General features: G+C 36.9%; 209 protein-coding genes, 3 pseudogenes and 1 riboswitch (1 of these 213 only partly in view). Of the genes and pseudogenes, 125 read left to right on the forward strand and 87 right to left on the reverse strand.

From position 1 onward, the window contains the following. The first annotated feature begins 381 nt into the window (after nucleotides 1-381). The 10 genes from HF969_RS00390 to HF969_RS00435 all read left to right on the forward strand — a co-directional run bounded on the left by HF969_RS00390 (nucleotide 382) and on the right by HF969_RS00435 (nucleotide 8521). Nucleotides 382-1086: a phage tail domain-containing protein gene (locus HF969_RS00390; RefSeq protein ID WP_090288789.1), complete on the forward strand. Its 705-nt coding sequence runs from the start codon at nucleotides 382-384 to the stop codon at nucleotides 1084-1086. Beyond that, a complete protein-coding gene (locus HF969_RS00395; RefSeq protein WP_090288790.1) occupies nucleotides 1083-3581 on the forward strand; it encodes a phage tail spike protein in 2499 nt (832 codons plus the stop codon). The genes HF969_RS00390 and HF969_RS00395 overlap by 4 nt, the downstream gene beginning before the upstream one ends. Before the next feature lie 11 nt (nucleotides 3582-3592). Continuing rightward, nucleotides 3593-3742: a hypothetical protein gene (locus tag HF969_RS00400; RefSeq protein ID WP_168427119.1), complete on the forward strand. Its 150-nt coding sequence runs from the start codon at nucleotides 3593-3595 to the stop codon at nucleotides 3740-3742. A gap of 1 nt (nucleotide 3743) precedes the next feature. After that, nucleotides 3744-5513 (forward strand): hypothetical protein, encoded by a 1770-nt coding sequence (locus tag HF969_RS00405; protein WP_090288791.1) that lies wholly within the window; start codon nucleotides 3744-3746, stop codon nucleotides 5511-5513. 15 nt (nucleotides 5514-5528) lie between these two features. Next, the gene (locus HF969_RS00410) at nucleotides 5529-5876 is read left to right on the forward strand and encodes a hypothetical protein (RefSeq protein WP_090288792.1); all 348 of its coding nucleotides are present in this window, start codon (nucleotides 5529-5531) and stop codon (nucleotides 5874-5876) included. 2 nt (nucleotides 5877-5878) lie between these two features. Next, a complete protein-coding gene (locus HF969_RS00415; RefSeq protein WP_168427120.1) occupies nucleotides 5879-6040 on the forward strand; it encodes a hypothetical protein in 162 nt (53 codons plus the stop codon). A gap of 13 nt (nucleotides 6041-6053) precedes the next feature. After that, nucleotides 6054-6347 (forward strand): hypothetical protein, encoded by a 294-nt coding sequence (locus tag HF969_RS00420; RefSeq protein WP_090288793.1) that lies wholly within the window; start codon nucleotides 6054-6056, stop codon nucleotides 6345-6347. Nucleotides 6348-6349: 2 nt separating this feature from the next. Next, nucleotides 6350-6598, forward strand: coding sequence for a holin (locus tag HF969_RS00425; protein WP_168427121.1), 249 nt, complete (start codon nucleotides 6350-6352; stop codon nucleotides 6596-6598). Next, nucleotides 6591-7619, forward strand: a complete 1029-nt coding sequence (locus tag HF969_RS00430) for an N-acetylmuramoyl-L-alanine amidase (protein ID WP_090288795.1) — start codon at nucleotides 6591-6593, stop codon at nucleotides 7617-7619. The genes HF969_RS00425 and HF969_RS00430 overlap by 8 nt, the downstream gene beginning before the upstream one ends. Before the next feature lie 545 nt (nucleotides 7620-8164). Then, complete coding sequence (locus tag HF969_RS00435; RefSeq protein ID WP_090288796.1) at nucleotides 8165-8521, forward strand: hypothetical protein; 357 nt, start codon at nucleotides 8165-8167, stop codon at nucleotides 8519-8521. A 300-nt stretch (nucleotides 8522-8821) separates the two neighbouring features. On the opposite strand, the gene HF969_RS00440 is transcribed toward HF969_RS00435, so the two are convergent. Then, nucleotides 8822-10711 carry a fructose-1,6-bisphosphatase gene (locus HF969_RS00440; RefSeq protein WP_090288797.1) on the reverse strand — a complete coding sequence of 630 codons (1890 nt, stop codon included), beginning with the start codon at nucleotides 10709-10711 and terminating at the stop codon, nucleotides 8822-8824. Between the two features lie 149 nt (nucleotides 10712-10860). Here HF969_RS00440 and HF969_RS00445 point away from each other — a divergent pair, with 149 nt between their 5' ends. Both HF969_RS00445 and HF969_RS00450 read left to right on the forward strand, forming a co-directional pair. Continuing rightward, nucleotides 10861-11307, forward strand: coding sequence for a hypothetical protein (locus HF969_RS00445; protein WP_090288798.1), 447 nt, complete (start codon nucleotides 10861-10863; stop codon nucleotides 11305-11307). Nucleotides 11308-11322: 15 nt separating this feature from the next. Then, the gene (locus HF969_RS00450; RefSeq protein WP_090288799.1) at nucleotides 11323-12336 is read left to right on the forward strand and encodes a YitT family protein; all 1014 of its coding nucleotides are present in this window, start codon (nucleotides 11323-11325) and stop codon (nucleotides 12334-12336) included. 466 nt (nucleotides 12337-12802) lie between these two features. Here HF969_RS00450 and HF969_RS00455 read toward each other — a convergent pair whose 3' ends face one another. After that, on the reverse strand, nucleotides 12803-13618 hold the full coding sequence (locus tag HF969_RS00455; protein WP_090288800.1) for a Cof-type HAD-IIB family hydrolase: 816 nt from the start codon (nucleotides 13616-13618) through the stop codon (nucleotides 12803-12805). Nucleotides 13619-13743: 125 nt separating this feature from the next. On the opposite strand from HF969_RS00455, the gene HF969_RS00460 reads away from it, so the two are divergent. The 8 genes from HF969_RS00460 to HF969_RS00495 all read left to right on the forward strand — a co-directional run bounded on the left by HF969_RS00460 (nucleotide 13744) and on the right by HF969_RS00495 (nucleotide 21976). Beyond that, nucleotides 13744-14082: a metal-sulfur cluster assembly factor gene (locus HF969_RS00460; RefSeq protein ID WP_090288801.1), complete on the forward strand. Its 339-nt coding sequence runs from the start codon at nucleotides 13744-13746 to the stop codon at nucleotides 14080-14082. Continuing rightward, a complete protein-coding gene (locus tag HF969_RS00465) occupies nucleotides 14082-14924 on the forward strand; it encodes an alpha/beta fold hydrolase (protein WP_168427122.1) in 843 nt (280 codons plus the stop codon). Before HF969_RS00460 ends, HF969_RS00465 begins: the two co-directional genes overlap by 1 nt. A gap of 18 nt (nucleotides 14925-14942) precedes the next feature. Next, on the forward strand, nucleotides 14943-15314 hold the full coding sequence (locus tag HF969_RS00470) for a hypothetical protein (protein WP_090288803.1): 372 nt from the start codon (nucleotides 14943-14945) through the stop codon (nucleotides 15312-15314). 107 nt (nucleotides 15315-15421) lie between these two features. Next, nucleotides 15422-18037 (forward strand): ATP-dependent chaperone ClpB, encoded by a 2616-nt coding sequence (gene clpB, locus HF969_RS00475; protein WP_180363652.1) that lies wholly within the window; start codon nucleotides 15422-15424, stop codon nucleotides 18035-18037. 196 nt (nucleotides 18038-18233) lie between these two features. Continuing rightward, nucleotides 18234-19457 (forward strand): AI-2E family transporter, encoded by a 1224-nt coding sequence (locus HF969_RS00480; protein WP_090288805.1) that lies wholly within the window; start codon nucleotides 18234-18236, stop codon nucleotides 19455-19457. 182 nt (nucleotides 19458-19639) lie between these two features. After that, nucleotides 19640-20251 (forward strand): NfeD family protein, encoded by a 612-nt coding sequence (locus HF969_RS00485; RefSeq protein ID WP_090288806.1) that lies wholly within the window; start codon nucleotides 19640-19642, stop codon nucleotides 20249-20251. A gap of 31 nt (nucleotides 20252-20282) precedes the next feature. Continuing rightward, entirely contained in the window at nucleotides 20283-21254 is a 972-nt protein-coding gene (gene floA / locus HF969_RS00490; RefSeq protein WP_180363653.1) for a flotillin-like protein FloA, read from the forward strand. Nucleotides 21255-21259: 5 nt separating this feature from the next. Then, complete coding sequence (locus HF969_RS00495; protein WP_090288808.1) at nucleotides 21260-21976, forward strand: hypothetical protein; 717 nt, start codon at nucleotides 21260-21262, stop codon at nucleotides 21974-21976. An 89-nt stretch (nucleotides 21977-22065) separates the two neighbouring features. Here the strand turns inward: HF969_RS00495 and HF969_RS00500 are convergent, their stop codons facing one another. Next, nucleotides 22066-23259, reverse strand: a complete 1194-nt coding sequence (locus tag HF969_RS00500; protein ID WP_090288809.1) for an Mbeg1-like protein — start codon at nucleotides 23257-23259, stop codon at nucleotides 22066-22068. Nucleotides 23260-23515: 256 nt separating this feature from the next. On the opposite strand from HF969_RS00500, the gene rpsB reads away from it, so the two are divergent. The 32 genes from rpsB to HF969_RS00660 all read left to right on the forward strand — a co-directional run bounded on the left by rpsB (nucleotide 23516) and on the right by HF969_RS00660 (nucleotide 60289). Next, nucleotides 23516-24322, forward strand: a complete 807-nt coding sequence (rpsB, locus tag HF969_RS00505; protein ID WP_090288810.1) for a 30S ribosomal protein S2 — start codon at nucleotides 23516-23518, stop codon at nucleotides 24320-24322. 153 nt (nucleotides 24323-24475) lie between these two features. Then, a complete protein-coding gene (gene tsf / locus HF969_RS00510) occupies nucleotides 24476-25357 on the forward strand; it encodes a translation elongation factor Ts (RefSeq protein ID WP_090288811.1) in 882 nt (293 codons plus the stop codon). Between the two features lie 68 nt (nucleotides 25358-25425). Beyond that, a complete protein-coding gene (gene pyrH, locus HF969_RS00515) occupies nucleotides 25426-26154 on the forward strand; it encodes a UMP kinase (RefSeq protein ID WP_090288812.1) in 729 nt (242 codons plus the stop codon). A 68-nt stretch (nucleotides 26155-26222) separates the two neighbouring features. Next, nucleotides 26223-26783 (forward strand): ribosome recycling factor, encoded by a 561-nt coding sequence (gene frr, locus HF969_RS00520; protein ID WP_090288813.1) that lies wholly within the window; start codon nucleotides 26223-26225, stop codon nucleotides 26781-26783. Between the two features lie 157 nt (nucleotides 26784-26940). Then, nucleotides 26941-27663, forward strand: coding sequence for an undecaprenyl pyrophosphate synthase (uppS, locus tag HF969_RS00525; RefSeq protein ID WP_090288814.1), 723 nt, complete (start codon nucleotides 26941-26943; stop codon nucleotides 27661-27663). 27 nt (nucleotides 27664-27690) lie between these two features. Then, the gene (locus HF969_RS00530) at nucleotides 27691-28488 is read left to right on the forward strand and encodes a phosphatidate cytidylyltransferase (RefSeq protein WP_090288815.1); all 798 of its coding nucleotides are present in this window, start codon (nucleotides 27691-27693) and stop codon (nucleotides 28486-28488) included. An 18-nt stretch (nucleotides 28489-28506) separates the two neighbouring features. Next, complete coding sequence (gene rseP / locus HF969_RS00535) at nucleotides 28507-29760, forward strand: RIP metalloprotease RseP (protein WP_090288816.1); 1254 nt, start codon at nucleotides 28507-28509, stop codon at nucleotides 29758-29760. A 61-nt stretch (nucleotides 29761-29821) separates the two neighbouring features. After that, complete coding sequence (locus HF969_RS00540; protein WP_090288817.1) at nucleotides 29822-34135, forward strand: PolC-type DNA polymerase III; 4314 nt, start codon at nucleotides 29822-29824, stop codon at nucleotides 34133-34135. A gap of 116 nt (nucleotides 34136-34251) precedes the next feature. After that, nucleotides 34252-34725, forward strand: a complete 474-nt coding sequence (gene rimP, locus HF969_RS00545; protein ID WP_090288818.1) for a ribosome maturation factor RimP — start codon at nucleotides 34252-34254, stop codon at nucleotides 34723-34725. A 24-nt stretch (nucleotides 34726-34749) separates the two neighbouring features. Beyond that, a complete protein-coding gene (gene nusA / locus HF969_RS00550; protein ID WP_090288819.1) occupies nucleotides 34750-35967 on the forward strand; it encodes a transcription termination factor NusA in 1218 nt (405 codons plus the stop codon). 21 nt (nucleotides 35968-35988) lie between these two features. Next, entirely contained in the window at nucleotides 35989-36285 is a 297-nt protein-coding gene (gene rnpM / locus HF969_RS00555) for an RNase P modulator RnpM (protein ID WP_090288820.1), read from the forward strand. After that, nucleotides 36282-36608, forward strand: a complete 327-nt coding sequence (locus HF969_RS00560; RefSeq protein WP_090288821.1) for a L7Ae/L30e/S12e/Gadd45 family ribosomal protein — start codon at nucleotides 36282-36284, stop codon at nucleotides 36606-36608. The genes rnpM and HF969_RS00560 overlap by 4 nt, the downstream gene beginning before the upstream one ends. A 22-nt stretch (nucleotides 36609-36630) precedes the next feature. After that, nucleotides 36631-38964, forward strand: a complete 2334-nt coding sequence (gene infB, locus HF969_RS00565) for a translation initiation factor IF-2 (RefSeq protein WP_090288822.1) — start codon at nucleotides 36631-36633, stop codon at nucleotides 38962-38964. Nucleotides 38965-38975: 11 nt separating this feature from the next. Further along, on the forward strand, nucleotides 38976-39362 hold the full coding sequence (gene rbfA, locus HF969_RS00570; protein ID WP_090288823.1) for a 30S ribosome-binding factor RbfA: 387 nt from the start codon (nucleotides 38976-38978) through the stop codon (nucleotides 39360-39362). Nucleotides 39363-39532: 170 nt separating this feature from the next. Beyond that, the gene (truB, locus tag HF969_RS00575; RefSeq protein ID WP_090288824.1) at nucleotides 39533-40453 is read left to right on the forward strand and encodes a tRNA pseudouridine(55) synthase TruB; all 921 of its coding nucleotides are present in this window, start codon (nucleotides 39533-39535) and stop codon (nucleotides 40451-40453) included. Between the two features lie 2 nt (nucleotides 40454-40455). After that, entirely contained in the window at nucleotides 40456-41397 is a 942-nt protein-coding gene (gene ribF, locus HF969_RS00580) for a riboflavin biosynthesis protein RibF (RefSeq protein WP_090288825.1), read from the forward strand. Nucleotides 41398-41544: 147 nt separating this feature from the next. Continuing rightward, the gene (hrcA, locus tag HF969_RS00585; protein WP_210727849.1) at nucleotides 41545-42573 is read left to right on the forward strand and encodes a heat-inducible transcriptional repressor HrcA; all 1029 of its coding nucleotides are present in this window, start codon (nucleotides 41545-41547) and stop codon (nucleotides 42571-42573) included. 13 nt (nucleotides 42574-42586) lie between these two features. Next, nucleotides 42587-43186: a nucleotide exchange factor GrpE gene (grpE, locus tag HF969_RS00590; protein ID WP_090288826.1), complete on the forward strand. Its 600-nt coding sequence runs from the start codon at nucleotides 42587-42589 to the stop codon at nucleotides 43184-43186. A gap of 51 nt (nucleotides 43187-43237) precedes the next feature. Then, nucleotides 43238-45082, forward strand: a complete 1845-nt coding sequence (gene dnaK, locus HF969_RS00595; protein WP_090288827.1) for a molecular chaperone DnaK — start codon at nucleotides 43238-43240, stop codon at nucleotides 45080-45082. Nucleotides 45083-45169: 87 nt separating this feature from the next. After that, nucleotides 45170-46315, forward strand: coding sequence for a molecular chaperone DnaJ (gene dnaJ, locus HF969_RS00600; protein WP_090288828.1), 1146 nt, complete (start codon nucleotides 45170-45172; stop codon nucleotides 46313-46315). A 246-nt stretch (nucleotides 46316-46561) separates the two neighbouring features. After that, nucleotides 46562-48385, forward strand: coding sequence for a translation elongation factor 4 (gene lepA, locus HF969_RS00605; protein ID WP_090288829.1), 1824 nt, complete (start codon nucleotides 46562-46564; stop codon nucleotides 48383-48385). 174 nt (nucleotides 48386-48559) lie between these two features. Further along, entirely contained in the window at nucleotides 48560-49045 is a 486-nt protein-coding gene (gene purE / locus HF969_RS00610) for a 5-(carboxyamino)imidazole ribonucleotide mutase (RefSeq protein ID WP_090288830.1), read from the forward strand. Then, nucleotides 49038-50168, forward strand: a complete 1131-nt coding sequence (gene purK, locus HF969_RS00615) for a 5-(carboxyamino)imidazole ribonucleotide synthase (RefSeq protein ID WP_090288831.1) — start codon at nucleotides 49038-49040, stop codon at nucleotides 50166-50168. Before purE ends, purK begins: the two co-directional genes overlap by 8 nt. A 39-nt stretch (nucleotides 50169-50207) precedes the next feature. After that, complete coding sequence (gene purS, locus HF969_RS00620; RefSeq protein ID WP_090288832.1) at nucleotides 50208-50456, forward strand: phosphoribosylformylglycinamidine synthase subunit PurS; 249 nt, start codon at nucleotides 50208-50210, stop codon at nucleotides 50454-50456. A 1-nt stretch (nucleotide 50457) separates the two neighbouring features. Beyond that, nucleotides 50458-51144 carry a phosphoribosylformylglycinamidine synthase subunit PurQ gene (purQ, locus tag HF969_RS00625; protein ID WP_090288833.1) on the forward strand — a complete coding sequence of 229 codons (687 nt, stop codon included), beginning with the start codon at nucleotides 50458-50460 and terminating at the stop codon, nucleotides 51142-51144. Further along, entirely contained in the window at nucleotides 51137-53362 is a 2226-nt protein-coding gene (purL, locus tag HF969_RS00630; protein ID WP_090288834.1) for a phosphoribosylformylglycinamidine synthase subunit PurL, read from the forward strand. Before purQ ends, purL begins: the two co-directional genes overlap by 8 nt. After that, the gene (gene purF, locus HF969_RS00635; protein ID WP_210727850.1) at nucleotides 53341-54831 is read left to right on the forward strand and encodes an amidophosphoribosyltransferase; all 1491 of its coding nucleotides are present in this window, start codon (nucleotides 53341-53343) and stop codon (nucleotides 54829-54831) included. Before purL ends, purF begins: the two co-directional genes overlap by 22 nt. 18 nt (nucleotides 54832-54849) lie before the next feature. After that, nucleotides 54850-55890, forward strand: a complete 1041-nt coding sequence (purM, locus tag HF969_RS00640) for a phosphoribosylformylglycinamidine cyclo-ligase (RefSeq protein WP_090288835.1) — start codon at nucleotides 54850-54852, stop codon at nucleotides 55888-55890. 15 nt (nucleotides 55891-55905) lie between these two features. Further along, on the forward strand, nucleotides 55906-56472 hold the full coding sequence (gene purN / locus HF969_RS00645) for a phosphoribosylglycinamide formyltransferase (protein ID WP_090288836.1): 567 nt from the start codon (nucleotides 55906-55908) through the stop codon (nucleotides 56470-56472). A 1-nt stretch (nucleotide 56473) separates the two neighbouring features. Beyond that, entirely contained in the window at nucleotides 56474-58039 is a 1566-nt protein-coding gene (gene purH / locus HF969_RS00650) for a bifunctional phosphoribosylaminoimidazolecarboxamide formyltransferase/IMP cyclohydrolase (RefSeq protein ID WP_090288837.1), read from the forward strand. Nucleotides 58040-58054: 15 nt separating this feature from the next. Next, nucleotides 58055-59308 (forward strand): phosphoribosylamine--glycine ligase, encoded by a 1254-nt coding sequence (gene purD, locus HF969_RS00655; protein WP_090288838.1) that lies wholly within the window; start codon nucleotides 58055-58057, stop codon nucleotides 59306-59308. A gap of 78 nt (nucleotides 59309-59386) precedes the next feature. Then, the gene (locus HF969_RS00660) at nucleotides 59387-60289 is read left to right on the forward strand and encodes a mechanosensitive ion channel family protein (RefSeq protein WP_090288839.1); all 903 of its coding nucleotides are present in this window, start codon (nucleotides 59387-59389) and stop codon (nucleotides 60287-60289) included. 73 nt (nucleotides 60290-60362) lie between these two features. Here the strand turns inward: HF969_RS00660 and HF969_RS00665 are convergent, their stop codons facing one another. Further along, the gene (locus HF969_RS00665; protein ID WP_090288840.1) at nucleotides 60363-61256 is read right to left on the reverse strand and encodes a fructose bisphosphate aldolase; all 894 of its coding nucleotides are present in this window, start codon (nucleotides 61254-61256) and stop codon (nucleotides 60363-60365) included. A 68-nt stretch (nucleotides 61257-61324) separates the two neighbouring features. Continuing rightward, entirely contained in the window at nucleotides 61325-61888 is a 564-nt protein-coding gene (locus tag HF969_RS00670) for a 5-formyltetrahydrofolate cyclo-ligase (protein WP_090288841.1), read from the reverse strand. Between the two features lie 124 nt (nucleotides 61889-62012). Between HF969_RS00670 and HF969_RS00675 the strand changes: the two genes are divergently transcribed. Then, the gene (locus tag HF969_RS00675; protein WP_090288842.1) at nucleotides 62013-62687 is read left to right on the forward strand and encodes a uracil-DNA glycosylase; all 675 of its coding nucleotides are present in this window, start codon (nucleotides 62013-62015) and stop codon (nucleotides 62685-62687) included. Between the two features lie 50 nt (nucleotides 62688-62737). On the opposite strand, the gene HF969_RS00680 is transcribed toward HF969_RS00675, so the two are convergent. Continuing rightward, nucleotides 62738-63409 (reverse strand): CPBP family intramembrane glutamic endopeptidase, encoded by a 672-nt coding sequence (locus HF969_RS00680; RefSeq protein WP_090288843.1) that lies wholly within the window; start codon nucleotides 63407-63409, stop codon nucleotides 62738-62740. A 144-nt stretch (nucleotides 63410-63553) separates the two neighbouring features. Here HF969_RS00680 and HF969_RS00685 point away from each other — a divergent pair, with 144 nt between their 5' ends. From HF969_RS00685 to proC, 4 genes are read left to right on the forward strand one after another with little or no spacing between them, the layout of a single operon-like run. Then, nucleotides 63554-65443 (forward strand): ABC-F family ATP-binding cassette domain-containing protein, encoded by a 1890-nt coding sequence (locus HF969_RS00685; RefSeq protein WP_090288844.1) that lies wholly within the window; start codon nucleotides 63554-63556, stop codon nucleotides 65441-65443. Between the two features lie 14 nt (nucleotides 65444-65457). After that, the gene (locus HF969_RS00690; protein ID WP_090288845.1) at nucleotides 65458-66399 is read left to right on the forward strand and encodes a thymidylate synthase; all 942 of its coding nucleotides are present in this window, start codon (nucleotides 65458-65460) and stop codon (nucleotides 66397-66399) included. 20 nt (nucleotides 66400-66419) lie between these two features. Continuing rightward, nucleotides 66420-66908, forward strand: coding sequence for a dihydrofolate reductase (locus HF969_RS00695; RefSeq protein ID WP_090288846.1), 489 nt, complete (start codon nucleotides 66420-66422; stop codon nucleotides 66906-66908). A 2-nt stretch (nucleotides 66909-66910) separates the two neighbouring features. Beyond that, complete coding sequence (proC, locus tag HF969_RS00700; RefSeq protein WP_090288847.1) at nucleotides 66911-67723, forward strand: pyrroline-5-carboxylate reductase; 813 nt, start codon at nucleotides 66911-66913, stop codon at nucleotides 67721-67723. Nucleotides 67724-67801: 78 nt separating this feature from the next. Here proC and trhA read toward each other — a convergent pair whose 3' ends face one another. Continuing rightward, nucleotides 67802-68461, reverse strand: a complete 660-nt coding sequence (gene trhA, locus HF969_RS00705; protein WP_090288848.1) for a PAQR family membrane homeostasis protein TrhA — start codon at nucleotides 68459-68461, stop codon at nucleotides 67802-67804. Nucleotides 68462-68652: 191 nt separating this feature from the next. Here trhA and HF969_RS00710 point away from each other — a divergent pair, with 191 nt between their 5' ends. The 12 genes from HF969_RS00710 to HF969_RS00765 all read left to right on the forward strand — a co-directional run bounded on the left by HF969_RS00710 (nucleotide 68653) and on the right by HF969_RS00765 (nucleotide 80557). Continuing rightward, nucleotides 68653-68871: a YozE family protein gene (locus HF969_RS00710; RefSeq protein ID WP_090288849.1), complete on the forward strand. Its 219-nt coding sequence runs from the start codon at nucleotides 68653-68655 to the stop codon at nucleotides 68869-68871. A 12-nt stretch (nucleotides 68872-68883) separates the two neighbouring features. Further along, nucleotides 68884-69597 carry a purine-nucleoside phosphorylase gene (gene deoD / locus HF969_RS00715; RefSeq protein WP_090288850.1) on the forward strand — a complete coding sequence of 238 codons (714 nt, stop codon included), beginning with the start codon at nucleotides 68884-68886 and terminating at the stop codon, nucleotides 69595-69597. A 30-nt stretch (nucleotides 69598-69627) separates the two neighbouring features. Then, nucleotides 69628-71109 carry a S41 family peptidase gene (locus HF969_RS00720; protein WP_090288851.1) on the forward strand — a complete coding sequence of 494 codons (1482 nt, stop codon included), beginning with the start codon at nucleotides 69628-69630 and terminating at the stop codon, nucleotides 71107-71109. Between the two features lies 1 nt (nucleotide 71110). After that, on the forward strand, nucleotides 71111-71692 hold the full coding sequence (gene lepB, locus HF969_RS00725; protein ID WP_090288852.1) for a signal peptidase I: 582 nt from the start codon (nucleotides 71111-71113) through the stop codon (nucleotides 71690-71692). A gap of 30 nt (nucleotides 71693-71722) precedes the next feature. Then, the gene (gene ylqF / locus HF969_RS00730; protein WP_090288853.1) at nucleotides 71723-72574 is read left to right on the forward strand and encodes a ribosome biogenesis GTPase YlqF; all 852 of its coding nucleotides are present in this window, start codon (nucleotides 71723-71725) and stop codon (nucleotides 72572-72574) included. Between the two features lies 1 nt (nucleotide 72575). Beyond that, complete coding sequence (locus HF969_RS00735; RefSeq protein WP_090288854.1) at nucleotides 72576-73361, forward strand: ribonuclease HII; 786 nt, start codon at nucleotides 72576-72578, stop codon at nucleotides 73359-73361. A gap of 135 nt (nucleotides 73362-73496) precedes the next feature. Then, a complete protein-coding gene (gene dprA, locus HF969_RS00740) occupies nucleotides 73497-74363 on the forward strand; it encodes a DNA-processing protein DprA (RefSeq protein ID WP_090288855.1) in 867 nt (288 codons plus the stop codon). 90 nt (nucleotides 74364-74453) lie between these two features. Beyond that, on the forward strand, nucleotides 74454-76514 hold the full coding sequence (gene topA / locus HF969_RS00745; protein WP_090288856.1) for a type I DNA topoisomerase: 2061 nt from the start codon (nucleotides 74454-74456) through the stop codon (nucleotides 76512-76514). A 233-nt stretch (nucleotides 76515-76747) separates the two neighbouring features. Beyond that, complete coding sequence (xerC, locus tag HF969_RS00750; protein WP_090288857.1) at nucleotides 76748-77668, forward strand: tyrosine recombinase XerC; 921 nt, start codon at nucleotides 76748-76750, stop codon at nucleotides 77666-77668. A 12-nt stretch (nucleotides 77669-77680) separates the two neighbouring features. Next, nucleotides 77681-78205: an ATP-dependent protease subunit HslV gene (hslV, locus tag HF969_RS00755; protein WP_090288858.1), complete on the forward strand. Its 525-nt coding sequence runs from the start codon at nucleotides 77681-77683 to the stop codon at nucleotides 78203-78205. Between the two features lie 27 nt (nucleotides 78206-78232). After that, complete coding sequence (gene hslU, locus HF969_RS00760; protein WP_090288859.1) at nucleotides 78233-79639, forward strand: ATP-dependent protease ATPase subunit HslU; 1407 nt, start codon at nucleotides 78233-78235, stop codon at nucleotides 79637-79639. An 18-nt stretch (nucleotides 79640-79657) separates the two neighbouring features. Further along, nucleotides 79658-80557 carry an aldose 1-epimerase family protein gene (locus HF969_RS00765; RefSeq protein ID WP_090288860.1) on the forward strand — a complete coding sequence of 300 codons (900 nt, stop codon included), beginning with the start codon at nucleotides 79658-79660 and terminating at the stop codon, nucleotides 80555-80557. Between the two features lie 77 nt (nucleotides 80558-80634). Here HF969_RS00765 and plsY read toward each other — a convergent pair whose 3' ends face one another. Continuing rightward, a complete protein-coding gene (gene plsY, locus HF969_RS00770; protein ID WP_090288861.1) occupies nucleotides 80635-81243 on the reverse strand; it encodes a glycerol-3-phosphate 1-O-acyltransferase PlsY in 609 nt (202 codons plus the stop codon). Between the two features lie 275 nt (nucleotides 81244-81518). Here plsY and parE point away from each other — a divergent pair, with 275 nt between their 5' ends. The 4 genes from parE to pflA all read left to right on the forward strand — a co-directional run bounded on the left by parE (nucleotide 81519) and on the right by pflA (nucleotide 89581). Continuing rightward, on the forward strand, nucleotides 81519-83684 hold the full coding sequence (parE, locus tag HF969_RS00775) for a DNA topoisomerase IV subunit B (RefSeq protein ID WP_090288862.1): 2166 nt from the start codon (nucleotides 81519-81521) through the stop codon (nucleotides 83682-83684). Continuing rightward, nucleotides 83684-86158, forward strand: a complete 2475-nt coding sequence (parC, locus tag HF969_RS00780; protein WP_090288863.1) for a DNA topoisomerase IV subunit A — start codon at nucleotides 83684-83686, stop codon at nucleotides 86156-86158. Before parE ends, parC begins: the two co-directional genes overlap by 1 nt. A gap of 307 nt (nucleotides 86159-86465) precedes the next feature. Beyond that, nucleotides 86466-88721 carry a formate C-acetyltransferase gene (gene pflB / locus HF969_RS00785; protein ID WP_090288864.1) on the forward strand — a complete coding sequence of 752 codons (2256 nt, stop codon included), beginning with the start codon at nucleotides 86466-86468 and terminating at the stop codon, nucleotides 88719-88721. A gap of 89 nt (nucleotides 88722-88810) precedes the next feature. Then, on the forward strand, nucleotides 88811-89581 hold the full coding sequence (gene pflA, locus HF969_RS00790; protein ID WP_090288865.1) for a pyruvate formate-lyase-activating protein: 771 nt from the start codon (nucleotides 88811-88813) through the stop codon (nucleotides 89579-89581). A gap of 83 nt (nucleotides 89582-89664) precedes the next feature. On the opposite strand, the gene HF969_RS00795 is transcribed toward pflA, so the two are convergent. Further along, nucleotides 89665-90828, reverse strand: a complete 1164-nt coding sequence (locus HF969_RS00795; protein ID WP_090288866.1) for a DUF819 family protein — start codon at nucleotides 90826-90828, stop codon at nucleotides 89665-89667. Nucleotides 90829-91066: 238 nt separating this feature from the next. Here HF969_RS00795 and HF969_RS00800 point away from each other — a divergent pair, with 238 nt between their 5' ends. Together HF969_RS00800 and HF969_RS00805 are read left to right on the forward strand one after the other, a co-directional pair. Beyond that, nucleotides 91067-91996 carry a manganese-dependent inorganic pyrophosphatase gene (locus HF969_RS00800; protein WP_090288867.1) on the forward strand — a complete coding sequence of 310 codons (930 nt, stop codon included), beginning with the start codon at nucleotides 91067-91069 and terminating at the stop codon, nucleotides 91994-91996. A 247-nt stretch (nucleotides 91997-92243) separates the two neighbouring features. After that, nucleotides 92244-92525 (forward strand): hypothetical protein, encoded by a 282-nt coding sequence (locus HF969_RS00805; RefSeq protein ID WP_090288868.1) that lies wholly within the window; start codon nucleotides 92244-92246, stop codon nucleotides 92523-92525. 84 nt (nucleotides 92526-92609) lie between these two features. Here the strand turns inward: HF969_RS00805 and HF969_RS00810 are convergent, their stop codons facing one another. Beyond that, complete coding sequence (locus tag HF969_RS00810; protein ID WP_090288869.1) at nucleotides 92610-94325, reverse strand: Rqc2 family fibronectin-binding protein; 1716 nt, start codon at nucleotides 94323-94325, stop codon at nucleotides 92610-92612. 95 nt (nucleotides 94326-94420) lie between these two features. Next, complete coding sequence (locus HF969_RS00815; protein WP_090288870.1) at nucleotides 94421-95590, reverse strand: helix-turn-helix domain-containing protein; 1170 nt, start codon at nucleotides 95588-95590, stop codon at nucleotides 94421-94423. A gap of 207 nt (nucleotides 95591-95797) precedes the next feature. Between HF969_RS00815 and HF969_RS00820 the strand changes: the two genes are divergently transcribed. The 4 genes from HF969_RS00820 to HF969_RS00835 all read left to right on the forward strand — a co-directional run bounded on the left by HF969_RS00820 (nucleotide 95798) and on the right by HF969_RS00835 (nucleotide 99788). Further along, complete coding sequence (locus HF969_RS00820) at nucleotides 95798-96955, forward strand: CapA family protein (protein WP_090288871.1); 1158 nt, start codon at nucleotides 95798-95800, stop codon at nucleotides 96953-96955. Nucleotides 96956-97038: 83 nt separating this feature from the next. Beyond that, on the forward strand, nucleotides 97039-98730 hold the full coding sequence (locus HF969_RS00825) for a hypothetical protein (protein ID WP_090288872.1): 1692 nt from the start codon (nucleotides 97039-97041) through the stop codon (nucleotides 98728-98730). 55 nt (nucleotides 98731-98785) lie between these two features. Beyond that, nucleotides 98786-99139 carry a DUF6568 family protein gene (locus tag HF969_RS00830; protein ID WP_090288873.1) on the forward strand — a complete coding sequence of 118 codons (354 nt, stop codon included), beginning with the start codon at nucleotides 98786-98788 and terminating at the stop codon, nucleotides 99137-99139. Nucleotides 99140-99173: 34 nt separating this feature from the next. Continuing rightward, entirely contained in the window at nucleotides 99174-99788 is a 615-nt protein-coding gene (locus HF969_RS00835; protein WP_090288874.1) for a hypothetical protein, read from the forward strand. Nucleotides 99789-99873: 85 nt separating this feature from the next. Here HF969_RS00835 and HF969_RS00840 read toward each other — a convergent pair whose 3' ends face one another. Continuing rightward, nucleotides 99874-100368, reverse strand: a complete 495-nt coding sequence (locus HF969_RS00840) for a GNAT family N-acetyltransferase (RefSeq protein WP_090288875.1) — start codon at nucleotides 100366-100368, stop codon at nucleotides 99874-99876. Nucleotides 100369-100491: 123 nt separating this feature from the next. On the opposite strand from HF969_RS00840, the gene HF969_RS00845 reads away from it, so the two are divergent. Then, entirely contained in the window at nucleotides 100492-100944 is a 453-nt protein-coding gene (locus HF969_RS00845) for a hypothetical protein (protein WP_090288876.1), read from the forward strand. Between the two features lie 44 nt (nucleotides 100945-100988). Here HF969_RS00845 and HF969_RS00850 read toward each other — a convergent pair whose 3' ends face one another. After that, the gene (locus tag HF969_RS00850) at nucleotides 100989-102344 is read right to left on the reverse strand and encodes a putative glycoside hydrolase (protein WP_090288877.1); all 1356 of its coding nucleotides are present in this window, start codon (nucleotides 102342-102344) and stop codon (nucleotides 100989-100991) included. Between the two features lie 20 nt (nucleotides 102345-102364). Further along, nucleotides 102365-102997: a YkyA family protein gene (locus tag HF969_RS00855; RefSeq protein ID WP_245694782.1), complete on the reverse strand. Its 633-nt coding sequence runs from the start codon at nucleotides 102995-102997 to the stop codon at nucleotides 102365-102367. A 140-nt stretch (nucleotides 102998-103137) separates the two neighbouring features. Here HF969_RS00855 and lspA point away from each other — a divergent pair, with 140 nt between their 5' ends. The 4 genes from lspA to HF969_RS00875 are packed head-to-tail and all read left to right on the forward strand — an operon-like array spanning nucleotide 103138 to nucleotide 106833. Continuing rightward, on the forward strand, nucleotides 103138-103596 hold the full coding sequence (gene lspA / locus HF969_RS00860) for a signal peptidase II (RefSeq protein WP_090288879.1): 459 nt from the start codon (nucleotides 103138-103140) through the stop codon (nucleotides 103594-103596). Then, nucleotides 103593-104531 (forward strand): RluA family pseudouridine synthase, encoded by a 939-nt coding sequence (locus HF969_RS00865; RefSeq protein WP_090288880.1) that lies wholly within the window; start codon nucleotides 103593-103595, stop codon nucleotides 104529-104531. Before lspA ends, HF969_RS00865 begins: the two co-directional genes overlap by 4 nt. Before the next feature lie 22 nt (nucleotides 104532-104553). Next, nucleotides 104554-105282: a DUF2786 domain-containing protein gene (locus HF969_RS00870; RefSeq protein WP_090288881.1), complete on the forward strand. Its 729-nt coding sequence runs from the start codon at nucleotides 104554-104556 to the stop codon at nucleotides 105280-105282. A gap of 30 nt (nucleotides 105283-105312) precedes the next feature. Then, entirely contained in the window at nucleotides 105313-106833 is a 1521-nt protein-coding gene (locus HF969_RS00875) for a pyruvate kinase (protein ID WP_090288882.1), read from the forward strand. Here HF969_RS00875 and nth read toward each other — a convergent pair. Then, complete coding sequence (nth, locus tag HF969_RS00880; protein ID WP_168427123.1) at nucleotides 106811-107443, reverse strand: endonuclease III; 633 nt, start codon at nucleotides 107441-107443, stop codon at nucleotides 106811-106813. The genes HF969_RS00875 and nth overlap by 23 nt on opposite strands. Before the next feature lie 167 nt (nucleotides 107444-107610). Here nth and HF969_RS00885 point away from each other — a divergent pair, with 167 nt between their 5' ends. The 3 genes from HF969_RS00885 (at nucleotide 107611) to fsa (ending at nucleotide 109706) form a co-directional block, all read left to right on the forward strand. Next, the gene (locus HF969_RS00885) at nucleotides 107611-108288 is read left to right on the forward strand and encodes a deoxynucleoside kinase (RefSeq protein WP_090288884.1); all 678 of its coding nucleotides are present in this window, start codon (nucleotides 107611-107613) and stop codon (nucleotides 108286-108288) included. Next, nucleotides 108269-108919 carry an HD domain-containing protein gene (locus HF969_RS00890; protein ID WP_090288885.1) on the forward strand — a complete coding sequence of 217 codons (651 nt, stop codon included), beginning with the start codon at nucleotides 108269-108271 and terminating at the stop codon, nucleotides 108917-108919. The genes HF969_RS00885 and HF969_RS00890 overlap by 20 nt, the downstream gene beginning before the upstream one ends. A 130-nt stretch (nucleotides 108920-109049) precedes the next feature. After that, nucleotides 109050-109706: a fructose-6-phosphate aldolase gene (gene fsa, locus HF969_RS00895; protein WP_090288886.1), complete on the forward strand. Its 657-nt coding sequence runs from the start codon at nucleotides 109050-109052 to the stop codon at nucleotides 109704-109706. A gap of 77 nt (nucleotides 109707-109783) precedes the next feature. Here fsa and HF969_RS00900 read toward each other — a convergent pair whose 3' ends face one another. Beyond that, on the reverse strand, nucleotides 109784-110074 hold the full coding sequence (locus HF969_RS00900) for a DUF1294 domain-containing protein (protein ID WP_245694783.1): 291 nt from the start codon (nucleotides 110072-110074) through the stop codon (nucleotides 109784-109786). 164 nt (nucleotides 110075-110238) lie between these two features. Here HF969_RS00900 and HF969_RS00905 point away from each other — a divergent pair, with 164 nt between their 5' ends. From HF969_RS00905 to HF969_RS00960, 12 genes are all read left to right on the forward strand, one after another. Continuing rightward, on the forward strand, nucleotides 110239-110916 hold the full coding sequence (locus HF969_RS00905; protein ID WP_090288887.1) for a hypothetical protein: 678 nt from the start codon (nucleotides 110239-110241) through the stop codon (nucleotides 110914-110916). A gap of 55 nt (nucleotides 110917-110971) precedes the next feature. After that, a riboswitch (NiCo riboswitch) is annotated at nucleotides 110972-111065 on the forward strand. A gap of 62 nt (nucleotides 111066-111127) precedes the next feature. Next, nucleotides 111128-112960, forward strand: coding sequence for a heavy metal translocating P-type ATPase (locus HF969_RS00910; RefSeq protein WP_090288888.1), 1833 nt, complete (start codon nucleotides 111128-111130; stop codon nucleotides 112958-112960). 143 nt (nucleotides 112961-113103) lie between these two features. Next, on the forward strand, nucleotides 113104-114867 hold the full coding sequence (locus HF969_RS00915; protein WP_090288889.1) for an ABC transporter ATP-binding protein: 1764 nt from the start codon (nucleotides 113104-113106) through the stop codon (nucleotides 114865-114867). After that, a complete protein-coding gene (locus HF969_RS10095; protein ID WP_090288890.1) occupies nucleotides 114854-116638 on the forward strand; it encodes an ABC transporter ATP-binding protein in 1785 nt (594 codons plus the stop codon). Before HF969_RS00915 ends, HF969_RS10095 begins: the two co-directional genes overlap by 14 nt. Before the next feature lie 94 nt (nucleotides 116639-116732). After that, complete coding sequence (locus tag HF969_RS00925) at nucleotides 116733-117377, forward strand: DUF937 domain-containing protein (RefSeq protein WP_090288891.1); 645 nt, start codon at nucleotides 116733-116735, stop codon at nucleotides 117375-117377. Nucleotides 117378-117539: 162 nt separating this feature from the next. Beyond that, on the forward strand, nucleotides 117540-118034 hold the full coding sequence (locus HF969_RS00930; protein WP_090288892.1) for an FUSC family protein: 495 nt from the start codon (nucleotides 117540-117542) through the stop codon (nucleotides 118032-118034). A 23-nt stretch (nucleotides 118035-118057) separates the two neighbouring features. Further along, entirely contained in the window at nucleotides 118058-119047 is a 990-nt protein-coding gene (locus HF969_RS00935) for an MsnO8 family LLM class oxidoreductase (RefSeq protein ID WP_090288893.1), read from the forward strand. Nucleotides 119048-119141: 94 nt separating this feature from the next. After that, a complete protein-coding gene (locus tag HF969_RS00940; protein ID WP_090288894.1) occupies nucleotides 119142-119393 on the forward strand; it encodes a YkvA family protein in 252 nt (83 codons plus the stop codon). Nucleotides 119394-119539: 146 nt separating this feature from the next. Then, nucleotides 119540-120331: a Cof-type HAD-IIB family hydrolase gene (locus HF969_RS00945; protein ID WP_090288895.1), complete on the forward strand. Its 792-nt coding sequence runs from the start codon at nucleotides 119540-119542 to the stop codon at nucleotides 120329-120331. Between the two features lie 10 nt (nucleotides 120332-120341). After that, the gene (locus HF969_RS00950; RefSeq protein ID WP_090288896.1) at nucleotides 120342-121421 is read left to right on the forward strand and encodes a M42 family metallopeptidase; all 1080 of its coding nucleotides are present in this window, start codon (nucleotides 120342-120344) and stop codon (nucleotides 121419-121421) included. A 167-nt stretch (nucleotides 121422-121588) separates the two neighbouring features. Beyond that, the gene (locus tag HF969_RS00955) at nucleotides 121589-123097 is read left to right on the forward strand and encodes a DUF1846 domain-containing protein (protein WP_090288897.1); all 1509 of its coding nucleotides are present in this window, start codon (nucleotides 121589-121591) and stop codon (nucleotides 123095-123097) included. A gap of 122 nt (nucleotides 123098-123219) precedes the next feature. Beyond that, nucleotides 123220-124374, forward strand: a complete 1155-nt coding sequence (locus HF969_RS00960) for an oxidoreductase (RefSeq protein ID WP_090288898.1) — start codon at nucleotides 123220-123222, stop codon at nucleotides 124372-124374. 53 nt (nucleotides 124375-124427) lie between these two features. Here HF969_RS00960 and HF969_RS00965 read toward each other — a convergent pair whose 3' ends face one another. Next, entirely contained in the window at nucleotides 124428-125771 is a 1344-nt protein-coding gene (locus tag HF969_RS00965) for an MATE family efflux transporter (RefSeq protein WP_090288899.1), read from the reverse strand. Nucleotides 125772-125964: 193 nt separating this feature from the next. Between HF969_RS00965 and HF969_RS00970 the strand changes: the two genes are divergently transcribed. Beyond that, nucleotides 125965-126801: a radical SAM protein gene (locus tag HF969_RS00970; RefSeq protein WP_090288900.1), complete on the forward strand. Its 837-nt coding sequence runs from the start codon at nucleotides 125965-125967 to the stop codon at nucleotides 126799-126801. Between the two features lie 81 nt (nucleotides 126802-126882). Further along, nucleotides 126883-127878: a D-2-hydroxyacid dehydrogenase gene (locus HF969_RS00975; protein WP_090288901.1), complete on the forward strand. Its 996-nt coding sequence runs from the start codon at nucleotides 126883-126885 to the stop codon at nucleotides 127876-127878. Nucleotides 127879-127959: 81 nt separating this feature from the next. Here HF969_RS00975 and HF969_RS00980 read toward each other — a convergent pair whose 3' ends face one another. After that, nucleotides 127960-129153, reverse strand: coding sequence for a coenzyme F420-0:L-glutamate ligase (locus HF969_RS00980; RefSeq protein WP_090288902.1), 1194 nt, complete (start codon nucleotides 129151-129153; stop codon nucleotides 127960-127962). A gap of 960 nt (nucleotides 129154-130113) precedes the next feature. Between HF969_RS00980 and HF969_RS00985 the strand changes: the two genes are divergently transcribed. The 9 genes from HF969_RS00985 to HF969_RS01020 all read left to right on the forward strand — a co-directional run bounded on the left by HF969_RS00985 (nucleotide 130114) and on the right by HF969_RS01020 (nucleotide 144865). After that, nucleotides 130114-135264: a SpaA isopeptide-forming pilin-related protein gene (locus HF969_RS00985; RefSeq protein WP_090288903.1), complete on the forward strand. Its 5151-nt coding sequence runs from the start codon at nucleotides 130114-130116 to the stop codon at nucleotides 135262-135264. Continuing rightward, nucleotides 135251-136831 carry a SpaH/EbpB family LPXTG-anchored major pilin gene (locus HF969_RS00990; RefSeq protein ID WP_090288904.1) on the forward strand — a complete coding sequence of 527 codons (1581 nt, stop codon included), beginning with the start codon at nucleotides 135251-135253 and terminating at the stop codon, nucleotides 136829-136831. The genes HF969_RS00985 and HF969_RS00990 overlap by 14 nt, the downstream gene beginning before the upstream one ends. A 99-nt stretch (nucleotides 136832-136930) precedes the next feature. Next, entirely contained in the window at nucleotides 136931-137065 is a 135-nt protein-coding gene (locus HF969_RS10030) for a hypothetical protein (RefSeq protein WP_281241360.1), read from the forward strand. Between the two features lie 251 nt (nucleotides 137066-137316). Continuing rightward, on the forward strand, nucleotides 137317-138261 hold the full coding sequence (locus HF969_RS00995; RefSeq protein WP_090288905.1) for an MSCRAMM family protein: 945 nt from the start codon (nucleotides 137317-137319) through the stop codon (nucleotides 138259-138261). Next, nucleotides 138254-139105 (forward strand): class C sortase, encoded by an 852-nt coding sequence (locus HF969_RS01000; RefSeq protein ID WP_090288906.1) that lies wholly within the window; start codon nucleotides 138254-138256, stop codon nucleotides 139103-139105. The genes HF969_RS00995 and HF969_RS01000 overlap by 8 nt, the downstream gene beginning before the upstream one ends. Further along, complete coding sequence (locus tag HF969_RS01005; RefSeq protein WP_090288907.1) at nucleotides 139106-139951, forward strand: class C sortase; 846 nt, start codon at nucleotides 139106-139108, stop codon at nucleotides 139949-139951. Nucleotides 139952-140147: 196 nt separating this feature from the next. Next, a complete protein-coding gene (locus HF969_RS01010) occupies nucleotides 140148-141500 on the forward strand; it encodes a TrkH family potassium uptake protein (RefSeq protein ID WP_168427124.1) in 1353 nt (450 codons plus the stop codon). Between the two features lie 4 nt (nucleotides 141501-141504). Then, nucleotides 141505-142167: a potassium channel family protein gene (locus HF969_RS01015; protein WP_090288909.1), complete on the forward strand. Its 663-nt coding sequence runs from the start codon at nucleotides 141505-141507 to the stop codon at nucleotides 142165-142167. A 193-nt stretch (nucleotides 142168-142360) separates the two neighbouring features. Continuing rightward, a complete protein-coding gene (locus tag HF969_RS01020) occupies nucleotides 142361-144865 on the forward strand; it encodes a CAMP factor family pore-forming toxin (protein WP_090288910.1) in 2505 nt (834 codons plus the stop codon). A 245-nt stretch (nucleotides 144866-145110) separates the two neighbouring features. On the opposite strand, the pseudogene HF969_RS10150 reads toward HF969_RS01020, so the two are convergent. The 12 genes and pseudogenes from HF969_RS10150 to HF969_RS01080 all read right to left on the reverse strand — a co-directional run. Further along, a pseudogene (locus tag HF969_RS10150) lies at nucleotides 145111-145347 on the reverse strand (recombinase family protein); the annotation flags it as partial. A gap of 288 nt (nucleotides 145348-145635) precedes the next feature. Continuing rightward, complete coding sequence (locus HF969_RS01030; RefSeq protein WP_090288912.1) at nucleotides 145636-147237, reverse strand: hypothetical protein; 1602 nt, start codon at nucleotides 147235-147237, stop codon at nucleotides 145636-145638. Between the two features lie 188 nt (nucleotides 147238-147425). Next, nucleotides 147426-147758, reverse strand: a pseudogene (locus HF969_RS01035) (transposase); the annotation flags it as partial. 183 nt (nucleotides 147759-147941) lie between these two features. Beyond that, a complete protein-coding gene (locus tag HF969_RS01040; RefSeq protein WP_090288913.1) occupies nucleotides 147942-148862 on the reverse strand; it encodes a metal ABC transporter solute-binding protein, Zn/Mn family in 921 nt (306 codons plus the stop codon). A gap of 307 nt (nucleotides 148863-149169) precedes the next feature. After that, entirely contained in the window at nucleotides 149170-150309 is a 1140-nt protein-coding gene (locus HF969_RS01045; protein WP_090288914.1) for a metal ABC transporter permease, read from the reverse strand. Next, nucleotides 150302-151186: a metal ABC transporter permease gene (locus HF969_RS01050; RefSeq protein ID WP_090288915.1), complete on the reverse strand. Its 885-nt coding sequence runs from the start codon at nucleotides 151184-151186 to the stop codon at nucleotides 150302-150304. Before HF969_RS01050 ends, HF969_RS01045 begins: the two co-directional genes overlap by 8 nt. Before the next feature lies 1 nt (nucleotide 151187). Beyond that, nucleotides 151188-151913, reverse strand: coding sequence for a metal ABC transporter ATP-binding protein (locus HF969_RS01055; protein ID WP_090288916.1), 726 nt, complete (start codon nucleotides 151911-151913; stop codon nucleotides 151188-151190). Between the two features lie 72 nt (nucleotides 151914-151985). Beyond that, entirely contained in the window at nucleotides 151986-152906 is a 921-nt protein-coding gene (locus HF969_RS01060; RefSeq protein WP_090288917.1) for a metal ABC transporter solute-binding protein, Zn/Mn family, read from the reverse strand. Nucleotides 152907-153073: 167 nt separating this feature from the next. After that, nucleotides 153074-153355 carry a hypothetical protein gene (locus HF969_RS01065; protein WP_090288918.1) on the reverse strand — a complete coding sequence of 94 codons (282 nt, stop codon included), beginning with the start codon at nucleotides 153353-153355 and terminating at the stop codon, nucleotides 153074-153076. 23 nt (nucleotides 153356-153378) lie between these two features. Then, entirely contained in the window at nucleotides 153379-153606 is a 228-nt protein-coding gene (locus HF969_RS01070) for a heavy-metal-associated domain-containing protein (RefSeq protein ID WP_090288919.1), read from the reverse strand. A 74-nt stretch (nucleotides 153607-153680) separates the two neighbouring features. After that, a pseudogene (locus HF969_RS01075) lies at nucleotides 153681-155549 on the reverse strand (heavy metal translocating P-type ATPase). Nucleotides 155550-155680: 131 nt separating this feature from the next. Beyond that, the gene (locus tag HF969_RS01080; protein WP_090288921.1) at nucleotides 155681-156361 is read right to left on the reverse strand and encodes a Crp/Fnr family transcriptional regulator; all 681 of its coding nucleotides are present in this window, start codon (nucleotides 156359-156361) and stop codon (nucleotides 155681-155683) included. A 158-nt stretch (nucleotides 156362-156519) separates the two neighbouring features. On the opposite strand from HF969_RS01080, the gene HF969_RS01085 reads away from it, so the two are divergent. After that, the gene (locus HF969_RS01085; RefSeq protein WP_090288922.1) at nucleotides 156520-157482 is read left to right on the forward strand and encodes an asparaginase; all 963 of its coding nucleotides are present in this window, start codon (nucleotides 156520-156522) and stop codon (nucleotides 157480-157482) included. A gap of 80 nt (nucleotides 157483-157562) precedes the next feature. Here HF969_RS01085 and HF969_RS01090 read toward each other — a convergent pair whose 3' ends face one another. The 3 genes from HF969_RS01090 to HF969_RS01100 form a co-directional block, all read right to left on the reverse strand. Further along, a complete protein-coding gene (locus HF969_RS01090) occupies nucleotides 157563-157844 on the reverse strand; it encodes a GNAT family N-acetyltransferase (RefSeq protein ID WP_090288923.1) in 282 nt (93 codons plus the stop codon). A 171-nt stretch (nucleotides 157845-158015) separates the two neighbouring features. Continuing rightward, nucleotides 158016-159017 (reverse strand): ornithine cyclodeaminase family protein, encoded by a 1002-nt coding sequence (locus HF969_RS01095; protein ID WP_090288924.1) that lies wholly within the window; start codon nucleotides 159015-159017, stop codon nucleotides 158016-158018. A 90-nt stretch (nucleotides 159018-159107) separates the two neighbouring features. Further along, on the reverse strand, nucleotides 159108-159542 hold the full coding sequence (locus tag HF969_RS01100; protein WP_090288925.1) for a DUF1801 domain-containing protein: 435 nt from the start codon (nucleotides 159540-159542) through the stop codon (nucleotides 159108-159110). Between the two features lie 121 nt (nucleotides 159543-159663). On the opposite strand from HF969_RS01100, the gene HF969_RS01105 reads away from it, so the two are divergent. Next, complete coding sequence (locus HF969_RS01105) at nucleotides 159664-160443, forward strand: threonine/serine exporter family protein (protein WP_090288926.1); 780 nt, start codon at nucleotides 159664-159666, stop codon at nucleotides 160441-160443. A 39-nt stretch (nucleotides 160444-160482) separates the two neighbouring features. Here the strand turns inward: HF969_RS01105 and HF969_RS01110 are convergent, their stop codons facing one another. Both HF969_RS01110 and HF969_RS01115 read right to left on the reverse strand, forming a co-directional pair. After that, nucleotides 160483-161196: a TraX family protein gene (locus HF969_RS01110; RefSeq protein WP_090288927.1), complete on the reverse strand. Its 714-nt coding sequence runs from the start codon at nucleotides 161194-161196 to the stop codon at nucleotides 160483-160485. A gap of 117 nt (nucleotides 161197-161313) precedes the next feature. Then, nucleotides 161314-162210 carry an LCP family protein gene (locus HF969_RS01115; RefSeq protein WP_090288928.1) on the reverse strand — a complete coding sequence of 299 codons (897 nt, stop codon included), beginning with the start codon at nucleotides 162208-162210 and terminating at the stop codon, nucleotides 161314-161316. A gap of 181 nt (nucleotides 162211-162391) precedes the next feature. Between HF969_RS01115 and galU (HF969_RS01120) the strand changes: the two genes are divergently transcribed. The 10 genes from galU (HF969_RS01120) to atpC all read left to right on the forward strand — a co-directional run bounded on the left by galU (HF969_RS01120) (nucleotide 162392) and on the right by atpC (nucleotide 170808). After that, complete coding sequence (galU, locus tag HF969_RS01120) at nucleotides 162392-163264, forward strand: UTP--glucose-1-phosphate uridylyltransferase GalU (RefSeq protein ID WP_090288929.1); 873 nt, start codon at nucleotides 162392-162394, stop codon at nucleotides 163262-163264. 9 nt (nucleotides 163265-163273) lie between these two features. Then, nucleotides 163274-164167: a UTP--glucose-1-phosphate uridylyltransferase gene (locus HF969_RS01125; RefSeq protein ID WP_090288930.1), complete on the forward strand. Its 894-nt coding sequence runs from the start codon at nucleotides 163274-163276 to the stop codon at nucleotides 164165-164167. 423 nt (nucleotides 164168-164590) lie between these two features. Beyond that, entirely contained in the window at nucleotides 164591-165298 is a 708-nt protein-coding gene (gene atpB / locus HF969_RS01130; protein ID WP_090288931.1) for a F0F1 ATP synthase subunit A, read from the forward strand. Nucleotides 165299-165322: 24 nt separating this feature from the next. Next, nucleotides 165323-165535 (forward strand): F0F1 ATP synthase subunit C, encoded by a 213-nt coding sequence (atpE, locus tag HF969_RS01135; RefSeq protein WP_090288932.1) that lies wholly within the window; start codon nucleotides 165323-165325, stop codon nucleotides 165533-165535. A gap of 27 nt (nucleotides 165536-165562) precedes the next feature. Next, nucleotides 165563-166063, forward strand: a complete 501-nt coding sequence (gene atpF, locus HF969_RS01140; protein WP_090288933.1) for a F0F1 ATP synthase subunit B — start codon at nucleotides 165563-165565, stop codon at nucleotides 166061-166063. After that, nucleotides 166050-166454: a F0F1 ATP synthase subunit delta gene (locus HF969_RS01145; protein WP_090288934.1), complete on the forward strand. Its 405-nt coding sequence runs from the start codon at nucleotides 166050-166052 to the stop codon at nucleotides 166452-166454. The genes atpF and HF969_RS01145 overlap by 14 nt, the downstream gene beginning before the upstream one ends. After that, nucleotides 166451-167986 (forward strand): F0F1 ATP synthase subunit alpha, encoded by a 1536-nt coding sequence (gene atpA, locus HF969_RS01150; protein ID WP_090288935.1) that lies wholly within the window; start codon nucleotides 166451-166453, stop codon nucleotides 167984-167986. The genes HF969_RS01145 and atpA overlap by 4 nt, the downstream gene beginning before the upstream one ends. Then, the gene (gene atpG / locus HF969_RS01155) at nucleotides 167986-168921 is read left to right on the forward strand and encodes an ATP synthase F1 subunit gamma (RefSeq protein ID WP_090288936.1); all 936 of its coding nucleotides are present in this window, start codon (nucleotides 167986-167988) and stop codon (nucleotides 168919-168921) included. The genes atpA and atpG overlap by 1 nt, the downstream gene beginning before the upstream one ends. Nucleotides 168922-168923: 2 nt before the next feature. Next, nucleotides 168924-170384, forward strand: a complete 1461-nt coding sequence (gene atpD / locus HF969_RS01160) for a F0F1 ATP synthase subunit beta (RefSeq protein WP_090288937.1) — start codon at nucleotides 168924-168926, stop codon at nucleotides 170382-170384. Next, nucleotides 170368-170808: an ATP synthase F1 subunit epsilon gene (gene atpC, locus HF969_RS01165; RefSeq protein WP_090288938.1), complete on the forward strand. Its 441-nt coding sequence runs from the start codon at nucleotides 170368-170370 to the stop codon at nucleotides 170806-170808. Before atpD ends, atpC begins: the two co-directional genes overlap by 17 nt. Nucleotides 170809-170873: 65 nt before the next feature. Here atpC and HF969_RS01170 read toward each other — a convergent pair whose 3' ends face one another. The 15 genes from HF969_RS01170 to HF969_RS01240 all read right to left on the reverse strand — a co-directional run bounded on the left by HF969_RS01170 (nucleotide 170874) and on the right by HF969_RS01240 (nucleotide 182775). Further along, complete coding sequence (locus tag HF969_RS01170; RefSeq protein ID WP_090288939.1) at nucleotides 170874-172037, reverse strand: nucleotide sugar dehydrogenase; 1164 nt, start codon at nucleotides 172035-172037, stop codon at nucleotides 170874-170876. A 70-nt stretch (nucleotides 172038-172107) separates the two neighbouring features. Further along, nucleotides 172108-173574 (reverse strand): FAD/NAD(P)-binding protein, encoded by a 1467-nt coding sequence (locus HF969_RS01175; RefSeq protein WP_168427125.1) that lies wholly within the window; start codon nucleotides 173572-173574, stop codon nucleotides 172108-172110. Nucleotides 173575-173698: 124 nt separating this feature from the next. Beyond that, the gene (locus tag HF969_RS01180) at nucleotides 173699-174322 is read right to left on the reverse strand and encodes a DUF4230 domain-containing protein (protein WP_090288941.1); all 624 of its coding nucleotides are present in this window, start codon (nucleotides 174320-174322) and stop codon (nucleotides 173699-173701) included. 88 nt (nucleotides 174323-174410) lie between these two features. Then, on the reverse strand, nucleotides 174411-175469 hold the full coding sequence (locus HF969_RS01185) for a glucosaminidase domain-containing protein (protein WP_245694784.1): 1059 nt from the start codon (nucleotides 175467-175469) through the stop codon (nucleotides 174411-174413). Further along, nucleotides 175466-175693 (reverse strand): phage holin, encoded by a 228-nt coding sequence (locus HF969_RS01190; protein WP_090288942.1) that lies wholly within the window; start codon nucleotides 175691-175693, stop codon nucleotides 175466-175468. Before HF969_RS01190 ends, HF969_RS01185 begins: the two co-directional genes overlap by 4 nt. Nucleotides 175694-175724: 31 nt before the next feature. Further along, the gene (locus tag HF969_RS01195; RefSeq protein WP_090288943.1) at nucleotides 175725-175949 is read right to left on the reverse strand and encodes a hypothetical protein; all 225 of its coding nucleotides are present in this window, start codon (nucleotides 175947-175949) and stop codon (nucleotides 175725-175727) included. 66 nt (nucleotides 175950-176015) lie between these two features. Further along, the gene (locus HF969_RS01200) at nucleotides 176016-176255 is read right to left on the reverse strand and encodes a DUF2922 domain-containing protein (protein ID WP_090288944.1); all 240 of its coding nucleotides are present in this window, start codon (nucleotides 176253-176255) and stop codon (nucleotides 176016-176018) included. 20 nt (nucleotides 176256-176275) lie between these two features. Then, nucleotides 176276-176479: a hypothetical protein gene (locus tag HF969_RS01205; protein ID WP_090288945.1), complete on the reverse strand. Its 204-nt coding sequence runs from the start codon at nucleotides 176477-176479 to the stop codon at nucleotides 176276-176278. A 57-nt stretch (nucleotides 176480-176536) separates the two neighbouring features. Beyond that, on the reverse strand, nucleotides 176537-177103 hold the full coding sequence (locus HF969_RS01210) for a sigma-70 RNA polymerase sigma factor region 4 domain-containing protein (protein WP_090288946.1): 567 nt from the start codon (nucleotides 177101-177103) through the stop codon (nucleotides 176537-176539). Between the two features lie 89 nt (nucleotides 177104-177192). Then, the gene (locus HF969_RS01215) at nucleotides 177193-177375 is read right to left on the reverse strand and encodes a hypothetical protein (protein WP_090288947.1); all 183 of its coding nucleotides are present in this window, start codon (nucleotides 177373-177375) and stop codon (nucleotides 177193-177195) included. A gap of 553 nt (nucleotides 177376-177928) precedes the next feature. After that, complete coding sequence (locus HF969_RS09720; protein ID WP_210727851.1) at nucleotides 177929-178882, reverse strand: excalibur calcium-binding domain-containing protein; 954 nt, start codon at nucleotides 178880-178882, stop codon at nucleotides 177929-177931. 175 nt (nucleotides 178883-179057) lie between these two features. Next, nucleotides 179058-180260 carry a M20 metallopeptidase family protein gene (locus HF969_RS01225; RefSeq protein WP_090288948.1) on the reverse strand — a complete coding sequence of 401 codons (1203 nt, stop codon included), beginning with the start codon at nucleotides 180258-180260 and terminating at the stop codon, nucleotides 179058-179060. 15 nt (nucleotides 180261-180275) lie between these two features. Further along, nucleotides 180276-181382 carry a M20/M25/M40 family metallo-hydrolase gene (locus HF969_RS01230; protein ID WP_090288949.1) on the reverse strand — a complete coding sequence of 369 codons (1107 nt, stop codon included), beginning with the start codon at nucleotides 181380-181382 and terminating at the stop codon, nucleotides 180276-180278. A gap of 13 nt (nucleotides 181383-181395) precedes the next feature. Further along, nucleotides 181396-182061, reverse strand: coding sequence for a hypothetical protein (locus tag HF969_RS01235; protein WP_090288950.1), 666 nt, complete (start codon nucleotides 182059-182061; stop codon nucleotides 181396-181398). A 12-nt stretch (nucleotides 182062-182073) separates the two neighbouring features. Beyond that, on the reverse strand, nucleotides 182074-182775 hold the full coding sequence (locus tag HF969_RS01240; RefSeq protein WP_090288951.1) for a DUF5058 family protein: 702 nt from the start codon (nucleotides 182773-182775) through the stop codon (nucleotides 182074-182076). A gap of 191 nt (nucleotides 182776-182966) precedes the next feature. Here HF969_RS01240 and HF969_RS01245 point away from each other — a divergent pair, with 191 nt between their 5' ends. Next, the gene (locus HF969_RS01245) at nucleotides 182967-183893 is read left to right on the forward strand and encodes a LysR family transcriptional regulator (protein WP_168427126.1); all 927 of its coding nucleotides are present in this window, start codon (nucleotides 182967-182969) and stop codon (nucleotides 183891-183893) included. A 61-nt stretch (nucleotides 183894-183954) separates the two neighbouring features. On the opposite strand, the gene galU (HF969_RS01250) is transcribed toward HF969_RS01245, so the two are convergent. From galU (HF969_RS01250) to tig, 33 genes are all read right to left on the reverse strand, one after another. Beyond that, on the reverse strand, nucleotides 183955-184836 hold the full coding sequence (gene galU / locus HF969_RS01250) for a UTP--glucose-1-phosphate uridylyltransferase GalU (protein WP_090288953.1): 882 nt from the start codon (nucleotides 184834-184836) through the stop codon (nucleotides 183955-183957). A 78-nt stretch (nucleotides 184837-184914) separates the two neighbouring features. After that, nucleotides 184915-186081 (reverse strand): nucleotide sugar dehydrogenase, encoded by a 1167-nt coding sequence (locus HF969_RS01255; protein WP_090288954.1) that lies wholly within the window; start codon nucleotides 186079-186081, stop codon nucleotides 184915-184917. A 99-nt stretch (nucleotides 186082-186180) separates the two neighbouring features. Next, a complete protein-coding gene (locus HF969_RS01260) occupies nucleotides 186181-187191 on the reverse strand; it encodes an NAD-dependent epimerase (RefSeq protein WP_090288955.1) in 1011 nt (336 codons plus the stop codon). A 66-nt stretch (nucleotides 187192-187257) separates the two neighbouring features. Continuing rightward, the gene (gene rfbB, locus HF969_RS01265) at nucleotides 187258-188340 is read right to left on the reverse strand and encodes a dTDP-glucose 4,6-dehydratase (RefSeq protein ID WP_090288956.1); all 1083 of its coding nucleotides are present in this window, start codon (nucleotides 188338-188340) and stop codon (nucleotides 187258-187260) included. A gap of 12 nt (nucleotides 188341-188352) precedes the next feature. Next, nucleotides 188353-189771 (reverse strand): MATE family efflux transporter, encoded by a 1419-nt coding sequence (locus tag HF969_RS01270; protein WP_090288957.1) that lies wholly within the window; start codon nucleotides 189769-189771, stop codon nucleotides 188353-188355. Beyond that, nucleotides 189768-191186, reverse strand: coding sequence for a dTDP-4-dehydrorhamnose reductase (gene rfbD, locus HF969_RS09800; RefSeq protein WP_090288958.1), 1419 nt, complete (start codon nucleotides 191184-191186; stop codon nucleotides 189768-189770). The genes HF969_RS01270 and rfbD overlap by 4 nt, the downstream gene beginning before the upstream one ends. Nucleotides 191187-191199: 13 nt before the next feature. Continuing rightward, complete coding sequence (gene rfbA / locus HF969_RS01280) at nucleotides 191200-192084, reverse strand: glucose-1-phosphate thymidylyltransferase RfbA (RefSeq protein ID WP_090288959.1); 885 nt, start codon at nucleotides 192082-192084, stop codon at nucleotides 191200-191202. Nucleotides 192085-192231: 147 nt separating this feature from the next. After that, a complete protein-coding gene (locus tag HF969_RS01285; RefSeq protein WP_090288960.1) occupies nucleotides 192232-193341 on the reverse strand; it encodes an EpsG family protein in 1110 nt (369 codons plus the stop codon). A 2-nt stretch (nucleotides 193342-193343) separates the two neighbouring features. Continuing rightward, nucleotides 193344-194330, reverse strand: coding sequence for a WaaS/CpsH family glycosyltransferase (locus tag HF969_RS01290; protein WP_090288961.1), 987 nt, complete (start codon nucleotides 194328-194330; stop codon nucleotides 193344-193346). Nucleotides 194331-194433: 103 nt separating this feature from the next. Continuing rightward, nucleotides 194434-195408 (reverse strand): GT-D fold domain-containing glycosyltransferase, encoded by a 975-nt coding sequence (locus HF969_RS01295; protein WP_090288962.1) that lies wholly within the window; start codon nucleotides 195406-195408, stop codon nucleotides 194434-194436. Between the two features lie 4 nt (nucleotides 195409-195412). Beyond that, on the reverse strand, nucleotides 195413-196600 hold the full coding sequence (locus HF969_RS01300) for a glycosyltransferase (protein ID WP_090288963.1): 1188 nt from the start codon (nucleotides 196598-196600) through the stop codon (nucleotides 195413-195415). Further along, entirely contained in the window at nucleotides 196600-197187 is a 588-nt protein-coding gene (locus HF969_RS01305; RefSeq protein WP_168427127.1) for an LbetaH domain-containing protein, read from the reverse strand. The genes HF969_RS01300 and HF969_RS01305 overlap by 1 nt, the downstream gene beginning before the upstream one ends. A 25-nt stretch (nucleotides 197188-197212) precedes the next feature. Beyond that, entirely contained in the window at nucleotides 197213-198118 is a 906-nt protein-coding gene (locus tag HF969_RS01310; protein ID WP_090288965.1) for an ATP-grasp fold amidoligase family protein, read from the reverse strand. Nucleotides 198119-198252: 134 nt separating this feature from the next. Next, a complete protein-coding gene (locus tag HF969_RS01315) occupies nucleotides 198253-199362 on the reverse strand; it encodes a glycosyltransferase (protein WP_090288966.1) in 1110 nt (369 codons plus the stop codon). A gap of 2 nt (nucleotides 199363-199364) precedes the next feature. Further along, nucleotides 199365-200234, reverse strand: coding sequence for an NAD-dependent epimerase/dehydratase family protein (locus tag HF969_RS01320; RefSeq protein WP_090288967.1), 870 nt, complete (start codon nucleotides 200232-200234; stop codon nucleotides 199365-199367). Continuing rightward, nucleotides 200227-200847 carry a sugar transferase gene (locus HF969_RS01325; protein WP_090288968.1) on the reverse strand — a complete coding sequence of 207 codons (621 nt, stop codon included), beginning with the start codon at nucleotides 200845-200847 and terminating at the stop codon, nucleotides 200227-200229. Before HF969_RS01325 ends, HF969_RS01320 begins: the two co-directional genes overlap by 8 nt. A 109-nt stretch (nucleotides 200848-200956) precedes the next feature. Continuing rightward, the gene (locus tag HF969_RS01330; RefSeq protein ID WP_090288969.1) at nucleotides 200957-201934 is read right to left on the reverse strand and encodes an acyltransferase; all 978 of its coding nucleotides are present in this window, start codon (nucleotides 201932-201934) and stop codon (nucleotides 200957-200959) included. Nucleotides 201935-201962: 28 nt separating this feature from the next. Continuing rightward, nucleotides 201963-202544: a YdcF family protein gene (locus tag HF969_RS01335; RefSeq protein ID WP_090288970.1), complete on the reverse strand. Its 582-nt coding sequence runs from the start codon at nucleotides 202542-202544 to the stop codon at nucleotides 201963-201965. 33 nt (nucleotides 202545-202577) lie between these two features. Beyond that, on the reverse strand, nucleotides 202578-203306 hold the full coding sequence (locus tag HF969_RS01340) for a DUF3307 domain-containing protein (protein WP_090288971.1): 729 nt from the start codon (nucleotides 203304-203306) through the stop codon (nucleotides 202578-202580). Further along, entirely contained in the window at nucleotides 203293-203955 is a 663-nt protein-coding gene (locus HF969_RS01345; protein ID WP_090288972.1) for a SatD family protein, read from the reverse strand. Before HF969_RS01345 ends, HF969_RS01340 begins: the two co-directional genes overlap by 14 nt. 278 nt (nucleotides 203956-204233) lie before the next feature. Then, nucleotides 204234-208160, reverse strand: coding sequence for a helicase-exonuclease AddAB subunit AddA (gene addA, locus HF969_RS01350; protein WP_090288973.1), 3927 nt, complete (start codon nucleotides 208158-208160; stop codon nucleotides 204234-204236). Continuing rightward, nucleotides 208153-211737, reverse strand: coding sequence for a PD-(D/E)XK nuclease family protein (locus HF969_RS10100; RefSeq protein ID WP_090288974.1), 3585 nt, complete (start codon nucleotides 211735-211737; stop codon nucleotides 208153-208155). Before HF969_RS10100 ends, addA begins: the two co-directional genes overlap by 8 nt. A gap of 69 nt (nucleotides 211738-211806) precedes the next feature. Then, complete coding sequence (pepT, locus tag HF969_RS01360; protein ID WP_090288975.1) at nucleotides 211807-213033, reverse strand: peptidase T; 1227 nt, start codon at nucleotides 213031-213033, stop codon at nucleotides 211807-211809. Between the two features lie 13 nt (nucleotides 213034-213046). Beyond that, nucleotides 213047-213850: a Nif3-like dinuclear metal center hexameric protein gene (locus tag HF969_RS01365; protein ID WP_090288976.1), complete on the reverse strand. Its 804-nt coding sequence runs from the start codon at nucleotides 213848-213850 to the stop codon at nucleotides 213047-213049. Next, complete coding sequence (locus HF969_RS01370; protein WP_168427128.1) at nucleotides 213831-214574, reverse strand: tRNA (adenine(22)-N(1))-methyltransferase; 744 nt, start codon at nucleotides 214572-214574, stop codon at nucleotides 213831-213833. The genes HF969_RS01365 and HF969_RS01370 overlap by 20 nt, the downstream gene beginning before the upstream one ends. Before the next feature lie 69 nt (nucleotides 214575-214643). Continuing rightward, entirely contained in the window at nucleotides 214644-215342 is a 699-nt protein-coding gene (locus tag HF969_RS01375; RefSeq protein ID WP_090288978.1) for a YjjG family noncanonical pyrimidine nucleotidase, read from the reverse strand. A gap of 151 nt (nucleotides 215343-215493) precedes the next feature. Continuing rightward, a complete protein-coding gene (locus HF969_RS01380) occupies nucleotides 215494-216336 on the reverse strand; it encodes an aldo/keto reductase (protein WP_090288979.1) in 843 nt (280 codons plus the stop codon). 126 nt (nucleotides 216337-216462) lie between these two features. Next, nucleotides 216463-217605 (reverse strand): RNA polymerase sigma factor RpoD, encoded by a 1143-nt coding sequence (gene rpoD / locus HF969_RS01385; protein ID WP_090288980.1) that lies wholly within the window; start codon nucleotides 217603-217605, stop codon nucleotides 216463-216465. Nucleotides 217606-217617: 12 nt separating this feature from the next. Continuing rightward, entirely contained in the window at nucleotides 217618-219456 is a 1839-nt protein-coding gene (gene dnaG / locus HF969_RS01390; RefSeq protein WP_090288981.1) for a DNA primase, read from the reverse strand. A 37-nt stretch (nucleotides 219457-219493) separates the two neighbouring features. Next, nucleotides 219494-220750 (reverse strand): MFS transporter, encoded by a 1257-nt coding sequence (locus tag HF969_RS01395; protein WP_245694785.1) that lies wholly within the window; start codon nucleotides 220748-220750, stop codon nucleotides 219494-219496. A gap of 11 nt (nucleotides 220751-220761) precedes the next feature. Beyond that, complete coding sequence (gene yihA / locus HF969_RS01400; protein ID WP_090288982.1) at nucleotides 220762-221355, reverse strand: ribosome biogenesis GTP-binding protein YihA/YsxC; 594 nt, start codon at nucleotides 221353-221355, stop codon at nucleotides 220762-220764. Between the two features lie 14 nt (nucleotides 221356-221369). Next, the gene (gene clpX, locus HF969_RS01405; protein WP_090288983.1) at nucleotides 221370-222611 is read right to left on the reverse strand and encodes an ATP-dependent Clp protease ATP-binding subunit ClpX; all 1242 of its coding nucleotides are present in this window, start codon (nucleotides 222609-222611) and stop codon (nucleotides 221370-221372) included. 114 nt (nucleotides 222612-222725) lie between these two features. Continuing rightward, entirely contained in the window at nucleotides 222726-224006 is a 1281-nt protein-coding gene (gene tig / locus HF969_RS01410) for a trigger factor (RefSeq protein ID WP_090288984.1), read from the reverse strand. 209 nt (nucleotides 224007-224215) lie between these two features. Between tig and recU the strand changes: the two genes are divergently transcribed. Beyond that, nucleotides 224216-224830 carry a Holliday junction resolvase RecU gene (recU, locus tag HF969_RS01415; protein ID WP_090288985.1) on the forward strand — a complete coding sequence of 205 codons (615 nt, stop codon included), beginning with the start codon at nucleotides 224216-224218 and terminating at the stop codon, nucleotides 224828-224830. A 26-nt stretch (nucleotides 224831-224856) separates the two neighbouring features. Further along, on the forward strand, nucleotides 224857-227334 hold the full coding sequence (locus tag HF969_RS01420) for a transglycosylase domain-containing protein (protein WP_090288986.1): 2478 nt from the start codon (nucleotides 224857-224859) through the stop codon (nucleotides 227332-227334). A gap of 146 nt (nucleotides 227335-227480) precedes the next feature. Here the strand turns inward: HF969_RS01420 and HF969_RS01425 are convergent, their stop codons facing one another. The 4 genes in view from HF969_RS01425 to HF969_RS01440 are tightly spaced (at most 36 nt apart) and all read right to left on the reverse strand, a layout consistent with a single transcriptional unit that may run on beyond the window. Beyond that, nucleotides 227481-228209 (reverse strand): DnaD domain-containing protein, encoded by a 729-nt coding sequence (locus HF969_RS01425; protein ID WP_090288987.1) that lies wholly within the window; start codon nucleotides 228207-228209, stop codon nucleotides 227481-227483. A 20-nt stretch (nucleotides 228210-228229) separates the two neighbouring features. Further along, nucleotides 228230-229528 carry an asparagine--tRNA ligase gene (gene asnS / locus HF969_RS01430; RefSeq protein ID WP_090288988.1) on the reverse strand — a complete coding sequence of 433 codons (1299 nt, stop codon included), beginning with the start codon at nucleotides 229526-229528 and terminating at the stop codon, nucleotides 228230-228232. 15 nt (nucleotides 229529-229543) lie between these two features. Then, the gene (locus tag HF969_RS01435; protein ID WP_090288989.1) at nucleotides 229544-230020 is read right to left on the reverse strand and encodes a hypothetical protein; all 477 of its coding nucleotides are present in this window, start codon (nucleotides 230018-230020) and stop codon (nucleotides 229544-229546) included. Between the two features lie 36 nt (nucleotides 230021-230056). Further along, nucleotides 230057-230686: the 3' portion of an exonuclease domain-containing protein gene (locus HF969_RS01440; protein ID WP_090288990.1), read on the reverse strand. Its footprint extends 1905 nt past the window's final position; the window shows 630 of its 2535 coding nt (coding positions 1906-2535); its start codon lies off the right edge, out of view; the stop codon is at nucleotides 230057-230059.

Raw genomic sequence — 230686 nt, forward strand, 5'->3', positions numbered from 1 at the left:
GATTGAAATTACCTCACTTCTCAGTTAGTGGAAGATTTAGTTTAAATCCGCCAAGAATTCCATCATTTGGTATCAGTTGGTATAAAGATGGTGGTTTGATGACTGGAGCATCCCCATTCGGATTTGATGGAAATAACTTCCACGTAGGTGGGGAAGCAGGCCCAGAAGCGATCCTTCCATTAACTTCTAAAATATTAGGTGAAATTGGTGCGGGTATTGTTAAAGCAACGAATATTACTAATCAAGAATATGAAGGAAACACTGTTAATGTATATGCAGATGTTTCTAGCGATTACGATGTTTATAAAATGGTCGACATCATCGATGTAGAGTTAGGCAAAAAAGAAGTACGAATTAATAGAGGATTGGGGTTGGTTTAAAATGCTAGATGTATATTTTGATGAAATTGTTTTAAGTCACCATAATCTATGTCTTGTAGAGAGACCGCTTATACCAACTGCTGAAAGAGAAGTTGTTCACCATGATAATATTGATTTGTTAGACGGAGGATTAACTGAATTTGGTTCACTAAAGAATAGACCAATCACTCTAAAAGTAAACATTCTAGAAGAAAATTTAAAACCTAAATTAAGAGAGTTTAAAGGGGCGTTTTTAAATAAACGCTCTTTTAATATGATCTTTGGTGATGATCCGGAATTTTATCACCGTGTTAAGTCTGCGAAAATAGGCAATATCGAAAATGAATTCTATCAAAAGGGTGAATTTAATATCGATATGATTTTAGACCCTTTCGAGTATTATAAACACCGAAACATTAGTAAGGGAACTAACTCCATTAAAGTGGATAATCGCGGAACTTATAAAGCTTTACCAATCATACACATAAAGGGAACTGGGAATATAGTTTTAACTGTAAATGATATCTCGATGACGATTGAAGGTATGCGGGATCAAATCATAATTGATTGCGAAAAGCTAGATTACTACAATCCCTTAACGCCTAATACATCTACTGAAAAAATACATACAAAACACTTTCCAGAGTTGCCTATGGGTTGGAACACAATTTCAACCAAAGGTAATGTTTCTTCAATTGAAGTGGAGTTTAAGGAGCGATACTTATGATTTCTGTATTTAATAAATCAGCCATTACTAATGACGAACTGGCAGGCGTCGGACGTCCTATATTAGATAATTGGGCGAAAGAGGCTACTTACTTTTCCGCATTGAATGGGGAACAGTATGTAAAAGTTGTGATTCCACATCGATCAGAAGGTGTTGATAAAAAAAAGCTTCCTAATGAATTGGATATCTTAAAAATAATCGACATGAATGATGAAGAAGATTATTACCGTGTTCGTAAAATAAAAATTACACTCACTAATTACGAGATATATGCGGAACATATCACATACGATTTAATTGATAACTTTATTGAAGAAATAAATATCGTTGGTTTAACGGGTCAAACAGCAATGGATCATATATCGATGAATACTCAATTCCCACATCGATTTAAACTTTTTAGTGATATTAATAAACAAGCAAATATTCGAATTGTTCAAAAAAACCCAATGGAAGCAATTATCGGAACGGATGAAAATACATTTATCAATCGAATGGGCGGAGAATTACAGCGCTTAAGGTTCACTCTATCTATGAAAAAACGGATTGGAAAGGATTTAAAAGATTCCATCAGGTCGAGCAAAAATCTCACAGGTTTTGAAAGAGAAATCGATATTGACAGCGTAGCGACTAGGATATTACCAAAAGGACCTAACGGAATTTTATTACCTGGAAAATACGTAGATAGCCCTTTGATTAATAACTACCCACATCCAACTATAAAAGTGATAGAGGTTAAGAGTGAGTTCGAGGGTGATTTTGAAAAGCTTTCTGATCTAGAAAAGCAACGAGTCTATTCAGAAATGCGTCAAGCTTGCAAAAAAGCTTTTGATAGCGGTATAGACAAACCTAAAGCGACTTACAAGGTGAACTTTGTCACTTTAAATAAGACAGAAGAGTATAAGGATTATCGATCTTTAGAATCTGTGAACTTAGGTGACACCTTAGAAGTTTACGAAGAAGAGTTTGATATATATATCAAAGCAAGAGTTGTGTCAGTTGAATATGATCTATTGAATAAGAGATATAAGCAAGTCACGCTTGGAGCATACCAAAACGGTTTAATTAGAAATCAAATTAATACGGGTAACAATTTAGCCTTTAAATTTGATGAAATTAACAAGACCGCAATCACCGCTTTAAAGTCTGCAAACGGAAAGAACACTAATTACTATTCAGATGATGAACCACAAAATCCTGATGAAGGTGATTTATGGTTTAAATCGAATGGAACTGTTTGGCAGTATGAAATAGTTGACGGTAAATTAGATTGGGTAGAAAAGACAATCAATAAAGAGCGTTTTAAATCTCAGTTTCAATTGATTGAATCGAAAACGAAAGAACTATTGCAAGAGATACAAGACGCAGAACAACGGGCTAATCAAGTTATTGCAGATGCTGGTTTTGAAACGCTTGGAAAAGCTAATCAGAAAGCCGAAGAAATAGCTTTGCAAAAGTATAACGAAGCTATAAATGAAGCGAAAAGATTGGACGGTGAAGTAAGGACAGAAGTAAATAATTTAATTGACGGCATTGAGATTGACTTTAGTCAAATGACTGGGGGCGATGAATTTAAAAATGCAGTCATTCAAGCGACCGTTGATTCGATTAATCAAACTATTTCAACGGTAACCAATGGTAATGTTACTAACTTAAATCATTTATCCCATACAGTTAATGGTATGCAACATTTAATAAGCAACCCAGATGGGTTAGCGAATCAGATATTGGCAAGTAATCTTTTTAAAACCGAGATTGCTAATCAGATAGGTTCATCAGTTACAACTCAAATGGCTGATTCATGGTCAACCATTCTAAGAGATTCAGGTGACCAAATAATAACAGCATTAAACGCTACTGATGGCGGAGTTTCTATAAAAGGTGACTTAATAAGGTTAGACGGAACAACGCTAATGGACGACGCATTCGCTAATAATATTTTTACTAAAAATTTAACCACTGAAAGCATTCGGGCGAACAGTGCTGTTTTTGCTAATGCAATTGTAGATCAACTAGATGTGAACAGAATGACTGGTTATTCAGCTACTTGGGTAGAAAACGTATTTAATGGGGTTTACTCAAAACTAAAAATAACAGGAGATAATATTTCAATTGTAGATAACAATGGATACTCAACAACAATATTTCACAACTTTGGAATGCAAGTTTTACGAAGAGGAAAACGTGCCGGGTGGTTTCAGACATATGAAGGTGGAGTTGGTGTTGTTGCAGATAGTGGGAATGATTTAGTTTTAGGTTATAGAAATAACAATAGCACTACTGCAATTAATAACTCAATTGAAATAGCTGCAGATACTGGAGACATCAGTATGTATGGTAGAAGCGTAAAAATTAACGGATATGATGTGAACAGTTTGTTACAAACAGTTTTAAATTTACAAGGATTAATTAATTCAGCTAGCGGAAAAGTTGCTATTTCAACTGATTTTGACTCTCAAGGCAAGTCTACTGAATGGCGATATTTAGAAGCTTAAAGGAGGAAATTATGACATCTACTGAAGAAATGGCACTATTTCTAGCCAAAACACTTGAAACAAAAAACAGTATTATTAATCAGTTAATCAAACAAATTAAGGAAAAAGATATTGAAATTTCAGAAATGAAAAAGCAACTAGAAGAAGAAACGGAGGGATAATATGCATGGACACGGAATTCTATCCGTCCAAGACCTTAACTCGGGAACAGTCCTTAAACAAGGCGACAAGACTTTATTAAAATTTAAGTTAGTCGACTATGACAGTGACGAATTAAATATTGTGGGTAAGCCAGTTGAAGTTGTTTTAATGACTACTAACTTTAAAGAGAAATTGACAATTGCTAATACAACAGTCGGATCGGATGGATTGGTAAGCTTATCAATTTCAATCGATTTGTTGCCTAACGAATATTACATGGAGTTTATCGTTAATAATAAATACATCTTTCCGTCTGAACATCGTTACTTTTGGCGGATCACACCATCTTCGAAAGGAAGCGACTTGAACATTATCAGTATGGTTGGGGTAGATGAACTAATCGATCGCATCGTGCCTAAAGTAGAAAAGGCATCGGCTGACGAAGTTGCAAACTTAGTCAAGCCTAGAGTAACACCTAGAATCGATTCAGATGGTACATGGATAATCGGCGGGGAAGATACAGGGTTTCAAGCTAGAGGACCAAAAGGTGATAAAGGCGATCCTTTAGAATACAAAGACTTGACCGAAGAACAAATCTTGGAATTGAGAGGAGAACCGACTGACTTATCGCCATATCTAACAGAAGAACAATCTGATTTTAAATATCAACCTAAAGGAAATTATACAACTGTTGTACAAGCGGAAAGTAAGTATCAGCCGTTGGGAAACTATCTATCTAAAAATGAACAAATTGGTGGGAGGAATTTACTAAAAAATTCATATTTAAACAAACCTATTGCTAGTACAGGAGATACGTACGAAATTAATGATTATAAAGGCACTAAACCAATAGCTTATAGTTATAAAGACTGCCCTTTTTTTACAAAAGGCGTTTATACCTTATCTTTTGAAGCAAAAATAGGAGAGAATAATCCTGAAACATCATCAATACGTTTATCTACTATAAAAAATGGCTCGGCATCGACAATAAAATACATTGGTCGTTCTCAATTTTCAATAGAATGGAAAAAAGTATCTTATACATTCACATTGAGCGAAGATATAGGCATAGGGTTACAAGCATATACTCATGCGTTTGGTTCTAAATTCGCTACTTATGTTGCTTTTAGAAATTTCAAAATTGAAAAAGGTTCAATCGCAACCGACTGGACACCTGCGCCCGAAGATATGGTCAGCAAGAATGGGAAAGATTTCAAGCAGTCGATGACGGTTAAAAATTTAATTAAAAACATAACAGGAAACACGATTGGAACTGTCGAAAAAAGCGGGCAAGAATACACAATCGCTATAAATAATTTAGATTCTTACCCAAGTTTTAGAATGGAATCCGAAACTTATTGGAACCCTAATCATAAATACTACTTTAGTCTAAATGGTTTGTTCAAATATAATTCTGTCACTTCCATTTCTTTTAGAGGATACGGAGAACAGTCGAAATTAAGCATTATAGCTAATATTATGACTAACTATTCGGTAGTTATAACACCTACTACCGAAGGATCGGGTCCTATTCTATTAAGACATAGAACAAGCGACAGTGGAACTTATCAAATAGGCGACGTTATAAAAATAAAAGAACCTATCGTTATAGACTTAACCTCAACCTTCGGCGCAGGCAACGAACCAACCAAAGAACAGTTGGACGCTTACATCGCAAACGGAGTGATTGACTGGGCGAATAACGATATTAGGATTGGCGCAAACGTTACGATTTATGAAAAGATAAAGTTTTTAGAACAGGCTATTGCTAGTTTAAGTAACCCAATTTAATTAGGAGGAATATAAATGTATAAATTAACAGAAATGCTTTTGATGCCTAACGGAAACACTATCGTACACTTGGAATACAACGAAGGGCGTAACTCGTCTTTCGATACAATCGAATTGATCGGTGACCAAACGAAAAAAACAGACAAGGAAGTCATCGAATTATGCAAGCAAGCAATCCGTGACCGCTTGAATCCTGAAAATGCAATTCGAAGCATTAAGGAAGAACTAAAGGACGCTAAGCTTAAAATCGACGAAGAAACAGCCAAAGCAAAAGCCGAAATGGGCCAGCAAGTCGCAGATGCTAAGTTAGAATTGCAAATGTTGATTGGTGAATTAGCCGAAAGCTTATTAGGAGGTTTTTAATTATGGTAAATATGTTCGTAAATTTAATTAGACATAGCGATAGGACTGGGTGGACTATTAAGCGAGTTCCTGAATTATGGCGTGAAGACGTTAGAAAAAAATGCATTGAAGAAGGATTGATTGAACCTGATCCATCACCAGAAGAAGAAAACGAAAAACCTTAGAAAGGGAGATAACATGACAATAGATTTAATTCAATTAGCTAGTGCGGCGGGGGCGATCATTACGATCGTCTCTCTTGCTGCATTAGTAGTTCAACCTTTCCAAAAAATAGTAAGTAAAATTGACGAGACAATGAAGTCTCTTCAGGAAACAATGGTAAATCTATCGTATGATTTAAAAGAATCTCAAAAAGATCGCGAACGCATTCATTCAGTGTTAGCTCGTCACGAGGAACGTATTGGTGAAAACGAAGATAACATTATAAAACACGAGGAACGTATTACTACAATCATCAAAAAGGAGAAATGAAAATGGAATTCAACTTATTTATCGTACCAGTAACTATGATACTCACTGAACTATTGAAGCAATATATACCAAGTAAATTTATCCCTTTACTAGCCGTCACATTAGGCTTAGTAATGGGAATTTTTTATGGCGTATATTATGGTCAAGACTTATTTGTTCACGGTTTCCAAGGTATAGTTTATGGTGCTTCTGCAACTGGGTTATATCATACAGGGCAACGAATTAATAAAGGAGTGAATAACAATGAATAAATATGAAGTCAGAAAATTTGAACAAATGCTAACCTCTATTAATTTAGGCGGTTGGATGTCAGCAGACCAAGTTCTTCACTTGGTCTTGCACTTTGTCGGTGCAGCAGGTCAAGCATACGGTAATGCTAAATATTTTAGAGAAAAATATAGAGAAGCATCCGCACAACTATTCTTGGATCCAAATCACGATGTGCAAGTCGTTCCTTTCAATCGAGTGGCTTGGCATGTGGGAGATGGTCGTGGTAAATATGGAATTACTAATCAAAACGCTATTGGTATCGAATTGTGTCAAGATACATCTACTGGTTCAAATGTTTGGGAATGGGATTTCCACCCACGCACTCGTTTAGAAGCGATTCTAGTCTTTGCTTATCTAATGAAGAAATTTAACGTGCCTTTATCACGGGTTGTCCGTCACTATGACGCTTCTCGTAAATCTTGTCCTGGAAACTGGATGAAAGATGATTGGAAGAAATGGAAACTATGGAAGAAAGACTTAGAATTGTATGTGACTACTGGAAAGCTTGTAGACTCTCAACGAGGTATTGTCTACATTGATAAGCCAGGATTAGAAGACAGCAAACCTAGCACCCCGTCTACACCTAGCGTTAAATTAACTAATCGTGAGGTTGCTAAACAAGTCTATCGTGGCGACTGGGGTAATGGTCAAAAACGTAAGGATCGTTTGACTAAAGCAGGCTACAATTACACAGCCGTGCAAGTAGAAGTTGCCAAGTATAAAGAAGAATTGAAAGCAGGCACGAAAGAACCAGTTAAACTACCTCAATCTATTGGTGTATATATATTCAATACCAAAGTATGGGTAAGAACAGAACCACATGAAGGTAAAGCTTCAATTACCGAAGAAGGCTACATGTATGATAAAGACGATACCATTTCATTAGAGAAAGTATTTACTCAAGATGGTTGGGTATGGGGACAATATACTTCATATTCTAAGAAACAACGGTTCATTAAGATTGGTGCTGATGGCGGTAAGCAGTTTGCTACTAAGTTATAATTAGCCAAGAGTGACTAATTTTTTTATAATAGTCAAATTTATTGACACTCGTGACAGTGATTGATATATTATAAGTGACGAAAAGTTTCGTCTGTTATATGTTTTCGTCTTGTCGGAGCGTCGGCAAAAAATCTAACACGATAGGTGTTTTTTGATACACCAAACCCCACCTTATTGCCGTAAGGTGGGGCTTTTTTTATCTATTCAGAGGTGTTTTAATATTTAATAATGGTTCTATTTATCAAACCATTTGAAACTGCAAAATGCTACAACCAAAGGAAAGATTAAGCCTTGCAGTACTAACACGATAATAGTGTTTTCCATACGATACACCTCCTTATAATTTCGGTACCTTTCAGAGGTGCATGCCCCTCGTCGGGGTCCATAAATAATATATCACATTGTCACTGTAAAAATATATAGAAAAAAGTACCCACTTTCATAAACGGAGGTGGGGTTATTTTTGTGTCTATATAATAGGTAGAGATAATTAAACTTTACTTACAGAACACTTGTTCGTATAATTTACTCAAAGGAGTGATTATATGAGCGTGGATCGTTCTTATTTACAATCAAAAGCAGCTAGAGAGTATCAAGACCGCAAGATGGCCAAGTGGATGGGCTTCTTCCTATCAGAACATACAGGATCTCTTAAAAAAGATTACAATACAGGGGAAGCTGTTTATGAAAGGCAGAGTCCTCAAGAGAAAATGATGTTACTAAGTCAAGCTTTCACACAAAAGCTAGAAATAAGATTTACCTACATAGATTCTACAAAAAGAACTACATTTATAAATGGGATAATTGACGTATTTGATTTTGATAAAGTTGGTGTTAGAGTAGAAGGAGCTTATTTATTCATTAATATGGATGATTTGATTAGAATTGATTATGAAGAATAAAAATTACCCCACTTTCTTAATTAAGAGTGGGGTAAAAAAGGGGCAAAAAAGGGGCAGAAGGGGCATGATTTTTTGAAATGCAATGAATACCTATGAATTACAAATGTTTATTTGTAGGCGTTTTGAAACGTAGTGAATTGCAATGAACGATAAAATAAATATCCGTTCATTATCTGGAAAAGCAGCACGTATCAGAGAACGCGGACGTTAGAAAACATTTTGAAAGTCTGTTTTGCAGGCTTTCTTTTTTATTATACAATTAAAGCCTCCATTTGCGACGAATGCAAATGAAGGCTTTTTCTAATTCAAGATATCTGATTTATAGGGTGGTAAATTCTTTTTTAACTCCTTAATTTGTGCTGTTAGACTCAGTCCAATGTCCGTATCCCCCACATAATAGCGTTTAGACCGTTCTGTGATAATATATTTCTTAGGCAGGATGTCAAAGCGACATGAAATAGCATCTTCTCTAGTGGTGAAGGGATGGTGGGCACAGATATATATCTCATAAGAATTATCGACGAGAGTATAGCCAGCAATTCCTGTTACTTTTTGATAAGGCTTGGCTAATCCTCCATCGATTACCAACATTTTACCATTGGCTTTAACGGGTTTTTCGCCGGAAACAGCTTTAACCGGAGTATGACCATTAATGATATAGCCTGATGGTTGCAAATCGAATTCTGCGAGCATCTTCAAACAAAAATCTTCTTCATTACGTAATTCATAATATGGGTTTTGAATTTCTTTATGGGTTTTTTTGTCTTTTAGGAAGTAACGTTCAAAAGTTTTCATGGCATGTTTACCAAATAGCGTAGAAACAGGTCCACACCACAAATACCAAACCAAGTCGGTAGCGAAGTCATCCATGGAATTTTTATCCCGGAAAGTTTTCAATATTGATTCTCCAAATTTTTCCATTAAGCTTCGACCACTATATGCTTTACCATCGAGGGTGACTGACATAAATTCGCCGTCTTTGGTAGTAGGGATACAACCATGGAATAGTAAGTTGCCATTGTAACATTTATACATGGTGCCATGTAGGACTAAAAAATTAATATGGCGTTCTAATTTTTCTGAATTTTGGAATTGGTGTAGTAAGTCGAGGAGGACGAGTTCTTCTCCTAAAGTTAATTCAAAAGGATTTTCGGGATCTACACGTTGGAAGCATCCGTTTTCGATTGGATATTCAATCCCGTCAATAGTTATCGTTTGACGGTCTTTAGATAATTTATCTAATAAGAGCCGTGGTTCCATGTTGAACTCAGGGCGTCTTTGAATGATTTGACTTTCTACTTTAAATTGCATAATTGAAATTGCTTGATGCATTAGAGTGATGTCGTCAATTTCTTCTTGGCTTAAGTCCGAATTATCACCACGAGGATAGAAGGCTGGATTATCGTGGTAATACCTTCGACCATATTTAGCCAGTCTGGTTAAATCAATACCGTAGTCTTTTAACAATTGAGTATGGCCGTAGCGCAGTTGAATACGTAGTACGTTTGCCAAACAAGCCAGCGACCCTGAATAAGCCCCTATCCAAATAATATCGTGGTTACCCAATTGAATATCTAAGGAAGGAATTTCCATTAAGCGATCAATAATTTTATCAGGATCCGGTCCACGATCGTAGATATCACCTAAAACATGAAGGTGGTCCACTACAAAACGTTGGATTAATTTAGCTAGCGCAAGGGCAAAATGGTCAGCTAAATTAAGGTCGATAACGGTGTTGAAGATTGTGTGATAGTATCGGGATTTATTATCTTTTTCATCATATTGATAAATTAATTCTTCAAGAATATAAGCATAGGATTTTGGTAAAGCCTTTCTAACCTTTGAACGTGTATACTTACTCGAAACGTGACGGGTGAGTTGAACAAGTTGGTCAAGCAAGGTGATCCATTCGTCTTTTGTCTTTTCAGCATTTAAGATGAGATCTTCTGGATAATAAATATTGAAACACAGTTCCAGTTTTTCTTCTTTGGTTAAAATGTCATCGTAAAGGTCATCGACCTTAATCGAGATGACACCTGAACAATTGCGCAGTAAATGATCAAAAGCTTCAAACTCACCATGCAAATCAGAAATAAAATGTTCCGTTGCTTTGGGTAATTGTTTAATCGCTTCCAAGTTAATTATTTCGATTAAATCATCAACGGTTTGAGCTTTTAAATTTTTATCCATTTTCTACCTCTTTTCAAAGTATATAGTTCTATAATGATTATACCTATAACCTATTCAATTTATCTTCAAAAGTCAATCCTTTGTTTCAAAGGCAAACTTTGTTATACTTAAATTCGATTACATAGAAAGATTGAAAAGAGGGATAAATAATGACAGGATTTAAAGAAAAATTCGATGCCTTATTAAATGAAAAAAAATTACCTGCTAATTATCAAGAGATACAAGATGGTAATCACTTATACCGTTTTCAGTTTAAAGTGAGTAAACAGCGCAAACTGATTGTTGAAGTGATCATTCAAGATACAAGCGGAGATCATCTTGATGCGCAGATTATTTATCGTCACGTCCATTTACTAAAAGACTACAACCAACGACCAGAAGCGCTTGAAGCAATCAATGAATTGAATGAAAGTAAAACAGGTTATTATAATCTCTACTTAGCTGGAGACGGGGAGATTTACCTTCGTAACCTCTTACGATCTACTCAAGACCCATTTTTGATTTATGAAGTGTTAGTAATTGGTTCAAGTATTGCACGTGTCCTACAAGCAGAACTTGAACAGAAATTAGGCGAATCTGCCAATCCAATGGTTTAATGGAGGAAGAATGAATTGATCATTGAATATATTCAACAAAGACCCTGGTTAAACTTTTTGTTTGAACTAACCGTAGCCCTAACCGCTGCTTTTTGTATTGGGATTGGCTTAAAGATCTTTTTGATTCCAGGCAATATTTTCTCTTCAGGGACTTCTGGACTTGCTCAAATTATTAATTATTTTGCAACAAGTATTCCTATTATTGGCCCTTTCATGACAGTCGGTAATATTTATTTTATCTTTAATATTCCGATTATTTTTCTTTCTTGGGTAAAATTAGGTAAACAGTTTACGATTTGGACATTGATTGTTGTATTTGTATCCACTTTAGCCACAAACATGATTCCTCTAACAGTTGTTTCCACCAATCCGCTCTTGAATGCAATTATTGGTGGAGTTATTTGTGGAATTGGATCGGGCATCACTATTAAATATGGTATGTCATGTGGAGGATTAGATATCATAACTTTGGTCATTTCGCGTATTACTGAAATGAATGTAGCATTTATTGGTTTTGCCATTAACTTATTAATTATTTTAGCTTCAGGACTCTTATATGATTGGGAATATGCCCTATATACACTAATTTCAATCTACGCCCTAGCAAAAACAATTGATGGTATTCATACCAATGAACAGCGACTAACTGCATTGGTCGTAACAAATAATACTGACGAAGTAGTGAATGCTATCTATAAATCAATCGTCCGTGGCGTTACAATTCTTGAGGGACAGGGAGGATACTCGCGTGATAAACGGGATGTCTTGATGGTCGTTTTAAACCGCTATGAAATGTTTCCGTTAGAGCAAGCGATTCGTCAATCGGATCCTAAAGCCTTTATTAACTTTATTCGATCAAATAAAGTAGTTGGTCATTTCTTTAGTCGAGATCAGCAACGAGCAATGAGAAAGCAAGTGCAAGTTGACCGACCTAAAGTCGAAAATACAGAAGATTTCAATTTCTTTAATATGCCAATGGAATTTGATCAGCTATATGATCAAATTCCACAAGAAGATGAAGATGAATAAAAGCAAAATAAAGAGCGATGGTTTAACCATTGCTCTTTGTTTTGCTGCTAAGTTCTTATTGTAAAATATAATATTCACCTAATAACGCCTAGGAGCGAGATACGTGCATTTTAAGCATTTGGATCACCTTAACCTTTCTTTATCGTTTGAGTTAATGACAATCCTAACACTCCTTTCACTGGTTGATACCTACATATACACTTGTTTTAAAATAAAATACCCCTACCAGTAAATGGTAGAGGGGTATGTGAGTTGATTATTTTAATAGACAATTTGCCTCCAAGATATGCAGGCTGAGATGAAGAGTTTCTACGTTTTGAAGATAACAAGGAGACAGTGTGACACTTATTCCCGTGGAAAAGTTGCGTCAACATAATGACCCCTCCTTGTAATCTAAATAGAATTATCTCTCCAATTAAATTATAGCAAAGTCAAACTAGAAATAAAGTAATAAGTGATAATTATTTTAAAATTTCAGGTCAAAGAAATTAATGAGATAATGAGCTAAACCATCTTCATCATTTGATAGAGGAGTTATATCATTTGCGATTTCTTTCAGCGGTTTAATTGCATTATTCATTGCCACTCCATATCCTGCAAATTCAATCATTTCAAGGTCATTATCTTCATCGCCAAAGGCTAAAATATTTTGACGTGGAATATGGTAGAAGTCTGCGATATTTTTGACACCAACGGCCTTATGAATATCTTTAGAAACAACCTCTAGCACCGGAACTTCGCCTCCCCAAGTTCGAACAGAAACTTGATTTTGATAAACTTCCATAATTTTTCTTTGAACGGGTACTTGGTCAGCTTCGGAGGTAAAAAGGGTGACAGCTATCGGATTATGAATTAAAGTCTGGCGGGATATTTTTTGATAACTAGAGTCTTCAGAAGGGTAATAAGGGGATTCTGGTAAGTTCATAGAAGAAGTATAAAGTCGTTCTTTGCCTTCAGCGCATACTAATTGAATACCCAGTTCTTCTTGACGGTTAAATAAATCAAAAACAATTTCACGATCCAGCTCATGGTGATAGCTAGCTAACCACTCTGGTCGATCAGGGAAATGACAGTAAGCCCCATTAAAATTTACCATTGGAGTCGTCAGATTTAAAACTTGATAAATTTCTTTACTAGTACGGTAAGGTCGCCCAGTTACAATACAAATCAGATGGCCTAGTCGATCTAATTTTCTTAATGTTTCAATAGTAAGTTGAGAAAGTCTGGATTGATTATTTAATGTAGTGCCATCCAAATCAATGGCAATCATATGTTGGCTCATAGTTTAGCCTCCTTTTCGATTGGTTCGATTATAGCAAAGATGAAAGCTCAAGGGCAACTAATCATGATTATTGGCTAAAAAGTAGAATTGATGTAGAATGTAAACAAAGAAAGTGAGGCGTTGGAATGGATTTAGAAAAAATGCGTGATACAAAAAACCTTAATGAACTTGAGCGTGTAATTGTGGATCGATTATCCAATGTAATCGATCCTGAATTAGGAGTGGACCTTATTAATCTGGGTTTGATTTACCGAGCAGATTTAACAGATGAAGGGATACTAAAAATTTTACTCACCCTCACAACCCCAATGTGTCCGATGGCCGATGTGATTATTGATGAACTGAATGAGACTTTTGTCGAAGTTCCTCAAGTTGAAGAAGTCGAAGTAACAATCACTTTTGATCCGCCATGGTCATTAGACAAATTATCGCGTTATGCAAAAATTGCACTAGGAGTAATGTAATGGAAGTTATCGTAGAAGATTTTTTTATTGAAGAAGGACCATATGGTTCAATCTCAGGAAAAGTTTTATCTCAGCGTCAACATAAAGATCAAACCTTACCACTTGTTATTTTTTATCACGGATGGACGAACTCATCGAGTGAACAAGTGTATTTTGCAATGGAAATTGCCCGTCAGGGTTTTCGAGTCGTCATCCCAGATGCTTACTTACATGGGGAGCGCTCTCCAAAAAGAGAAAGGCAAGAAGAAGACTTCTTAAAGACTCTAAAAGCTAATATCGAAGAGTTCCCTATTCTTTTGTCTTATTTTAAGCCAACACTCAAAGACGATTTTCTGGGCGTAGCTGGTATGTCCATGGGTGCTATGACCAGTTTGCTCTTGCTAAGTAAAGAAGCACAAATAACTGCGGCTGTTGCATTGATGGGAACAGCCCACATATCTGACTTTATTGAGGAAAAAGTGATACACGTCATTAATAATTCTGATGACCCAACAGAAAGAATGGAACTTTTAGAACAAATTAAAAAGGACTATACGATTTTGTTTGATCTCGATTTAAGTCGACAGCCGCAAAAAATTGCTAATCGTCCTGTATTTATATGGCATGGCGAAGACGATCCAGTCGTCCCATTCAACTATATGCAAAAATTTGTCAACTCAATTGTTAATCAACCTTATAGTCAATCCGTTCATTTTGTGCATGAGCCAGGCTATCATAAAGTACCCTTTAATCAAATTATACGAATGTCTACCTTTTTTAAAATGATCTATTCTTCGAATACTAAGGATGTTTGGTCCTATATCGAAGAAAAGTTGCAAGAAAGACCAGACTTTAATGATTAAAACCAAAAGGGTGATAAATTGCTGAAAACAAAACAATGGTTAAATCATTCGATTGATTTGAGTACCACGATTGAAAAAGTCAGTCAAGATCAAGTGAATAAACTTATTTTTAAATTAATTTTATTGCTTCCTTCTTCGATGATTGCTACCAATATACGCACAGGATTTCCAGTATTAATAAGCATTGAAAGAGAGTATATTAAAAACTTGTTAATCAAGCAAATTGATTTACATTTAAAAGATCAACCTTTTCAACTAAGTGATCTCAATTCTCTAATTGAAAAGTGCCAAGATATAATCACGCATTACTATAATGACCACTCACTGATCGATTTAGATAGTGTTCAAGTCGAAATCAATTATTTTCTCAAAAATGAAAAATTTCAATAAAACATATTGACCATTTCTGACCAATGGAGTATACTATATTTAAGCTCTTAAAGAGAGCTTTTAATGTACATTGATAAATTTGACCAATTCTGACTTTAAGGAGTGAGATTATGATAGAAAAAATGACAACAACCTTACAAAGCGCTATAGCTGAAGCGCAGCAAATTGCTATTAGGCGCCAACATCAAGAAATTGATATCCCACATTTATGGCGCATTTTTATTCAGCCTGATCATTATGCTGCAAAATTATATGAAGATGTAGGGGTCGATTTGTCTGCCTTTCAAACTTTAATTGAAGATGAAATCGACCATCTGCCCCAAATCTCAGGTGCAAATATTCAATATGGTCAGCATTTTAGTCAAAGAATATCACAATTACTAAGTGATGCCAGTCAAATCGCTGAGTCGTATCAAGATGAATTCTTAGCGACTGAAGTTATTTTACTCGCACTTTATAAACAAACGAATAATCCTTTGACTAAATGGTTAATTCAAAAAGGGATAACTGAAGTTATTTTTAAAGAACGGATTGAAAAATTGAGAGGGGGAACGCGTGTGACTTCACAAAACCAAGAAGAAACTTATGAATCACTTACAAAATATGCAACCAATTTAAATGAAGCAGTTAAAAACAATAAATTAGACCCAGTTATTGGGCGTGACGAAGAAATTCGTGACGTTATTCGTATATTGTCTAGAAAGACAAAAAATAATCCGATTTTAATTGGTGAGCCTGGTGTTGGTAAAACAGCCATTATTGAAGGTTTAGCTCACCGAATAGTCCGTAAAGATGTCCCTGAAAATTTAAAAGACAAAGAACTTTATTCATTAGATATGGGTTCATTGATAGCTGGCGCAAAGTATCGTGGTGAATTCGAAGAGCGGTTAAAAGCCGTTCTTAAAGAAGTGAAAGAATCAGAAGGAAGAATTTTATTATTCATTGATGAGATTCATACGATAGTGGGTGCAGGTAAAACGGAAGGCTCGATGGATGCAGGAAATTTATTAAAACCGATGCTAGCGAGGGGAGAATTGCACTGTATAGGTGCAACAACTCTTGATGAATATCGTGAAAATATCGAAAAAGATAAGGCTTTAGAACGTCGATTCCAACGTGTCTTAGTCCAAGAACCAACGGTTGAAGATACGATTTCGATTTTAAGAGGCTTAAAAGAACGCTATGAAATTCATCATGGGGTAAATATTCATGATAATGCTTTGGTGGCAGCTGCGACTTTATCTCACCGTTATATTACTGATCGTTTCCTACCGGACAAAGCGATTGACTTAGTCGATGAAGCTTCGGCAACCATCCGAGTTGAAATGAACTCGATGCCGACTGAAATGGATGTCGTTAACCGTCGTTTAATGCAATTAGAAATCGAAGAAGCAGCTTTAAAAAAAGAATCGGATGATGCTTCTAAGAAACGATTAGAAAATATTCAAGAAGAATTAGCCGATCTTAGAGAAGAAGCTAACCAATTAAAAATGCGTTGGGAAATTGAAAAGGAAGCTTCCAATGCTTTAAGAGATAAGCGTGAAGCTTTAGATAACGCCCGACGTCAATTAGAAGAAGCTCAAAGTAACTATGATCTTGAAACAGCAGCTCGCTTGCAACATGGGGAAATTCCTCATCTAGAACAAGAGCTAAAAGATTTGGAAGCTAAAGCTGATCAAACCTTACAATCAGATACTGAAAGATTAACCCAAGAAAGAGTCACTGAAGTGGAAATCGCTAAAGTGGTTGAACGTTTAACAGGAATTCCAGTGAGTCGTTTAGTTGAAGGCGAACGAACTAAATTAATGCACTTAGACCAAACGCTTCACCAACGTGTGATGGGGCAAGATGAAGCAGTTGAAAAAGTAACACAAGCTATTTTAAGGTCAAGAGCAGGTCTGCAAGATCCTCGCAAACCAATCGGATCCTTCCTCTTCTTAGGACCGACTGGTGTTGGTAAGACCGAATTAGCTAAATCATTAGCTGAAGTTTTGTTTGATGATGAAAATCATATGGTCCGTATTGATATGTCTGAATACATGGAGAAGCACTCTGTTTCCCGTTTAGTTGGTGCCCCTCCAGGCTATATCGGTTATGAAGAAGGCGGACAATTAACTGAAGCTGTTAGACGTAGCCCGTATTCCATTGTTTTACTTGACGAAATTGAAAAAGCTCATCCAGATGTATTTAATATTTTACTTCAAGTTTTAGATGATGGTCGTCTGACTGATTCAAAAGGTCGAGTGGTTGATTTTAAAAATACGGTCTTGATTATGACTTCTAATATTGCTTCGCACTTATTACTTGAGGGTGTAAGTGACCGAGGAGAAATTTTACCAGAAGTTGAAACGCAAGTTAACCAAGCCTTAAGCAATCACTTTAAACCTGAATTCTTGAACCGAATTGATGACGTGGTACTCTTTAAACCTTTGACTCGCGAAGATTTACAAGGTGTCGTTGAGAAATTCTTGAAAGATTTACGTCATCGATTGGCATACCAAGAAATTGAACTTAAATTAAGCCCTGAAGCCATCAACTGGCTAGCTGATAAAGGATATGATCCTATCTATGGCGCTCGACCACTCTTGCGCTTTATAACGAAAGAACTTGAAAATCCATTGGCTAAGGCAATTATTGCAGGTGAAATTATGCCTCATTCAACTGTGACAGTCGATTTAGCAAATGATCATTTAACATTTCAAGGACTTGATAGTGCTGAATAGGATTAAAAAATAAGTAGCTTCAGTTACTTCCAACTAAAGATAGCATGTAAAGCTTTTTCTTAAGTTTATTCTTAAGAGAAAGCTTTTTTCGATCTTGTTTGCTGTTTATCGAATAGGAAGGTTAACAAGGTATACTTCTAGTGTAAATTGCAATTAAAAATGCTAGAATGGTAGTTACATGAAAGGAGAAGTGACTTTGAAACCTATCGATAAATTAGACAAAATCGTTGTTCGATATATCTTTTTAATTGCGGGGTTAGTATTGGCTATTTTTAACTACCAATTAATTTTTGCATGGATTGATCGAATTTTTACGGTTTTCCTTCCTATACTCTCCGGTTTAGCAATTGCTTATGTTTTAAATATATTAATGGTGCGCTATGAAAAACTGTTGACACAACCATCAACACAAAAATGGATCAAACCCTATCGTCGGCCGATTGCTATTTTACTTTCAATTGTGACGATTATTTTAGTCCTATTATTTGTTTTGGGATTAGTTTTACCTCAAGTTTATAATGTTTTGACTGAGGTTATATCAGCAGTTCCATTTCAGATTACTCGCTTGGAAGAGACAGTCACCAACTTTGAGAAAATGCTTCCATCCGAATCCATGGAATTTTTGGGGCGTTTCCAATTAGACTGGGCAGATATTCTCAAAAATGTCCAAGATTGGGGGAATCGATTTATTACGAGTGTTGTAAATACAACACTTTCAACAGTAGGATCATTGACTACTATTATTATCAATGGGGTAGTGGCTTTTATTTTCTCTATTTATTTGCTACTGTCTAAAGAAAAACTATTGGATCAATTTTTAAGATTGGTGACGACTTATACAAGTAAACCAGTAGCTCGAAGGATTTTTTACGTATTAACGACGATTGATGATTCTTTTAAACATTTCTTCACGGGTGCAGTGATTGATGCAACTATTCTGGGTATTTTAGTCACAACGGGCATGTGGATTTTCAGATTTCCCTATGCAGGTATGATTGGTTCTTTGACAGGATTCTTTGCCTTAGTACCGATGTTAGGTGCATATATTTCTGGAGCGATTGGGGCCATATTAATCTCTGTTCACTCCGTTCCTCAAGCTCTCTGGTTTATCATTTTTGTTATTTGTGTCCAACAATTCGAAGGTAATGTCATCTATCCACGCGTTGTAGGCGGATCAATCGGGTTACCAGGAATGTGGGTCCTGTTTGCAGTGACCATCGGTGGAGGACTTTTTGGTGTTCCTGGAATGTTATTAGGGGTACCTCTAGCGTCAGCATTTTATAAAATCGTGAAACGCGATGTTTTAGAGCGCGAAAGGTATTCTTATGAAGAAAGACAAAAGCTGCTGCACATTGCAAAATACGATTCCTTTAAACAAGTAGCTGATGATACTGATCAAACGAGTCAAGAGACGAATTAATTTGATAAGTTAGCCTTACCTGTAAAATTCCATTTTAAAGGGTAAGGTTTTTCTCTCTGTAAGTGTAGTGTTTTATTGTGATTAGTGATAATCTTCGCTCAAAATTTACACTTTAAAAGTTACTCAATTTGCTACTATTGAAAGCTATTACATGATATAATTGAATTAGAGGAGGTGGGTAAATGCTTGTGAGCTTTTTTCTAGCCATTATAGCTTTAGTAGTATCTTTGTATACGCGCTGGACTTGGCTATTGTGGTCAATTGCAGCTGTTCTTTTTGCCTTATTTTTCGGCATTGAGGGCGCATCAATGTTACACTATCTCATTTTTATGATAGGTGTAACCTGTTTAATTCTGGAAGTGTATATACCAGATCTTGGTATTACAGGTTCCGTTGGTGTGATCGCATTTGTTTTTGCTCTTTGGTTAAAATACCAAGATTTATCAACAGTAACATTAATTGTTTTAGCCAGCTTAGCTATTGTGCTAATTTTATTCTTAGTATTTAATAAATTGGGACACAATTTACAGTTTAGTCCTGATTTTATCTTGGAAAAGGCGATTAGCAGAGACGCTAATACGAACTCGGATAGCAAGGACGCTGCTTTTCTTGCCGAATTAGTCGGAAAAGTCGGAGTGACTGTTGGCGGTTTAAGGCCGGTTGGTAAGATTAAAGTGGAGGATCATTACTATGAAGCTTATAGCTTAGAAGAGATGATTGCAGCAAACCAACCGATCAAAATTATTAAGATCGTTGACAAAAAAATTTATGTAAGGAGCGAAATGAATGGATAATTTTAATTTTGATAATGGATCACCTATCTTTATGACTGTAATAATTATTTTACTACTCATCTTTTTAATTTCCGTTTTCTTGAGATTTGTTCCTATAGGATTATGGGTTACAGCTTATTTTTCTGGAGCAAAGGTATCGATTGGCGATTTAATTGGGATGCGGTTGAGGAGGGTTAAACCCGCCTATATTGTTAATCCTCTAATTAAAGCGACCAAGGCTGGAGTGCCGATTACTACTGACCAATTAGAAGCGCACTTTTTAGCAGGTGGAGATGTCAACCAAGTTGTCGATGCTTTAATCGCTGCTCAGAGAGCAAATATCGATTTAGAGTTTGAACAAGCAGCAGCAATTGACTTAGCGGGACGTAATGTTTTTGAAGCAGTTCAAGTTTCAGTAAACCCTAAAGTAATTGAAACACCTGTTATTGCTGGCGTAGCAATGGACGGCATTGAAGTGAAGGCCAAAGCCAAAGTGACTGTAAGAGCTAATATTGAACGTTTAGTCGGTGGTGCGGGAGAAGAAACAATTATTGCCCGGGTAGGTGAAGGAATCGTAACTACTGTAGGTTCTGCATCCACTCACTCAATCGTCTTAGAAAATCCTGATTCGATTTCACAGACAATTCTTAGGAAAGGTTTAGACTCAGGAACTGCCTTTGAAATTCTCTCGATCGATATTGCTGACGTTGATGTTGGACGTAATATAGGAGCAAAACTACAGACTGACCAAGCAGAAGCTGATAAGAAAATTGCCCAAGCTAAGGCAGAAGAACGACGTGCTGTTGCGGTTGCACAAGAGCAGGAAAATATTGCCGAAGTTCAAAAGATGCGGGCTAAAGTAGTAGAAGCAGAATCTCAAGTACCATTAGCTGTTGCAGAAGCCTTCCGCAACGGCCGGATTGGAATAAAAGATTATTATGATTTAGAAAATATCCAGTCGGATACCCAAATGCGCGAATCCATAGCCAAAAGTGGAACGCCTCATACCACTGAAAATGAGTGATAATTATGGGATTCTTTGAAATAATTATTCTGGGATTTATTATTAATTATTTGGCATCCAAATTTAACAAAAAGAAAGATAAAGATAATTCTTTGGGTTCGATTAAAAACAAGGTTATTGAAGGCTTTGAACAAATGGAAACCATGGTGGATCAAGGGAAATACCCAAATCTAACTAAATACTTTGCAACAGATCTTGAGTCAGATACGGATGAACCAGATAATATCGAGTCAGTTCATGACCAACCTGCACAATGGATAGTTGACCCAACGATCATTAATCGATTGCAAAACAAGTATCGTCATGAATTACAAGCTTTGCCTAAAAATTTAAAGAACCAGATAAATCGTTTGATAGAAGAAGGACCCCAGGCAGTTAAAGATAAGGCTATTCAATTATCGGCTTATCATCCAAATCGGGAAAAATTATTAGAAATTGCAAATTATTTTGAATATTTAGTGAACGAAGAGCAGGAAGATCCTAGCAAGGGAGATCTGATCGCTAAGTCTTCAACGGTTACTGAAGATTTTAATGATTTTTCAGATATGGAATACGAAATGGAGCCATTCATTATCGAAGGCGAAGAAATTGCAGAATTCAGCCAACCATTGCAAGTTGAACGCCTAAAAACAGCAGAAGATTCAAATATTCACTCCAATCAATTAAAAGAAGCTATTATTTGGTCGGAGATTCTTGCACGGCCAAAGTCAATGCGAAAATAAAATAATTCCCATTCTGATGTAGCAAGCCTAAAAATTAGACCTTAAATCTAATTTAAGGTCATATATGTTTGCTAGCAGAATGGGAATTATTATTTTTTACCGAGTGTTTGATAGAAGAGTTTTACCATGTGTTTGAAATTTTTGCGGGCATCAAGGACGGATTGGTTTATTTTCATTAGTTGATAGTGTCTTAAGTCATTTCTAAAAAATTGTATATATTGCTTGGCAAAGTCTCTGAGGTCCTTTTGTAAAGAAGGATCAAATTGTTTAAACTGACTATGAGCTTTGTTTAAATAAAAGGTTGGTTGACTGATTAATTGATTAATAGATTGGACTTCACAAGCATCAATTAAGGCAATGAATGCATTAATAATGCGCTTACGACGTGCTGGTGAATTTCGCAGAATCCAGTTTTTGTTAATTTGGTTGATTGTTTGACTCGTTAGAGTTAATTGTTCAGCTCTTTGAAATTGTTTACGGTCTATTTGCCAAAAAGCTACATTATGTTGAAGGATTCCTCTTTTTTTACTTTTAATAATAATCGCCTTGCGATCATGAAAAAGAAGGTTGCCTATGATACTTTCCTCTGGAATGATTCGAATGTGCTTTTGATTAATACGTTTCATCTTATCTTGGCGTAGGTTTACGGTATGAAAGCCTGGAGCATCTAGTGTATAGATAAGTTTTATTTTATCAATAGCAGTTAATGGCATTTGACTTGCTGCATAGAGTGCTAAATGTCCACCCTTTGAATGTCCGCCCAAAATAAAATAGGCATGGGGGAAAGTTTTATTGACTTTCTCTAGATACTGACTGGCAATAATTTGGGCAGGAATGCTAGATTGATAGGTAAGGATAAGGTCTTCTTTCCAACCGACTATCATATCGTCAGTCCCACGAAAAGATACAAAGATATAATTATTTCCTAAATCGACTAATAAAAAAGCTGATTGTGTTCCAATTTTGGTATCAATTGAGTTTAAATAGCCGCTTATTCTTAAATCTTTAAACCGAGCATAATTTCCGATATTTTTAATTAATTGACTTCTGAAAGGATTAGCCATTGTTTTGTCATTTTCTTGAAAATAGTGGTTATAGGGTTGATAAAGCTTGGCAAGATGTTTAAAAGTTAAACCCTCTTTAAAATCCATTGAATCGCTGAAAAAGCGATCTATAGGGAGGTAGGTGATTTCCAATAAGATAGCAGCGTCTAATTCGTTAAAGGCTTCTTGCTCGAAAGTGAGATGACCGTATTGATCTAAATAAGAAAATAAAGCTGTCATATATGTACCTCCTCATTCGTAGTTTAGCTGAATCTTAGCTAACAAATCAAATAAGGTGATCTAAATGAGAGAATTTATCTTTCTGAGACTAAAAAAGTTTAAAATTTATTTGCATTTTTTAACTGGATAGCTTATATTATTAAGAGTGCTTATGCACAATTCACACGCTCGCTGATAGTTACTAGGGTGCTCTTATGAGTCTAATGACTAGTTGAAGCTAGCGGAGGAAAATAAAAAACCAAAAGGAGATTTTATCATGGCAGTTATTTCAATGAAACAATTGTTAGAAGCTGGTGTTCACTTTGGACACCAAACTCGTCGCTGGAACCCTAAAATGAAACGTTATATCTTTACAGAGCGTAATGGTATTTACATTATTGACTTACAAAAAACTGTAAAGTTAGTTGACGATGCTTATAATTTCATGCGTGATGCAGTTGCTGATGGAGGAGTTGCTTTGTTCGTTGGAACTAAAAAGCAAGCCCAACAAGCAATTGAAGAACAAGCTGAACGTGCCGGTCAATATTACATTAACCACCGTTGGTTAGGTGGCTTATTGACAAACTGGGATACCATTCAAGGTCGTATTCGTCGTCTAAAAGCTTTAGAGCAAATGGAAGTTGACGGAACGTTTGATGTGCTTCCTAAAAAAGAAGTTGGTGAGTTACGTAAAGAGTGGGATCGTTTAGAGAAATTCTTAGGTGGAATTAAAGATATGCCAAGAATTCCGGATGTTATTTTCATTGTTGATCCCCGTAAAGAACGTATTGCGGTTCAAGAAGCACGTAAATTGAATATTCCAATCGTAGCAATGGTGGATACTAACTGTGATCCAGATGAGATCGATTATGTTATTCCAGCAAACGATGATGCTATTCGTGCAATTAAATTAATTACTCAAGCAATGGCTGAAGCTACGATCGAAGCAAATCAAGGTCAAATTGACGTTGATGCAGAAGAGCAAGGTGATAGCGAATTCTTTGATAACTTATTTGATAATAAAGAAGAAAATACAGAATCAAAAGAAGAAGCTGAAAGCCAAGAAGCGACTGAAGCTGAATAAATAAACGAAGAGAAAGCTGTCAAAAGTTGCTAAGCACCTTTTTGACGGCTTTTTTATGAAAATACCCAGATAAAGCTTTAGCAAGCTGAATAAATTTGATATAATATTCGAGGTAGCACACTACAGTATGAATTTCCAAGGAGGATTTTATAGATGGCAAATGTAACTGCAAAACAAGTAAAAGAATTACGTGATATGACGGGTGTCGGAATGATGGATGCTAAGAAAGCTTTAGTTGAAGTTGATGGAGATATAGATAAAGCTGTCGATTTATTACGTGAAAAAGGACTTGCAAAAGCTGCTAAAAAAGCAGATCGTATCGCCGCAGAAGGTTTAACTGCAAGTTATGTTAGTGGAAACACAGCTGCTTTAGTTGAAGTAAACTCTGAAACAGACTTTGTTTCAAAAAATGATAAATTCATTAAACTAGTTAACGATATCGTTAAAGCTGTTGCGGAAGGTAAACCAGCAGATATGGAAGCAGCGAATGCCTTGGAAGTTAATGGACAAACAATCGCAGAATATATTACTGAATCGACTTTAGTAATTGGTGAAAAAATTTCATTCCGTCGTTTTGCACTTTTAAACAAGTCGGATGATGATGTCTTCGGTGAATATTCTCACCAAGGAGGACGCATTGGTGTCTTAACGGTTGTATCTGGTTCTCAAGATGAAGTTGTGGCAAAAGATATTGCTATGCACGTTGCAGCAATCAACCCTAAATACTTAAATCGTGAAGACGTAGATGCTGATGTAATTGAACGTGAAAAAGCCGTACAACGTGAACTCACTCTCAACGAAGGTAAACCAGAAAACATTGTTGATAAGATTGTTGAAGGTCGTATGAATAAGTTTTATGGCGAGATCGTGTTAAACGAACAAGCTTTTGTTAAAGATGGCGACCAAAAAGTAGCCGATTATGTGGGCGCTAAAGGTGGTAAAGTAACTGATTATGTACGTTTTGAAGTTGGAGAAGGAATCGAAAAACGTAAAGACAACTTTGCCGAAGAAGTAGCTGCTCAAATGGGTAAATAGTTTACAGTATTTAATAGGGACCCCAGTTTTTGCTGGGGTCTTTTTAAAGGAAAAGAAGGGTGAGAAAGATGGTAAAGACAAAATATCAAAGAGCAATTTTAAAACTAAGCGGTGAAGCTTTGGCAGGTCAAAATGGCTTTGGAATTGATCCAGCAACTGTTCGTTCCATTACACAAGAACTTAAAGAAGTTCACCAACTAGGTATTGAAATAGCAATTGTAGTTGGCGGAGGAAATATATGGCGCGGTTCCATCGGGGCCGAAATGGGTATGGACCGTGCGCAGGCAGATTATATGGGTATGTTGGCCACTGTAATGAACGCTTTATCCCTACAAGATGCCTTAGAAAACCTTGATGTCCCTTCTCGTGTACAGACTTCAATTGAGATGCGGGCAGTAGCAGAACCTTATATCCGTCGAAAAGCTATTCGCCACCTTCAAAAGGGTAGAGTGGTTATTTTTGCTGGTGGTACCGGCAATCCATACTTCACTACAGATACAACCGCGGCTTTAAGAGCTGCTGAAATCGAAGCAGATGTTATTCTAATGGCCAAGAACAATGTGGACGGCGTTTATAGCGCAGATCCAAAAACTGACCAAACAGCCACTAAGTTTGAGAATTTAACTCACCTCGATGTCATTTCTAAAGGTCTAAAGGTAATGGATTCCACTGCTTCTTCATTAAGTATGGATAATAATATACCTTTGGTTGTTTTCAATTTAAACGTTCCTGGTAATATTAAACGTGTAGTAATGGGAGAAAATATAGGAACAACGGTCGGCAATAAGAAAAATTAGTCTGACTTTCCTAAGAAAGTTGAATTGTGCTATAATAAGTTAAGTATGGAATTTATAGGAGGAAGAAGATGACTGCCGATACTTTGTTAAAAAACACTGAAAACCGTATGCAGAAATCAATTGAAGCTTATCAGCGAGAATTAGGAACAATCCGTGCAGGTGTAGCAAACGCTAGTATTTTAGACCGCGTGATGGTGGAATATTATGGCACTCCAACAGCTCTTAATCAATTGGCTTCGATTAATACACCTGAAGCTAGAATGTTGATGATTTCACCTTACGATAAAGGTTCTCTTGCGGATATTGAACGCGCGATTATGATGAGTGATGTGGGAATTACTCCAACTAACGATGGCGAAGTCATTCGATTAGTTATTCCTGCTCTAACTAAAGATCGTCGTGAAGAGTTAGTTAAAGTTGTGGGAAAAGAGCAAGAATCTGCAAAAGTTTCAGTCCGAAACATTCGTCGTGATGCAATGGATGAAGCCAAAAAGTTAGAAAAAGATAGTGAAATTACTGAAGACGATTTGAAGCGATATGAAAAAGATATTCAAAAGTTAACCGATAATGCCACCAAGGAAATTGACAAGCTTACTGCTGAAAAAGAAGATGAGATTAGAAATAACTAATAAGTTGGTAATCAAATCAAGTCAAGACAGTCTTGACTTGATTTTTTAATATTCAAAATTAGTTCTTATCTCCCATAGTATTCATTCAATTCCATTTCTCTCTTAACTTCTTTCTGCTATAATTAATGAGTATCTACCTCATTGAAAGGAAACAATTATGGATTTAAATAAGATAAATATTCCACAGCATGTAGCTATCATTATGGATGGTAATGGTCGATGGGCTAAAAAGCGTTTCTTACCGCGAGTGATGGGACATAAAAAAGGTGTTGAAACGATCAAAAAAATCACCATCCGAGCGCATCAATTAGAGATTAAAGTTTTAACCGTTTATGCTTTTTCTACTGAAAATTGGGCGCGGCCAGAAGAGGAAGTAAATTATTTGATGTCTTTACCTAAAGATTTCTTCGATTCTTTCATGCCCGAATTGATGCAAAACAATGTGAAAGTTACCTATATAGGTAATGCAGATCCTTTACCTGAAGAAACGAAAGCGATTTTAGATAAAGCTATAGAAAAGACGAAAGAAAATACGGGTCTTATCCTTAACATCGCTTTGAATTATGGTGGGCGCCAGGAGTTGGTTGAAGGCATAAAAGCCATTAGTCAAGCGGTCCTTAATCATGATATAAAGCCTGAGGAAATTAATGAGGATCTAATTAGTAGTACTTTGATGACTCAACATTTGGGTGATTTTTCTGAGCCCGATTTAATGATTCGAACATCTGGAGAATTAAGGCTCAGTAACTTTTTATTATGGCAGATTGCCTACAGTGAATTTTACTTTACCGATATTTTATGGCCAGATTTTTCGCCAGCTGATTTTGATCAAGCAATCGAAGAGTATAGTAAAAGACAGAGAAGGTTTGGCAAGATCTAATAACTTTAGAAAGGAGTAGGGATCGTAATGAAACAAAGAATTATTACAGCGATTATTGGGATCTCTATTTTCATACCATTTGTTATCGTTGGTGGAAGATGGTTTAGTTATGGTGTTTTGATTCTGGGAGCGGTAGCTCTATATGAAATGGCTGAGATGAAAAAAATTGATTATTTGAATGAAATTGGTTTAATATCAACTTTAGCTTTATCTTCAGTCCTTTTACCAGAAAAGTATTTTGCTCCTATCTTTTCTAATGCAGATCCGTTGATGATTTTCTATTTAGCGGGTATGTTATTACTGATTTTAACTGTTTATAATTATCAACGCTTTAATTTTGTCGATGCCTCTACTTTGATCTTTGCTTCTTTATACATTGGTTTTGGTTTTAGGTATTTGATTATGATTCGTGATTTAGGTTTATCCACTATCCTTTATCTTCTGCTAGTTATTTGGTCGACAGATACAGGAGCTTATCTCATTGGCAGAAAACTCGGTAAACATAAACTGGCTCCTCAAATTAGTCCTAATAAGACTGTAGAGGGAGCTTTAGGTGGAATCCTCACCGCTCTAATTGTGACCAGTATCTATGGGTTTTTTTTCACCGTAAAGATTCAAAATCCACAATGTCTTGGTTTTTTAACCATCTTGATCTCTATTTCTGGTCAGTTTGGAGATTTAGTGGAATCGGCTTATAAAAGGGATTTTGGAGTGAAGGATTCTGGCAAATTGCTTCCAGGACATGGTGGTGTCTTGGATCGCTTTGATTCAACTATATTTGCCAGCATCATGTTTGTCGTTTGGAATAATTTTTTAGGTGTTTAATTAGAAATGGGGTAAGTTATGTTAAAGACACTATTAGTTTTTTTAATAATATTTTCGATAATTGTCATCATTCATGAGTATGGACATTTATTCTGGGCTAAAAGGGCAGGCATATTAGTTAGAGAATTTTCTTTAGGGATGGGGCCAAAAATCTTTGCTAAGCAGGCAAAGGATGGCACAACCTATACTATACGTGCATTGCCGATGGGAGGTTATGTTCGATTAGCTGGTTTGAATGAGGAAGCTGAGGTTCAACCGGGTCAATCGATGGGGTTGACCTTTAATAATGAAAATCAGGTCGTTAGAATTAATTTAAGCGAATCCATTGATATTAACGAATTACCCGTTCGATTAGATCGAGCGGACTTAGTGAATGATATGGTGGTTGATGTATATGAACAGGGTAAAGAAGAATTAATAACTTATTCGGTTGATAAAGAAGCAGAAATTATTGAAAGAGATGGAACAGTTATTCGAGTGGCTCCTTTAGCCAATCGATATGAATCAGCTTCAGTTTTTAATAAAATATTAACCAACTTTGGAGGACCGCTGAATAATTTTATTTTGTCAATTATCGCTTTTGCAATTGTGGGATTTCTCTTGCCAGGGATACCCACTAATAGTAATCAAATCGGACAAATAGTGGAAAATAGTCCTGCTGCTCATGCTGGTTTACAAGCAGGAGATAAGATTACTAGTGTAAATAATCAATCGACGAAGAATTGGCAAGAATTAGTTGATCGAATCGGAAATTACCCTAAGGAAACGGTTCGTTTAGAAATCCAACGAAACGATCAAGTTATTGAAAAGCAAGTGCAATTAGCTGAGAATGAACAGGGAAATGGCTCTTTAGGGATCACAATCAGCGAATCGACAGCGATTAAAGATCGATTACTTTTCGGATTCACAGCCACGTATCGCACTTTTATCATGGTCATGTCTGCTCTAGCAACCCTGTTTACGCGTGGATTTGATTTAAATATGCTGGGTGGACCAGTAGCAATGGCACAAGCAACCAGTACCGTCGCCAATAAAGGAATGATTGACATCATTGCTTTTCTTGCTTCACTATCGACCAATCTTGGTATTGTAAACTTATTACCAATACCTGCTTTAGATGGTGGCAAAATTGTTCTCAATTTGATTGAACTAGTCAGAGGAAAGCCAATCAGTCAAGAAAAAGAAGGTCTAGTGACCATGGTGGGAGTAGTGCTTGTTTTAATCTTAATGATTGCAGTCACGTGGAATGATATTATGCGTGCATTTTTCTAGAAGCTAAAATCCCTGTCTATTCTATACAGGGATTTTTTCAAGTTTGAGAGAAAGGATTTTTATGGGCAAAGAACAAACATTATTTGATATTTTATTGGAACAATTAAATATAACAGATCCAGATATTCTAAGCTCCTTAGCGGGTGGTCAAATTGAGCAAGTAGAAGTTCTTGCAAATAGTCAATGTTGGAAATTTCATCTAGCTTTTCCAGAACGCATCCACCCAGACCTCTATTTAATTATAATGAAGGCAATGTGTGAGGCTTTTTCCGATATTGTTAAAACCGAAATATGGTGGCATTTTCAAGCGGATGATCCAAATAATATTCAAATAATTGAAGATTATTGGGAAAAGATTAAAGAAGTTATGATGGATGAAACACCTTTCTTAAAAATATGTTTACAAGATTCTTCATTTACTTATGATCCGGATACTCAATTACTTGAGATTGGTTTAGCTAGTCAAAGTCAGGTAGATATGTTTGACAATAAGTACGACCAAGTAATTAGAAAGTATTTTGAACAGGTTGGATTTGAAGGGGTCACCTTCACTTATTATGTAGACCAAGCGATTAGTGAAGCAAACCATCAAACGACCAAACAACGGTTAGAAGAACTGGATCAACAAAATTTACTTGCAGCCCTTGAAAATGAAGAAAAGAAACAAGAAAAACAAAAACAAACTGAAATTTCTCCTGAAGTCAAACCAGTAGGGAAAGAGATACCTAATATCAAACCGACTCCAATTCTTGATTTGCCTGATCATCAATATAAACAAGTAATTGAAGGTTATGTTTTTGCCAAAGATACTCGGGACTTACGTTCTGGTGAAGTTTTGTCTATCTTGAAATTGACCGATTATACCTCTTCGGTAGCTGTTAAATTAATATCTGGTAGAAGACTATCGAAAGACCAAATCGAACAGTTCCAAGTGGGCGATTGGTTAAGAATGGAAGGGGATATGGTTCCTGATAATTATTCGGGTGAATTCGATTTTAGACCCCGCTCGATCCGGAAACTAAATCCAGCCAAACGTCAAGACACTTTTGAAGGCCAAAAAAGAGTAGAACTCCATCTCCACTCGAATATGTCTCAAATGGATGCTACTAATACCATTTCTGATTATATTAAAACAGCCGCTCGTTGGGGTCATTCGGCGATAGCTATTACTGATCATGCAGGAGCTCAAGCTTTTCCTGAAGCCTATTATGCAGGCAAAGAGAATCAGATCAAAGTGATTTACGGAATTGAAGCGAATATTGTTAATGATGGAGAAGAAGTAGCATATAATGAGCGTGATCTAGATCTATCTGAAGCTAATTATGTAGTTTTTGATGTGGAAACAACAGGTCTTTCTTCAGTTTATGACCGAATGATCGAATTAGCCGCTGTCAAAATGCATAAAGGAAATGTAATTGATACCTTTGAGGCTTTCATTAATCCTGGTCACCCCTTATCTTCATTCACAACTGAGTTAACTGGCATTACAGATGCCATGTTAGAAGGTGCACCTAGTGAAGAAGACGTTGTCAATGAGTTTTTAGAATTTACTAAGGATACGATTCTCGTTGCACACAACGCTTCTTTTGACATGGGCTTTATTAATCAAGCTTATGTCCGTCATGGTTTTGCAAAGACGGACTTACCAGTCATCGATACCTTAGCACTCTCTAGGTTGGTTAATCCCCACATGAAAGGACACCGTCTGAATAATCTTGCTAAACATTATGGAGTCAATTTAGAACAACATCATCGAGCCATATATGATTCAGAGACAACTGGACATATTTTGTTCAAGCTTTTAGAACAAGCCAATGACCAGTATCAAATGACTCATCACTATATGTTGAATCAAGAAATGGGTAAAGGGGATGCCTATAAACAAGTGCGTCCTTTTCATGCAACCTTAATAGCCAAAAATCAAGCAGGACTCAAAGATTTATTTAAATTAATTTCTATCTCTAATGTCGATTATTTCTACCGCGAACCTCGGATCCCGCGTTCTGTTTTAAATCAATACCGTGAAAATTTATTGGTAGGATCTGGCTGTTCCGATGGTGAAGTTTTTATGACTCTTATGCAAAAAGGCTACCAAGAAGCCAGTGAGTTAGTAGCATATTATGATTATTTAGAAATTCAGCCACCTTCTGTTTATGATCGTTTGATTGAAGAAAGCCTAATCAGGTCACGTGAGGACCTGTTTAAAATAATGCAGGAAATGGTTAAATTAGCCAATGAACATAATAAGCTATTGGTGGCTACCGGAGACGTTCACTATCTTGAAGAAAGAGATTCAGTTTATCGTGAGATATTATTAAAGTCTCTAAAACGTAATGCCAATCGTGATTTGCATTTTCCTCCTTTGCATTTCAGGACGACCAATGAGATGGTAGAAGAATTTTCTTTCTTAGGAAAAGAACTTGCTTATGAATTAGTGGTGACGAACTCAAATAAAATTGCTGATTTGGTGCAAGATGATATTGAAGTTATCCACTCTAAATTATTCACCCCCAATATCGAAGGTTCGGATCAGAAAATACGTGATTTGGCCTATGGGAAGGCTTATGAAATGTATGGTAATCCTTTACCTGAATTGATTGAAAAACGATTGGAAAAAGAGCTACATTCAATTATTTCCAATGGTTTCGCCGTTATTTATTTAATTTCGCAAAAGTTAGTTTTAAAATCCAATCAAGATGGGTACTTAGTAGGATCACGTGGGTCGGTGGGATCAAGTTTCGTAGCAACGATGACAGGGATTACAGAAGTCAATCCACTAGCACCCCATTATTATTGTCCAGACTGTCATTTTAATGAATTCTTTACCGATGGTTCAGTAGGTTCCGGATTTGATCTTCCCGTTAAAGACTGTCCTTCTTGTGGTAAAGAATTAAAACGGGACGGTCAAGATATTCCTTTTGAAACCTTCTTAGGTTTTAAAGGAGATAAGGTTCCGGATATCGATTTAAATTTTTCAGGTGAATACCAACCGCAAGCTCATGCTTATACCAAAGAGCTTTTTGGCGAAGATCATGTCTTTCGAGCAGGAACCATCTCGACCGTTGCTCAAAAGACGGCTTTCGGTTATGTTAAAGGTTATCTTGAAAATACGATGACTCAAGTTCCACAAGCTGAAAAAGAACGACTGGCTAAGGGAATTGAAGGTGTTAAACGAACTACCGGCCAACACCCTGGAGGGATTATTGTTATTCCAGAGTATATGGATGTCTATGATTTTACACCGATTCAATTTCCGGCTGAAGATATTCACTCCGAATGGCGCACTACCCACTTTGATTTCCATTCTATTCATGATAATGTGTTGAAATTAGATATTCTAGGACACGATGATCCGACGATGATCCGTTTCTTACAGGATATTTCGGGTATTGACCCAAAAGATATTTCGTTTTCTGATCCAGATGTGATGAGTTTATTTTCTGGAACTGAAGCTTTAGGTGTAACGAAAGAACAAATTTTTTCCGATACAGGTACTTTAGGTGTTCCGGAATTTGGAACGAACTTTGTTCGAGGAATGTTAACCCAAACTAAGCCCTCAACTTTTGCCGAATTATTACAAATTTCTGGACTGTCCCATGGAACAGACGTTTGGTTAGGAAATGCTGAAGAATTGATTCAAAAAAACATTGTACCTTTGGCAAAAGTAATTGGTTGTCGGGATGACATCATGGTTACTTTAATGCAGTACGGTTTAGAAGATTCCCTAGCTTTTAAAATTATGGAGCATGTCCGTAAGGGGCGTGGTATCCCAGAAGAATGGCAAGCAGAGATGCGAGCGAATAATGTACCTGAATGGTACATTGAGTCTTGTTTAAAAATTAAATATATGTTCCCTAAAGCTCACGCAGCTGCCTATATTATGATGGCCTTACGGGTTGCCTATTTTAAGGTCCACTATCCGAAATACTATTATGCAGCCTACTTTTCGGTTAGAGCTTCAGACTTTGATATCATTGCCATGCACCAAGGTAAAGAAATGGTGAAACATCGTTTGAGAGAAATTATGGCCAAGGGTATGGAGGCTTCGGTTAAGGAAAATAGTTTGCGAACGGTATTAGAGTTAGCCAATGAGATGTTAGAGCGAGGCCTAAGTTTTCAAATGATCGATCTCGAGAAGTCGGATGCTAGTAATTTTATTATTGATGGTGAAAGTCTTATTCCACCATTTCGATCCATACCTGGCTTGGGTGCAGGGGCAGCCAAATCAATTGTTCAAGCCAGAGAAGAAGCACCCTTCATTTCGAAAGAAGACTTACAAAAAAGAGGGAAGGTTTCAAAAACAATTATGGAGTATTTGGAAGAGAATGGTGTGCTGGCTAATTTGCCAGATGAAGATCAGCTTTCACTCTTCTAAACTTGTTGATTAGTCGATAGTGTGATATAATTACTTTAGCAAATTATTCGAGGAGGAGTGGGCGGAAACGCTCGCTCCTTTAATATTCAAACTAGATAAAATAAAGAGGTGAATTGATGAGTAGAGTTATAGATAAAGTCCAGCCCTTAGTGGAACCGATTATAGAATCGTTGAATTGTCAACTTGTTGATATTGAATATCTTAAAGAAGGAAAACACTGGTTTCTAAGGATTTATGCAGATAAAGAAGGCGGAATAGATTTAGATCACTGTGCTTTAATTTCAGAGCGCGTTTCGGAAGTCTTAGATGCCATGCAACCTGATCCTTTTCCAGCGGCTTATTTTTTGGAAGTGTCATCTCCAGGCGCCGAAAGGCCCTTAAAGAATGAGGAGCAAATTCAGTCAGCCATTGGTGAATTTGTCCATTTTGATTATTATGCCCCTCAATATGGTGAAAAGCAGCATGAGGGCGTACTTTTAGATGTAACGGATGATCATTACTTATTAAAGGTTCAAATCAAAACAGTGAGCAAAGAACTTGAAATTGAGAAAAAAAGTGTCGCAAAGGCAAGACTTGCTGTTAAGTTTTAGCAAGATGAGATAGGAGAGTTAAGTGTGAGCAAAGAATTAGTGAATGCTATGAAGGTTCTTGAAGCAGAAAAGGGTATAAAACCGGAAATAATTAAGGAAGCTCTGGAGTCAGCTTTGATTCTAGCCTATAAAAAAAATTATGATCAAGCTCAGAATGTAGAAGTTGTTTTCAACGAAGAAACCGGAGACATCAAAGTATTTTCGGTAAAAGAAGTCGTTGATATTAATTATGATTCAACATTAGAAATATCTTTAGAAGAAGCTTTAAAGATCAACCGTGCTTATGAAATTGGTGATAAGATTAAGTTTGAAGTGACACCAAAAGATTTTGGTCGCATTGCTACACAAACAGCTAAGCATGTTGTTATGCAACGAATACGTGAAGCGGAAAGAGATATTATTTATGATGAGTTTATCGTTCATCAAGATGAAATCTTGACAGGGACAATTGAACGCTCTGATGCACGAAATATTTATGTCAACTTAGGCAAAGTAGAAGCAATTATGCCAGCAAGCGAACAGATTCCAACCGAGCAATTTCAAATGGATGAACGCGTGAAAGTATATGTGGTTAAAGTAGATAAAACGAGCAAAGGACCACAGATCGTTGTCTCAAGGTCACACGCTGACTTTTTAAAACGCTTATTTGAACAGGAAGTGCCTGAAATTTATCAAGGTGTGGTGGAAATTATCTCAATTGCTCGTGAAGCGGGCGATCGCTCTAAAGTGGCTGTTTATTCACGTGATTCGAATATTGATCCAGTTGGAACCTGTGTAGGTCCTAGAGGTTCTCGTGTTCAAAGCATTGTTAATGAATTGAATGGTGAGAATATGGACATTATTCAATGGGATGAAGATCCAGCGATCTTCATAAAAAATGCCATGAACCCTGCAGAAGTGTTGAAAGTCGTCTTTGATGAAGAGAATCATTCATGCGTCGTAGTTGTACCGGATTATCAATTATCATTAGCAATTGGTAAAAAAGGACAAAACGCAAGACTCGCTGCTCGCTTAACGGGTTATAAAATTGATATTAAGTCGGAAACAAGTTTTGCAGAATATTTACTGGAACAAGAAAATAAAACTGTAGAAAATGAATTAAGTCCGAAAGATCAATCCCTTAATGAAACACCTGATCCGGAAGACCAATCCCTACAACAAGATTTGACTGAAGCATCAAACGCAGAGGGAGAAGATTCTACCTATAAAGAAGAGGACGTTGTAGACCAAATAGAAGAATAGATAGTTTAAAGGAGGATGGACATGAGCCAAGCAAAAAAAAGAAAAATACCGATGCGTAAATGCGTTGTAACTGGTGAATCTCATCCCAAGAAAGATCTGATTCGGATTGTGAGAACGCCAGAAGGCAATGTCGAAATCGATCCAACTGGCAAAAAAAATGGCCGAGGGGCATATATTGCCTTAGATCCCGAATTAGCTCTCCAAGCTGAAAAGAAAAAAATCTTTAATCGCACCTTTGAAACAGAAGTTGATGCGGCTTTTTATGAAGAACTTTATCGTTTTCTTGACCACCAAAAGGCTCGGAAAGAATTATTATGACCCCAGAAGAAAAACAATTGAATTTATTAGGTTTGGCTCAAAGAGCCTCCAAGTTAATTTCCGGTGACGAATTAGTCACTAAAGCCACTAAGAACAAAAAAGTTAGACTTTTGATTATAGCGATTGATGCAAGTGATTCCACAAGTGAACGCTACCATCGTTTGGCAAGCGAAAAAAAGATAGCCATTAATCATAGCTTTACCAAATATCAAATAAGTCACGCAATTGGTAAATCACGAACCGTATGCGGGATTACCGATCGGGGTATGGCTGAAAAATTTTTATCTTATGTGACAGGAGAAAAGACAATGAACAAACAATAATACAAGATAGGAAGGTGTTTGTATGAGTACTATTCGTATATATGAATTTGCTAAACAAAACAACATGACTTCAAAAGAAGTCTTAGTACTTGCTGAAAATAATGGTTTCGAATTTAATAGCCACATGTCTTCAGTAACACAAGAACAACAAGAACAACTAAAAAAATTATTACAAAATCAACAGACTAGTGGAAAACAAACAAAAAAGGATGTTAAGAAGACGAAGCCAGTTAAGGAAACAAATCAAAAAATTGATCCGTCGAATGATGCACAAAAGAGTAAAACTCTAGAGAAAGCAAAAGCAGCTACTAAATCTTCTGCTGGAACGGATACGCATGCGCGCGATCGTAAAAATACAAACCCTAAACCCAAGTCTGATAAAGAAAAAGGTAAAGTAGCAACCAAACAAAATAAACCTTCGGGAGCAAGTCAACCAGCATCAAATAAAAAAGCGAGCCAAACTAAGGCATCAAACAGTACGAGTAATGATACGGGTGGTTCGAAGAGAAGTCGCGGTGACCGTCGCCGTGGGCGCCGTGGTAAGCAGAATACCTATCAAAAAGAATCAAAAGGGTTAACCGCCCGTAAACATAAGGATTTGCCAGAGGAATTTCACTATACTGAAGGCATGAACGTGCAAGATATTGCAAAAGGCTTTCACCGTGATGCCACTGAAATTATAAAAAAATTGCTCCTTCAAGGTGTCATGGTTAATCAAAATCAGGCCCTTTCAAAAGAAGTTATTGAACTAATCTGTATAGAATATGGTGTCGAACCTGTGGAAAAAGTGATTGTTGAAGTATCTGATTTAGACCACTACTTCGAAGAAGCGCAAGAAGATGAAAATCAAACCCTTCGTCCACCAGTGGTGACAATTATGGGGCATGTTGACCATGGTAAAACAAGCTTGCTCGATTCTTTCCGTCATTCAAGAGTCACTGAAGGGGAAGCAGGAGGAATTACACAGCATATTGGTGCCTATCAAATTGTTTTAAATAATAAACCAATTACATTCTTAGATACACCAGGACACGCGGCTTTTACAACAATGCGTGCTCGTGGAGCGGATGTAACTGATATTACAATCATTGTAGTCGCAGCAGATGATGGAGTAATGCCTCAAACAGTTGAAGCAATTAACCATGCCAAAGCAGCGGATGTTCCAATTATAGTAGCGATCAATAAAATTGATAAACCAGAAGCTAATCCCGATAAAGTCATGACAGAGTTGTCTGAACACGGCATTATTTCTGAAGCTTGGGGCGGAGAACATATTTTTGTTAATATTTCTGCTAAGTTCGGAACTAATCTTGATGAGTTACTAGAAATGATCTTATTAGTAGCAGAAGTTCAAGAATTGAAAGCTAATCCAGACCGCTTGGCCTTAGGATCTGTGATTGAAGCCCGTTTAGACAAAGCAACGGGAGCAACAGCAACGTTACTCGTGCAACAAGGAACACTTAATATTGGGGATCCAATTGTTGTAGGAAATACCTATGGTCGAGTGCGAACCATGGTTAATGATCAAGGACGTCGTATCCGTTCAGCGGGCCCATCTATGCCAGTTGAAATTACAGGGTTAAACGATGCTCCTCAAGCAGGCGATCAATTTGTAGTCTTTGAAGATGAAAAGACCGCCCGTCAAGCCGGGGAAGAAAGAGCACAAAAAGCTCAAGAACAACAAAGAGACCTTAAGAAAAAAGTTACTTTGGACAATCTCTTTGAAACCTTACAAGAAGGAGAATTACGTTCCGTTAATGTTATTCTTAAAGCCGACGTGCAAGGGTCAGTAGAAGCGCTAGCCGCTTCATTAATGAAGATAGATGTTGAGGGAGTAAAAGTCAATATTGTCCATCAAGCAGTTGGGGCAATTAATGAAGCAGATATTACCTTAGCGAATGCATCTTCTGCGATAGTAGTAGGTTTTAATGTCCGCCCAACTCCTCAAGCAAGACAACAAGCTGAAGAAGATCAAGTAGATATTCGCCTCCATAATATTATTTATAATGTGATTGATGAAATTGAAACTGCTATGAAGGGATTACTTGATCCTGAATATGTTGAAGAAGTGACCGGTCAAGCAGTTGTTCGCGAAACCTATTCTGTTTCTAAATTAGGCACAATAGCTGGATCCTTTGTTTTAGATGGATTCATTGAACGTACCAGCAAGGTTCGTCTAATTCGTGATAATATTGTTATTTATGAAGGCGATCTAGCTAGCTTGAAACGCTTTAAAGATGACGCAAAAGAAGTCAATAAAGGCCTGGAATGTGGTATTATGATCGAAGGATACAATGACATTAAAGTAGATGACATTATTGAAGCGTATCGTATGGTCGAAGTTGAAAGAAAATAAAGGAGTATTCGATGGCTAAATATCGTATAGGACGTGTTCGTCAAGAAATCATGCGTGAAGTAAATGATATTCTTTTTAAAGAAATCAAAGATCCTCGAGTAGAGGGAGTAACCATTACGGATGTAGAAATAACGGGCGATTTACAAAATGCTACGATCTATTATTCTACCCTTAGTGACAAAGCAAGTCAGCGCCAGAAAACCAGTGATGGATTGAAAGCTGTGACAGGTAAAGTTCGTTCAGAGTTGGGGAGCCGTTTAACCTTGTATAAGGTGCCCGAAATTAAGTTTGAAAGAGACCAATCGATTGATTACGGTAATCATATCGACGCATTATTAAATCAGTTGCATCAATCAGAGTCTCAAGATTCCATTCAAGCAGATGATTCCACAAACTAACTATTCAATATAGGTATAAAACCTAATTACTTCCAGTGACCTTCCTTAAAGAAGGTGAACAAAAGTAATTAGGTTTTTTTAATGAAAAATAAAGAAAAAAGCCAAAGGCTTGGAAGCCAGCCACAAGTAAAGTATAATCTTAGATGTTAATAATTGAGGGGTGGCATAAGATGAATGGGATTGTAGCTGTATGGAAAGAAAAAGGGATGACGAGTCATGACGTAATCTTTCAGATGCGAAAAATATTTAAGATGAAACGAATTGGGCATTGTGGAACTTTAGACCCCGAAGTGGAGGGCGTTTTGGTTGTATGCTTAGGTCAAGCAACTAAACTCGTTGAGTTCTTGATGGAAGGAAAGAAAATATACCAAGGGGAAGTTACCTTAGGTATAGCTACTGATACAGAAGATGCTCACGGCCAAGTAATAGAAGAGAAGCTACTTGAGCAAGCTATTGATGATCAAGCCATTGATCAGGTATTGCAATCTTTAACAGGGCACATTACTCAAATCCCCCCTTACTATTCAGCAGTAAAAGTAAAAGGGAAACGACTTTATGAATATGCTCGAGCAGGTATTAAGGTCGAAAGACCTAAACGACAAGTCTATATTGAACACTTTAAACGTCTTGGTCCTTCCCGCTATGAAGCTGATAGCCAAACGCAATCATTTTTATTTGAAGTAAAATGCAGCAAAGGTACCTATGTAAGAACCTTAGCAGTGGATTGTGGTAAAGCTTTAGGCTATCCCAGCCACATGTCAAAATTAATTCGCACTCAAGCAGCAAACTTTGAACAAGCAGATAGCTACCGTTTGGATCAATTAAGACTGCTGTCCGAAGATAATAAGTTGTCGAGAGCCATTCTCCCGATTGAGTTAGCCATTTCTCATTTTACTCAAATTCAACTCAATGAAGATCAATATCATGATATAAAACATGGTAAAGTATTAACCGCAGATTATTTTGGAGATAATCTAGACCAACCAACTGCGCTTTTATACCAGAGTCATTTATTAGCCATTTATGGGCCACATCCAAGTAAAGTTGGCCTTATAAAACCGATTAAGATGTTTTCGACGGAAGGAGTTTAACATTGCAGACCATATATTTATCGCATCCGTATGACCCTAAAAAAATTTATGATCAACCAATAGTCTTAGCTTTGGGATTTTTTGACGGCGTTCATCTGGGGCATCAAGAAGTTATCAAAAAAGGGCGTGAATTAGCGGATTACTACCAAGTATCATTGGCTGTTTTGACTTTTAACCACACGCCGCGGCTTGTCTATCAACTTATCCATCCTAAGCATTATCATTATTTGAGTGATAATGCGCGAAAAATAGAATTGATGGAGGCAAATGGGGTAGACGTATTGTATATTGCCGAATTTACTTCGGCTATGGGCGCGCAAAGCCCACAAGAATTTGTTGATAATTATATGGTAAACCTGAATGCAATTCATGTGGTCGCGGGCTTTGATTATACGTATGGACCAAAAGAAAACGCAAATATGCAAACCTTAAAAGCTCATAGTCAAGGACGGTTTGCAATCAATGAAATACCAAAAAAATCACTCAACGACCACAAAATATCATCGAGTGAAATTCATTCTCAAATCCTTAAAGGTAATATGGAAGTTGCCAATCAAGAATTAGGCTACATTTACCAAACTAGTGGTATCGTCATAAATGGTCTAAAGAGAGGACGGAAACTCGGTTTCCCCACTGCCAATGTGGCAATTGATGATGGCCAATTAATTCCTGCGATTGGTGTTTATGTGGTGGAATTTTTTGTTCAGGACCAGTGGCACTATGGCATGGCTTCAATTGGTTACAATATTACCTTCGATGACGTGAAAGAATTGTCGGTTGAAGTATATATTCTCGATTTCAATCAAATGATTTATGGCGAAAGAGTAAAAATTAAGTGGCATCATTATTTGCGCGGAGAAATTAAATTTGATGGCATTGAACCATTAATTCAACAACTCGAACTTGATCAAGCTCATACCCGTGCTTATTTTGAATTAGGCTAAAGTCTTCTATCTAACTTAGCACTCTTTATAAAAGAGTGCTAAGTTTTTTAAATTTTTAGCTGTTATTCCCTTGACAAAGGGTTTAAAGGGTAGTAAGATATAGACAGTTAGCACTCATGATATTCAAGTGCTAATAATGTGAGGTGATTGATCATATTAACCGTTAGACAGCATCAAATTTTAGAATTAATTGTTCGTCTTTATGCCAATTTAGAAGTCCCAATCGGATCAAAGACTTTACTCAAGGAAAGCCTTCTTGATATAAGTCCGGCTACTGTGCGTAATGAAATGGTTGTTTTAGAAAAAAACGGCTTTCTCATTAAGGCGCATACATCAAGTGGGAGAATACCTTCTTATGAAGGTTATCGTTACTATGTCGATCGTTTAATCACTAATATTGAGTCGAACTCATGGGCAAAAGCCTATGAATCAGATCTCAAAGCTGTCAGTGAAATCTTTCTAAATCGTCAAGAAGATAATTTTAAGATGGCTAAAATTGCTGCGGATTTAATTGTTTCATTAACAGGCTTACCTTGCTTAGTTTTTGGACAGAATAATGAAGAGCATCGAGTGGCTGATTTTAAATTAGTACCGCTAAGTAACCATCAGATAATGGCGATTCTTTTATCGGATCAAGGTCATGTTGAAAATAAACTCATTCAGACTACTTATCCGATTAAAGATGAAGGTTTGCAGCGGATGCGTTCAATTCTTAATACAGAATTGAAGGGCATAACATTGGAAGATGCTTATCAAAGGGTAAAATTAACGATCCCGATGATTATGCAGAAGCAATTGTCAGCTTCAATTGATTTTTCTCCTTTAGTTGAGAAGTCAATTCAACAAGTGAAAGGAACACGCTATTTTGTTTCTGGTAAGAATAATATTTTTGATTGTTTGGATCAACGTTATTCAAATAATGAATATAAGAAATTATTCGATCTGATTGATGGGTCTAACGAATTATTTGACCTTTTTGATCAATGTCAAGACGGAATTGAAGTTCTTTTCGGACAAGAATTTGCTCCAGAAGGCATGCGTCATTTGTCTCTGGTAACAGGTACTTTTACACAAGACTTTTCTAAGATGAGTTTGAGTATTTTAGGACCTTCAACTATGCAGTACAAGCGCATGATTATATTAATGGAACAAATAATCAAAGAATTTAACAAATAAAGGAGGTCATCAAGTGACGGAAGAAAAAGAAAAACGCGATGACAGTATTACCTCATCTCATGATGAAACCGAAAAAATCAATGTCGAAGAAGTTACGTCATCCGAAGAAATTTTAGAAGAAGAAAAAGAACAAGTGCAAGTTAGTGAAGAGGAACCAGAAGATACCAAAGAAGATGAATTAAATATAAAAATTCAAGCTTTAGAGGATCGGAATTTACGTCTACAGGCTGAGATTGCAAATATGCAAAGATCGAATGCTAGAGAAAGACAGGATGCTGCCAAGTATCGGTCTCAGTCATTAGCTAATAAATTAATTGATGCGATTGACAACCTAGAACGTGCTTTACAAATTGAAGCCAATTCAGAGGAAAGTCAAGCAATTCATAAAGGTATTCAAATGGTTTATGATCAGGTATTACAAGCTTTTAAAGAAGAAAATATCGAAGTGATTAACCCACTTAATGAAAGCTTTGATCCGAATTATCATCAAGCGGTAACGACTCAACCAGTAAGTGAAGGTCAAGAGGTAGATATTGTTGTAAATGTTTTACAAAAAGGTTATCTCTTGAATGATCGAATCATTCGTCCAGCCATGGTGATTGTTTCCGCATAAAAATTACGTATTATCTTTTAAACACATATTATTAAAAAAGGAGTAGATTATATGTCTAAAATTATAGGTATTGACTTAGGAACTACTAACTCTGCCGTTTCAGTCCTTGAAGGTGGAGAAGCAAAAATTATTACTAACCCAGAAGGAAACCGCACAACTCCATCAGTTGTCGCATTTAAAAATGGTGAAATCCAAGTGGGTGAAGTCGCTAAACGTCAAGCAGTAACAAACCCAGATACTGTCGCTTCAATCAAACGTCACATTGGGGAAGATAACTTTAAAACTGAAATGGGTGGCAAAAACTATACACCTCAAGAAATATCAGCTATGATCCTACAACACTTAAAATCTTTTGCTGAAGATTATTTAGGAGATAAGGTTGAAAAAGCTGTTATTACAGTTCCGGCTTATTTTAACGACGCACAACGTCAAGCGACAAAAGATGCAGGACGTATTGCTGGTTTAGAAGTTGAACGTATTGTTAACGAGCCCACTGCTGCAGCTTTAGCATACGGTTTAGATAAAACAGAAACTGAAGAAAAAGTTTTAGTTTTTGACTTGGGTGGTGGAACATTTGACGTTTCAATCCTTGAATTAGGTGATGGTGTATTTGATGTGCTATCAACTGCCGGAGATAACAAGTTAGGTGGCGATGACTTTGATAACAAAGTAATCGATTACTTAGTGGAAGAATTCAAAAAAGAAAACTCAATCGACCTTTCTAAAGATAAAATGGCTTTACAACGCTTGAAAGACGCGGCTGAAAAAGCTAAGAAAGACCTTTCAGGAGTGAGTTCAACTCAAATTAGCTTACCATTCATTACAGCTACAGCAGATGGACCATTGCACTTAGAAACAACTTTAACACGTGCTAAATTTGATGAATTAACACATGATTTAGTTGAAAGAACAAAAGGCCCTGTTCGTCAAGCATTGAAAGACGCAGGTTTAAGTAAATCTGAAATTGATGAAGTTATTTTAGTGGGCGGTTCGACTCGTATTCCTGCTGTTCAAGAAGCAGTTAAGAAAGAAACAGGCAAAGATCCTAATAAATCAGTAAACCCAGATGAAGTAGTAGCGATGGGTGCTGCGATTCAAGGTGGTGTTATTTCTGGAGATGTTAAAGACATAGTACTTCTCGACGTAACTCCATTGTCATTAGGTATCGAAACAATGGGTGGCGTGTTCACTAAATTAATTGATCGTAATACAACCATTCCAACCTCTAAATCTCAAGTCTTCTCAACAGCAGCTGATAATCAACCAGCCGTAGATGTCCATGTTTTACAAGGTGAACGTGAAATGGCAGCTGACAATAAGACTTTAGGTCGCTTCCAATTAACCGACATTCCAGCTGCTCCTCGAGGTATTCCTCAAATCGAAGTTACTTTCGATATTGATAAGAACGGTATTGTGAATGTTTCAGCTAAGGATTTAGGCACACAAAAAGAGCAAACGATTACCATTAAATCTTCTTCAGGTTTATCCGATGAAGAAATTGAGCGTATGGTAAAAGATGCGGAAGCGAATGCTGAGTCAGATAAAAAACGTCGTGAGGAAGCGGATTTACGCAACGAAGTGGATCAAATGATCTTTACTACGAATAAAACAATTGAAGAGTTGAAAGGAAATGACAATATTTCTGAAGAAGAATTATCTAAAGCAGAAACTGCTCGCGATGAGTTAAAAGCAGCTGTTGAAGCCAACGATTTAGAAGAAATGAAAGCTAAACGCGATGCTCTAAATGAAGTCATTCAAAACTTATCAGTTAAACTATATGAGCAAGCTGCTCAACAAGCACAAGCTGCTCAAGAAAATCAAACAGATGGCTCCGATACTCAATCATCTTCTGATGATAATATTGTCGATGCAGACTTTGAAGAAGTCGATGAGTAATTAAGACATACTTTAACAAGAGTCTTGGCTAAGTCCTTGACTCTTGTCTTTTATCAGAAGGATTAGAAAAGAGTAAGGAGGGAAAAGATGGCAAATAAACGCGATTATTATGACGTCTTAGGTGTTTCTAGAGATGCGAGTGATGCAGACATAAAGAAAGCCTACCGCAAGCTTTCAAAAAAATACCACCCAGACATTAATACGGAAGCTGGGGCCGATGAAAAATTTAAGGAAGTAGCTGAAGCTTATGAAGTCTTAAGCGATAGTCAAAAACGTGCAGCATATGACCAATATGGACACGCTTCGACAGATCCTAATTTTGGAGCTGGCTTTGGTGGTGGTTTTGGAGGATTCTCAGGAGGAGCTGGTTTTGGCTTTGAAGACATTTTCGATACTTTCTTTGGCGGGTCAGCTGGAGGAGGACGGAGAGCAAATGCGCCTCGTAAAGGGAATGACCTCCAGTATCGTATAAACTTAACATTTGAAGAAGCAATTTTCGGTAAAGAGACAACTATAAAGTATAACCGGAACGAAGAGTGTCATACATGCCACGGAACAGGAGCTAAAGCCGGTACTGAGCCAGTGACATGTCATAAGTGTCATGGTTCTGGAACGATACAAGTAGAACGTAATTCACCGTTTGGTCGAGTGATGACACAAATGACTTGTGATGTTTGTGGCGGAAGCGGGAAAGAAATTAAGGAAAAATGCACCACTTGTCATGGCTCTGGAATTGAATCAGTTAGTCATTCGGTGAAAGTAACCGTTCCAGCCGGAGTTGAAGAGGGCAATCAAATTCGCCTCTCAGGTCAAGGTGAAGCTGGATCAAATGGTGGACCTTATGGAGATTTATACGTTGTTTTCCATGTCGAGCCAAGTAAAGAGTTTAAGCGCGATGGAACGGAGATCTATTACACGCTACCCATCACTTTCTCTCAAGCGGCCTTGGGTGATGAAATCCAAGTTCCAACGGTACATGGTAAAGTGAAATTAAAAGTTCCAGCTGGCACTCAAACAGGTACTACTTTCCGCTTGAAAGGCAAAGGAGCACCGAGTGTTCGCTCAGGTTATACGGGAGATCAACAAGTAACGGTTAAAGTCGTTACTCCTTCTAAACTGACTGAAAAACAACACGAATTATTCAAACAATTAGCTAAAGAAATGGGTTCAAATGTGAAAGAACAAGAAGGCGGCTTCTTTAATAAGATGCGAGATATCTTTAACGCGGATTAATAGAACGACAAGCATCAGAGTATTGCAGATACTTCTGATGCTTTTTTATTTCGTTTTAAGTAAAAAAGAGTTTTCAAGAAGAGAAGTCTTATCATAATAGGTAAATTCTATAATTTGAAATTTAACTTTTATTGAAGACTTAATTTATTAAAAAGACTATCTGAAAGAAAACTATTCAAAATCAGTAATTTTTGATAAGATAGAGCATAGCTATTGATTAGAGGCTTGAAAAGGAAGTGAAGTCAAGTGAATATAGAACAGATGAAAAACAGACAAGAAAGAATTCGTAATTTTTCAATCATTGCGCATATTGATCACGGTAAATCAACATTAGCGGATCGAATTCTTCAACAGACCCACACGGTTGCAGACCGTGATATGCAAGAACAATTATTGGATTCGATGGATTTAGAAAGAGAACGTGGCATTACCATTAAACTAAATGCCGTTGAATTGACTTACCGAGCAAATGATGGAATTGATTATATTTTCCATTTAATCGATACACCGGGCCACGTCGATTTTACCTATGAAGTATCGAGATCTTTGGCAGCATGTGAAGGGGCGATTTTGGTCGTTGATGCGGCACAAGGCATTGAAGCTCAAACACTAGCTAATGTTTATTTAGCAGTTGATAATGATCTTGAGATTCTTCCCGTGATTAATAAGATTGATCTCCCCTCTGCGGACCCTGAAAAAGTTCAAGCTGAAATAGAGGATATAATTGGAATTGATGCTTCAGAAGCAGTCTTTGCTTCTGCTAAAGCAGGGATTGGTATTGATGAAATTTTAGAACAAATTGTTGAGAAAGTACCGGCTCCGATGGGAGATATTGAAGCTCCATTACAAGCTTTAATTTTCGATTCTGCTTATGACGCATATCGTGGTGTTGTTTTAAATATCCGTGTGATGAATGGAATTGTAAAACCAGGTGATACCATTCAATTAATGAGTAATGGTAAGCAGTTTGAAGTAATTGATGTGGGGATTTTCTCACCAAGTCCTCTAAAAAGAGATTTCTTAATGGTTGGGGATGTCGGCTATTTAACAGCGGGTATTAAGACCATTCAAGATACGCGAGTAGGAGATACGATCACCTTAGCTGATAATCCTGCAAGTGAGGCACTAGAAGGCTATCGGAAACTCAACCCAATGGTCTACGCGGGTCTTTATCCTGTAGAGTCTTCTGATTATAATGATTTAAGAGAAGCTTTAGAAAAGTTACAATTGAATGATGCTTCCTTACACTTTGAGCCCGAAACTTCTCAGGCTCTAGGCTTTGGTTTTCGAACCGGATTTTTGGGCTTATTGCATATGGATGTGATTCAAGAACGAATAGAGCGCGAATTTAATTTAGACTTAATCACAACTGCTCCATCTGTTATCTATCGTGTGCAAAAAACTGATGGTGAAGAAGTAATGATCGATAATCCTTCTGAAATGCCCGACCCAACTGAAATAGATAAGATTTTTGAGCCTTATGTAAAAGCTTCGATCATGGTACCTAATGATTATGTAGGTGCTGTTATGGAACTCGCGCAACGCAAGCGGGGAAATTTCATTACGATGGATTATTTAGATGATTTTCGTGTGAATGTAATCTATGAACTGCCTATGGCTGAAATTGTCTATGACTTTTTTGATAAACTAAAATCTTCGACAAAAGGCTATGCCTCATTGGATTACGAATTAATTGGTTATAAGGAATCCAATTTAGTAAAACTTGATATTCTCTTAAATGCGGATGTAATTGATGCTTTTTCAATTATTGTCCATAAAGATTTTGCTTATAATCGTGGTCGAGCATTAGTTGAAAAATTAAAAGGGATTATTCCACGTCAAATGTTTGAAGTACCTGTTCAAGCAGCGATCGGACACAAAATTATTGCTCGTACCACTATTAAAGCTTATCGTAAAGATGTAACGGCTAAATTATATGGCGGAGACGTGTCACGTCGTAAGAAATTGTTAGAAAAACAAAAAGAAGGTAAAAAACGGATGAAATCAGTCGGAAACGTTGAAATCCCGCAAGAAGCATTTATGGCAGTCTTACAAATGGATGAAGAATAGTACATTAAAGCCCCATCTTTGAGTAATCAAAGATGGGTTTTTTCTGTCTTTTCAACCTAAAAGATAGAAAATTAAAGAAACACGAACAATAGATAGAATTAAACGATTGTTTGTTTGAATCGTGGTTCATAAAGCAATTTTTATATGCTACTATGCTTTTGAGGAGGCGATCGAATGGTATCAGTGGGAGTCATTATGGGGTCAAAATCAGACTGGCCAACAATGAAATTAGCCACAGAAATTCTAACTGAATTTGATGTAAAGTTTGAAAAAAAAGTTGTTTCAGCACATCGGATGCCTGATGAAATGTTTGCTTATGCTAAAGATGCACAGAAACGTGGGTTACAGGTGATTATTGCAGGAGCAGGAGGAGCGGCTCATTTACCGGGTATGGTTGCAAGTCAAACGACTCTGCCGGTAATAGGTGTTCCAATTAAAAGTTCAACTTTAAATGGTTTAGATTCACTATTATCTATTGTTCAAATGCCTGGTGGAGTTCCTGTCGCTACTACAGCTATTGGAAATGCAGGTGCAAAAAATGCCGGTCTCTTAGCAGTCCGAATTTTAAGTTTGCAAGATACATCATTGGTTCAGAAATTAGAAAATTATCATGAAAAAATGCGTCAGATGTCCGTAGAAAGTGGGCAAGAACTTGAATAAATATATTAAACCCGGTTCAACAATCGGCATTATTGGTGGAGGACAACTAGGTAAAATGTTGGCTCAATCTGCTAAACAGATGGGGTATCGTGTAGGTGTTTTTGATCCAGGAGAGGATTGTTCAGCTTCTCAAGTCGCTGATTTTCACGCTCAGGCAGCTTTCGATGACCAAGAAAGCCTAGCTAAATTTGCCAATAAAGTCGATGTGTTAACTTTTGAATTTGAAAATATTTCTTTAGCATCTTTAAAAGAAATCGTTGATGATGGAGCATATTTACCACAAGGGACTGAAATTTTAAGGCTTACACAAGATCGATTAACAGAAAAAGAATTTTTACGAAAGAGCGGTATTCCAGTTGGTGATTTTTCCCCAGTAAATAATGAAGAGGAATTAATAGCCGGAATAAAGCAAATCCAATATCCAGCAGTTTTAAAAACACGACGCTTTGGTTATGATGGTAAGGGGCAGGTCCTGCTAAAAAGTGAGGCTGATTTAGTAGAAGCAAAAGACCTTCTTCACTCAGCACCATGTATTTTAGAAGCATTTGTTCCTTTTAAAATGGAATTATCACATATGGTTGTCAGAAATGCCCAAGGACAAATCAGTATTTTTCCTTTAGCAGAGAATATCCATCATCACCATATACTTCATCAATCGATTGTTCCAGCACGTGTTTCAAAAACAGTTGCAAGCGAAGCCTACCAAGTGGCAGAAAATATCGCCAAGCGATTAGATTTGGTAGGGATAGTGGGAATTGAAATGTTTTTAGCGGACGAAGGTATTCTAGTCAATGAACTAGCACCCCGTCCACATAACTCTGGTCATTATACGATTGAAGCATGCCAGTATTCACAATTTGATTTACACATCCGTTCTATTTGTGGTATGACTCTTCCACAAAATGAATTGCTTTCACCTGTTGTAATGACGAACGTTTTAGGACAAGATCAAAATCAAGTGATAGAAGAATGGCCCAATCATCCAGATTGGCATCTTCACCTTTATAATAAAGGTGAAGCACGACAAAATCGAAAAATGGGCCATATCACTCAAATGGCTGATAGTCATGATCCTATTTTAAAGGAATTTGATCAAGTTGGTATTTGGCTAAACAATAATTAAGAATAAATAGAATTAAAATATTAATAGGGAGTTGTTCTTATGTATAAAGTAGAAGTATTTGTAACCTATAAGGAATCCATTTTAGACCCTCAAGGTGAAGCAATTAAGGGTTCTGTGCATCGTATGGGCATCGATCAAGTCGAAGAAATTCGTCAGGGCAAATATTTTGAGTTAAAAATTAAAAAAGGGCAAAGCGACGTAGAAAGTCTGGTCGAAGAAATTTGTGACAAAATTCTAGCTAATCCAGTGATGGAATCTTATCGATACTCAATCACGGAGGTGGAATAGGATGAAGTTTGCAGTCATTCAATTTCCTGGGTCTAACTGTGATCTTGATGCCTTTCACGCTATTAAAGATATCATGGGACAAGAGGTTGAGTATGTCAGCCATAAGGCAACATCTTTAGACGGATTTGATGCCGTTTTAGTACCTGGTGGCTTCTCTTTTGGTGATTACTTACGTTGTGGGGCGATTGCCTCTCATTCAAATGTGATGCAAGCTGTTAAAGAATTTGCTAAGCAAGGTAAATTAGTCATTGGTATTTGTAATGGTTTTCAAATATTAACAGAAGCGGGTCTGCTTCCTGGTGCACTCATTCGTAACACTTCTTTAAAATTCATTTCTAAAAAACAAGCTTTAGAAGTCGTAAATGCTGACTCTGCCTTTACAAATGCCTATGAAGTAGGACAGGTAATCACAATTCCGATTGCTCACGGCGAAGGTAATTATGTTGTTTCTGAAGAAGAACTTAAGAGCTTGGAGGAAAATAATCAAATTCTTTTCCGTTATGCTGGAGAAAACCCTAATGGCTCAATTGCTAATATCGCTGGTATTTCAAATGAAGAAGGAAATGTGATGGCCATGATGCCTCACCCAGAAAGAGCAGTCGAATCAATTATTAATGGAACAGATGGTATGGGTGTCTTCCAATCGATGATTAATCACTATCAGAAAAAGGCGGTGCAACATGGCTAAATTAAAAGAACTATCTCCACAAGAGGTCGAATCAAGTAAAATTTACCGTGATTGGGGGTTAAAGGACGAAGAATACCTTCATATTAAAGAAGATATTCTAGGACGTCACCCTAACTTTACTGAAACAGGACTTTACGCGGTAATGTGGTCTGAACATTGTTCCTACAAAAACTCTAAACAAGTCTTAAAGAAATTCCCAACCGAAGGTCCGCAAGTTTTACAAGGGCCTGGTGAGGGTGCGGGGATTGTTGATATTGGCGACCAGCAAGCAGTCGTTTTTAAAGCTGAAAGTCACAATCACCCATCAGCTATTGAACCATATGAAGGAGCCGCAACAGGGGTCGGCGGTATTTTGAGAGACATATTCTCAATGGGGGCTCGCCCTATAGCTTCGCTAAATTCCTTGCGTTTTGGTGAATTAGATAATGATCGTATGCGTTATCTATTTGAAGAAGTAGTCGCTGGGATAGCTGGCTATGGAAATTCGATTGGTATTCCAACAGTTGGCGGTGAGATTGCCTTTGATGATTGTTATAAAGGAAATCCGTTAGTGAATGCTATGTCTGTCGGATTAATTGATCATGCGGATATGCAAGTTGGCCAAGCACAAGGTGTGGGCAATTCGATTCTATATGTAGGCGCTAAAACTGGACGCGATGGTATCCACGGAGCGACATTTGCTTCGGTAGAATTTGATGATGAAGTAGAATCAGAACGTTCTGCTATTCAAGTGGGCGATCCATTTATGGAGAAGCTCTTAATGGAAGCTTGTTTAGAAGTTATCTACAATCATAAAGATGCCCTTGTGGGAATCCAAGATATGGGGGCGGCAGGTTTAGTTTCTTCTTCTTCTGAAATGGCAGAAAAAGCTGGAACAGGTGTTACACTGAATCTTGATTTAGTACCTCAAAGAGAATCGGGTATGATTCCTTACGAGATGATGCTTTCAGAATCGCAAGAACGGATGCTTTTATGCGTTAAACGTGGAATGGAAGAAGAAATCATCAATGTTTTCAAAGAATATGATTTAGACGCTGTGGTTATCGGTGAAGTTACAGGCGATGGCCAATACCGTCTCATGCATCAAGGGAAAGAAGTCGCTAATTTACCAGTCAATTCATTAGGTGATGGACCTGTTTATAATAATCAAGGCCAAGTGCCACAAAGAATTCGTGATTGGGCTGAGATGGGTCAATTCCAGCCTGAAATAGAAAATGCAACAGAAACCTTAAAAAATATTTTACAACAACCAACCGTAGCTTCGAAAAAAGTAGCTTATGATACTTTCGATTCTCAAGTTCGTACATCTACCTTAGTATGGCCTGGTTCTGATGCAGCTGTGGTTAGAATTCGTGGAACACGAAAAGCAATTGCTATGACCGCTGATTATAATTCACGTTATATCTATCTTGACCCTGAAGTAGGAGGCCAAATGGCTGTGGCAGAAGCAGCTAGGAATATCGTCGCTTCAGGTGGAAAACCATTGGCAATTACTGACTGTTTGAACTTTGGTAGTCCAGAAAAACCAGAAGTTTTTTATGAACTAGATAAATCTGCTGATGGGATCGCTGCGGCATGCCGGCTATTAGATACTCCAGTTATTTCTGGTAATGTGTCACTTTATAACGAGACTAACGGTAAGGCTATTTATCCTTCTCCAATGATTGGTATGGTAGGCCTTATTAAAGATATTGATCAAGTTACTACGCAACACTTTAAATCAGCCGGGGACTCCATATATGTGATTGGTGAAACAAGTGATGCTTTTAATGGATCAGAATTACAAAAAATGATGCTTGGTAGGATTGAAGGTCCATTATTTGACTATGATTTGACCGCAGAAAAAGCAAATCAAGAAACCGTTGCAGCTGCCATTCAAAAAGGCTATCTTGCTTCTTGCCATGATCTTTCTGAAGGTGGATTGGCTGTTGCCCTAGCGGAATCTGCTTTCAATACAGAATTTGGCTTAGAAGTAAAAGTCAATATGCCAGCCAGCCATCTATTTGCTGAGAATGGTTCACGCTTCATTGTTTCAGTAAAAGCAGACCAACAAGCTGCCTTTGAAGCTGAATTTAAGAATCAATTCGTTCGAATAGGACAAGTAACGGATAAAGATCTAATTCGCATCCAAGCGAAGGACCAATTTATTGAAGCAGAACGTTCAGAATTGCAAGAACTATGGGAGGAAGCTATACCATGTCTTTTAAAAGAGAAGTAATCCAAGGGCAAGAAGTGGTTTCAACAGAGATCACTGATGATATTTATGATTTACCTCATGAAGAATGCGGTCTAATTGGTTTATGGAATCAAAAACAAGCCGCCTTTGATGCCTATTATGGTTTACACGCTCTACAACATCGTGGTCAAGAAGGAGCAGGAATTGCTACACTTCATGATGGTAAAATGCTTGCTCATCGTGATTTTGGTTTAGTCAATCAAATTTTTAATCGCCGCCAAAGCCTTGAAGAGTTAAAAGGGAAGGCAGCGATAGGACATGTGCGTTATGCGACGGCTGGGCTTAATGATATTAATAATATCCAACCCTTTGTTTTTCATTTTCATGATGGCCCAGTTGCGATGGCCCATAATGGGAACTTAGTGAACGCTCATTCCTTGAAGGTTGAACTGGAACAAAAAGGTTCCATCTTCCATACAACTTCTGATAGTGAAGTGATCATGCATTTGATTCGACGTTCACAAAAAGAAAGCTTTATTGAAAAATTGAAAGAGTCGTTAAAACGTGTTGTTGGGGGCTTTACTTATCTTTTCTTGACTGAGAAAGAATTGATCGGGGTTTGTGATCCCAATGGATTCAGGCCATTAATCGTCGGTAGGATGCCAAATGGTGGTTATGTCATGGCTTCGGAGTCTTGCGCTCTTGATCAAATCGGAGCTTCCTATCTTTTTGATGTTGAACCGGGTCAAATTGTTTCTATTAACAATGAAGGGATTCAAAAGGAATACTACACTGAGGCTCGTCAGCAGGCAATCTGTTCCATGGAATTTATCTATTTTGCAAGACCAGATTCGAATATTCATGGAATTAATGTTCACACAGCGCGAAAGAACTCAGGCAAAAAGCTGGCCCAGGAACAGCCAGTAGAAGCAGATATTGTAATTGGTGTGCCTAATTCTTCTTTATCAGCAGCTTCTGGTTATGCTGAAGAGGCTGGCATTCCTTATGAAATGGGCTTAATCAAAAATCAATACATTGCTCGAACCTTTATTCAACCGACTCAAGAATTACGAGAGCGTGGAGTTAGAATGAAGTTATCAGCCGTTCGTAAGGTTGTGGAAGGTAAAAGAATTGTGATGGTTGATGATTCAATTGTTAGAGGGACAACCTCAAAACGCATTGTTGGTTTGCTGAAAGCAGCTGGAGCTAAAGAAGTTCACGTTCGAATAGCGTCTCCAGCACTTAAACATCCTTGTTTTTATGGTATAGATATTTCGAATACACGCGAATTAATTGCAGCTAATCATACACTGAAAGAAATAGAAAAAATTATTGAGGCCGATTCTCTAGCTTATCTCAGTGAAGAAGGTTTGATTTCAGCTATTGATCTTCACTCAGACGCTCCTTATAAGGGTTTGTGTATGGCTTATTTCAATGGTGATTACCCAACCGCTCTTCATGATTTCGAAAGGGAATACCGTGCAGAATTAGAACGCATTGTTGTAGATTAAACGATAGGAGGAAGTAAGTTGACGAACAAAAATGCTTATAGTCGTGCTGGAGTGGATGTGCATGCCGGATATGAGGCTGTTAAAAGAATGAAAAAGCATGTTGAAAGAACCATGCGTCCAGAAGTGCTTACTAATCTCGGAGGTTTTGGTGGTGCTTTTGATATTTCTCAGTTCGCTTACCAGGAGCCAGTGCTGGTCAGTGGTACGGATGGAGTGGGTACGAAATTAATGATCGCCATACAAGCTGAAAAATACGATACCATTGGCATTGATTGTGTTGCTATGTGTGTCAATGACGTAGTCGCCCAAGGTGCTGAGCCGTTGTTTTTCCTGGATTATATTGCTGTTGGTAAAAACGATCCCCAGATAGTCGAACAAATTGTGGCGGGTGTAGCAGAGGGATGTGTCCAAGCTGGTGCTGCCTTAGTAGGCGGTGAAACTGCAGAAATGCCGGGGATGTATGATGAGCAAGACTTTGATGTTGCTGGTTTCACGGTGGGAATCGCAGAAAAAACACAATTAATTACCGGTGATCAGGTGAAAGCTGGAGATGTGCTAATTGGACTTGCTTCTTCAGGCATCCACTCTAATGGCTTTTCACTCGTTCGTGATATTTTCTTCAATCAACATCATTATCAGTTAAGTGATCCAGTTATTGAAGGAGCTGACCAAAGTTTAGCAGAAGCCTTGCTTGTTCCTACAAAGATTTATGTTAAGTCTGTCATGCCACTTGTAAAAGCTGGTTTAATTCATGGGATCGCTCATATTACTGGCGGTGGGTTTATTGAAAATCTACCACGGATGATGAAAGAAAATTTGGCTTGTGAAATCAATTTAGGTTCCTGGCCTGTATTGTCAATCTTTAATCAAATGCAGGCTTTAGGCCAAATTAACCCTTTGGAAATGTATGAAATCTTTAATATGGGAATCGGTATGGTTTTAGCAGTACCTGCTGAAAAAGTAGTTGAAGTGAAGCAGATGCTTGATCAAGCAGGAGAGGCTGCTTATGAAATAGGCCAAGTCATCAAAAAAACAGATAAAGAAGTTATTTTCAAATAGCAAGGAGGTAAAGGAATGAATATAGCAGTATTCGCATCGGGATCAGGGTCAAATTTTCAAGCGCTCGTCGAAGCTTGCCGTGATCAAAATGATTTCAATTTTGTTTTATTGTTTTCAGATTATCCTCAAGCTTATGCACTCGAACGTGCCAATAAACTTGGTATTCCAAGTTTAGCAGCTAGTCCAAAAGATTTTAATTCAAGGGATGAGTATGAAGAGTTTCTTTTAAGAAAAATGGAAGATTATCAAGTGGATTATATTCTTTTGGCGGGCTATATGCGGATTATTGGACAGGACCTGTTAGAAGCTTATCCTGATCGAATTCTCAATATTCATCCTTCGCTTTTGCCAGCTTTTCCTGGTAGACATGGGATCGCTGACGCCTACCGGGCGGGTGTTAAAGAAACTGGAGTTACCGTCCACTTAGTGGATCAAGGGATTGATACGGGTAGGATTTTAAAGCAAGCTAAAGTTTTAATCGAACAGGGTGAAACATTAGCTGATCTTGAGGAAAAAATCCATCAAGTTGAACATCAATTATACCCTCAAGTTGTAAAAGAATATCTTAAAGGAGTGGAATAAATTGTCACGTGCATTAATTAGTGTGTCGGATAAAACAGGGCTCATACCGATGGCTCAAGCCTTAGTTGCTCAAGGAATAGAGATCATCTCAACAGGCGGGACTAAACGCTTTTTAGATGAAGCAGGACTTCCCACAAAAGCGGTGGAAGAAGTGACAGGCTTTCCAGAAATGATGGATGGAAGGGTTAAAACCTTGCATCCTAAAATTCATGGTGGATTATTAGCTTTAAGAGATAATAAGGACCATCAAACCGCTATGAAAAATAATGCAATCGAGTATATCGACTTTGTGATTGTAAACCTCTATCCTTTTAAACAAACTATCCAAAATCAAGAAACCAGCTTAGCAGAGGCAATCGAACAGATTGATATTGGTGGACCAAGCATGATCCGTTCTGCAGCCAAAAATTATCAATCGGTAACAGTAGTTGTTGATCCTCGTGATTATCCGCTTGTTATTCAAGAATTAGAAGATAATGGAAAGACAGCATACGCTACTCGTCAACAACTTGCTCAAAAAGTTTTTGCCCACACGGCTTCTTATGACACCTTAATTGCAGACTATTTAGCTAGTCAAATTAAGGATGTGGATGAAAATCGACAAGTTGCTCCCGTTGAAACACTTACTTTAACTTATGAGCGAATGTACGATTTGCGTTATGGCGAAAATGCTCATCAAACAGCCGCTGTCTACCAGAACCCATTTTCATCTTCTTTTGCGATTACCAAGGCAAAAATACTTAATGGTAAACCTTTATCCTATAATAATTTACGCGACGCGGATGCAGCAATCAAAATGGTGAGAGATTTTCCAAATCAAGCCTGTGCGGTAGCTGTTAAACATATGAATCCTTGTGGAATAGCAGTTGCAGAAACGATAGAATTAGCTTTCGAACGTTGCCGACAAGCTGATCCTATTTCAATTTTTGGAGGAATTGTCGTCATTAATCGCAATCTAACAGTAGATTTAGCACAAACGCTACACTCTATGTTTTTAGATGTTATTATTGCACCAGATTTTGAACCGGGGGCATTGGACATTCTTAAACAAAAAGCCAATGTACGTGTTCTTCAGTTAAAGATGGATGATCTTGCTATGGATACGTTGGAAATAACATCTGTTACGGGAGGACTCTTAGTCCAAGAAGCGGATATTCTAAAAGAAAATCCAGATCAATGGCAACAAATGGGAGAAGTTTCTATTTCAAAAGAACAACGAAAAGCCCTCGCTTTTGCTTGGAATGTAGTAAAACATGTAAAATCAAATGCTATTGTTATTTCTAATGACCACCAAACATATGGAATAGGAGCTGGTCAAACCAATCGCGTTGGTGCTGCTAAAATTGCACTTGAGCATGCCAAAGAATTAGGGGCTGACTTTTCTGAGATGGTTTTGGCTTCTGATGCCTTTATTCCAATGATCGATACAATTGAATTAGCTAACCAATACCATATTAAAGCAATTGTTCAGCCAGGTGGATCAATTGGTGACAAAGAAGTCATTGCTAAAGCTGATGAATATGGCATCACTATGTTAGCAACGAACGTCCGTCATTTTCGTCATTAAAAGAAAGAGGTTATTATGAAATTATTAGTTATTGGTAGTGGAGGACGTGAGCATGCAATTGCTTATCATTTACTAAAGAGCCCGATGGTTGAATCAGTGTTTTGTGCTCCGGGTAATCCAGGTATGAAGGCTGACGGGATTTCGTGTGTTAATATTTCAGAATACGCCTTTGAAGACTTAATAACTTTTGCAAAAAAAGAACAGATCGACTGGACCTTTGTTGGACCCGAAGGCCCTTTATTTGAGGGAATTGTTGATCAGTTTACGCAAGCTGGTCAGATTGCTTTTGGGCCTAACCAGGCTGCTGCTCAAATCGAAGGCTCCAAATTATTTGCTAAAGAATTAATGCAAAAATATGGTATTCCTACCGCAAGTTACGCTTCTTTTACTGATCAAAGTGCTGCACTTAGTTATCTTGATCAGCAATCCGTGCCGATCGTCGTTAAGGTTGATGGCCCGGCTGCTGGTAAAGGAGTAACTGTCGCTTTAACGAAAGAAGAAGCTGAAAAGGCGATTAAATCAGCTTTTGAAAAAGACTCTTCACAGCAGAGACTTGTGATTGAAGAGTGTTTAATTGGACCGGAATTTTCTATTTTTTCTATGGTTTACAAAGGTAAAGTATGCCATTCTTTACCTGCGAGAGATCACAAACGCCTATTAGATGGAAATTTAGGGCCAAATACGGGTGGTATGGGAGCTTTCGCACCTGTAGGAGATATTAGTGAAGACTTATATCAAGAGACGTTAAGAACCATTGTCGAGCCCGTTTTGGTGGCAATGGAAAAAGAAGGAACACCGTTTAATGGTGTTTTATACACTGGTTTAATGAATACCGCTGAAGGACCTAAGGTCATTGAATTTAATGCGCGTTTTGGAGACCCTGAAACCCAGGTTGTACTACCATTATTAAAAACGGATTTTGCTGAATTAATTAACGATCTATTACATGGTCGTGAAACGCAGGTTGAATGGATGGAAGATAAGGCATGTCTAGGCGTGATTTTGGCTGCGGAAGGGTATCCAGCAAAACCTATTAAGGGCATAGAGTTTGCCTTAACCTCACTTATGGATCCTTCAATGAAAATATATTATGCCGGTGTTTCATCCTACAAACCACTCATTTCAAGTGGAGGTAGGATTGCTATGATAACCTGCCTGGCAGATTCTAAGGATCAAGCACAAAAAAAGGTCTACCAGTATCTTGCTGAACAAGATTTAAAGCAGATCATTTATCGTAAAGATATCGGCAGTTTCTTGCTTAAGTCTTAGCATTCGTTTAGAATATTATTATAATAGATCGTTGATCGATCCTATTAATTTTAATGGATAATAGATAAGGGAGCACTTATGACTTTTTTCAAGAATTTCTTCAAACAATTTCAGACCGAGATTGACCTCATTCAGATTTCTCAAGCTCTGTTAATTGGTTTTTGTAAGATCATCTTTTCAGTGATTATACTTTACTTTATGAAAAAGATCTTCATTAAAATGATTGAAACCTATTTTCTCGGAAAAAGATCTTCAAGAATACGATTTGCTAAGCAAGCGCGTAACCACACGATCAGTCGTCTTTTGACCAATTTGGTTCAGTACCTCTATTATTTTCTTTTGGCCTATACCGTCTTAAGTATTATAGGTGTACCTGTTGGAACCTTAGTGGCTGGGGCTGGAATTGTCAGTTTAGCAATTGGTTTAGGGGCCAAAGATTTAGTATCCGATGTGGTTAATGGCTTTTTTATTCTGCTAGAACATCAATTTGATGTGGGAGATGCTGTGTCAATTAACGGCTATAGTGGAACGGTTCATTCAATCGGCTTGCGAAATACAGTTATCCGTGATTATAATGGCACTCACCATTTTATTCCTAACGGAAGTATTGGCCAAATGTCCAATCTTTCACTCAACAGTATTCGAGTCGACATTGATTTATTTATATATCCTGATCAAGATATTGACCAGTTAGAAGAACGTCTCCAAGAAATATATCTAAACGTTCCGCAGGATGATCAATTGATTTTACGTGATCCTGATTTTTTAGGTGTTTTTCGTGATCCGCAAGGGCGCCTGATATATAAAATAAGAATTTGGTCTAAAAGCGTAGATGATATGCTAGTCGTTCAAGCTAGGTATTATAAAGCCTTTATCCAGGGCTTATCTGAAGCCAAAGTTAAATTGGCTATGGGTAATCAAGAACGTGTTCAAGTCGCTTTGAATGATGAAGAAAGTACCCTAACAAACGAGTCATACTAATGCATTTTAGATAGGAAAACATAGCACAATAAAAGCTAACCTCTTTTGAGGTTAGCTTTTTGAATATTTGTCATTAGGCTTTATTAACAGAAGCATCATAGATACTATCAATAGCATCTGCAATTGTTTGATTAAATTCTTCTTCTGTTTGTCCAGCTCTTAAATCTTGAGAAAGGGCACGTGAGAATGATGCAATACAGTTAGGAGTCTTTTTCAATCGCTCATTTGCTTCTTCAGTAGGATAGCCACCTGATAATGCGACAACGCGTACCATATTTGGATGTTTAGCGATCTCCTCATAAGTAGAAGGGTTAGTAGGAATAGTGATTTTTAACATGACTAATTCATTTTCATCTAGTTTGTTTAAATGAGCCAAAATCTCTTCAGCCAACTTCGCTTCAATTTTTTCTTTTTCTTCGGCATGAATATTAACTTCAGGTTCAATAATTGGAACTAAACCAGCTGCAATAATCTGCTTAGCAATTTCAAATTGTTGATCAACTACAGCTTTTATACCAATTTCAGAATAAGCGTTAATATTAGAGCGCATTTTAGTTCCAAAAATATGACGTTCATTTGCTCTTTCTAACAATTCATGGAGTAAAGTGATCGGTTTCATTAATTGAACGCCGTCCGCTTCTTCCATTAGACCTAAATCAACTTTAAGGAAAGGAACTACTTTTTTTTCTTCCCATAAATAGTCCGCTGTTTTCTTCCCCTTAACATCACGATCCATTGTTTGTTCAAATAAAATGGCACCTAAAATCTTGTCATTATTAAAAGCAGGAGCGGTCATAATACGGGTACGCATTTCATGAACCTTATCAAACATTTCATCTTCATTTGAATATTGATCTTCGGTTACTCCATATGCTTTCAAAGCTTTTGGAGTGGAACCACCTGATTGATCGAGTGCAGCGATAAAACCTTTACCGTTTTTAATTTGTTCAAATTGTTGTGAATTCATTCTACTACTCCTTTACGTTTTCTACCTTCATGATAGCTTTAAATCTTAAAATTTGCAATGAATATCCTTTATTTGATAAGACTAATTCCTTCTTCAGTTAGTATCATATCAACCTTTTTATCATGTTCTTCAGTTGGAATTTCATCAGTTTGCAGCTTTGCATAATAGGGAAGGACTAAATAAGCATTTTTTGCTCTTAATAAGAAGCGATCATAATATCCTCCACCATATCCTAAGCGTTCTCCTTTGTTGTTACATGTGACACAAGGCATGATGATGAGATCAATCTCTTCTGGCACGAGTCTTTTTCCAATCTTTTCAGGCTCTAATATGCCAAAAGCTGATCTTTCAAGTGGAGTATTTTCTTTGTATATCATTGCTTCCATCACACGTTCTGGAAAGACCCGAGGAATACCAACTTCTTTTTGATCTTGCCACGCTCTTTGAATAATAGGATGCGTATTTAACTCTTCATCGGTTGAATAATAGACCATTATTTTTTTGGCATTTTGATACTGTTCAAGATTAAAAAGTTGTTGATAGATCCTTTCTTCAGCAGCATGACGATATTCTTGAGAAAGATGAGCTCTTTTTTCAAAAATTTCTTTTCTTAATTCATTTTTGCTTTTCATATTTAGCCTCCTAATAGTGTTCTTAATAAGATTATACCATTTGTTATTAAAAGATGGTTATTAGCTTTCAACTAATAAATTTTTTGGATACAATATGAATAAAATCACGGAGGTGATCTTCACCATGTATCAATTACCAGAACTAAAATCGATCGCGCCTGATTGGGCAAGGTGTATCCAAAACACAAGTAATTCCAATACATACGAACGAATAACGGAATTTTTATATAATGAAAAAGAGCCCATTTATCCGCCAGCAGAAGACGTCTTTAATGCCTTAAAATTTTGTAGCTATCGACAGACCAAAGTCGTTATTATTGGCCAAGATCCGTATCATGGTATCAACCAAGCCAATGGGATGTCTTTTTCTGTAAATGAAGGTGAACCCATTCCCCCTTCCTTAAAAAATATTTTTAAGGAATTAGCGGATGATCTTAAGCAACCCGTGCGGCAAAATACGGACCTAACTGACTGGGCAAAGCAAGGAGTTCTTTTATTAAACCGTGTTTTAACAGTCAGAGCAGGTCACGCGGATTCTCATCAAGGGATTGGCTGGGAAGATTTTACTAATCAAATCATTGAATGTCTCAATCACCATCCGGGTTCACTTGTATTTATTTTATGGGGGAGAAAAGCCCAGTCTCTAGAAAAACTGATTGATGAAACAAGACATACTGTCATTAAATCAAGCCATCCTAGTCCGTTAGCAGCTTATCGTGGTTTTTTTGGTTCAAAACCATTTTCTAAAGCGAATCAAGTCCTTATTGATCAAGGAATCAAGCCAATCAAATGGACATAAATTATTGAGTAAAACAGAACTTTCAATATCAAGACCTAACTAAATCCGATCTAGTTAAAAAATTCAGGTAAAAAAGTAAGCAAGGCCCAAGCTATGAAATTGTTTACAAAGTGAAAGCTCATGGATGCTGCCACATTGGCATGGTATTTCCAGTAAAGATAAGTTAAAGCTAGAGTTAAAGGAAGATAAATGATCGCATCTGCAAAGGTAACCATATGAGCCCCTGTAAAAAGTACAACAGATAAAATGGTACATATCCATTTTGAAGAAGTGTTTCGCTGGACAGATGGGCGAATAATTGCTTCTCGAAAGACTAGTTCTTCTACAAAAGGAGCAAAAATCACTAACATGAAGAAAGTATAATAGCTAGGGACTTGACCAATAAGATTCTGGATGGCTTGCTGGTTAGCGCCTATGCTTTCCAAATCAATATAAGGGCTTAATAGACTAAGTAAAACGGATCGTATGATTCCAACTCCAAAGAAACAAGCAAAGATTGTTATGATAAGTTTTTTCCAACTAGTTTGTAGCAATAATTCTTGCCACTGTTCTTTAACAAAGGTGCCATATAGGTGCCAGGCAACCAAACAAATGACTACCATGCCAATGAGTGGGATCCATAGCAGAATATTTTCAGAGATACCCATTCCAAAAGCAAAACCGGGTAGTACGATGTAGAAAAAGAAATAAGAAAAAATTAAAATCCAGGCCTTTTTTTTCATAATAACCTCCAACAATTTATTTTATTAGTAACAATCTTAAGCTAAAGGACGTCTTCTAGCAACTAATTTTATTTACGGAGTAATTTTTAAGGGCAAGGTTTAATATGCTATAATAAATTGATCGTTAATAAAGGGGTAGTAGCTATGAAAGAATTAAGTATCCAAAATTTATCAAAATCATATGGCGTGAAACAATTAGTTGACCAAGTCGACTTTTCTATTCGTACCGGAGACCGGGTAGGACTGATTGGACCTAACGGAACCGGTAAATCGTCTTTTCTTAGAGTCATTGCAGGTATTGATACCTACGATAGTGGTCAAATCAAAACCCCTAATGATTATGAAATCGCCTATTTAGAACAAAACCCCCGTTTAGATCCTGCTAAAACAATTCTCGAAACGGTTTATGATTCTGAAGCTGCAGACATTCAATTGCTCTTGGCCTATGAAAAATGCCGCATGGATTTGGAGTCGGATCCTACCAATCAAAGCTTACAAGATCAGTTTACACAATTATCGGATCAAATGACTTTAAAATCAGCTTGGGAAGTTGAAATAGCAGCGAAGTCGATTCTTACACAATTAAAAATATACGATTTAAACAAAAAAGTTGGTCAGTGTTCAGGAGGTCAGCAAAAAAGAATTGGCATTGCCCAAGTCTTAATAGCAGAACCTGACCTTCTTATTTTAGATGAACCGACCAACCATTTAGATGTTGATTCCATTCGTTGGTTAGAAAAGTATTTAGCAGCCTATCAAGGAGCTTTATTATTAGTTACCCATGATCGCTACTTTTTAGAACGATCTGTTAATAAAATCATTGAATTACAATATGGTCGCATTACTGAGTTTGAAGGTAACTATCAAACCTATCTAACAAAAAAGGCTGAATTAATTGAAATGCAAACCAAACAAGCTCAAAAGCAAGACCGACTGTACTTACAAGAATTAGCTTGGATGCGCCAAGGAGCTCAAGCAAGATCTACAAAACAACAAGCAAGAATTGACCGCTTTAACCAATTAAAAGATTCGATCGGACAAAGAGATCAAGCTCAGGAAGCGATTGAATTTAATTTTTCACAGCAGCGCATGGGTAATCAAATCATTGAATTAGAAGATGTTCGTTTAGAAATAGCCAATCATTTAATTCTTGATGGTTTAACGAAAACCTTTGTCAAGGGTGACCGCTTAGGTGTAGTTGGGCCCAATGGGGTAGGCAAATCCACCTTTTTAAATAGTTTAGCTGGTTTACATGCCTTTACTTCGGGGGAGTGTAAGTTGGGACAAACAGTAAGCATTGCTTATTATCGTCAATTAGATGAAGATTTACCTAATGACATGCGGATCCTAACCTACTTGACCCAAGTAGCGGACCAATTTAAACGACCAGATGGTTCAAAAGTTTCAGCTTCACAAATGTTGGAAAGGTTCAATTTTCCTAAAGAAACACATGGCTCTCTAATTCAGTCATTATCTGGTGGGGAAAGGAGAAGATTATATTTACTAACCCTCTTAATTCAAGAACCAAATGTTCTTCTATTAGACGAACCGACCAATGATTTAGATATCGAGACCTTAAATACCTTAGAAGATTATATTGATCGTTTTGAAGGCGTTGTGATTATTGTTTCACATGATCGTTACTTTTTGGATAAGACAGTTGATCAGTTACTCGTCATGCACGGTCAGGGAAAGTTCGATGTATTTTGGGGTACTTTTTCAGAATATTTAGAAAATACGGATCAAAAAACTTCAAACATAGAAAAAACAAAGCAGATTCTGCCAAAAGAATCCATAGCAAATCAGAATTCAACTAAGAAAAAGCGCATGACCTATCAAGAAAAGCAAGAATGGCAAGATATTGAAGAGCGAATTCATAATGTGGAAGTTAAAATTGAAGAAGGACGCAAAATGATGGAGACCTATGCCAATGATGCAGTCAAATTAATGGATCTCCATCAAGAGATTGAAAAATTAGAAACGGACTTATTAGCACTCTATGAGCGATATGATTACTTGAGCGATTTAGCTTAATAGGAGGAAGGTAAATGAAACAATATCAAGATCTAATACGGTATATCTTAGACCATGGGGCTAAAAAATTGGACCGAACGGGTACGGGGACATTATCAACTTTCGGCTACCAAATGCGCTTTAATTTAAAGGAAGAATTTCCCATTTTAACAAGTAAACGTGTTCCTTTTTCGTTAGTTAAATCTGAATTATTATGGTTTTTAAGAGGAGATACCAATATTAAATACCTCTTAAGTCATAATAATCATATCTGGGATGAGTGGGCCTTCGAGAAATATATCCAATCCGATCAATACCAAGGCCCCGATCTTAAAAACTTTGGACAGCGTAGTTTAGAATCCGAAGACTTTATGAAAATCTATCAAGTGGAATTAAATAAATTCCATCAAAAAATTTTAAATGATCAGCAGTTTGCCAACCAATTTGGCGATCTAGGTCCTATATATGGCAAGCAATGGCGGTCTTGGACTGATTGTGAAGGCCAAGTGATTGATCAAATCCAACAAGTAATCGACTCGATTAGAAAGCAACCCGATTCAAGACGTCACATTGTCACAGCCTGGAACCCTGCTGAAATTGCTGAAGCTGCTTTACCGCCATGTCATTGTTTTTTTCAGTTTTATGTCAGTCAAGGCCGTTTATCTTGTCAACTTTATCAACGATCCGCAGATGTCTTTTTAGGGGTTCCTTTTAACATTGCTTCCTATGCTTTATTAACGCATTTAATCGCAAAGGAAACCGGTTTAGAACCCGGCGAATTTGTACATGTCTTAGGAGATGCGCATTTATATCTCAATCACCTACAAGCAGCCGAAACGTTATTAAAACGCTCTCCACGTCCGCTACCTAAGCTTAGAATCGACGATTTTCAATCGATGGATCAATTAAGTCTCGATCAAATTCAATTAGAAAATTACCAACCCTATCCAACCATTAAAGCACCTATTGCAGTTTAAATATTTAGGAGGAAAAAAAGATGATTACATATGTCTATGCACAAGATTTAAAAGGCGCAATTGGCTATCAGAATGATTTACCTTGGCATCTACCCAGTGATTTAAAGTTTTTTAAGGAAGTAACGATGGGCCACACTATGCTGATGGGACGAACTACCTTCGAATCGATGGACCGAAGAATCTTACCGGGCCGCAAGACGGTTGTTTTAACCAGTCAAGAAGATTATGGTAAAGATATTGATGAATTAGAATTGGTCCATAGTGTGGAAGATGTCTTAGAATTAGCTAAAAATCAAGAGTTAATGGTAATTGGAGGAGCAGGAGTATTTAAATCTTTGATGGAGCATGTCGATAAAATTTTACGTACGGTCATTGAGGGGGAATTTCCCGCAGATACTTATATGCCTGATATTGATCAAAATATATTTCGTTTAGATAAGGTAATTGACCTTCCGGCTGATGATAAAAATCCCTATCCTCATCGCTTTGAGTGGTGGGTGAGGAAATAACTATGGCAGACTTTATAACTAATAAGAATGTAGGTTTTATCGGTTGTGGTAACATGGGATCGGCAATTATTAAAGCGCTGAGTGCATCCTACCCCAATCAAAGTTTTTATTTATTTGATAAAGATTTAAACAAAAGTCAAGCATTGGCTCAAGATAGCGGAAAATGTGTCGAAGCTGTGAGCACCCTGGCAGATCTATTAGCTTTAAGCCAAACGCTTTTTATTGGAGTAAAACCCAAAGATCTGGATGACCTCCTGCTATCAGTCAAACCGTTTAATAATCAAGAATCCAAGTTATGGATTTCAATGGTTGTTGGTCGAAGTTTGGATTCTATTCAAGCTGATTTACCGTCCAATCATTCTCTTATTCGTATTATGCCCAATACACCGGTTGCAATCGGGGAGGGGTTTATTTCCTATTGTTACCAAGCAGACGGTTTAAAGAAACAATCTATCGATGATTTTACTCAATTCATGGCTCCTTTAGGAAAGCTTCAATACGTTGAAGAAAACCTTTTTGATATTGCGTCAGCTATTGCGGGATCGGCTCCTGCCTTCATCTATCAATTAATTGAGGCAATGGGTGATGCCGGCGTTTACCATGGGTTAAGCCGTAAGCAAGCGATCGAAATGTCAGCTAAAACAGTCGTGGGAGCAGGCCAAATGGTCCTAAAAAGCCATAAACACCCAGCTGAATTAAAGGATGCTGTAACGAGTCCTAATGGAACGACAATAGCTGGTATACGAAGTCTTGAAGCAAGTGGTTTTAGATCGGCCATATTTGAAGCCATTTTAGCTACAATCGAACGAACATAAAAATATCCATCCCAAGTTATTCACTTTTGAAAAAGAGTCAAAAGTAAAATAAAATTGGGATGGATTTTTAAAGTGAATTTAGACATATTTTAGGATAGAATAAAACATTAAGCCGGCCCCAAGAACCACGAAAAGATGCCAAATTACATGCATCCATTTATTGGACTTCATCGAGTAGAAGATGGTACCTACCGAATAAGCGAATCCTCCCAGTCCGAGAAAAACAATTCCTAAAAAATTGATTGACTGCGAAAGAGGATATATAATTAGAAGACTTAGCCAACCTAAGGCTAGATAAAGAAATGTCGATAGTTTAGGGAAACGGTCTATGGCTAATAACTCATAGATGATTCCGGCAATTGCTAACCCCCAAATAATAATAAGGAAAAAATAAGCTAATTGGTTATTAATCCCTATCATCAAATAAGGAGTATAGGTTCCAGCGATGAGTAAATAAATGGCAGAGTGATCAAGTTTTTGAAGGATCGGTCGGTATGAACTATGGGAAAAAGCATGATAAAGAGTCGAATTTGTGAAAAGAGCGATTAAGGAAAGTCCATAGATAATATAAGCAGATATTGCTATAGAGGATTCTCGTTGAATGCCCTTTCGAATGAGCAAAAACGTGGCTAGCAGTGATAAAAGAGCTGCAAATCCATGAGTGAGAGCATTCCAAAATTCAATTTTCTTTTGTTCTTTGTTAGTCTTAGAATTAGTAGCGATATGACTTGATGGCATTTTAAAGGCTCCTTCCATTCGTACACGTTTAGTATACTTAACTTGTAACTAATAAGAAAGAAAAAGCTTAAAAGTAGGAGTATTGATTTATTTATTGACACTTCTAATGCTATAATACTAATAATTAGATTATATCCATAAGACCTATCAGTTACAAAGTGGATTACTAATAAAAGAAGAGGAGGTCTGAAATGGGACCTAGTTTTTATGAGTTTATCATGCGCTATGTGGATGAGACAGCAAATGATCCCATGAGTCGCTTAGCAAATGCTGTCAGTCGAGATATCGCTTTTCCTAAACAAAGTCGAGATTTTCAAGAAATATCCAACTATCTAGAAAAAAATAGTCACTATTCTCGGATGTTGACTATTTTTGATGATGCTTGGCACCAATACCAATACGCAATTTAGAGGAGAGATTAAATGAGTACACATATTCAAGCCCAATATGGTCAAATCGCACCAACAGTATTATTCCCTGGCGATCCACTTCGAGCAAAGTATATCGCTGAACATTTTCTAGAAAATGTAATCCAATATAACAATGTCAGAAATATGTTTGGTTATACTGGCGATTATCATGGCATCAAAGTTTCTGTTCAGGGATCTGGAATGGGTATTCCTTCAGCCATGATTTATGCAGAGGAGTTATACCGCGATTATGATGTTCAAACAATTATTCGCGTGGGATCAGCAGGTGGTATGCAAGAAGATGTAAAAGTGAGAGATTTGGTTTTGGCTCAAGGTGCAACGACTGATTCTTCTGTCCTTACGAATATTTTTAAGGGTCAAGTCTCATTTGCTGCTTTAGCTGATTTTCAAACGCTAGACTTTGCTTATCACTTAGCGCAAGATAAATTGGGAGACCGAGTTCATGTCGGTAATGTGCTTTCGAGTGACCGTTTTTACAATGAAGAGTTAGATAAGGAAAAATTAGCAAAATATGGCGTTTTAGCTGTTGAGATGGAAGCCGCAGGTCTTTACGCTTTAGCCGCTAAGTTTCAACGGAGAGCTTTAGCTATTTGCACTATTTCTGATCACTTAATTACCGGGCAAGAAACAACTGCACAAGAACGCGAACAAACCTTTACCGATATGATGGAAATTGCCTTAGATACGGCAGTCAAGCTTGATTAGAGGTTATATTCAGAAAGAAGGGAAGATGGGATGATTTCAAACCATAAATTTATAAAGAGAAAAAATAAGAAACAAAATCAATGGTATAAAGATACTTGGTTCCGTCTTTTTTTAATACTATCAGTTCTTGGGATAGTCGTTTATTTTAAGACCTTACCGATTTCAGCAAGGGGAGGCTTATTTGAAACTCCGACTATTGAAAAAGAGGACCAATTAACTAAGGAAGACTTGGCTGTTATCCAAGAAGTTTATAATTCGTTACAAATAAACTATATTGAGGAACTCGATAAGAATAAATTAATAGAAGGCGCTTTAAAAGGGATGGTTGAAGCAGTAGATGATCCTTATTCAGAGTTTTTAAATCCTTCTGAAATGACCCCTTTTGATGATTCACTCGAAGGTTCTTTTACCGGTATTGGGGTACAATTTATGTTAAAAGAAGGTCTGCCAACCGTTATTGCTCCGGTAGATGGAACGCCTGCAGCAAAAGCAGGTATTAAAGCTAATGATATCTTTTTAACTGCCAATGGCGTAGAGCTTCAAGGTCTAGATACTAGTGAAATTGTTCAGCATATACGTGGACCATTAGGCTCAGAGATAACTTTAACAGTAAAAAGAGGGGATTCAACTTTTGATGTAACCATGACAAGAGAAGAAATTCCATTGACAACTGTGACCGCTGAACAAGATGCTGACCACAAGCAAATAGGAGTCGTAAAAGTCAGTCAATTCGCAAGCTCGACCTATGATGAAATGGTAGCAGCGGTTAAAGAATTAAGATCAAAAGGAGCCGATCGATTTATCTTTGATTTCCGCTATAATCCGGGCGGAATGCTAGAAACAGCTTTACAAGTAAGTAATATGTTTTTGGAAGATGACCAAGTAATTATGCAAACGGATGATCGATTGAGTGAACCGATTGAGTACCTGGCTTCAGATGAGCGTTATGGCTCTTTTCAAATTACTGAACCCTATGTTCTCTTAATTGACGAAGGATCCGCTTCTGCGAGTGAGATTTTAGCAGCTGCTATTAAAGAAAACACGGATGCTCCAGTTATTGGTGTGACTTCTTTTGGTAAGGGGACCGTTCAAAGAATGATTTCTGAATCCGATTATGGCGAATTGAAACTCACAGTTGCTAAATGGTTAACACCTAGTGGTGGATGGATTCATGAAAAAGGAATTGAACCCGATGAAAAAGTAGAAACACCTGAAGTCGCAAATGCAATTATGTTAAATCAAGAGGAAGATTTAAAAATGGGTGATGCATCAGAATATGTTCATTCAGCGAGTTTAATGCTTCAGGCGTTGGGCTATCAAGAAGAAGTATCTGCCTATTTTAGTCCAGAAATGGAAGAGGCTATAAAGAAATTTCAAAAAGATCAACAAATAGAAGAGACTGGGATAATTGATTCAACCACCAGTGATAAATTGGTTGATGAAATCAGAACCTTTTTAGAAAAAGAAGATCCTCAATATCAAGCAGCTGTGAAAGTGCTTTTAGGAGATTAAGATGGGTTCTTTCTTTAGAAACGTTTTGATTGAGCTAGTAAATATTATTTTTATGATTCTAGCCGCTCTTTTTATCTTTATAGCCGTTCGCAATTATTTAGCTCAACCCTTCCAAGTTGAAGGAAAATCAATGAATCCTACTTTGTATCAAGAAGATCATTTGATCCTATGGAAGCAATTTGATTTAGAACGTTTTGATATCGTTGTTTTTCCTGATCCGATGGGATCGGGTAAAACCTATGTCAAGCGTCTAATTGCTTTACCAGGTGAATCGATAGAAGTCAAAGACGATCAGTTACTGATTAATGGTCATATTATTGAAGAACCTTACCTTGATTCTGCTAAAACAAATAATCTGCAAAATTATACGGAAGATTTTACTCTTTGGGAAATTACAGGAGACAATGTCATTCCTGAAAATAAAGTTTTTGTGATGGGGGATAATCGGCCAGGCTCAGGTGATAGTCGCCAATTTGGCTATGTAGATATAGATGCCATTCAAGGCGAAGCAAATTTTATTTATTTTCCTTTGAATCGCGTAGGTAAAGTTGGTAAGTTCCAAGCTTCAGAACAAACTAATTAATGAATAAGCGCATTGGAAAGGAGTGTTCATTTGAATCAAATACAATGGTTTCCCGGGCATATGGCCAAGGCTAAGCGAGAAGCAAAGGAAAAACTAAATTTAGTCGATTTAGTCATCGAGTTAGTCGATGCTCGTATACCCGAATCGAGCCGTAATCCCGTTATAGCTGAAATTATTGGTAATAAACCCTCCATTCTTACTTTAAATAAGGCGGATTTAGCAGATCCCAAATTAACTAACCAATGGATCCAGTATTACCAAGAAGAAGGTCAATCTGCTTTAGCAATTGATGCTCAACATCAAAAGGGTTTGCATGAACTTAAAAATACTTGTAAAGACTTAATGACCGATTTCTTTGCGAAACAAAAAGCCAAGGGTGTTAAACCCAGAGCGATTCGTTTAATGATTCTAGGTATTCCTAATGTTGGGAAATCTACCTTAATTAATCGCTTTGTGGGTAAGAACCAAGCCCAAACAGGAAATAAGCCGGGTGTGACTAAAGCCCAACGTTGGCTCAAAATTGGTAAAGAGTTTGAGTTGTTAGACACACCTGGCATCCTTTGGCCTAAATTCGAAGACCCTATGACAGGTTACCATTTGGCTTTAACCGGCGCAATTAAAGATCAATTGGTTGAAATGCAGGAATTATCATTGCAGTTAATACGTCATTTACAACAATTTTATCCAGGCCTATTAGAGAATTACTACCAATTAGATCACTATCAGCCAGAGATGACTCCTGCTGGAATTTTGACCAGTCTGACACAAACCTTAAATTTAGAAGAAGACTACGGACAAGCAGCTGAAAGGTTAATTTTTGATTTTCGTCAGCATAAACTCGGTTCCATTACTTTAGACCGACCGAATGAGAGGGCTTTTTAATTTGACACAAACGATTAAAGAAATTCAGACTAGAATTAAATTAATTAATGATCTTAATGATCCTTATTTAGAAACGTTAAATGTGGACCCTAGAAAAGGCGTTCAAGACCTATTGAAACGTAAAAAAAAGCTATTACTACATCAAGCAGAGCTTTATCGCGCTTATCTAGAAAGATTGAATTTTGATCATCAGTTATTAACTTCGCAAAATTATCAGTTTTTGGCTGGGGTAGATGAAGTCGGAAGAGGGCCGATTGCCGGTCCAGTTGTGGCAGCTGCTGTTGTTTTACCTGAAGATACAAGTGATTGGATCGAAGTGAATGATTCAAAAGCCTTGAGTCATCATAAGCGCTGTGCTTTAGCGGAAGTAATCAAACAACAAGCTAAGGCTTATGCTATAACGAGTCTTTCGCCTAGCACGATAGACCGCTTGAATATTTATGAAGCGAGCCGTTTGGCAATGAAAGAAGCTGTTTTAAAACTCGGTGTAAATGTGGACTTATTAGCCGTCGATGCGATGAAACTTGATTTAAAGGTGGATCAAGTTTCACTTACAAAAGGGGACCAAAAATCCTTATCGATTGCTGCTGCCTCCATTATTGCTAAAGTTTATCGCGACCAAATCATGATCGATTATGCTGAACAATATCCAGAATTTGCTTTTGATCAGCATATGGGTTATCCTACTAAACAGCATTTGGCTAACATAAATAAATATGGTTTCACTTCGATTCATCGTCAATCCTATGGTCCTGTTCAAGCAGTCAAACACTACTATGGCTCATAGCTATCGAAATTAGTTAAAGCAAGCCCTTAATCTTAATCAATTAGGCTTGCTTTTTTGTGTCTTGATGACTTTCGAGCGCCAATTTGCTTTTTTGTTTGTAATTATAAATAAGTAAAGCAAGGGAGATATTTATTTATGATTAAGAAAGAACTGATTTATCTACAGTTAAAGGGCTTAAAATACCGATTTATATGGCAGTATTTTAAATGGAGGACTCACTATTCACGTCAAGAAACTTTGGAGTATCTAATTAATAAAAGTCTATGTTCAACTAAAATTTGGCAGCTATTTAATGAATGGGATACTTATCAAGAACGGCTCTCTTATTTAGAAAAAATGTGTATTATGTTTGGTGAAGATGCCTACCCTGAACGTTGGATTCAATTGCCGCAACCGCCTTTTTTATTTTATTATAGAGGAAGGTTAAGCTACTTACGTAATCCCTTAGTAGCTATCATCGGTTCAAGAAAATTATCAAATTATGGTCGAAAAAGTACCATTCAGATCAGTCAAGCCATTAGCCGTGCAGGTTTTGTTGTGGTTTCTGGTTTAGCTAGAGGTGTTGATTACCTTTCACATCTTGCATGTCTTAACCAAGCCCAAGGGAAAACGATTGCTATCTTGCCTAATGGATTCGATATATACTATCCTAAAGATCATCAAAGCATGCAAGAGACAATCGCGCAAAAGCATCTATTGATTAGTGAGTATCCACCCCATCAAGGAGTGCGAAAGCATCAATTTATTGCTCGGAATCGTTTAGTAGCTGGATTATGTCCTACTGTAATTGTCATTCAAGCAGCTCAGAAATCAGGATCTTTAATCACCGCTAATTATGCTTTGGACTATAATAGCCAAATCTATGCTTTGCCAGGTCCTATTGATGACGTGCAATCTTTTGGCACGAATGCTTTAATTCAAGCAGGCGCTAGACCTATCGTGGATATCCCTTCGTTTATCTCAGAAATGAAGCAAGACTATCAAAGACAAAAGGGAAATTAACCTTTATTCATTGACATATTTAAAAGTTTAGCATAAGATTGTTACGATTTTGCTTGTGAGTAAAGGAATAAGAAAGGGAGTGATTGTTACTTGGCCTATAAATATCTAGTAATTGTCGAATCACCAACCAAAGCCAAAACAATCGATAAGTATTTGGGTAGAAATTATAAGGTCGTTGCTTCAAAAGGACATTTACGTGACTTACCAAAGTCCAGAATGGGCATTGATCTAGAGAATAATTTTGAACCGCATTATATTTCGATTAGAGGTAGAGGCGAAACCATTAAAGAGTTACGTAAATTAGCTAATAAAGCTGAAAAAGTTTATTTAGCTAGTGACCCGGACCGCGAAGGAGAAGCTATTGCTTGGCATCTTTCCTATCTTTTAAAATTGGATCCACAAGAAGCTAATCGTGTGGTTTTCAATGAGATTACCAAGGATTCAGTCAAAGAAGCTTTCAAACACCCCCGTCAAATCAACCAAGATTTGGTGGATTCTCAACAAGCAAGAAGAATTTTAGACCGAATTGTTGGTTATTCCATCTCACCACTTTTGTGGAAAAAAATTAAACGCGGTTTATCTGCTGGTCGCGTTCAGTCCACCACTTTAAAAATCATTATCGATCGTGAGAAAAAGATTCGTGATTTTAAACCAGAAGAATATTGGAAAATACCAGCTAGCTTTAAAAAAGGTCGATCAAAGTTTGAAGCTGAGTTTTATGGAATCGAAGGTAAGAAAACAGATTTAAAAACAAAAGACCAAGTCGATCAAGTGATGAAACGCTTAGATCTTAAAAATGACTTTCACATTAAAAAAATTGAAGAAAAAGAACGGGTACGCAAACCCAATGCGCCGTTTACTACTTCAACTTTGCAACAAGATGCAGCTAACCGCTTGAATTTCCGAACTGGCAAAACAATGATGGTGGCACAACAACTTTATGAAGGGATTTCGATTCGTCGCAATACTTTTGGTCTGATAACCTATATGCGTACGGATTCAACACGTATCTCACCCACTGCTAAGAACATGGCTGCGGATTTTATTAGTGAAAATTATGGCAAAGAATACCTCGGTGCAGGTCATAAAGTTTCTAACCAGACAGGTGCCCAAGATGCCCACGAGGCTATTCGTCCATCCAACGTTAGTTTAACTCCCGAATCGATCAAGGATTCATTGACTAAAGACCAATTCCGTCTTTATGCTCTAATTTGGGCGCGCTTTGTGGCATCACAAATGTCAAATGCTATATATGATACCATCAAAGCAGATATTATCCAAAACGAAGTTCAATTTCGTGCCAATGGGTCACGCATTAAATTTGAAGGTTTCTTAAAAGTCTATCCAAGCAAATCGGATAAAGACAATTACCTGCCAACTCTTAAAGAAGGAGACGCGGTAAAAGTTGATAAAATAGATCCAAGCCAACATTTTACTCAGCCACCTGCGCGCTATAATGAAGCAAGTTTGGTAAAAACGTTGGAAGAATTAGGCATTGGTCGACCTTCAACCTATGCCCCCACTTTAGAAACCTTACGTAAACGTTATTACGTCAAAATGGAAGCAAAGCGTTTTATGCCAACAGAACTGGGTGAAATTGTAAATCAAATGATGGAAATGTATTTTCCGGATATTGTTGACTCAGAATTTACTGCGGGTATGGAAAACAATTTAGACCAAATTGAAGAAAATAAGGAAGAATGGCAAAAGGTTCTCAATGATTTTTATCAAGTTTTTGCTAAAGATTTGAATAAAGCGGAAGAAGAGATGGAAGAAATTGAAATAAAAGATGAACCTGCAGGTTTTGATTGTCCGGAATGTGGCAGCCCTATGGTTATAAAGATTGGACGTTATGGTAAATTCTATGCTTGCTCTAATTTCCCAGATTGTCGACACACAGAAGCAATTGTTAAAGAAATTGGCGTCAAATGCCCAACCTGTAAAGAAGGAGAAATTATTGAGCGAAAATCCAAGAAAAATCGGATCTTTTATGGCTGTTCACGGTATCCTGAATGTGAATTTGTTTCTTGGGACAAACCAATCGGGCGGAACTGTCCTAAATGTGATGAATACCTTATCGAGAAGAAATCACGTAAAGGTAAACAAGTTCAATGCTCTTCATGTGATTATAGCGAAGCAATAGAAGGATAAATTCGAAATCCGCTCAGATCTTATGTCTATTTGATAATTTAAGAGACTTTTAATCCGAATTTTCACTTTGTCGTGAGCGTTCGGATTTTTATTTTTAGATAGATCAAATCGTTTGAAATGGTTGAAAAGATTTTGGTATTTTTAAAATTTCTAATCACCGATAGATTGCGCTTAATTGGCGAAGAGCCAAGAGAAAAGGTATAATAATTTAAGAAGACCTGGAGGGATAATCAATGCAAGACAAGATTGATGATTTTTTAAATTATCTATCAAGTGAACGACGCTATTCTGAACATACAGTGGTAGCATATCAAAGAGACTTAAAGGAATTTTGCATATTTTTAAAAGGTTCAGGGGGAGCAGAATTAGAAAGTCTAAATTATCAAGATCTAAGGTTGTACTTAGCCTATTTAGATGAGCGCTCCCTTACTTCGAAAACAATCGCAAGAAAACTGTCTTCTTTACGTTCTTTTTTCAAATATTGCTTGCGGCGAGATTGGATTCAGCAAGACCCGATGGAATTGATCACTTTCAAAGCAAATGACCACTATTTACCCGCCTTTTTTTATGAAAATGAAATTGAATCTTTATTGCAGGTAGCTAAATCCAGTACACTCGATTATGCCAAACGCAATCTTGCTATTCTCGAGCTGATGTATGCTACGGGTATACGGGTCTCAGAATGTTGCCAGATAAAAATGGACCAAATCGATTTTTCTTTACAAATTCTACGTGTGTTAGGTAAAGGGAATAAAGAAAGAATCGTGCCATTTGGTGATCCGGCTCTGTTAGCTTTGAAAGATTACATTGCGACTGAGCGTGGTCAACTATTAAACAAAAGCTCAATGCAGGATCAATCAAATCATGATATATTATTCTTATCGGACAAGGGCAAGCCAATCACTCCTGATCAAGTGCGTCAGATTCTACAAAAGTTAGTCAAAGAGGGGCAGCTTAATTTAAAAATTAACCCTCATAAACTCAGGCATACTTATGCAACCCATCTTTTGAATGGGGGAGCCGACTTAAGGTCTGTCCAGGAACTCTTAGGCCATGAGAATTTATCTTCAACACAGATTTATACGCATATTACCGGTGATAAAATGCGTTCAGAGTACTTAAAAGCTCATCCAAGAGCTCATAGAAAAAAGTAGGAGGAAGAAGAAATGACTACAATATGTGCAATAAAAAAAGATAATCAACTCGCTATGGCGGGTGACGGGCAGGTGACAATGGGCGAAACTGTCATCATGAAAGGTGGAGCAAAAAAACTACGCAGAATCTTTAATGATCAAGTGGTAATCGGATTTGCGGGAGGAGTCGCAGATGCGATTACCTTATCAGAAATGTTTGAAACGAAATTACAAGCTCATCAAGGTCAATTAACTAGAGCTGCCGTTGAAGTTGCTAAGCAATGGCGGACCGATCGTTCTTTGCAAAAATTGGAGGCCTTGCTAATTGTTATGAACAAAGAAAATCTTTTATTAGTATCAGGCACGGGTGAAGTCATAGAACCAGACGATGGCATATTAACCATCGGATCTGGTGGTAATTATGCCTTAGCAGCAGCAAGAGCCATGTTACGAACAGGAGATCAATTAAGTGCTAAAGAAATTGTTTCTCAGGCCTTAGAAATTGCAGCTGAAATTGATGTTTATACGAATAAACAAATCATGGTCGAGAGTTTTTAAATCCTAGATATAAAGGAGAATAATAAGATGGAATTAAGTCCAAGACAGTTAGTAGCAGAATTAGATAAGTATATTGTAGGTCAAGCAGAAGCAAAGCGTTCAATTGCGGTAGCTATTCGCAACCGTCAAAGAAGGCTAAGACTTGATCCAGAAATGCAAGATGAAGTGAAGCCTAAGAATTTATTAATGATTGGGCCAACAGGGGTCGGGAAAACAGAAATTGCCAGACGTCTAGCTAAAATTATTCAAGCTCCCTTTATAAAGGTGGAGGCCACTAAGTATACCGAAGTGGGTTATGTCGGTCGTGATGTTGAATCCATGGTAAGAGATCTTGTCGAGCAAGCTATTCGTATTGTTCGTGATGAAATGCGTCAAGAAGTTGAGGAAGAAGCCAGAGAAAAGGCGATTGATCGGATTGCCAAAGCATTGGTGCCAGGTAAAAAGAAGAAAGCCGAAATAAAAAAAGATAACAGTAATGCAGGTGGCTTTGTCCTACCCGACATGGAAGCATTTATGCGGCAAATGCGTGGCGAAGTTGAATCTGAAAAAGAAGAAGTAACACAGGAGATAGCTTCCAATCGACGTCATATCCGTCAACAGATTCGAGAGGGTGTTTTAGATAAGCACGAAGTGACCATTCAAATGGAAGAGAAAAAATTACAGTTAAATTCTTTAAATCCGGCTATGGAACAAATGATGGATATGCAAGAATCTTTAAATGCTTTAAAGCCCAAGAAGATGATTAATCGAACTGTCACTGTTAAAGAAGCCTTAAAATTATTAACGATTGATGAAGCAGATAAATTAGTGAATGAAGAAGATATTCATCAAAAGGGGTTAAATTTAGCTGAAAAAAATGGAATTATTTTTATCGATGAGTTAGATAAAATTGCTTCTTCAGGTAGCCAATCAGGCGAAGTATCCCGTCAAGGAGTTCAGCGTGACATCTTACCTATTGTTGAAGGAAGTCAAATCCAAACAAAATACGGCATAATTAAGTCTGATCATATTCTTTTTGTGGGGTCAGGGGCCTTCCACGTTGCCAAGCCTTCCGATTTAATTCCGGAGCTACAAGGTCGTTTCCCAATTCGTGTTAATCTTCAAGACTTAAAACAAGAAGACTTTGTGCGAATTCTAACTGAACCAAAGAATGCCTTATTAATCCAATATCAGGCTTTGTTAGCAACAGAGGAAGTCACAGTAAACTTCACACCAGAAGCGGTCGATAAAATGGCTTACTATGCAGAAACATTAAACCGTAATACTGATAATATTGGTGCCCGTCGCCTTCATACAATTATTGAAACAGTTCTCGAGGAATTACTGTTTGAAGCGGCCGATACACCGATGGTTATTGATATTACGGAAAAATATGTGGATGATAAGTTGGCTGACAAGGTGGATAACCGTGATCTTAGCCATTATATTTTATAATAGAAATAGGTGATCCAAATGGTAACCATTCAGAACGCCTACTTAAAAATTGAAATCGATGAAATGGGGGCTGAAATTCAATCCATTCAAGATCTAACATCTGGTTATGAGTTTCTTTGGCAAGCCGATCCTCAGTTTTGGAAGCGCAAAGCACCAATTCTTTTTCCGATTGTTGGTCGTTTACAAGATGACCAATATTTGTATGACGGAAAATTTTATTCAATGAATCGACACGGCTTTGCCAGAGATTGTGAATTTACGGTTCAAAACCATACCGAACAGTCCGCTAGTTTTTATTTAAAAAACAATGAAACCACTTATCAGATCTATCCTTTTGAATTTTCTTTACAAGTAAACTATGTTCTCTATGACCATAAATTAACAGTTACTTTTGAAGTTTATAATCCATCCTTGGAAAAACCTTTATACTATTCAGTCGGTTACCATCCTGCCTTTAACTTGGAACATACAATAGGGAGAAATTATCCTGAGTTTAACCAGGTTAGTTATAGTCTGAAACCAGAAGGCTATTATTACTTACAACAGACAAACCAGGAAGGCTTATTAAATAATGATAAGGCTAAGTATATGGAAGTGATTGATCAAAAGTTATATCACAAACAATTTAAGAACGATGCACTTATTTATCAAATTAGCGAAAAAGCAGAATTTATTTTGCGCAATCAAGCAAATGATGTTGAAATCAAATTTCGTTCTATCGGTTTTGATTATACAGCTTTATGGTCAACCTACCCTAAACGCGCACCTTTTTTAGCTGTTGAAGCATGGTCAGGTCTACCGGACGTCGCAAATGAACCACAGTTGTTTAAAGATAAACGAGGTATTCATTGTCTCAATCCTCAATCGATTTGCACCCATGATTTAACAATTGAGCTGCACAAAAAAAATAAAGCTTAAATGGCTAAATAGCACGAAACAAATAAAAAAAAGCTAAGGTCAATGCCAATAACCTTAGCTTTTTTAATCGAAATAATTTATTTTTTTCTTGGATGTAAACCAAAGGTGACACGGCTTTCATCTCCTTTAAGGATTCTGCGAATATTATCGCGGTGCCGATATATCATGAGGATGGCCATAAGAGCAAAGCCACCCGCATAAACTAAAGGTTCATTTAAGATAATCCAAATAACTGAAAGAAGGAAAGAGGCCATGGCAGCGATACTTACGGTAGAAGTAGTAAAGAGAATGGCAAAGAAAGCCACGATCATGGCTAGCGCTGTATAGAAATTAAAAGCTAATAAAACACCCACAGAGGTAGCAACTATTTTTCCCCCACGAAATTCACTAAATAGAGGGTAGGCATGTCCTAAGACGGCAGCTAAGCCAGTTAACATGATAACTAAGTCATTTCCAGAAAGAAAAGGTTGTTGAGCTAATAAAACCGGAATAAATCCTTTTAAAACATCGACTATAACAACTACGATTGCAGCAAAGGGACCAAAATTCCGTCCAACATTTGTACCGCCAGAATTACCAGAACCTAGTGTACGGACATCTACATTATGTATATACTTTGAATACCATACACCTGATGGAATCGAGCCTGCAAGGTATCCAAAGAGAATGATTAAAATCGGTAACATGAAACAACCTCCTCATTTACTATGATCATTCTACCATTTTTAAATGTTAGACAACAAGCGGAATTCTAGTGAAACTCCTGGAAGCTCCTAATTAAGGACTCATTTGTTGAGGCTCAGAATGAAAGAAGTATCAATCAAAATTGTCAAATCAGGATTAATTCTGCTATGATAATAGAGTTGAGATATAAGCAGTGAAAGACTTGTAAACGATTTGATGTTTATAAGCTAAACTGGTCCATTTATTTCTTATTAAAAAATCGTTAAAGGGTGAGTTAATGGCAAATAAAAATTCAAAAGTGAATTTAGATAATTATAATGATGATGCCATTCAGATATTAGAAGGCCTGGAGGCCGTTAGAAAAAGACCTGGCATGTATATCGGGTCGACTGACCAAAAAGGATTACACCATCTTATTTATGAAATTGTAGATAACTCAGTTGATGAAGCTTTATCTGGCTTTGCAGATCGTATCATAGTCTCTTTAGAAGCCGATGGTTCTGTTCAAATAAGAGATAACGGACGTGGAATGCCAATTGGCAAACATGCCTCTGGTGTGCCAACCGTCCAGGTTATTTTCACTGTCTTACATGCAGGTGGTAAATTTGGTCAAGGCGGATATAAATCAGCAGGAGGCTTGCATGGAGTAGGAGCTTCCGTTGTGAATGCTTTATCGTCTTGGTTAGAAGTTACAGTCATTCGTGAAGGTTATCAATACCACATGCGGTTTGAAGACGGTGGACGACCAGTTACTTCATTGAAAAAGACTAAACATACTAATCAATCTGAGACCGGGACAAGTGTTCATTTTATGCCCGATCCAAAAATTTTTGGCTCTTCAGCTATTAACTATGAAACAATTGCCGAAAGACTGAGAGAATCTGCTTTTCTATTAAAGGGTATTAGCATTGAAATTCATGATCAACGCCAAGCCATTAGTGAGACTTTTCATTATGAAGAAGGCTTGCAAGATTTCATTCAATACCTCAATGAAGATAAAGAAGTGATGGGATCAGTTGTTTCTTTTTCGGGTGAAAGTGATGATTTTGAAATTGATTTTGCCTTGCAATATAATGATGGCTATTCGGAAACCATTCTTTCTTTCGCCAATAATGTTCGAACGAATGGGGGTGGGACTCACGAAACAGGAATGAAGACAGCCATCACTAAAGTTTTTAATGACTATGGTCGTAGAATGGGACTCATTAAGGAAAAGGATAAGAACCTCGAAGGGGCCGATATTCGTGAAGGTTTAGCAGCAATTGTATCGGTTCGTATACCAGAACAATACCTACAATTCGAAGGACAAACGAAAGATAAATTAGGCAGTCCCAAAGCGAGAACGATTGTTGAATCGTTTGTAACAGAACATTTAGGCTATTATTTAGCAGAAAATGGGAATTGGGCCCAAATAATCCTCAGAAAAGCCTTAAAAGCAAGAGAAACACGCGAAGCTGCCCGTAAGGCTCGAGAAGCTTCAAGATCAACGCAATCTAATAAACAACAAGAACGCTTAATTTCCGGAAAGTTGACCAAAGCTCAATCGAAAGATGCTTCTAAGAATGAGCTTTATATTGTCGAGGGAGATTCAGCAGGAGGATCAGCGAAATTAGGACGCGATCGGAAATTTCAAGCGATATTACCGCTAAGAGGAAAAGTCATCAACACTGAAAAAGCTTCCTTAACTGATATTATGAAAAATGAAGAAATTAACACCTTAATCTATACCATTGGAGCAGGGGTGGGAGTTGATTTTGATCTTAAGTCTGCTAACTACGATAAAGTCGTCATTATGACCGACGCGGATACCGATGGTGCGCATATTCAAGTTTTACTCTTGACTTTCTTTTACCGTTATATGAAGCCGCTTATTGAAGCGGGTAAAGTTTATCTGGCCATGCCTCCTTTGTATAAGGTGTCAAAGGGTAAAGGTAAAAAAGAACAAATTGAATATGCATGGACAGATGAAGAATTACAGGATAAGATTAAGAAAGTAGGCCCAGGTTATATTTTACAACGTTACAAGGGTCTTGGTGAGATGAATGCAGACCAATTATGGCACACTACCATGAATCCAGCATCACGTTTACTTATTCGTGTAACGCTTGAGGACGATTCTTTATCCGAAAAGCGTCTATCTACTCTAATGGGAAGTAAGGTAGATCCGCGTCGTCGTTGGATTGAAAAAAATGTTCAGTTTACTATGGATGAAGAAGATTCTCTATTAAAGGAGAATACAAACTTGAATCAGTCAATGAATCAAGAAGAAAAAGAAGCCTTATTGGTTGCTAAAAATCCTGCTTCAAAGTCTAACTCATCCAAAAATAGTAAAACGGCCATAAATAGTAACGCGAAGGACCTTTTTCATAAAGAAACCGATGCCAACAGCGAAGTTTTATTGGATGAAACTGGTCAAATTAACTTGTTTGGAGGCGATCTATAATGACTGAATTAGAAAATAAAGGTGTTCAAGAATTAAACTTTTCATCGGTTATTGGTGATCGGTTTGGTCGTTATTCTAAATATATTATTCAAGATCGCGCTTTACCAGATATTCGTGATGGATTAAAGCCAGTCCAACGTCGTATTTTGTATGCTATGTTCTCTGAAGGAAATACGTCTGAGAAGGCCTATCGTAAGTCTGCAAAGACAGTAGGAAATGTTATCGGCAATTACCACCCTCACGGTGATTCTTCTGTATATGAGGCCATGGTCCGCATGTCCCAAAGTTGGAAAAACCGTCAACCCTTAATAGATATGCATGGTAATAATGGATCCATGGATGGTGATCCCGCTGCTGCTATGCGATACACAGAAGCGCGCCTTTCTAGTATTGCCATGGAATTATTACGTGACATTCATTCTGAAACGGTCGATTGGATTTTAAACTTTGACGATACAATCGAAGAACCTCGAGTATTGCCAGCACGGTTCCCTAATCTTTTAGTTAATGGAGCTACAGGTATATCAGCAGGTTATGCAACGGATATCCCTCCTCATAACTTAGGTGAAGTCATTGATTCATTAATCTTCATGCTAGATCATCCCTCTGATATTACCGTGGATGCCTTAATGAAGTATCTACCTGGTCCTGATTTTCCAACAGGAGGAATCATTCAAGGTAGAGAGGGTATCAGAGAAGCTTATCAAACTGGGCAAGGTAAGGTCGTTATTCGTTCGAAATTACAAGTCGAAAAATTAAAAGGTGGAAAATCTCAAATTGTCGTCACTGAAGTACCTTATGATGTTAATAAGGGAAAACTCATTCAAAAACTGGATGAGATCCGTTTATCTAAGAAGTTAGAAGGGATAGCAGATGTTCGAGATGATTCGGATATTAATGGCGTTTCATTAGTTATAGAATTAAAACGCGATGTAGAAGTAGAGCCAATCCTTGCCTATTTATACAAAAATACTGATTTACAAGTAAATTACCATTTTAACATGATAGCCATTCATAACCGTCGTCCGGTTCTTTGTTCATTAGAAAAAATGCTTCAAGCCTATCTTGATCATCAAAAGGAAATCATTAGAAGAAGAACCCAGTATTTACTTAAAAAAGACCAAGATCGACTTCACATTGTGGATGGTCTTATTCGGGTGATGTCTATCTTAGATGAAGTAATTGCTACCATTCGACAGTCAGAGAACAAGGCAGATGCTAAAACGAATTTGCATGACCAATATGAGTTCTCAATGGAACAAGCAGAAGCAATTGTTTCCTTACAGCTTTATCGCTTGACGAATACAGACATCGTTGGACTACAACAGGAAAAGTTAGAGCTCAACGAAAGAATCTATATGTACCAAAATATTCTTTCCAATGACTCAACGTTGGATAAGGTATTAGGAAATGAATTAAAAGCCGTAAAGAAAAAATACAATAGCCCAAGAATGAGTCAGTTAGAAGATGACGTAGAAGAAATTACTCTTGAAAAGACTCTATTAATCCCTCAAGAGCAAGTATATGTGTCTGTCACTAAGGAAGGCTATTTGAAGCGCACTTCTGTAAGGTCTTTTACGGCTTCAGATGCCATCGATTTAGGATCAAGAGACTTGGATTATCCATTATTTGTGCAAGAATTATCGACCCATGATGCAATTGTAATCGTCACTTCAAAAGGAAATTACATTCATTTACCTGTGTATGAACTTCCTGATATTCGTTGGAAAGTCCTAGGTTTACACTGGTCTCAGCAATACCAACTGCTAAAAGACGAAGCCATTATTGCAGTATTTGCACAAAAAGCTGCTGATAATCAGAGTGATGACCGCATTGTTATGATGACAAAAGCAGGACGAATTAAACAGACTTTCTTGTCTGAATTTTCATCCTATCGCTCTTATAAGACACGGACGATGACAGCAATTAAGCTTCAAGATGATAAGGATTGCTTAGTAGCTGCAAAGTTAGCCAAAGCTGGAAAATCTTATCAAATTGCCTGTATTACACATCGTTCTTATGGTTTGCGTTTCGACATAGAACAAGTATCGATTCAAGGACTTAAAGCTCAAGGTATTGTTGGAATGAAAGTTAAAGCTGATGATTACTTAGTTTCAATGTTGTTAATTGCACAAGAAGCATCAAGACCTCAACTTTTCCTACTGACCAATCGAGCCAATGTGAAGCGAATGGATATTGAAGAGTTAGCGAGTGCTAATCGCGCCAGTGTAGGAACTTTGATTCTTAAAGAAATCAAGACGAATCCTCACCGCGTTGTCAAAGCTCTAGCACTTCAAAAGGGAAATATTCCAATCATTATTCAAGGAGATACGGGAAAAACCATTGAAATGATGGCCTTTGATGTTAATATTACAAAAAGGCAAAATAATGGATCTCAAATTACAGATCTAGAACAACTAGGAAAAGTGATGGACATCCATCCTTCCCGGTTAAAAATGTTAGATGATGAATAGCTAAATTTGAACAAGTATCTGAATGAAGATACTTGTTTTTTTTACTGATTGATAAAGATTGAATTGAATTTAACTCTTATCTAAATGAGTGTATTAATTTAAGAGCAACAGTTATCAAAAACTGTTACAGTTATATTAATACAACTAATATTTATTTTAACCTTAGTAGCATGATAATGTTTTTAATCGTTGGTAATTAAAGGTTTTAACTAATTAAATATTTCACAAAAACTGTTTACTTTCCTCTTTTTCTGTGTTATATTATAGGTGTAGAAAATGTCGGGTCATTTTAAAAAGGAGAATTTAAATGGAAATTGCAAATAAAACCGAATTAAATAAAGCGTGGGATGGTTTTCAAGGTAGCAAGTGGCAAACTGAAATCGATGTCCGTGATTTTATTCAAGAAAATTATCATTTATATGAAGGCGATGAGTCATTTTTAGCTGATGCTACACAAAATACTAAAGATCTTTGGGATCAGGTAATGGATCTTAATAAAAAAGAACGTGAAGCAGGCGGCGTTTTAGATATGGATACTAAAGTAGTATCTTCTATAACTTCTCACAAAGCAGGTTATTTAAATAAGGATAAAGAAGCTGTAGTGGGTTTCCAAACAGATGCTCCTTTTAAACGTAGCTTACAACCTTATGGTGGTATTCGTATGTCTAAAAACTCCTTAGAGGCTTATGGTTATGAACTTGATCCAGAAACTGAACATATCTTTACTGAATACCGTAAGACGCATAATCAAGGTGTATTTGATGTTTATACGCCAGAGATGCGTGCAGCTCGTCGCTCAGGCGTTATTACAGGTCTTCCTGATGCCTATGGTCGTGGACGCATAATTGGTGACTATCGCCGTGTTGCTTTGTACGGAGTAGAGCGTTTAATGGAAGAAAAGCAAAAAGATTTTGCTAACATTGGCAATGGAACAATGGATAATGACGTTATTCAGTTGCGTGAAGAAGTAACCGAGCAATATCGTGCCTTACAAGAGTTAAAAGAACTAGGCGAGATATACGGCTTCGATATTTCACGTCCTGCTGAAAATGCGCGGGAAGCTTTCCAATGGTTATACTTAGGTTATCTAGCTGCCGTTAAACAACAAAACGGAGCAGCTATGTCATTAGGACGTACTTCTACTTTCTTAGATATTTATATCGAGCGTGATTTAGCAAATGGAAAACTAAATGAAATAGAAGCACAAGAATTAGTCGATCATTTTGTGATGAAATTGCGTTTAGTTAAGTTTGCTCGTACACCAGAATATAATGAATTATTCTCAGGCGACCCAACATGGGTGACAGAATCAATTGCTGGAATAGGTTTAGATGGTCGCCCCTTAGTTACTAAAAATTCATTCCGCTTCTTACATACCTTAACGAACTTAGGACCAGCTCCAGAACCAAACTTAACAATCCTTTGGTCACCCGCTTTACCACAAGCATTTAAAGAGTATGCAGCGAAAATGTCGATTATTTCTTCTGCTATCCAATATGAAAACGACGAAGTAATGCGTCCTGAATATGGGGATGACTACGGAATTGCTTGTTGTGTTTCTGCTATGCGAATCGGAAAACAAATGCAATTTTTTGGCGCACGTGCTAACCTTGCTAAAACATTATTATACGCAATTAATGGTGGGGTAGATGAAAAAACGAAAGCTCAAGTCGGGCCGAAATATGCTCCAATTACTTCTGAATATTTAGACTACGATGAAGTCTTAGCAAAATATGACGACATGATGGAATGGATTGTCGAACTTTATGTCAATACATTAAATATTATTCACTACATGCACGACAAATATTCTTATGAATCTCTAGAAATGGCTTTACACGACACTAAAGTGCTTCGTACAATGGCCACAGGAATTGCCGGTTTCTCTGTAGCAGTTGACTCCTTATCAGCGATTAAATATGCTAAAGTGAAGACTGTACGTGATGAAAATGGTTTAGTCGTTGACTATGAAATCGATGGCGACTTCCCTAAATATGGAAATAATGATGATCGTGTGGATCAAATTGCAGTCGAATTATTGAAGAACTTCATGACAAAAGTTCGCAAGCATAAGACATATCGTGATTCATTACAAACAACTTCCATTCTTACAATCACTTCAAACGTGGTATATGGTAAGAAGACAGGAAACACTCCTGATGGACGTCGCGCTGGAGATCCATTTGCACCAGGAGCGAACCCAATGCATGGTCGTGACACACATGGAGCCCTCGCTTCATTGTTATCAGTTGCAAAAGTTCCTTATGAGTATGCACTAGACGGTATTTCAAATACTTTCTCTATTATTCCTAAAGCACTTGGTAAAGAAGAAGCGACTCAGAAAGCCAACTTAGCTAATATGTTAGATGGTTATTCAACAAGCGGTGGACACCACTTGAATGTTAACGTCTTTAACCGCGACACCTTATTGGATGCTATGGAACATCCAGAAGAATATCCTCAATTAACAATTCGTGTATCAGGTTATGCTGTTAACTTCATTAAATTAACTCGTGAGCAACAATTAGATGTGATTAACCGTACAATGCACGCTTCTATGTAATATAAACAACGTATAGTCAGAAATTTTAATTAAAAGGAACTGAAGATTCTTTCAGTTCCTTTTTCTAAAATATAAATGGGGGAATTAAAATGTCAGAAGAGGCACAAGAAATTAAAGGATATGTTCATTCTACTGAAAGTTTTGGATCTGTAGACGGACCAGGAATTCGTTTTATTTCTTTTATGCAAGGGTGTCGGATGCGATGTGAATTTTGTCATAACCCGGACACATGGAAGATGACTGGTGGCAAAGAATATATACCCCAAGAACTTTTCAATGAAGCGATCCAATATCGTGCCTTTTGGGGAAAAGAAGGGGGCGTAACCGTTTCTGGTGGTGAACCTCTTCTACAAATAGACTTTTTAATTGAATATTTTAAGTTATGTAAGGCGAAAGGCATTCATACAACTATAGATACTTGTGGTCAGCCGTTTACTTATGAGGAACCATTTTTCAGTAAATTTAATGAATTAATGAAGTATACAGATCTTCTTCTATTTGATATTAAACATATTGATCGTCAAGGCCATATTCAATTAACAGGTCATCCCAATGACAATATTTTAGAAATGTCACGTTATCTTTCTGAAATTAAACAGCCCGTATGGATCCGTCATGTTTTAGTTCCTACACGGACTGATTTTGATGAGTATCTTTATCGTCTATCTGATTACGTTGCGCGTTTAGAGAATGTTTTAAAGTTTGAAGTTCTTCCTTATCACATGATGGGGGTCTACAAATATACGGCACTCGGCTACAAGTATAAATTAGAAGGTGTTGAACCACCGAGTAAGGAACGGGTAGACAATGCAAACCGCATTTTGCGTTGTGCGGAATATACAGGGTATTTAAAGCAATAACTAAATGAGTTTCAAAATAAATAAAAACCTAGGTCCATTTGACCTAGGTTTTTTTACTAGAATTTTGAACGAGAAAAAGGCTTTTAACCACCAATTAAGAATCGAGTTAGGTAAGCAACTGCGATTCCTACATAGTTTCCTGCCGCTCCAGCCAATACCCCCATAATTAATCCAACGTTGATTAGGGATTTCCAATTAGCTCCGGCTGCTGTTAAAGAAGCAGTTGGACCATCAACGATACATCCAACAATCGATAGGATCATGTACTCATATTCAACTTTAAAGAGTCGACAAATAATTAAGTGCAATATCAGACATCCCACTAACATTAAGAAAACATATAAAGTCATCGTTAAAGCTGAACCAACAAATTGGCGTAAATCAACTGCAAAACCAATCGTAGATAGGAACATTAAGGATAAAAATAATCCTAAGTCTAAATTACCGCGTAGTTTTTGAACCGGCTTAAGTTGAGCAAGGCCGATAGAAACAGTAGTGAGGAGAATTAGGCGTACAGCTTTCCAAATCGTTTCAGGCATAAAAGCCTCAGAGAATGCGGTGGTAATAAAGGTAACCCCAAAACCAATTGTCAATAACCAAGCGATGTCCCGGATGGACCATTCCTTATCTGACATTAATCCTTTTGCATCACTAGTTGAAAGATGGTCGTCGCTTAAATGATAAGGCCAAAACTTGTTCCAAGCTTTAGAAGCTTTAAGAATAGCAGGTGCAGCAAACATGAAAATCATTAAAGGGGTTGAGATGACATAATCAGCAGCGTTTGCGGCAGCAATTGTTTGACGACTAGCATCTAAACCTGTTGCAATTGCCGTTAGATTCGGTGTTCCTCCAGTATAAGTACCTACAAACATTCCGGCAATCTTCCAACCTTCATCCATATAAGGCGCAAAAAAGAAACCGAGAAGGGTTGCCACCACCATAACTGATAAAATACCTGAACTTAAAGCGATGACAGGCTTTTTAGTCAGTTTCTTTAATTCGACTAAGTCCATACTCAACATACAGATCGAGATACTTACTGGCACAAAAAGTGATCCCATAAAACTGTACACTTCGTGGCTAATTGGAACCACTCGTGTATTGGAAAGAATAATTCCGATGACGACAACGGTCAAAACTGGACCGAGAGACTTAAAAACTTTAAATTTTTGCAAGTATAACGCAATTGCGACCATGGTAATAATAATAAAAATAAGGCCATCAGGTCTAGTTATAAGTGCATCCATTTAATCACTCCTTTATTTATTAATACTATAATGTTACCATATAAAAACAATAATAAAATTAAATTGTGATTGTAATTTAATTAGAGTAAATACGACTTATTAATGCTTTATTAATGTATATTTTTTGAATTTCGATAAAATCTTATTTGGCAAATTACAAGTAATCCTTTTATTAAGCATTCAAATTTTTGTAAAAAAGTGCTAAACTGGGAATGTAATTCAAATTAGGAGGATTAAAATGACAAATTATTTAGTTTTTGGACATAAAAAACCCGACACAGATACCATTGCATCCGCAATTGCTTTTGCTTATTTCTTAAAACAAGAAGGCCATCAGGCAGAAGCGGTTGCCTTAGGCGAAATAACAGGTGAGCCTGCTTTTGCTTTAGATAAGTTTGGTGTTAAACCCCCAAGAATCATTCAAACTGCAGCAAATGAAGTGAGCAATGTAGCTTTAGTAGACCATAATGAACCGCAACAATCGGTAGATGATATCGACCAAGTTCAGATTGATTATGTCATCGACCACCACCGGATCTCTGGTTTTAATACACCTCAACCTCTTTATTACCGTGCGGAACCTCTTGGTTCGACAGCTACAATTCTTTATAAGATGTTTAAAGAATATGGCTATGAAATCCCAGCAGATATTGCCGGTATGATGTTATCAGCTATCATATCTGATACCTTACTTTTTAAATCACCAACAACGACTGAAAAAGATAAAGAAATTGCTGAAAAATTAGCTAAAATTGCTGAAGTTGATATTCCATCATACGGACTAGAGTTTCTAAAAGCTGGAGCAGATCTCAGCAAACAGTCTGATGAAGAGATTGTCGATGGTGATGCAAAGAATTTTGTAATGAATGATAAAAGTATTCGTATTGGGCAAACCAATATCATTGGCTTTGAAGAAATTTTAAGTCGCAAAAACGATCTTTTAAAAGTTATGGAAGATAAGCGTCAAGAAATGAATCTTGAACTCTATGTGTTAGTAATCACCGACGTTTTAGAATCAGATTCGATTGGGCTTGTAGTGGGAGATGATGTGAAAGTGGTTGAAGCAGCTTTCAATACAAAAATTGAAAATCATCAATTTGATTTACCAGGTGTTGTTTCCCGTAAAAAACAAGTAGTTCCTCCATTAACTTCTGCTTTTAATAAATAGCATTTTCAGTCTTTTCTTTTTAAGTAGCTGTTCAGATTTAGCACAGTCATCTCATGTAGTAGAGTATTTTGTTTTTGTTTCGTATCACCAAGATATTGTTAACTATTTTCTGTGGGTTGATTTTTGAAATAGTGTTAAAAAGTTTTTATGAAGATGTAACTATAATTTTTATACTTTCTTGTAACTTCATCCTGTCTTTTGAATATTTTATAAAATAGTTAATTCAGACAAGAACAGGAGGATTAAAATGGAAAAAGATACCTTTATAAAAGAATTTAGAGGTATTCTAAAATCTATGCAAATCAATCAACACTCTATTTCTTTTGAAGAAAGAAATAACATTAAAATAATAACAATTAAAGATAATTTTAACATATTATTATTAATGTTATTAAATATGCTTGGAAAGCATGGGACAAAATTTAAAATGATGTATTGCTGTTCCTCAAATGAAAATATAGACGAAATTATTTTCTATATCGATACTCTAGAATATGAAAAATTTAAAGAATACTTTAAAGAATATTAATTATAAAAATTCATTTAACTTCTGAGAATTTACAATAACTGAGAAAAAGCACCCACTTCTAGATAGAAGTGGGTGCTTTATTAATTATTTTTCTGTGAATTTAAGTTGGTCAATGAGAGTAGGAGACGGTGTTACAAAAAGGGTTTTTTGTCCTTCGTAAATGACGAAACCTGGCTTAGCTCCATTAGGTTTCTTGAGGTGTTTGACTTGAACATAATCCACAGGTACATTCGCAGATTGTGAAAATTTTGAATAATAGGCAGCAAGTTGGGCCGCTTGGAGGAGGGTCTCTTGGCTGGGTTTATCCGATTCAATAATTACATGGGCTCCAGGAATATCCTTAGCGTGAAGCCACCAATGATTTTTTGCTGCTTTTTTTAAAGAGAGATCATCATTCTGCTGATTATTTCTGCCTACATAAATCATCACACCATCACTCGACTGAAAGCGCCGTGGTTTTGATTGGGTTTTAGCACGTTTTTTACTGGATGATCGTTTTTGGGCAACATAGCCTTGTTCAATTAGTTCTTCTTTAATGGATTCAACGTCTTCAAGATCAGCTTGCTTTAATTGCAGCAAGATACCATCTAGATAGTCAATTTCTTCTCGGGTTAAGCGTTCTTCACGATTAATATACTTTAAGGCATCACGGTATTTTTGATACTTTTTAAAGTAAGCCTGTGCATTTTCAACTGCGTTTAGTCTAGGATTTAACTGGATAGTAAGCGGTTGATTATTATCATAGAAGTTGGAAAGAGTGACTTTTTCTTCTTTATTATCAATTTGATAGGCAAAAGCATTTAGCAGTTCACCTTTAATCCGATAAGAATCAGCATTAGCGGCTACTTTACGGTCTTTAGCGAGGTTTTTCAATTTTTTTTGGTTTTTATCTAACACTTGATTGACTTTATGGATAATATTGCCAGATAATTGTTTCACCCGATCCAGATGTACTTTTTGATGGGAATAGGCATAAATTAAATCCGAAAGGGTATCAAAGGCTACTTCCTCACCAGGTATACTTTCTAGTTTAAAACAATAGAAATAAACATTTTTGTCAGTTTGATAGAGGGTAGGGGAGGGAAATTCAATCGCTGATTTGATACGTTCAAGACTCGCTAGACTAGATAAATTACCTCCTTCTTCAGACATCCAATAGGCAATTTCTTCAGCTAATAATTTGCTCATTCCTTGCACACACTGAAAAGCTTTTCCCTCTTTTAATAAGGGCTCATTTTGGTGACTAAATTCAAATAGTTGAGAATCATTTAATTCAAATAGATTAACTTGCTGATTGTTACGTGGAGGGCGTTTAAATACAGCGCCTGGTGTTAGGGATCGATAAGTATTGTGACTCGCAGATACGTGTTTTATACAATCGATAATTGTTTGTTTTTTCTGATTGACTAAAAGAATATTGGAGTGTCTCCCCATTAATTCAAATGTAAGTAGGTATTCTTGTTCAATACCTATCTCATCGCGTCCTTTAAAATAAAAATCAATGATCCGATCATTTTGGTACTGCTTAATATCAGTAATAAAAGCTGACTCAAGGTATTTTCTTAATAACATACAAAACATAGGTGCTTGTTGGGGGTTGGCAGATTTTTCCTTTGTCAAATAGAGTGAAAAATAGTTAGGATGAACAGACGCTGCCAAACGATGATTCACCCGGTTGGCCCGAATGACTAATTGTAGTTCTTGTTCAAAGGGTTGGTATATTTTATGAATACGTCCTCCTTTTAAATGATTCTGCAGTTCAGTTACTAAAGATCGGGTAAAAAATCCATCAAGTGTCATCATTTCACTCCTCAAAAAGTCTAGTCTTAATTATAAAGCAAATAATCTTTACATGCTAGTGAAGGCTTTCTATCAAAATTTATGAAAATTTGTTTTTATTTCAGAATCGATTTGGCAAAATTGGATGGACTGATGCCGAATTCATTTGAAAAAGCTCTCGAAAAGTATTGAATCGAACCATAGCCTAACTCATTTGCTATTTCGGATAAGGTCATTTTTGATTCGTGGATTAATAATTTACTTTGCTTTAATCGGAGGCTGTTTATATACTGCTTAGGTGTTTGACCAGTGTACTTATTAAATAAGGTCTGCAAGCTTGAACGCGAGATATTAAATTTATCAACTAAGTCATTGACTTGATGTTGTTGGCCAACATTTTCTTGTAGAAAATCAACAATGGATTGAAATAAGTCGTTTTCGTAATTTTCACGCATGGAAGTTGAAGCTTCTGTAGTTATTTTATCTTCGCCATTATGCATCTGTGTAATAATTAATTGTAAGCTAGTCACGATCTCATCGTAACTGAAAGGATATTTTTCTTCTGTTACATTGGCTAAATTTACCAAGCGGCTAACAAGTTGGATTTGGCGATGACCGAGGTTGATCGGTCTTTGTGCAATTGTTTCAGATAAGCCTTGGCCAGTAAAAAGAATTGAAATCAGTGTTGTCATTCCATCCTCTTTGAAAGCGATTTGATTCTTTTGACCAGGAAAATTTAACCAGGCTGAATTTTTGGTTAATAACGGTTGATTATTATAAGACAATTCCATACTAGCTTGTCCTTGATCAACGATGATTAATTCATAATAGTTTTGTGGATGATTAAGAATCCGTTCACCACTGGAATACACTTGATAATGAAGGCCAAAAACATCATCTATTTTAATTCGTGCTGTATCTTTTTCTACTTGGATTTTTTCTTTAAGCGATATAATTTGTGGTTCTTCATTTTGACTCGGTTCAAGATAGAGTTTGCATTCTGAAGTGAGAGATAGAGTATTGAAGTAAATACCTGCATTAATTTGGATTGCATTCTGTAATAGAAAATATTGAAAGGAATCTTTATTATCAGGATCATCAGTCATTACTAATAAAGCTAGCCCCTTATGTTCAGTTAAGATGACGGGTTTTTTGAATTTAAGTAAAGCTTCAGAACGATTTTTTTTAATAGTCACCAAACGATTAAAGGGTTTGATCTGGTGATGATTGATTTTAACGGCAGAAAAGTAGGGGGACATCGCGTTTTTAGTAGATTGATTATACATAGTAAACTCCTTTCTTGGTCTTTACTTTATTATATCTTAATAAAGACAAAAGAACTACCGATCTTATAATGCACAAACTGTTAAATATTTTATCTTTATTAATAATAGAGCAAATGTTTTAACTTTAAGTATTTCTATCGAAAGTCTAGTGGGTTATTACACACTTTGTTATAATATGATTAAAAATTAAGATAAGGGGACTCTTACATGAAAAGAAATAATAAATGGGGGAAAAGTTTTTTATTTTTATTCAGCATTTTTGCATTACTTACCTTTACTAGCTTGTATATTTCAAATCCACTCAAAAAAATTCGAGCTGAAGAAGAAAAAAATACGATAAATAAGGAACTTTCTAAAGAATCAAGTCAGGAAAAAACAATAACAATACGATCAGTTGGTGATATTCTTTTACATGATAGTGTATATTGGAATGGTGAAATAGCTTCGGGATCCTATAACTTTGATCCAATGTTCAAATCCGTCTCAAAATATTTAGAAAACGCAGATTTAACAACCGCAAATATGGAAACACTTGTGGCTGGAAATCAAATGGGTGTATCTTCTTATCCCTTTTTTAATGTTCCAGATCAAATTGTTGATAGCTTACTTGCTATGGGGGTAGACATTGTGTCTGCTGCTACCAATCATACAATGGATTTTGGCGCTGAAGGTGCCCATCGATCTCTAGAAATTTTAAAGGAAAAGAAAATGGAATATGTGGGTTCCTATGAATCATGGGAAGATTATAATCGATTAAGAATTATCGAAAAAAATGGTATCAAAGTTGGTTTTTTGAATTATACCTATGGCACAAATGGCAATCCAATTCCAGAAGATGAACAGTATTTAGTTACCTTAATTGATAAAAAACTTATTCCTTTAGAAGTTCAACACATCAAAAAAGCTTGTGATGTGGTTATAGTGATCTATCAATTTGGAGAAGATGCTTTTCTTCCTGTCGATTCGCAAATAGAACTCACTCAGTTAGCCATTGACGCTGGTGCCAATTTTGTTTTAGGGGGTCATTCGCATATTATGCAACCTATGAAACGCTTTAATGACCATCAAGGCGCATGGTATTCTCACGGCAATTTCTTATCTGGACAAGTGAAAGAATATGAAAAAATTGGGGGCATCGGCGAATATACCTTTAAAATGGATGATCAAGGGAAAGTGACACTCGATTCGATGCGATTAATGCCGACATATAATGTAGGACTCCCTGAGTGGAATCACTACCAAGTGATTCCGTTGGTCGAAGCCAGCGATTTTGGCTTATGGAATGGGGATGAATTATATAAAGAGGTAGAAAGTCGTTTTAAAAATTATGAACAGGACCTAGAATTTGTACCTTATTTAGATTAAAGGGTTAAATAATAATAGCGCCTTTCAGTTCAAGATTTTGTATATACAATTAGCTATCTACAAAATGGAGGATTGAGAAGTAAATGAAAAATTTGATGATTATTCTCAGTGTAATTTTTCAAATTATTGAAACACCTGTTATAAATGCCCAAAAAGGAGAGCTAGCTTACACGAATATCCCATCCGATCAGAACTTTGTTTCGCTTGAAGCTTGTCAAATACTTTTAAGAGAAACACCTATGGAAGATTCAATTAATGAGAGTAATAGTGATCTACAAAGACAGTTTGAAGCTAATCAGGTACGGATGACTGCGATTAATGAACGCTACCAAATTTTAACTAAGGAAATTTTGGCCATCCAGGAAGGACCCAGTAATTCCTTGAGCGAAGCAAACCTAGCTCTGGAAGAAGTGATCGAATCACTTTATCAAAGCTTTTCTATCCAACAAGAAGATTTCATCTCCTTGTCAGCTGAGCAACAACTTGCCCTTATCAGTCAAGATCAAACTGTTATAGAATGGCAAGCTTATATTGAAGAATTAAATCAAATTATCGATCAATATGTTCGTGAACAGGCTGATTTAGAAGCAGAATATCAACAGTTATTATATGATAACGAAACATTGAGCGAACAACTTCAAACGAGTAAGGAAACAATTGCCCAAAGAAATCAGTGCCAACTATATCCCTATTCGGCAAGTGCTTTTCCAATAGACCACGATAACTTACAATTGAATACTTCAGATTTACCTAGTTTAATCGTTTCAATTGATGATTACTTTAAAAATATTGTTCCAAAAGCCTATTCAAAGGTTACCTTTCAGCAAATTTTTGATCTATTTAGTCAAGAACTGACTCTAGAAGAGCTCAATCGTAAACTTGCCGAAAAACATGTTGTTCATTTAGATGATTCAAATTTCGAACTTTATCAATATGCAAAAGAATTGAGTCTCTTTGATATTGAAACCCTTGCTTCTCAGTCTCTCAGGGATTACTATGCAAGTAATAATCAAGAATTATACCATGCTGCCTTCACCAACTTATTAAATCTAAAAGAAAGCCAAATGCAGTATTTTTATATCATTAATACTGAATTGTTTGAAAATATTAAGCTTTTGCTTGCTGACTTTTTGAATTCTAACGGCTTAATCAGTGAAGAAATCATTGAACAGATTAAAACTTTGCATGATCGTTATCAAATGAAATTAGTGTTATATAATGAAAACACACAGACCTGGTCTGCTAATTTAGGGGCTCATTCAGGCTATTTGGATGAATACAGTGCTAAAACATTAATACAAACACACCCGCAAGCTGAACCTCAGCCAGATCCATTAAATGATTCTTCTGATCACAATGATTCGTCTGATCAAAAGGATAATTTTACAACTCCGCTTAAAAAAGAGACGAAAGATCCAGGTAAGGGGCTACTCACTCCAAATAATAAAAAATTAGGGGCTGGGAAAGATCAAAAGGATAATTTAGCTTATTTAAAAGATAAGTTAGCAAGCAAACCAAATGCTAAAAAAGTTAATAATATTGCCAAGCCAACCGACCAGGAAAAAAACAAAGTAGAGGATAAAGTAAATAAAGAAGGATCACTAGCTAAATCAAAATTATTGCCGACGACAGGAGAACAAAAATTTTATCTCTATTTAGCTTGGATTATGCTAATGATAGGTCTTATAGCCTTAATAATTAATCGTTGTCTAAAACAACACCGCAAAAAACAATATATTCAAAAAAATTTTTCTAGACAAGAAGAGCGCTATTAGTTTTACTAATGTGAAACTTTCGATATAATAGAAACAATCGAAAGGGGCGTTAAGTATGAATGTAAATGATTTTAATGAAGCAGTACAACATTTTAATAGGATTGATAGTCAAGAAGCTAAACAACTTATTGAAGCTAGGGAAGGTAATCTTGTTTTTGTAGGGCGTGAAACGTGTCCATACTGCCGTTTGTTTGTAGGTAAGCTCGCTGAAGCTGCTGTGACTGCTGATTTAACAGTTAATTTCTTGCATTCGCAAGACAGTCAAGATTTGAAAGGAACCCAAGCGTTTCGCGATCAGTATGAATTGAAGACCGTTCCAAGTTTAGTTTTCTCTGATCAAAATAGAATAGCTACAGTCAGTGACTCTGCGATGACAGTAGAGGAAATTATTGCTTTTGCTAGATCATAATTTGTTTTTTTAAATTTCACAGAGGAGAATAATAGTGTCAGAAAAACCTAAATATAATAAAACTCCTAATCGTCCGACTGTATGGCTTCTAGTTTTTATAATATTATTTTCAGCTACCATGTTATTATGGCTGAAAGGTGATGCTATTCAAGATTTCGGACAAAATTTGGGTGTCCACTCACAAACAGGAGAAAAAGAAGATCCTCTCGTTCAAAAGAATACCCAAGAACGGGCATCATCGAATAAAAAAGAAGATAAGACTGTCTTACCTAACGAAATGGCAGAAGAGACCTCACTTGTAGAAATTATTCAAGAAGTCCAAACAATTGAGTCGACAGAAGTAATTGAAACAACTGAAAGTTTAGAACAAGCTTATGCTCAACTTCCTGCAGCAAAAACTTATTCTATTTTCCAATTTGAAAATAATGAAATCCAAGATCGTTTTGTAAATCGCGCTTTTGAAGTGATGATTCAGCGTTTAATTGATGAAGATAATTTCTATTCTGCAATTGATTATCAATTAACTGTTTATCCAACTTTGGATGATAATATTTACAATTTAGGTTTAGATGAACAATATGCAGATCAAATTATTCACCGTGGACACTTCCGCTTCGATTATCGTGGTAAGAAAGTATCTAAATATTAAAAAAGGCTCGAAGAGGTTATTTTGAACTGCCTCCTATCAATTTGACAGGGACAATTCATCTCAAACCTTTCGAGCTTTTAATTTATTAAATTTCTTTACTCAACCAGACTAAATCCCAAACTTGATCTAACTTTTGACCTGATTGAGGGAAATCTCCGCGAATGATAAAACCTTGTTTTACTAGAAAGTTAATTTGTTCTTTTTGATGACTGGGAAGACAAGCAAGTAAATTTAGAATTCCTTTCGCCTGTAAACGATTTTCTAATTCTTGATAAATTAAATTTTTTAGGGTGAGTTCATCGTGTTCTGCGAGTAGATACATGGCAATGTTAGCTGAATGTTGGTACGTTTTGCGAGCAGAAAAGGGATAAGCATAGGCGAAGCCAATAATTTCTTGATCGAATAAGATGATTAAAAAGGCATGGCTATTTTGATATCGCGTTACTTTTTCTTCTAGTTCTTGCGTAGTTGGAACTTTCGTTTCAAGAGTCAAATTACTGTGGTCAATATAATGCTGATAGATAGCTTGAATATCATTGATATCACAATGAGTAGCATCTTGGATGCTTATTACTGGCATAAGGCACCTCCTGAGAGTATTTTATAACAAATTACTCAACTAGTAAAATAACATTTTAAAGTTGAAAGCGGTTACTACTACCGTTATAATATAAATGTCTATTATTTATGAAAGGATGATCAGATGGGACAGAAGATATATACAAATTATTGGATCAATCGTCGTGATAATGTCGTTAAAGAACATGGTTCCTATGCTAGTGAGGAGGAAGCTCTCAAAGGAATTAAAGCTTGGTGGGAGTTACAAAAAGATAATTATAAAGAAGTAGAAGAAAGAAGAACTAATTCAGGTGCATTAGAAATTACATACGGTGATAATAACTATTACTACCGCATTATTCAAAGAGAAAGTGATGAGACTCTACCGTCACTTAAAGTTAAGCTCCGAAGTAAAGGAGAGATAGAATCCCTTCGTAAAAAACACTTATTAGAAGACGAACAACTCTTGTTTGATGAGTTAGCAGAACCTTATCGAGATCGATTAGTGCAGGCGATGGGAGATGGAAAAAAGGTTCAGGAATATATTTATGATGAGCAAGGACGTATGATTCGTCCATTGCGAGCGAATAGGGCATAATAAAAAAGAGAAAAACTATGATTATAGTTTTTCTCTTTTTTGATTTAATAGTAATATTCATTGCCAGAAGACTCTGGAGCATAATCGACACCTTCATTGAAAATTCCCGACGGATTCCATAGGAGAAATTCATGAATACCATTTTCTTCTAATGCAACAATTTGCTGTTGAACTTGAAGAGGTCCGTATTCTTGGAAGGTTCCGGGCGCTAAGTTCCAGTCAGTAAAGTCTTGCAACCATGGGCGGCTGTTAGCTGCGTTAGTGATATTTTTTAAAATCATGTTTTCTGAGTACATGTATTGATCGACTAAATTATAAGGTTCTAAGTCTGGAGCAGGTATTCCAAAGAAACCTAAACCCCAGTGAGAAGGGTAGATCATAGAAGAAACAGTATCCACTCTTTCAGCAATTTGGCCGAAATTCTGGCCAATTCCCCGTACGTCTGGAGCATCCCCTGCAATAGCTGTGTAACCAAAGATGTCTGCTGAGACATCGGCTCCATAGGGTGCTAGTTTATCGTTAGCTTCTTCTAAGAAATCATTGATCGCATAAACCCTCTCTTGGCCAAATTTTTCAGGATCATCCGTTACATAAGTTTGGTAATTACCTATTGAATAATCAAGTTGATCAGAGAATGTTTGAAACCCTTCTGGGAAACGAACGTAGTCAAATTGTATATCTTTAAAGCCTAATTTAGCAGCTTCGATAGCGATAGTAATGTTATAATCCCATATTTCTGGAAGAAACGGATTAATAAACTTTGCACCGTTGGCATCTTGCCAAATTTCACCTGTTTCAGCATCTTTAAATGAATATTCAGGTTTGGCTTCTGCTACTAACCGATCTTTAAATGTTACAATCCTTGCAATTGGGTAAATCTTTCGTTTTTCTAATTCTTTCAAAAGTTTCTTAAAATCGATATTATCGAATGAGTTTTGGTTAACTAAAGAGTTATCCGATTCTAAATGAGTCTGAATGATGCCTTCATCATCTTTAAAGTCAATGACAACTGCGTTCAAAGCAGTATTATCAATATAATCCAATAAATAATTCAAACGGTCAGGATCATTAAACACAGCAGGTGCAAGATAAATACCTTTGACTCCTTCTTCTGGATAGGGTATATCGATACCAGAATCATAGAAAAGAACGGAAGGTAATTTTTCAGGTGCTGTGAGAACAGGGGCATTATGTGGGGATAAACCCTCGTAAGTATTGTTTTCACCTTGATTAATTCGATTATTAAATTCAACTATTTCTTCCTCTGAATAAGCTAAAGCTACTTTTGGAAGTTGATAGTTGGTCGTTTTTTCAGTTTCTTTAGTTGTGTTGTTACAAGCTGATAGAATAAAAATAATAAAAGGAATTAAGGCTAATTGAAAAATTTTTTTATACTTCATAAGAATCACCACTTTCTATTTTATTCACCGGTTATATTTACAAGGTATACTTTTAAGTTGACAAGTAGGGTATTTAAGGGCTCAAAATATTCAAGTATATGATCCAGATTAATATTATTTTCGGTATATAAGAGATTGACATTATCAAAAACAGCAAAGAAAGTCTCATGATCAGTTGCTGGGTTGGTAATCGATTTATAGGAAAGATCTTCTGTTTCTATGTTTTCCAGATAAGTAGAAATATAGACATCGGTTTTCTCACAAAGATTCGTTGTGTATTCAATGACTTTATTAATTTGATCCATAGGGAGTTGATCGTTTTGAGGTATATCTTTTAACTCCTGACACAATTCTAATAATTGTTGCCGACTCTCTTCCATTTCTTCTAGTAAGTCTTTGCGGGTATTAATATTTTTATTAAGTGGATTATCACTTTGACCAAAACCCGATAAATCATCACTGAGATGGATTGTTGCTTCAAAGTCCTTTTGTAAATCAAACTCACGATTTTGAATCTCGCTGATATTACCAATCAAGAGGGTAACATTATCTTGAATAAGGCCTACTGTTCGTTTGGCTCTTTCCAACGAATTGCCGCAGCCTATCAATAAGAGTGATAAGCTAAGCATTACTATTACTTTAGTTGTTTTCATCATTTCTCCTTTAAATATCCTAAATCATTTATCAAAAGTTTATCTAAATTGAACTTATTAATAGGTCTAGTATATAATAATAGGTATTATAAACACAAACATTATAACAAATGGAGATTAATTTAGACAAGGAGGACAAAATGGTCACCACAATAATCATAACGGGACTGGTCATTATTTTTGATCAAGCCCTAAAATTTTGGACGCAAAACAATATTGAGTTAAATAAACCGCTTGAAATCATTCCGGACTTTTTTCAACTCAATTATACTCAAAATATCGGAGCAGGCTGGGGGCTCTTTGCTGGTCAACGCCTCTTTTTAATTGGCATTACTTTTGTCGTTATTTTTTATTTACTCTATCTAACTTGGCGAAACAGAGAAAGTTTTATTTACAGTAAAATAGCCTATGGATTATTATTAGGAGGAGCAATTGGAAATTTAATTGACCGTTTGACAAGAGGGTATGTTATCGATATGCTTCAAGTTCGTCTGTTTGACTTTCCTGTTTTTAATTTAGCAGACGCAGCGCTTTCTCTCGGTGTTGTTTTACTAATTGTGATTGTTATTTGGACAGAAAAAGGAAGTGATTTAATTTGATCGAAAAAATTCGTTTAACTCAGAAAAGTAGTGATAACGATCGTTTGGATAAAGTATTAACGACTTATTTTCCCTCGTTTAGTCGTTCCCAATTGCAAAAGTTAATTAAAGATAAGAAAATTAAAGTTAATGGTCAACACGTTAAGGCCAATTCTCTTTTACAAGGGGATGAACGAATTGAGATCGACTTGTCAGAAGCAGAAAAAGAAGATGAGACATTTGAAGTAGTTGCTGAAGCCATGGATTTAGATATTATTCATGAAGATACCAGCATTCTTGTTGTAAATAAACCAGCTGGAATGGTTGTTCATCCTTCTAAAGGACATATTAATGGGACGTTGGTGAATGGTCTCTATCATTATTTAGGCAATTCTTTGTCCTCGGGATCACAATCCTACAGACCTGGTATTGTTCACCGGATTGATAAAGACACTTCCGGTTTATTAGTCGTTGCTAAAACAGACCAAGCTCACCGGCATTTAAGTCGACAATTAATTGATCATACGATGGGGAGAACCTATCAAGCCTTAGTCAATGGTCAAGTGGAAACAGACTCAGGACATATTGAAATGCCAGTTAAAAGAGATCCTTCGAATCGACTCCGATGGCATGTGGATGAATCTGGTAAGGAAGCGATCACAAACTTTCAAGTAATAAAACGTTATCAATATGCGACCTTACTTGAATTAAAATTACAAACAGGTCGAACTCATCAAATTCGAATCCACATGGAAGCAATCGGCCATCCTATTATTGGAGATCCTCTTTATCGTAGAAATTTGCAGAATTTACCAGGTCAATTGGCTAATTTAAAAGATGGACAATTGCTGCATGCTAAAGCGATTGATCTTATCCATCCAGTTAGCAATGAAAAGCTCCATTTTGAATGTCCACTACCATTTGAGATGCAAAATATCATAAATAGTTTACAATAGGAAGTAGAGGAGGAAAGAAGAGATGTCTGAGACCAATCAAAAGATTTTAGCTAAAATCCGTAATTTATTGTCTTTAGCTGAAGATGGTGGCAATGATGAAGAGAGTCAGACTGCTTTGCTGATGGCTCAAAAATTGATGCTAAAGCATCGGATCTCTCAGCAAGAAGTTTCTGATAAAGAAAGGCCAGAAATTATTTTGCGCTCCTTATCAGTCTATAAACGCCTATATTGGTGGGAAAAGGTTCTAGTTAAGATTATTGCTGATAATTTTCGTTGCATGTTTTATATTCAAAGTAATCGACTTCCACACCAACAATCCGTTCAAAGAAAAATTGTATTAATGGGGTTCCCTGAAGATGTAGACCTTTGCTTTCAAATGTTTAATATAGCTGCAGATACGATGAAGTATTATTCTAAATTGCATTTAACCCAATTAAGCGCAGAAGAATTGCGTCAAAGCAGTCTTTCCCAGCTGAGGAAATCATATTATCAAGGTTTTATGGATGGGTTAAAGGAAAAATTTGATTTGCAACTTAAAAGCATGATGAAAGAAAATGAAAAATATGCACTTATCATTCAAACGCCGCAATCAGTCAAAGAAAAATTTAATCGAGAAATAACCGGGCTACTTACCTTTAATCAACCTACCTTATCAAGATCCAATCATGCTTATGAAGACGGATTTCAAAAAGGCAAAAATGTTAATCTTAGTCAAGGACAATTAGATCATCAGTCAGATTCTAGTCAATAATTCTTTATTATTTATGAAAGGAAGTTTGCTATGATTGAAGCGAATCGTCGTAAGTTAGCTAAGCGTCTACTTGTTGAAATTACTCATCTATATGAGGAAGTAAAAGAAAAAGGGGATCGATATCTTGAAATCTTCGCCAAGCAAATCAAACGCCGCTCTTTTATTTCTAGTGCTGAAAACCTTGCCTATTATTTAGCGATTCGCAATCATGATTTAAGAGAATTGCAAGCCGAGCTTGTTCCCTTAGGCATTTCTTCCCTAGGCAGATTGGAGAACAAAACGCTTGTTACTTTACAATCTGTCATTCATTCACTAGCTTCCATTGCCCAAGTTGAAACTACTGTTCCTAAACCGGATATGAATGGTTTTACCCGTGGGGATGAGCAATTAGCTCGAAATATTTTCAACGTATTAGGAGAACAAGAAATAGAACGTAAAACCTTAATCATGGTTACGATGCCAAGTGAAGCTGCCGAAGATAAAAAATTGATAAGAGATTTAATAGAATCTGGTATGAATGTGGCTCGAATTAACTGTGCTCATGATAATGCGTCGATTTGGATTAAAATGATTCGAAACATTCAAAAAGAAGCGAGCTGTTTAGAAAAAGATATTCGTATCATGATGGATATTGCGGGACCTAAAATTCGTACTGAATGGGTTTTTACAAAACTTAAAAACCCCAAATTAGTGGTGGATGATCAAATCCTACTGACAAGCAACTTCGATGATCTTCCGATTCATTTTGAAGGAAAATTAGTTGCGGGTAGTCAAATTCCTAGTATTTATTCCGCTTTAAAAATAGGGGATCCTGTTCTAATTGATGATGGATCGATAGTGACTGAAGTTATTGAAACAGCGGGAACGTATGCTGTTTTAAAAGTGACTCGGGTAAAGGGAAATGCAAAACGTCTAAAAGCTGAAAAAGGGTTAAATTTTCCCGAAACAGACTTCTCTATTGAAATCATGAGTGAAAAAGATAAAAAGGATATTGCTTTTGCTTGTCAATATGCCGATGTAATTGGTTGCTCATTCATTAGAACTGCTCAGGATATTAAAGAAATTCAAAAACAACTTCAAATTGAATTAGGTGAGGATGCGACTTATATGCCAATTATGGCTAAAATAGAAACTGTCCAAGCCATTACTAACCTAGCTGAAATTATCTTTACAGCTGCGAGCTACCAGCCTTTCGCTTTAATGATCGCGCGTGGTGATTTAGCTGTTGAAACAGGTTATATTCGTCTGGCTGAAATACAACAACAAATTATGTGGATTGCTGAAGCAGCTGATGTCCCCGTCGTTTGGGGCACAGAAGTCTTCGATAAATTAATTAAAACCGGTGTGCCGAGTCGGGCTGAAGTGACAGATGCCGCTGAGGGAGCTCGCTCAGATTGTGTCATGATAAATAAAGGCGATTATGCAGTTGAAGCTGTTAAAATGCTTGATCATATCTTTAGAAGAATGCAAGGTCACCTACACAAAAAGACACCACAACTTAGAGCCCTAAGTATTGCAAATCTAAGATCTACTCCTCCTCTTGACAAGTAAAGAGTTGAGGATAGTTATGGCACTCTGGATTACGAGGATGACAAATTCTCCTACCGAATAGAATTAAAGATTGATGGGCTTGAATCCATTGGTCTTTATCCACGACCTCCATTACACGATTTTCAACTTGACGAACACTCGCACCAGGATCAACGATCTTATGATGGAGACAGATACGATGGATATGCGTATCAACTGCAAAGGCAGGAATTCCAAAGCCGACACTCAAGACCACATTTGTTGTTTTACGTCCAACCCCGGCCAGGGCTTCAAGATCTTTACGATTACTAGGAATTTCACCTTGATGGCGTTCCATTAACTGATTAGCACATAGATGAAGATATTTCGCTTTATTGCGATAGAGACCGATTGTTTGAAGATAGGGCATCAGCTCTTCAGGACTGGCTTTTGCCAAACTTGCTGGATTTGGATAGGCTTCAAACAGGGCAGGAGTGACCTTATTCACTGCTATATCAGTGGTTTGAGCGCTGAGAAGTACAGCAACCAGTAATTGATAACGATTCTTAAAATTTAATTCTGGCTCGGCATTAGGGAATAAAGCGATCATTTCTTCTAATACTTTTTTCGCACATTTTTTATTTAACATCAAAACATCCTTTCAATAAAAAGTATTGGATACTCTTGAGCTTATCATAAGCAATTTTTATATCTTTCTCAAATCGAACAACAATAAAATAAATAGTCATCCACAAGATTTTGTGTTAGTATTAAAAACCGGCACTACATCTTGTGTTATTTTAATTTTAGGAGGAAATCATGGCCATGATAGTTATAGGTGGAATGATAGGGGCTGGTAAGACCAGTTTAGCTACTTTATTAGGCAAAGCATTAAATAGTCAAGTGTATTATGAAAATGTAGATGATAATCACATCTTACCTCTCTATTACACCGCAAGCGAAGAAGAACAAGAGAGAAAAAGATACCCTTTTTTACTTCAACTGGATTTTTTATCGAGTCGTTATCGTGATATCAAAAGAGCATTTTATCATCCGCATAACATTATCGATCGATCAATCTATGAAGATTGGTATTTTGCAAAAATCAACCATCAAGCCGGAAAAATTTCTGATGAAGAATTTATAATATACGAGAAATTATTGGCCAATATGATGGAAGAGTTAGAAGATTTACCCAAAAAAGCGCCAGATCTAATGGTTTACCTCCATGGCTCATTTGAATGTATTCTCGATCGAATCAACCAAAGAGGGAGAGAGTTCGAACAAGATCCTGAATTAATTGAATACTACCATCGCTTATGGCAAGGGTATGATGATTGGGTAGACAACCACTATCATGCCTCTCAGGTTCTAAAAATCAGCATTGATGATTTTGACATCTTAAATAAAACTGATGATGCTGAAAAAGTAATTCAGATGGTTGAAGAAAAACTTTCTGAGTTAGGAGTTCCTTTTGATGGATATACAAAAGATTAAATACTTAAGTAAACGATACTTGAGCAATGAAAAGAGTGGCCACGATTGGTTGCATATTCAACGTGTGGTTTCGAATTGCCAAAAAATCATGCAAGAAGTCAGCGAACCGATTAACCATCAGATTGTTTTGGCAGCCGCTTATGTTCATGATTTAATCGATGATAAATTACAAGTTGAGCACCGTCTTTCTATAAAAGAATTAAGAGGACATTTACTGAATGCTGAAATGACCCCCAATGAAATTGAGGAAGTTCTTCAAATAATTAGCAAGCTCTCTTTTGCATCCAATTTATCCAGTCGACAAGCGCTCAGTCTTGAAGGTCAGATCGTCCAAGATGCTGACCGTTTAGATGCAATAGGAGCGATCGGCATTGCACGAACTTTTTATTATGGTGGTAGTCATGGTCATAGCCTTTACACTTTTAACCAAGAAGATAGAAACATACATAACTCTTCCACTAAGGAAATTTATCGTCAAACAACTGATGTAAGACAACATTTTGATGATAAACTGTTGTTACTAAAAGATTTAATGAATACTCAAGCTGGTAGAAGTTTAGCTGAGGAACGTCATCAACTGATGTTAACATTCCTAAAAGCCTTCGACCAGGAAACACAAATAGTTGATTAATATCAAAAGTGTTTAAAATTTTTAAGTACTTGACAAAGTGAAAAAAAGAGATCATTGAAGTCTCCATTGAAATAAGCCTTTAAGCTTGCTATACTCAAACAAGAAAATGAAAACTATTAGGAGGCCCTTTATGAAATTCTTTTTAGACACTGCAAATGTTGAAGAAATTAAGCGCATCAACGATCTTGGTTTAGTCGATGGGATTACCACAAACCCTACCTTGATTTCAAAAGAAGGCAAGGATTTTGAAACAGTTATTAAAGAAATTTGTTCCATCGTTGATGGTCCGGTTTCAGCTGAGGTAATTGCTTTAGACTACGAAGGAATGGTTGAAGAAGCTCGTCAAGTCGCAAAATGGGCAGATAATATTGTAGTTAAAATACCTATGACAGAAGCAGGCTTAAAAGCTGTTAATACACTTTCTCAAGAAGGTATTAAAACGAATGTAACATTAATCTTCTCAGTAGCTCAAGGACTCTTGGCAGCTAAAGCTGGAGCCACCTATATTTCACCTTTTATTGGTCGAATTGATGATATGGGTGAAGATGGTATGGAGTTAATTGCGGATTTACGGATGGTGTTAGATAATTATGCACTTGATGCAGAAATTATTGCTGCATCGATTCGACATATTGGTCATTTCGAAGCCACTGCATTAGCTGGCGCGGATATTGCAACAGTCCCAGGAAGTTTATTCCCTAAACTTTGGTCACATCCTTTAACAGATAAGGGAATCGACGGTTTCTTAAAAGACTGGGAAGCTTTTCAAAATAAGCAAAATAAATAGTCAATAATTTAAGACACAATAATAAAGACACCAAACACTAATTACTGTTTGGTGTCTTTAACTATGTTTTCTTGGAATTATGGAATATAAGTTAAATTTGCAGTTATATAACCAATCAAAATAGTTATCATTAAACAAGATAAGATAGCAGTGGCAATAAAAATCCCTTTGCGGATTTTGTGATGGAATATATAAATAGCTAGCAAACCGCCTATTCCTCCAAAACAAAAAGTAACTATTAATAAGGTCTTTTCAGAAATGCGCCAAAGCTGATGTTTAGCTTTGTACTTATCAAAAGCGTATATTAAAAAAACAATGGCATTCCAAATACCGAGGATAAACATTAAATAATTGAGTAGAGCTTGCATGAGAGACCTTTCATATGTTAACGAATAAATAATGTGTTTTATTTAAACATAGCGACCGTGCGTTTATCTCTATTATAAAGACTTTCATTTTGATAAGCAAAACGTTTTCAAACGAGCCGAAAATGGGGTATAATACACGTATCAAATGACAGAGGAGAATGTTTATGTTAGATACAAATACATTATTATTAATATTAGGTTTGGTTATCATTTTGGGAGCCATTTATTTTATGTCACGCAAAAGTAAGGAATCAAACCATAAACCGCAAGTGACAGATAAATCGATGAATGACCCCTTAGGACCCGTTCACATAAATTCGGATACAGATTCTTCAACTAATGCTCTAGGTGAAGATCAATTCAAAGATTCTGTCCCACTTCGTGAAGGTCAAGTAGCCCAAAAGGTTCAACATATTAACGATGAAACAGGCGTTATCCATGATGAGGCAAATGAAGCGGAAGAAGTAAAAAAACCCCCACTGAATAATTCAGAATTTGAATCTTCAACATCCAGTTTAAGAGAGGATTCGGATTATCGATTAGTTGATTATCAAGAATTGATGGATAATAATGGTCTTAAGGATCAATCCGTTCAACTCGAGGGTAAAATGGCTTCTTATTTTACAGAAAACTTGGGAGTTGAAGGTGCTTTAGCTTTAGGCTCTTTATCTATTGACCCAGAGGATCCTAGTAAATTAGTTGCTTTAAAATTTGTTAACGAGTCTGATCACCTTCTTAAGGTCGAAGACAGAGTGAAGGTTTATGGTAAAATGCAAGGCTTGAAAGTTTCCAATCAGCAATCCGTTCCGGCTATGTTAGTGGATCGTGTTGAGAAAATTTAAGTCAGACTTGACAATTTTTCTATAATTGATAATATATATGTATAGACTTTAACAATTAAATATTTCTGAACAAGCGGTGATTTTAATCATGCGGCCGGGTCCTCATTGCGAGGACAGCAGAGATACCTTAGCGTACCTGTGAGACAGTTTTTATAGCTGTCTTTGGTGCGCTTTTTTTGTTAGAGAATTTTTAAAGAAAGAAGGAGATTTTATGTTGGGTGAAATTTTTAAGCGTCGAAAAGGGCAATTTTTTGCGATAGGTTCGGTTCTAATGATTCTTGGTTTTTTATTATCTTTTAATCCGTTTTTAAGTCGCATCACTTTCTATTTTTCCATTTTCTTTTTAGCTTTTTATGCTACAAAAGAAGCGATTAGTGAAACATTTATGAATAAGAAATTGAATGTCGATCTCTTAATGGTCTTAGCTGCATTAGGGGCGGTAATCATTAATTATGAATCTGAAGGGGCCATGCTACTTTTTATTTTTGCCGGAGCTGAAGTTTTAGAAGAATACGCTACGAGTAAATCGACCAAAGCGATTGAAGAATTAATGGGGCATGTTCCCAATGTTGCCTTAAAAGTGATGCCAAATGGCGAAACGAAAGAAGTTTCGACCGACAGTTTAGTGGTTGGAGATCAAGTTTTAGTTGCTAAAGGCGATGCCTTACCAATTGATGGCTTCAGTGATCGTGAGGTAATCATTAATGAAGCGGCTCTTACAGGAGAATCATTACCGGTAGAGAAGAAAGTTGGCGAAGAGGTCTTTGCGGGTACGATCAATGAAGGTGATTCATTTAAATTAGAAGTTAGCAAGTTAAGTAAAGATACTGTTTTTTCAAGTATTATCCGTATGGTTGAGGAGGCTCAATCGAATCCTTCTAAGGTGGCTAGCTTTATTGATCGCTTTGAGTCCCGATATGCTATGGGTGTCTTACTCGCTGTACCTTTATTTATTATAGGTTTATATTACCTAGCAGATTACAATTTTCAAGAAGCCTTCTATCGAGGAATGGTCTTACTGACTGTTGCCAGCCCGTGTGCCTTAGTTGCCTCAGCAACCCCAGCAACTCTTTCGGCTATTTCCAATGGTGCCAAGAATGGAATTCTGGTAAAAGGCGGGGCAGCAATGGAATCTTTAAATACCATGGAAGTGCTCTTTTCAGACAAAACCGGTACTTTAACGCAGGGTATATTTGATGTAGTGGACTACCAGTTAGATGAAGAGTATTTAAAAGAAGTGGTCTACATGGAACAAGGATCGAACCACCCTATTGCTTTAGCCATCGTCAAACATTTTGCTGAATTAGATTTGTCTCGAGTAAATCATGATGAAAAAGTTGAAGAACTTCCTGGTCAGGGAATGAAAAAAGGGGATATTCAAGTCGGTAAACCTTCGACTTTTGAGAAACTAAATAATTATAGACAGTATAGAGAACAAACGAAAGAAGGCAATACAACAATATTTATTGCTAATAAGGATCAAGTTTTGGGCTATATTTCTTTGGCTGATCAAATTCGCGAAGAATCAATTGAGGCAGTAAAAAATTTCCAAGAGGCTGGGGTCGAAGTGGTCTTAGTGACTGGAGATAACCAACAAGTGGCAGAAAAGGTGGCTCGTGAAGTGGGAATTTCAAATGTTGTCGCTGAATGTCTTCCTGAGGATAAAATTAACTATGTTAAAGAAAGACAGCAGCAAGACAAAGTAGTTGGTATGATTGGCGATGGGATTAATGATGCACCTGCATTAGCCAATGCTAATATTGGAATTGCAATGGGTTCTGGCTCTTCTATTGCGATGGAATCTTCAGAAATTATTGTCGTAAAAAATAATTTGTTGAAGTTGTTCTATTCTTACCAATTAAGTCACAAATTAAACCGCATCATTAAGCAAAATATTATTTTTGCCATCAGTGTCATCCTTATCTTAATTGTTCTCAATCTGTTAGGTATTTTAGATTTACCTTTAGGTGTCGTCTTCCATGAAGGTTCGACTATTTTAGTTATTTTAAATGGACTCCGTTTATTGAAACAAGCTAATTCTTAAAAACAATCCTAATTTAATATTTTATTTTGATTTCTCTCCCTTCTTAGAAATGTACGGGAGAGTTTTATGCATTTAATATGAAATAGAGATTAAAAAGTATTACAATAGGATTTAACTGAAAAATTTAGAGAGGAAGGTAAATAATGTTTGCAATTTTTCGCAAATTGGCTTGGTTTTTTAAATTGAGATGGAAGACCTATACATTAGCAATAGGAGGTCTGATTTCATGTGCTATTTTATCAGCAATTATTCCCTTATTAATTGGTCAAACAGTGGACCAAATGGCAAAAGGTAGCTTGACTTCATCCTCTCTTTTAAAATATATTACATTACTTTTATTAATTGGTCTCTTAATGTATGGGTTACGTTATATGTGGCGAACGAATCTCTTTACTAATTCCACTATTTTAGAATCTATTCTTCGAAATAAGCTATATGATCATTTCACAAAAATGGATCAAACCTTTTATGGGAAATACCGTACCGGAGACTTAATGGCTCATGCTACGAATGATTTAGCGGCCTTACGTTTTGTGGCTGGAGGAGGCATTCTAACTCTAACTGATGCTTTATCTATTACAATTGTAACCCTATTTTCCATGGTTATTTTAATTGATTGGAAACTGACACTCTATACGATCATCCCTTTTCCTTTACTTATTTTTGTTTCGCGCTATTTAGGTCAGTGGATAAATAAATATTTTACAGAATCACTTAGAGCCTTTTCGAAAATGAATGATCATGTACAAGAAAGTGTTGCAGGGATGACTGTCATTAAGGCCTTTGGTGAAGAAAAAGAAGACCATCAAGACTTTATCAAAGCAACGGATAATGTGGTTGCTAAGAACCGTAAAGTGCATTTAGTAAACTCTGCCTATTCTCCCATTATCAATTTAATTACGGGTTTGACTTATGTTTTAACCATTATTTTTGGTTCTTATTTTGTGAGTAAGGGTAGAATTTCAATTGGTCAATTAATTGCCTATTTCTCTTATCTTGGGAATATGACTTGGCCACTGCTAGCGGTTGGGCGTTTAGTCAACACCATGGAAAGAGGGAACGCATCTTATGACCGAGTGACTGAACTTTTAGCCCAAGAAGCAAGTGTTAATAATCCAGTTGATGGAATAAATAACTTAGTTTTCCAAAACTTATCTGTTCATATCGATCAGTTCACTTATCCAAACACCAAAGAGCCAAGTTTGAAGGACATTCACTTTGAATTAAGCCAAGGACAAACGCTTGGAATTGTAGGAAAGACAGGTTCAGGCAAGACGACGCTCTTAAATTGTTTAGTGCGTTTATATGATATTGATCAAGGCAATATTCTTTTTGATCAGCACGACTTAACGAAGATTGATTTAACTTATTTAAGAGAACATGTCGGCTATATTCCGCAAACAAACCTCCTTTTCTCGACTTCCATTAGAGAAAATGTGCGTTTCGGTAAACCTTTGATGTCACAAAATCAAATTGAACACTTTACGCAAATTGCTGATATTCATCAAGATATTCTTGGTTTTACTGAAGGGTATGACACGGAGGTCGGTGAAAGAGGCGTCTCACTTTCTGGCGGTCAAAAACAAAGAATATCGATTGCTAGAACCTTAGCAATGCAACCTCAAATATTACTAATGGATGATGCACTCTCGGCAGTTGATGCACGTACGGAACAAGCCATTTTAAGCAAACTGAAAGCAGAAAGAGAATCAGGGATATCAATCATTGCTACCCACCGTTTGTCTTCTGTCATGCATGCCGATGAGATTATCGTACTGGAGGAGGGTGAAATTACCGAAAGAGGTAATCACCAAGAACTGTTAGCTTTGAATGGATGGTATGCGAATATGTTTACTCAGCAACAACTTGAGGAGAAATTAGGAGGTGGCGAGAGTGAAGAAAAATAAAACGACCAGGCAAACTAAGTTTACTTTAAAAGAACAAGCTGATATCTTACGTTATCTTTTTTCATTTGCCTCCCATCAATGGTGGCGATTCCTTATTTCAGTGATTGCCATGGTGTCTTCTTCTGCGATAGCGGCTTATTTACCAATTATTATTAAAAGATATTTAGATCGCATTTCAGCCGGACAGGTCACTGATTTTAGTATGACAATGCAAGTAGCGCTTACTTATTTAGGTCTTTTATTCATTCGGATGATCTTACTGTATGCAAAAGATTTTTATTTCTTTATGGCCAGTGAATACACAGTTGCAGCCATGCGTAATCGACTTTATTCCAAGCTAGGGCGGTTAAGTATGAATTACTTTAATCAAACCCCGAATGGAGAAGTGGTATCACGAATTACCAATGATACCGAAACAATTAAGGAATTTTGGAATGTTTTCTTAACCTTTTTTGATGGTTTTATTAATGCTGTTACAGTAGGAACGGCTATGTTCAGCTTACACGCAGGGATTTCATGGATGTTTATAGCTTTCCTACCATTAGTTTTTGTTTTAATTTATATTTATCAAAAGATTTCAACTGTTGTCTATCGTAAGATGCGTTCTGCTTTAGCACGCGTCAACGCTAAATTAGCTGAATCCACCATGGGCATGTGGCTAATTCAACAATTCAATCAAACCGAACGAATGAAAGATGAATTTGATCAAGTCAATCAAGAGTATGTCAAAGCGCGTACAGACATGTTCAAAATGAATGCAATTTTCTTAATGCCAGCCGTTAATCTCATTGAACAAATTGTATTAGTCTTAGTGATTTGGATTTTCGGTAATAACTTACTAAAAGGATATGCTTTAGATATTGGTATAATCTATGCCTTTACTTCCTACTCAAAATCCTTCTTTAATCCGATTGGTAATATGCTGGATAGTCTGTCAGTTTATCAAGATGGTTTAGTCTCTGCGTCTAGGGGTCGAAAATTATTAGCCAATTCTGATTTAAATCCAAGCCAAACCGGTAAGAAGGTCAAAGAACAATTAGAAGGTAGCGTCGAAATTAAAGAGCTTAGTTTTTCTTATGATCAAGAGCAAAAGGTTTTAAAGGATATCAATATTAAGGCTAAACAAGGACAAATGATTGCCTTAGTCGGTCATACGGGATCAGGCAAATCCACTATCATTAATCTTTTGATGCGCTTTTATAACTTTACCCAAGGGCAGATCAATTATGATGATACTTCGATTAAAGATTACGATTTAGCCACTTTAAAAGAGCAAGTTTCGCTCGTTCAACAGGATGCCTTTATGTTTTATGGAAGTATTAAAGATAATATCCGTCTTCATGGAAATTATACAGACGAAGAAGTCATTGCCGCCGCTAAATTTACTGGTGCTGACCACTTTATTGAGGCTTTCCCAGACGGCTATGATCATTTAGTCACTGAAGGTGGAGCTTCTTTATCGGCGGGTCAAAAACAATTAATTAACATATCACGATCCGTCATCCGTCAGCCAAAAATTTTGATTTTAGATGAAGCAACAGCGTCGATGGATACTGAAAGTGAACAGTATATCCAAGCTAGTCTGGATAAAATTCGTCAGCAGGCCACTTTAATTGTCATTGCCCATCGATTATCAACGATTAAAAAAGCTGACCAAATCTATGTCCTTCATAAAGGTGAAATCATTGAATCAGGACGTCATCAAGAATTAATCGATCACCAAGGTACTTACTATGACATGTATCGTTTGCAATCCTTAAAAGAACAATAGATACTTAAAATTGGATTTGAATAATGCGTTTTACTAGTAGTCTTTCTTATTTTTAGTTATGCTAGAGTCAACACAATAAAAGGAGTTGATATTAATGGGCTTATTCGATTCGTTTAATCCATTAGACATTTTACTACAAGGTTCTCAGTCACAAAGTAATAAGAATTTAGCGAATAAAGCAGGATTAGACATGGGTGATTTTGGTAAGATCGCAACGATCGGGTTACCAATTATCTTGTCAGCAATCAATAAGAATACACAAACTCCCGAAGGATTAGATTCCTTTGATAATGCATTGGCTAAGCATGAAGATGTGAAAGATTATAATTCTGTCGATCAATTAACTGAAAATCTGGATCCTGAAGACGGAGAAAAAATTCTAGGGCATGTATTTGAAGATAAACAAACAATAATTGGCCGAATTGCTAGCACGTTAGGGATGTCAGAGGATGCAGTTAAGCGTGCTTTAATCGTTGTTGCGCCTCTTATTTTAAAATATATGGCTGATCGTAAGAAAGCGAACCAGTTAGATAAAGAAGGTCTTCAAAGAGAAACCAGTCAAACAGTTGAAAAAGTGAACTCTTCACTAAGAGAACGTGGGGTAGCACCAACTAGTGGGGGTAATTTGATAGATATGATTTTGGGTGACCAAGCTGCGGAAGACGGTAAAAATCAACCCGAAGAGCAACCGAATATGAAAGATAATATTCTCGGCGGGATCTTAGATTTATTCAAATAAACTTTAGTATGAAAGGAGTTCGCGCAGATTTAGCGGGCTCCTTATTTAAATTTCTTTTAAAAAATAACTTTTAAAGTACCTTCTCAAGATAGTAACCGATTCAGATGAATTGTTAAAGCTGGAGTGCTATAATATTTCTATCTATTTTAAGAGGGTGGTCACGTGGATTATTCAAAATGGCCGATTGGAATGCGTACCTTCAAGACAGCAATCGCCGTATTTATTTGTATTCTATTGTCATTTTATCTGCTAAAAATTAGCCCCATGCTTTCTTGTGTCGCTGCTATTTTTTCTTTAAGGCAAGACTTAGAAAGTAGCTACACCTTTGGAAAAGCCAGGATTTTGGGCGTTCTTTTATCAGGTGGTGTAGCTCTCTTATTTATTTATTTATTCCCCATCCAATCAAGTAGTGATGAAATCTTAATCTTCTTAGTCCCTTTGGCTGTAAGTGTATATATCAGCTTAGCCAGTCGTATTCACTTGGAAAAAGGAATTATTACAGGTTGCGCGACCATGTTGATTATTTTCTTTAATATTCCAGTACACAATCAATTGATCTATGCGTTTATTCGTCTCTTATCAACCGTTATGGGGGTTTTAGTAGCTTTAGCAGTTAATTATGTTCTACCTGGTCCGGCAGATAAAAGGCGGAAATAATCATAGTTAAAAAGGAGCAATTTATGAAATTAGGTATTCACGATTTACTCCCACTTAACCAGGGAGAAACAACGCAAGAAAGATTCGCAAAGACGATTCAAATGGTACAAGCGCTAGAAGCGATGGGTTATTCGCGTTATTGGGCATCAGAACATCATGGCATGGCGAGTTTAGCGAGCTCTACACCAGAATTATTATTGGCTTATTTAGCTGCAGTCACAAACAAGATTCGCTTGGGAACCGGCGGTACAATGATCGTTAATTATTCCCCCTTAAAAATCGCGGAAATATTTAAAACCCTCACATTATTAGCACCCGATCGGATTGACTTCGGCATTGGACGAGCTCCTGGTACAGACCATAACGGTATGATGGCTCTCTCTCAAGGAAATCCGATCGATTTTGATCATCTTTATGACAAAGCACAAATTATTTTAGATTATTTGACCGATACGACCCCCAAAGGCTTTTACAGCTTAACTCAAGCTATTCCTGTTAAGACACGGACGATCGCTCAACCTTGGATGCTCGGTTCTTCGGGGCAATCCGCTGTTAAAGCCGGCCAAATGGGCTTGGGTTATTCTTTCGCTAAATTTTTTGGAGTGGAAACAGATCCATCGGTTTTTAAAGCCTACCGCGATCATTTTCAAGCCAGTGAATTTTATCATGAACCAAAGGTCATGGTCTCTTATAAAATTATCCTAGCAGATTCACAAGAAGAAGCAGATTATTGGGCTCGACCTTCTGAAATTTCCCATGTTCGTAAAAACGGGGCCCCTTTAATGAGCTTTGACCGTGCCCAAGAGATCGATCTATCGCTAGAAGAACAATCCATACTTGAAGAGAATTATCAAAGACGCTTCATGTTAAAAGGAACGCCAGAAAATATTGCTCCTATTTTGCAGGAAGAAATCGAACGCTTGGGCATCGATGAGTTAATGGCTTATATGCCGATTCCGGATCAACAATCTCGATTACATTCTTATAAACTACTGACCCAAATTTTTCAATAAATCAGTCTCTAGTTGGAGGGTATGATTTTCACTTTCTTGTAAACTATAGATAGTTGTAATCCTATCGCCTTTTTTAGAAGAAAGAAGTGGTTGAATGAAAAAGAAACAAGCTAAATTAAGCTTTTTAGAAAAATTTCCTCTATTTTTAAAGTCTTTTTTTAAAAAAGATACACCTATGTTAGCAAGGTTGATGATTTTATTTACCTTTGCTTATGTTTTATTACCAACAGACATGCTGCCTGACTTTTTAGGCCCATTAGGTTTTGTTGATGACGCTTTATTAATACCCTTAATGGTCAATAGTGTGATTAAACTATTACCGGGTCAAATGGTTCCAAACAATTAAAAACACTTAAGTAAAATTATAAGAGGGTCCATTTCACTGAAAACGAACAGTGAAATGGGCTTTTTTATTGGGAATTTATTTTGTACCTCTTTTAGGGTATACTTAAAATTGCGGTTACATAATAAAAGTGAAGGCTAGGTGAAGTCATGTTTAAACTATTTATCTCTGACTTAGATGATACTTTATTGGATAAAGATAAAAAATGGAGTCCTGATTTTAAGCAGTTCAGGAAGATTTTAGATGAGAAAAAAGTGGCCTTTACTTTAGCGACTGGTCGCTCTGCTCAAGCTGTTCAGTCCATTGTCGATGAATTAGATTTAAAAATACCCTATGCGACTTCAAATGGAGCAAATATTATGCTTCAAGGTAAGGTTATTCAATCCTTTAGTTTTCCAGTAGGGCCTTTAAGACCACTGATTGAGGTTGCTTTAAGTATGGGATTGACGGTTATCTATGTTATTGATGGGGTAGAATATGCTTTCAGCAAAACTGAATTTATCAGACATGAAATGAAACAAAACTTTACCGATCAAATTATTCGTCCGATTCGATCAGAAGATTGGGCCAATCTGAAAGTTGATAAATTTTTGATTGTGGATGATCATCCGGATACCGGCTTAACACGTCTACATGCCTTGGTAAACGGTTTAAAACCAGAATACCATTATCTAACCTATTCGGATTGGGCCATGGATATCGTCGCAGCAGATTTAAATAAGGGAAAAGCCTTACACTGGATTGCTGATTATTTAGGTGTAAAACCTGAAGAGGTCATTGCAGCTGGTGATAATCATAATGACATCGATCTCTTGAAGCAAGCAGGGCGTAGTATCGCAGCGTACAATGCCTTAGATGAAGTAAAACGTGTTTCGATGATCACTGCTAAGAAAAGCGGTGGCGATGGAGTGATTGAAGAAGTACTAAAAATACTAGAATAGGAGAAAAACAATGAACTATCGTAATTTAATTCGCGACTTGATCAACGCTAAAGGTGCCCCAGGGTTTGAAGATGAAGTTCTTGAGGTGTTAGAGGCCTATAAAAATTCCTATACCATGCAAAGCGATAATCTTAAAAATGCCTATTATAATCTGGATCAAATTGATCCGAGTAAGCCTACCTTAATGCTCGATTCACATACGGATGAAGTTGCCTTTATGGTGAAAGCGATTGATGAGAGAGGTTTAATTCATTTACAAGCTTTGGGAGGCTGGCTACCTGAACATGTTTCTGCTCAACATTATCTCGTTAGAAATACGGAAGGTATCTATTATCCTGGCATATCGACCTCCAAACCGATTCATTTTATGTCACCAGAGGAAAGAGCGAAGAAAGTCACACTCGCTGATTTAAAAATTGATTTAGGTGCCAGTAGTCGAAAAGAAGTCATTGAAGACTTTAAAATAGCTGTAGGTCAACCTATTGTCCCAGCCACTGAATTCCATATCAATGAACGCAACCAGGTGATGTTCGGTAAAGGATTTGATAATCGAATTGGTGTAGCAGTGTCAGTCGCAATCATGCATGAAATGAAAGATTATATCCATGATTTACCTTATAATCTTGTGGCAGCTTTTGCTTCACAAGAAGAGGTGGGGATGCGTGGCGCTGTTATTACCAGTAAACGTGTTAACCCGCAAATGGCATTAGTTTTTGAAGGTACACCTTCAGATGATTTTACCGCTGATGAATATACCGAACAGGCTCGATTAGGGCAAGGACCTCAGTTGCGTTACCGTGACAACTCCTATATCGCCAACGAATGGATGTTGAGTCGGTTTAATAAAATTGCCAAAGAAAATAAGCTTCCACTGCAACATGCTGTAAGAGAGGGAGGCTCAACCAATGCAGGAGCTATTCACCTTTCGAATTTGGGTCTACCGGTTGCTACTCTTGGAACGCCTACTCGATATGCGCATACCAATTATTGTTTCTGTTCCTATAAAGATTTTGAAGATACTGTAAAAATAAGTCTCGCATTTATCAAAAGTTTAGGATTGGAAGATTTCAATCAGTTTCAATTACAGTAGTTTTATCAAAGCGAAGACGGATACAAAAGCTTTAATCGTGGAGGCTATTCAAAAACTGAACGTTAAAACAAAAGCAGGAAAATTTTCGTTAAAATAACTAGGAAAGTCTTTAGTCCAAAGAAAAGATTTGTTAGAATACTCTGTATGTGATGAAAGGGGTTGGGATTTTGCAAAAATTAGGTTTTGATAACGACAAGTATCTTAAGGAACAATCAAAATATATTTTTGAACGACTGGAAAATATCGATAAGCTCTATCTAGAGTTTGGAGGCAAACTAATTGGAGATATGCACGCCAAGCGGGTTTTGCCTGGCTATGATGAAGATGTCAAATTAACACTTTTAACCAAGCTTAAAGATCGAGCAGAAATTATTATCTGTATTTATGCCGAAGATATTGAACACCACAAAATGCGTGGCGATTATGGCATTACTTATGATCAAGAAGTTATTCGCTTAATTGATGAATACCATGCCTTAAATATAAAAGTTAATAGTGTATTATTAACACGTTATAAGGGTCAAAAAAATGCGACTGTTTTTAAGAAAAACATTGAAAATAGAGGCATAAAAGTTTATCTTCATGAAGCAATCAATGGCTATCCGACGGATTTGGAAGTACTCTTTTCAGAAAATGGCTTCGCTAAAAATCCTTATATCGAAACGAGCCAGCCTTTAATTATCGTAACAGGACCTGGAGCCGGTTCTGGTAAGTTAGCGACTTGTTTAAATCAACTTTATCATGAACATCAAAAGGGTATCAAAGCTTCTTATGCCAAGTTTGAAACCTTTCCTGTTTGGAACTTGCCGCTTAAGCACCCGATTAATGTAGCCTACGAGGCAGCAACCGTTGATTTGAATGATATTAATGTACTCGACTCTTATCATTTAGATGCTTATAATGAAATGGCTGTCAATTACAATCGCGATATGCAAATGTTTCCAGTCATTCGTAGAATTTTAGCCAATACGAGTTCACCCGATTTAATTTATCAATCGCCCACCGATATGGGAGTGAATCGAATTAAATCCGGTATTGTGGATGATGAATTCGTTAAAGAAGCCGCTCAACAAGAAATTATTCGCCGCTATTTCCAAGTGGAACAAGACTACAAAGTAGGTATTGTGGATGAGGAAGTTCGGTCTAAAATGCACTTATTAATGGAAGAAAGTAATCTCACTGCTGATGATCGATTATCAGTTGTCGCTGCTCATGAATATGCTGAATCGGTTAAAGAGCGATTTACACAAGAAACAGAGCCAGCTGTGATTGCTATTCAATTAAGTGATGGTCAAATGATCACAGGTAGACGGACTGATTTAATGGATGCACCCGGAGCAGCCATTATGAATGCATTAAAAACTTTAGCTGGTATCTCCGATCAAATCGATTTATTGGCACCAATGGTTTTACAAACGATTCAAAATCTGAAAGCGAATAAATTACAAAGCAAACATCCCATTTTAACGCTAAACGAACTACTCATTGCCTTAGCAATTTCTGCGGTGACCAATCCAACCGCTCAAGTAGCCTATCAGGCACTATCAAAATTAAGTGGAGCACAAGCTCATTCTAGCGTTATGCTTTCGCAAGATACTAAAAATCAACTGCAACAATTAGGCATTGATATAACCTGTGATGCTGTTTTTGTTTCTCGTTCATTGAAGGGAAATTAATAAATTTCTCGCTTTAAAATCTTCTATTTACTGCTTTATTCGGTAGATAGGGGATTTTTTAAATCTTTGCAAACAAATTATTTTTAAGCTTAAAAGAAGCATGATAAAATCTACCGGGAGGGATGCTTATGAAAAAATTAACTGACACTATTAAACTAAGACACGGCGCTGTATTAGCCAACCGTATCGTCCAACCGCCAATGAAAACTTTTTCAGGAATGAAGAAGGGTTTCAACAGCAAAGAAACTATCAAGTACTATCAAAGAAGAGCTCAGTCTGCTGCCATGATAATAGCCGAATACCATTATGTCTCACCAGCAGGTGGACCCGCTAATCGCATAGGGGTACCTGAACAATTAGCGGCCTTCTCCGATGATTATTTACCTGGATTAAAAAAATTAGCCTCAGTGATTCAGTCAAAAGGAAATAAGGCAATTCTCCAAATTCATCATTCAGGTTATCAAGCCCATCAAAGAGCCAGCGAAGGTTTGCCAGTATTCGGGCCATCTGCTATTGATCTGCCTTTCTTGGACCATTCCATTGTGGAATTGACTCAGCAACAAATTGCAAATATTATAAGAGACTTTGGACGAGCGACTAAACGAGCGATAGAAGCTGGCTTCGACGGGGTAGAAATTCATGGGGCTAACCACTACCTTCTTCAACAATTTTTCTCAAAGAACTCTAACCATCGAACCGATAAATATGGTGGATCACTTAAAAATCGGATGCGCTTTGCCCTAGAAGTAACAGCAGAAGTTTGTAAAATAGCCAAGCAATATGGGCCAGAAGAATTTATTGTAGGGTACCGGATTTCACCGGATGAAATTCATGGTCAAGCAGTGGGCTATACCGCACTAGAGGCAAAGGAATTAGTCGCTTCATTAATGGATTTTGAACTGGATTATCTGCATCTATCCATCTTTGGTTCTTTTGATAATGGACCTGAAAATAGCGATCAAACTTTTTCTGCAATTTTCCGATCTGTTTTAGATGACCAAACAAAACTGATTCTGGTTGGTGGTATCTTCGATGCTGAATCGGCTCAAAAAGCTCTCGATTACACTGATTTAGTTGCAGTGGGGCGCGGCATTTTAATCGAACCAGACTTTGCCTTAAAGATTTGTCAAGGTCGTCCTGAGACTATACATTCTCGCATTAGCCAGGAAAATTTTAACGATTTAGCTTGGCCCGACTATTTATTCAAAGCTTTTGCGGCTAAGGGCTCCACCCTACCACCTATTCCAGGTCTAGAAGAAATGATAATTGGTAAGTAATATAAGAGCTAATAAGAAAAACACTGCCAACGAAAGAAGGCAGTGTTTTAAAATTAAGAAATTTCATGAATCCATTTTTTAGATTTTACTCTAAAGAGGCCGATCACTAATTTGGTGACTTCCTCAGTAGCCGCTAACATGACAACCCCTTCAATTGGAAAATTTAAAACGGCTGCCCCTAGAAAAGCAAGAGGTACACCCACTAACCAAACAGATCCCATTTCAAGAAAGAGTGAATAACGTGTGTCACCGCCCCCACGCAGGACACCGACAATTAAAATAGAATTAACGGCCTTAAGAATAAAAATGAAGCCCATGTAATTTAAGAGTGTTTTACATAGTTGATAAACTTCCGGTGTCAGACTCGGAAAGAGTTGCAGACTTAATGAAGGAGTCAATGATAGGAAAAGACCAACAAAAATAGCAATCAAACCGCCCATTTTTAAGAAACGAATGGCATGAGGGTAGACAATGTCCATCACTCCTCGTCCGATCGTATTTCCTAACATAATCGTACAAGCATTGGATAAGCCTCGAATTAATACAAAGGCCAAGTTTTGAATCGCAAAAACTACCTGTACGGCTGCTGTTTCTTTTGTTCCAACCATAGCGTATGCCACACTATATAAGACTTGACCTAAGCCCCAAAAGGTTTCATTAATAATTACAGGAAATGTAATCCGCATAAAACGCTGAATAAAATCGCCTCTAAAATTAAACATCTCTCTGATCGGTCCATTAAGCGGTGAATCATAGCGACTGATTGTATAAAAGATAACAATCAACTCCATTGAGCGGGCAATGATGGTACCAACTGCTGCTCCCACTACACCTAATTCTGGGAAACCAAACTTTCCAAAAATAAAGGCATAATTAAAGAACGCATTGAAAATAAAGCCAATAATTGCTGCAGCAAGAGGAGAGCGTGGATTACCGGTAGAACGTAGCGCTACACTATTGACGAAACTAATTCCCGTTAAAGCGTAGGACCAAGCAACAACACTTAAATACTTTGATCCTTCGGCAATTACGGCTGGATCATCAATCATTAAACCTAATAATTTCTCAGGCATTATAAATGCCAGTAAAGTGAAAATAATTGCGACACTGAAAGTAATAAGACACGAAAAAGCATTTACTTTTTGTAATTTAGCTAAATCTCCACGTCCGTGATATTGTGCAATCATGACGGAAGCACCGGTGGCTGTACCAAAACAAATCATTGTGAAAAAAAAGAAGACCTGATTCGCCAAACCAACTCCTGCAATGGCTTCGGGCCCCAAAGACGAGATCATCATTGTGTCTAGAGTATTTAAAAAGGACACGATTAAGCTTTGTAAGGAGATCGGAATGGCGATCGCTAACATCTTACGATAAAAATCATTTGTATTATTCATAGGACACCTCACTTTTAACTGTCATTCTATTATACCTAATAATTTAAAAAATGCGGTAAGAATTTGGTGAGAATTAATTGATTTAAAACCTCGTATTTTTCTTGAAGAGATCCTCCATATTTTAAATAAAGAAATATTTTACCGTTATGGAATATGGTAAACTATAGAAAAGGCTAGAATAAGGATGGTCAGAATGATAGATACATATAATAAATTTTACGATTTACTAATCACTCAATGTGATTATTTTTCTATACCATTATTAAATAATATACAGACGAGTATCGAAACTGAAAATATGCTTCCTCATAATTTTCAAGAGAACCAGGTGGACTCAAAAACGAAAAAAATACTTTTAGAATCGAAACAGCTACTAAAAGTCGATACTGAAAATCTTGCGCAAATCATAAAAAAAATAAAGCTGTCTTTTAAAGAGCTTGAACACCTGACTGCGATAATCACAGGTTCGGATCTATTAAATACTTCAGAAGAAGATTTAGTCGAATTAAGAAAGGCCGGTTTAGACCATTTCACCCTACTGATTGAAACAGGTTCAGACACGCTCTTGAAATTTCATAAGAAACCCCTTTCACTTAACCAACAAAAAATCGCACTTAAAAAGTTAGAAAAAGTAGGGATTAATTTTTCTTTAGGTGTGATCATCGGCTATGGTGGAGTCGCTTTATCTGAAAATAATGCCATCGAAACCGCCAAATTTATCAACCAATTAAAGGTTAGGGAAATAATTTTATTGGCCTTCAACCATGAAAGTCTTTCTAGGCTTACTGAGGATCAACAAGAGCTATTTGAAATGTTGTCTGATCGCCAAATCCTTGAAGAAGAATTAATGTTACTCAATCATTTGCAAATTGAGACGATTATTAATAGTAGTGCTACCTCCGATATCATAGAGGTAGGTGCAAAACTCCCAAACGAAAAAGAAAAATTGATCAAAAAAATTGAGAATAGACTTTTTGAGTGGAAGGAAGAAGAACCGAATGTCGTCAAGGCTTTTTTTGACTCCTTTTAAGATTGAATCTGAGAAAAAAGGGAGATCAAATCTGTGCTCTAAATAATATGATCTTATACTGAAAGGAGAAGGAGAGAGACTATGTACAAAATTATTATGTTTAATGTGAGAGATGAAGAAGAAAAAATAGCAAAAGAATGGGCCATTGCACATCAAATTGACCTTACAATTTATCATCGTTCGCTTGAAAAAGAGGATTTAGATACTTTAAAAGAATATGACGGAATATCCCTCTCACAAGTGGCTAAAGTTCAACCAGAATTCTATCATGAATTAGCCGCGATGGGCTATAAGCAAATTGCTCAAAGAAGTGCTGGTTTTGATATGTATGATTTGGATAAAGCGACAAAAGAAGGAATAATAATCAGTAATGTACCAATTTATTCGCCAGAATCAATTGCAGAATGGACCGTTTTGATGGCTGGAAATTTGATTCGCAAGTATGACTCGATACAAGAGAATGTAAAAAATAAAAATTTTGCATGGGATCCTCAAATCCGCGGACGTGTGATCGGTGATTTAAATGTAGCTATTATTGGGACGGGTAATATTGGAATTGCAACTGCTAAAATATTCAGAGGTTATGGTTGCCAAGTAGTAGGGTATGATCTTTATCCTAAAGAGGGGCTTGAGGATCTATTAACTTACGCAGAAACAATTGACCAAGCAATTGAAAAAGCAGACATTATTTCTCTGCATATGCCAGTAACAAAAGAAACCCATCATTTGTTTGACTATGATCGTTTTAAAAAGATCAAAAAGGGCGCTTACTTATTAAATATGGCACGTGGAGCTATTATTAATACATCAGATTTAATCAAGGCCTTAGATAATGATCTACTAGCAGGGGCTGCTTTAGATACCTATGAGAATGAAATGGCTTATGTCGGTAAAAATTATAAAGATGCAACAATTGAAGATGAAGTTTTTCAACAAATCTTAAATCATCCAAAGATTATCTACTCTCCCCATATTGCTTTCTATACTGATCAGGCTGTTAAAAATTTGGTTGAACGGGGACTAAATGCCACGTTAGAAGTCTTAGAAACAGGAACCACTCAGTATCGGGTCAATTAATTGGATAAATAAAAAGTCTGTTAATCATTAAAACATGATTAGCAGACTTTTTATAATTATATGAAAGACAATTTATTAAATCTATTGATCCGAATACTTATCGAAATAGCCTTTAATATAGATGAACGGTGTTCCTTTGTCTCCTGAACCTGAAGTTAGATCCGATAAGGATCCAAGTAGGTCAGTGAGTTGACGAGGAGTAGTTCCAATTCTTTCCGTTTGATCTTGACTGGCAGACGCATGGCCTGCTATATAGTCTGAAATAGCATTCTGAAGATCTTGACCGTTTAAATCTTTGAACTTTCCATCAGCCAAATATTTCAATTTTACTTCATCAGGTGTTCCTTCTAAACCATTGGTATAAGCAGGAGAGACAATTGGATCAGCCAATTCCCAAATTTGACTTTGCGGATCCTTAAATGCACCGTCACCATAAATCATTACCTCAATCGTTTTACCAGTCATTGCTTTGATTTGGTTTTGGACTTCAGAAACAAAAACTTCGCCATTAATAGGGAAGAGTTTAACCACTTCATCTGAGGATAGGTTGGCTCCTAATAGTCCAAATTCTGGATTAGACCCACTGCCATCAATCGGGGCATTCATAATTTCATCAAGTCGAATTACTTTACTGGCACCAGCTTGTAAAAGACGTTTTTGTGTTCTTTTACGCGTATGTAAATCGGCTGCAATCACATGATCGGTATATTCTAAGATCGCCTTCGGTTGATTAGCGAGGATAATAGTACAATCAGCCCCTTCCGCTTCAACGGTTTGACGATAAAGATTTAAATAATCCACACCTGTAAAAGGATGTTTTAAATCCGAAAAAACTCTTTTGATCTCTTCTTCAGTGAAGACATCTGTCCAAGGATCAATACCTGCATCATCTAAATCTTCGATCAACATTAAAGGATTACCCACCTCATCTGAGGGATAACTTAATTGAATGATCACTTCATCAGCAGCACGCGCAATAGCTTTTAAAGTAGATTGGAATCGATTGCGACTTGTAATAGGGAAAACAACCCCAATTTTAGTAGAAGATAGTTTATCCTGAATATCTTTAGCTATATTATCAAGGGTGACATAATTTCCTTGAGCTCGAGCCAAAATTGATTCAGTAATTGCTAAAACATCACGATTTTCAATCGCATAATTTTCTTCTTTACTAGACTCTAAAAGCGTATCAACAACGATCTTGACTAAGTCATCACCTTCGTGAATAACTGGAGCTCTTAAACCTCTTACGACTGTTCCAACTGTTCTTTTCATAATCAGATTCCTTTCAATCATTGAGTTTAATTAACGACCAATATTCCGTAAATGAAAAAAACGACGGAAGACCGCCATCACCCATTTACTTATGTATTTTAACATAGCGTCTTTTAAAGTAAAATGGCAAGGACGATTTTTTAAAGGAAAACTCTCCAAACGTTCGGCTTTTTAATTTCGAAATAGATTTTTTCATCCATTAAAATCTATTTAACTTCATTCGAATATAGTATCACCTGTGAATAAGCTTTTGTGGTTATCAAAAAGAATAAGCTATTTCCTTGTTTTATTGAATACAGTTAGTCCTAGCGCTTTATTTCTTTCTACAAAAAAACATTGGATAGCTAAAAATTAAAACACGTCCATTTTTTAATTATCCGAACGTTAAAAGAAAAGTTTGAACATACTAACAAACTCTATCACAATTTTCTATTTTTTCTTTATGTACTTATCTATTATTCATGCAATATAACCTCCACTAGGTAGTAAATCCAAATCTTTTACCAGAACAAGGTTAAGATGACTATTATTTACTTTAACAATTAAAGGCTTAGCATCAAAATAATCACTATGATCAATACAAAGGATATGAGGTTAAGATGTTTTAAGGAGAAATAAGTAGTTATGTAATTTTATCATCGTTTTTTGTAAATATATGCGCGGATTCAGAGAGAGATGATTATCGACAAGAAGTATAATAGCGAGAAGAATGGCTAAAGACTATGTGACTTTTTATAGAGATAGTCTATTTCAGCAATGAAATTTAAATAAGAATTTAAACAAATATAAGAAGATTCAAGTTTTTCTTACCGTTTAATTACTGACTGTAAGATCTTTATAACTTTCAGAATATTTCATTTGATAAATTATTTTATTTATTATATAATGATTGAACATTAATTAAATAACTGATATAATTTAAAATTTAAACTAATTTTTAAACGGTAAAGGTTTCAAGAGGTGGATATAATAAAAAAACGCTCAAAAAGTGCTCTAAATGCTATATTAGTTCTAATACTAATCGTGTCCAATATACCATTTAAAGTATTCTCAAATGTATACGCTCAGGAAAATCCGAATCATAATGCCCTAAAATTAATATATTTTGATTCTGGTTGGCAAATACTATTAAATTCCAATAATAATATCGAACCAACGGATCAAACCCTTGAATTTGAAACAAAGACTAACTTTGAAAAGGTAAATTCTTTTCAACTGATTACGAGTCAGCAAGAAATTATTCCCATGCGAATAGTTAACAACCAAACAGATTTTAATATGGCCATTAAAAATTATATGCAATACCGTGAAGAGATGGAGGTCTACCAGCAGGATAATGCTCTATATGAAGAGGATTACCAAACTTATTTGGAGGCCAAAAAGCAAAATGATCATGAGTGGCAAGCATACCAAGCAGCCTGGGAAACTTATCAGCAAGAATATGCAAAGTATGAGCAAGACCTAGAAGCATACTGGACACAATATAACCAATTAATTGAAAGTGGGGTTGAAATTCCTTCCGACCTAGTTGAACCGCAAATCCCAAACCAACCTGATTTAATTGAACCCGAAGCTCTTACAATCGAAGAGCCCATAGCACCAGAAAATCCATATAATGAACAAAAAGAGAAACTTTGGCAAGTAGGTTTCAAAATGAATGCTAATGAAGAAGTTTATCAATTTTGGATACCGAAAGCCTATTTCAAACATACACTGGAAGTAGGGGTAAAACGTTCAGATTCGATTAGTAAATCTTTTACCGTTAAAGTGGTTACGCATTTTTCGAATATGAAGATTACGGCCCAGCAATCTGTAGCTAAAAACGATTCCGGTAATAAAGAAAAAGAAATAGGCTCAAAAGAAGAATCAACAACAGTCACGATACTTGATGATAATGCAACTACTATAAATCAAAAAAACAGAGAATCAAGTGAAGAAGATCAAAAAGAAGATAAAAGTAATCTGGTAAATCTTGAGCCGATCCTAAAAGATGAAATTCTTGTTCAAGTCGATCAACCTTTGTTACCAGAAAATGTGCTTGAAAACTACAGTGACTTATCGAAAGAAGTGCTTTACGATTGGGAGGAAGCCATAGACACTTCTCAAACAGGGAGATTCAAAACCATTTTATCCATCACTTTTCCTGATGGTGAAACCATTAAAATCCCTGTTGAATATGAAGTAATAGCATTGCTCTCTAAAGTTCAAGCTCGAGCATCTACCGATCCTACCACCCCAGCCGAAAACAAATTCAATATTTTTGCTTTGGACCAGTTTGATAATCCAGTTCCTAATGTAGAAGTACAACTTTTTCATTATCGTCGGTCCTATGAGAATTTTTTTAAATTTGATCTATACCTTGTAAATAACAATTCTAACCTAACTTCTTTCACAGGATCAACTGGCTATACGTCTTATTATAATGTACCGCGAGAAACAAGCTACTCATACTTTTATGTCAATCTATTAAATACTCCTAACGGTTATTCTCATCCTACCATTAACCTTCTAGAAAGTAATCCTAGCATTTTAGCAAATAATTTTTATCAAAAAAAAGGCAGTTATTATGGGGCTTACGATCTTTCAGTTAGCGGAGCTATAAATTCTGATTATGACAACGCCTACCGACCAATTGCTAAAAATGGACGAGAAGTGCTTAATAACTCCGCACTCATTCGGTTAAAGTTATTACTTACAAACTTAACATTTAAGAAAGTTGATCAGAAAACTAAACAACCCTTATCGAATGCGGTATATAAGTTAAGTAAAAGAGGGGATCCTGCTTTTAGTCAAACCGTAATTTCCAATAATCAAGGTGCCTTAGACTTTAATAATTTAAGCTATGGTAGCTATGAACTCAAAGAAATCAATGCACCGGATGGATACCTTGAAAATGAGAAAACAATTTTATTTGATATTGATCAAAATACTGATAAAACAGCTGTATTTGCCAAAAATTTCCGGGAATCTTATAAAGGGAATATCACTTCACTCGGTGATATACCACCCGTTTTAGAAAACAAACCCAATCATTTAAGAATCCGCAAAGTAAATAAACAAGGAGACCTCTTAGAGGGTGCTAATTTCACATTGAAATCTCTTAGCGGAACAGTTATTTCAAAAGATAATACAAGCTCATCTGGAATCTTTGATTATATGCGCTTGCTAGAAGGAACCTATCTGTTAACTGAAAACACAGCCCCGATTGGCTACTATGTGCCTCAGAAAAATATATGGACTCTGGTAGTAAATGCTGATGGCAAGATCAGTTTGCAAGGTAATACAAGCAATATTAGTGAAATTGCTTCTATAGATGATAGCCAAGTCTTTAATATTCTTAATCAAGAACATACGCGTGATTTTTCCTTCACAAAAATCGGTTTAAATGAGGAACATTTAGCTGGTGCTATATTTGACTTGAAAAAGACTCAACCTATTAAAGCAGATATTGGTTCTGTTACCACTGACACTAGTGGCGAAGTTCGATTTAATGACTTAACGGTTGGAACTTATGAATTGATCGAAAGAAAAACACCGCCAGGCTATGTAAAACAAAATTATAAAACAATTTTTGATTTAGAATTATTAGCGGATAACAGCGGATTAGTAATTAAAAATATTCAAACTATTAATATGGATACTCAAGAAAAAGTAGATGTACCTCTTTTAAAACGAAACCAAATTTCTAATCTTTATGAATATACGAACACCAGAGAATCCTATTCTTTCTTTAAGGCAGATCAGAAAGGGAATCCTTTATCAGGTGCTCAATTCCGTGTGGTTAATGACAAAAAACCTGAAGATGTTTTAATAAAGACAAGTGATTCAAAAGGCCGGATAACACTGAATCGAACAGCCACTAAGCCTAATTCCACCTTTACTATCCAAGAGATTCGAGCACCTTTAGGTTATCAAAAGAGTCAAGCCGAATGGAAAATTAAAACCAATCAATTTGGACAGGTGGAAATGTTACTGCCCCCTGGATCAAGTGAATTTACTGGCAAAAGTGTCGTTGATGGTTCAGCTAACCAGATTAAAATGACTAACAAACTTTTAACCTATACCATTCTATTCACCAAGGTAGGGCTGAATGACTTGCCGCTTGCAGGTGCAAAGTTTACTTTAACGCCTGTTATTAAAAATGATCACGGCGATTATTTAGATGATCCTGGCAAGTCATCTTTAGAAACTGAGTCTCAATCAGATGGGAAAGTCATTTTTAAAGACCTTCCACTTGGTTTCTATCGTTTAAGAGAAACACAAGCCCCAACAGGTTATATCGAGCATACTAATGCTTACGATATTATTGAGATAAAACTCGATGAACAAGAGAACAAGTACATTGCTGATCCACTTCCAGATTACAATCAACTTCTGACTGGTGATGATAATCAAGGGTACATCATATCGAACCAAGTTGATTCTAATTTTAAAATTGTAAAATATGGCTATAGTGATAAAGGACAAAAGATCGATGCTTTTGATGAATTAGTCATTCCTTTACCTGGTGTACAATTCGAATTGAAAGGGATTGAAGGAAAGAATTATCTTCAAACAGCCACTACCAATGTGACAGGAACTGCGGGTTTCAGTGATGTTGAAACGGGCAAATATGAATTAAAGGAATTAAGTGCACCGAATACACATCTAAAATCAGACAATGTCTATCAAATTGAAATCATTTCTGATTCAGGTGGTATTCGTCCCGAAATCACCCGTCTTAGTGGAACGGATGAAGATGACTTTTTAACCAAGGATATTTTAGGGAATTATCGTTTGGATTTTGCTATTAATCGAGAAAATCCCACTAATATTAAATTTATAAAAGTAGCCGATAATATAGAAGGATTGAATGTTGAAGCAATGACTCCTTTAGAAGGCGCAACCTTTCAAATTTATGAGTACGACACTCTAAATCAAGAGCGAATGGGTAAGCCGCTGCGTACGATGTTTACAGGAACAGACGGCTTGATTGAATTTAAGAATCTGCCAGTTGGAAAAACTTATCAAGTAGTCGAGACTCAATCGCCTGTCAATTATCAAACCGTTAGTGACGGAGGCGTTAGTGCCATGGTAGAAGTTTCTGACCATGGAAAAGCCACTTGGCTTTCTCCATCTGATAACCATTGGAAATTTGAGACAAGTGATAAGATTCCACGTGTAATTAATCGCTTTCATCCAATTGAAATTCATTTTTGGAAAAGGGATGATATCAATAACCAAAACGGTAATTATGGTAATGCTGTTGTTGGAGCTGAATTCACTTTGACGCGCATGGATGGGGATCCAGCTAGTGGTTTAACTGCCTCCAATGAAAGTTGGACTGCCTCTAGTGATTCGGATGGCAGAGTTAATTTCAGTGACAAATTCATTAATTATCGACCAAAAAGAACTAATGATAATTATGTATATTTTCAACTAAAAGAAACCTTCGTACCGGATGGCTATCGGAATATTACTAAACCAGTTGTTATTCAAGTAGACAAAAACAATGATGTAACAGTTATGCCTGATGAACTTATTAAGAATGAAAATGCGATCGTCTTAGATGCCAATAAGGGATATGTCGTAATTAATGAACTTATCAGGACGGATTTCAGTTTCAAAAAAATTGACGGTGAAGATCCTACTACAAAAATTACTGGAAGCATCTTTCGCTTAAAATCAAAAGCAGAGGATAATAAAGATCGCCGTCTTATTGATCAGGTCATTACACAGAATAAATTTGATGATTTAATTTTTAACGACTTGCCTCTTGGCAAATACCAATTAGTTGAAGAGAAAGCTCCTGCAGGTTATAAGCTTCTGGGACAGCCGTTAAATATTGAAATTATTGAAGCTACTTATTCGGAAGGTAATAAAAAAGGACAAGCAGAATTTATATTTGATGATAGGCAAGCCGATTTCATTAGCAAACGTGATACAAATTCTGATGGCATTGCCAATGAAATTGTTGTAATGAATTATCAATCCCATGACCTCATACTTACAGGAGGAACGGGTGTACTGATTTATCTAATTTCTGGCTTAATATTAATGGCTTTAACAAGTTTTTACTATCTTCTATCAAATAAACACACGAAAAAGGAGCAAACAAATGAAAAAAAATAAAATATTAACAGCAGTCCTTATTTTTATCTTAGGGCTTTCATCACTAATCACAAATCATTCGATAGTTTCTGCCCAAGATTCTACACAAGTAAAAACAACGGTTATCATCCATAAATTGCAAGCCGATGCATTTAATAGCCAAAATGCGTTACTAAATTTAGACGGAACAGAAATAGATTATACAAAAATCGGTACCAACGTTAAGCCGTTAAACGGTGTTGAATTTACCGCGTATTCGCTATCAAAAGATGAATATGATAATGCTATAAAACTTGGGATAGAAAATACAATTGGTCTTACTCCACCAATAAATAAAACACCGTTTGTAATTGGTACAACAGCTACAACACAAGAATATGAAGGAGTAGTTTCATGGGAAGTAGGATTTGATCCTGCCAAACCTCAATATTATGTTGTTTATGAAACTAACAAACCTAATACAGTAACTGATTCATTAGCCGTTCCATTCATAATTGCTTTTCCGATGACTAGTTATGACGGTGGTCGTTTCCTAGACTCAGTACATATATATCCTAAAAACGTTTCTGGCGATTTTCCAGTGATTGGAAATGATATCGCTAATTTAGGTCAAAATAATGCCTCATTTAATGTTGGCGAACCTTTTAAATATATTTTAAAAGGTACTATCCCGACTAATATTGAAAAATATTTAAAATATACTTTTACGGATATTTTGGATCCAGCTTTAACTATTAAGAAAGATGATATTAATGATGACTTTAATATTAAACCTAAAATTAAAGTTGGTTTTGAAGAACTTACTCTGAATACACATTTTACATATTCAATCAGTGGACAAACTATAAGTATTGAAATAAATAAAGATGGTATTGCTAAAATAGCTTCTCAAGTTCCTTTAGCGAATAGAAATAAAATCACCCCCGATCAAATTGGTGATATTTCGGCCAATAAAAATGCAGCCCCATTTATTGAAGTTTCTTTTACTACATACCTTAACGGCACTAATTCATCCACAGATGTTGCAATTGAAAACAATGCTAGAATTACTTACAATAATAGTGTGATTGAGAAAACAACTGATGCTTCAGATAATGATTTTATATCTTATGGTAGTCAAAACTTCAAAAAAGTTGATCCTAGTGGAAATAGTCTTTCTGATGCTGTTTTTACTGTTCTAGAAGACGATGTTCCAATGGTATGGAATGAGTATCTAATCAACCGTAATCAAGCAAATGGTAACAATAAGTTTCCGGATGTAGGAGTTGGTAAAGTTATCAAATTGAAATCAGACACAAATGGTGACTTTTCTATTAATGGTCTCGCTAACTCAGCCCAAGGAAAAGATGGGCTAATCGTATCACAGTACGCAATTAAGGAAACTAAAGCACCTAAAGATTATCAATTGTTAGGTAAACCAGTTAATTTTACAGTAGAAAAAGATAATTCAACAGTTAAAATAACTAACAATTTACGTCCATTCATCCCTGCCACTGGTGGTATTGGTACGATCATCTTCATCGTAGCAGGTGCATTGCTAATGTTATTTGCAATCTATGGTCGTCGTAAAGCAAAAGAAGAAGCGTAAAGTATAAAAAATTTAAGGTATGGAGATTTTCTCCATCCTTCGTTAAGGGAAATAGTTCTATTTCCTTTAACAAAGGAAATTCTATCGAGGAGGTATGATATGAAGTTGTTTAAAAAAGTTACAACATTTCTACTGATACTTTTCACTTTATTGATCATACCGTTTAATAAAGTTTCAGCATCATCCAATCGCTTGATCATTCATTCTACCGATAGTGAAGCGAGAAGAGAATAAAATTATGGAAGATTGATCCCACTCACTCTGAAGGCGATTTCGATTTATTAAAAGAAAAGAAAGTCAGTGAATTAGATCATATATTCAAACAATCTTACCTTTCAAAAATTAATGAAAAGAACTTAGCCATCATCTCAAAATTGCCTGATGGGACCTATTATGGATTAGAAATATATCAAGAAGGTAAGCAAGAATCCCGTACGGTCCCTTTTATCGTCAATTTACCTTATTAAAATACTTCTGAACTTGACTTGTTTCCAAAGCAAGTTCAAACAGAACACTTAAAAATTAAAGTAATCGGTGAAGTTGATACTAACCAGAATGATGCTTGGAAGAATCTTGCAGATGTCACGTTTTATATTTATGCACCTAACGCTGATCAACCGATGCTGTTTAAAGACGGCCATTTTACCACCGATCCTTCAGGAAAAGCTGAACTAACGTCAGATTCCCTCGGTGAAATTTATCTATCTTCTCTGCCAGAAGGGGAGTATTTTTTAGTCGAACTTAAAACGGTTGATGGTTATCAGCTATCAAGGAAAATCTCCTTTACCATTAAGGCCGGAGAACTAACCGAAGTTCTGGTAAAAAACTATTTAATCGACAATGATAAGGATCCCGGTTCAACCACTGAACCTTCTAAAGAAACTACCCACGAAGAAGAACTTAAAAGGGGCGGACAACACTTCCGTAAAGTTAATGATAAAAAACCGGCACAAGGTTTAGCAGGAGCGAGGTTTGAAGTCGTGACATGGAATGCAAAGAGACGGGTCTTTGAACCGATCTATTTGAAAGATAAATCGATCTACATTTTAGAATCTGATTCACGTGGTTATTTTGAAGTCAATCATATGCCTCTGGGAAAATACTATTTAATTGAAATAAAAGCTCCAGTCAGTCAAGGTTTAAAATATCAACCGCTTGAACAAGCCATACCATTCGAAATTACTAGACAAAGTTATTCGAATTATACGGTAATGGAAATCGTCAATCATCCGGTTGAAGCGTCAAAACAAGATAAAGAAGTTATCATCAATAAACCTTCAAAACCTAGTGATATTGGCTATTTATCGTCTACAGGAGAAGGTAGGAGTCTCTATAAATACTATGCTTATCTCTTAGTTAGTATCAGTTTACTCATTGTTTTTCGACATCTGCAATTATTAAAGAGGAGAATTCGTAACTTACATGGATAAGAAAAAATTAAAACTCTTTTTATATAATTTAATTTTTATAATCGGGGGGATAGCCTTATGCTATCCTTTTATTTCTCGTTACCTTTATGACCAAGCCTCGCGGGTTGAAGTAAATACATATCAAGAAGCTGTTCAACAGTTATCTATTAACGAAGTGGATCGGCGTATTTTTCTTGCTCAAGCATACAACGATCAATTAAGTCAGCAAAAAGAGGGCGTTTCAAAAATTTCCGATCCTTTCTCAACAAAGGATCACGAAGAAGGTCGAGCCGCTTATGCCCACATGTTAGAAATCAATGAACAAATTGGTACCATCGAAATCCCAAAAATTAATGAAGAGCTTCCTGTTTTCGCTGGAACAGGTGAAGAAGTCTTGCAAAAAGGAATAGGGCATTTAGAAGGTACAAGTCTGCCAATTGGTGGTAAACATACCCATTCCGTTCTTACAGGGCACCGGGGTCTGCCTAATGCGCGTTTATTTTCAAATTTAGATAAGTTAAAAAAAGACGATATTTTTTATTTTAAAAATCTTTCTGAGACTTTGGCATATAAAGTTGATCGAATTGATGTCATCTTACCAGACGAAATAGAATACCTCGATATTGTGCCGAATCAAGATTACATGACCTTGATAACCTGCACACCTTATATGATTAATAGCCATCGATTATTAGTAAGAGGACACCGTGTTCCATACACAGAAGAAGAATATGATAAAGAAGTTAAGACTTCCACTCATTTCTTTATGAAATATCGTTGGCTACTTGCTTTACTATTACTTATATTGATCTTATTGATTATTTTTTGGCAATCAAATAGAAAGAAAGTTAAACATAGGAAGTAGGTGGATCTAATCGCTAATAAGAGAAAACTTAAAAACTTAATAAATTTCTTAATATTTCTACTAGGATTATTACTGGTTGCGCACCCCTTTATCGCTCGCTATCTTCATAACCAAGCAGCTCGAACGGAGGTACAGGAGTTCCGTGATCAATCAATCAAAATTCCCAAAACGGAATTAGATCGAAGGATTGAATTAGCTGAGGCCTACAATTCAACTATTTTACCAAGCATGAATGGGATTGTAGATCCTTTTACGGCCAAGCAAAAAGAAGGGATTAGAGAATATGCCCGTATGCTTGAGATTAATGAACAAATTGGATATATTGAAATTCCAAAAATTAATATTTCTCTACCGATTCATGCAGGAGCTACAGAAGAAGTGTTACAAAAGGCTGCTGCTCACCTTCAAGGCACGAGTTTACCTGTTGGTGGAGAGGGAACCAATAGTGTCATTACCGCTCACAGAGGCTTACCCAGCGCCAAATTGTTTTCAGATTTAAATAAAATGAAAGTTGGAGACGTATTTTTTGTTCATAATTTACGAGACGATTTGGCCTATAAAGTCATTGAAACTAAAGTCATTGAACCTAGTGATTTCGAGTCCTTACAAATTATGGAAGGCGAAGATCGGGTTACTTTATTGACATGCACCCCTTATATGATTAATAGTCATCGTTTATTAGCAATCGGCAAAAGGGTACCTTATCATCAAGGTGAGCCAGCGGATATCCAAAAATTAAGTGAGACTGACCAATGGAACAAGTGGTTAATTGCTATAATTTTATTACTATTACTTCTTTTGATCCTATTCTTAAAGAGTAAAAGCAAAAAGAAGATCAGACATTAAATTAGTTTATAAAGAGATGATTGTAGCTAATCATTAAAAGATTAAAAAAGAATAAAACAAATTAAAAATTAAGTATAAATAGTTACCAAATTCGTTTGAAATTGATCAACATTTTCAATAAGATAGGATTATACGTTTTTAAATGAGTGAAATACTAAAAACCATTAATTGTTGCTTTGAATGGGGGAGAAAGTCAGTGCTTGTTTATATGAAAAGTAAGAAAGATTTAGTATCCATCAATCCAGCTAAATTATTCTTTTACAGTTATTTAGCTTTGATCTTAATTGGAAGTATCTGCTTGAAAATGCCATTTGCTACTAAAGATGGTGTTGAAACTTCTCTCATTGATAGCATCTTTACGGCAAGCTCAGCAGTTTGTGTCACAGGGTTAGCAACGCTCACTACAGCAAGTCACTGGTCACCATTTGGCAAAATAGTCATTCTAACCCTCATTCAAATCGGTGGGATTGGTGTGATGACGGGAGTAGGAACTATTGGAATGTTGATGGGGCGACGTCTCTCTTTTTCAAACCGGAAATTTTTAGCTGAAGAAAAGAACACGAATACCTTTAGTGAAGTTTCTGATCTCGTTCGATATGTCGCTTATTCTACACTCATTATCGAAGCGTTCGGGGCTATTCTTTTGAGCTTTCAGTTTATCCCTGAATATGGTTTGATCCATGGCATAATTAATAGTGTTTTTCATTCTATTTCAGCATTTTGTAATGCTGGTTTTGATATTCTAGGTGACAAAAGTTTGATGGGATATGTCGATAATAATTGGGTCAATTTAGTAATTATGGTTTTAATTATTCTTGGAGGGCTTGGCTTTTCAGTCAGCAGAGATTTATTGCATCATCAGTTAGGCCATCCCTTTCGTTTACATACCAAACTTGTTTTAGTGACAACCGGTATTTTTATTGTTGTTCCAGCCTTGTTCTTCTTAGCAATCGAATGGCAGAATCCTAGTACACTAGGCCATTTAGACATTATTGATAAAGTATCGGCTGCTTTCTTTCAATCCGTAACCACTCGGACAGCAGGTTTCATGACCATTGATCAGGGTGGATTAGAAACCCCGAGTTATATTGTTACCACCTTTTTGATGTTTATAGGAGGTGCCCCAGGAGGAACAGCAGGGGGCTTAAAGGTCACAACTTTTGCTTGTTTAATTTTATACACCCTCTCTTATTTAAGAGAAAGTCGCGACACCGTTGTTTTTAAGCGTCGATTACCAAGACGAAGCATTCAAAAAGCGTTATCCATCTTTTTTATATCCTTATCTTGGATTGGTGTCGCTTTGATCTTATTAACTATTTTTGAACCAAATAAGTCTCTAATCAATCTTTATTATGAAATTGTCTCTGCTTATGGAACCGTTGGCCTAAGTCAAGGTATAACGGCAACATTAAGTGTGATGAGCAAACTGGTAATTGTATTTACCATGATTTTCGGTAAAATTGGACCTATGGCGATGTTTTATGTCTTCTTTACAGGGAAAGCATCTAATAACTATCGTGAAGCTGAGGAAAGTATTTTAGTGGGGTGAAAGTATGAAAGAGTATTTAGTCATCGGAGCAGGCCGTTTCGGCCGTAGTTTAGCTGAGAATTTAATGAAATTAGGACACGAAGTGATTATCATCGATAATAACGAAGAGAATGTAAATAAAATCTCACCCTATGTAACACATGCGATATGCGCAAACATCAAAAATATCGAAGTGTTTCACGAACTAGGATTGGCTAATATTCAAACCGCAATTATTGCGATTGGATCAGATTTAGAAGCTTCGATTCTAGCTACCATTACTTTAAAAGAAATTGGCGTCAAAACAATTATAGGAAAAGCTTCTACTGACTATTATGCTAAAGTACTTAAAAAAGTTGGCATCGATAAGGTAATCATACCCGAAAAAGAGAGTGGTCGTAAGTTAGCATACAGCCTTTCTTCTAAGAACTTGGTGGACTATTTTAATATCATTGATGACTATTCTATTTTTGAAGTAACGGTCCCACCAACCTGGGTCGGGAAGACAATTATTGAATTAGATATTCGGGCCAAGCACGGTTTTAACATTGTCGGTATTATTCGAGAATCCGGTGAGTTCATCGGTAATCCTGAACCGCATTCTGATATTTTGGCAGGGGATATGTTAGTAATCCTTGGAACTTCAAAAGACTTTATGACCGTTGAGAAAATAATTAACGGAAGCTAATCTAAAAATGGATTCTAATATCAATTTATTAAAACAATCTAATCTTATTAGGTTGTTTTAATTTTTATTTTCATATAATTTATGTGATTCACGGTAAAGATGTCCCTTTATGAGAATGAGATGTTAAATAATAGAGAATTTCAGTATAAAATATGATATAATTGTTATACTAATTTTAATCGAGGTGGTATTTATGAAAAAAATCTCAATCATTTTTTCAAGTGCATTATTACTATCTAGTGTTGGTACTCCTCTGATGCAACAATCTATATACGCACAAGAAGCGGCAAATACTTCTCAAGCTTATAATGAAAATGTACAGGGAATAGCACTTGAAATAGTTAATCAAAAAGAAAAATTAGAAGAATTAGAACATACGGTTTTAGGGACTCCCTACGAAGATCTCCTAAATAAAAGTTTTGATATTTTAGAAACGGTCATATCAGATGCTACTGCTATAGCAAAAGGCGAGGGCATAAATCCTGAAACAATTTATGCGTTAAATTCAATCGGACCACGTCTAACTGCAATTACTGAAGTAATTGAGGCAATTGATTACTCCGTTAATCATTTGAATAATAAAATAATTGATGCCCACCATATGATGGGATTAAAGATAACACATCTTACATACACCCTGTTGAATCCGCTCTCTTCAAACGCCAGCATTGAAAAATTAATTGCTGAATTGAGAGAAACTAAGCGCAAGGCAGCTTCTTTACCAGATTTAAGTGAAAAAGATACAGCAACTATTTACTCAAAAGCGAAATTAGATAAAGCGATTTGGAATACGCGTTTTATTCGGGATGAGAAAATATTAGGTAAGATGGATGCCGATGTTTATCATTCTTTAAATCGCGCAATCACAAAAGCAGTAGGGATTCAACTTGATCCAAAATCAACAGTTGGAGAAATCGACCAAGCGGTTGCTGAAATTGAAAGTCAACTTAAACAAGCCTTACAAGGTAAAATTGTAGAAGTCACCAAACGTGACCGTGTAGCGGATCACAAGGATGATCTTCTAGTAATTAAAGATAAAGAAGAGCAAATTAAGCATCTAAAAGAAGTGTTGGCTGGTACAAATTATGAAAGTATCATTGAAAGAGCTTCAAAATTAGTTGAAAACATCAAAAAAGAAGCCACGCTTGAAGCAAGTGTAGCGGGAAAAGTCCCATTAAAAGTTGATACAATTGGAAGTCGTATTGAAGCATTAGTAACGATCATTGATGGTATTGTTTACGCAACTACTGAAGCTACTAATAAAGTCAGTGATGCTCATAAAGACATGGGATATACAATCACTAAAGCTTTAATCACTTTAGCAGACCCATTCTCTTCACAAGCATCAATCGATCATCAAGTACAACAAATCTTAGATCTAAAAGAGGGAATTAAAAATTATCCAGATTTAACTGAAGATGACATTGCAACTATTTATGTGAAAGCTAAACTAGATAACGCCATTTGGAATACACGTTTTATCAGAGATAAAAACATATTAGGCAAAGTTCCTTTTGAACAGTATAATGATCTTAATAAAACAATTACCAAAGCCGTAGGTGTTCAGTTAGATCCAAAATCAACTGTCAAGGATATTAATTCATCCGTTCAACAATTACAAGAAAAACTTCAATCCATTTTAGGTTATGAAGTGGGATCAATCGTATCTAAAGATGTGGCACTTCCAGAAATTGTCAAAGATCATAAGGTTGCTTCAGATCTAGAAGAATTAGAAATTGAAAAAGATAAACTTGTGAAAATTTCTGAAAGAGTTCTTTCTAAAAAATATGAAAAATCATTAGAACAAGCCTTTAAGTTAATTGATAAACTTGGCGACGAGTTAGATGGAATCAAACAGACAGACACGGTCTTTGCACTAAATACCATCGGGACACGTATGAATGCATTAAAAAATATTATTGAGTCAATTGATTATGCAACCAGTGAACTCAAAAATAAAGATATAGCTATACATAAAGAATATGGATTTACTATCACAAGAACACTAGTTGCTTTATCAGACCCATTTGCTTCAAAAGAAAAAATTGAAAAAAGAATTGCTGAATTACTAGCTTTAGAAGAGAAAGCAGCGAATACACCAGATCTTAATTTAGACTCTCGTGCTAATATTTATGTTCAATCCATCCTAGATGAAGTGATTTGGAACACAAGATTTAGAAGGGATAAAGAAGTTCTCGGTAAACAACCTTATGAAGTATATTCTAAAATCAATGCCACACTTACTAAAGCAGTTGGGGTTCAATTAAATCCAAATTCTACTTTAAGAGATGTCTATTCAATGATTAATGAATTAGAATCATTATTTGATGATAAGACAACAGAAACTGATGAAGAGATTGCATCTGAAGTAATTGCTGAAGAAGAAACTACCATCGAAGCTCTTAACGATGAAGTTGCAGTGGATGCATTGATTGATACTGATGAAGAAACTGTAGAAGAAGTTATTGTCGACGATACAGACGATACAAGTGAAAAGGTTTCTGAAGAGCTTTCGACTAATGAAGTGATTGAAGAAGAAATCACAGTGGCTGAACAAACTGAAGAAACAACCGTTGAGGAATCAAAAGTTGACGATGAAACTGAAGAAGCCCAACTTGATACTGAAGAAACAAGTATTCAGGATGAAATTTTAAATGACGTCCCAACGGAAGAGACAACCGTTGAATCAGTCCTATAATTATAGTTGTTCAGCATAGTTACAAGCCCAATAGAGAAAATCTATTGGGTTTTTCTATTCCATACATTCTATTTATCTGAGTTTACATAATATACATTATCTTATTTATTGAGAAGTTCAATAATTAAATTCTTCAAACTGGGACACTTTTTTTTCGAGAAATGGTTGTTACAAACTTTGAAGTTAGGATTATTTTTTTAGCACGATCTTTTCCCTTATTCATTCTTTCTAAAATTAAATTTCTCTCAAATTAAGCAAACGCTGCAAACACTATGAAGATTAATTTTTCCTACCGGAGTGTTATCAATTATACCCATACTAATTACGTTAATTTTTATTTCTCTATCTAATAAGTCTTCAATAATTGATAAATCATCTTTAGTGGAACGAGCTAATCTATCAAGCTTACATAAAACAAGAGTATCCCTATGCTTTAATTCTTTCATAAAATTTTTAAAACCAGGGCGGTTTGTGTTTGTGCCTGTATACTTATCCTAAAAAATTACATCGCAAGATTCTTTTTTTAATAAATCCAATTGCCCCTTTAGATCCTGGCCAAAACTAGGAACTCTTGCGTGACCAATTACTCTTTCTTCCATTTTAAATCTCCTTTTATTAATTGAATTTTGTCATTAGAGAATTGTCACTAAATGAACCTTAATTTAACAACGTTACGATATCCACGGAAATACTGCACAGATTTGTCACTATAGAAATAGTAACGTGCATAAAAATGTTTGTACACAAAAAAAGATATCATTTCGATATCTTTAATTATTTTTATTTTTTCTATTTAAATATAATAAACATTTGATAATTTTTAAGTTAACCCACTCTCGGAATTCTAAAAAATATTTATTATTTTTATAACTAATTGATTTAAAATACTTGAAATATAGAATTAATAGAATGATTATTATATTGAAACTTATATATATTGCTTTATGAAGATTCACCATATTAATTCCTAGACTACTCAAAGTAATAGAAATTGGTTCGTAGGAATAAAGAACCGATAGAATTAAAGATATTATAGTAATAAAATTATTCATTTTTTCTAATGAATATTGTACCAACATATCGTTATATTTCCTAGTAAACTCTTCGTTTTTCTTAAGTATTTTAGTCTTTGCTTCACTTTCAGTTTTTTCCATTAGCCAATGATGAAGGTTTATAAGTGTATAGTATTTACTATTTATAACTGAATTTTCGTTTCTCCAATTCATAAATTTAAACTTATGAGCCTTAATTAGATTCTCTCTAGAAATATTAAAATCATAAAATACCCTATTATACTCTAATGTAGAAAAATTTTTAAAAATACAATTTATAATTACAGAGGCTATATAGCCTTTATGACTAATGAAGAAGTAATAATTCAAATATAAATCTGAAATTTCTTTACTCCTATTTTTTAGATCTATTCCATATACTTCTGCAAACAATTGTTGCATATCTTTGTTAGAATCTATTTTGCTTTTACTAAAGAAATTTAATGCTCTAAATTCATTAGCAAAAATCATCTTACTTTTATAAACATTATAAGAATATTTTTCATAGTATGATTTAACTGTTTCTTCTGTAAAAACTTCATCAAAATTATAAAATAATAAATCAACTATTTTTCTTTTGAATGAGAAAGAAACTGGTTTGTTATCAAATTCATATGGTAATTCCGGAAATTTATTAAAATAAAAACTTTCAAAGTTTGTAATTAAAGGATCAATTCCTTCAACGCTAATTAACTTTTGTATAATATCAGCATATTTATCTATTGCATCATAAATATTTTTTATATCTTCTATTTCGTTATATTTATATGGCTCATTTAGATTTGAATTTTTAAAAAATAAACTTGGTATATAAGAATCAATTGTGTGTGAGTATAAATTTTCTGAAATTTTTTTGAGATCTATATTATTATAAAATTCTGAGAAGGTTAATATAGCCAATCCAGAAATAAAAATTTTTAAATTAACATATACTATTTCTTTTTTTTCTGTGTTTATATCTTTATAAAACATTGGATGTAATATAAATGAATATACATTTTGTGCAAAAGATTCAGAATATAAATCTGTATATATGGTTTGATATTCTGCAGCATCAATTAATTGAATTCTTAATTTATCCTCTAAGTCAATAGAATCCTCACCGAAAAACTCTTTATACGATTTAAAAGCATGAGAATAATACCTTTCATTAAAATTAACTTCAGAAGGATATTCTGTCTGTGAAATGAATATATTAGTTTTATTTATTTTTTCTTGAATAATTTTGAAAAAATCAACATCGGAAAAAAACTTATCTGGATCAAATACTCTAAAAGCAAAGTACCTTTCTTTTAAAAAAGTTGTCGAGTTATCTTTCATATCTCATCTATTACTCCTCTAATCTTTTTTTTAATTAATAATTAAACTTTTTACGTTATTAAAAAATGGACTGTAAATTAAAATTTACTATTAATGAGAAGATTTTAAATCAAATCATGCAAATTAATAATAAATGTATTTTTAACCATTGTAAACCGAGTCAAGTCCATAATCTTGTGTAAAATACTATACAATGTTTCTACGCTTTCTTGTAGTGTTTTTTCATTCCGTTGGTAATGCTCAAACACCGTCGGTGAAAAATCGCCATCACGCGTCCTCGGTACCTTTAAGCGAAGTGTGCCTACTCGCGTTGTAAAGTCTCGTTCATAGTAGCCATTTCTTTGGCTCTGACGACTTTCTGATCGTTCGTAGTCATCCGCTTGAATATATTCTGTTCGTTGATTCTCCATCAACTGATTGAATACTGTCGTCAAAATGTTTTTAGATACATCCTCTTTTACCGAATGTTCAATAATGCTTTGAACCTCTTCGCTATTCAGTGTAAAATGTACTTGGGTCATGTAAAGTCCTCCTGGGTATGTTTTTGTGGTTAAAAACATTGTACCGTAAAAGGAGCTTTATATGGCCTTTTATCTTTTACACAATTATATGGACTATATCTTTTACTTATACTCTATATTTATCTAACAAAAAATATACCGAGAATTTCTCGGTATATTTTAAGTTGAATCATATTTAAGTTATTATTTTAAATTGTTTACAATTAAATCAACATTATGACGACACATTTCGATAAATTTATCTCCGTCTTGACCTTCAGGTGCTAGTGAATCAGAGAAAAGTTCTTGTCCTTCTCCACTCACAACTTTAACTTCAAAACCTTTAGAGGCACAAGCTTCTTTTAATTTTTCCATCCGTGCTGGGTCGGTTGTTGATTCAGCAAAAATGGCTTTTATTTTGTTTTCAACGATAAAATCAACAGTATCATCAATATCTTTATTGGAAACCTCAGAATCAGTTGTTACCCCTTGAGGTGCACGAACGGGAATATTATAAGCTCTTGAGAAATAATTGAAAGCATCGTGTGGTGTAATTAAGAAACGACTTTCTTCTGGAATGGAAGCAATTTTTTCTTCTAATTCCTTATCTAAGTCTTTGAGTTGCGCTACATAATTATCAGTATTCTCTACAATTGCAGCTTCATTATCTGGCATTAACTCAATAAGGGCTTCAGATGCTCTCTGAGTAGCTTGTTGATAGAGGTTTAAATCAAACCAGAAGTGAGGATCGACTGCCATTCCTCCATCATCATCCATTACCCCTACCTCATTCGGATCGAAGTTTTCTGAAACTGCCACTCCAATGGGTTCTAATTGTTCAATCATTTTTCCCTCGAAATGCAGACCATGGTATAAAACAAGATCAGCTTCTTTTAATTTTTGCAAATCTTGTGGTCTAGGTTCATATAAATGTGGATCTTCACCTGCAGGAATGATCATTTCAATCGTTACAAAATCTCCCGCTAAATTACTAACCATATCCCCTAAGAAAGAGGTGGTTACTGTAACAATCGGCTTATCTTCCGCTGCAACACTCGAAGCTAAACCAACTGCTGACCCCATAAATAATGCCATTGCGAAGAGAAACTTGATAAACTTTTTCATACTACATTCTCCTTTTTTAGGTCACCCTAATTTATTTTGTAAAGTTAGTATATAACAGTAATAATTACATGTCAATGAATTTTTAGGTTAATCTAAAATAAATGGGCCTATTTAATTTTTTGCCTAAATTTTATAGCTTTCAACCTTTCATTCCTTTTTTAAACAATGACAAATTGTCTTTAAATTATTAACACATCTCCCATCTTGTCTTCATTCGAAAACCATGAATCGAAAGAACCCAAACCCTATCACGGGCTTGGGTTCTTATGTATAAATCGAATTGTAGGATCATTGGTAGATAATTTACTTAAAGTTTGTATCTTTCTTTAAGCGACTCTAGTCTTACCTGACCTTTTGAAGTCAATTGATAAGTGTCTTTTGGAATGTCATGATAGACTTCATCATTTTTTATCAAACGGCTTCCTATTTTTTCAATTTGTTCTTGGGTCCATTGTAAATGCTCTTTCATTGACTGGAAGCCTGCTTCACTCATTTCATTAGCTGTATTTCTATGATTTGCTAAGTGCATAATAAATAATTCTTCTTTTAAAGCTTGCTTTTGTTGACCCTTGCGAATCATTTGGGTAATAAAACCATTTTTATTAAATAAGAATGTCAATCCAAACGTGATTCCTGCAATGGTCGCTGTCATACCTGAAAGTGAAACGTTTAAGCCTAAGCCGATAAAATAACCCAAAACGGAGTTAAAAGTGGCGTAAAGACAGGCTACAAAAAGCATATGATTTAATTTTTTCACAATGAGATAAGCTGAAGCAGCTGGTGCGATTAAGAAAGAAATAACAAGAATGGCACCTACAGCATCAAAAGCGACAACAGTTGTGATTGAAGTTAACAGCATCAAACCATAAAAGAGCATGATCTGGGTAAATCCAGCTACTTGGGCAAATTGGGCATCAAAGGTTGTAATTTTCAATTCCTTATAGAAGATAATAATAAACAAAGCATTAATGAGTAACATTACACTCATTTGAACAGCTGACTTAGCGATCGAAATACCAAAGACTTCCAAACGAGTTAATGAAGCCATTCCCACATCCCCCATTAATACAGCATCTGTATCAAGATGGACGTTCCCACCATATTTAGTAATTAAAATGACGGATAAGGCGAAAAAGAGCGGATAGACAACACCAACAGCATCATCATTTTTGATTAAGCCTGTATTGGACAAACTTTCTACGCCCCAGACAGTAAAAACGCCAATCAGAGCGGCACCAATTATTAATAAGGGTGAGGTTAAGTCATGAGCGATAAAATAAGCTAGTACGATTCCTAATAATACTGTATGAGAAATTGCATCTCCTAACATCGAAAGATTTCTCAATAAAAGGAAGCAGCCAATGATCGCACAAGCGATAGCTGTCAGCACCAGAATAATCAGTGATTCATAGGTGATATCAAATAATAGTAAGATATTATCAATCATTGATTTCTCCTCCTTTTTTTGGCATTAGTGTTTTTTGAACAATCCCCTTTTTACCGAAAAGCATTGAGAGTAAAGCGACGATTGATAAGATTAGAATAATAGTTGGACCCGTACTCATCCCGTTATATTTGGTAGATATATAGGTTCCAATCACGGCAGATACACCGCCAAAGATGCCTGAAAGGATTAAAACTCTCTCAAAACGATGAGTCCATTGCATCGCTGCAATTGAAGGTACAATCAGAATTGAAGCAATTAGAATGGTTCCGACAAGTTTTAAGCCTACAGCAATTAAACTCATAGTCATGACCAAAATAATACTGTATAGAATAACAGGTTTAACACCCACTGTCTTAGCATATACTTCATCAAAGACAAACAACTTAATTTCTTTTTTGAAGAGGATTAAAATAAAGATCGAAACAATAGCAACAATTAAAATAATTTTTAAATCATTTTCCATAATGTAAGAAGCTTGACCAAAAAGATAATTTTTTAATCCGGCTTGAGAAGCTCCTTTAAAACGCGGATTACCAGAAATATTACTCTTTAAAACCATACCAAAACCAAAGAATGATGATAAAATTATGGCTAGAATTGCATCTAACTTAAGTTTAGAATGCTGATCAATAATTTGAATTAAACCGTAAGCCAAGCCCCCACTAATAACAGCTCCGATCATCATGGTCATGGTGTCTTTTGAAAGTGTCAGCATAAATGCTAAAACAATTCCGGGATAAGTTGCATGCCCAATCGCATCTCCTATCAGCGATTGCCCTTTAAAAACACTCACCGCCCCTACTGCTCCTGAAGCAGAGGCTAAAAGAAAAGTAGAAAGTGCAATTAAGATAAAGGAATAACTAGTTAAAATATCCACTTTAAATTTCGCCTCCCCAAGTCATGTTCGCTTTAACTAAATTATCATGAACAAAGACTTCTTCAGTTGGTCCTGCTGCAATGAGACGCTTATTTAAAATAATAACATGGTCAAAATATTGTTTAATAGTGTTCAAATCATGATGAACAACAATCGAAGTATGACCCTTTTGTTGGATCCGCTTGACAAAATCGATAAAGATTTTTTCGGTCCGCTTGTCCACTCCTGCTAAGGGTTCATCCATGAAGTAGATCTCTGCCTCTTGAGCAATTGCTCGTGCGATAAATACGCGCTGTCTTTGACCACCTGACAACTGAGAAATTTGGCGGTCTTTATACTCATAAATACCAATCTCTTTTAAGGCTTGATGGGTCTTTTCATAATCAATTTTACGCGGCCGTTTAATCCAGCCTAGGTGGACATATCTACCCATTAAGACAACATCTTCTACAGTGGTTGGGAAATCCCAGTTGACTTCACTGGCTTGGGGAATATAAGCGACTTTATTTTTTATTGCATCAAAATTTGTTCCCATAATCGATACTCTTCCTGAAAGAGGCTTTTCTAATTCTAAAATCCCTTTAATTAGAGTAGACTTACCAGCCCCATTGGGTCCGATAATAGCGGTTCTTGATCCTTTCATAATTTTAACATCAATATCCCAAAGAACAGGTTGTTCTTGATAGGCCATTGTTAAATCCTCGACTTCGACGATAGTATTTGACATAATTCTTCCTCCTCTATGATGTAACAGAAAATATGCCGAGAGATTCTCGGCATAACTCCTGTTTTTTCTTCCTTATTTTAAATTATCAACTATTAAATCAACATTATGACGAACCATCTCGATATATTTATCTCCTTCTTGACCTTCTGGTGCTAAGGAATCGGAGAAAAGCTCTTGTCCTTCACCTCTAATTACCTCAACTTCAAAGCCTTTAGCCGCACAGGCTTCTTTTAACTTTTCCATCCGAGCCGGATCAGTTGTCGATTCAGCAAAAATAGCTTTGATTTGTTTTTCAACGATAAAATCAACGGTGTCATCAATGTCTTTATTAGATACTTCGGAGTCTGTTGTAACACCTTGCGGAGCACGAACAGGAATACCATAGGCTCTTGAGAAATAGTTGAAGGCATCGTGTGGTGTAATAAGATAACGGCTATCTTCTGGAATAGAGGCGATTTTTTCTTTAACCTCTTTATCTAAGTCTTCCAATTTCAAACGATAATCTTCTAAATTTTGCAAAATTTCATCTTTATGGTCAGGGACTAACTCAATTAAAGCTTCTGAAGCTCTTATTGTCGCTTCTTGATACAAATGGATGTCGAACCAAAAGTGAGGATCGACGGCCATACCTGAATCATTATCCATGACTCCCACTTCACTAGGGTCAAAATTCTCAGTAACCGCTATACCAATTGGTTCAAGAATATCAGCCATTTTCCCTTCAAAATGCAAACCATGATACAGCACTAAATCAGCCGCTTTAATTTTTTGCAAATCTTGTGGGCGGGCTTCGTATAAGTGAGGATCTTCACCAGTAGGAATGATCATTTCAATCGTTACAAAATCCCCTGCTAAGTTATCAACCATATCATATAAAAATGAAGAAGATACTGTTACAGCTGGTTTATCCTCAGCAAAAATAGGAGAAACTGTACCTGCAAGGGAACCGATCATCAAAATCATAGTGAATAAAACTTTAATAACTTTTCTCATATCAAAACTCCTTTTTAGGTAAATCTAATTAATTTATAAGTTAAGTATATTATTTTTTTTTGAAAAGTCAACTTTTCAGCTTTTTTCTGGCCCGTCAGGTCCTACACTAAAGGGTCTATTTCTAATAAAAAAAGAGCGCTCACTTTTCCAAGTGGTCGCTCAATCAATTATCGTTTCTGATATAATCCATATAACCTTGCTAAATCTTGATAGACTGCCTGATAAGTCTCGCAAGTATCGTTGGGAACTTCAAAATGATTGCTAAGGTCATCCATTTCTTCTAACAAAACACCTACTTTTTCTTCATTATCGATGTTATCTAAAATCATCTCGTAGTTGGCGCGCACATCATAGACTTCCGGATGGTGTGATCCATGGACTTTGCAGATAGCGTTAAGGTAAGTGGATAACTTATCCTCATTTTTTAATAGAAATGCTTTCCACTTCATTTATTTTCTTCCTTTCTTTGGCTTTATTTTATTTTCACCTTATCAACGGTATAGCCCATTGCTTCAATTTTTTCTTTAATTTTATCAATGGAAGTTTTGGAATCATCGAAGGCTAATTTAACTTTACTGGCATTAAAGTAAACCTTTACCGAATCTTCGTCCACCCCGTCACTTGTCTTAACTGCCGTTTCGATTTTGGTCAAACATGAGGGACAGGCCAACGTTTCTAAATTCATAATTGCTTGTTTCATATAATCGCTCCTTCTTTCTTCTTAATGATAGTTTAACTTTATAGGGATCCAATTTCCTTGATACAGATCAAGTTTTACTTGTTTTTAACTTTAAACCGTAAAAGTCTCAAAGCGTTTAAAATAACTAAGAGAATACTCCCTTAGTGAATCAACATGCCCAGTGACATAGACATCCACGGACTAAATAATAAAAATCCAATTAACAATAAAACAACTGTTAAAGCAATCACTATGTTTTCCTTCATGTTTAAGTCTGTGCGTTTACTTAATAAATAAGCGTGAACGAGATGCTTGAAGTCAGATTGAACCAGAACGACATCCGAGCTTTCAATGGCTACATCTGTCCCAGATCCCATGGCAATACCGACATCTGCCTTGGCTATTGAAGGACTATCATTGACCCCATCACCAATAAAGGCAACCTGACGACCTTGTTTTTGTTGTTCAACTAAATAGGCGGCCTTATCCTCTGGTAATAAATTACCCATCGCTTGGTCTAATCCTAATTCTCTTGCGACTAAATCAACGGTTGCTTGATTATCACCTGAAGCCAGGACTAAACTTTTGACACCTGATTTTCGTAATAAATCAAGATAGGTCTTAATGCCGGGTCGAATCTGGTCCTTAATGCCTAAAAGAAGTACAATTTCTTGATCAACGGCCATTACCACAATCGAATGACCAGTTCTTTCTAGCTGTTGACTATCTAATTTGACATTATCTGATATTTTTAAGTATTGACTTTCCATTAAAGCCAACTTACCGATTAAAACACTATGGCCATCAATTCTTGCTTTAATTCCTTTTCCTTTGATAACATCTGTTTGACCGACTTTCCTTTTCGGTTGTACGTCTTTGTAATGATTAAGGATAGCTAGTCCTAACGGATGGTCTGACTCCTTCTCAACCGCAACCAAATACTCCAAATAATGATCTTTAAACAGTGGATAACTATATGTCTCATTTACTTGTGCCTTACCTAAGGTCAAAGTCCCCGTCTTATCAAAAAGCATAGTATCCACCTTAGCAAAATTTTGAATAACTTCTGAGCCCTTTAATAAAAAACCATTTTTAGCTCCATTACCAATTCCTGCCACATTGGAAACGGGGACTCCAATCACTAAGGCGCCTGGACAACCAAGTACAAGAATCGTAATCGCTAATTCAATATCTCGCGTGATTAAACCTACCAAACCACCAATTACCAGCACTAAGGGGGTGTACCATTTAGCAAATTGATTAATAAACTGCTCAGTTGTAGATTGACTATCCTGTGCTTCTTCAACCAATTCAATAATCCGACCAAAAGTTGTGTCCTCCCCTACTTTATCCGTACGTATTTGTAGGGTGCCATTTTCAAGAATTGTCCCAGCAAAGACTTGGTCCCCCACTGACTTCGATAAAAGGACGGATTCGCCAGTGATCGATGCTTCATCTAAAGAGCCTTGTCCTAGAATGATGGCACCATCTACTGGAACCTTCCCGCCTGTTTTTACCAAGACAATGTCTCCTTCGTCCACAAAATCAATAGCTTCTTCTTTAAATTCGCCGTCTGCTTGTTGGACCCAAGCAAGGTCTGGGGCCATTTCCGTTAAGGCCTTAATAGAGGACCGGGTATAATCTAAGGTCTTGCCTTCTAACCAAGCGCCAAACAAGAATAAGAAGGTTACAATGGCCGTCTCTTCATAGTTTTGGATCATCAAGGCCCCTATCGCTGCAATAGAAACAAGAACATCGATTGTAATTAACTTAATTTTTAGAGACGCGATCGCTTGGATGAGAATGGGCAGTGTTCCAATCACTCCTGCTATTAATAAGCCCCATTGAGTATAAGTCTCACTTAAACTAATAAAATTGATAATCAGAGCTAGACCAATTAATATCCCTTGAACCACCATCAAATTATTTTTGTTTTTTAGAATTTTAACAGCAAATGGTTGCATGCTTCATTCTCCCCTCTTCCTTTATCTTGACTCAAGCTTAACCCGACTATGAAAAGAAAACCTTGACCCCGGTCAAGTTTTAAGATAAAAAAAGCTGACTATCTAATTTTAAATAGTCAGGGAATAAATCTTTAGGCTTTATAAAATAACAATTCGTCTAAATCTAAAATTTCAATTTGCTTAGGAGATAATTGGTGGATAAGACCTGCTTCCTCAAATTCTTTGAATTTGCGGCTCAATGTTTCAGGACTCGTGCCTAAAAAAGAAGCGATATCTTTACGCGACATATCTAAATTAACTACAATCGGTCCTTGATTTTTGTCATCAACTTGGTCCATCAGATAAGAAATCAAACGATTGCCGACCTGCTCAATGGAAACTTGTGTCGTTTGCTTTTCCGAATTTTCTAAACGATTGGACATCTCGCCCAGTAATTTAATTGCAATTTGTGGGAACTCCAACAAAAATTTATTAAAGTCAGATTGTTTCAGCATACACACTCGCGTCTTTTTTTGGGCTTGCGCATAGTCTTCATGCGGAACACTTTCATTAAAAATAGTCCGTTCACCCAGAAAATCACCGGGACGTAAGATTTGAAGTAACTGTTCTTTACCCGATTCCGCAATGCGGAAAACACGGATGGCTCCCGAGTGAATAATATAAAGGGTGTCCGTTTGATCGCCTGCTTGAAACAGAAATTCACCCTTTTCTAAGTCTTTCCGGATGACCTTCTCGCCAATTAAGTCCATCGAATGATCATCCAAATGATTGAGGATCGGGACTTGTCGAATACATGCATGTTCGTGAGACATTCAATCACCTCTTCCTTTCACAATTCGAATAAACCCATAATGATTAACTTCTTCTCATAAGTTTAACCAAACTCTTATCAAAATCCAAGTTGGAGGGATTGTTTACTGGATATGAAAGCGTTATACTTTTCTTTGAAGAATTAATGAGGAGTGAAAATATGAAGAAACTATTACTTATCAATACCGGTGGCACGATTGCCATGTCCGAAGATCAAACCAGCGGAAAGGTATCCCCCTCATCCGAAAATCCAATTATTACCCAGTCCTCCTTTTTTAATCAATTTGCCGATATCACTGTAGAGGATTTGATGAATATTCCTTCTCCCCATATGAATGAAGAGATGATGCTCAACCTTTCAAACTATATTCAGTCCGTTTGTGAACAGTATGAAGGGATAGTAGTCACTCATGGAACAGACACAGTCGAAGAAACGGCCTATTTCCTCGAATTAACCTTAAAAATTGAGATCCCCGTTGTTTTAACGGGTGCGATGCGTTCAAGTAATGAAATCGGATCAGATGGTCTAGCTAACCTCAGATCCTCCATTTTTGTCGCACGTGATGACAAGTCACGCGGAAAAGGTGTCTTAGTGGTGATGAATGAAGAGATTCATACCGCTACTTATGTAACGAAAACACACACCACTAATGTAGCCACCTTCCAAACCCCAACCTTCGGCCCTATCGGATTGATTTCTAAAAACCAGGTCATTTATTTCCAAGAATCCCTTCATCGGGAATATTACCCACTTAACTCAATTAGCAAAAAGGTTGCACTAATTAAAACATACGCCAGTATGGGCCCAGAACTTTTCCAAGCTGTTTTAGACAACAATTTTGATGGTTTAGTCATTGAAGGTCTGGGCGCTGGGAATATCCCACCGGAAACCTTACAACCCATCCAAGAACTGCTAGACAGGAAAATTCCGATCGTAATGGTGTCAAGGGCCTTTAATGGTGTCACAGAGGACGTTTATGATTATGTTGGTGGAGGAAAACAACTTAAACAAATGGGTATTATTTATGCACAAGGTTTGAGTGGCGTCAAAGCTCGACTTAAGTTGTCAGCCATTTTAAATGCTGAGCAAAAAGTCGATATTGCTGCTGCTTTTCATCTTTAATGATTCCCAATATAAAAATAGGCCTCCATCCGTTAGACAAATCGGTTGGAGGTCTTAACTGATAGTGGAGAGACAATTTTTCATGAGTCTGCCGTTACATCTCGATATTTTTCAGGATTTTTAGCTAATTTGTGAGAGACATAACTACATGTAGAAGTAATTTTCCGCCCTTCCTTTCGAGCTTTTTCAACCATGGCGTTAAATAATTCACCAGCAAGGCCTTTTCCTTGATAGGTCGGATGAGTAAAAGTGTGAGTTACCCAAATTTTATTGCCTTCAGTTAATTCATACACCATTTGTGCCAATGCATTTTCCTGATCGTCAATAGCGACCAATCTTCTTGAATCATCCTCAATTCTCATTTAATCCCTCTTTTCGCTCAAAATTTATTCTCTATAATTATAGCTCAAATGAAAGCGTTTGTAATCTGAAAAGACTCATTTTAATAGAGGCTTACTATTTCAACCCAATTAAAAAACACTCCTAAGACTTAATCTAAGTGATAGGAATGAAAAATGATTCAAAAAATCATATTAAGCTGTAAAATCAAAACGTGTTCCAAGATCTGCTGCTAAAGCACGCTGATACACTTCATAGGCAACCGCCACATCTGTCGCGCCGATCCCAATGGGAATGCAGATAATCCGCTGTTTTTCGGGATTGATCTTATTGCTCGGGCCCTTTGATAATTCAGCCAAACTAGCGGTAATGTCTTCTTCAGCTATTTTACCCGCCTTATAAAGTGGCTTAAGAATTCCCCGGTTCAAAGCTTGACTCACATGGTCGACTACAATGGCATCCGATTGATGAATTAAGTCATACTCAATTTCTTGATACGACCCCATAGGGAAAACTATCGTCCCTTTTTTGACCCACTCTTCTTTAATCAGTGCGACTTTAGAAGGAGTTAATGTAAATACAGCATCGGCTTGACAGGCTTCTTCTCCATTCTTGCATACTTTAATCTCTGTTGAAACATACTTTTGCATATCGGCTTTAAACTTTTCAGCCGAATCCTGATGAATATTCCATACCCTTAATTCTTCAATTTCAAATACCGTCGAGATTGCGTGAGTCACCTGTCTAGCTTGTTGGCCAGCACCAAACATACCCATCGAAATTTTGGGTTTGTTGAGCATGTATTTTAAAGCAACGGCCGCTTGAGCTCCAGTTCGTAAGTTAGATATACGTGTTCCGTCCATAACAGAAATAAAATTGCCCATACGCGCATCGACTAACATGATCATGGCTGTGATAAAAGGAAGTCCCGCTTTGGCTCGTTCGCCTGCAAAACCTCCGACAAATTTTTGACCAGCTACTTGAACTGACCCCAAATAGGCAGGCATGGCATTGAGAAAGGCTTCGTGAAAGGGCCAACCTCCCATTTCCCCCATATCCAACGTAACTTTACCTGGATTAATCACCTTATCTTCAGCAAATTCTTTAAAAACACAATCAATAATTGCAACTGTTTCTTCCATCGTAATCAGTTGCTTAATCGTCGTATCATTAATCAATAAACTTGATTGTTGCATTCTATTCACCCCTTTATTTTATTGTATCATAGGATAAGCGAATCCTATCATTTATTTGCCGCTTATATAAATTTATATTTTTTAAAATTTCTATTTGGTATCCGGATATTTTTCTTTCATATATTTAATGTTTGTTTGAATCATTTCTTTTAAGACCTCCTGGTCGATATCCGCTAACTTATTAATATAAAGACAAGACTTACCATGGGTATGTTTGCCAATACGATCAAGGTATTCTTGATGGATATCTGAATAGGGAATTAAGACATAGAGGGAAATTTTATGACCCTTGCCAGGAGCAAAGCCAGTTAAGGGAGCAGACCCACTATGACCTGATGCATAAACATAATCATAGCGTCCAAAGCCAATGATTGAAGAACCCCACATTTTGGCAGAGTAACCTGTTGTTTCTTCAAATAGTTCGAGTAGTTTGAGAGCCTCTTCACGTTTTTGATCTTTTTCAATTTTTTGAATAAAAGACCTCACATTGGTCGTATTTTCTTTTGTTTTTGCTTCATAGGCCATTTAATTTACCACCTCTTTAATTCAATTATACGCTTTCGCTAGATAGAGACCAATTTTTTGACTTAAGTTGCCATTTGTCTTTTAAGGGACTAAAATAGGATTAATAGAAAGGAGTGAGCCGGTGCGAATTTTTTACAAGAAAGTCTTTAAGCTTGCCCGCTTAGCAGGTAAGATTCTCCTCGAATCCAATGCCGAAGAACACCGAGTGGAAGACACTACCTTGCGCATACTGCAAACAACGGGTCTGGATTCCCCTTCTACCTATTCCAATACAACGGGCCTCTTCCTCTCCCTTACCGATACCGAGTTAATTGAATATAGTTTCTCCGATATTGTACGTATTAACCAGCGACGTAATAATATCCAACATATTGTAAAGGTCAATGACATTTCAAGAGCTTATGTGGCTGGCGAGATTTCAGTGGATCAAGCTTATAATGAACTCAAAAATATCCAACCCGATAATTATGGGTTTCTAGTTAAATACATCAACTTAGGGCTGATCGTTCTCTTTGTGATTCTTTTCGGCGGGAACGCTAGTGATATGTTAGCAGCCTTTTTCGTTGGTGCTGTCCTCTTGGGACTTGAATACTGGCGTAAAACAACTTATCTCACTGACTTTTTCTTTAATATTATTTCGATTGCAATCGGTTCTTTGATTATTAAATGGTTAGATACCGCCTTCCCAGCAACGATCCATCCCATCCTCATTCTTGGGGCAATAATCATGCCTACCTATCCGGTTGCCTCTGCGACTAATGCCATGCGTGATATTCTCAAAGGTAATAATCTTGCCGGTATCATCAAAGGTCTTGATGCCGTGATGGTAATCATTTCTTTAACGATCGGTTATACCATAAGCATTTTATTGAGCCAGCTTCTATTCCCATTCTTAAGTTAAACAAAAACCGATTCTATGAAGAATCGGTTTTTAAATATTTTAAAAAATAAATACTTTTATGCCATATAGCAGCAAAAGATGTCCGGGATAAGCCCAATAATGAAAGGCCTGATTGACTTTTCCACGTTCTCCATTATAAAAATAAATGAATAAACTACTTAAAAAGACAGTCGGCATATAATATTCAAAGGCAAAAGCTGGCAAGATAGCGATCGACTCACGAACACGTTTACCATAAGCGAAATAAAGAATCACGGCGGCCAAAATGCCAAAGATATCATAATCCGCTAAGGTGATATAAGCTAAGCCGAAAGCTAAGCCGATACCGATCAACCGCATAAACCATCGCTCCTTAAAATGATCCAACCAGGCAAAAAGCATTAACGCGATCATCAATTCAACAAAAATATTTTGATGTTGCCAATCCAACCATTGATTACTAAAAGCTAAATCAAACGGAATCTCAGAAACTAGGGCTAATATACCTAAACGCATAAAGTATTTTTTCAAATCTTTAGTGTGATGATACCCTTCTAATAGAAGGTATAAATAAATCGGGAAAGCCAACCGACCAAGATTACGCATAATTAAAAAATAAGAATACATCTGGTCCAAAAAGTCATAAGAATAATCATTGAGATGGAGGAAAAGGCCATTTGCCAGAAAGATAACGGCTGTATGGTCGATAATCATAAAGATTAAAGCTAGCCATTTTAAGTGACCAGCGTTTAAAAAGGGTTTGGGTCGTTTCATTATTTAGCCTCTTTCGTAACAAGGATCGATTTGAAAAGTAATCTTATTATATATTGAGCAAACATTTTCTGCAATAAAAAATACCAACTGGCTAATAGACCAGTTGGAAGAATAAATTTATCTAGATCCGTTTTTAGTTTCGAGTTGAATAGTGTCTTCAGAATTTAAATCCGAAGTGACTTTACCTTCAAGCTCATCATGAATAATTTGTTGATTTTCTTTAAAGGAAGCGTCAGTAATTTGTTCATAGTAGATTCCATCAATCTTCATTCCTTCACCTACGAACTGGTTGAAAGCGATGGTTGGACGCATATCGACATGAGAGATTACTAACTTGCCCAAGTCAAACATATTTAAATTCATTCCAACATACTTATTAATAGCCGTCGCCATATCGATGACTTCTTTTACACCTTTTGATTGATTCAATGCTGATTGAGCAATCCCAACGATTACTTGTCTCTGACGCTTTTGACGTGCATAGTCACCGCCAGATGTATATCTTTCTCTCACATAGGCAAGAGCTTTTTCACCATCAAGGTGAACTTCTTGACCCTCAGTAAAAGTAAACCCACCAATCTCAAAAGTGTTAGGTGGCACAACGTCTACCCCACCCACAGAATCAACCACATCGGATAAACCTTTCATATCGACAGTCATATAGTAAGGAATTTCAATATCGAGCCAGTTTTCTACGGTTTGAATAGATAATTCAGGTCCACCAAAAGCATAGGCATGGTTTATTTTATCCATTCCGCGACCTGGAATATCAACATACGTATCACGTGGGATGGAGGTGATTACAACATTTTCTTCTTCCGGATTGACAGTCGCGATCAGCATCACATCTGAACGCCCTTTTTCGGTTCGTCCTAAATCGCCAGTATCAATCCCTAAAAGTAAAACAGCAAACGGTTTATTGATATCGGTAGCGTGGGTAGAAACATTTGCAATAAAAAAGCTACTTATCACTATTGAAAATAACACAATATATTTTGAGAGTTTCTTGAACATTTTGATTCTTCCTTTCTATCTAGCACAGCCATTATAAGCTATTTATGGAAGCATTTCTAGAATTTCACAAAAAATTCTCAATAATACCGATTATTATTAATAATTCCGCTTAGGCCCTTAACTTGAGAAATATAACCAAAAGCCTTATTATGAAAATGATTATATGTAAAGGAGACTGTCTATGAAAGTTAGAAAAGCCGTAATCCCCGCTGCCGGGTTGGGTACTCGCTTCCTGCCTGCTACCAAGGCCATGCCTAAAGAAATGCTACCGATTATTAATAAACCGACGATTCAATTTATCGTCGAGGAAGCCATCCAATCAGGGATTGAAGATATACTGATTGTCACAGGACGGTCCAAGCGTCCCATCGAAGACCACTTTGATGCCAACGACGAATTAGAAGCCGTTCTTGAAGCAAAAGGTAAACAAGAATTGTTAAACACCATCAAAGACTTAAATTCGATAAATCTTTTCTTCAAACGCCAGTCCTATCCAAAGGGTTTAGGCCATGCCGTTTTACAAGCCAAAAACTTCATTGGCGATGAACCCTTCGTCGTCATGCTAGGTGACGATTTAATGATGGATACTGTTCCCCTCACCAAACAGCTCATTAACAATTATAATGAAACCCATGCTTCAACACTGGCCGTTATGCCTGTTCCACGTCAAGACACTTCTAAATATGGGGTGATTGATCCAGAACGTGAATATAAAAAAGGGGTTTATAATGTGAGACGTTTCGTGGAAAAACCAGCTCCTGAAGTTGCTCCATCCAACTTAGCAATTATTGGTCGCTATCTTCTAACACCTGAAATTTTTGACTTACTTGAAACACAACCAGCTGGTGCAGGAAATGAAATTCAGCTTACCGATGCCATCGACCGCTTGAACAAAATCCAACGTGTCTTCGCCTTAGAATTCAATGGACATCGTTATGATGTCGGCAATAAAATGGGCTATATGGAAACCATCATTGAATATGGACTTAGTCTGCCCGAATTGCGAGAAGACTTAATCGATTTCATAAAAGCCACTGTTAAAGAACGGTTATAGGAGGTACACATGTCTAATTACAAAGTTAAAAAAGCGGTCATCCCAGCGGCTGGCTTAGGCACCCGCTTCTTACCTGCTACCAAAGCCATTGCCAAAGAAATTTTACCCATTATTGATAAACCAGCGATCCAATTTATTGTTGAAGAGGCCTTAGCAGCTGGCATCGAAGATATTTTGATTATTACAGGAAAAGGAAAACAAGAAATCGAAGACCATTTTGATGCGAATTTCACTTTGGAGCAGAACTTAAAAGCCAAAGGCAAAGACAAATTATTGAAACTTGCAACCGAGACTTCGAACTTAAATATTCACTACACAAGACAAGACCATCCCAGAGGGTTAGGCGATGCTGTTCGTCACGCTAAAGCCTTTATAGGCAACGATCCCTTTCTTTTACTCTTAGGCGACGATATTATTCGAGGCGACAACCTTTCCCAACGAATCATTGAATTATATGAAGAATACAACCAGACGATCATTGCTGGCGTTCGGGTGGATCCTGATCAAACAAAAAACTACGGCATTCTAGATATTCAAGCTACCCAAAAGCCGCAGGTTTACCAAATTCTAGATATGGTTGAAAAACCTCAAGACCATGCGCCTTCGAATTTAGCAGCAGCAGGTCGCTATATTCTAGAGCCACAAATCTTTGAAATCCTTGATACCTTAGAACCAGGAACAACGGGTGAGGTCGAATTAACGGATGCTTTAATTGAATTTCAAAAGAGCCATCCCCTTTTAGCCTATGAATATGAAGGGGAATGGTTTGAAGTTGGTGATGCAAAAGGTATGTTAAAAGCTGCAATTATTTTTGCTTTGGATCATCCGGAAATTAAAAATGAATTTATTCCTTACATCAAGCAGGTAGCCAAAAAGTTTGAAACCCATAACGAAAAGGACTAAAAAAGCCAAGAGTATATTTACTCGCCTTATTCAAAAATATTCATTGATCTTTATTAAAAATAACCGTGTTTTTCCCTTTGTAAAAAATTTTTTTCTAATTTATTGAGTAAGGATTCCAGAATAAATATCAAAATATTGCACCACTTAAATAATAATTTACGGCAATTTATGTAAGCGAATAAAAAACGATTCTAGCCCTATTTTATCAATGTTCATCTGAAAGATTATTATAAAAAATTCATCATAACCACTCCCTCTATAAAAGAGCCGGAAAGCCTAAAGGACAATGTTTTCTTTTGAAAGTGTCTAAAATTGTGCTATAGTGAATATACGTGCTAAAATTTTACATTTTTTCCTTTGGAAGGGCTAATCGGTCGAATAAACGTAAAATAGGCATTAAAATTTATGAAAGAAGGAATACAAATGGAAGAAACACCGATTGTTAAATTCTTCGGCCTTTCTTTTAATTTCAATACTTTGATAGCCACCCTTTTTGTGGTCGCTCTCATCACTGTATTATGTTTATTAGTCAGTCGAAGATTATCAGTCAATCATCCTTCTAAATTTCAGGTCTTGATGGAAATCATCATTGAATTTGTTGAAGGTATTTGTGACGCCAACCTCGGTCAACATCAAACAGTTTATGTCGTTTTAGGGTTGACTTTTTTCTTGTTTGTCTTTATTTCAAATTTAATTGGGCTTCCCTTTTTACTTGTGTCAGAACATGTATCGTTTTGGAGAAGTCCCACAGCCGATCCGATTGTGACGATTTCCTTAGCCGTAATCGCCATTTTATCCGGTCATTTTTTAGGGATAAAGAAATATGGTTTGGGAGGACACCTTAAAAACTTCTATGTAACCCCCAACATCCTAAAATTACCTTTGCAACTTGTTGAAGAAACGATTAATACCACAACGTTAGCTTTGCGTTTGTTCGGTAATATTTTTGCGGGTGAAGTATTGGTTGGTCTGATTGCTAAATTTGCAATGATTTTGATACCTTTTACCTGGGCACTTGCGATTCCGCTGCAATTTGTTTGGCAGGGATTCTCTGTCTTTATTGGTGCCATTCAAGCCTATATTTTCACCACATTGACTATGGTTTACCTGTCTCATAAAATCAACCATTAATACTATATAAAAGGAGATTAAATTATGAATTCATTAGCTGCTGCGTTAGCTGTCGGAATAGCTGCCCTAGGTGCTTCAATCGGTAATGGGATGGTTATTTCTAAAACCATCGAATCGATTTCACGTCAACCGGAATTAGACTCTCAATTAAGAGCACTTATGTTCCTTGGTGTCGGTCTAATCGAGGCTGTGCCGATTATTGCGGTTGTTATATCCTTTATCTTAATCTTTAGCTAACCATAAACTACTAAAGGAGTGTCAACAGTGGACCTAAATATTATCCTAGGCGAAGCCTTACTAACTCTCTTATCCTTTCTCATCTTACTTTACGTGATCTACAAATTCGCTTGGCAACCTTTCAATCAAATGCTTGAAACGCGTCAAAAGAAAGTTGCTGATGATTGGCAAGCTGCTGAAGATGCAAAAAAAGCTAATCAAGAAGCCCTTTCTCAAATTGAGTCCCAATTAAAATCTGCCCATCTCGAAGCAGAAAAGATCATTCGTCAAGCACAAATCGATGCGAGTCATTTGCGCGATAAGATGATTGAAGAAACGCGTCAAGAGCAAAGCAAAATGCTTCAATTAACCCAAGAAGATTTGAAAGTACAAAGACAAAACTTCGCTGAAAACATGCAAGAATCATTAGTTCATATGGCGGTAGCGATGGCTGGTAAAGTCGTACGTAGAGAGATATCTGAAGATGATCACCGTCAGATGATCCAAGAATTTATTAATCGATTGGAGGAGCTCGATGAACAACGGTAGACTTCATAAACAAGAAGACTTGGCAGAGCTTGCCCTTAAATCAGGCCGTCAAGTGACCTACGAAGATGACCTCCTCTTTGAACTGCTCGATATCGAAGTATCCGATGAAGAGGAAAGTCAAGAAATACTTAAAGAATTGATGGGTGAACGTCTCTTTTTGTCATCCGCAATTCCCTTAACTAAAGAAGAAAAAATGAAAATTGCCAGAGAATTTATGCGCATTACTGGCTTTTCTATTCGTTCTTTTACCACAATTATTGATCCCGACTTAATTATTGGCGTCCGTTTACAAAGTGAACGTTTCTATTATGAACTATCGGGCGGCCAAATCTTACAAACCATGCAAAATCAAATTAATATACCGGAAAGTGAAGAGGTGATTTCTTCATGAGCGCGAACGAAAAATTTACAAACGATGTCCTAAGACAGATCCAAGATTTCAAAATCGATAAAAAATTAGAAGAAATCGGTACAGTTTCCTATGTCGGAGACGGTATTGCCTTCTCAGAAGGTCTCGACAATGCCATGTACGGTGAAATGGTTGAATTCAATGATGGTACGATTGGGATGGTACAGAATTTAGAAACGGACCAAGTCGGTGTCATCATTTTTGGTTCTTACCATCAAATTCATGAAGGCGATATTATCCGCCGGATGAACCATACCATGGAGGTTCCTGTCGGTAAAGCCCTCCTCGGTCGGGTCGTTGATGCGTTGGGTCGTCCCATTGATGATAAGGGTCCTATATTAACCAACAAGACCCGTCCTGTTGAAGCGGAAGCTCCAGGCATTATGGAACGCCAATCCGTTAAAAAACCACTAGAAACAGGAATCAAAGCTATTGACTCACTGGTTCCGATCGGTAGAGGACAGCGCGAATTAATCATCGGTGACCGTAAAACCGGTAAGACTTCTTTGGCAATTGATACAGTCTTAAATCAAAAAGGCAAAGATGTCATTTGTATTTACGTGGCGATCGGACAAAAAGAATCGACCGTTAAGAATATCGTTCATACCCTCACCAACCGTGGTGCGATGGATTATACCATTGTAATGACAGCTTCGGCTTCAAAACCGGCTCCCCTTCTATACATCGCTCCTTATGCCGCAACCGCAATGGCAGAAGAGTTTATGTATGACGGAAAGCATGTTTTAATCATTTACGATGATCTCTCTAAACAAGCAGCTGCCTACCGCGAAATGTCCCTCTTACTCAAGCGACCACCCGGACGTGAAGCTTATCCAGGGGATATTTTTTATCTCCATTCTCGCTTATTAGAACGCTCTGCCAAATTATCTGATAAATTAGGTGGGGGTTCAATTACTTCACTTCCAATCGTTGAAACCCAAGCGGGTGATATCTCTGCTTATATTCCAACTAACGTTATTTCGATCACCGATGGCCAAATTTTCTTACAAAGCGACCTCTTCTTCTCTGGCGTGCGTCCTGCTATTAACGCTGGACTTTCAGTGTCACGGGTGGGTGGATCTGCTCAATTAAAAGCGATGAAACAAGTGTCAGGAACACTACGTTTAGACCTAGCTTCATATCGTGAATTAGAAGCCTTCACTTCATTCGGCTCTGATATTGATGAAATGACTGCTCGCCAATTGAGACGTGGTGAACGCATTGTAGAAGTCTTGAAACAAGCGCTTCATCGTCCTATGCGATCTGGTGTGCAAATTGTAGTCTTCTATGCTCTAGGAAATGGCTTCTTTGATAAAGTACCCGTTAATATGATTCATACCTTAGAACAAATAATTTCAGATGAACTCAGTACTTATCATTCTGGCCTCTTACAGAAGTTAGAAGATAATCAACCTTTACCAACCGAAATTGAATTAAATGCTATTTTAGACAAGATTGTTGATAATTTTATCCTAGTTCATGTCGAAGGAAATAAACCAGGAAGTGATCAATAATGGCACTTAATGAAATCAAACGACATATCAACTCGACTGAAAAAACAGCTAAGATTACTAATGCCATGCAGATGGTATCCCGTAATAAGGTTAACCATTTAATGGATATGGCCCAATCTTATCAAGTCTATATTGACCATTTAAGAGATACGATTGTCCAATTACACTATACTTTAAAAGTAACACCACCCAACTTTTCCAAGCCCGATATTCGGTCATTGATCACTACACGAAAAGTTAACAAAATTGGTATCTTTCTTATCTCTACTGATAAAGGCTTAGCCGGTTCTTATAATGTGAATATCATAAAAGGCATGGACGAGTGGATAGCCAATCAGAACTTTAGTGACGAGCAAGAATTAGTCTTCTATACCTTGGGTAGAACGGGAGAACGCTATTGTCGCGAACGCGGCTATACCATTGCCCGCTCCTACTACCCACTGTCTGACCAACCTGGCTTTCAAGAAGCCCATTACTTTATTCGCCAACTCCGTTCCGCTTTCGTTGAGAAAGAATGTGATGAACTCTACCTTGCCTATAACCATTATGGCGTGGGTTCAGGTACTAGCTCTAAATTTGGTGTCGACAGGCTGCTACCAGTCGTAGCCCTTAACCGACGGATTGAATTGGAACCTGGTTTTAATAAGGAAGAATTAATTTCTAAAGTCTTTTTAATTGAACCTTCGCTTGAAGCCGTATTAGAAGGCTTAGTGCCTCAGTATATCGAGTCCTTGGTATATGGCGCGCTCTTACAAGCTAAGACGTCAGAACATTTCTCCCGTATGATTGCTATGCAATCAGCAACGGAGAATGCCAAAGAAATTATTGAAGACTTACAATTAAGGTATAATCATGCACGTCAAGTCAAAGTTACCAATGAAATTATAGAAATTGTTGCAGGTGCTCAAGCCCAACATAAAGAAAGAAGGAAGTAAGTATGCGAATCGGACATATTAAACAAGTAATCGGACCGGTCGTGGATGTTTCCTTTCCCTTAGAATATGGAACACCGGAAATCCATCACGCCTTGGTTGTAACCGACCTCGAAGAAGTGGATGAAACGACCGATTTAAAAACGATTCTCGAACACCGAAAAGTTGTACTCGAAGTCGCGATCGATATTGGGCATGACACTGTTCGAACCATCGCTATGGAGGCGACTGAAGGTCTGTCACGTGGCATGGCAGTCATTGATTTACGTGAACCCATTAAGGTTCCTGTCGGCGAAGCGACACTTGGACGAGTATTCAACGTTTTAGGGGACACGGTTGATAATGGACCTGAAATGTTTCCGGATGTAGTTAAACATTCCATCCATGCTGATGCGCCCGAATATAGTGATTTAGCTTCAAACTTTGAAATCCTTGAAACGGGAATTAAGGTAATTGACTTATTAGCACCCTACCTCAAAGGGGGTAAAATCGGTCTCTTTGGTGGAGCCGGTGTTGGTAAGACGGTCTTAATTCAAGAATTAATTCACAACATCACCCAGGAACATGGTGGCCTCTCAGTCTTTACGGGAGTCGGTGAAAGAACACGTGAAGGAAATGACCTGGTTCATGAAATGCGTGAATCAGGCGTGTCAAAAAACACAGCCATGGTCTTTGGTCAAATGAATGAACCGCCTGGAGCGCGAATGCGTGTCGCTTTATCCGGTTTAACCATGGCGGAATATTTCCGTGATGTGAAACACCAAGATGTCTTACTCTTTATCGATAATATTTACCGGTTCACCCAAGCCGGTTCGGAAGTTTCTGCCCTACTGGGAAGAATGCCATCCGCAGTGGGATATCAACCAACCCTCGCTTCCGAAATGGGAGCCATGCAAGAACGTATTACTTCTACCAAAGCAGGTTCTATTACATCAATCCAAGCCGTATACGTTCCTGCGGATGACTATACCGACCCGGCGCCAGCAACCACCTTCTCTCACTTAGATGCGACTACCAACCTGGAACGTAAATTAACCGAACAAGGTATTTACCCGGCCGTTGATCCATTGGCTTCCTCTTCTTCAGCTTTATCAGAAGAAATAGTAGGTGAAAGACATTACCGTGTTGCGCGTGGTGTTCAACAAACCCTTCAAGGTTATCAAAACCTTAAAGATATCATTGCCATTTTAGGTGTCGATGAATTGAGTGAACAAGAAAAACTTACCGTTAAGCGGGCCCGTCGGATTCAGCTCTTCTTATCGCAGAACTTCCACGTGGCTGAAGCTTTTACTGGCATTCCTGGTTCTTATGTTTCGGTTCAAGAAACAATCGACGGCTTTGAAGGCATTTTAAATGGTGATTATGATGATCTACCTGAAGAAGCCTTCCGGAATGTCGGGAATATTGATCAAGCAATCGCAAAAGCTAAGAAAATGGGAGTGGATTTGGATGACGCAAACGCTTAAGAACCTTCAAGTTCAAATCATTTCTCCTAATGGCGTCGTTTATACCAAACGGGCACGTAAGTGCCATGTTCAAACGGTTAATGGCGGTATCACGATTCTACCCAACCATATTGCCATGATGACTGTTTTAGATATTTCAACCGTCGTGGTCACTCCTCTAAAAGAGGCTAAACCCGATGATTATATTGCGATCAATGGTGGGTTGTTAGAGATTCGTGATAATGAACTCAACATCATTGCCAATATGGCGGTTCGCGCTTTAGACATCGACGATGCCAAGACTAAGATGGAATTATCGCTGGCTGAAGACAAGATGAAACAGGCTCAAATTAATCAAGATATCAGGGCCTATCATTCCGCTGAAATTGAATTAAGAAAAGCCTTAAATCAATTAGACGCCTTCAAACATCAACATAACCAATAAAACAAAAGGATCCCTCCCGCTGAAATGAGCGAGAAGGATCTTTTTTTGACTATTAAACCATTTATTTAGTTATTACGGAACACATCGCGGGTATAGACCTTGTCTTTAACACCCTCTAATTCATCGGCATAACGATTAGCCAGGATAATATCCGCCCGTGAACAGAAAGTTTTGAAATCACCCTCGACCTCTTCCCCATCAAATTGCTGATCGTCAAGGGTTGGCTCATAAATAATAATCTCTTTACCTTCCGCTCTTAATTTCTTAAGAATATCTAAAATGGCTGACTGGCGAAAGTTATCAGAGTTCGATTTCATGGTTAAGCGGTAGATACCTACAACTTGAGGATCTTTTAAAAGAATTTGCGAAGCAATATGTTCTTTGCGGGTAGCGTTGGAATCAACGATGGCTTGAATGAGATTGTTTGGCACATCCTGGTAATTAGCTAATAATTGCTTGGTATCTTTAGGTAGGCAATAACCGCCATAACCAAAGGAAGGATTGTTATAGTGATCACCAATTCGAGGATCTAAGCCTACCCCTTCAATAATATGTTGACTATTGAGACCACGGACTTCCGCATAGGTGTCTAACTCATTAAAGTAAGAAATTCTTAAGGCTAAATACGTGTTAGAAAAGAGCTTGACCGCTTCTGCTTCAGTCGATGGCATGGTCAGAATATGAACATCCTTGTCAAGGGCTGCTTGAGCAAACAGCTGAGCCACTTGCTGACTTTTAGGCGATTCATTGCCTACAATTATCCTAGAAGGATGTAAGTTATCATAGAGCGCCTTCCCTTCACGTAAGAATTCGGGTGAAAAAATGATATCCATACCATAGTCTTGACGGATTTCTTGGGTATAACCAACCGGGATGGTTGATTTAATAACGACCACCGCTTGGGGGGCGAATGCTTTCACCTTATCCAAGGCATCTTCTACCGCGCTGGTATCAAAATGATTGGTCTCATCATTATAGTTAGTCGGAGTGGCTATAATCACTAAGTCCGCTCCAGTATAAGCCAAGCTTGGATCATCGGTTGCCATAAGATTTAAATCATGGTGAGCTAAATACTCAGAAATTTCACTATCCACAATGGGAGCGATCCTTTGATTGATTAAATCGACCCGCTCTTTGACAATTTCCATGGCCTTTACCTCATTATGCTGTGCTAATAAAATCGCATTTGAAAGTCCCACATAGCCCATTCCTGCAACTGTAATTTTCATAACGCCACCTTATCTTTCATTATTTTATCTCCATTATACAAAAGTCTTACTCTGCTTAACAAGCTCTGATCTACTGATGGGAATCTAAGAGATGCTTGACACAGGCTTGCGCTTGCTTATAGGTCAGTTTGGTATTATTATTGCCAAATTGGGTGGAGAAGATCCAATGTCCGGTTAAATAACAATTGGGTATCAGTCCATACTTTTGACTTAAGACTTGGGTGGTCGGCCAATCAACTAAAATACCACCTAAAGGATTAGCTTGAATAATACCTTCATTATACATTTGCTTAATTAAAGGATCATGTTGAGCAGCTGAATCTAAATGCTGATCAAAGCCCGTTGCGTTGATTAGGTAACCTGCGCGATAACGCAGACCCTTCTGGGTAATAACTGTAAAGCCATCTTCCTCCACTTCAACCTCTTTCATACCTGAAACAATTCGAATACGACCTTCTTTAAGTCCTTCAAGGATGAATTTGATACTTTCAGCTGGTGTTTGACTTCTAAAATGTTCAAACAAGCCCATAAAATCTCTGAAAAATCGAATCCGATCGTGGGTTGACAAAGCCATGTTAAGCGCTGGTAAAAAGGCGGTTAACTTACGCCCATATAATTGCAAAATACTCAAGCGGCGATTCTGTTGATGAATAGCCATCAATCCTTCACCAATCGAGCCTTGGCTGTAGCGCTCCACTAGAACTTTCCAGTCTATCCCATTAGCAGCCATATCGGCTTCAAATTGTTGAAAGATGGTTTCTAAAGGAATCACTCGCTCCTCGGATTGATTAAGCTGCTGCTCAATCCACTCATCATCCAAAGTAAAGACAATCTCTTCAAAAAAGCGTTCAAATTTAGGGGTTGAAAAGGGCTGATCTAAGATATAGAAAGTTACGGGATGATCAATCGTAATGGGATATTCATTTTGCAAATAGCGCATGATATCAATTCCTGTCAGTCCCGAACCAATAATCCCAATCCGCTTTTGCGGGTCCAATTCGGACAAAACCTGCTCAACTGGATAGGGATGGTGAATATACCCTTCTTGACCTAGTAGATCATAGTGATCCGCATAAGGAGGATGCCCTACCGTCATTATGACAGAATCGTAGGGTCCATAGTCTTGACCTTGGTCGTCTTTTAAATAATATTGATTCTTTCCTTTAACCTCAAAACGGTGGATGCGATGATGTAAGACATGAATACGCGCATCTTCAAAATAAGGAGCAAAATACGCCTCAATGTATTGCCCAAAGATAGGTCGGGGAGAGAAAATATCGCGCTGAGCATATTCGGGATAATGCACTTGCAACCAACGCAGATAATGGTCCGAATCCTGCCATTCAAAACCTAAATCACCGACATAAGAATTCATTAATAATTGCTTGGAATCTGCTTGATAAGGCGAGCCTACCCCTATTTGTACACGGTCTTCAAAGACATCAACATGACTGATAATGCCTGAAGGATCCTCTTCAATAATTGATTTGACAGCAGCAGCCCCAGCAACTCCTGCCCCTATAATTGCTATTTTCATTTTGCACCTCAACATTCTTTATACTCTTCTATTAATTATAACGGATTGAGTATCTTTTTACACTAAACAATGAACCAAATAAAAAAGCTCCTACCATGAATGGTAAGAACTTTCGTTGAAAAATTTAAGCCACTTCGATCTTGAGTTCAAGCTCAGGATTGATTGATTCTAATATTTCTTGAAGCAAAATACTTACTTGCTCTTTAGAATAGGCTTGAGCTTCTTCTAATAATCCATTGGCGACTGCCTCTTTTTCCATCTCTTTCTTCAGGTCTGTTTGTAAATTGGTCACATCACTCACCTGTAAGGGATTGAAAATAGATTTTTCTTCATCTAAAATTTCGATCGAATCATTATCCACTTCGTGGGCTAAGAGTTTAGCTTTAGGCAACTTAATGATTAATTCATTATCGGAAGTCTTTAAATCGACTTCATTTAAATCGACCCCTGCATGGATAACTCCAGCATAAGAAAGAATAAATTCTGTTTCTGTGAAGGGAATCTTCCAATTTTTAAGTGCTTTTTGCTTTTCATAATGCCCCATATTAGTATAGTGGTACTTCATGGTTGTGAGTTCTTGCGACTGTTCTAAGCGATTTTTAACCATTTGAATCTCCTGCTGAGAAAGGTCATTGGGTATCGATTGAACATAATGACCCAAACCATAAAAGACAGCCCAAACTGTAAACGAAAGAATGCCTATCGTTAGAAAAAAATAGCGAAAGAACATTTTTACTCCATTATTCATTGTTTCACCCCACTTGTTTGTTCAAGTAATGATAACATGAATAAACGAAATTCATATCCGACTTGAGGAGGAGATAGAAAAGAGAACGTTAATCGACAAGACGAATCAAGAAACGCTTCCCACCTAGTATAAAGCAGGTTTCTACCCTTTCTGGCCTTTCTGGAACTGATGGTAATGTTAATTGACGGCGGAAGGCGTCCATCTCTTCTTTATTGTAACCCGGACACAGACTATTATTATTCACTTCCCAATGTCCCTTAACAGCAGAAGCATCGAGCTTTAATTGCTCCATGAGGTGGCGGGTGAGCCAGTCTCTAGCCCTAATTTGTTCAGCCGAATAATCGTCTTTGGTGTTCGCTTCCACTGAAATATGCACACAAAAATGGTTACAATCAGCCACTCCCCAGGTAATTCTTTCCAAATCATAATTTTGATAGATGTTGGCTTGGCTATCAATATAATAGTGATAGCCCCCACGATCCCAGCCTCTTTCTTCTTGCCAAAAGGCTTCGTGATGCCAGATCTTACGATCTAATGACCGTTTTACCGCGGTATAATGCCATACGATGGTTGTGATCGCTTGAATCGACCGGTCTTTTGCTTGCCCTCCTAAAGCCTCCGCTCGCCGGTCAATCACGATAGGAGTAAAGTCTTCAGAAATAGGGACGGTCTCTTTTGCGGGTTGAAGGTTATATTGGGTCAGATCATAGGTTCGAATGAGTTTGACTAATTGATCGCCATAAGTGGGATCGACCGCATAGCTACCGCTTAAGGCACGGGCTTCTTGATGGGAATCGAGTGCTTCAATAGCAGCCTTATAGACCACATTCTTGCGGTAATCGGTTGAAGTAAAGAACTTAGCATGGTCAGCAATCCCTTCTTCGAGACTTGAGTAAGCGCGAAAGAGCGACACCTCCATTTCACCGTTTGCTTCAAGCGAGGCGTGTTCCACCACCCGTCCTTGCCAAGGAGCGGAAGCTTTTATTCCAAAGCCATTGTTCGATTGGAGGTAAAGCGGCGATCTGCCACCATTTGATTCAAGAATAAATTGAGCCATCCGAGTAGCCACCGAAATGGAACTGGGGTATTTTTGAAAAAGCGTAGCTAAGCTGGCCATTCTTTTAACAATCCAAGGGTCTTTTGTCATATCGCTAGCCCCCATCCTTTAGGAGAGTTATCATTATGATAATGATAAGAAGAGATCTGTAAGAGCGAGCCTAAAAAAATCGTCAACAAATTAATCACACCCACCCAACGAGAAGCTGAGTCCCATAGGTAGAGTTCACCCATACCTTGAATAAAAACAGCCAAAGCCGGTAAAAAAATCAAAACAATCCATTTACTCAGATCATACAACTGATTGGACAGCATTTAATCATCCTTTCTTTTTAAATTCTTTCTATTATCTCTCTTGACACGTTTCAAGGGGCCAGAGGTACCGCTCATGCCATTCGACTCTTTGCCTTAAAGATTGGATGGCTTGATGATTATCTTCAAGTTTTGCTTGCATCCAGTCAATGCGTTCTACCAGATCATGAATCGCCGTGATCAAGCGGATCATTTTGGAGATGAGTGTAATGACAGCAATGATGGCTCCCGCATAAGAGCCGTAATCAATTAGATTCATACTCGTCCTCCTTTCATAAAGAAGGAGTTGAGTCCAAAAACTCAACTCCTTCGTGCTTCAAGCTAATTAAGCTTCTTCATACGCATAGACATCTGTCACATTACGCTCGACATAACGAGCTACGACAGGCGTCACATACATATCCATGCCCTTTTCATCCTTGAAAAGATCACAAGCTACAATCGCTTGCATCACCGCTTCAGCCGTTTCTTGGGCGATATTTAAAGCCGGTTGACTAATCGTAATTTTACGATTTTTACCTGCAGCATCTAAGAAAACTAATTCAAGAACCATACTATCTTTCATTTATATTCTCCTTTCTACTACTAAACAAAATTATATGCATAGATGGCTTGAGCGGTATCCGTAGGATTAATGGTTAATTGATCCATTTGATCTTTAATCACTTGCACCTGTTCGGGTGTAACATTTTCAATCAATCCCTGAATAGTGACCATAAAGCTTTTCTCCGTAGCCGGATTCATTCCCTTCAACGTTAAACGACCTGATTTGTACTCTTTGTTGTTCATGATAGTTCCTCCTATGTGTTTTTGTAAGCCGTACGCTCTTACACTTTATACACACAATCAGATCATAAAAAACGGCAATAAAAGAATAAAATTATTTCCTATGTCTTTTAATAAATTTCGTAATTTATGACCGATTCGCTCTTTATCGTAACGGAGGGTGCGTTCTGAGACCTGAGTAAGTTGGCAAATTTCATGATTCAACCAGCGACCAGACAGCAATAAATTAAATACCTTCCATTCACGACCGGTTAAGTACTGCTTAGCCGTTTCTTTGAGGAGAAAAACCGCTTCTTCTTGGCTAGTGTTAGGACCCGCTTCTAACAAATGATTAAAGGCGAAAGGATCTGTTGGTGTCACTGTATACTTAGATTTACGTAAACGATTCAGTAAAAACCAACGCAATCCCTTACCAGCATAGGCTACAAACTGGTAGCGGTCGTCTTGATTATTTAAAGGATCCCCTTCAAAGCGCTGATATAACTCCAACAATTCAATCCGCATTTCTTGTAAGTGGTCTTGGTAATCACAGTCATAACTTGCAATTTGATAATGATGAAGCCAATGATGAATTAAAGGATCAAATAGAATAACAACTTTTTCTAACTCCGCTTTACTTTTAACCATTTTCTTTCCTCCTTTTTAATAAACACAACAAAAAGACGGGCAGATGATTAAGGGAGTTTCCTCAATATCTCGCCCGTCTAGCGGTTCTTTTATGATTTCGTTTTATGATTCTTTTCTTGTCTGTGGGGAGCCTTCACTTCGTTAATAACTACTCTATTGCATGGCGTAAACGCAATTTCAGTGCGAATTCCTTTATTTACAATCACAACTAATTTCCGATTTGAATCAAGCTCGCAAACTTTTTTGCCTCTCGAATTTCTAATTTCGAGCATTCGTATCCTCCTAGTCAAATCTACTTTAATCGTTTATTAAGACTTCTTGTAAAGTTATCCAACAAGCATTATTCTATCTGATGATAGATTTCCTTCACTTACAACGAAAAATTAGCCATAGATACTTGCGACCTCAATAGGAATATATAACGATTTAAAATTTTAAAAAATCTTAAATAAAAATTTCTAAGTGACCGGCTCCTCCCTTCAGAGTATATTCTTAAATAATGTTGATCAACAATTTGAATTATACATATTTTTAAAGCCTTTGCAATACTCTTAAGTTTAAAAATTTTAATATTTGAAATTTTTATTTAAAATATTACCTCTATTTTCTCACTGTAGGCCGATATCATATTCTTATTAAAATAAAAACATATATTTAAGATTATATAATCAGAAGTCTGAAGAAAAGTTATCACCTTTGACAATCGGTTAAAAGTTGACAAAATTTTTAAAAATTATAAAAAGTTGATGGCTACAAAATAAAAGAGCCAATAGCTCGGATCGCTATCAGCTCTGAGAGTATGTAATCAAAATTTAGCGTTCACCTTTACTCGCAACCAATACCATCATTGTCTCGGTCTAAGTGTGGACCATATCCAGGTTGTCCGCGATAGACGGGAGCTGCTCCTGCTTGACGAGCAATGGTACAGTTAGCATAATACACATTTTGCTCTGGAGCCGGTTCTGGTTCTGGTTCTGGCTCTGTATAATTGTAAACAGGTTCTTCAGACACTACTGGCGCTGAAACTTCTTCTGCTTGATTATTGTATGAATTATTCGATTCTTGCGTTGGATTGGATTGGTTATTCTTGCTCGGTAATTCAAATAAAGCATTTGCTTTTTGAGTATTATTGGCTTGAGAAACAACGACTTGACCCGTTTGTGTATTTTTAATCACTTCAGGGAATTCGGCATTGGCTAGAAACTGATTGGAGTTATTCTCCCAAACATAATAACGATTTTTCGCAGCATAGTCTTGGGATTGAACAAGAACATCTAAGTATTCTTTAGCCGTTTCTGCTTCTTTTGTTTGGTCGAGTTGGATCACTGAGTACCCTTCCGTTAAGAGAATTTCTTGCACTAATATGCCATCTAACCATAAGTTCGCCACATAATCTTCTTTTTTAACCGATTCATCTTGGCGATCTTCTTTTTCAACTTCAAATAATTCTAATTCGACCTTGCCAGCAGCTTTCATCAAGTCTTCCAAGCGCTCTTTAGCTTCTTGGGCATATTCTTCATCTTTTTCTTCTTCTGGTGAGAGGATATGCAGTAAGTTAAAAGTCATAACCTTGTCCTTATCACTCTTTAAGCTGGCTTTCATGGTATTGGCCGAAAGAACCTTATATTTGTCCACTTCTTCAAATTTTGACTGATCTTCTCTTTCAGCAAAAACGACATAACCTAACTTCTCCTCATTGACTTCTGCACTCACCCACGTATTAAAGAAAAGGCCTGAAGTCAATAAGCCGACTGTACCTGCTAATAACCATTTTTTCATTGTATGCTCTCCCTTATAATTGATAGTTAATGTTAATAATTATAACATAGAAAAATAGCTATTTTCTATATCAAAAGCGAATAATTACGATAAGAAAAGCTTTAAGGTTTGATCAAAAATTAATATAGATAAAAACCGTCTTGAAGGCCTTTGGACCTAAAGACGGTTTATCCATCTATTGTAAATAATCAAGAGTTGCTAGGATAAAAGCTTTAAAGGCTAAGATGAGTTTGCTTTCATCAATGTCAAATTTCGAACTGTGGTGTCCATGGAAGTGACCATCGATAGAGCGAGGATTGGCCAGGAATAAAAAGCTAGCAGGAACTTCTTTTCCGTAATAAGCAAAGTCTTCTGCCCCCATTAAGGCATCTTTTGAAGCCATGATTAAACCACTTCCTAATCCTGCTTTAAGAGCTTGGACGGTCTCCTTCGTTGCGACTTCATCATTGATTAAGACAGGGTATTTATAATCATAAGAAAAGCTAATTTGAACGTCATAAGCCACTTCTAAGCCTTGAATGATCTTTTCCATTCGACCATGGATAAAGGACCGCATGGTGTCATTGAGTGTACGAACGGTGCCTTCGATAAAGACTTGGTCGGGGATAATGTTTTGATTAAAACCCCCTTCAATGTGCGTCACAGAAATCACAACCGGCTCACTGGCTTTGATATTTCGACTCTTGATGGTTTGAAAGGCTGTGATCAGTTCAGCAGCCACCGGAATGGGGTCTTTAGAGCTTTCAGGATAACCTGCATGGAAACCACTCCCCTTTATGGTGATCCGGAAACGATCCATCGAGGCCATCATGGGACCTACTCGGTATGAAATATGTCCGGGTGGTATTTCTTTATCTAAATGACCAATATGAAAACCCAGTACCCGAGTCACGTCGGGATCCTTTAGGACCCCTTCTTGAATCATCGGTTCGGCTCCACCAGGATATTCTTCTCCTGGTTGAAAGATCAATTTCACTTTTCCACGGAATAAGTGTGTATTTTGCGATAAGTACCAGGCGACGCCTAAAAGGTTGGCCGTGTGTCCGTCATGGCCACAAGCGTGCATGTTGCCGTTTTTCGAAGCAAAAGGCAAACCGGTTTCCTCTTGGATAGGCAATCCATCCATATCGGTTCGAAGGCCCATGACCCGGTCACAAGGACTTCCCTCTCTCGTCCCCTCAATAACGACAGCTAAGCCATTGCCGTTGACATAATGGTCTTGAACCGACAGACCCATCTCCACAAGTTGACTGCGGACATAGGCCACTGTTTGGGGGAGTTCGAGTCCTAGTTCGGGAAACTGGTGCAAGGTACGACGCCATTCAATGATCTTATTTTCATACTGGTCAATTTTTTCAAAAAGTTCTTCACTTGGCATTAAACCACCTACTTACTATTTACTTAAATAATTAATCAACGCTTTGGTTGTTTTGATCATTTCATGAGTATCAAGGTATTCTTCAGTCGTATGGACTTGTTCCATACCAACACCTACGATGGCGGAGTTGAAGCCTTCTTCGGCAAAGAAATTGGCATCTGACCCACCGCCAATGATTTGCGGTTCGGCTTTGACACCGACCGTTTCATAGGCTGCGACAATTTCTTTAACAAATTTTAGGTCATCTTGACTGGAAAGAGCTGGATAATCACAACGTGTTTCAATTGAATAGTCATCCGTATACTTCTTAATGATGGTTTCAAAGTCTTGCAGGAGATTTTGGACTTTATCTTGTGAATGTGAGCGGATCTCACCTGTGAAGATACATGAATCAGGTACTACATTATTTGGAAAATCAGACGTGATTTGTGAAACATTTGCGGTCGTTTCATCATCAATGCGCAGTAAAGGCATTTCAGCGATAATTCGGCTAGCTACTTGGATGGCATTGATGCCCTTTTCAGGTTCAATTCCTGCGTGAGCCTTGCGCCCTTTAATCTCAATTGAGAAGCGGTAGCAAGTAGGGGCTTGATAGGCGACTTTATTGGCTTTACCGGCATTGTCGGCCACAATCATATTCTTGGCGGGTTGAATGTGTTGATAGACATTTTGCCAGTTTATATTACGCGCACCTAACATCCCTTGTTCTTCACCGGGAGTTACAATCACATAAATATCTTCATGACTGATCTTATTTTCAACAATGTATTCTACAGCCGTAAGAATGGCTGCTAAACCGGCCTTATCATCGCCGCCGAGCGTGGTCGTCCCATCAGAAGACCAAATATTATCTTTCTTGACTATTTTTAAGTCCTTGTTCGGTTGAATCACATCGGTATGAGCATTTAAAGACACGCCCTCGCCTTCTATGTCTCCTTTAATTTTAGCAAAGATAACTGGCGAATTGCCACCATAGGTATGCTGGCTCTCATCGAGGAAGATTTCAGCTCCTAACCTTTCAAGAAAACTAATGACATAGTCCGCCATTTCTTTTTCTTCTTTTGAGGGTGAATGAATCAAGAGCATTTCTTCGAAGACTTCTAAGTTACGTTGGCTAATCATAATATACCTCCTATTATTTTAAAAGACCTTTTTCTAATTGTTTACGGGCGAATAAAATTGTTGTAAAGATCGATGTCAAAGTAATAACAAAAGATGGATTTCCTGGAATGAACTGAACAATGTAGATCATAACGGTCGAAATGAATAAGGCAAAAAGTCCAGTCTTATAAGATTTAACCATGAATTGACCAAAAATTGCTCCGTAGATACCTGGAATAATTAATTCAAAGAACTTGGCTAAGTCGGCAGGTAAGGTTGTAATGACCGTCTGTCCTAAAATCGTCGAAAAGATCACAAAGAAAACAGCGACATAGATTGAAACGGCTAAACCGATCGTTCCCATCAAAGCCCCTTCATCGGTTCCTTGCTTATATCCAGAGGCTTCTGATGAAATGGCTGCGGCTGGAATCTTCATATTGACACCATTACCAGATAGCATGGTCAAATAGAGGCCTGAAGTTCCTACAATTGGGAAGTAAGTTAAGGGTTCACTCAAATAAAAAGCACCTGAAACAGACATTTGGGAAATCGCACCGGCAATAATGGCTGCTATTCCTGGATTATACCCAAAGACAAAGGTCATGGTTAATGGGGGTAGTAAGACAGCAATCACACCTAACACCATCGTTAAACGACCAAAATTGGTAATACTCTTAGTAAATTTCTCATAGGCTCCCATTTAGATTCCTCCTTAAACAAAGAACATGCCAAACATGGCACCAGCGAACATAGCAATAGTTAATGACCAAGATTTTAGCCATTCGTATTTATCACTAAATTTCTGACAGATAATCATAATAACTAAAGCAGACAATGAAGCAACAGCATAGGAAGGGTTAATGGTAATCTTAACCACATTATTCATTACAAAGTAGGCAAAAGACCCTAACATGGCTCCGACACTCACAGCTGGTAGTAAAGCTTTGCGACCACCGGTCATAAAATCATTGATAATGTTCATTCGATGGCCAAAGAAGAAGGTCACAACCAACCAAGGAATAACCCCTAAGGCCGGCGTCCATAAGGCATTGGCATACACAGTTGGATCCATCATTGGAGAGAGTTCTCCCCCTGCTGCTTGCGCACCAAATGTAGCTGCCATGGTTTCGTAGTTGGTACCCCCAATAATTGACATACGTAAGGCCGATACTGGCGCCCCCAATGAAACAATTAACGATAAGATACTTCCAACAATCCCTAAAGCAGGTCCAATACTCGCCATTGCCGCGACTCTTAAACCTTTTTTAACGCGTTTTTGATCCATATTTAATTCTTTAGTCGCCTTCATTGCTTTTCTTAGTATATAGGTCCCTTGAACCAATACTAAAGCAATACCAATCCCACTGACGATGTACATCAAAGGATGATTGGCAAATTGTAGATGTTCTGACATACAGATTCCTCCCAATCTAATTTTTTAAATAGTCTGCAACTATGATAAACTTAGTGAGAACGGTTCTCTTTTAAAGACAGCGCTTACATCTTTGATTAAATTCTATCACTCTTCATTTTAAATTAAAAATACATGATAACAATACCGCCTATACTCATTTACTTATAATCAACCTACTAGGAGTCATGACCATGGACATTAATCATATTAAATACATTCTGGAAATTGCCAAAACTGGTTCCATCAGCCGGGCTTCGCAAAATCTATTTGTTTCTCAGCCCTATTTAAGTTCTATTTTAAAAAAGTTTGAAGAAACGATTGGTTTTACCATTTTTGAACGGACCAATAAAGGGGTTGAATTAACCAAAGAAGGACTGCAAATCATTCAAGATATTGAGAAGCTCAACGATTTGTATGAAGGGATTGCTAACAAGTACCAATCAACGCACAGTCATTTCCCTTCTCTTTCGATTTCAGCTCGAAGGTCTTCTTATATTGCTTTTGCAATCGCCAAAATGATCAATCGCCTGCAAGAAGAAAATGACAACTTATCTATCAAATTTTCTGAAACAACCAACTTACAAGTCATCGAGGATGTTAACAGTGGCAATGCAGACATTGGTATTATTCGTTTTTATACAGAGAATAAGAACCATTTTGAAAATCAATTAAAAGCGCGGTATATTGAGTGGAAGCAGCTTTCTTCTTTTCCTCGTGTCGTTCTGATTGCTCAACAGCACCCACTGGCGAAAAAAGAGCATTTAGAACTTAAAGACTTAGAACCTTATACAGAAATTATCCACGGTGATTTTGAATTGGATGATTATTCTGAGGCCTATTTATGGCAGAAAAAAATTAATTCCTCAAAGAAATTAATACAAGTTTATGAGCGTGGGTCACTGCTTGACTTTATCGCCACAATTGAAGGCAGCTACACTTGGACCACTGCTACTTACCCTACGATTCTGGATAAATACAACTTAATTGAAAAAAGCGTCTTACCGAGTCATTCAGAATGTTTAGATTATATTATCTATAAAGCGAAGCTTGAAAAATCAGTCATCCTGAGACTAGTTGAAGAGAAAATCTATGAAACGATTCAATTGTTTAATAGATAAATATGGCGAAAATAAAAACACCTAGAGTGAAATTCAACTCTAGGGGTTTAATCTATTAATCTTATTCCTCTTCCAACTTCTCCCGCATATACTGACGGATTTCATCACCAAATTCACGGTGGAGGGCAAAGTCAATGGTGGTCTTGATAAAGCCGATCTTCTCTCCTACATCATAGCGAATGCCTTTGAAGTCATAAGCATAGACCGGTTCGACCTGGTTTAACATTTGAATAGCATCGGTTAATTGAATTTCGCCGCCTGCTCCGACTTGCTTCTTGGCTAAAAAATCAAAGATTTTAGGCGTTAATACGTAACGTCCCATGATAGCTTGATTAGAAGGAGCCGTTCCTTGTTTGGGTTTCTCAACAAAGGTTTTTACCTTGTATAAGCGCCCTTCTTGTTCAAGTGGGTCGATAATCCCATAGCGGTGCGTCTGGTCGTGTGGAACAGTTTGGACGCCAATGACTGATGAACCGGTTAGATGGTATTCATCCATTAATTGTTTAATCGCTGGCTCGTCGCCTTCTTCAGCTACAACGATGTCATCACCTAGAAGAACCGCAAAAGGTTCATTGCCAATAAAGGTTCGCGCTGTATAAATAGCATCACCTAAACCTTTCATTTCCTTTTGGCGGATAAAATAAATATTGGCTAAGTTCGATGCTTTTTGGACGGACTCCAACATGGCTATTTTACCCTTATTCATGAGGTCTAATTCTAACTCAGTATTCTTGTCAAAATGGTCCTCAATCGCCCGTTTCGATTTACCAGTGATAATAATAATATCCTCTATTCCAGCCGCTACCGCTTCTTCCACGATATATTGAATGGTTGGTTTATCAATAATCGGTAACATCTCTTTCGGCATGGCCTTAGTGGCTGGTAAAAAACGTGTTCCATATCCTGCGGCAGGGATGATTGCTTTGCGAACTTTTTGTGTCATTCTTCTAAATGCTCCTCTCTTTGATCAAACGATTCCACGCTAAAAAGCATAGTAAATGATTTACTATGCTAAAAATTGCTAGTTTTCATTAAAAATATCGCGTGTAAAGACTTTTCCTAACGTATCTTTTAATTCATCTTCCATACGATTGGCTAAAATAAGGTCCGACTTTTGCTTGAAGTCCGTTAAGTCATGAATAACAGGACAATTCATGATGGTATCTTCTGATAAGGTTGGTTCATAAATAATGATTTCAACGCCTTCATCCATTAGAAGTTTAATAATATCCTGGATCGCCGATTGTCTAAAATTATCTGAGCCAGATTTCATGGTGAGACGGAAAACACCCACTGTTTTAGGATTTCTCTTCATCACACTGTTAGCAATATGTTGTTTACGGGTTTTGTTAGAATCAACAACGGCGGTCATCATATTCTGCGGAATATCACCGTAATTAGCTAATAATTGTTTAGTATCTTTGGGTAAACAATAACCCCCATAACCAAAGGAAGGGTTATTATAATGTGTTCCAATCCGTGGGTCTAGCCCAACCCCTTGAATAATTTGACCTGCATCCAAACCTCTCACTTCAGCATAAGTGTCTAATTCATTAAAGTAAGAAACACGAAGAGCTAAGTAAGTATTAGCGAATAGCTTAATGGCTTCGGCTTCGGTTGAATTGGTAAAGAGTACGGGTACATCCTCACTATGGGCACCTTCTACTAAAAGGTCCGCAAATTTTTTAGCCGCTTCATTATGATCACCCACGACAATACGGGAAGGGTATAAATTATCATATAAGGCCTTCCCTTCTCTTAAAAATTCAGGAGAAAAGATAATATTATCAACCCCATACTTTTCTTTAACAGCCTCAGTATAACCAACAGGAATGGTAGACTTAATGACAATCGTAGCTTGCGGATTAATCCGTAAAACATCTTCAATGACTGCTTCAACAGCCGTCGTATCAAAGGTATGGGTCTCATCATCATAGTTGGTCGGTGTAGCTATAATCACCATCTCAGCTTCTTTATGCGCTTCTTCTGCATTGGTAGTCGCTGTCAAATTAAGCTCTTGATGGGCAAAGAAATCTTCAATTTCTTTGTCCTCAATCGGTGCGATTCGTTTATTGATTAAATCGACCTTCTCTTGAATAATATCTAGAGCTGTAACCTCATGATGCTGAGCTAATAAGACGGCGATTGATAAACCAACATACCCTGTACCTGCGACTGTGATTTTCACTGAATCTTCCTCCTAATTTATAATCTCTATGAATTGATAATAGTTATCTTAAATTTTAAATTGTTTATTATTTAACTATTTAGACAGTAAAATACTTATTTACTTTACTTCATAATAATCTTTATACCATTCTACGAACTTAGTCAGTCCCTCTTCGATGCTTGTTGAAGGTTTAAAGTTAATATCTTTTTCAAGATCACTTACATCTGCGTATGTTCTGAGTACATCACCTGGTTGCATTTCCATATAATTTTTTTCTGCTTCAATACCCAGTGCTGATTCAAGTGCATTTATGAAACGCATAAGTTGAACCGGATTATTATTACCAATATTATAAATTTTATAAGGAGCAAAGCTTGTACTTAAATCATCCTTACTCTCATCCCATTCTTTATTAGCAGTAGGAACTTTATCAATCAACTTTACAATTCCTTCTACAATATCATCAATGTAAGTAAAATCTCTTTCCATTTTCCCATGATTGAATACTTTAATAGCTTTTCCAGCTAAAATATCTTTGGTAAAAGAGAAGTAAGCCATGTCAGGTCTACCATAAGGGCCATAAACTGTAAAGAAACGAAGTCCTGTCGTAGGAATACCATAAAGATGACTATAAGTGTGAGCCATCAATTCATTGGATTTTTTTGTTGCTGCATAGAGCGATACTGGATGGTCTACATTGTGGTTAGTAGAAAATGGTGCTACTTTATTACCACCATAGACAGAACTTGAAGAAGCATATAGTAAATGCTCTACTGGATAGTTTCTACACGCTTCTAGAATATTTACAAAACCAATCAAGTTTGAATCAACATAAGCATACGGATTCTCGATAGAGTAACGAACCCCTGCTTGTGCAGCTAAGTTGATGACATGAGTTGGTTTGTATGTTTTAAAAATCTCATCTACAGCGTCTTTATCTTTTAAATCCACTTTGTGAAATTTAAAGTTTTTATATTTATTCAAGATATCCAGTCTCGATTCCTTTAAAGATGGATCGTAATAATCATTTAAATTATCAATACCAATTATCTCATGAGACTCCTCTAATAATTCTTTTGAAAGGTGAAAGCCAATAAATCCCGCAGCACCAGTTATAAGTATTCTCATTCAAATTTCTCTCCTTAATGTTTAATAAATAAAAGGACAACCTTAAATAAACGGTTGCCTTCTTATCTATAGTTTGCGCGATGATGCAACCTCACCTATACTTGAATACATCCTGTCATAATAATTAATATAATCACCTGTAAGGATGTTTTCGATCCATTTATAATTTTCTACATACCATTGGATCGTCTCCCTAATTCCTAGATCAAATGTATAGATAGGTTTCCAGCCAAGTTCTGTTGTAATTTTAGTATTATCGATTGCATATCTTTTGTCGTGTCCGGGCCTATCTTTTACATATTTAATTAAATTTTCTGACTTACCAAGAGTATTAATAATCAATTTTACAATATCAATATTAGTCTTTTCATTATTTCCGCCTATATTATAGATTTCTCCATCTATACCATTATGAAGGACAGTATCTATTGCCAAACAGTGATCAGTTACATGAAGCCAGTCTCTCACCTGCATTCCATCACCATATATTGGAAGCTCCTTTTCATTTATACAGTTATTTATCATCAACGGAATTAGCTTCTCTGGAAACTGATAGGGTCCATAGTTATTGCTACATCTCGTTATATTAACTGGCATACCAAATGTTTTATGATAAGCTCGAACAATCAAATCTGCACTTGCCTTGGATGCTGAATAGGGACTATTGGGCATTAGCGGCATATTTTCAACAAACATGCCAGTTTTTCCTAGAGTGCCATATACTTCATCAGTTGAAACCTGAATAAATTTTACATTTGGTTTGTACTCATTACAATATTTATCTTTCGGATTTAATTTCCAATGTTTTTTTGCAGTATCTAAAAGCACTTGGGTTCCAATTACATTCGTTGTTAAAAAAATTCCCGGATTTTCAATACTTCTGTCAACATGAGACTCTGCAGCAAAATTTACAACAGTAGTTATTTCATTATCTCTAAATATTTCTTCAACTTTTTCTCGCTCTCGAATATCAACTTTAAAAAAATTATAATTAGCTTTATCACTAATATCACTCAAATTTTCTAAGTTTCCTGAATATGTAAGAGCGTCGATATTTATAATTTTATATTCTGGATATTTTTTTAACATTAATTTGACGAAGTTACTTCCAATAAATCCAGCGCCACCTGTTATTAAAATAGTTTTCACTACTCATATCTCCTAATCTTTTAATAAATTTTTAAAACTTTGAAAACTGTTAAGAAGTTCATTTCTTTTGATGAATAAATATAAAATATAGAAAAAACCATAGAACAATATAGACATCCATGAATTAATATACCATCCTGTAAGAATGAATATGAATGTCAAACTTATCTCAAGAATTATATCTTTTTTTACATTAATCTTTAAAGATCTTGATAAAAATATTTCTGCCAAAATAGAACGTATAATTATAAGAATCACAATATTTAGTATAGATAAATTTAAGTTATATAATATTTCGGTACAGATATATGTTGTAATTAAGCTGATAATCATTGATACTAAATTTATTTTTAAAATAATATTTTCTAGCCTTAATGTCTTCAAATATGTACTAATAAGTAAGGCCATTTTTCCTTCATAAATAAAAGTTGGGAATATTATAGCCATATATAGCAGGCTCTCTGAATATTGGGGGAGCCAAGCTACCATAGCAGTCTTTAATGGATAATATAATATTAAAATTCCTAAAAGGAATACCATTAAAATATCTCTGAAAGTGGTATAAATGTTTGATAATTTTTCTTTATTTGTTCTACGAAGCATTGGGAACATTATAATACCAATAGCATTAATAAATATCATCATCATATTAGAGATGCTTAAAGTTAGAGATATTTTTCCAAATGTAGATACATCCCAGGTTTGCTCAATTCCAAATCGAACAATTCCAATAATTAACATACTAGCTATGTTTGCAAATAATAATTTTATTCCAACACTTATATTTATAAATGTCTCTTTGAAACTAAAATAGAAGTTGTTAATTCTATTAAATACTATTTCTTTGCAAAAATACATGGAGTATAGTAAAGACATAAATTTTCCAATTAAATCAGCAATAATCAGTAATTTATAGTCTTTAATTCCAATTATAATAAACAGTATGACCAATATTATATAGATAACTCTATCAAACATTGTTACTTTAGCATATTCTTTTATTCTACTAGTTGCTTGTAATATATATATAAGCATTATTCTTGTGTTTACAATAATCATTGATAATGAAACCATCTTTAATATAAATTTACGATCTAAATCTGAAATTAAGAATGAACTAGTTAACCATATTATTATTCCGAAAAAAAACTGACTAATAAATAACATTATAAATTGGGAAAAAAACAATCTTTTATCTAATTCATTATAAACTTCTCCTCCATATCTCAGATATATTCCGTCATTCCATCCAAAGTGTAAGAAACCAACGTACGATGAATAAAAGATATATAATTGCCAAAATCCATAATCTTCTATACCAACTATTTTAGGAATAATTAAAACTACTATCGTTGAAATTAATAATGTAATGAAATTAGAAGAAAATGTATATGACATATTTTTAATGAATTTCAATGATTTTACGTTCAATGTTTTACCTCTTTAAATATTTGATCTTCTTTAAATTCACTAAGAAATCTTTTTAAACCATCTTCCCAATGAGGTAATCTCTTAATTCTAGCTTTATCTGTATTTTCTTTTGAAAGTCTTGAATTGAGCGGCCTTTTTGCCTTAGTTGCATAATCTTCAGTAGAAATTCCATTAACAACTATATCAAATCCATAATTTTTATAGATTGATTGAGCAAATTCATACCAGCTGCAGTTGCCTTCATTTACTCCATGATATGTACCATAGTTATTTGTTTGAACTAAGTCGACAATAAAATTAGCCAAATCTTTAGTATAAGTTGGCGAACCAATTTGATCATGAACTACATCAATTTCACTTTTTGTCTTAGCCATTCTTAGCATAGTAGTTACAAAATTATTCCCGTTAATACCATACAACCAAGAGGTTCTAACTATGAAATATTTCTCAAGCATTTCTTTAACAATTTTTTCACCTTGTTCTTTAGTATAACCATAATAATTTATAGGGTTTGTCTTTTCGTCTTCGGAATGAGGTTTCTCTCCAGATCCATCGAAAACATAATCTGTACTTATGTATACTACTTTAGCATTAATATTTCTAGCCGCTTCTGCCAAGAATCTAGTACCATCTACATTTACTGAATAACATAAATCTTTCTTATCTTCTGCATTATCAACCGATGTATATGCAGCACAATGAACAATTACATCTGGTTTCTCTTTCTTAATATACTCTTTAACTAAATTTCTTTCCGTGAGATCAAATTCTTCTAATGTTGGAGCAATAACATTAAAATTTCTTTCTTTTAATATTGATATGACGTCATGACCAAGTTGTCCGGTAGCACCTGTAACTAAAAATTTTATAGAGAAATTCGCATCACTATCTTTAAGTAATGGGGCTTTCAAATCTTTTTTCGAAAGTATTGGCTCTTTTATTCCCCAATTTATCGATATATCAGGATCATCAAATCGAATACTCCTATCATACTCAGGTGCATAATATTCATCCACTTTATATTGTACCTCGGCATGATCAGATAAAGTTAGAAAACCATGGGCAAATCCTTTAGGAACCAAAAGTTGCTTTTTATTTTCTTCAGACAATCTTACACCTATCCACTGTTTGTAAGTAGATGAACCTTTTCTTAAATCCACTGCTACATCCAATATTTCTCCTTTTGTACACCTAACCAGCTTTGTTTGAGCTTTAGGATTTACTTGAAAATGCAGTCCTCTTATTGTACCTTTATTTGCTGACATAGAATGATTATCTTGCACAAAATCAATATCTATTCCAAGTTTAAGAAATTCATTTTTTGAATATGTTTCTGCGAACCACCCACGATGGTCCCCAAAAATTTGAGGTTCTAATATAAGAACACCATCAATATCTGTTTTTATAATATTCATAATCTTTCCTCTCTTAATACATAATTTTCCCTTCGGCTACCTGCATCAAATGTTGTCCATATGGGGATTTCCCATACCTTTCAGCTGATTTTAAAAGACTATTTTTATCGATCCATTTATTATGATAAGCTATTTCTTCGAGAGCAGATATTTTAATACTTTGTCTCTCTTCTATTATCTTAACGAAATTACCTGCTTCAATAAGACTATCCATAGTACCTGCATCAATCCAAGCAAAGCCTCGACCGAGTAATTTTACTTTAAGCGAATCATCTTCTAAATACATTCTATTAAGGTCAGTTATCTCAAGTTCTCCTCTCGAAGAAGGTTTAACTTTTTTAGCAAATTCAACCACTCTATTATCATAAAAATAAAGTCCAGTGATGCAGTAATTTGACTTCGGTTTATCCGGTTTTTCTTCTACTGATATAACTTTTCCATTTTCATCAAATTCTACAATACCAAATCTCTCCGGATCATTGACGTAATATCCAAATATTGTGGCATTACCAAGATCAGCATCTTGAGCTGCCTGTTGGAGAATTGGGGTGATTCCGTTGCCATAATAAATATTATCACCAAGGATCATTGCTACATTTTCTTCACCAATAAATTTTTCTCCAATAATAAACGCCTGGGCTAATCCATCGGGAGATCTTTGTTCAGCATAGCTTAATTTAATCCCATATTCACTCCCATCACCGAGAAGTTTTTTAAAATTTGGTAAGTCATATGGGGTAGATATTATAAGAATATCTTTAATTCCCGCTAACATAAGTACAGAAAGCGGGTAGTAAATCATTGGTTTATCATATATAGGTAACAATTGTTTTGATGTTGCTAAAGTTAAGGGATATAACCGTGTACCAGATCCCCCTGCTAGAATTATACCTTTCATTTTAGATCCTCCTATATTAATTTTTTATAATTTATTTATGAAAATAATATTTGATGAACTTTAAAAAAAGAAAAAGTTTTAAAAATTTTTATTATGTGTCGTATATTTCCGATTTAAAAATATTACTTTTAATTTATTTGTTTCTAATTATATTGATAAAAATATATTATCTTCAAAGAATGGTTTAAAAACAGCTTCAGGATTTGTAAGATAGAATAAACTAAAATAAAACCAAATAAAAAGTCCTATTAAGCTAATTAAAACGTATCCTAATTTATTAGCTGACGGTCTTCCTTCAACAATATAATCACCTTGAGTCATATAATTAATGATCAATAAGTTTCTAGATATACGAGAAAAAGTCGTTTGTAACATATATAAAGGGAAGAAAATCATAGTTATCAAATTTGCCTTGTAAATATTGACATGGTTACTTTTATCTTTGCTTTTTTTAAATGCAAGATATGAAAGCAATGTATTAATAAGATGAAATAGCATTGGAAAAGCAAATCCAAATCTTGTATGTTGACTTAGATAGATAGTAGCACGAGAATCTCCCAATATGTTTAAAAGAATATTAAGTCCAGGAATAGAATTATTATTAATGAATATAAACACACAAAATACAAGAACTAAGAAAATAATTCGATGTATTGTTTTTAAACTAAAAGTTTTATCAATTAATACTAGGACTAAATAAATATAAAAAAGGCTATGAATCGTTCCAGCGATAATCGTAATTACTATAAATTTTGTTCTTTTGTATTTTTGATCTGAATATAAGTAATAGATGAGTCCATATGTTAATACGCAAAAACCAATGAAATTACGAAATTGTTCAGCAGAAACTATTATTAAATAACTAGAAAAAAAAGATAATACAAAATGAGGATTTTTAGAAAATTTAAAAATTGGAATGAAAATCATAAGTAAAGCGATACCAATTATTAAATTTCGCCAACTATAAAAGTCTAATGAGAAGATCGAACCAGCCTTCATGAGAAGAACATAACCAGGTTCATAAATAGAAGTATCATACGTAATTAAATTCATATATTCATGTTCGTTATTTACCAGATCTGATGAAAGACCACTGAAATTACGATAACCTGCTATTAAAAGAAAGCAACCTATATATGACAAAATCATTAAAAATATACTTCTTCGGGCTCGAAAGAAATTATTTGGAAGAAAAAATCTTTTTATACCGAATAAGAGATTTAATATAAATAATAAAGCATAAACAACATAAGTCATTATTAACCTCCATTTATAGAGTTGGAAATTTTTGCAAGAAATGTTTCGGGAGAATTTTCACCTTTATAATTATAATTAACAATCTGATCATCAATTATTTTTTTAAAATTTAAATCTAAAAAGTCATTTGTATACTTAATATGATCTTCATCAAAAAACTTTGAAGATAGAACGTTTTTATTATTTGTTACTATTTTTTTATTATACATTATAGCATCCCAAAATCTTAACGTACCTCCATTTGTTTCTGAATCAATAATTTCAACAATACATTTGCAGTTCGTTACATACCCTAAATAATCTTTATATTCCATAGGTTTTTTCGTTAAAATAAAATTTTTGTCTTCATTTTCTAATTCTAAATTCTCCTGAGTTACTACATAAAAAAGATAATTTAATTCTTCTTTTTTTACTTGTTCGTAACATCTCATTATCAAATGCATTCTTCTTCTTGATGCTCCGATAAATATTATATCTTTTTTCTCTTTTGTGGGAATATCATCTTTATTTGTAATTTTGGAGTAGCACATTGGTAAGTATGACATATTATATTCAAGAACATCATCAGGATTATACGAACCAATATAATCCATAGTTTCTTGTAAATAAGAAATATCCAAATTTTTAATTACCCTTTTCTTTGAAATCACTGTGTCTCCAAAATAAAAAGCTAATTTACATGTCGGATGTTTTTTTCGTAAATATCTAAAAAATTTTGGGTAATACCAACTTGTTAGAAAAAGATAAATTGTAGGATTATTATTAGAAAAATTATGATCTAACTTTGAAAACCATATCTCCTTAAATGGTAAATTAATAATATTATTAACTCTAAAAGAAAAATAAAATTTGAAAATATTTTGTGAGATACTATTCTTAAATATTTTATTTTTACTAATTATAAATACGTTTTCTAAAGAACTAACTTCTTTAAATAACATATCTTCTAGATCATTGAACCCATCTGTATAGATAACAAAATTGTACATATTCTACTCCTATTCTTAACCTTAAAATACATAACATTATAATTTAAATAAAAATAGATTTAAATTATTTATCTAAGAACTTAAGTTTAGTTTTTATTGAGTTTCAGATAATAGCAATAATTTCATTAAAATATTTGGACATAGTTTTACTATCTAAAGTATCATTAGGCATTCCGCCTGCTTCATTCACATATTTTCCTTTTACTGGAATTTGTTTATTTAATTCTTTTCCACTTCTAAACCACTCATACTCAACATCTAAATGTCCTATATCAATTGCCTGAAATCCTAGCAATGCCAAATCATAAGCTAATACTGTTGCAGTGGGTCCCAATGCAATTAAAAATAATGTATTTTTAGGAAACTTTCTGGCTGCTTTTAAAATATTTTCATACTCACTAAAAGCGTTTTCTGCAGGAGCTATAATTCTTTGAACACTCGAAGCCTTTTCCAGTAAATCATTCCCTACTCCGAATAATGTTGCACTTCCCTCAATAATTATAACTTCTCTAGATTCCCAAATTTTTTTCCATTTCGAAAACATTTTTTCGTGATTAACATTCTTTCGTCCAAAATATACCCGTGTAATTAAGGAATCAGCATACTTAGTATTCTCTCTTGATGTTAGTTCCATCCATTTTTTTGCATATTTCGAAAGATGAACGTTTCTCGCATTTTGTCGGACTTTTGAATAACCCTTCATTTCATCAAAAAAATTTGGAATACCTATTAGAACATCTTTATGCGAAGAAGTAATGATTTCTTTAAGTCTCTTACTTAAAAGTTCTGAATTTTCTTGACCAAAATAACCTTTAGAGTTTTGGCAAATCCAAGTAATTTCTCCATCACCAAATCTACAAAGTGATTTATTAAGCTCTCCTAAAGCCATGAAGACATCATCATCAGAATAGAATTTATTTTTTTTCAATTCTCTAAAAATTTTATTATTCTTTAAAAGAAAATATCTTAAGAGGTAAAATTTTGAAACGGGAACTGCATATCCATAGTGATATATTTTAATAATAATCTTACCGATTTTAGATTTTTGAAGTTTTGTCTTAATGTTAATGACTGACATTTTACTACCTATCCATTTCTATATTTTCTACATATTTTTTGTAACTTTGAAATATTATTTTTCTTCTATTTTCAATATCTTCTAACCTATATTTCTTTGCTACTTTAAAGTTTTTTTTTGCTTCTAGTATCATCTCATCTATTTTTAATAGGTCACTTATAGAATTTACAATTTGATCAATATCATTTGGGTTAAATAAACGTTTACTTGATAAGAGCTCTGGTATTCCTGCGATATTAGATCCAAGTGAAGGACAGCCAGTACTCATCGCTTCGATCATCGAACGAGGTAGACCTTCTTGTTTACTAGGCTGAATATATATGTCTAGCATTTTATACCATTCAAAGATTTCATCTTTGGTTAATGTTCCAACTAAATTTAATTGTTCTAAGACTCCGTATTTCTTTGCCTCTTCTTTTAAAAATTCTCCAGTTCCCGGTCCGACAACTTGAAATTCTGCATTAATTCCATTAGATTTAAGCTTTTTTATTGCTCGAATTACTAAATGCTCTCCCTTATATTTAACATCTATAGAATTTACAGCTTGACCAAGAACAATTGTTCGAGTATTCATAGCTTGGATTTTCTCTATCCTCTCATTGATTACATTTTCGTCAGTTTCATTTAAATATACATTTGAGCAAACGGAAGAAATTCCATTATTTGGATAACGGCGTTGCAAAAAAAATTCAGTAACATAAGTAGCGAAATTAGCATTTTTGACATATTTTTTTTCATTCCAGTACATTAATGGAGCAGCAATTTTACCTAATAATCCATGATTCCAATATGAATCCCATGCACATCCTCCAACTTCTACTAAATAGGGAATATTTAACTTTCTTGCAGTTTTTAATACAGAATTGGAAGTTGTACTAGGCATTCTAGCAAATATTAAGTCAACTTCTCTCATAACATTTATTATATTTTTTTCAAAACTGTACTTATCAAGTAAAAAACCTCGGATTGTGTTGAAGTTTTCAACTTCTATTACTTCTAAATTATCTAATGAAAGGGGATTCATATTCATTTCGACGAATGTCTTATCAAGATTATATGTTCGGACAACAACGATTAACTTATCGACTACTTGAAGATATCTTTTGAACATTTCATTAGTAAGAGTAATACTACAATAAACACCATTTTTATCTTTATACATTGGCCCATCAAAACTGAAAAGTCCAATCATTAAACACGCCTCCACTCATTAAGCTCTTCATCGAATATTTTTAAAATTTTAGCAGGTATTCCACCTGCTATAACTTGACTAGGTATATCACTTGTAACTACACTATTTGCAGCAATAATACTACCTTTACCTATGCTACATCCCTTCTGAACAACGACACCTTCGCCTATCCAAACATTATCATTAATATTAATTTCTTTAGTTGATAGTTTCCTACTATTAGGTGAAGTAAATGGATTATCTTGAATATTTCCATCGTATGTTCCATGAGAATTATCTATTATAAGAACTCTGGAACCTATTAATACATTAGATCCAATATTAATCTTTTCACAACATGATATCCTTACATTATCACCCATATTTATATTGTTATTAAAAGTTAATATTTTACTATAGTGTTTACCTAAAACATCAATTCTACAATTATATCCTGTAGTTAAATTGTTTCCGAAATTAATATACTTTTTACCACGTATTATAATCGGAAATCTAATTAATCTAGCATTTGGAAATAACAATTTAGTTTTAAACAGGTTATATATATTTTTTAATATTTCTGTAAAACCATAGTTTGATTTTCTCATTTTTGCCTCCATTAAATAATATCACCTATTTTTTTTTGATGGGTAGATTAAGCCACGAGCCAAAAAGTTCATCCCAATTCATCGGATTAAAAGGTACAAGTCCACTAAAATGAAAAAAGGTCATTTCTCCGAAATAAATTTTTCCATCAACCTCGTAAAAATCTACTCTAAGATGTGGACATCCAAAGGATATTTTTTCTGCTAATTCGATCATCTTATTAAAATGTTCAGGTTTATTTGGAACAACAAATGCATTAGGATGACCGTTTATAAGATTTAAATGATTAAAATTTAAATCAAAAAAATCGAATTTAGTTTCTTCATTGGCATTACCTCTATCACTTGCTATAAACATTGCCTTCACTTTACCATTGAACGTGAAAAATTTATAGTCTTTTAAATCATGGTCTCGATCACTTTCTATATATTTCTCAGCAATAATACGAGGTTTGATATCCTTATAAGGCCACTCTCTCCCTTTTAAAAAATAATCACATTTAATCGATTTAATAATTTTTTCTTTCGCATTTTCTAAGTCTAACTTTGATTTATCTTTGCATATTATTAGACCTCCAGAATCATGAGTACATTTGAGAACAAATTTATTTGGTAATTCATTAAAATTTATTTCCTCAAAGCTATCCCATACTCCTAGTGTTGGAATTGTATATTCATTACCAATAATTTCTGCAACATACTCCTTTGCCTCAAACTTATCCACCATTTTTTTATAAATTGGTTTTCTGTCATATAATTTTAGCCATTGAAGCTTTTCATTAAAAGTTTTTGGGTTTCGCAAATCTAATGTGTAACCAGTATAACCTTTAAAAATAAATTTCAAATATAGTTTGTCTGGTAAAAATTTAGAAATAAACGTATTATGCATTAAAAATACTGAAATGAGATAGGAAAAGGAGAATTTCCGACGCATTTTTAGTAACCTCCATCTTTTAATAATTGTTTTCTTTTTAAATTATTACACTATTTTAAATTAAATCTTTAAATTATGTTTAATTTAATTTTCTATTTCGAAGTAAAGCGATATTTTAATTAATTTTCATTTTTTTAAATGATTTTATCTAATTTTTTAAAGAAAGCTTTAGATGAAAATAATTCTTCGTATAGATTTAGTGCATTCCTTCTTTTAACTAAATTGTCTTTGTTAAAGATTATTTTTTTCTCAAATTCCTTTAAATTTAAATCCATTACATTTAAGCCAACATCATAATTTTCCACAATTTTTGAAGTATCTGAAGGAATATTATTTAAAATAGGAAGTCCATGTTGAAAGTAGTCAATTGATTTCATTGTTAGTCCAACACATACGCTACTTTTCATAATATTTAATCCGAAATGGCATTTATCAAATATATCTTGTTTGAGTTGAGGATCATATATTTTTCCATAATATATAACATTTGCCCCACTCAATTTCGCTTCTTTAATTAGTTCTTGTTTACTCTCGCCATCCCCAATTATATGAAGTGTTACTGGTTTGACATTTTTTATAGCTTCAATAATTTCTTTTATTTTAGTAATATCAATAAGATTATTAATTGATCCTAAGTACGCTAAATTTATTTTTTTTTCACTTAATTGAGCTTTCCTAACCAATTTAATTTCTTTTTTAGCGAGATATATTGTTTGAGTTTTAGTATTTTTTAAAGCGTCACTCAATACTGTTTGATATAATTCACATTCTGTAATTACATGGTCAGCATATTTGAAGCAATTATCTCTCATTTTACCCCAAAAAGTAAATGGTGGAAGAGTCTTAAACTTTTCAATAGGTAAAGTTTCTGGCCATAAATCAATTATATCTAATATAAGTTTCATCTTTCTATTTCTTTTTTTATATTTTGAAGCAAACAAAGCTAAAGAATTTGGCGGTACAAACGTATATAAGAGATCAGGTTGTATTTTTTCAATAACTTTAAAAGAATCCTTACCATATTTATAGTGGGAGTATAACCTTGTTAATGATAAATTCTTGAAATATGGCTTAGATTTAACAAAAATATAATCATTTTTTAATTGTTGTCTTGAAGTTTTTTTAATATGCATGAAATCTGATTGAATAACAGTTACCTCATATCCCTTTCTTAGGAAACACTCATGAACTAAATCAACTCTATCCTCATAAGTGTCAAAGCAATTTACTATAACTGCCTTCATAACTATCTCAACTCCAGTTCAGTTAATACAATTGTTTCTCTAAAATTTCTAACTTGATAATTAGCCCAATCATAGTTGCTCAGTGACTTGACATAGAATAAATTTCCAAATATCTTTTTTACTAGTACAATTTTAAGGGATATTAAAATGAAAGTATTAAACATTTTTGTTAAAACTATCTTCTTCCCATGAACTTCACCTATCATTTTTACCATATCACTAGTTTTAATATAATTTTCGTTTTGCGGAAAAAACAATCCTTTTTTCTCAAATTCAATTAATAATTTAATAAATTCGCTAAGATTGTCTATATGAAGCATACTACGTTTATTATTAAAGTTAGGGAAAACAGGTAATACTTGGGCTGCTTTTGATAATTTAGGATAATTTCCTTTAGACCCTTTTCCGTATATCATAGGTGGTCTTAAAATAACAACTTTGAAGTTTTCATCTGATAAAGGCATAATCCCATTCTCAGCTTTAATTTTTGAATCCCCATATGGATCTTTTGAGTAGGGAATGGTGTCTTTTGTTATTTCACCGTTATTTAGTTTACTTGAAGAATATATAATGATTGAGCTCATAAAGATAAATTGTTTAACGCCATTTTTTTTGGCATGGTTTGCAATCTCAATGGTCAAATCCGTGTTGACTTTATAATATAAGTCACTCTGACTCTTTTTGGCATTGGCATGTGCAATCCCTGCCACATGAAAGACCACATCGTATTGACTAAAATCTGCTTCTTTCCACTTGTCGTTTCTAGTATCAACTTCATCAATGATCAAATCATAATTATTTTCTTTGCAGTATTTTATAAAGGAAGTACCAATATAAGAATCTTTCCCAGTTATTAGGACCTTTTTAGTCAATTTCCTTCACTTCCTTTGCAGCTAAACTTCCTGTCCCACCCTCAACTACTCCATCACTCTTAAAGACAGAAATGATTGTTCCAATTATACAACGAATATCCATAATTAAGCCTTGTTTTTTAACATATTCTCCATCTAACTTAGCTTTTAATGGAATTTCTAATTCATCCCGTCCATTAATTTGAGCCCAGCCAGATAAGCCAACGGGAACGTCATTTGCCCCATACTTATCTCGTTCTTCAATTAAGTCATACTGATTCCACAAGGCTGGTCGTGGTCCTATAATTGCCATATCCCCTTTTAGTATATTGATTAATTGAGGCAATTCATCCAGACTCGTTTTCCTTAAAAATTTACCCACTTTAGTAATATATTGATCGGGATTACCTAATAAATGAGTTGGTGTGTCCTTGGGCGTATCAATATACATGGTTCTGAATTTCAAAATATTAAAATGACTCTTATGGATCCCTACGCGTTTTTGTTTAAATAGGATAGGCCCAGGCGAATCCATTTTAATCGCGATAATCAAAATTAAAATTAACGGGGATAAAATAATTAAGGCCATCAAGGATAGAATAAAGCCTATTATTCTTTTAAAGATTAAATACATGTCGCTACTCCTCATTATGATAATATTCACCGTTAAAAGTATAACACAAGAAATCTCATTTTGAAGGCATTCTTTGTTTTTCTTTCAAATATTACAATTATTACATAACCTAGCTAATCCAGCGTTTGAGAGGCTCACGGTCGACAACTTTTATTAAGAGATAAAGGCATATTAATAACCCACTTCCAACCAGAATGACATAGATAAGAGGAGGCATCGATAGGCCTAGTTTTTCAACTGTCCCTTCAAGTATTTTCAAGAAGAGAACATGAGAAAGATAAATTAAGAAAGAATACTGGCTAAACCATAAGAGAACTTTATCAAAGGGCAATCGGTATAACATGAAAGTCAAGACCAAACCGATCGAATAGAAAGTAACCAGTGGCCTTGTATTGGCAATTACTTCGCCCCCACTTAAGTAGGACTCTTCAATCAATAAGCCTAAGAATAAAAGTGTTAAGATCACTACTCCATAACGGTAGACCTGGAAGCGCTTGACCTTCTGCAAAAAGTTACGGCTCAACCAAATGCCAAAGAAGAAGCAAAAAGCATAGGTATAGTAGTCTTGGACCTTATCATAGGGAATATAACCCAGTAGGTGATCACTGACATGTTGGAAGATAAAAAGACCCGCGAAAGCTAAGGCTAAGTACTTGTTATAGGCAATTTTGGAAAGCAGTGGATAAATGATATATAAGGCCACTATTAAAGGCACAAAGTATAAGTGATAGGAAGTCTTCCCTAGCAAGAGAAACTGTAAGAAGGTCAAAAGACTCAACTCTTCACCTACCAACCAGAAATTAGCCAAAGCATAAATCAAGGACCAGCACAAATAAGCGGGTATAATCTTCTTCAAGCGCTCTTTTAGGAAGGCTGGATAATGGAGTTGACTGTCCAAAGCATCCGTCCGGTCCAGGCCCCAACCTGAAAGAATTAAAAAGACGGGTACTGCAAAGCGTGTCGCTTGATTAAGGGCTAAAATCCATAATTTATTTTTCCCTAATAAGGGGGCTGTAAGATGAATCAAGAGGACCGCAATCGTCGCAAGCCCTCGTAGTAAATCAAATTGAATAAAACGTTTCGTCATTTTTGTCTACCTTTTCTAATTTAATTATTTATTGGTCAATCCAATAATAGAGTTTGAGTAAATAACCGATATATTTATAGACTTCAGAAGCCATTATCCTTAAGGCCTTAGGGCTTTCTGGATAGGCTACTTCTTCTCCTTGCCTATTTTTTAGATGGGCCGATACATAATAAAAGACGAAGTCCTTTCCCCGACTTGCTCGCTCAAAAGCCAATCGAGTGCGCCGGGTATGATAGTCGGTCGTTACTACTAAGGCCGATTGCCAACCCTTTTCTTCCATCATCGCAATCGTATTTTTAGCATTGGTCCATGTCGAAGTCGCCTCATTTTCAGCCAAGATTTGACCCCTTGTTAAGCCGGCTTTTGTCAAATGATCGATCAAAGGTTTATCCTCATAGACTTCATTTAAGGGCGACATCATCAGCTGGTTCGAAGAAGCGTAGCCCGCCTTTACCAATTCGGCGGCCTTTAAGGGTCTGACCAATTCGCCGCCTGGTACAATCACGACTTCTGCCTTTTGAGGCGGTTGCCCAATATCTAAATGCTTGGCTAGCCAGACCAGATAGGTCACTAGCGCTACAAGAAGGATGAATAGAATTTTTACTTTCATGTTTGGAGGCTCCTTTTTTCATTTAATATCCTGCTAACGCGCTAAGACTAAGAAATAGACACACAGGGCATACAGAATACTGTATAAGGTTCCAATCAAATAATACTCCGCAAACCCCTTATCTTCTTCTAACCGTTTGAAACGGGCAATGGATTTGGCCGTATAAATTAAACCAATCGCATTCACCTGCCCCATGCCTAAAAAGATCAAGGAAAGAATCCGCTCCAAATTACCGATTAAAGCGCCCGCCCCTTGCAGACCTTCTTGCTTAATGGCCTGACTGTGATGATAAGGACTGAAGGCTAGTTTAAATAAAACATTAGCCGGCTTGCATACCATAAGGATTGCTAATAACCAGGTCAACATTTGACGGTTCAAGAACGCAGGATCAATCGACACTAAAGACGCGCTAAAAATTACTTGACCTAGCAGAATGATGAGGCCAATATGTAGAACTTGATCAATTAAGAAAGTATATAAGCGGTAAGAAGGATGAAGCTTGTCAAAGCCAATCTTTATAAAGTCGATCAGACTATGACTGATCAAAAGCATCAGATAAGCATAAAAGGCCGGCCAAAAGACCTGATAGTATAGGCTCCGGATTAAGGGATAGAGGAGCAATATCCCATGAATTGCTAAATGAGTTGCCAAGGCTTGCCTTTTATGTTGCTTATCTACAGCCAATTGAGGACTTTGTAATTGAAAATCACCTAAAAAGTGCACGATTAAAACCATTATTGTCCATTGATTAAAGTGACTCATAATTCACCTCCAAAAATTCCGCAATCGTTTCTCGACCCCTTAAGTAGATCTTAATATTACCCAGTGATAACCGCTTGCTCAGACTGCTCTCACTGATTTGAATCCTTTTGGCAAAATGGGCCTGATCAAATTCGGCTTGGTAGATCCCCTCTTCAAGCATCAACTTGAAGGTCTTGCGTTGCAAGTCGGTCCATTGGCTTTTCAAGGTTTCACTCAAGAGAAACAAGGTATTGACCGTCTGATTAATCGAATCATCTTTGGTCCTGAGCGCCAGATGGCACTTGTTCCCATAATTATTACGGTGGACGGCTTCAATCGCCTCCCGCGCTCGCCAAAAGGCTGGACCATCGGCTCCGATACTTCGCTCAGGATCGATCGCCGTCGTGATCTCACCGATACCGATTCCCACCCGAAAAGGATGGGGCAATGTTACATATAAGTCATCCAAAAAGTTCAGCCAGTTTGAATCCAACTTCACAATTACTTGAAACTCATCTCCGACTGTTAAGGTCAATTTCGAAAGCAACTGCTTTTGATACTTCTGGTTAAAACGCTTGAACATGTCTTGCACTTGCTTTTGGAATACCTTGCGTTCTTTGATTTCCTTGGACTTAATGAAATCCCCAATAATAACCACATCCGTAGCCATCGAACTCCTCCTTCCTGCCTAGTTACTTCATTCTTTTTTATCATTGTTAAGAAGAGACATACTGATCATAACCCGCTGCGTGTTGCTTTCCTTGTTTAAGGCAATTTATATTTCTTTCCTTATTTAGGGAAACTTATTAAAATTGCCTTGTTTAGGGAAAGTTTACCCTAAACAGGCTTTAAAAGCAAGCGATCCCTTGCGATCATCCTCTGAAAAAAAGCATTCGCTTTAAGGACTAGTCCGAAGACTCATGTCCCTTTTGCGAATGCTTAGCGAAACTATTGCGGATTCCTCTGGTCATCCATGGCAATCACCTGGTCGAAGCCTAAGGCCACGATATAGGTCCCCATACTAGGTAGTTTAAGTTGGCTAGCTAAGGCGTCCTTGTACAGGTTCAACTGGTAGCGATACTTGTCTTTTAAACTTTCCAATTGTTCGTGTTTGGATTGACTCAGATGCGGACGGTAGCGGTCCGTCTTGAAGTCAATTAAGACAAAACCTTGATTAGGTATCACGTAATAACTATCAATCACCCCGTGCACCAGAATCGAGTCCTGTTCCATCTGCAGACTTTGCTTGCTGTCAGCCAGATTGGCGAACAAGTCCTTAGCTGGTACCAGGTAAGAGAAGGCTTGTTCACGTTTGAGTCGGTCAGCGTTTTGGATCATCTCCTGTCCCAGTGGACTTTTAAGAAAGTTTAAAATCGTTTCAATATAAAGATGTGGACGGTCTTCTTCTTCCATCAAGCCTCGCTCGATCATTGAGTGGATCTGGTCTTGTAAGATCTGGTTATAATCGGCTTGGTCAGCTAATTTAAAGGGACTAAAGTCCACCTGCTCCATCAGATAGTGGTTCAAAGTACCAATCCGAGCCGCATCAAGCGTTTTGGACTGCATAAAGCTCGGTGCCTCAAAGGTATCCTGCGTATAGCGAATACCGTGAATCCCCTGCTCTAATTCCACCTCACTGTCTTCTCTTTCAATGTCTACTGACTTCTGACGGCGGTCTTCAAAGAAGGACAGGGCGGGATGGGGCGGTTCTTCAAACAAGCGTTTTAATTCTGAAACCGATTGATAGGCTGCGGTTTGACTGGCTAATTGATAAGGGTAAGATGCCTCCATCAAGTCTTTAATCTGACCAATCATTCCTGTTAGTTTATCGCTTGGCGCTTGAATTTGTCCTTCTTTAAGCGCCTGTAACCATTGAGGCGGTTGTGTCACCTGCGGTGTCAGATCAAGACTAGGCACCCCTGCTTGGATTTGGTCTTGAGTATAAATGCGGGTGATAAAGTCTTGTTCACCAATTTGAGCGACGGATGGAACCTGCCGCTTGGCTAATGAGACGGCCTGATGGATCCAGTCTAAGAAGTTATTGGTCTGTGACCTGACTTGCAAGGCCACTTGTAAACTATCCCGATCGGTCATCATTTGATAGCTTTCGCCCTTTTCTTCCCACTTGGCTTGACTAGTAATACTCCCCACTAGAATTAGCTTCTGTTCGGTTCGGGTTAAAGCCACATACAAGACACGCAACTCTTCCGCCTTAGAGGCTTGATCTAAAAGAATTTGACGAGCCGTTTTACTGATTGATTGGTAATAGACAAAGTCATCCGTTTGGTAATCATTCATGCCGATGCCATGGTGTTTGGTAGCGATAATGGCCTTTTGGCTATCACCACGGTTGAAGTGACGGTTGCTGTTGATCAAATAAACAACCGGAAACTCACTCCCCTTGGAAGCATGAATGGTCATGGCTCGGATCATATTCTGGTCCTTATCTAATTGCAGGGGCTCAGCCAAGTCCTTCTCTTGTTGGAGCATGGTCTCAATATAGTGAATAAAGCTGGTCAAGCTGCCGCCTAAGCCTTGGTTAATCGACTGGGCTTTTTGATAGAAGGCATGGAGGTTTGCTTGGCGCTGACGCCCCATATCAAGTCCTACCACATAATCCAAAAAGGAAGTATCCAGATAGATCTGCCAGATCAACTCATCAATAGCGTGGTGTTTGGCATACTCGCGCCAGCTAACTAACTGATCAAAAAATGGCTGCACTTGGTCTTTCAATTGAGCCAAATCACTAGAAGCTTCAAAATCACTATGCAGTAGGACTTCAATCGCTTGATAGAAGGAATCTTGCGGGTGGTGAACCCGAATTAAAGCGAGGTCATTATCACTCAGTCCCACAAAGAAAGACTTCAAAATGGCGACTAAAGGAATATCCTGCATGGGATTATCGATTAATTTTAATAGGGCTAACATCAATTGAATCTCTTGGCGCTGAAAATAGGTTTCGATCGCTTGGGAGGTAAAAGGCAAATGATAGTGACTAAAGGCCGCTTGCAAGTGAGCAAAGCTGGATTTCGTTGGACTGAGCACCACGATATCCTTAAAGGTCATCAAACGGTTTTGCTCTTCTTGCTTATCATAAATCACATAACCGCTCTTGAGTTTGGCTTGGATATCTTGCGCAATCAGGTGGGCTTGATAGTCAATCCCCTTATCAATTAACAAGTCACTGGCCTCACTAAGGTCGAATTCTTCTTCTACTTCTTCCTTACTATGCAAAAGGAGTTCAATCGCATAGTGAGTGGGACCCTCTCCGTCTAAGAAGTTCTGATTGCCCCTTACCAGACTTTCGCTCTGACCATAAGTCATCTCCCCAAAAGATTCATCCATCAAGCGTTCAAAGAGATAGTTGGTAAAGTTAAGGACTTCACCGCGAGAACGATAATTTTTATCCAGGATAATCAAGTCGCCTTGATCACTGTCTTGATACAGGCGGTATTTAGCTAGGAACAAGGAGGGTTCCGCCATCCGGAAACCATAAATCGATTGCTTGACGTCACCTACCATAAAGAGATTGCCCTTAGCCTCCTTGACCTTCTCCCGTGACAAATAAGAGAGGATCTGGGCTTGGATTTCGTTGATGTCTTGGTATTCATCGACGAGGACTTCTTGGAACAAGTTTTGGAAATAGACGGCCGCTACCGATGGTTTACGCACGCCTGCATTTGCATCATAGGGGGCTAGAATTTGCAGAGTGAGGTGTTCCAAGTCAGAATAATCAATCCAACCTTCTTGAAATTTATAGTCTTGCATGGCCGTGTAAAATAATTTTGCTAAATTTCGCAACTTGATTAAAAAGGGGTGGATGGCTGCTTCAATTTCCGCTAGGGTCTCATACGGATAGACAAAATAACTTTGTAAGCTTTGAAGACTCTTCTTACTGGCATCGCGGTAGATCTTTAAGACTTGTAAGGTTTCCAGGTCTTCTTCATGGGCTTTCCCTCTTGAACTAGGCCAGCGCTTAAAATTTATCGATTGCAGCTGACTAATGAAACTAGCCATTTCCTTCTGCATGGACAGTTCTTTTAAGTGAGCTACCCTTTCGGCTTCTTCTTGTAAGAGCGGGCCAAATTTTGCGTGACTGGCTTCTGAACAAGTCGCTAATAAGCTTAGTGCGTCTTGGTAGGATCGGTCGGCCAAACTTAACTGGGCATCGACTTGAATTTTTAAACTTTGTTGGTAAAGGTCACTCTGCCAAAAGCTCTCAAGTGAGTCGTCTGCTTGCACCATTTGGTCCAGCCAGATCAATGGCTCGGGGTTGGCGCGTGCGAAGTGATAGATATCCAGAATAATCGAACGCAAGGCCTGGTCATCCCGACCATTGGTCAAACGCAACAAGAGGTCTTGGTAATCTTGAGAATTAACCGACAGGTCCCCTTCATTTTGGCTGATTTGATCGATTAAACTTTCCCAGACTTCTTGCACCATCACTTCTTTTTGGCTTTCATCGACCAAGAGATTAAAGGCCGGATTGATATCTTCGAGATAAAAGAAGTTTTGAATGACGAATAAACAAAAGGAGTGCAGGGTTTGGATATGGGCACTGGCCAATTGGTTAATCTGACTGAGCAGGTAGCGCTTCTCTTCTTCATCTAAGGATTGGTTAATGGCCTTTTTAAGTCGTACCTCCATCCGGTCTTTCATTTCATTGGCGGCCGATTCAGTAAAGGTTACCACTAAGACTTCCTTTAACTCCGCATAACGAGTCAATAGATGATTCATAATGCGTTCGATCAAGACGGTCGTCTTACCGGATCCTGCAGAAGCTGCCACTAAAATATTATTGCCGCGTTGATGGATGGCCTGCCACTGTTCATTATTAAAGGGACTATTAGCTGGTCTAATCGGTAGCTTATCCATTCGCTTCTCCTCCTTCGGCCGTTTTTTTCTTGGCAAGTTTTTCTTTGATTTGGTCTAAGACTTCTTTTTGATTAATTTGTTTGTGACGGTAGCGGTGGAATGACTGCGTGCCGTCAAAGCCCGTAATTACGCGGTATTTCGCATTCAAGGACAAGGTATAAGGATCCTCATAAAACGGGGCCAGGGCAATATCTCCTTCTTGAATCGCCCGTGCGGCCTCTTGGAATTGGTAATGGGTATATTCTAAGAGTAAGTGGACCTCTTCCATGGTAAAGAAATGACTACGGGCATCATAGCCCTCTTTCTTGTAAGAGACAGGATAGATTCGACTTTTCTTGAGTGATGGATCATGGGCTTCAACCCTTTGTAAATCATCGGCTTCTATTGTTACAAAGCCATTTAAAGGCCGTTGACTTAAAAGGGTTTGACTTTGCATGAAAGGCTCTTGCGTGACATAGGCCTGGTCTGCTTTATAATAGCTTGGCAATAAGTGCTGGTAAAAGGATCCCAAGGCTTTCAGCTGAGGATAATTTTTGATGGCGACCCCTAAGTAGGTCAACAGTTGCAAGTCCAACCCGTAGTAGGCATCGACTAAGTTAAAGTCTTTTTTACCAGATTTATAGTCAATCACTTGCAACCAATTGTTTGCTCCCCTTTGAATCTGGTCTAAGCGGTCAATTTTACCACGAATCGTTAATTTACCCCCTGAAGCTAACGGATATTCAAAGCCTTGCACTTGATGGTGAGAGCTGGTGCCAAAGACCAGTTCAGATGCCAACGGTTGAAAATGCGTCAGGCGATTTTGTTCTTGCATGAGATGGACAAAATAGGCCAAGCGTTGGTTAAGCAGTTGGTGAATGGCCTGCATGCGCGGATGACGTGTCAAGACTAAATAATTAGGGTCTTGGTTCAATTGGTTAATCACTTGGTTTAAAAGCCCATCCAGTTCAACTTGACTCATGTCACTAAGGGATTTGTCTTGGGCTTTCAACAAGCGGTTCAACTGGTCCAAGGCTTGGTGGAAATAGTCACCCGATAAGGCCGCGTCCAACTCAAAGCGGTCGCGTTCCTTTAACTTCAAGCCATATCTAAGGAAATGCGAATAAGGATCGGCAAAGAACTGCTCAATCCGTGAAACGGATAAGGATAAATGCTTACCAAATAACTGCAAAGCCAAGTCTTGATCAATCTTTTCAGGCAAGTCATTGAAGTAAAAGGTTTGCTGGATTAAGTCTAAAACCCCTCGGGCGGTGCGTTTATTTTGCTGTTCGTAGTCATTCATCAAGGCTAAAACTTGAAGTAAGGCTGGGTTCGGCGTTTGTCCTGCCATGAAGTCTTGGTGAATCTTATAAAGCACGGGTGATTTCATGCTGGCATAACGCCCCATATCGGCTAGGGTGATGGCCGTTTCTAATGAGGCATCCAAGGCATAGTCTTGGTGATAAATAATTTCTTGACCTGCTAATTTGGCCGCTTGGGCGATCCAAGGTGAAATTTTGCGCACTTGGTCGCCTTGGTTTGTTGCATATGAGATGATTAACTGGTCGGTCGCTAAGAGTAAGACTTGGTTAGCCAAGAGATACTCCATCTGGAAACCTTCTTGCTCTTGTTCTGATAGGTACTGATGGGCTAAGAGGTCCTGATTAATGGCTTGGCGGTGACTGGGTGTTAATAGTCCCTTGGCTTTATGCTTAGCCGGTAAGGATTGATGGTCCATCCCGATCACAAAGGCAATTTTCGTCGGTTGAACTTGAGGAGAGACAATGTTAGTAATCATCACCTGGTCCAAGGTCGGTGGAATAATATGATAAGTAGCTGAAGACAGGCCGGCTTCGAGGATTTCAAAGAAAGTAGCTAAGGGTAAATCCTCTTCGCCATAGATTTGATGGTACTCGTCCAAACTGTTGACTAAGACCTGCCAGACTTGTTCATCTTGTCGCGACTGTTCAATGTCCCCTCTTTCGATGGCTTGGTCTCTTTGTTCTTCCAGTGCTTGACGGACACCGATCGCTTCCAAACGTTGGTAGAAATATGCGGCCCAGCCTGCTTTGACGGACCCCGCGCTCCTGGTTTGGTTTTTGAAGGTGAAGTTTTGGACTAAAAAGGCCCGCATCCACTCAAAGGCTTGGGCACAGGTGAAGTCAAACTTTTCACCCTTTGCGGATTGAAAAGCAACCTCTTGGCCGAGAAAGAGCCAATCATACTGAAGATTAGTAAAGCGATACCCTTCATATTGGTAAGCCAGCAGATAATTCTCAAACTGATAGATCAAGCGATCCAAATCTTCTTCATCTAGCTTTTGAAACTGCTCATTAAAATGGCGCAATGAAATTAAAGGCGACTTCAAAACCTCTAAGATATCAATTAAACGCCAATGATAGCGTTCTAAGCGGATCAAATGCTGAATTAGGGTAAAGAGCGGATGGTCGGTCATGGCTTTGGCATGGTCAAAGAAATAAGGAATCTGATTAGCTCCTAAGATAGGTGCAATGATCGATTGGTAGGCTTCTAAATCACGGGTAAAGACTTGGATATCGCGGTAGCGGTAGCCTTTTTTCGTGACCAGATAATGAATTCGGTTGGAAACATAGCGTAATTCACTTTGCAAAGAATCAAATTGCAAGAAGTGATGGGTAGCAAATGGGGTATTTTCGAGTGGCCCATGGGCTACATTTAATAAGTTTTGCTGCTCTTTAAAGGATTGAGCCAGTGTCATGATCGGTTGATGGAAGTTGAAAGGATGATCTTTAATCTCCCAATCTGGTTCAAAATTAAGTTTCATTTGCTGACCCAAGTGACGAATATGGTAATATGTCGCATAGGGTAAGGCCGTCGTCATGGCCGCTTGTCCTGCTTTTAACTCCTGCCTATTGATGGGCAAGACGATTTGGACGCGCCCTGCCTCCTTGGCTAGACTTAAAAGCAATTGCATCTCCCGACTGTTGAAATAATAGTAATGGTCAATTACAAAGAGATAATTGCCCAGCGCACTTTGCTGGATAAATTGAATCAAGTCTTCTTGCTTGGCAAAGTTATCAATACGTAAATCGGCTAAGGCTTCTAGAAAGGCTTGATAGAGCATTTGAATCTCTTTTTGTTTTTCAATTTCTAAATCCATTAAATGGGCGTCTTCATCGGGATGGACGGCTAAGTCTTCAACTTGAATATTGCCTTCGATAAATTCTTTAAATAATTCAACCAATTCTTCGATAAAGCCTTGATAATGGGCTTGTTTTTGGTAGACCAGTAGTTGATCTTTGGCTTGATTCAAGACTTGACGCACAATCATCGACAGTCCCAAATCGCTGATCTCATTCCCCTTCGAACGCTCTTTCATCAAGAACCAATTCAAACGTGAAAAGGAAGCCACTTGCAAGTTAAAAATGGAACTGGCCTGATCCATTTGGTGGTCACGCCTCTCTTCTAGGACAAATTTCTCCATTTCAAACTTTAAGTGTTCCGGTACTATATAGAAGACTTTTAAGTCAGGATCATGTCTTAATTGGTCAAGTAAGGCTTGAATCAGGATGGTCTTTTTGTTTTGCGTCAAATCGCCAGTCACAAATTGAACGGTCACATTTTTTCCCCCTTTTCATACAAGAACAGGCTGGAATATTCCAGCCTGTATCGTTTAATTGAAATTTAACTATTGAGCATTTAATTCAGCGATTTTGATAATCACTTCGGTCGCTTTAACCATTGACTCAACCGCTACAAATTCAAAGCGACCGTGCATATTTTCACCACCAGCAAAGATATTCGGTGTTGGAATACCCATGAAGGAGATCTTGGAACCATCGGTTCCGCCACGAATCGGCACAATATTGACTGGAATAGCTAAGGCTTCCATGGCTGATTGGGCCAAGTCAACGGGCGTCATATCTTTTTCAATGATCTCTGCCATATTGTAATATTGATCGTTCATTTCCAGTTGAATGGGTGGTTGAGCATAGTCTTTGTTAATCTCTTCAACAATCGCCTCAACCTTCGCCTTACGTGCTTCAAAGGCTTGACGGTCAAAATCGCGGATAATCATGGCGAGTTTTGCTTCGTCAATCTTTCCAGAAACACTGTCGATCATATAAAAACCTTCGCGGCCAGAAGTCTTCTCTGGTACTTCATCCTGTGGTAAAGCAGACATAAAGCGGTTCAATAAAGTTACCGCATTAATCATTTTACCTTTGGCCGTTCCTGGATGGATGTTTTTACCTTGAACCTTTAAGACGGCTCCAGCAGCGTTGAAGGATTCATATTCTAATTCACCAACTGGTCCACCGTCCATGGTATAAGCAAAGTCTGTCGCGAATCCTTCCGCATCAAAATGGTCCGCTCCTCGACCAATTTCTTCATCCGGACCAAAGGCCACACGAAGCTTACCGTGTTTAATTTCTGGATGTTGGATTAAGTATTCCATCGCTGTCATAATTTCAGCAATCCCAGCTTTGTCATCGGCTCCTAATAAAGTGTTTCCGTCGGTGGTAATTAAGGTTTGACCCTTGTAAGGCGGTAAGTTCGGGAATTCATCAACTTTCATCACCCAGTCTTCACTTAAGTGAAGGTCTTGGCCATCATAATTTTCAAAGATTTGAGGTTGAACATTTTCGGCATTGAAATCCGCTGTATCGACGTGGGCAATAAAGCCGATGCTAGCTACTTCTTTATCGGTATTAGCCGGTAAAGTCGCTGTCACAAAGGCATTGTCCTTATTTAATTCAACTTCTGACATACCGATTTCTTTTAACTCATCCACTAGAAGATTTAGAAGGTCGAATTGAATCTCAGTCGAAGGGATCGTAGTCGAAGCTTCGTCTGAGCGGGTATTGATCTTGGCGTAGCGAATTAAGCGTTCTTTGGTTTTTTCAAATAAGTTCATATTCTCTCTCCTTTTATTGATATGTGAAGGGGTCGGTAGAAACACTCGAAGCGATCACTTCAATGTCCCATCCCTTCTCAGCGACGTGTTTTTGAATTCTTGCAACTTCAACATCGATAAATAAATGTTCAATATAATGGCCGGCATCGATGGTCATAAAGGCCTTTTCATAGAGATCATGACCTGTATGGTAGCTGATATCACCGGTGATAAAGACATCGGGTCCTACCCTTTCAACCTGATCCATAAAGCTTGCGCCAGCCCCTCCCACGATGGCAATCTTTTGATAACTTGCGCGGGGAACTTTTTCAATGACGGTCAAGGATGACCGCTTAAAAGTCTGTTTAATATAAGCAAATAGCTCGTGTCGGGTTAAAGCCTGCGGTAGAAGGCCGACTCGTCCAATCGCTACTTGGCCTTCTACGAGTTCTTTAAAGGGTTGAACGGCTTCCAATCTTAAAGCCTGGGCCAAGATATCATTCATGCCACCCGGGGCGGCATCATAATTGGTATGCATGGCAAAGACATTCATACCCGCTTGAATAACCGTTTGATACATTTTAATTTGCGGATCGGACCAGTCAAAGCGGTCAATCGCATGAAATATCGGTGGGTGATGTAAAATAAGCGTATCAATCTTCTGCTCGAGGGCTTCGGCTACTACTTGCGGCCTCAAATCTAATGCAACCATCACTCGCTTCACTGGATTGTTGATATGTCCAAAATGTAAGCCGACCTTGTCCCAGTCTTCTGCATAGTCTTGTGGATAGCGGGCATTGAGATAGTCGATCAAGTCTTTAAAGAAAAGGTCTGTCATAGGGAATAACCTCCTCTATCTTGTCGATCTCCGCTTGGATGCATTCAATCTTAGTCTTGCGGTCTTCAGCCATCTCAGCTGGGTCTAAACCGTCTTCTAACTGACTTAAAATGAAATAATGATGGTGCAATTCATTTTGCCAATAATCTTCAAAAACGGGTCCTCTCTTTACAATATGAACCGGTCCAAACATAATCTCTTGACTTGTATAATTTGCTTTTTCAGACTTTAATTGGGCCATCAAAACTTCGTAGAATTGACCCCGTTCCTCAATAAACTTCTCATTTAAGATATGGTAGTTATGCTCATGCAACCACGCTCTGACCTTGGCTACAGCCGTGTTCGGTTGAAGAACAATCCGGTCAGGCAACTTATTGGCTTGATAACCCGCTTCCAAAATCGATACGATCAAACCACCTCCCATCCCGCAAACGGCTGCAAAGTTAATGGCATCACTGGCTTCTACAGCCTCGAAACCATCGGCTAGTCGGACAGTAACTTGTTCGTCTAACTGATTGGCCCTGACTTGCTTGAGTGCTGAATGATAAGGACCAGCAACAACTTCGCCCGCAACGGCATATTCAATTTGATGATTTTTGAGTAAGTTACACGGTAAATAAGCATGGTCACTACCGATATCGGCTAGACGAATCGGCTTTTGGCCATATTTGACAATATATTGAGCGACTTGATCCAGTCGTTTAGATAATCTTTCTGTATTCATCATGTACTCCCTTTCATACGTCTATTATATACTAGAATTGATGATTTGAGAGTACTATTTTTCTAAAAATTATATAATTTTTGCTAAATCACTATAATTATCGACTACATAGTTGGCCGGTAGAGTTAAGGCCTTATCTTTGCTTAAACGATTAAACCAAACGCAATCAATTCCTGCGTTCAATGCGCCCTGGATATCCGCTGACAATGAATCTCCAATAACTAGGGCTTGGTCATTCGTATATTCAGAAATTTGGCTGGCAACATAGGTGAAAAAATCCTTGGAAGGCTTCACATGGCCGATTTCTTCTGAAATAAAAATCTGTTCAAAATAGGGGTTCAATTTAGCATGGTCTAACCGTGCCCTTTGAATCTTAGAGATCCCATTGGAAATGGCAAAAAGCCGTTTGTTTTGCTTTTGACAAGCAGTTAAAAAGTCAATGGCTCCTTCTATGAGCTGGCCTTGTCGGCCCATGCAGACTTGATAAGCTGCTGCTAAATCCTCACCCTTAGCTGGCTGGCCAAAATGTTGGAAAAGTAAGGCGAAACGTGTATTAATTAATTCCTCGCGCTCAATTAAGCCGGCTTCCAACTTTTTCCACAGTGAATGATTAAGCGGGACATAATATTCTACGTATGCTGGTATTTGGTCTCCAGCGATCCCTTGCTCACTTAAAAACTCTAACAGCGCTTGATCTTGAGCTTGATTAAAGTTAAATAAGGTATTGTCTAAATCAAATAATAGAAATTGATAAGTCAATTGATCCACCCTTCCTCGTCTTCCAAAATAGCTTTATAAGACTATTATAAACCAAGCAGGGATGATTCGATAGTTCATCTGACAAGTTCCTGAACGATAACTTTGTTTTGTTCGACCAAGAAAAAAAGCACCTGTCGGAACAGATGCTCTTTGATTCGAATTAGAAGTCAACCTCGTCCGGGTTATTTTGCGTTTTAACACCGGGTAGATGGTCTAATTGATCAATGTCTTCTGGCTCTAGGGTGAAATCAAAGATTTCAAGATTAGCTGTGATATTAGCAGGTGTTTTAGACTTGGGTAGGGGTAAGAAGCCCTTATCGAGCGACCATCTTAGCGCCACTTGGGCAAGACTTTTCTGGTATTTAGCAGCCATTTCTTGACCAGCATCTTGTTCAAAGAGACTACCGCTGCCCAAAGGACTGTATGCTTCAAGCAAAATATCGTGTTGACGGCAGAAATTAACGAGGTCGGGTTGGGTCGTACCAGGGGCTAAAAGAATTTGATTGACCATGGGCTTGATTTTAACATGGGGTAATAAGGCTTCCAAATGGTTAATCATAAAATTAGATACCCCAATCGCCTTGACTTTACCCGCTTGGTATAATTCCTCCATCAGTTGCCAAACCTCACGATTGGCTTCCATCCATGCCTTGTCCTTGCGTAAGTCGATCGGGTTCGGCCAGTGAATGAGCAGTAAATCAAGATAGTCTACTTGTAACTTTGTAAGCGATTCTTCCACCGATTCCTTGGCCAAACTATAGGAATGTTTGTCGTTCCAAATTTTGGTTGTGAGAAAGATTTCGTCACGCGGTACCTTTGAATCCTTGATGGCTTTACCGACACTCACTTCGTTACCATAAACTTGGGCCGTATCGATATGGCGGTATCCCACTTCAAGCGCTTTTAGCACACTCTGATAGGCCTGGTCACCTTCTTCTAATTTCCAAGTGCCAAAGCCGATCTTGGGAATCTTTATACCGTTGGCTAATTGATAATGTTCCATTCTTTTTCCTCCTTCAATCAGGATTTAACTTGAGTATATAAGTCAAAAAAGCCGTAAGCAAGTATTTCGATTAACCACAAAAAAAGACCCACCTAATCTAACTGATTAACTGGGCTTTACTTGTGTTTATTCGATAAAGTCTTTGAGTTGTTTTGAACGACTTGGGTGGCGTAGTTTACGCAAGGCCTTGGCTTCAATTTGACGAATCCGTTCACGGGTGACGCCAAACACTTTTCCTACTTGTTCTAAGGTGCGAATGTTACCATCATCCAAACCAAAGCGCAGACGCAAAACATTTTCTTCGCGGTCTGTTAAGGTGTCTAAGACATCTTCTAATTGTTCTCTTAAAAGAGCCGAAGCGGTATGATCTTCTGGACTCAAGGCTCCCTCGTCTTCGATAAAGTCTCCTAGATGGGAGTCATCTTCTTCACCGATCGGCGTTTCCAAAGAAACAGGTTCTTGGGCAATTTTTAGGATATCACGGACTTTCTCAGTAGGCAGGTCCATTTCAGCACCGATTTCTTCAGGCGTCGGTTCTCTACCTAAGTCTTGCAGTAATTGTCTTTGTACTCGAACTAATTTGTTAATTGTTTCGACCATGTGGACAGGAATCCGAATGGTTCGCGCTTGGTCAGCAATCGCACGCGTAATCGCTTGACGAATCCACCAGGTTGCATAAGTTGAAAACTTAAAGCCTTTGGTATGGTCAAACTTTTCGACCGCCTTCATCAAGCCCATGTTACCTTCTTGAATTAAGTCTAAGAAGGACATGCCACGGCCAACATAGCGTTTAGCAATCGATACGACTAATCGCAAGTTAGCTTCAGCTAATTCTTGCTTAGCCAGTTCATCACCATCTAGGATCCGCTTGGCCAATTCGACTTCTTCCTCAGCGTTTAAAAGGTCTACCCGTCCTATTTCTTTCAGGTACATGCGAACGGGGTCGGCCACTTTGATCTTTGAAGCTGCGACTTGTTGGGCAGCTGTCAGTATTTCCTCAGGTTTAACATCCTCAGCCCGAACCATTTGTTGCTTGGTTGGGCCACCATCGTCGCCGACAACGGCAATCCCTAAGTCTTCAACTTTTTGAATCAACTTATCGATGGCATTCGCATCTAATTTATAAGGAATCGCAATTTGGTTGGTGAGTTCATCGTAATGAACCTGTCCGAGCGTTTTCTTTTCCTTGACTAACTTTTCAGTGGCTTGATCTAAAGTCAGTGTTAATTCACTTTTATTTGCTACTTCTTTGTTTTTTTCTTTTGCCATCAAGTAAGCCCCCTAATTCTTTGTCTTTAATTTTCTTTGCAACGCCATTAACTTATTGATAACCTCGGTCGCCTTGTTGGCTTCTTGGTTTTGATTGTATTGTTTAAACAGAGTCTTTAATTCTTCGATTTCTTGTTCACAAAAAGCAATTTGAATCGTATCCAAGCAATCTGTCATAGCTTGGTCGTGATAACCAATAGGTTCAAAATCCCACATGACACTGGTCAAAAGACTATTTACTTGAATATCTTCAATATTACCAACAATTCCAGTTAAAGGCAATTTGTTCCCTTGATAATAATACTCGGTTAATGCTAAAAATGCCTTTTGCGAAAAGTCATGATAGAGAAAGGGTATTTCCTTTAACTTTTCAAGGTAGAGCCAGGCTTCTGGATAGTACATTAAAAAGCCTAACCATAGCTTCTCACTTTGAAAGGCCTTAAAGGACTTCACAGCCAAAGCTTGCTTGTCACTGGGCAGCTGCAACGCTTCGACGGGTTTGACTTGTCCGCTTTCTTGTTTTTGCTTGGGTAGTGAACCCGCTAAGCGTAACATCCGCTCTTGTAAGAAGTCTTCTTCGATTTGGTATTCTTGGGCAATTTCCAAAAGGTACAGTTGCTTTTCAACTGGTGATTGGATCTGACTCAAGGCGATAAGCAATTGATCAATATAATCCGCTAAGGCCCTCTTATCCGCTAATTGAAAGAACTGTTTTTGATAGTCTTTGTAAAAGGTAAAGGCCGATTGGGCACGATTTAATTGGTTTTGGAAGGCATCCTTCCCTTTTTGCTTGATCCACTCATCCGGGTCCATCCCATTCGGTAAATGAACAGCCTTGAAATTGACCTGTGGGAATTGTTTGCCTAATTCAAAAGCCTTTGCCGTCGCTTTTTGACCGGCTTCATCCCCATCAAAGACGAAGATCATTTCCTGAGCCAACTTACTCAAATAAGCTAAATGGTCATGACTCAAACTCGTTCCCATGGTGGCGACCGCCTGCTCAAAGCCGGCATCATACAAGGCAATCACATCCATAAACCCTTCACAAATGATAATTTGCTTCAAGCGTCGGATCGCTGGCCGGGCCAAATCGAGGTTGTAGACTAAGCGTCCTTTGTGGAAAATGGCTGTTTCGGGAGAATTGACATACTTACTTTTACGTGGATCCCCTGCTTGGTAAATCCGGCCGGAAAAAGCTAGTACCTGTCCTTGACTGGATCTTAAAGGAAATATAATTCGACCGCGAAAGCGATCGACTATTTCTTGACTGTCCTCCGCTTGGTAGAAGATGCCGGAAGCGAGGAGGTCTTCGTCACTAAAGGCTTGATCTTTTAAAAAGGTCCATAGGAGCTTGGAATTCTCAGGTGCCAGTCCCAAGCCAAAGGCTTCAATTGTTTCCCGGTTCAAACCGCGCTTTAATAAATATTGAAAAGCAGGATCCCCATTTTCCGTTCCCGTTAAAAAGTACTGGTAAAATTCACTGGCTTTATCATAAATACCATAAAGGTGTTGGTGTTCTCTGGGTAATTCCGCTTCCGAACTAGCGGCAGTTATACTGACATCTAGAGGATAATTAGCAAATTCAGCCACCTTGATAACGGCTTGTTTAAAGGATAGCGATTCAATCTCTTGGATAAAACCAAAAACATTCCCTCCGCGACCACAGGAGAAACACTTATAGATCTGCTTGCCGGTATGGATGGAAAAAGAGGGGTTATTGTCTTCATGAAAAGGACAAGAAGCACTATAGCCTTGTCCTCTCTTTGTGAGTTGAACGTATTGGCTGACAACATCTTCTATTTTTACTGATTGCCGGATCGCTTCAATAACTTCGTTAGGTATGCGGGACATCACTTCCCTCCTCCTCTAAATAGTTTAAATAAAATTCTTATACGGACTGGGAGGCTGGTTTCTTGGCTTTCCAGAGTAAAAAGGCACCCAGCATGAACTGTAGAACGATCACAAACAGGCCTTTTAAAGAGTCGCCAGTGATTTGAGCCACAATCGCTAAGGTCGTCGTTCCTAAGACCGAAGAGAACTTACCAAAAATATTATAGAAACCAAACAGCTGGTTGTTCTTCTCGAGCGGAATAAGCGAGCCAAAATATGACCGGCTTAATGACTGGATGCCACCTTGGGCACTTCCGACCAGGATGGCGATTAAAATGAAATCCATGAAAGATGACAAGGACAAAGCCATTAGACAGATTAGAATATAAGTGGCAATCCCTGTAAAGAGCATGATTCGTGTTCCCCAGCGCTTAGCCAAGATACCGTATATAATTGAACAAGGAAAGGCTACAATTTGAACGACTAACAGCATCAAAATTAATTGAGTCGCACTTAAGCCTTGGTCGCTACCAATCGAGGTGGCCATCTTAATAATGGTTCCAACCCCATCAATGTAAAAGAAATAGCCGAGTAAGAAATAAATAATTACTTTGTCTTTACTCAATTCAGCCAGGGTCTCTTTTAAGGAGGTGAGCGTTGAAGCCCAAATATTCGCCTGACGTGGCTGATCAATATAAACCTGGTCGACATGCTTCCAATAAGGAATGGTAAAGATGAACCACCAACTCGCCGTCAATAGGAAGCCGATATTCACTACCCAGCCAGCCTCTAACCAACCGGAGAATTGCAAGACCATAAAGATAAGAAAAGGAATCACACTGCCGATATAGCCAAAGCCAAAACCGGCTGAAGAGACCAAATCTAAACGGTCACGACTGGTCACATCCATTAATGAAGCATCGTAAAAGATATTCGCTGTGGAAAAACCAATCGCTGAAAAACAATAGAGAACCAGCAACCATTGCCAAGAGCCCTGTCCAACAAAAATCATTGAGAAAACAGAAAGAATCCCTAACATGGTTGCGATCGTGAACATCTTTTTGCGGTAGCCAGGAAAGTCCGCTAATGTGCCAAGAAAAGGCGCCATGACCGCTACCAAAATAGTCCCAATCGCATTGGTATAGCCCAAATAGGCGGTCGAATTGGCATTGGAGACACCCGCATGACTGGCAATACTCTTATAAAGAATCGGAAATAAGGCAGTGGTAATCATTAAGGAATAGGCTGAATTCGCCCAATCTTGTAGGATCCATGAGAATTCCTTCTTGGTATAGGTGGAAAATAGCTTTTTCACTTTATCGGCTCCTATTCTGCTTCAAGCACCGTTTCAATCATCTCTAACATTTCTTCCCGCCCTTCGCCTGTAACGGCTGAAAAGGTGAAGAGTGCATCAGTAGTAGGTAAATTTAAGCTTTTCTTATAGAGGGATAGGTGTTTATTTAGTTGGCTCTTCTTGATTTTATCTGCCTTGGTCAGACAAATCGCAAAAGGAATATCTAAAGACTCAGCAAATTGATACATTTCTTGGTCTAACTTAGTCGGTTCATGGCGAATATCCATCAAAAGAATCAGTAAACGCAGATTGGTCCGATTTTGTAAAAAGGACAAGTTCATCTTGGCCCAATTATTACGACTAACTTTAGAGACTCGAGCATAACCGTAACCCGGTACATCGACCAGGCGAAAGGCATCGTCATTGACCGAATAGAAATTTAAGGTTTGTGTTTTACCAGGTTGGCCGGAGGTTCGAGCTAACTTATTGCGTTGCAAGAGCTTATTGATAAAGCTCGATTTTCCGACATTGGACCTTCCTGCCAGAGCGATCTCTGGCACAGCATCTTGTGGTGACTGAGCGACTTGAACAGCAGAGATTATGAATTTTGCTTCTTTAATGTGCATGCGTCTACCCCATTTTATTTGGCTATTTTGCGATTATTGTGGTTGTAATAATTGGCACGACCCTCTCCTAACACAGCATCCTTAGTTACTTTAATCCGTGTAATATCTTCTCTTTGTGGCACTTCAAACATAATATCGAGCATGGTCTTTTCCAGAATTGAACGAAGACCACGGGCGCCTGTCTCGCGCAAAATAGCTTGTTGAGCAATTTCTTTTAGTGCCGCCGGTTCAAACTCGAGTTTGATATCTTCCATTTCCATTAAGCGTTGATATTGCTTGACTAGAGCGTTCTTAGGCTTCGTTAAGATATTGACTAGGTCCTCTTTTGATAATTGGTCTAAGACCGTTAAGATGGGCAAACGACCAATAAATTCAGGGATCAAACCGAATTTGAGTAGGTCCTCTGAGCTGGCCAATTGCATGATATTTTCTTCGGCATACTTTTGATGAGTGTCGGTACCAAAACCGATTACTTTTGAGCCTAAACGTTCTTTAATGATCGTTTCAATACCGGCAAAAGCGCCACCAACGATAAAGAGAATTTGTGACGTATCTATTTGAATAAACTCTTGGTTCGGATGCTTGCGTCCACCCTTAGGGGGTATATTAGCTTCGGTTCCTTCCAAAATTTTCAGTAAGGCTTGTTGTACCCCTTCGCCGGATACATCCCGTGTAATTGAAGTGTTTTCAGACTTACGGGCAATTTTATCGATTTCATCGACGTAGATAATGCCCTTTTGCGCGCGCTCGATGTCGTAGTCTGCTGCTTGAACTAATTTAAGTAAGATATTTTCAACATCTTCACCCACGTAGCCTGCTTCAGTGAGGGTCGTGGCATCCGCGATTGCAAAGGGAACATTGATGATTCTAGCTAAACTTTGTGCGAGATAGGTCTTACCTGATCCGGTCGGACCTATGATACAGATATTGGACTTTTGCAATTCAACATCATCATCTTCAGCTTCAAAATTTATACGTTTATAATGATTATAAACTGCCACTGCCAAGGCTTTCTTGGCCTGGTCTTGACCAATCACATATTGGTTTAATTGGTCGACAATTTCTTGGGGTTTAAGCACCTTAACAGGTTCTTGTTCCGAGTCGAACCGCATTTCTTCTTGAATAATCGATTGACATAAATCGACACATTCATTACAGATGAAAACATCTGGTCCAGCGATAATTTTATCGACCTCATCTTGTGATTTGCCACAAAAGGAGCAGTAATAATCATTGATATTTGTTGTCTTTCCCATGTTTCCTCCTTTGAAAATAGGTATTTCCTAAATAAGACTAAAAAGGGACGCAAAAGTCACCTTAAATCAGACTGTTGCGATCCCTCTTTTTTTTATTACTTCTATTAGAGTATCCTATTTTTCTTCAACTGAGTCAACAATTAAGCTCATGGCTTTCTTCAAACGGATGTCTGATTTTAGCATATCCTCAGTAACGTATTGTTTAACTTGTTCAACTGGCATACCATATTGACCCGCTAACAATTCGATTTCTTTATTGATTTCTTCTTCGTTGACGTCGATCTTCTCTTCAGCCACAATCGCTTCTAGGACTAGGTTAGTCTTCGTTCTTAGGTCTGCTTCTTCTGCGAATTGATTATGTAAGTCTTCGCGCGAAGTGCCTGAAATTTGATAGTATAGGTCTTCGTTAATGCCTTGGCGTTTTAAGTTGTTCAAGAAGTGATCCATTTGACGGTGGATTTCTTCATGAACCATTGCTTCAGGTAATTCAACGATTTCAGCATTTTCGACTGCTTGACGAAGGGCTAAGTCTTCAATCATTTCTTTAGCTTGGCTTTCTTTTTCTTCCACCAATTGCACACGCACTTTGTTGCGTAGCTCGTCTAAGCTTTCGACTTCATCATCAGCATCTTTCGCAAATTCATCGTCTAATTCTGGTAATTCTTTGGCTTTCACTTCATGAACGTGCACCTTAAAGATTGCTTCTTGTCCAGCTAATTCTTCAGCATGGTACTCTTCTGGGAAAGTCACTTTCACTTCAACGTCATCACCAGACTTAGCTCCTACAAGCTGATCTTCAAAGCCAGGAATGAATGAGTGAGAGCCTAATTCTAGTGAATGGTTTTCACCTTTTCCACCTTCAAATGGTTCACCGTCACGGAAGCCTTCATAGTCAATGACAACTGTGTCGCCTTCTTCGGCGGCTTCTTCTTTAACGACTAATTCAGCTAACTGTTGACGTTTCTCTTCTAAGCGAGCTTCCACATCTTCATCACTTACTTCACGGTCTTGTTTTTCAACACTTAGGCCTTTGTATTCGCCTAATTTTACTTCTGGTTTTAAAGTGACTTTGGCCGTAATTACCCATGGCTTGCCTTTTTCCATTGATTCAATATCAATTTCAGGTTGAGTAACGACATCGATTTCTGCTTCATCGACTGCTTTTTGGTAAGCACTAGGTAACAATTGGTTCAATACTTCTTCGTATAAAGAAGCTTCACCGTATACGTTATTGAAAATTTGACGCGGAACTTTCCCCTTACGGAATCCAGGTACGGAAATATTCTTACGCACTTTATTATAGGCTTTATCGAGGCCCTTATTTACATCTTCCACTGGAATTTCAAAGGTCAGAACACCTTCGTTGACTGAACTTTTTTCAAATTGTGTTGTCATAATTATTCTTCCTCCAAGACTAGTATATAATTTACATACCTATACAGTTTAACTAAATTCTATTCTTTTGTAAACACTAAATCAATATTACCAATAAAGTCTAATAAAATTCATTTTTAATTGTTAAAGTGTTTATATGATTTCGTCTTAATTGAACTAGGTATCTGCTTTTAAATTCGTTATAATAGAAGATATTAAGGAGTGAGTCCATGATTAAATATCCAGCAGGACAAGGTCCTCGTCTTCATCTAAAAACCAACCCAAGATCTACGAAACAAGCTACTCAATACGGTAGTCGGGGTATGACCTTTGAAGAGATGATCAATCAAAGCAATGCCTATTATCTCAATCGTCAACTCGCTGTGATCCATAAAAAACCGACCCCCATTCAGATTGTCAAGGTAGACTATCCCAAACGCTCAGCTGCTAAAATCACAGAAGCCTATTTTCGTCAGGCTTCCACAACTGATTACAACGGCGTGTATTTAGGTAGGTATATTGATTTCGAAACGAAAGAAACCCGCAATAAGACCTCTTTTCCACTATCCAATCTTCATGACCACCAGATTGAACACATGAAGCAATGTCACCAACAAGGAGGACTCGTCTTTTTGCTCATTTATTTTAAAGCCCATGATACAATTTATTTAATCCCTTACCCACTTTTAGAAGGCTTTATACAAAAGAATAAGAAGCAAAGTATCCCTTATGCTTTTATCCAAAAAAATGCCTATGCTTGTCCCCAAGGCCAATTTCCCATTTCGGTGGATTATTTAAGTGCCTTGGATGCCTATATTGAACAAGCCGATCAAAATGAAGTTTAATTCGCCAATAGAAACGAGGAATATATATGGTTACTGGAAGTCGTGTTGAAAGAAAAAAGTATCGTCAAAAGCAATATAATAAGACACCCAAGCGCAATTATCTGACTTGGCTCAAACGCATCCTGATTATTGGGCTTTCTTTGGGTCTGGTGGTCCTTATTGCTGGGGCTAGTCTTTTTACCTACTATGCGATGTCCGCCCCGGAGATCAGCCAGGATGACCTCACAGGGCAAGTTTCTTCCAAAGTCTTTGACCACGAGGGAAACTTAGTCAAAACGCTAGGAGGCAAAAATCGTGAACTGATGACGCCTGACCAGATCCCTGACGTGCTTAAAGAAGCTGTTTTAGCGATCGAAGATGCACGCTTCATGGAACATAAAGGGGTTGACCCGATTCGAATTGTCGGAGCCGCTCTGGCCAACCTTAAATCTGGAGATATTCGTCAAGGGGGATCGACCATTACCCAACAATTAGTCAAATTGTCGGTCTTCTCAACCAAATTTGAAGATCAAACCTTAGAAAGAAAGGCGCAAGAAGCCTGGCTTTCACTGAAACTCGAACAAGAATACTCTAAAGAGGAGATTCTCTCCCTGTATCTCAACAAATTATTCTATTCCAATAATGTTTATGGGGCTAAAACAGCAGCCAGGACCTTCTTTAGCAAAGAATTAAAAGACCTTACTTTGGCCGAAGCGGCACTTTTGGCGGGACTGCCACAAGCTCCAACTCAATATGACCCATACCTCTACCCTGATGTGGCCCAAGAACGTAGAGATACTGTCTTGCAAGTGATGCTTAAGCGCAAATTGATCAGTCAAGCCCAATATCAACAAGCTATTGCCATTCCTGTTTCTTCTATGTTAACCCCTCTCGATGATGACACCCTGAGTGAGAAGGACTTAATGGTGGATGCTTACATCGATGTGGTAGCGCAAGAAGTGCAAGATAAGATGAATTTGAATGTTTATACCGATGGCTTAGAAATTTATACCAACCTCGATTTGGAAGCTCAAAAACATCTTTATCAAACTGTTCAAGATTCAGCAGGTCAAATATTCCCTAATGATAAGATGCAAACAGCGGTCTCCATCATTAATGTTGATAACGGCCAAATCACTGCCCTATCCGGCGGTCGCAATCAAGAAGTAGCAATGGGACTCAACCGTACGACGACTCTTAACCGCAGTATTGGCTCCACTATGAAGCCTTTGGCAGATTATGGACCAGCGATTGAATACTTGAATTATTCAACCGGTCAAACTGTTGTTGATGAACCTTACCAATATAGCTCTGGTGATGAAATTTATAACTATGATATGAATTATAAAGGCAAACAAACACTACGAGAGGCCTTGGTTGGGTCACGTAATATCCCTGCCCTTAAATTACTACAAGAAGTGGGCTTGGATAAGTCTTATTCTTTCTTACAAAAAATGGACATTAACATCAAAAATAATAATCAACGCGAACTGGTTGAATCCAATGCAATTGGTGGCGAGATGACTCCGATTCAATTAGCAGCCGCTTATGCCACGATTGCCAATTATGGTAACTATTATAAGCCATATACTGTCAATAAAGTGGTCACCCAAGCTGGAACGATTCAAGAATTCCAAGCAGAAAGTCGCCAGGCGATGAAAGATTCGACCGCCTATATGTTAATTGATATCTTGAAAGGTGTACCGGGCACCTTTGCTGAAAAAGCCGCTGTTAACGGCCTTTATCATGCCGGTAAAACAGGAACCACCAACTATTCCAACCAGCAGCGTGCGGAATTGGGAATTGATCCCGAAATTTTTGCGGCACCTGATGCTTGGTATGCGGGCTTCACCCCTCAATACGCGATTGCAACTTGGGTCGGCTATGACGATCCTTATCAAACGGGTCATCAATTAAGCTATCAAGATTCATTGATTCCACAAATGATCTACCAGGAAATGATTCAATACCTGATGCAAGACGTTCCAATAGTTGATTGGCAAAAACCCGACTCTGTTGAAATCGCTGAAATTGAGAAATATACCCAACCTTTACAAAAGCCCAGTCCTCAGACCCCTGCAAACATGCGGTCGAATGAACTTTTTGTAAAGGGTACTCAACCCACTCAAATTTCACCAGTCTACAAGGTTCTACCTGCTCCAACCGGATTTGATGCCGAATACAACGAAGAAACGCAAGAAATTGAAGCAAAATGGGATCCACTGACTATTCAAGGAACTTTTGAACTGAGTCTTAATGGTAATGTGATCTATATTGGAACGGATACTGAATTTAAGGTTGAAGCCCCTGCTCCAGGCTACTATGAACTTGGTTTAAGAATTGTCGATGGCTATTCAGCTTCTGACCGCTTAATGATCAATTTCGACCTATCAGTGGAAGAAACCTCAACCAGTGAAGAATCTACTCTTGAAACGAGCGAGACGACTTTAGCACCTGACCCGAATAATCCTAATCCGGGTGGTGAAGAAGGTCTGACTTCACTTGAAAATAATGACGGTCCTTAATTGAACTGTTATACACTTAAAAGGCTCATCCTCAAGCTAAGCTTGAAGATGAGCCTTTTGCTTTTTAAGAAATCAAAAAACCCCAGCAATGTTTTAAGACTTTATCCAGTCTTTAAAATAGCCAAGGCTTTTGAAGCTTTTGAAAATTAGTCTTTCTTATTCCATTCTAAAATAGGAATTTTAATTTTGGATGTTTGTGTTTGGGTCATTCTTTCTGATTGAAAATTCGGCTGACTATGTTGTTGGCTAGCCACTCTCGCTTCGTCAACCGTCTGAATGTTTTGCTTTTGCCAATTGAGCAAAATCCGGTCAATATATTTTAGATTAAAAACTTGCCGAATGGCTGCTTCTTTGAGTGCTTGATGAACGAGATCAGGCTGATAGCCCTCTTTTTGGATCCACTGATGAAGCATCTCTAATTCGACACTGGAGAGCGATCGTCCAAATTCTTCTTCAAATAATTGGATCAGTTGTCCAGCTTTTATTTGCTGGTCAGATTTTGGCTGAATAGTAGGACGAGAGGGTGTATGCTTCGTCTTCTGCTCAGCAATTAATTCATCCAACTTATCAAATAAGGGCCTTAAGGTGTAATGGTCGGTCTGTTTGCCCTCTTCATCAGGCACTAATTCAATATTTAAGTAATTCTTATCCAGAAGTGAATTGAGTGTCTCATAAAGCAAATCACTCTCCCAAGCAAATTGGTTCGACAAATTAATAATGGTATCCGCCGATTGACTTTGATTAATTTGCTTTAAAAGATATGTAATAAATAAGAATTCGTTACTATTGAGTCCTAGTTGTCCAAAATGATCAATCAAAAGATTCGGTACCATGGTATAACCCGTTTTCATCCAATCATAAACTGAGCCTGCCATTGGTCCAACTCCTTACTTTTTTATGGGTAGAGACGGTTTAATAAACGTGGGAATGGTGATGTTTCACGGATATGTTCAATTCCAGAAATCCATGCGACTGCTCTTTCTAAGCCTAAACCAAAGCCTGAGTGTGGCACAGAGCCATATTTTCTGAGGTCTAAATACCAAGCGTAAACTTCAGGATCTAATTTAAAGGATTTAATATTTTCAGCCAAGGTCTCATAGTCGTCAATCCTTTGTGAACCACCAATGATTTCCCCATAACCTTCTGGCGCAATCATGTCGGCACATAGAACGGTTTCCGGATTGTCTGGATTAACCTTCATGTAGAAAGGCTTAATTGAACGTGGCCAGTTAATAATAAAGACCGGTTGGTCATTTTGATTGGCAATGAAAGTCTCGTGCGGTGAACCGAAGTCATCGCCCCACTCAATATCATCAAAACCATTGTCTTTTAATAATTGAACGGCTTCAGTATATTCGATTCTTGGATAAGGGACTTGAGTGTATTTTTCAAGCACATCAATATCACGCCCAAGTGTTTCGAGTGCCAAATGGCAATTATCAATGACGTTTCTAACTAAGTAGGCCACATATTGCTCTTGAACTTGTAAACTCTCTTCATGGTCCGTAAAGGCCATTTCAGGTTCCATCATCCAAAATTCAATCAAGTGACGACGTGTTTTTGACTTTTCTGCTCTAAAGGTCGGTCCAAATGAGAAAACATTGCCCAAAGCCATCGCTGCAGCTTCCATATATAACTGTCCCGATTGAGATAAATAAGCATCCTCATCAAAATATTTCGTCTGGAAAAGTTCAGTGGTTCCTTCAGGGGCTGACCCTGTTAAGATTGGTGGATCAATCTTCACAAAACCGCGATCATTGAAGAACTCGTAAGTCGCCCGAATAATTTCGTTACGAATTTGCATAATGGCATGTTGGCGACTGGATCTCAACCACAAATGGCGGTGATCCATTAAGAAGTCTGTCCCATGTTCCTTAGGAGTAATTGGGTACTCATGGCTTTCTCCAACCACTTCAATGGAATGAACAAGTAATTCATAGCCTAATGAAGAACGTTCATCTGCTTGAACAGTCCCAATTAATTTTAAACTCGATTCTTGACCCAGTCCCTTGACTGTATCAAAAACTTCTTCGCCTACTTCCTCTTTTAAGACAATACCTTGGAAATAGGTCTTGCCATCTCGTAATTGTAAAAAGGCGATCTTTCCTGAAGAACGTTTATTCGTTAACCAGGCATTGATTTGTACTTTTTGATTTAAGTACGAAACCGCTTGGTCCATTGTGATAATTTCCATATAGTTTCCTCCTTATTAAATGTTTGATATGGTTTGAATCCACTCACCTGTTTTGGCTGAGAGCAGATAATAGGTGATGGAATTATTCGGATTCTTTAAAGTCATCTCCCAAACGGGTTCCGATTTATAAAGGCCTAAGCGAGCTTGCATAATATTTGGATTTTCGATTTGGCTTGCTGTGACTGACTTTGCTTCGTCTTCAGTAAACAATTCATCGACTGTATAGTACTGAATGTCTCCACCATCTCGTTCAATAATAGCATAGAATTGCTGATTATTCTCGTCAAAAAAATTAAGCGCAAAAGTTGCTTGATCCGTAGTGGTCCAATAAAAATCTTTTAGTTTTTTTACTTGATGGTCGTATTCAACCAAGGCGATTGCTTCCTCTTGGGCTAAATTATAGGCCGTTTGGCTCTTCATAAAAACAGCCAATAAAGCTATCATGATTGACAAGATTATGAATGTCAAGATCGAAACCGTTCGTTTACTCATAAGTTTCTTCTCTTCCCCTCTGATATGTTCTATCCATTATTGTAAATTAAATTCTATCAAATGTTCAAGCTTCTGTCTTATTTCTTTTGAATAATATTTAGTGAAAACGCGATCATCCAATAAATAAAAAGCTTGGCTGTTAAAATGCCGATCGATGTAATCAAAGGCAATCGAAAAATCAACGACCATCCGCTCCACTAACAAGTGATCAAATATTAAGTCTTCTTCAATCGCCAGATGGTTAGCCAAAGCAAGGATATACGAGTCCTTTAATGAACGAAAAGGTAAACGGGTCCAGAAAATTTGACAAGCGCGTTGGTCTAAGGTCCAATTTTCATTTAAGAGGGATTGCCACTGAATCACCAGAATAGTAGGTATTCCATCCATAGCTAACCGTCTGATTTTATTCAAAGAACCTGAAACATGTTGGGCTAAAATGCGGACTTGGTCTTGGTCAGCCAGCTTACTTTTTAGCTGTCGGTAACTATCAATCGCCTGTTGGCGGTTATTGACAATGATCAGACTGAGTGGTGGTAAAGATTCCTCTCGAATCCTTTCTTGTAAGAATTCGCCTAATAATTTTGCCTGTTCGTTCACTCTTTTATCGGCCCGACTCTCTTTTGCAATCCAGGTAAACGGCACAATTACCTCACTTTTTTCGATGTG

Origin of the sequence: Facklamia miroungae, assembly GCF_012396555.1 — a bacterium.
Classification (GTDB): domain Bacteria; phylum Bacillota; class Bacilli; order Lactobacillales; family Aerococcaceae; genus Facklamia; species Facklamia miroungae.

Excerpts from the sequence above, each read along its gene's own strand:
- HF969_RS01175 (WP_168427125.1), bottom strand. The coding sequence starts at position 173,574 with ATGAAAATAGCAATTATAGGGGCAGGAGTTGCTGGGGCTGCTGCTGTC.
- HF969_RS00695 (WP_090288846.1), top strand. The coding sequence starts at position 66,420 with ATGATTACATATGTCTATGCACAAGATTTAAAAGGCGCAATTGGCTAT.
- HF969_RS00965 (WP_090288899.1), bottom strand. The coding sequence starts at position 125,771 with ATGAATAATACAAATGATTTTTATCGTAAGATGTTAGCGATCGCCATT.
- HF969_RS01090 (WP_090288923.1), bottom strand. The coding sequence starts at position 157,844 with ATGAGAATTGAGGATGATTCAAGAAGATTGGTCGCTATTGACGATCAG.
- HF969_RS00685 (WP_090288844.1), top strand. The coding sequence starts at position 63,554 with ATGAAAGAATTAAGTATCCAAAATTTATCAAAATCATATGGCGTGAAA.
- HF969_RS01215 (WP_090288947.1), bottom strand. The coding sequence starts at position 177,375 with ATGCTCGAAATTAGAAATTCGAGAGGCAAAAAAGTTTGCGAGCTTGAT.
- HF969_RS00945 (WP_090288895.1), top strand. The coding sequence starts at position 119,540 with ATGTTTAAACTATTTATCTCTGACTTAGATGATACTTTATTGGATAAA.
- HF969_RS01100 (WP_090288925.1), bottom strand. The coding sequence starts at position 159,542 with ATGGCCTATGAAGCAAAAACAAAAGAAAATACGACCAATGTGAGGTCT.
- HF969_RS00950 (WP_090288896.1), top strand. The coding sequence starts at position 120,342 with ATGAACTATCGTAATTTAATTCGCGACTTGATCAACGCTAAAGGTGCC.
- HF969_RS01435 (WP_090288989.1), bottom strand. The coding sequence starts at position 230,020 with ATGAGTAAACGAACGGTTTCGATCTTGACATTCATAATCTTGTCAATC.
- HF969_RS01030 (WP_090288912.1), bottom strand. The coding sequence starts at position 147,237 with ATGAAAGATAACTCGACAACTTTTTTAAAAGAAAGGTACTTTGCTTTT.
- HF969_RS00420 (WP_090288793.1), top strand. The coding sequence starts at position 6,054 with ATGACAATAGATTTAATTCAATTAGCTAGTGCGGCGGGGGCGATCATT.
- deoD (WP_090288850.1), top strand. The coding sequence starts at position 68,884 with ATGAGTACACATATTCAAGCCCAATATGGTCAAATCGCACCAACAGTA.
- HF969_RS01095 (WP_090288924.1), bottom strand. The coding sequence starts at position 159,017 with ATGCAACAATCAAGTTTATTGATTAATGATACGACGATTAAGCAACTG.
- HF969_RS00425 (WP_168427121.1), top strand. The coding sequence starts at position 6,350 with ATGGAATTCAACTTATTTATCGTACCAGTAACTATGATACTCACTGAA.
- HF969_RS00800 (WP_090288867.1), top strand. The coding sequence starts at position 91,067 with ATGACAAATTATTTAGTTTTTGGACATAAAAAACCCGACACAGATACC.
- rbfA (WP_090288823.1), top strand. The coding sequence starts at position 38,976 with ATGGCTAAATATCGTATAGGACGTGTTCGTCAAGAAATCATGCGTGAA.
- addA (WP_090288973.1), bottom strand. The coding sequence starts at position 208,160 with ATGGATAAGCTACCGATTAGACCAGCTAATAGTCCCTTTAATAATGAA.
- HF969_RS00660 (WP_090288839.1), top strand. The coding sequence starts at position 59,387 with ATGACTTTTTTCAAGAATTTCTTCAAACAATTTCAGACCGAGATTGAC.
- HF969_RS01245 (WP_168427126.1), top strand. The coding sequence starts at position 182,967 with ATGGACATTAATCATATTAAATACATTCTGGAAATTGCCAAAACTGGT.
- HF969_RS01070 (WP_090288919.1), bottom strand. The coding sequence starts at position 153,606 with ATGAAACAAGCAATTATGAATTTAGAAACGTTGGCCTGTCCCTCATGT.
- HF969_RS00825 (WP_090288872.1), top strand. The coding sequence starts at position 97,039 with ATGAAAAATTTGATGATTATTCTCAGTGTAATTTTTCAAATTATTGAA.
- hslU (WP_090288859.1), top strand. The coding sequence starts at position 78,233 with ATGGAATTAAGTCCAAGACAGTTAGTAGCAGAATTAGATAAGTATATT.
- HF969_RS01190 (WP_090288942.1), bottom strand. The coding sequence starts at position 175,693 with ATGCTGTCCAATCAGTTGTATGATCTGAGTAAATGGATTGTTTTGATT.
- HF969_RS00840 (WP_090288875.1), bottom strand. The coding sequence starts at position 100,368 with ATGCCAGTAATAAGCATCCAAGATGCTACTCATTGTGATATCAATGAT.
- HF969_RS00560 (WP_090288821.1), top strand. The coding sequence starts at position 36,282 with ATGACCCCAGAAGAAAAACAATTGAATTTATTAGGTTTGGCTCAAAGA.
- uppS (WP_090288814.1), top strand. The coding sequence starts at position 26,941 with ATGGATTTAAATAAGATAAATATTCCACAGCATGTAGCTATCATTATG.
- plsY (WP_090288861.1), bottom strand. The coding sequence starts at position 81,243 with ATGTTACCGATTTTAATCATTCTCTTTGGATACCTTGCAGGCTCGATT.
- HF969_RS01185 (WP_245694784.1), bottom strand. The coding sequence starts at position 175,469 with ATGACAAAAGACCCTTGGATTGTTAAAAGAATGGCCAGCTTAGCTACG.
- HF969_RS00810 (WP_090288869.1), bottom strand. The coding sequence starts at position 94,325 with ATGACACTTGATGGATTTTTTACCCGATCTTTAGTAACTGAACTGCAG.
- HF969_RS01305 (WP_168427127.1), bottom strand. The coding sequence starts at position 197,187 with ATGAGAAAATCAAACTATGGTTTTACAGAAATATTAAAAAATATATAT.
- HF969_RS01145 (WP_090288934.1), top strand. The coding sequence starts at position 166,050 with ATGAACAACGGTAGACTTCATAAACAAGAAGACTTGGCAGAGCTTGCC.
- atpB (WP_090288931.1), top strand. The coding sequence starts at position 164,591 with ATGGAAGAAACACCGATTGTTAAATTCTTCGGCCTTTCTTTTAATTTC.
- HF969_RS01290 (WP_090288961.1), bottom strand. The coding sequence starts at position 194,330 with ATGTACAATTTTGTTATCTATACAGATGGGTTCAATGATCTAGAAGAT.
- HF969_RS00530 (WP_090288815.1), top strand. The coding sequence starts at position 27,691 with ATGAAACAAAGAATTATTACAGCGATTATTGGGATCTCTATTTTCATA.
- HF969_RS00935 (WP_090288893.1), top strand. The coding sequence starts at position 118,058 with ATGAAATTAGGTATTCACGATTTACTCCCACTTAACCAGGGAGAAACA.
- HF969_RS00680 (WP_090288843.1), bottom strand. The coding sequence starts at position 63,409 with ATGAAAAAAAAGGCCTGGATTTTAATTTTTTCTTATTTCTTTTTCTAC.
- HF969_RS00675 (WP_090288842.1), top strand. The coding sequence starts at position 62,013 with ATGTATCAATTACCAGAACTAAAATCGATCGCGCCTGATTGGGCAAGG.
- galU (WP_090288953.1), bottom strand. The coding sequence starts at position 184,836 with ATGACACAAAAAGTTCGCAAAGCAATCATCCCTGCCGCAGGATATGGA.
- trhA (WP_090288848.1), bottom strand. The coding sequence starts at position 68,461 with ATGCCATCAAGTCATATCGCTACTAATTCTAAGACTAACAAAGAACAA.
- HF969_RS00875 (WP_090288882.1), top strand. The coding sequence starts at position 105,313 with ATGATTGAAGCGAATCGTCGTAAGTTAGCTAAGCGTCTACTTGTTGAA.
- HF969_RS00690 (WP_090288845.1), top strand. The coding sequence starts at position 65,458 with ATGAAACAATATCAAGATCTAATACGGTATATCTTAGACCATGGGGCT.
- HF969_RS01115 (WP_090288928.1), bottom strand. The coding sequence starts at position 162,210 with ATGTTCAAGAAACTCTCAAAATATATTGTGTTATTTTCAATAGTGATA.
- HF969_RS00400 (WP_168427119.1), top strand. The coding sequence starts at position 3,593 with ATGACATCTACTGAAGAAATGGCACTATTTCTAGCCAAAACACTTGAA.
- HF969_RS00960 (WP_090288898.1), top strand. The coding sequence starts at position 123,220 with ATGCTTATGAAAAAATTAACTGACACTATTAAACTAAGACACGGCGCT.
- HF969_RS00910 (WP_090288888.1), top strand. The coding sequence starts at position 111,128 with ATGTTGGGTGAAATTTTTAAGCGTCGAAAAGGGCAATTTTTTGCGATA.
- hslV (WP_090288858.1), top strand. The coding sequence starts at position 77,681 with ATGACTACAATATGTGCAATAAAAAAAGATAATCAACTCGCTATGGCG.
- HF969_RS01285 (WP_090288960.1), bottom strand. The coding sequence starts at position 193,341 with ATGACTTATGTTGTTTATGCTTTATTATTTATATTAAATCTCTTATTC.
- HF969_RS00710 (WP_090288849.1), top strand. The coding sequence starts at position 68,653 with ATGGGACCTAGTTTTTATGAGTTTATCATGCGCTATGTGGATGAGACA.
- atpA (WP_090288935.1), top strand. The coding sequence starts at position 166,451 with ATGAGCGCGAACGAAAAATTTACAAACGATGTCCTAAGACAGATCCAA.
- HF969_RS01205 (WP_090288945.1), bottom strand. The coding sequence starts at position 176,479 with ATGAACAACAAAGAGTACAAATCAGGTCGTTTAACGTTGAAGGGAATG.
- HF969_RS01055 (WP_090288916.1), bottom strand. The coding sequence starts at position 151,913 with ATGTCAAATACTATCGTCGAAGTCGAGGATTTAACAATGGCCTATCAA.
- HF969_RS01365 (WP_090288976.1), bottom strand. The coding sequence starts at position 213,850 with ATGACAGACCTTTTCTTTAAAGACTTGATCGACTATCTCAATGCCCGC.
- HF969_RS01295 (WP_090288962.1), bottom strand. The coding sequence starts at position 195,408 with ATGTCAGTCATTAACATTAAGACAAAACTTCAAAAATCTAAAATCGGT.
- HF969_RS00900 (WP_245694783.1), bottom strand. The coding sequence starts at position 110,074 with ATGCAAGCTCTACTCAATTATTTAATGTTTATCCTCGGTATTTGGAAT.
- HF969_RS01345 (WP_090288972.1), bottom strand. The coding sequence starts at position 203,955 with ATGGCTACGGATGTGGTTATTATTGGGGATTTCATTAAGTCCAAGGAA.
- HF969_RS01170 (WP_090288939.1), bottom strand. The coding sequence starts at position 172,037 with ATGAAAATTACAGTTGCAGGAATGGGCTATGTGGGACTTTCAAATGCG.
- clpX (WP_090288983.1), bottom strand. The coding sequence starts at position 222,611 with ATGGGAAAGACAACAAATATCAATGATTATTACTGCTCCTTTTGTGGC.
- HF969_RS01085 (WP_090288922.1), top strand. The coding sequence starts at position 156,520 with ATGAAGAAACTATTACTTATCAATACCGGTGGCACGATTGCCATGTCC.
- HF969_RS01000 (WP_090288906.1), top strand. The coding sequence starts at position 138,254 with ATGGATAAGAAAAAATTAAAACTCTTTTTATATAATTTAATTTTTATA.
- HF969_RS00815 (WP_090288870.1), bottom strand. The coding sequence starts at position 95,590 with ATGTATAATCAATCTACTAAAAACGCGATGTCCCCCTACTTTTCTGCC.
- HF969_RS00435 (WP_090288796.1), top strand. The coding sequence starts at position 8,165 with ATGAGCGTGGATCGTTCTTATTTACAATCAAAAGCAGCTAGAGAGTAT.
- tsf (WP_090288811.1), top strand. The coding sequence starts at position 24,476 with ATGGCAAATGTAACTGCAAAACAAGTAAAAGAATTACGTGATATGACG.
- lspA (WP_090288879.1), top strand. The coding sequence starts at position 103,138 with ATGGTCACCACAATAATCATAACGGGACTGGTCATTATTTTTGATCAA.
- HF969_RS00500 (WP_090288809.1), bottom strand. The coding sequence starts at position 23,259 with ATGACAGCTTTATTTTCTTATTTAGATCAATACGGTCATCTCACTTTC.
- rpoD (WP_090288980.1), bottom strand. The coding sequence starts at position 217,605 with ATGGCAAAAGAAAAAAACAAAGAAGTAGCAAATAAAAGTGAATTAACA.
- HF969_RS01380 (WP_090288979.1), bottom strand. The coding sequence starts at position 216,336 with ATGGAACATTATCAATTAGCCAACGGTATAAAGATTCCCAAGATCGGC.
- asnS (WP_090288988.1), bottom strand. The coding sequence starts at position 229,528 with ATGGAAATTATCACAATGGACCAAGCGGTTTCGTACTTAAATCAAAAA.
- purE (WP_090288830.1), top strand. The coding sequence starts at position 48,560 with ATGGTATCAGTGGGAGTCATTATGGGGTCAAAATCAGACTGGCCAACA.
- purN (WP_090288836.1), top strand. The coding sequence starts at position 55,906 with ATGAATATAGCAGTATTCGCATCGGGATCAGGGTCAAATTTTCAAGCG.
- parE (WP_090288862.1), top strand. The coding sequence starts at position 81,519 with ATGGCAAATAAAAATTCAAAAGTGAATTTAGATAATTATAATGATGAT.
- HF969_RS01040 (WP_090288913.1), bottom strand. The coding sequence starts at position 148,862 with ATGAAAAAGTTTATCAAGTTTCTCTTCGCAATGGCATTATTTATGGGG.
- HF969_RS01230 (WP_090288949.1), bottom strand. The coding sequence starts at position 181,382 with ATGATTAGCCAACGTAACTTAGAAGTCTTCGAAGAAATGCTCTTGATT.
- purL (WP_090288834.1), top strand. The coding sequence starts at position 51,137 with ATGGCTAAATTAAAAGAACTATCTCCACAAGAGGTCGAATCAAGTAAA.
- atpE (WP_090288932.1), top strand. The coding sequence starts at position 165,323 with ATGAATTCATTAGCTGCTGCGTTAGCTGTCGGAATAGCTGCCCTAGGT.
- HF969_RS00540 (WP_090288817.1), top strand. The coding sequence starts at position 29,822 with ATGGGCAAAGAACAAACATTATTTGATATTTTATTGGAACAATTAAAT.
- HF969_RS00850 (WP_090288877.1), bottom strand. The coding sequence starts at position 102,344 with ATGAAGTATAAAAAAATTTTTCAATTAGCCTTAATTCCTTTTATTATT.
- galU (WP_090288929.1), top strand. The coding sequence starts at position 162,392 with ATGAAAGTTAGAAAAGCCGTAATCCCCGCTGCCGGGTTGGGTACTCGC.
- HF969_RS00430 (WP_090288795.1), top strand. The coding sequence starts at position 6,591 with ATGAATAAATATGAAGTCAGAAAATTTGAACAAATGCTAACCTCTATT.
- HF969_RS01015 (WP_090288909.1), top strand. The coding sequence starts at position 141,505 with ATGAAAGAGTATTTAGTCATCGGAGCAGGCCGTTTCGGCCGTAGTTTA.
- HF969_RS00890 (WP_090288885.1), top strand. The coding sequence starts at position 108,269 with ATGGATATACAAAAGATTAAATACTTAAGTAAACGATACTTGAGCAAT.
- rnpM (WP_090288820.1), top strand. The coding sequence starts at position 35,989 with ATGAGCCAAGCAAAAAAAAGAAAAATACCGATGCGTAAATGCGTTGTA.
- HF969_RS01300 (WP_090288963.1), bottom strand. The coding sequence starts at position 196,600 with ATGATTGGACTTTTCAGTTTTGATGGGCCAATGTATAAAGATAAAAAT.
- HF969_RS00940 (WP_090288894.1), top strand. The coding sequence starts at position 119,142 with ATGAAAAAGAAACAAGCTAAATTAAGCTTTTTAGAAAAATTTCCTCTA.
- rimP (WP_090288818.1), top strand. The coding sequence starts at position 34,252 with ATGAGTAGAGTTATAGATAAAGTCCAGCCCTTAGTGGAACCGATTATA.
- HF969_RS00975 (WP_090288901.1), top strand. The coding sequence starts at position 126,883 with ATGTACAAAATTATTATGTTTAATGTGAGAGATGAAGAAGAAAAAATA.
- HF969_RS00830 (WP_090288873.1), top strand. The coding sequence starts at position 98,786 with ATGAATGTAAATGATTTTAATGAAGCAGTACAACATTTTAATAGGATT.
- parC (WP_090288863.1), top strand. The coding sequence starts at position 83,684 with ATGACTGAATTAGAAAATAAAGGTGTTCAAGAATTAAACTTTTCATCG.
- HF969_RS01420 (WP_090288986.1), top strand. The coding sequence starts at position 224,857 with ATGGTTACTGGAAGTCGTGTTGAAAGAAAAAAGTATCGTCAAAAGCAA.
- HF969_RS00485 (WP_090288806.1), top strand. The coding sequence starts at position 19,640 with ATGCTTGTGAGCTTTTTTCTAGCCATTATAGCTTTAGTAGTATCTTTG.
- purS (WP_090288832.1), top strand. The coding sequence starts at position 50,208 with ATGTATAAAGTAGAAGTATTTGTAACCTATAAGGAATCCATTTTAGAC.
- HF969_RS00465 (WP_168427122.1), top strand. The coding sequence starts at position 14,082 with ATGGAAGTTATCGTAGAAGATTTTTTTATTGAAGAAGGACCATATGGT.
- atpC (WP_090288938.1), top strand. The coding sequence starts at position 170,368 with ATGACGCAAACGCTTAAGAACCTTCAAGTTCAAATCATTTCTCCTAAT.
- fsa (WP_090288886.1), top strand. The coding sequence starts at position 109,050 with ATGAAATTCTTTTTAGACACTGCAAATGTTGAAGAAATTAAGCGCATC.
- HF969_RS00455 (WP_090288800.1), bottom strand. The coding sequence starts at position 13,618 with ATGAGCCAACATATGATTGCCATTGATTTGGATGGCACTACATTAAAT.
- frr (WP_090288813.1), top strand. The coding sequence starts at position 26,223 with ATGACTGCCGATACTTTGTTAAAAAACACTGAAAACCGTATGCAGAAA.
- HF969_RS01210 (WP_090288946.1), bottom strand. The coding sequence starts at position 177,103 with ATGGTTAAAAGTAAAGCGGAGTTAGAAAAAGTTGTTATTCTATTTGAT.
- xerC (WP_090288857.1), top strand. The coding sequence starts at position 76,748 with ATGCAAGACAAGATTGATGATTTTTTAAATTATCTATCAAGTGAACGA.
- HF969_RS01045 (WP_090288914.1), bottom strand. The coding sequence starts at position 150,309 with ATGATTGATAATATCTTACTATTATTTGATATCACCTATGAATCACTG.
- HF969_RS01020 (WP_090288910.1), top strand. The coding sequence starts at position 142,361 with ATGAAAAAAATCTCAATCATTTTTTCAAGTGCATTATTACTATCTAGT.
- HF969_RS01180 (WP_090288941.1), bottom strand. The coding sequence starts at position 174,322 with ATGAATAATGGAGTAAAAATGTTCTTTCGCTATTTTTTTCTAACGATA.
- HF969_RS01065 (WP_090288918.1), bottom strand. The coding sequence starts at position 153,355 with ATGAAGTGGAAAGCATTTCTATTAAAAAATGAGGATAAGTTATCCACT.
- HF969_RS00665 (WP_090288840.1), bottom strand. The coding sequence starts at position 61,256 with ATGAATTCACAACAATTTGAACAAATTAAAAACGGTAAAGGTTTTATC.
- HF969_RS01315 (WP_090288966.1), bottom strand. The coding sequence starts at position 199,362 with ATGAAGGCAGTTATAGTAAATTGCTTTGACACTTATGAGGATAGAGTT.
- HF969_RS00415 (WP_168427120.1), top strand. The coding sequence starts at position 5,879 with ATGGTAAATATGTTCGTAAATTTAATTAGACATAGCGATAGGACTGGG.
- HF969_RS00915 (WP_090288889.1), top strand. The coding sequence starts at position 113,104 with ATGTTTGCAATTTTTCGCAAATTGGCTTGGTTTTTTAAATTGAGATGG.
- proC (WP_090288847.1), top strand. The coding sequence starts at position 66,911 with ATGGCAGACTTTATAACTAATAAGAATGTAGGTTTTATCGGTTGTGGT.
- pflB (WP_090288864.1), top strand. The coding sequence starts at position 86,466 with ATGGAAATTGCAAATAAAACCGAATTAAATAAAGCGTGGGATGGTTTT.
- HF969_RS00460 (WP_090288801.1), top strand. The coding sequence starts at position 13,744 with ATGGATTTAGAAAAAATGCGTGATACAAAAAACCTTAATGAACTTGAG.
- HF969_RS00410 (WP_090288792.1), top strand. The coding sequence starts at position 5,529 with ATGTATAAATTAACAGAAATGCTTTTGATGCCTAACGGAAACACTATC.
- HF969_RS00390 (WP_090288789.1), top strand. The coding sequence starts at position 382 with ATGCTAGATGTATATTTTGATGAAATTGTTTTAAGTCACCATAATCTA.
- HF969_RS01110 (WP_090288927.1), bottom strand. The coding sequence starts at position 161,196 with ATGAAACGACCCAAACCCTTTTTAAACGCTGGTCACTTAAAATGGCTA.
- HF969_RS10030 (WP_281241360.1), top strand. The coding sequence starts at position 136,931 with ATGAAGTTGTTTAAAAAAGTTACAACATTTCTACTGATACTTTTCACT.
- HF969_RS00820 (WP_090288871.1), top strand. The coding sequence starts at position 95,798 with ATGAAAAGAAATAATAAATGGGGGAAAAGTTTTTTATTTTTATTCAGC.
- HF969_RS01080 (WP_090288921.1), bottom strand. The coding sequence starts at position 156,361 with ATGTCTCACGAACATGCATGTATTCGACAAGTCCCGATCCTCAATCAT.
- pepT (WP_090288975.1), bottom strand. The coding sequence starts at position 213,033 with ATGAACTTATTTGAAAAAACCAAAGAACGCTTAATTCGCTACGCCAAG.
- HF969_RS01310 (WP_090288965.1), bottom strand. The coding sequence starts at position 198,118 with ATGCGTCGGAAATTCTCCTTTTCCTATCTCATTTCAGTATTTTTAATG.
- HF969_RS01225 (WP_090288948.1), bottom strand. The coding sequence starts at position 180,260 with ATGCCAAGTGAAGAACTTTTTGAAAAAATTGACCAGTATGAAAATAAG.
- HF969_RS01325 (WP_090288968.1), bottom strand. The coding sequence starts at position 200,847 with ATGTATTTAATCTTTAAAAGAATAATAGGCTTTATTCTATCCTTGATG.
- rpsB (WP_090288810.1), top strand. The coding sequence starts at position 23,516 with ATGGCAGTTATTTCAATGAAACAATTGTTAGAAGCTGGTGTTCACTTT.
- HF969_RS01195 (WP_090288943.1), bottom strand. The coding sequence starts at position 175,949 with ATGAATCTAATTGATTACGGCTCTTATGCGGGAGCCATCATTGCTGTC.
- HF969_RS00885 (WP_090288884.1), top strand. The coding sequence starts at position 107,611 with ATGGCCATGATAGTTATAGGTGGAATGATAGGGGCTGGTAAGACCAGT.
- tig (WP_090288984.1), bottom strand. The coding sequence starts at position 224,006 with ATGACAACACAATTTGAAAAAAGTTCAGTCAACGAAGGTGTTCTGACC.
- pflA (WP_090288865.1), top strand. The coding sequence starts at position 88,811 with ATGTCAGAAGAGGCACAAGAAATTAAAGGATATGTTCATTCTACTGAA.
- HF969_RS00905 (WP_090288887.1), top strand. The coding sequence starts at position 110,239 with ATGTTAGATACAAATACATTATTATTAATATTAGGTTTGGTTATCATT.
- HF969_RS00805 (WP_090288868.1), top strand. The coding sequence starts at position 92,244 with ATGGAAAAAGATACCTTTATAAAAGAATTTAGAGGTATTCTAAAATCT.
- infB (WP_090288822.1), top strand. The coding sequence starts at position 36,631 with ATGAGTACTATTCGTATATATGAATTTGCTAAACAAAACAACATGACT.
- HF969_RS00445 (WP_090288798.1), top strand. The coding sequence starts at position 10,861 with ATGACAGGATTTAAAGAAAAATTCGATGCCTTATTAAATGAAAAAAAA.
- dnaG (WP_090288981.1), bottom strand. The coding sequence starts at position 219,456 with ATGTCCCGCATACCTAACGAAGTTATTGAAGCGATCCGGCAATCAGTA.
- HF969_RS00495 (WP_090288808.1), top strand. The coding sequence starts at position 21,260 with ATGGGATTCTTTGAAATAATTATTCTGGGATTTATTATTAATTATTTG.
- purQ (WP_090288833.1), top strand. The coding sequence starts at position 50,458 with ATGAAGTTTGCAGTCATTCAATTTCCTGGGTCTAACTGTGATCTTGAT.
- atpD (WP_090288937.1), top strand. The coding sequence starts at position 168,924 with ATGCGAATCGGACATATTAAACAAGTAATCGGACCGGTCGTGGATGTT.
- HF969_RS00720 (WP_090288851.1), top strand. The coding sequence starts at position 69,628 with ATGATTTCAAACCATAAATTTATAAAGAGAAAAAATAAGAAACAAAAT.
- HF969_RS00925 (WP_090288891.1), top strand. The coding sequence starts at position 116,733 with ATGGGCTTATTCGATTCGTTTAATCCATTAGACATTTTACTACAAGGT.
- floA (WP_180363653.1), top strand. The coding sequence starts at position 20,283 with ATGACTGTAATAATTATTTTACTACTCATCTTTTTAATTTCCGTTTTC.
- HF969_RS01340 (WP_090288971.1), bottom strand. The coding sequence starts at position 203,306 with ATGAGTCACTTTAATCAATGGACAATAATGGTTTTAATCGTGCACTTT.
- HF969_RS01060 (WP_090288917.1), bottom strand. The coding sequence starts at position 152,906 with ATGAGAAAAGTTATTAAAGTTTTATTCACTATGATTTTGATGATCGGT.
- purD (WP_090288838.1), top strand. The coding sequence starts at position 58,055 with ATGAAATTATTAGTTATTGGTAGTGGAGGACGTGAGCATGCAATTGCT.
- dprA (WP_090288855.1), top strand. The coding sequence starts at position 73,497 with ATGATTAAGAAAGAACTGATTTATCTACAGTTAAAGGGCTTAAAATAC.
- dnaK (WP_090288827.1), top strand. The coding sequence starts at position 43,238 with ATGTCTAAAATTATAGGTATTGACTTAGGAACTACTAACTCTGCCGTT.
- HF969_RS00670 (WP_090288841.1), bottom strand. The coding sequence starts at position 61,888 with ATGAAAAGCAAAAATGAATTAAGAAAAGAAATTTTTGAAAAAAGAGCT.
- dnaJ (WP_090288828.1), top strand. The coding sequence starts at position 45,170 with ATGGCAAATAAACGCGATTATTATGACGTCTTAGGTGTTTCTAGAGAT.
- HF969_RS01200 (WP_090288944.1), bottom strand. The coding sequence starts at position 176,255 with ATGAAAGATAGTATGGTTCTTGAATTAGTTTTCTTAGATGCTGCAGGT.
- purF (WP_210727850.1), top strand. The coding sequence starts at position 53,341 with ATGTCTTTTAAAAGAGAAGTAATCCAAGGGCAAGAAGTGGTTTCAACA.
- HF969_RS00855 (WP_245694782.1), bottom strand. The coding sequence starts at position 102,997 with ATGAAAACAACTAAAGTAATAGTAATGCTTAGCTTATCACTCTTATTG.
- HF969_RS00845 (WP_090288876.1), top strand. The coding sequence starts at position 100,492 with ATGGGACAGAAGATATATACAAATTATTGGATCAATCGTCGTGATAAT.
- HF969_RS01235 (WP_090288950.1), bottom strand. The coding sequence starts at position 182,061 with ATGGGAGCCTATGAGAAATTTACTAAGAGTATTACCAATTTTGGTCGT.
- HF969_RS01335 (WP_090288970.1), bottom strand. The coding sequence starts at position 202,544 with ATGAAAGTAAAAATTCTATTCATCCTTCTTGTAGCGCTAGTGACCTAT.
- HF969_RS00395 (WP_090288790.1), top strand. The coding sequence starts at position 1,083 with ATGATTTCTGTATTTAATAAATCAGCCATTACTAATGACGAACTGGCA.
- HF969_RS00440 (WP_090288797.1), bottom strand. The coding sequence starts at position 10,711 with ATGGATAAAAATTTAAAAGCTCAAACCGTTGATGATTTAATCGAAATA.
- atpG (WP_090288936.1), top strand. The coding sequence starts at position 167,986 with ATGGCACTTAATGAAATCAAACGACATATCAACTCGACTGAAAAAACA.
- HF969_RS09720 (WP_210727851.1), bottom strand. The coding sequence starts at position 178,882 with ATGAAAAAATGGTTATTAGCAGGTACAGTCGGCTTATTGACTTCAGGC.
- rfbD (WP_090288958.1), bottom strand. The coding sequence starts at position 191,186 with ATGAATATTATAAAAACAGATATTGATGGTGTTCTTATATTAGAACCT.
- HF969_RS00765 (WP_090288860.1), top strand. The coding sequence starts at position 79,658 with ATGGTAACCATTCAGAACGCCTACTTAAAAATTGAAATCGATGAAATG.
- yihA (WP_090288982.1), bottom strand. The coding sequence starts at position 221,355 with ATGCACATTAAAGAAGCAAAATTCATAATCTCTGCTGTTCAAGTCGCT.
- HF969_RS00990 (WP_090288904.1), top strand. The coding sequence starts at position 135,251 with ATGAAAAAAAATAAAATATTAACAGCAGTCCTTATTTTTATCTTAGGG.
- lepB (WP_090288852.1), top strand. The coding sequence starts at position 71,111 with ATGGGTTCTTTCTTTAGAAACGTTTTGATTGAGCTAGTAAATATTATT.
- HF969_RS01425 (WP_090288987.1), bottom strand. The coding sequence starts at position 228,209 with ATGGCAGGCTCAGTTTATGATTGGATGAAAACGGGTTATACCATGGTA.
- HF969_RS01240 (WP_090288951.1), bottom strand. The coding sequence starts at position 182,775 with ATGTCAGAACATCTACAATTTGCCAATCATCCTTTGATGTACATCGTC.
- rseP (WP_090288816.1), top strand. The coding sequence starts at position 28,507 with ATGTTAAAGACACTATTAGTTTTTTTAATAATATTTTCGATAATTGTC.
- HF969_RS01330 (WP_090288969.1), bottom strand. The coding sequence starts at position 201,934 with ATGACGAAACGTTTTATTCAATTTGATTTACTACGAGGGCTTGCGACG.
- HF969_RS01370 (WP_168427128.1), bottom strand. The coding sequence starts at position 214,574 with ATGAATACAGAAAGATTATCTAAACGACTGGATCAAGTCGCTCAATAT.
- pyrH (WP_090288812.1), top strand. The coding sequence starts at position 25,426 with ATGGTAAAGACAAAATATCAAAGAGCAATTTTAAAACTAAGCGGTGAA.
- HF969_RS00980 (WP_090288902.1), bottom strand. The coding sequence starts at position 129,153 with ATGAAAAGAACAGTTGGAACAGTCGTAAGAGGTTTAAGAGCTCCAGTT.
- HF969_RS01125 (WP_090288930.1), top strand. The coding sequence starts at position 163,274 with ATGTCTAATTACAAAGTTAAAAAAGCGGTCATCCCAGCGGCTGGCTTA.
- truB (WP_090288824.1), top strand. The coding sequence starts at position 39,533 with ATGAATGGGATTGTAGCTGTATGGAAAGAAAAAGGGATGACGAGTCAT.
- rfbA (WP_090288959.1), bottom strand. The coding sequence starts at position 192,084 with ATGAAAGGTATAATTCTAGCAGGGGGATCTGGTACACGGTTATATCCC.
- HF969_RS00870 (WP_090288881.1), top strand. The coding sequence starts at position 104,554 with ATGTCTGAGACCAATCAAAAGATTTTAGCTAAAATCCGTAATTTATTG.
- HF969_RS00795 (WP_090288866.1), bottom strand. The coding sequence starts at position 90,828 with ATGGATGCACTTATAACTAGACCTGATGGCCTTATTTTTATTATTATT.
- HF969_RS00970 (WP_090288900.1), top strand. The coding sequence starts at position 125,965 with ATGATAGATACATATAATAAATTTTACGATTTACTAATCACTCAATGT.
- recU (WP_090288985.1), top strand. The coding sequence starts at position 224,216 with ATGATTAAATATCCAGCAGGACAAGGTCCTCGTCTTCATCTAAAAACC.
- HF969_RS01260 (WP_090288955.1), bottom strand. The coding sequence starts at position 187,191 with ATGAGAATACTTATAACTGGTGCTGCGGGATTTATTGGCTTTCACCTT.
- HF969_RS00405 (WP_090288791.1), top strand. The coding sequence starts at position 3,744 with ATGCATGGACACGGAATTCTATCCGTCCAAGACCTTAACTCGGGAACA.